This is a genomic window from Streptomyces exfoliatus (genome assembly GCF_000725545.1).
GTDB lineage: Bacteria > Actinomycetota > Actinomycetes > Streptomycetales > Streptomycetaceae > Streptomyces > Streptomyces exfoliatus.
This window is the reverse complement of the sequence record NZ_JNZP01000003.1, coordinates 57545-282705: the sequence shown is the minus strand read 5'-3', so window position 1 is coordinate 282705 and position 225161 is coordinate 57545. Positions and strand designations below refer to the sequence as shown.

Annotated in this window: 207 protein-coding genes, 2 tRNA genes and 1 pseudogene (2 of these 210 running past the window's edge); 122 read left to right on the top strand and 88 right to left on the bottom strand. The window is 71.6% G+C overall.

From position 1 onward, the window contains the following. The 3 genes from IO20_RS0106250 to IO20_RS0106240 all read right to left on the bottom strand — a co-directional run. Nucleotides 1-632, bottom strand: the 5' portion of a protein-coding gene (locus IO20_RS0106250; RefSeq protein WP_030546860.1) for a DUF5667 domain-containing protein. It extends 607 nt beyond the left edge of the window; 632 of the gene's 1239 nt are visible here — the first part of the coding sequence; the start codon lies at nt 630-632; the stop codon falls past the left edge of the window. Nucleotides 633-930: 298 nt separating this feature from the next. Beyond that, complete coding sequence (locus tag IO20_RS0106245; RefSeq protein ID WP_030546858.1) at nt 931-1716, bottom strand: ECF subfamily RNA polymerase sigma factor, BldN family; 786 nt, start codon at nt 1714-1716, stop codon at nt 931-933. 424 nt (nt 1717-2140) lie between these two features. Then, nucleotides 2141-3100 (bottom strand): HAD family hydrolase, encoded by a 960-nt coding sequence (locus IO20_RS0106240; RefSeq protein WP_030546857.1) that lies wholly within the window; start codon nt 3098-3100, stop codon nt 2141-2143. A 131-nt stretch (nt 3101-3231) separates the two neighbouring features. Between IO20_RS0106240 and IO20_RS0106235 the strand changes: the two genes are divergently transcribed. The 7 genes from IO20_RS0106235 to IO20_RS0106205 all read left to right on the top strand — a co-directional run bounded on the left by IO20_RS0106235 (nt 3232) and on the right by IO20_RS0106205 (nt 10132). After that, entirely contained in the window at nt 3232-3516 is a 285-nt protein-coding gene (locus tag IO20_RS0106235; protein ID WP_030546855.1) for a glutaredoxin family protein, read from the top strand. Between the two features lie 272 nt (nt 3517-3788). Further along, on the top strand, nt 3789-4592 hold the full coding sequence (locus IO20_RS0106230; RefSeq protein ID WP_030546852.1) for a redox-sensing transcriptional repressor Rex: 804 nt from the start codon (nt 3789-3791) through the stop codon (nt 4590-4592). After that, nucleotides 4589-5944, top strand: coding sequence for a glutamyl-tRNA reductase (locus tag IO20_RS0106225; protein ID WP_030546850.1), 1356 nt, complete (start codon nt 4589-4591; stop codon nt 5942-5944). The genes IO20_RS0106230 and IO20_RS0106225 overlap by 4 nt, the downstream gene beginning before the upstream one ends. Further along, nucleotides 5941-6927, top strand: a complete 987-nt coding sequence (gene hemC / locus IO20_RS0106220) for a hydroxymethylbilane synthase (RefSeq protein ID WP_030546848.1) — start codon at nt 5941-5943, stop codon at nt 6925-6927. The genes IO20_RS0106225 and hemC overlap by 4 nt, the downstream gene beginning before the upstream one ends. After that, nucleotides 6924-8594 (top strand): bifunctional uroporphyrinogen-III C-methyltransferase/uroporphyrinogen-III synthase, encoded by a 1671-nt coding sequence (locus IO20_RS0106215; RefSeq protein ID WP_030546846.1) that lies wholly within the window; start codon nt 6924-6926, stop codon nt 8592-8594. The genes hemC and IO20_RS0106215 overlap by 4 nt, the downstream gene beginning before the upstream one ends. Nucleotides 8595-8795: 201 nt before the next feature. Next, nucleotides 8796-9800: a porphobilinogen synthase gene (gene hemB / locus IO20_RS0106210; protein WP_030546844.1), complete on the top strand. Its 1005-nt coding sequence runs from the start codon at nt 8796-8798 to the stop codon at nt 9798-9800. 62 nt (nt 9801-9862) lie between these two features. Then, nucleotides 9863-10132, top strand: coding sequence for a DUF1876 domain-containing protein (locus IO20_RS0106205; protein ID WP_030546842.1), 270 nt, complete (start codon nt 9863-9865; stop codon nt 10130-10132). Between the two features lie 59 nt (nt 10133-10191). Here the strand turns inward: IO20_RS0106205 and argS are convergent, their stop codons facing one another. Further along, nucleotides 10192-11967: an arginine--tRNA ligase gene (gene argS, locus IO20_RS0106200; RefSeq protein ID WP_030546840.1), complete on the bottom strand. Its 1776-nt coding sequence runs from the start codon at nt 11965-11967 to the stop codon at nt 10192-10194. A gap of 174 nt (nt 11968-12141) precedes the next feature. On the opposite strand from argS, the gene lysS reads away from it, so the two are divergent. Then, nucleotides 12142-13866, top strand: a complete 1725-nt coding sequence (gene lysS, locus IO20_RS0106195; RefSeq protein ID WP_030546838.1) for a lysine--tRNA ligase — start codon at nt 12142-12144, stop codon at nt 13864-13866. Nucleotides 13867-13952: 86 nt separating this feature from the next. Here lysS and IO20_RS0106190 read toward each other — a convergent pair whose 3' ends face one another. From IO20_RS0106190 to IO20_RS0106180, 3 genes are all read right to left on the bottom strand, one after another. After that, a complete protein-coding gene (locus IO20_RS0106190; RefSeq protein ID WP_030546836.1) occupies nt 13953-15215 on the bottom strand; it encodes a DUF2637 domain-containing protein in 1263 nt (420 codons plus the stop codon). A gap of 149 nt (nt 15216-15364) precedes the next feature. Further along, a complete protein-coding gene (locus IO20_RS0106185) occupies nt 15365-16102 on the bottom strand; it encodes a hypothetical protein (protein ID WP_030546834.1) in 738 nt (245 codons plus the stop codon). Nucleotides 16103-16227: 125 nt separating this feature from the next. Next, entirely contained in the window at nt 16228-17157 is a 930-nt protein-coding gene (locus IO20_RS0106180; protein WP_030546832.1) for a hypothetical protein, read from the bottom strand. 173 nt (nt 17158-17330) lie between these two features. On the opposite strand from IO20_RS0106180, the gene IO20_RS0106175 reads away from it, so the two are divergent. Beyond that, nucleotides 17331-18524 carry an RtcB family protein gene (locus IO20_RS0106175; protein WP_030546830.1) on the top strand — a complete coding sequence of 398 codons (1194 nt, stop codon included), beginning with the start codon at nt 17331-17333 and terminating at the stop codon, nt 18522-18524. A 75-nt stretch (nt 18525-18599) separates the two neighbouring features. Here the strand turns inward: IO20_RS0106175 and IO20_RS0106170 are convergent, their stop codons facing one another. Beyond that, nucleotides 18600-19364 (bottom strand): SDR family NAD(P)-dependent oxidoreductase, encoded by a 765-nt coding sequence (locus IO20_RS0106170; protein ID WP_030217022.1) that lies wholly within the window; start codon nt 19362-19364, stop codon nt 18600-18602. A 66-nt stretch (nt 19365-19430) separates the two neighbouring features. Beyond that, on the bottom strand, nt 19431-19766 hold the full coding sequence (locus IO20_RS0106165) for a YnfA family protein (RefSeq protein ID WP_030546828.1): 336 nt from the start codon (nt 19764-19766) through the stop codon (nt 19431-19433). A gap of 208 nt (nt 19767-19974) precedes the next feature. Between IO20_RS0106165 and IO20_RS0106160 the strand changes: the two genes are divergently transcribed. Then, the gene (locus tag IO20_RS0106160; protein WP_245684876.1) at nt 19975-20391 is read left to right on the top strand and encodes a hypothetical protein; all 417 of its coding nucleotides are present in this window, start codon (nt 19975-19977) and stop codon (nt 20389-20391) included. Between the two features lie 26 nt (nt 20392-20417). Here the strand turns inward: IO20_RS0106160 and IO20_RS0106155 are convergent, their stop codons facing one another. Continuing rightward, the gene (locus IO20_RS0106155; RefSeq protein ID WP_030546824.1) at nt 20418-21842 is read right to left on the bottom strand and encodes an FAD-dependent monooxygenase; all 1425 of its coding nucleotides are present in this window, start codon (nt 21840-21842) and stop codon (nt 20418-20420) included. A 115-nt stretch (nt 21843-21957) separates the two neighbouring features. On the opposite strand from IO20_RS0106155, the gene IO20_RS0106150 reads away from it, so the two are divergent. Continuing rightward, nucleotides 21958-22518 carry a TetR/AcrR family transcriptional regulator gene (locus IO20_RS0106150; RefSeq protein WP_030546822.1) on the top strand — a complete coding sequence of 187 codons (561 nt, stop codon included), beginning with the start codon at nt 21958-21960 and terminating at the stop codon, nt 22516-22518. A 25-nt stretch (nt 22519-22543) separates the two neighbouring features. Here IO20_RS0106150 and IO20_RS0106145 read toward each other — a convergent pair whose 3' ends face one another. Next, nucleotides 22544-23281, bottom strand: a complete 738-nt coding sequence (locus IO20_RS0106145; protein WP_030546820.1) for a Mut7-C RNAse domain-containing protein — start codon at nt 23279-23281, stop codon at nt 22544-22546. A 164-nt stretch (nt 23282-23445) separates the two neighbouring features. Here IO20_RS0106145 and IO20_RS0106140 point away from each other — a divergent pair, with 164 nt between their 5' ends. Then, nucleotides 23446-23895 (top strand): GNAT family N-acetyltransferase, encoded by a 450-nt coding sequence (locus IO20_RS0106140; protein WP_030546818.1) that lies wholly within the window; start codon nt 23446-23448, stop codon nt 23893-23895. A gap of 59 nt (nt 23896-23954) precedes the next feature. Here IO20_RS0106140 and IO20_RS0106135 read toward each other — a convergent pair whose 3' ends face one another. Then, nucleotides 23955-24206 carry a hypothetical protein gene (locus IO20_RS0106135; RefSeq protein ID WP_030546816.1) on the bottom strand — a complete coding sequence of 84 codons (252 nt, stop codon included), beginning with the start codon at nt 24204-24206 and terminating at the stop codon, nt 23955-23957. Nucleotides 24207-24484: 278 nt separating this feature from the next. Here IO20_RS0106135 and IO20_RS0106130 point away from each other — a divergent pair, with 278 nt between their 5' ends. Further along, on the top strand, nt 24485-25450 hold the full coding sequence (locus tag IO20_RS0106130) for an ABC transporter substrate-binding protein (protein ID WP_030546814.1): 966 nt from the start codon (nt 24485-24487) through the stop codon (nt 25448-25450). A 55-nt stretch (nt 25451-25505) separates the two neighbouring features. Here IO20_RS0106130 and IO20_RS0106125 read toward each other — a convergent pair whose 3' ends face one another. Continuing rightward, nucleotides 25506-25928 (bottom strand): MerR family transcriptional regulator, encoded by a 423-nt coding sequence (locus tag IO20_RS0106125; RefSeq protein ID WP_030546811.1) that lies wholly within the window; start codon nt 25926-25928, stop codon nt 25506-25508. Nucleotides 25929-26096: 168 nt separating this feature from the next. Then, nucleotides 26097-26699 (bottom strand): hypothetical protein, encoded by a 603-nt coding sequence (locus IO20_RS0106120; protein WP_078945854.1) that lies wholly within the window; start codon nt 26697-26699, stop codon nt 26097-26099. A 230-nt stretch (nt 26700-26929) separates the two neighbouring features. Here IO20_RS0106120 and hemL point away from each other — a divergent pair, with 230 nt between their 5' ends. The 8 genes from hemL to IO20_RS0106080 all read left to right on the top strand — a co-directional run bounded on the left by hemL (nt 26930) and on the right by IO20_RS0106080 (nt 35501). Beyond that, nucleotides 26930-28276, top strand: coding sequence for a glutamate-1-semialdehyde 2,1-aminomutase (gene hemL, locus IO20_RS0106115; protein WP_078945853.1), 1347 nt, complete (start codon nt 26930-26932; stop codon nt 28274-28276). After that, nucleotides 28273-28968, top strand: coding sequence for a histidine phosphatase family protein (locus IO20_RS0106110; RefSeq protein ID WP_030546806.1), 696 nt, complete (start codon nt 28273-28275; stop codon nt 28966-28968). The genes hemL and IO20_RS0106110 overlap by 4 nt, the downstream gene beginning before the upstream one ends. A gap of 212 nt (nt 28969-29180) precedes the next feature. Further along, nucleotides 29181-30458: a polysaccharide deacetylase family protein gene (locus IO20_RS0106105; protein ID WP_030546804.1), complete on the top strand. Its 1278-nt coding sequence runs from the start codon at nt 29181-29183 to the stop codon at nt 30456-30458. Between the two features lie 242 nt (nt 30459-30700). After that, a complete protein-coding gene (locus IO20_RS0106100; protein WP_030546802.1) occupies nt 30701-31327 on the top strand; it encodes a TlpA family protein disulfide reductase in 627 nt (208 codons plus the stop codon). A gap of 4 nt (nt 31328-31331) precedes the next feature. After that, complete coding sequence (locus IO20_RS0106095) at nt 31332-32069, top strand: cytochrome c biogenesis CcdA family protein (RefSeq protein ID WP_030546800.1); 738 nt, start codon at nt 31332-31334, stop codon at nt 32067-32069. A 5-nt stretch (nt 32070-32074) separates the two neighbouring features. Beyond that, on the top strand, nt 32075-33841 hold the full coding sequence (gene resB / locus IO20_RS0106090) for a cytochrome c biogenesis protein ResB (RefSeq protein WP_030546798.1): 1767 nt from the start codon (nt 32075-32077) through the stop codon (nt 33839-33841). Then, entirely contained in the window at nt 33838-34920 is a 1083-nt protein-coding gene (gene ccsB / locus IO20_RS0106085) for a c-type cytochrome biogenesis protein CcsB (RefSeq protein WP_030546796.1), read from the top strand. Before resB ends, ccsB begins: the two co-directional genes overlap by 4 nt. 44 nt (nt 34921-34964) lie before the next feature. Then, nucleotides 34965-35501, top strand: a complete 537-nt coding sequence (locus tag IO20_RS0106080) for an SRPBCC domain-containing protein (RefSeq protein WP_030546794.1) — start codon at nt 34965-34967, stop codon at nt 35499-35501. A gap of 41 nt (nt 35502-35542) precedes the next feature. On the opposite strand, the gene IO20_RS0106075 is transcribed toward IO20_RS0106080, so the two are convergent. From IO20_RS0106075 to IO20_RS0106045, 7 genes are all read right to left on the bottom strand, one after another. Continuing rightward, the gene (locus tag IO20_RS0106075) at nt 35543-37096 is read right to left on the bottom strand and encodes an ABC transporter substrate-binding protein (RefSeq protein WP_030546785.1); all 1554 of its coding nucleotides are present in this window, start codon (nt 37094-37096) and stop codon (nt 35543-35545) included. Nucleotides 37097-37100: 4 nt separating this feature from the next. Then, the gene (locus IO20_RS0106070; protein WP_030546783.1) at nt 37101-39161 is read right to left on the bottom strand and encodes a hypothetical protein; all 2061 of its coding nucleotides are present in this window, start codon (nt 39159-39161) and stop codon (nt 37101-37103) included. A gap of 100 nt (nt 39162-39261) precedes the next feature. Next, complete coding sequence (locus IO20_RS0106065; protein WP_030546781.1) at nt 39262-40170, bottom strand: isopenicillin N synthase family dioxygenase; 909 nt, start codon at nt 40168-40170, stop codon at nt 39262-39264. Continuing rightward, nucleotides 40163-40615, bottom strand: coding sequence for a nucleoside deaminase (locus tag IO20_RS0106060; protein WP_030546779.1), 453 nt, complete (start codon nt 40613-40615; stop codon nt 40163-40165). Before IO20_RS0106060 ends, IO20_RS0106065 begins: the two co-directional genes overlap by 8 nt. 73 nt (nt 40616-40688) lie before the next feature. Then, the gene (locus IO20_RS0106055) at nt 40689-41456 is read right to left on the bottom strand and encodes a GntR family transcriptional regulator (protein WP_030546777.1); all 768 of its coding nucleotides are present in this window, start codon (nt 41454-41456) and stop codon (nt 40689-40691) included. Beyond that, the gene (locus IO20_RS0106050) at nt 41456-42001 is read right to left on the bottom strand and encodes a GntR family transcriptional regulator (RefSeq protein WP_030546775.1); all 546 of its coding nucleotides are present in this window, start codon (nt 41999-42001) and stop codon (nt 41456-41458) included. Before IO20_RS0106050 ends, IO20_RS0106055 begins: the two co-directional genes overlap by 1 nt. Before the next feature lie 279 nt (nt 42002-42280). Continuing rightward, on the bottom strand, nt 42281-42523 hold the full coding sequence (locus tag IO20_RS0106045; RefSeq protein WP_030546773.1) for a GntR family transcriptional regulator: 243 nt from the start codon (nt 42521-42523) through the stop codon (nt 42281-42283). A gap of 110 nt (nt 42524-42633) precedes the next feature. Between IO20_RS0106045 and IO20_RS36280 the strand changes: the two genes are divergently transcribed. Both IO20_RS36280 and IO20_RS0106035 read left to right on the top strand, forming a co-directional pair. Next, complete coding sequence (locus tag IO20_RS36280; protein ID WP_037634723.1) at nt 42634-42981, top strand: hypothetical protein; 348 nt, start codon at nt 42634-42636, stop codon at nt 42979-42981. A 23-nt stretch (nt 42982-43004) separates the two neighbouring features. Beyond that, complete coding sequence (locus IO20_RS0106035; RefSeq protein ID WP_245684875.1) at nt 43005-43319, top strand: hypothetical protein; 315 nt, start codon at nt 43005-43007, stop codon at nt 43317-43319. A gap of 72 nt (nt 43320-43391) precedes the next feature. On the opposite strand, the gene IO20_RS0106030 is transcribed toward IO20_RS0106035, so the two are convergent. The 3 genes from IO20_RS0106030 to IO20_RS0106020 all read right to left on the bottom strand — a co-directional run bounded on the left by IO20_RS0106030 (nt 43392) and on the right by IO20_RS0106020 (nt 45185). Next, nucleotides 43392-43925, bottom strand: coding sequence for a DUF6023 family protein (locus IO20_RS0106030; protein WP_051874291.1), 534 nt, complete (start codon nt 43923-43925; stop codon nt 43392-43394). Between the two features lie 171 nt (nt 43926-44096). Next, the gene (locus tag IO20_RS0106025) at nt 44097-44540 is read right to left on the bottom strand and encodes a hypothetical protein (protein ID WP_030546767.1); all 444 of its coding nucleotides are present in this window, start codon (nt 44538-44540) and stop codon (nt 44097-44099) included. A 3-nt stretch (nt 44541-44543) separates the two neighbouring features. Further along, on the bottom strand, nt 44544-45185 hold the full coding sequence (locus tag IO20_RS0106020; RefSeq protein ID WP_030546766.1) for a flavodoxin family protein: 642 nt from the start codon (nt 45183-45185) through the stop codon (nt 44544-44546). A 148-nt stretch (nt 45186-45333) separates the two neighbouring features. On the opposite strand from IO20_RS0106020, the gene IO20_RS0106015 reads away from it, so the two are divergent. Continuing rightward, nucleotides 45334-46263: a DMT family transporter gene (locus IO20_RS0106015; protein WP_030546765.1), complete on the top strand. Its 930-nt coding sequence runs from the start codon at nt 45334-45336 to the stop codon at nt 46261-46263. Here the strand turns inward: IO20_RS0106015 and IO20_RS0106010 are convergent. Beyond that, nucleotides 46166-47050 carry a LysR family transcriptional regulator gene (locus tag IO20_RS0106010; protein WP_030546764.1) on the bottom strand — a complete coding sequence of 295 codons (885 nt, stop codon included), beginning with the start codon at nt 47048-47050 and terminating at the stop codon, nt 46166-46168. The genes IO20_RS0106015 and IO20_RS0106010 overlap by 98 nt on opposite strands. Nucleotides 47051-47084: 34 nt before the next feature. Then, nucleotides 47085-47477 (bottom strand): PLD nuclease N-terminal domain-containing protein, encoded by a 393-nt coding sequence (locus IO20_RS0106005; protein WP_030546763.1) that lies wholly within the window; start codon nt 47475-47477, stop codon nt 47085-47087. A gap of 89 nt (nt 47478-47566) precedes the next feature. Here IO20_RS0106005 and IO20_RS0106000 point away from each other — a divergent pair, with 89 nt between their 5' ends. The 3 genes from IO20_RS0106000 to IO20_RS0105990 are packed head-to-tail and all read left to right on the top strand — an operon-like array spanning nt 47567 to nt 50627. Next, nucleotides 47567-49024 (top strand): menaquinone biosynthesis decarboxylase, encoded by a 1458-nt coding sequence (locus tag IO20_RS0106000; protein WP_030217118.1) that lies wholly within the window; start codon nt 47567-47569, stop codon nt 49022-49024. Then, nucleotides 49021-49923, top strand: a complete 903-nt coding sequence (mqnP, locus tag IO20_RS0105995; RefSeq protein ID WP_030546762.1) for a menaquinone biosynthesis prenyltransferase MqnP — start codon at nt 49021-49023, stop codon at nt 49921-49923. Before IO20_RS0106000 ends, mqnP begins: the two co-directional genes overlap by 4 nt. 32 nt (nt 49924-49955) lie before the next feature. Continuing rightward, nucleotides 49956-50627: a UbiX family flavin prenyltransferase gene (locus tag IO20_RS0105990; RefSeq protein WP_030546760.1), complete on the top strand. Its 672-nt coding sequence runs from the start codon at nt 49956-49958 to the stop codon at nt 50625-50627. Between the two features lie 35 nt (nt 50628-50662). Here IO20_RS0105990 and IO20_RS40670 read toward each other — a convergent pair whose 3' ends face one another. Next, complete coding sequence (locus IO20_RS40670) at nt 50663-50800, bottom strand: hypothetical protein (RefSeq protein WP_169749498.1); 138 nt, start codon at nt 50798-50800, stop codon at nt 50663-50665. A gap of 114 nt (nt 50801-50914) precedes the next feature. On the opposite strand from IO20_RS40670, the gene IO20_RS0105980 reads away from it, so the two are divergent. Both IO20_RS0105980 and mqnE read left to right on the top strand, forming a co-directional pair. After that, on the top strand, nt 50915-51370 hold the full coding sequence (locus IO20_RS0105980; protein ID WP_030217123.1) for an Lrp/AsnC family transcriptional regulator: 456 nt from the start codon (nt 50915-50917) through the stop codon (nt 51368-51370). A gap of 71 nt (nt 51371-51441) precedes the next feature. Continuing rightward, nucleotides 51442-52605 (top strand): aminofutalosine synthase MqnE, encoded by a 1164-nt coding sequence (gene mqnE, locus IO20_RS0105975; RefSeq protein WP_030217125.1) that lies wholly within the window; start codon nt 51442-51444, stop codon nt 52603-52605. Between the two features lie 58 nt (nt 52606-52663). On the opposite strand, the gene IO20_RS0105970 is transcribed toward mqnE, so the two are convergent. Together IO20_RS0105970 and IO20_RS0105965 are read right to left on the bottom strand one after the other, a co-directional pair. Continuing rightward, nucleotides 52664-53530 carry an AraC family transcriptional regulator gene (locus IO20_RS0105970; protein WP_030546758.1) on the bottom strand — a complete coding sequence of 289 codons (867 nt, stop codon included), beginning with the start codon at nt 53528-53530 and terminating at the stop codon, nt 52664-52666. A gap of 78 nt (nt 53531-53608) precedes the next feature. After that, on the bottom strand, nt 53609-54142 hold the full coding sequence (locus IO20_RS0105965; protein ID WP_030546756.1) for a GNAT family N-acetyltransferase: 534 nt from the start codon (nt 54140-54142) through the stop codon (nt 53609-53611). 144 nt (nt 54143-54286) lie between these two features. Here IO20_RS0105965 and IO20_RS0105960 point away from each other — a divergent pair, with 144 nt between their 5' ends. The 3 genes from IO20_RS0105960 (at nt 54287) to IO20_RS0105950 (ending at nt 58406) form a co-directional block, all read left to right on the top strand. Beyond that, nucleotides 54287-54553 carry a DUF4229 domain-containing protein gene (locus IO20_RS0105960; RefSeq protein WP_030217133.1) on the top strand — a complete coding sequence of 89 codons (267 nt, stop codon included), beginning with the start codon at nt 54287-54289 and terminating at the stop codon, nt 54551-54553. A gap of 382 nt (nt 54554-54935) precedes the next feature. Continuing rightward, entirely contained in the window at nt 54936-56282 is a 1347-nt protein-coding gene (locus IO20_RS0105955) for a dicarboxylate/amino acid:cation symporter (protein ID WP_051874290.1), read from the top strand. Nucleotides 56283-56522: 240 nt separating this feature from the next. Continuing rightward, nucleotides 56523-58406: an AMP-dependent synthetase/ligase gene (locus tag IO20_RS0105950; protein ID WP_030546751.1), complete on the top strand. Its 1884-nt coding sequence runs from the start codon at nt 56523-56525 to the stop codon at nt 58404-58406. Between the two features lie 52 nt (nt 58407-58458). On the opposite strand, the gene IO20_RS0105945 is transcribed toward IO20_RS0105950, so the two are convergent. From IO20_RS0105945 to IO20_RS0105930, 4 genes are all read right to left on the bottom strand, one after another. Then, nucleotides 58459-58707, bottom strand: a complete 249-nt coding sequence (locus IO20_RS0105945; RefSeq protein WP_030217146.1) for an SCO4226 family nickel-binding protein — start codon at nt 58705-58707, stop codon at nt 58459-58461. Between the two features lie 32 nt (nt 58708-58739). Continuing rightward, nucleotides 58740-59402 (bottom strand): pyridoxine/pyridoxamine 5'-phosphate oxidase, encoded by a 663-nt coding sequence (locus IO20_RS0105940; RefSeq protein WP_030546749.1) that lies wholly within the window; start codon nt 59400-59402, stop codon nt 58740-58742. Next, nucleotides 59399-60748: an FAD-dependent monooxygenase gene (locus IO20_RS0105935; protein ID WP_051874289.1), complete on the bottom strand. Its 1350-nt coding sequence runs from the start codon at nt 60746-60748 to the stop codon at nt 59399-59401. Before IO20_RS0105935 ends, IO20_RS0105940 begins: the two co-directional genes overlap by 4 nt. Nucleotides 60749-60893: 145 nt before the next feature. After that, on the bottom strand, nt 60894-62057 hold the full coding sequence (locus IO20_RS0105930; protein ID WP_030546744.1) for a thiolase C-terminal domain-containing protein: 1164 nt from the start codon (nt 62055-62057) through the stop codon (nt 60894-60896). Between the two features lie 106 nt (nt 62058-62163). Here IO20_RS0105930 and IO20_RS0105925 point away from each other — a divergent pair, with 106 nt between their 5' ends. Together IO20_RS0105925 and IO20_RS0105920 are read left to right on the top strand one after the other, a co-directional pair. Next, the gene (locus IO20_RS0105925) at nt 62164-63348 is read left to right on the top strand and encodes an acyl-CoA dehydrogenase family protein (protein WP_030546742.1); all 1185 of its coding nucleotides are present in this window, start codon (nt 62164-62166) and stop codon (nt 63346-63348) included. Then, nucleotides 63349-63819 (top strand): nitroreductase family deazaflavin-dependent oxidoreductase, encoded by a 471-nt coding sequence (locus IO20_RS0105920; protein WP_030546740.1) that lies wholly within the window; start codon nt 63349-63351, stop codon nt 63817-63819. It abuts the gene before it with no gap. A 139-nt stretch (nt 63820-63958) separates the two neighbouring features. Here the strand turns inward: IO20_RS0105920 and IO20_RS0105915 are convergent, their stop codons facing one another. After that, on the bottom strand, nt 63959-64606 hold the full coding sequence (locus tag IO20_RS0105915) for a TetR family transcriptional regulator (RefSeq protein WP_030217164.1): 648 nt from the start codon (nt 64604-64606) through the stop codon (nt 63959-63961). 331 nt (nt 64607-64937) lie between these two features. On the opposite strand from IO20_RS0105915, the gene IO20_RS0105910 reads away from it, so the two are divergent. Beyond that, on the top strand, nt 64938-65813 hold the full coding sequence (locus tag IO20_RS0105910) for a VOC family protein (RefSeq protein WP_030546738.1): 876 nt from the start codon (nt 64938-64940) through the stop codon (nt 65811-65813). Between the two features lie 163 nt (nt 65814-65976). Then, entirely contained in the window at nt 65977-68415 is a 2439-nt protein-coding gene (gene afsK / locus IO20_RS0105905) for a protein serine/threonine kinase AfsK (RefSeq protein ID WP_030546737.1), read from the top strand. 41 nt (nt 68416-68456) lie between these two features. Here the strand turns inward: afsK and IO20_RS36275 are convergent, their stop codons facing one another. Continuing rightward, the gene (locus tag IO20_RS36275) at nt 68457-69050 is read right to left on the bottom strand and encodes a hypothetical protein (protein WP_037634718.1); all 594 of its coding nucleotides are present in this window, start codon (nt 69048-69050) and stop codon (nt 68457-68459) included. Between the two features lie 128 nt (nt 69051-69178). On the opposite strand from IO20_RS36275, the gene IO20_RS0105895 reads away from it, so the two are divergent. Next, a complete protein-coding gene (locus tag IO20_RS0105895) occupies nt 69179-69793 on the top strand; it encodes a hypothetical protein (protein ID WP_030546733.1) in 615 nt (204 codons plus the stop codon). Nucleotides 69794-69802: 9 nt separating this feature from the next. Here the strand turns inward: IO20_RS0105895 and IO20_RS0105890 are convergent, their stop codons facing one another. Genes IO20_RS0105890 through IO20_RS0105880 form a run of 3 tightly spaced genes read right to left on the bottom strand, consistent with a single transcriptional unit; the run spans nt 69803 to nt 72167 of the window. Further along, complete coding sequence (locus IO20_RS0105890) at nt 69803-70588, bottom strand: enoyl-CoA hydratase/isomerase family protein (RefSeq protein ID WP_030546731.1); 786 nt, start codon at nt 70586-70588, stop codon at nt 69803-69805. Further along, complete coding sequence (locus IO20_RS0105885) at nt 70585-71010, bottom strand: Zn-ribbon domain-containing OB-fold protein (protein WP_030546729.1); 426 nt, start codon at nt 71008-71010, stop codon at nt 70585-70587. Before IO20_RS0105885 ends, IO20_RS0105890 begins: the two co-directional genes overlap by 4 nt. A 14-nt stretch (nt 71011-71024) precedes the next feature. Next, nucleotides 71025-72167, bottom strand: coding sequence for a lipid-transfer protein (locus IO20_RS0105880; RefSeq protein WP_030546727.1), 1143 nt, complete (start codon nt 72165-72167; stop codon nt 71025-71027). Between the two features lie 125 nt (nt 72168-72292). Here IO20_RS0105880 and IO20_RS0105875 point away from each other — a divergent pair, with 125 nt between their 5' ends. From IO20_RS0105875 to IO20_RS0105860, 4 genes are all read left to right on the top strand, one after another. Next, nucleotides 72293-73843 carry a FadD3 family acyl-CoA ligase gene (locus tag IO20_RS0105875; RefSeq protein ID WP_030546725.1) on the top strand — a complete coding sequence of 517 codons (1551 nt, stop codon included), beginning with the start codon at nt 72293-72295 and terminating at the stop codon, nt 73841-73843. A 106-nt stretch (nt 73844-73949) separates the two neighbouring features. Beyond that, nucleotides 73950-74621 carry an LppU/SCO3897 family protein gene (locus tag IO20_RS0105870; protein WP_030546723.1) on the top strand — a complete coding sequence of 224 codons (672 nt, stop codon included), beginning with the start codon at nt 73950-73952 and terminating at the stop codon, nt 74619-74621. A gap of 129 nt (nt 74622-74750) precedes the next feature. Further along, complete coding sequence (locus IO20_RS0105865; RefSeq protein ID WP_030546721.1) at nt 74751-75290, top strand: matrixin family metalloprotease; 540 nt, start codon at nt 74751-74753, stop codon at nt 75288-75290. After that, nucleotides 75287-75841, top strand: a complete 555-nt coding sequence (locus IO20_RS0105860; protein ID WP_157850732.1) for a hypothetical protein — start codon at nt 75287-75289, stop codon at nt 75839-75841. The genes IO20_RS0105865 and IO20_RS0105860 overlap by 4 nt, the downstream gene beginning before the upstream one ends. A 223-nt stretch (nt 75842-76064) precedes the next feature. Here IO20_RS0105860 and IO20_RS0105855 read toward each other — a convergent pair whose 3' ends face one another. Together IO20_RS0105855 and afsR are read right to left on the bottom strand one after the other, a co-directional pair. Further along, nucleotides 76065-76271: a hypothetical protein gene (locus IO20_RS0105855; RefSeq protein WP_030546718.1), complete on the bottom strand. Its 207-nt coding sequence runs from the start codon at nt 76269-76271 to the stop codon at nt 76065-76067. Between the two features lie 222 nt (nt 76272-76493). After that, complete coding sequence (afsR, locus tag IO20_RS0105850) at nt 76494-79616, bottom strand: SARP-family global regulator AfsR (protein ID WP_245684874.1); 3123 nt, start codon at nt 79614-79616, stop codon at nt 76494-76496. 210 nt (nt 79617-79826) lie between these two features. Here afsR and IO20_RS0105845 point away from each other — a divergent pair, with 210 nt between their 5' ends. Beyond that, nucleotides 79827-81092 carry an amidohydrolase family protein gene (locus IO20_RS0105845; RefSeq protein ID WP_245684880.1) on the top strand — a complete coding sequence of 422 codons (1266 nt, stop codon included), beginning with the start codon at nt 79827-79829 and terminating at the stop codon, nt 81090-81092. Between the two features lie 75 nt (nt 81093-81167). On the opposite strand, the gene IO20_RS0105840 is transcribed toward IO20_RS0105845, so the two are convergent. Further along, nucleotides 81168-81551, bottom strand: coding sequence for a VOC family protein (locus tag IO20_RS0105840; protein ID WP_030546711.1), 384 nt, complete (start codon nt 81549-81551; stop codon nt 81168-81170). Between the two features lie 142 nt (nt 81552-81693). Between IO20_RS0105840 and IO20_RS0105835 the strand changes: the two genes are divergently transcribed. The 6 genes from IO20_RS0105835 to IO20_RS0105810 all read left to right on the top strand — a co-directional run bounded on the left by IO20_RS0105835 (nt 81694) and on the right by IO20_RS0105810 (nt 90286). Beyond that, nucleotides 81694-82611, top strand: a complete 918-nt coding sequence (locus IO20_RS0105835; RefSeq protein WP_030546709.1) for an LLM class F420-dependent oxidoreductase — start codon at nt 81694-81696, stop codon at nt 82609-82611. A 24-nt stretch (nt 82612-82635) separates the two neighbouring features. Next, nucleotides 82636-83409: an SDR family NAD(P)-dependent oxidoreductase gene (locus IO20_RS0105830; protein ID WP_030546707.1), complete on the top strand. Its 774-nt coding sequence runs from the start codon at nt 82636-82638 to the stop codon at nt 83407-83409. Nucleotides 83410-83515: 106 nt separating this feature from the next. Continuing rightward, nucleotides 83516-84640, top strand: a complete 1125-nt coding sequence (locus IO20_RS0105825) for an LLM class flavin-dependent oxidoreductase (RefSeq protein WP_030546705.1) — start codon at nt 83516-83518, stop codon at nt 84638-84640. Nucleotides 84641-85290: 650 nt separating this feature from the next. Beyond that, nucleotides 85291-87030 (top strand): N-acyl-D-amino-acid deacylase family protein, encoded by a 1740-nt coding sequence (locus IO20_RS0105820; protein WP_030546703.1) that lies wholly within the window; start codon nt 85291-85293, stop codon nt 87028-87030. Beyond that, the gene (locus IO20_RS0105815) at nt 87027-88481 is read left to right on the top strand and encodes an aldehyde dehydrogenase family protein (RefSeq protein ID WP_030546701.1); all 1455 of its coding nucleotides are present in this window, start codon (nt 87027-87029) and stop codon (nt 88479-88481) included. The genes IO20_RS0105820 and IO20_RS0105815 overlap by 4 nt, the downstream gene beginning before the upstream one ends. A 239-nt stretch (nt 88482-88720) precedes the next feature. Then, nucleotides 88721-90286, top strand: coding sequence for an APC family permease (locus IO20_RS0105810; protein WP_030546699.1), 1566 nt, complete (start codon nt 88721-88723; stop codon nt 90284-90286). A 96-nt stretch (nt 90287-90382) separates the two neighbouring features. Here the strand turns inward: IO20_RS0105810 and IO20_RS0105805 are convergent, their stop codons facing one another. Next, a complete protein-coding gene (locus IO20_RS0105805) occupies nt 90383-90598 on the bottom strand; it encodes a hypothetical protein (RefSeq protein WP_030546697.1) in 216 nt (71 codons plus the stop codon). 68 nt (nt 90599-90666) lie between these two features. Between IO20_RS0105805 and IO20_RS0105800 the strand changes: the two genes are divergently transcribed. Further along, nucleotides 90667-91140, top strand: a complete 474-nt coding sequence (locus IO20_RS0105800) for a GNAT family N-acetyltransferase (RefSeq protein WP_030546695.1) — start codon at nt 90667-90669, stop codon at nt 91138-91140. A 25-nt stretch (nt 91141-91165) separates the two neighbouring features. Here IO20_RS0105800 and IO20_RS0105795 read toward each other — a convergent pair whose 3' ends face one another. Further along, complete coding sequence (locus IO20_RS0105795; RefSeq protein WP_106978522.1) at nt 91166-91906, bottom strand: GNAT family N-acetyltransferase; 741 nt, start codon at nt 91904-91906, stop codon at nt 91166-91168. A 112-nt stretch (nt 91907-92018) separates the two neighbouring features. On the opposite strand from IO20_RS0105795, the gene IO20_RS0105790 reads away from it, so the two are divergent. The 4 genes from IO20_RS0105790 to IO20_RS0105775 all read left to right on the top strand — a co-directional run bounded on the left by IO20_RS0105790 (nt 92019) and on the right by IO20_RS0105775 (nt 97516). Further along, the gene (locus IO20_RS0105790) at nt 92019-92678 is read left to right on the top strand and encodes a hypothetical protein (RefSeq protein WP_030546691.1); all 660 of its coding nucleotides are present in this window, start codon (nt 92019-92021) and stop codon (nt 92676-92678) included. A 74-nt stretch (nt 92679-92752) separates the two neighbouring features. Beyond that, nucleotides 92753-93583 carry a TIGR03619 family F420-dependent LLM class oxidoreductase gene (locus IO20_RS0105785; protein WP_030546689.1) on the top strand — a complete coding sequence of 277 codons (831 nt, stop codon included), beginning with the start codon at nt 92753-92755 and terminating at the stop codon, nt 93581-93583. Nucleotides 93584-93679: 96 nt separating this feature from the next. Beyond that, nucleotides 93680-96265, top strand: coding sequence for a bifunctional FO biosynthesis protein CofGH (locus IO20_RS0105780; protein WP_030546687.1), 2586 nt, complete (start codon nt 93680-93682; stop codon nt 96263-96265). Between the two features lie 132 nt (nt 96266-96397). After that, nucleotides 96398-97516: an ADP-ribosylglycohydrolase family protein gene (locus IO20_RS0105775; protein ID WP_030546685.1), complete on the top strand. Its 1119-nt coding sequence runs from the start codon at nt 96398-96400 to the stop codon at nt 97514-97516. On the opposite strand, the gene IO20_RS0105770 is transcribed toward IO20_RS0105775, so the two are convergent. Next, nucleotides 97501-99063 (bottom strand): sodium:solute symporter family protein, encoded by a 1563-nt coding sequence (locus IO20_RS0105770; protein WP_030546682.1) that lies wholly within the window; start codon nt 99061-99063, stop codon nt 97501-97503. The two genes, IO20_RS0105775 and IO20_RS0105770, sit on opposite strands and share 16 nt — an antisense overlap. Nucleotides 99064-99226: 163 nt before the next feature. Next, complete coding sequence (locus IO20_RS0105765) at nt 99227-100009, bottom strand: SDR family oxidoreductase (RefSeq protein ID WP_030546680.1); 783 nt, start codon at nt 100007-100009, stop codon at nt 99227-99229. A gap of 82 nt (nt 100010-100091) precedes the next feature. Here IO20_RS0105765 and IO20_RS0105760 point away from each other — a divergent pair, with 82 nt between their 5' ends. Further along, nucleotides 100092-100988: a hypothetical protein gene (locus IO20_RS0105760; protein ID WP_030546678.1), complete on the top strand. Its 897-nt coding sequence runs from the start codon at nt 100092-100094 to the stop codon at nt 100986-100988. 129 nt (nt 100989-101117) lie between these two features. Here the strand turns inward: IO20_RS0105760 and IO20_RS0105755 are convergent, their stop codons facing one another. The 3 genes from IO20_RS0105755 to IO20_RS0105745 form a co-directional block, all read right to left on the bottom strand. Further along, nucleotides 101118-101318, bottom strand: a complete 201-nt coding sequence (locus tag IO20_RS0105755) for a DUF397 domain-containing protein (RefSeq protein ID WP_030546677.1) — start codon at nt 101316-101318, stop codon at nt 101118-101120. A gap of 239 nt (nt 101319-101557) precedes the next feature. Next, complete coding sequence (locus IO20_RS0105750; protein ID WP_030546675.1) at nt 101558-102418, bottom strand: helix-turn-helix domain-containing protein; 861 nt, start codon at nt 102416-102418, stop codon at nt 101558-101560. A 299-nt stretch (nt 102419-102717) separates the two neighbouring features. Next, nucleotides 102718-103416 carry a GOLPH3/VPS74 family protein gene (locus IO20_RS0105745; protein ID WP_030212103.1) on the bottom strand — a complete coding sequence of 233 codons (699 nt, stop codon included), beginning with the start codon at nt 103414-103416 and terminating at the stop codon, nt 102718-102720. Nucleotides 103417-103611: 195 nt separating this feature from the next. Here IO20_RS0105745 and IO20_RS0105740 point away from each other — a divergent pair, with 195 nt between their 5' ends. Together IO20_RS0105740 and IO20_RS0105735 are read left to right on the top strand one after the other, a co-directional pair. Then, nucleotides 103612-106038 (top strand): D-alanyl-D-alanine carboxypeptidase family protein, encoded by a 2427-nt coding sequence (locus IO20_RS0105740; protein WP_031126931.1) that lies wholly within the window; start codon nt 103612-103614, stop codon nt 106036-106038. Nucleotides 106039-106519: 481 nt separating this feature from the next. Further along, nucleotides 106520-108205: a DUF2339 domain-containing protein gene (locus IO20_RS0105735; RefSeq protein ID WP_030546671.1), complete on the top strand. Its 1686-nt coding sequence runs from the start codon at nt 106520-106522 to the stop codon at nt 108203-108205. A 76-nt stretch (nt 108206-108281) separates the two neighbouring features. Here the strand turns inward: IO20_RS0105735 and IO20_RS0105730 are convergent. After that, nucleotides 108282-108354, bottom strand: a tRNA-Arg gene (locus IO20_RS0105730). Here IO20_RS0105730 and IO20_RS40215 point away from each other — a divergent pair. Beyond that, a complete protein-coding gene (locus IO20_RS40215) occupies nt 108328-108465 on the top strand; it encodes a hypothetical protein (RefSeq protein ID WP_157850730.1) in 138 nt (45 codons plus the stop codon). The genes IO20_RS0105730 and IO20_RS40215 overlap by 27 nt on opposite strands. Before the next feature lie 280 nt (nt 108466-108745). Here IO20_RS40215 and IO20_RS0105725 read toward each other — a convergent pair whose 3' ends face one another. Beyond that, on the bottom strand, nt 108746-109246 hold the full coding sequence (locus tag IO20_RS0105725) for an AMIN-like domain-containing (lipo)protein (protein WP_157850728.1): 501 nt from the start codon (nt 109244-109246) through the stop codon (nt 108746-108748). A 104-nt stretch (nt 109247-109350) separates the two neighbouring features. After that, nucleotides 109351-109881 carry an AMIN-like domain-containing (lipo)protein gene (locus IO20_RS0105720; RefSeq protein WP_157850727.1) on the bottom strand — a complete coding sequence of 177 codons (531 nt, stop codon included), beginning with the start codon at nt 109879-109881 and terminating at the stop codon, nt 109351-109353. Between the two features lie 610 nt (nt 109882-110491). Between IO20_RS0105720 and IO20_RS0105715 the strand changes: the two genes are divergently transcribed. The 3 genes from IO20_RS0105715 to IO20_RS0105705 all read left to right on the top strand — a co-directional run bounded on the left by IO20_RS0105715 (nt 110492) and on the right by IO20_RS0105705 (nt 114300). Next, entirely contained in the window at nt 110492-111865 is a 1374-nt protein-coding gene (locus IO20_RS0105715) for a TrkH family potassium uptake protein (protein WP_030546665.1), read from the top strand. Beyond that, nucleotides 111858-112577, top strand: a complete 720-nt coding sequence (locus IO20_RS0105710) for a potassium channel family protein (RefSeq protein ID WP_030546663.1) — start codon at nt 111858-111860, stop codon at nt 112575-112577. Before IO20_RS0105715 ends, IO20_RS0105710 begins: the two co-directional genes overlap by 8 nt. Nucleotides 112578-112677: 100 nt before the next feature. Next, nucleotides 112678-114300, top strand: coding sequence for a class I adenylate-forming enzyme family protein (locus IO20_RS0105705; RefSeq protein WP_425423698.1), 1623 nt, complete (start codon nt 112678-112680; stop codon nt 114298-114300). On the opposite strand, the gene IO20_RS0105700 is transcribed toward IO20_RS0105705, so the two are convergent. Next, the gene (locus tag IO20_RS0105700; protein ID WP_030546659.1) at nt 114287-115558 is read right to left on the bottom strand and encodes a M6 family metalloprotease domain-containing protein; all 1272 of its coding nucleotides are present in this window, start codon (nt 115556-115558) and stop codon (nt 114287-114289) included. The genes IO20_RS0105705 and IO20_RS0105700 overlap by 14 nt on opposite strands. Before the next feature lie 268 nt (nt 115559-115826). On the opposite strand from IO20_RS0105700, the gene IO20_RS0105695 reads away from it, so the two are divergent. Both IO20_RS0105695 and IO20_RS0105690 read left to right on the top strand, forming a co-directional pair. Continuing rightward, the gene (locus IO20_RS0105695; RefSeq protein WP_030546657.1) at nt 115827-116492 is read left to right on the top strand and encodes a TetR/AcrR family transcriptional regulator; all 666 of its coding nucleotides are present in this window, start codon (nt 115827-115829) and stop codon (nt 116490-116492) included. A gap of 78 nt (nt 116493-116570) precedes the next feature. After that, entirely contained in the window at nt 116571-118100 is a 1530-nt protein-coding gene (locus tag IO20_RS0105690; protein WP_030546655.1) for an MFS transporter, read from the top strand. 49 nt (nt 118101-118149) lie between these two features. On the opposite strand, the gene IO20_RS0105685 is transcribed toward IO20_RS0105690, so the two are convergent. After that, nucleotides 118150-118659 carry a MarR family winged helix-turn-helix transcriptional regulator gene (locus IO20_RS0105685; RefSeq protein ID WP_030546653.1) on the bottom strand — a complete coding sequence of 170 codons (510 nt, stop codon included), beginning with the start codon at nt 118657-118659 and terminating at the stop codon, nt 118150-118152. A gap of 104 nt (nt 118660-118763) precedes the next feature. Between IO20_RS0105685 and IO20_RS0105680 the strand changes: the two genes are divergently transcribed. Beyond that, entirely contained in the window at nt 118764-119552 is a 789-nt protein-coding gene (locus IO20_RS0105680) for a dioxygenase family protein (RefSeq protein WP_030546651.1), read from the top strand. On the opposite strand, the gene IO20_RS0105675 is transcribed toward IO20_RS0105680, so the two are convergent. After that, nucleotides 119553-120569 carry a questin oxidase family protein gene (locus IO20_RS0105675; RefSeq protein WP_030546648.1) on the bottom strand — a complete coding sequence of 339 codons (1017 nt, stop codon included), beginning with the start codon at nt 120567-120569 and terminating at the stop codon, nt 119553-119555. It abuts the gene before it with no gap. 395 nt (nt 120570-120964) lie between these two features. Here IO20_RS0105675 and IO20_RS0105670 point away from each other — a divergent pair, with 395 nt between their 5' ends. Next, nucleotides 120965-121966 (top strand): sigma-70 family RNA polymerase sigma factor, encoded by a 1002-nt coding sequence (locus IO20_RS0105670; RefSeq protein ID WP_030546646.1) that lies wholly within the window; start codon nt 120965-120967, stop codon nt 121964-121966. An 82-nt stretch (nt 121967-122048) separates the two neighbouring features. Here the strand turns inward: IO20_RS0105670 and IO20_RS0105665 are convergent, their stop codons facing one another. After that, nucleotides 122049-123008, bottom strand: coding sequence for a helix-turn-helix transcriptional regulator (locus IO20_RS0105665; RefSeq protein WP_030546644.1), 960 nt, complete (start codon nt 123006-123008; stop codon nt 122049-122051). 62 nt (nt 123009-123070) lie between these two features. On the opposite strand from IO20_RS0105665, the gene IO20_RS0105660 reads away from it, so the two are divergent. The 4 genes from IO20_RS0105660 (at nt 123071) to IO20_RS0105645 (ending at nt 128483) form a co-directional block, all read left to right on the top strand. Beyond that, nucleotides 123071-124618 carry an MFS transporter gene (locus IO20_RS0105660; protein WP_030546642.1) on the top strand — a complete coding sequence of 516 codons (1548 nt, stop codon included), beginning with the start codon at nt 123071-123073 and terminating at the stop codon, nt 124616-124618. Between the two features lie 180 nt (nt 124619-124798). Beyond that, nucleotides 124799-125560, top strand: coding sequence for a DeoR/GlpR family DNA-binding transcription regulator (locus IO20_RS0105655; protein ID WP_030211917.1), 762 nt, complete (start codon nt 124799-124801; stop codon nt 125558-125560). Further along, entirely contained in the window at nt 125557-126510 is a 954-nt protein-coding gene (gene pfkB / locus IO20_RS0105650) for a 1-phosphofructokinase (protein WP_030546640.1), read from the top strand. Before IO20_RS0105655 ends, pfkB begins: the two co-directional genes overlap by 4 nt. Beyond that, nucleotides 126507-128483, top strand: coding sequence for a PTS fructose transporter subunit IIABC (locus IO20_RS0105645; protein WP_030546637.1), 1977 nt, complete (start codon nt 126507-126509; stop codon nt 128481-128483). The genes pfkB and IO20_RS0105645 overlap by 4 nt, the downstream gene beginning before the upstream one ends. A 94-nt stretch (nt 128484-128577) precedes the next feature. Here the strand turns inward: IO20_RS0105645 and IO20_RS40925 are convergent, their stop codons facing one another. Continuing rightward, nucleotides 128578-129726, bottom strand: coding sequence for a hypothetical protein (locus IO20_RS40925; RefSeq protein ID WP_063834654.1), 1149 nt, complete (start codon nt 129724-129726; stop codon nt 128578-128580). A gap of 278 nt (nt 129727-130004) precedes the next feature. Here IO20_RS40925 and IO20_RS0105635 point away from each other — a divergent pair, with 278 nt between their 5' ends. After that, nucleotides 130005-131093: a glycosyltransferase gene (locus IO20_RS0105635; RefSeq protein ID WP_030546633.1), complete on the top strand. Its 1089-nt coding sequence runs from the start codon at nt 130005-130007 to the stop codon at nt 131091-131093. Between the two features lie 49 nt (nt 131094-131142). On the opposite strand, the gene IO20_RS0105630 is transcribed toward IO20_RS0105635, so the two are convergent. From IO20_RS0105630 to IO20_RS0105620, 3 genes are all read right to left on the bottom strand, one after another. After that, the gene (locus tag IO20_RS0105630) at nt 131143-131991 is read right to left on the bottom strand and encodes a DUF6227 family protein (RefSeq protein ID WP_245684873.1); all 849 of its coding nucleotides are present in this window, start codon (nt 131989-131991) and stop codon (nt 131143-131145) included. A 92-nt stretch (nt 131992-132083) separates the two neighbouring features. Beyond that, nucleotides 132084-133154 (bottom strand): P1 family peptidase, encoded by a 1071-nt coding sequence (locus IO20_RS0105625; protein ID WP_030546630.1) that lies wholly within the window; start codon nt 133152-133154, stop codon nt 132084-132086. A gap of 54 nt (nt 133155-133208) precedes the next feature. Then, nucleotides 133209-134408 (bottom strand): low temperature requirement protein A, encoded by a 1200-nt coding sequence (locus IO20_RS0105620; protein WP_037634715.1) that lies wholly within the window; start codon nt 134406-134408, stop codon nt 133209-133211. Nucleotides 134409-134592: 184 nt separating this feature from the next. Between IO20_RS0105620 and IO20_RS0105615 the strand changes: the two genes are divergently transcribed. From IO20_RS0105615 to IO20_RS0105575, 9 genes are all read left to right on the top strand, one after another. Then, complete coding sequence (locus IO20_RS0105615) at nt 134593-136020, top strand: MFS transporter (protein WP_030546626.1); 1428 nt, start codon at nt 134593-134595, stop codon at nt 136018-136020. 187 nt (nt 136021-136207) lie between these two features. Further along, the gene (pflB, locus tag IO20_RS0105610; RefSeq protein WP_030546624.1) at nt 136208-138478 is read left to right on the top strand and encodes a formate C-acetyltransferase; all 2271 of its coding nucleotides are present in this window, start codon (nt 136208-136210) and stop codon (nt 138476-138478) included. Between the two features lie 96 nt (nt 138479-138574). Beyond that, nucleotides 138575-139360, top strand: coding sequence for a pyruvate formate-lyase-activating protein (gene pflA, locus IO20_RS0105605; protein ID WP_030546622.1), 786 nt, complete (start codon nt 138575-138577; stop codon nt 139358-139360). A gap of 67 nt (nt 139361-139427) precedes the next feature. After that, nucleotides 139428-140555, top strand: coding sequence for a hypothetical protein (locus IO20_RS0105600; RefSeq protein WP_030546620.1), 1128 nt, complete (start codon nt 139428-139430; stop codon nt 140553-140555). After that, nucleotides 140552-142876, top strand: coding sequence for a molybdopterin oxidoreductase family protein (locus IO20_RS0105595; protein ID WP_030546618.1), 2325 nt, complete (start codon nt 140552-140554; stop codon nt 142874-142876). The genes IO20_RS0105600 and IO20_RS0105595 overlap by 4 nt, the downstream gene beginning before the upstream one ends. Nucleotides 142877-142883: 7 nt before the next feature. Then, the gene (locus tag IO20_RS0105590; protein ID WP_030546616.1) at nt 142884-143483 is read left to right on the top strand and encodes a 4Fe-4S dicluster domain-containing protein; all 600 of its coding nucleotides are present in this window, start codon (nt 142884-142886) and stop codon (nt 143481-143483) included. After that, nucleotides 143480-144148, top strand: a complete 669-nt coding sequence (locus IO20_RS0105585; protein WP_030546615.1) for a Rieske (2Fe-2S) protein — start codon at nt 143480-143482, stop codon at nt 144146-144148. Before IO20_RS0105590 ends, IO20_RS0105585 begins: the two co-directional genes overlap by 4 nt. Before the next feature lie 218 nt (nt 144149-144366). After that, the gene (locus IO20_RS0105580) at nt 144367-144687 is read left to right on the top strand and encodes a hypothetical protein (RefSeq protein WP_397792558.1); all 321 of its coding nucleotides are present in this window, start codon (nt 144367-144369) and stop codon (nt 144685-144687) included. A 57-nt stretch (nt 144688-144744) separates the two neighbouring features. Beyond that, nucleotides 144745-144960 (top strand): hypothetical protein, encoded by a 216-nt coding sequence (locus IO20_RS0105575; protein ID WP_030211884.1) that lies wholly within the window; start codon nt 144745-144747, stop codon nt 144958-144960. A gap of 19 nt (nt 144961-144979) precedes the next feature. Here the strand turns inward: IO20_RS0105575 and mscL are convergent, their stop codons facing one another. From mscL to IO20_RS0105545, 6 genes are all read right to left on the bottom strand, one after another. Further along, a complete protein-coding gene (gene mscL, locus IO20_RS0105570; RefSeq protein WP_037634712.1) occupies nt 144980-145507 on the bottom strand; it encodes a large conductance mechanosensitive channel protein MscL in 528 nt (175 codons plus the stop codon). 117 nt (nt 145508-145624) lie between these two features. Then, on the bottom strand, nt 145625-146206 hold the full coding sequence (locus IO20_RS0105565) for a hypothetical protein (RefSeq protein WP_245684872.1): 582 nt from the start codon (nt 146204-146206) through the stop codon (nt 145625-145627). A gap of 123 nt (nt 146207-146329) precedes the next feature. Next, nucleotides 146330-147175: an S-methyl-5'-thioadenosine phosphorylase gene (locus IO20_RS0105560; protein WP_030546607.1), complete on the bottom strand. Its 846-nt coding sequence runs from the start codon at nt 147173-147175 to the stop codon at nt 146330-146332. Between the two features lie 97 nt (nt 147176-147272). Next, nucleotides 147273-147614 (bottom strand): FmdB family zinc ribbon protein, encoded by a 342-nt coding sequence (locus tag IO20_RS38290; protein WP_078945851.1) that lies wholly within the window; start codon nt 147612-147614, stop codon nt 147273-147275. 68 nt (nt 147615-147682) lie between these two features. Beyond that, entirely contained in the window at nt 147683-148954 is a 1272-nt protein-coding gene (locus tag IO20_RS0105550; RefSeq protein WP_030546605.1) for an MFS transporter, read from the bottom strand. A gap of 266 nt (nt 148955-149220) precedes the next feature. Continuing rightward, the gene (locus IO20_RS0105545) at nt 149221-150744 is read right to left on the bottom strand and encodes a potassium/proton antiporter (RefSeq protein WP_030546603.1); all 1524 of its coding nucleotides are present in this window, start codon (nt 150742-150744) and stop codon (nt 149221-149223) included. Between the two features lie 259 nt (nt 150745-151003). Here IO20_RS0105545 and IO20_RS0105540 point away from each other — a divergent pair, with 259 nt between their 5' ends. After that, complete coding sequence (locus tag IO20_RS0105540; RefSeq protein WP_030546602.1) at nt 151004-153751, top strand: penicillin acylase family protein; 2748 nt, start codon at nt 151004-151006, stop codon at nt 153749-153751. Here the strand turns inward: IO20_RS0105540 and IO20_RS0105535 are convergent. After that, nucleotides 153741-154346, bottom strand: a complete 606-nt coding sequence (locus tag IO20_RS0105535) for a 5-formyltetrahydrofolate cyclo-ligase (protein WP_030546600.1) — start codon at nt 154344-154346, stop codon at nt 153741-153743. The two genes, IO20_RS0105540 and IO20_RS0105535, sit on opposite strands and share 11 nt — an antisense overlap. A 104-nt stretch (nt 154347-154450) precedes the next feature. Here IO20_RS0105535 and galU point away from each other — a divergent pair, with 104 nt between their 5' ends. The 7 genes from galU (at nt 154451) to IO20_RS0105500 (ending at nt 159788) form a co-directional block, all read left to right on the top strand. After that, nucleotides 154451-155362, top strand: coding sequence for a UTP--glucose-1-phosphate uridylyltransferase GalU (gene galU / locus IO20_RS0105530; RefSeq protein ID WP_030224051.1), 912 nt, complete (start codon nt 154451-154453; stop codon nt 155360-155362). 4 nt (nt 155363-155366) lie between these two features. After that, on the top strand, nt 155367-156722 hold the full coding sequence (gene glp, locus IO20_RS0105525) for a molybdotransferase-like divisome protein Glp (protein WP_051874288.1): 1356 nt from the start codon (nt 155367-155369) through the stop codon (nt 156720-156722). A 57-nt stretch (nt 156723-156779) separates the two neighbouring features. Further along, nucleotides 156780-157265, top strand: a complete 486-nt coding sequence (moaC, locus tag IO20_RS0105520) for a cyclic pyranopterin monophosphate synthase MoaC (RefSeq protein WP_030546596.1) — start codon at nt 156780-156782, stop codon at nt 157263-157265. 14 nt (nt 157266-157279) lie between these two features. Next, the gene (locus IO20_RS0105515) at nt 157280-157822 is read left to right on the top strand and encodes a MogA/MoaB family molybdenum cofactor biosynthesis protein (RefSeq protein ID WP_078945857.1); all 543 of its coding nucleotides are present in this window, start codon (nt 157280-157282) and stop codon (nt 157820-157822) included. Then, entirely contained in the window at nt 157819-158430 is a 612-nt protein-coding gene (locus tag IO20_RS0105510; RefSeq protein WP_030224059.1) for a GNAT family N-acetyltransferase, read from the top strand. The genes IO20_RS0105515 and IO20_RS0105510 overlap by 4 nt, the downstream gene beginning before the upstream one ends. 137 nt (nt 158431-158567) lie before the next feature. Beyond that, complete coding sequence (gene sepX, locus IO20_RS0105505; protein ID WP_030546592.1) at nt 158568-159620, top strand: divisome protein SepX/GlpR; 1053 nt, start codon at nt 158568-158570, stop codon at nt 159618-159620. Between the two features lie 94 nt (nt 159621-159714). Further along, nucleotides 159715-159788, top strand: a tRNA-Ala gene (locus IO20_RS0105500). Between the two features lie 107 nt (nt 159789-159895). On the opposite strand, the pseudogene IO20_RS0105495 reads toward IO20_RS0105500, so the two are convergent. Together IO20_RS0105495 and IO20_RS0105490 are read right to left on the bottom strand one after the other, a co-directional pair. After that, a pseudogene (locus IO20_RS0105495) lies at nt 159896-160654 on the bottom strand (collagenase); the annotation flags it as partial. Nucleotides 160655-161005: 351 nt separating this feature from the next. After that, on the bottom strand, nt 161006-161485 hold the full coding sequence (locus IO20_RS0105490) for a GNAT family N-acetyltransferase (RefSeq protein ID WP_030546590.1): 480 nt from the start codon (nt 161483-161485) through the stop codon (nt 161006-161008). Nucleotides 161486-161535: 50 nt separating this feature from the next. Here IO20_RS0105490 and IO20_RS0105485 point away from each other — a divergent pair, with 50 nt between their 5' ends. Together IO20_RS0105485 and IO20_RS0105480 are read left to right on the top strand one after the other, a co-directional pair. After that, on the top strand, nt 161536-162339 hold the full coding sequence (locus IO20_RS0105485; RefSeq protein WP_030546589.1) for an exodeoxyribonuclease III: 804 nt from the start codon (nt 161536-161538) through the stop codon (nt 162337-162339). A gap of 271 nt (nt 162340-162610) precedes the next feature. After that, the gene (locus tag IO20_RS0105480) at nt 162611-163060 is read left to right on the top strand and encodes an EF-hand domain-containing protein (RefSeq protein ID WP_030546588.1); all 450 of its coding nucleotides are present in this window, start codon (nt 162611-162613) and stop codon (nt 163058-163060) included. Nucleotides 163061-163334: 274 nt separating this feature from the next. Here IO20_RS0105480 and IO20_RS0105475 read toward each other — a convergent pair whose 3' ends face one another. Continuing rightward, a complete protein-coding gene (locus IO20_RS0105475) occupies nt 163335-163973 on the bottom strand; it encodes a MerR family transcriptional regulator (protein WP_037634709.1) in 639 nt (212 codons plus the stop codon). Between the two features lie 230 nt (nt 163974-164203). Here IO20_RS0105475 and IO20_RS0105470 point away from each other — a divergent pair, with 230 nt between their 5' ends. From IO20_RS0105470 to IO20_RS0105455, 4 genes are all read left to right on the top strand, one after another. Beyond that, the gene (locus IO20_RS0105470; protein ID WP_030546585.1) at nt 164204-165751 is read left to right on the top strand and encodes a flavin-containing monooxygenase; all 1548 of its coding nucleotides are present in this window, start codon (nt 164204-164206) and stop codon (nt 165749-165751) included. Beyond that, nucleotides 165748-166674 (top strand): alpha/beta fold hydrolase, encoded by a 927-nt coding sequence (locus tag IO20_RS0105465; protein WP_030546583.1) that lies wholly within the window; start codon nt 165748-165750, stop codon nt 166672-166674. Before IO20_RS0105470 ends, IO20_RS0105465 begins: the two co-directional genes overlap by 4 nt. After that, nucleotides 166671-167552, top strand: a complete 882-nt coding sequence (locus tag IO20_RS0105460; protein WP_030546581.1) for an SDR family oxidoreductase — start codon at nt 166671-166673, stop codon at nt 167550-167552. The genes IO20_RS0105465 and IO20_RS0105460 overlap by 4 nt, the downstream gene beginning before the upstream one ends. Nucleotides 167553-167693: 141 nt before the next feature. Beyond that, on the top strand, nt 167694-167894 hold the full coding sequence (locus IO20_RS0105455) for a hypothetical protein (RefSeq protein ID WP_030546579.1): 201 nt from the start codon (nt 167694-167696) through the stop codon (nt 167892-167894). A 64-nt stretch (nt 167895-167958) separates the two neighbouring features. On the opposite strand, the gene IO20_RS0105450 is transcribed toward IO20_RS0105455, so the two are convergent. Continuing rightward, complete coding sequence (locus tag IO20_RS0105450; protein WP_037634742.1) at nt 167959-169143, bottom strand: barstar family protein; 1185 nt, start codon at nt 169141-169143, stop codon at nt 167959-167961. Between the two features lie 62 nt (nt 169144-169205). On the opposite strand from IO20_RS0105450, the gene IO20_RS0105445 reads away from it, so the two are divergent. Further along, nucleotides 169206-169748, top strand: coding sequence for a GNAT family N-acetyltransferase (locus IO20_RS0105445; protein WP_051874295.1), 543 nt, complete (start codon nt 169206-169208; stop codon nt 169746-169748). On the opposite strand, the gene IO20_RS0105440 is transcribed toward IO20_RS0105445, so the two are convergent. Then, a complete protein-coding gene (locus IO20_RS0105440; protein ID WP_037634706.1) occupies nt 169667-172987 on the bottom strand; it encodes a S41 family peptidase in 3321 nt (1106 codons plus the stop codon). The two genes, IO20_RS0105445 and IO20_RS0105440, sit on opposite strands and share 82 nt — an antisense overlap. Nucleotides 172988-173206: 219 nt before the next feature. Here IO20_RS0105440 and IO20_RS0105435 point away from each other — a divergent pair, with 219 nt between their 5' ends. Further along, nucleotides 173207-173779, top strand: a complete 573-nt coding sequence (locus tag IO20_RS0105435; RefSeq protein WP_030546571.1) for a TetR/AcrR family transcriptional regulator — start codon at nt 173207-173209, stop codon at nt 173777-173779. A 123-nt stretch (nt 173780-173902) separates the two neighbouring features. Beyond that, nucleotides 173903-176065, top strand: coding sequence for an MMPL family transporter (locus IO20_RS0105430; RefSeq protein ID WP_030546570.1), 2163 nt, complete (start codon nt 173903-173905; stop codon nt 176063-176065). Between the two features lie 54 nt (nt 176066-176119). On the opposite strand, the gene IO20_RS0105425 is transcribed toward IO20_RS0105430, so the two are convergent. Next, nucleotides 176120-176479 carry an SsgA family sporulation/cell division regulator gene (locus IO20_RS0105425; protein ID WP_030546568.1) on the bottom strand — a complete coding sequence of 120 codons (360 nt, stop codon included), beginning with the start codon at nt 176477-176479 and terminating at the stop codon, nt 176120-176122. A 178-nt stretch (nt 176480-176657) separates the two neighbouring features. Here IO20_RS0105425 and IO20_RS0105420 point away from each other — a divergent pair, with 178 nt between their 5' ends. From IO20_RS0105420 to IO20_RS0105405, 4 genes are all read left to right on the top strand, one after another. Next, entirely contained in the window at nt 176658-177713 is a 1056-nt protein-coding gene (locus tag IO20_RS0105420) for an energy-coupling factor ABC transporter permease (RefSeq protein WP_030546566.1), read from the top strand. 1 nt (nt 177714) lies between these two features. Next, nucleotides 177715-178476, top strand: a complete 762-nt coding sequence (cbiQ, locus tag IO20_RS0105415; RefSeq protein ID WP_030546564.1) for a cobalt ECF transporter T component CbiQ — start codon at nt 177715-177717, stop codon at nt 178474-178476. Beyond that, entirely contained in the window at nt 178473-179219 is a 747-nt protein-coding gene (locus IO20_RS0105410; RefSeq protein ID WP_245684871.1) for an energy-coupling factor ABC transporter ATP-binding protein, read from the top strand. The genes cbiQ and IO20_RS0105410 overlap by 4 nt, the downstream gene beginning before the upstream one ends. A gap of 72 nt (nt 179220-179291) precedes the next feature. After that, nucleotides 179292-180512 (top strand): serine hydrolase domain-containing protein, encoded by a 1221-nt coding sequence (locus IO20_RS0105405; RefSeq protein WP_051874285.1) that lies wholly within the window; start codon nt 179292-179294, stop codon nt 180510-180512. A 35-nt stretch (nt 180513-180547) separates the two neighbouring features. On the opposite strand, the gene IO20_RS0105400 is transcribed toward IO20_RS0105405, so the two are convergent. Then, a complete protein-coding gene (locus tag IO20_RS0105400; protein WP_030546558.1) occupies nt 180548-181165 on the bottom strand; it encodes a LysE family translocator in 618 nt (205 codons plus the stop codon). A 191-nt stretch (nt 181166-181356) separates the two neighbouring features. Here IO20_RS0105400 and IO20_RS0105395 point away from each other — a divergent pair, with 191 nt between their 5' ends. From IO20_RS0105395 to IO20_RS0105380, 4 genes are all read left to right on the top strand, one after another. Beyond that, nucleotides 181357-182145, top strand: coding sequence for an SDR family NAD(P)-dependent oxidoreductase (locus tag IO20_RS0105395; protein WP_030546556.1), 789 nt, complete (start codon nt 181357-181359; stop codon nt 182143-182145). Between the two features lie 79 nt (nt 182146-182224). Next, complete coding sequence (locus tag IO20_RS0105390; protein WP_037634703.1) at nt 182225-182935, top strand: VanZ family protein; 711 nt, start codon at nt 182225-182227, stop codon at nt 182933-182935. A gap of 9 nt (nt 182936-182944) precedes the next feature. Continuing rightward, complete coding sequence (locus tag IO20_RS0105385; RefSeq protein ID WP_030546552.1) at nt 182945-183631, top strand: response regulator transcription factor; 687 nt, start codon at nt 182945-182947, stop codon at nt 183629-183631. Then, complete coding sequence (locus IO20_RS0105380; RefSeq protein ID WP_030546550.1) at nt 183624-184703, top strand: sensor histidine kinase; 1080 nt, start codon at nt 183624-183626, stop codon at nt 184701-184703. Before IO20_RS0105385 ends, IO20_RS0105380 begins: the two co-directional genes overlap by 8 nt. Nucleotides 184704-184724: 21 nt before the next feature. On the opposite strand, the gene IO20_RS0105375 is transcribed toward IO20_RS0105380, so the two are convergent. Continuing rightward, nucleotides 184725-185240, bottom strand: a complete 516-nt coding sequence (locus IO20_RS0105375) for a YbaK/EbsC family protein (RefSeq protein WP_030546548.1) — start codon at nt 185238-185240, stop codon at nt 184725-184727. A 54-nt stretch (nt 185241-185294) separates the two neighbouring features. Then, nucleotides 185295-186941, bottom strand: coding sequence for a penicillin-binding transpeptidase domain-containing protein (locus IO20_RS0105370; protein WP_030546546.1), 1647 nt, complete (start codon nt 186939-186941; stop codon nt 185295-185297). A 257-nt stretch (nt 186942-187198) separates the two neighbouring features. Here IO20_RS0105370 and IO20_RS0105365 point away from each other — a divergent pair, with 257 nt between their 5' ends. Continuing rightward, entirely contained in the window at nt 187199-187726 is a 528-nt protein-coding gene (locus IO20_RS0105365) for a hypothetical protein (protein ID WP_030546544.1), read from the top strand. A 76-nt stretch (nt 187727-187802) separates the two neighbouring features. Here the strand turns inward: IO20_RS0105365 and IO20_RS0105360 are convergent, their stop codons facing one another. After that, nucleotides 187803-189557, bottom strand: coding sequence for a dolichyl-phosphate-mannose--protein mannosyltransferase (locus IO20_RS0105360; protein WP_030546542.1), 1755 nt, complete (start codon nt 189555-189557; stop codon nt 187803-187805). A 61-nt stretch (nt 189558-189618) separates the two neighbouring features. Here IO20_RS0105360 and rsmI point away from each other — a divergent pair, with 61 nt between their 5' ends. The 7 genes from rsmI to IO20_RS0105325 all read left to right on the top strand — a co-directional run bounded on the left by rsmI (nt 189619) and on the right by IO20_RS0105325 (nt 197566). Then, complete coding sequence (gene rsmI / locus IO20_RS0105355; RefSeq protein WP_030546540.1) at nt 189619-190488, top strand: 16S rRNA (cytidine(1402)-2'-O)-methyltransferase; 870 nt, start codon at nt 189619-189621, stop codon at nt 190486-190488. Between the two features lie 72 nt (nt 190489-190560). Further along, on the top strand, nt 190561-192807 hold the full coding sequence (locus IO20_RS0105350; RefSeq protein WP_245684870.1) for an FG-GAP repeat domain-containing protein: 2247 nt from the start codon (nt 190561-190563) through the stop codon (nt 192805-192807). A 162-nt stretch (nt 192808-192969) separates the two neighbouring features. Beyond that, nucleotides 192970-193389 (top strand): hypothetical protein, encoded by a 420-nt coding sequence (locus IO20_RS0105345; RefSeq protein ID WP_030546536.1) that lies wholly within the window; start codon nt 192970-192972, stop codon nt 193387-193389. A 74-nt stretch (nt 193390-193463) separates the two neighbouring features. After that, complete coding sequence (locus IO20_RS0105340; RefSeq protein WP_030210901.1) at nt 193464-194333, top strand: TatD family hydrolase; 870 nt, start codon at nt 193464-193466, stop codon at nt 194331-194333. A gap of 89 nt (nt 194334-194422) precedes the next feature. Further along, on the top strand, nt 194423-195712 hold the full coding sequence (locus IO20_RS0105335) for a resuscitation-promoting factor (RefSeq protein WP_030546534.1): 1290 nt from the start codon (nt 194423-194425) through the stop codon (nt 195710-195712). A 70-nt stretch (nt 195713-195782) separates the two neighbouring features. Then, nucleotides 195783-196655, top strand: a complete 873-nt coding sequence (gene rsmA, locus IO20_RS0105330) for a 16S rRNA (adenine(1518)-N(6)/adenine(1519)-N(6))-dimethyltransferase RsmA (RefSeq protein ID WP_030210895.1) — start codon at nt 195783-195785, stop codon at nt 196653-196655. Next, entirely contained in the window at nt 196652-197566 is a 915-nt protein-coding gene (locus IO20_RS0105325) for a 4-(cytidine 5'-diphospho)-2-C-methyl-D-erythritol kinase (protein WP_030546532.1), read from the top strand. Before rsmA ends, IO20_RS0105325 begins: the two co-directional genes overlap by 4 nt. Before the next feature lie 185 nt (nt 197567-197751). Here IO20_RS0105325 and IO20_RS0105320 read toward each other — a convergent pair whose 3' ends face one another. Continuing rightward, nucleotides 197752-198726, bottom strand: coding sequence for an NHL repeat-containing protein (locus IO20_RS0105320; protein ID WP_030546530.1), 975 nt, complete (start codon nt 198724-198726; stop codon nt 197752-197754). Nucleotides 198727-198929: 203 nt separating this feature from the next. On the opposite strand from IO20_RS0105320, the gene IO20_RS0105315 reads away from it, so the two are divergent. Then, nucleotides 198930-200219 carry an acyltransferase family protein gene (locus IO20_RS0105315; protein ID WP_030546528.1) on the top strand — a complete coding sequence of 430 codons (1290 nt, stop codon included), beginning with the start codon at nt 198930-198932 and terminating at the stop codon, nt 200217-200219. On the opposite strand, the gene IO20_RS0105310 is transcribed toward IO20_RS0105315, so the two are convergent. Continuing rightward, entirely contained in the window at nt 200197-200808 is a 612-nt protein-coding gene (locus IO20_RS0105310) for a Uma2 family endonuclease (RefSeq protein WP_030546526.1), read from the bottom strand. The two genes, IO20_RS0105315 and IO20_RS0105310, sit on opposite strands and share 23 nt — an antisense overlap. A 138-nt stretch (nt 200809-200946) precedes the next feature. Between IO20_RS0105310 and IO20_RS0105305 the strand changes: the two genes are divergently transcribed. The 8 genes from IO20_RS0105305 to IO20_RS0105270 all read left to right on the top strand — a co-directional run bounded on the left by IO20_RS0105305 (nt 200947) and on the right by IO20_RS0105270 (nt 211718). Beyond that, complete coding sequence (locus IO20_RS0105305; RefSeq protein WP_030546525.1) at nt 200947-202752, top strand: ABC-F family ATP-binding cassette domain-containing protein; 1806 nt, start codon at nt 200947-200949, stop codon at nt 202750-202752. 112 nt (nt 202753-202864) lie between these two features. Further along, nucleotides 202865-204673 (top strand): outer membrane protein assembly factor BamB family protein, encoded by a 1809-nt coding sequence (locus IO20_RS0105300; protein ID WP_030546523.1) that lies wholly within the window; start codon nt 202865-202867, stop codon nt 204671-204673. 13 nt (nt 204674-204686) lie between these two features. Beyond that, entirely contained in the window at nt 204687-206513 is a 1827-nt protein-coding gene (locus IO20_RS0105295) for an outer membrane protein assembly factor BamB family protein (protein ID WP_030546522.1), read from the top strand. 217 nt (nt 206514-206730) lie between these two features. After that, nucleotides 206731-207414, top strand: a complete 684-nt coding sequence (locus IO20_RS0105290; protein WP_030546520.1) for a response regulator transcription factor — start codon at nt 206731-206733, stop codon at nt 207412-207414. Between the two features lie 111 nt (nt 207415-207525). Continuing rightward, nucleotides 207526-208569: a galactose-1-phosphate uridylyltransferase gene (galT, locus tag IO20_RS0105285; protein WP_030546517.1), complete on the top strand. Its 1044-nt coding sequence runs from the start codon at nt 207526-207528 to the stop codon at nt 208567-208569. Next, a complete protein-coding gene (gene galE / locus IO20_RS0105280; protein WP_030546515.1) occupies nt 208566-209552 on the top strand; it encodes a UDP-glucose 4-epimerase GalE in 987 nt (328 codons plus the stop codon). Before galT ends, galE begins: the two co-directional genes overlap by 4 nt. Beyond that, the gene (gene galK, locus IO20_RS0105275; protein WP_030546512.1) at nt 209549-210688 is read left to right on the top strand and encodes a galactokinase; all 1140 of its coding nucleotides are present in this window, start codon (nt 209549-209551) and stop codon (nt 210686-210688) included. The genes galE and galK overlap by 4 nt, the downstream gene beginning before the upstream one ends. Nucleotides 210689-210941: 253 nt before the next feature. Continuing rightward, nucleotides 210942-211718 carry a response regulator transcription factor gene (locus IO20_RS0105270; protein WP_030546510.1) on the top strand — a complete coding sequence of 259 codons (777 nt, stop codon included), beginning with the start codon at nt 210942-210944 and terminating at the stop codon, nt 211716-211718. On the opposite strand, the gene IO20_RS0105265 is transcribed toward IO20_RS0105270, so the two are convergent. Beyond that, entirely contained in the window at nt 211677-212174 is a 498-nt protein-coding gene (locus tag IO20_RS0105265) for a MarR family winged helix-turn-helix transcriptional regulator (RefSeq protein ID WP_030210863.1), read from the bottom strand. The two genes, IO20_RS0105270 and IO20_RS0105265, sit on opposite strands and share 42 nt — an antisense overlap. A gap of 160 nt (nt 212175-212334) precedes the next feature. Here IO20_RS0105265 and IO20_RS0105260 point away from each other — a divergent pair, with 160 nt between their 5' ends. Then, nucleotides 212335-213168 (top strand): trans-aconitate 2-methyltransferase, encoded by an 834-nt coding sequence (locus tag IO20_RS0105260; protein WP_030546508.1) that lies wholly within the window; start codon nt 212335-212337, stop codon nt 213166-213168. A 62-nt stretch (nt 213169-213230) separates the two neighbouring features. Here the strand turns inward: IO20_RS0105260 and IO20_RS0105255 are convergent, their stop codons facing one another. The 3 genes from IO20_RS0105255 to IO20_RS0105245 form a co-directional block, all read right to left on the bottom strand. Further along, the gene (locus IO20_RS0105255) at nt 213231-214946 is read right to left on the bottom strand and encodes an FG-GAP repeat domain-containing protein (protein WP_030546506.1); all 1716 of its coding nucleotides are present in this window, start codon (nt 214944-214946) and stop codon (nt 213231-213233) included. A gap of 210 nt (nt 214947-215156) precedes the next feature. Beyond that, nucleotides 215157-215843: a TetR/AcrR family transcriptional regulator gene (locus tag IO20_RS0105250; protein ID WP_030210854.1), complete on the bottom strand. Its 687-nt coding sequence runs from the start codon at nt 215841-215843 to the stop codon at nt 215157-215159. Further along, nucleotides 215843-216835, bottom strand: coding sequence for an acyl-CoA desaturase (locus tag IO20_RS0105245; RefSeq protein ID WP_030546504.1), 993 nt, complete (start codon nt 216833-216835; stop codon nt 215843-215845). Before IO20_RS0105245 ends, IO20_RS0105250 begins: the two co-directional genes overlap by 1 nt. 279 nt (nt 216836-217114) lie before the next feature. Here IO20_RS0105245 and ppc point away from each other — a divergent pair, with 279 nt between their 5' ends. Further along, nucleotides 217115-219844 carry a phosphoenolpyruvate carboxylase gene (gene ppc, locus IO20_RS0105240; protein ID WP_030546502.1) on the top strand — a complete coding sequence of 910 codons (2730 nt, stop codon included), beginning with the start codon at nt 217115-217117 and terminating at the stop codon, nt 219842-219844. Nucleotides 219845-219914: 70 nt separating this feature from the next. Here ppc and IO20_RS41965 read toward each other — a convergent pair whose 3' ends face one another. The 6 genes from IO20_RS41965 to glmU form a co-directional block, all read right to left on the bottom strand. After that, the gene (locus IO20_RS41965; protein WP_030546500.1) at nt 219915-220688 is read right to left on the bottom strand and encodes an LPXTG cell wall anchor domain-containing protein; all 774 of its coding nucleotides are present in this window, start codon (nt 220686-220688) and stop codon (nt 219915-219917) included. Between the two features lie 168 nt (nt 220689-220856). Beyond that, nucleotides 220857-221300 (bottom strand): hypothetical protein, encoded by a 444-nt coding sequence (locus IO20_RS0105230; RefSeq protein ID WP_030546498.1) that lies wholly within the window; start codon nt 221298-221300, stop codon nt 220857-220859. A gap of 42 nt (nt 221301-221342) precedes the next feature. After that, nucleotides 221343-221942: an aminoacyl-tRNA hydrolase gene (gene pth, locus IO20_RS0105225; protein WP_030210840.1), complete on the bottom strand. Its 600-nt coding sequence runs from the start codon at nt 221940-221942 to the stop codon at nt 221343-221345. A 94-nt stretch (nt 221943-222036) separates the two neighbouring features. Then, the gene (locus tag IO20_RS0105220; protein ID WP_030546496.1) at nt 222037-222618 is read right to left on the bottom strand and encodes a 50S ribosomal protein L25/general stress protein Ctc; all 582 of its coding nucleotides are present in this window, start codon (nt 222616-222618) and stop codon (nt 222037-222039) included. 263 nt (nt 222619-222881) lie between these two features. Next, on the bottom strand, nt 222882-223856 hold the full coding sequence (locus tag IO20_RS0105215) for a ribose-phosphate diphosphokinase (RefSeq protein ID WP_030210834.1): 975 nt from the start codon (nt 223854-223856) through the stop codon (nt 222882-222884). Between the two features lie 121 nt (nt 223857-223977). After that, on the bottom strand, nt 223978-225161 hold the 3' portion of the coding sequence (gene glmU / locus IO20_RS0105210; RefSeq protein ID WP_030546494.1) for a bifunctional UDP-N-acetylglucosamine diphosphorylase/glucosamine-1-phosphate N-acetyltransferase GlmU. It continues 265 nt past the right edge of the window; 1184 of the gene's 1449 nt are visible here — the last part of the coding sequence; its start codon lies beyond the right edge, outside the window; the stop codon is at nt 223978-223980.

The following is a 225161-nucleotide window of genomic DNA, read 5'->3' as shown; positions in this document are numbered from 1 at the left end:
ATTCCGCCCAGGACGCGGCGGATCTCGCTGAGCGACTCGTGGTCGAGGTCGCCCGAGCGACCCCGCTCCATGAGCCGGCGGGCCTCGCTGAGGCGGGTGGACGCCTGGTCGAGGTAGATGCCGCCGCGGTCCGCGTCGTCGTCGGCCATGCCCAGCTTGATGTCCTCCATGCCTCGCTTGAGCCCGTAGAGCGAGTCACCGGGAAGCGCGTCGGAGCTGGCCGCGGCCACTCCGCCGAAGGCGCCCGCCGCCACGCCGACCGTGAGGCCGCCCGCGGCGAGGCCCTTGGACCAGCGGGAACGGGGGCGCAGTTTCCGCAGTGGGGACGCCCGGTGGGCGCCCTTGCTGCTGGACCGCTGCTCGGGCACCGAAGGCCCGGCGGCCGCGCTCCCCTCCGCGAGCATCGCTTCCATGGCGGCGACGAGCTGGGCTCGCTGCACCACCTTGACCTCGGGATCCAGCTGTGGCTTCGGCAGTTCGCCGAGACCGTTCGCCAAGGCCAACAGTCGTCCATGCTCGGCCGGTTCGGCCGGGGCATCGGACTGGTCTGCCGCCGCGCCCTCGGACGCCCGGTCCTCCAGGGCCTGGGCGAAGGCGTTCGCCCGCCGGTGCGCCGATACGTTCGCGATCACTGGCGGCACCTCCTCTCGTCATGACGGTCGACTCCCCGGGGTGTCCGGAAGGTTGCACACCTTGAGCGCATCCACACGAAAGAGTGAGTGGCTGCGGACATGGCGTGTCCACAGGGAGCCTGCATCCCGCACAACGAGCGGCGCGGCACTTGGGTTACGCGCGAAAGATGATCGGACCAGTGCGTCATCGGGGCGTCACCGACTGTGAGTTGGGCGGGGGTCGTGGTGGCGTGGGGGGAGGGGCGGCGACGGGGCCGCCGACCGGGGCGTGGGGGCGCGTGTGGGGGGCGCGAACCGGTCAGCGGGCGTCGTCCGGGAGAAGGCGGGCCAGGGTGCGGACCGCCCGGTACTGGAGGGTCTTGATGGCGCCCTCGTTCTTCCCCATCACGCGGGCGGTCTCGGCGACCGAGAGGCCCTGGAGGAAGCGCAGGGTCACGCACTCCTGCTGCTGGGGGTTGAGGCGGCGGACCGCGTCGAGGAGGGCGGCGTTGGAGAGGGACTCCAGGACGGAGTCCTCGGGGCTGCGCTCGACCTCGTTGGCGTCGAGCATCTCGCCGGTGGTGACTTCGAGGCGGAAGCGGCTGGACTTGAAGTGGTCGGCGACCAGGTTCCTGGCGATGGTGACGAGCCAGGCACCGAAGTCGCGGCCCTGCCAGGTGAAGGTGGAGATCCGGCGCAGGGCGCGCAGGAACGTCTCGCTGGTGAGGTCCTCCGCCGTCGCCTTCCCGCCGACGCGGTAGTAGATGTAGCGGTAGACGGTGTCGCTGTACTGGTCGTACAGGCGGCCGAAGGCCTCGGCCTCGCCCGCCTGGGCGCGCTCGACCAGGTCCATCATGCGGGCGCTGTCGCTGTCGGCGGTGGGGCGGCGTGCGGGGGTCGAGGTTCCGGAGCGGGCGCTGCGTCTGCCCACGGCGGCGCTGCCGTCGGCCAGGGCATAGCAAGGGCCGGCGGGTGCCGGTGCGGCGAAGGCGAAGGCGGGGACAGGGCCGGCGTACGCGGTGGGGACGAAGCCGCGCAAGTGGTCGAGGACCGTTGCGCGCAGCGTAGCCAGGCCCGAGGTGTCAACCCCGACGTGTGGGTACACGGGACTCCCAGAGGCAGAGCTTCCATCACGTGCAGTGCGGGACCGTTCACCCGTCGTGGCGACGTGAGGGGTCCTTTGTGCGTCTGAGGAGAATAACGCTTCGTACAGGCGGCGCTACACCCAGTTGCTCAAATCACCGCTTACGACGGTTCTGTTACTGGTTGTAGTCGGAATTGCGCGCTGTTCGTGAGCGGTTGTTGATCGGTTTGGTTTCGGGTGTGACTGCGTACACGCTGCGTTGTGCTCGAGTGCGGGGCGCGTGAGTGATCGGGGCCGCTGCGGGGTAAGGAGGCCCGAATGCCCGGCAGTCGACCTGTGCGGTGCTGTTCGACCACGGACGGGTGAGGGCGCCTGGTCCCGGGTTGTCGCAGATGATCGCAGCCGAAACGTATCGGCAGATCTGCGGGGAGAGGTGGCCCCGACGTCAGTGGCGGCGGCGGTGCAGGGCGACCGCTGCGGCCGTGCCGCCGGCCAGCGCGCCCAGGCCCGCGGCGGCGGGGATGCCGACCTTGGCGGCCTTGCGGCCGGTCCGGTAGTCGCGCAGCCGCCAGTCCAGGTCCTTCGCGTGCCGGCGGAGCTTGGTGTCCGGGTTGATCGCGTACGGGTGTCCGACGAGCGAGAGCATCGGGATGTCGTTGTGCGAGTCGCTGTACGCGGCGCAGCGGGCCAGGTCGAGGCCCTCGGCGGCGGCGAGCGCCCGTACCGCCTCGGCCTTGGCGGGGCCGTGCAGGGGCTCGCCGACCAGCTTGCCCGTGTAGACGCCGTCCACAGACTCGGCGACGGTGCCGAGCGCGCCGGTCAGGCCGAGCCGCCGGGCGATGATCGTGGCGGTCTCGACGGGAGCGGCCGTGACCAGCCAGACCTTCTGGCCGGCGTCCAGGTGCGCCTGGGCGAGGCCGCGGGTGCCGGGCCAGATGCGGTCGGCCATGTACTCGTCGTAGATCTCCTCGCCGATCGTCATCAGCTCGGAGACGCGGTGGCCCTTGACGATGGACAGGGCGCTGTCGCGGGCGTCCTGCATGTGCTCGGGGTCCTCGACGCCGGCCAGCCGGAACCAGGCCTGCTGCCAGGCGAAGCGGGCCAGCTCGCGGCGCTGGAAGAACTTCCTCTTGTAGAGGCCGCGGCCGAAGTGGAAGATCGCGGCGCCCTGCATGACGGTGTTGTCGAGGTCGAAGAAGGCGGCTGCCCGTACGTCGCCGACGACCGGGAACTCGGGCTCGGGCGGCGCCTCGGCCACCGTGGCCGCGATGGCCGCCGCCTCCTCCCGCTCCTGTTCCAGCTGGAGCGAGGTCTTGCGCGCTGCCTCGGCAGCGGCCTCGCCTGCGAGGACGCTGCGCGCGGTGGCGGAGCGCCTGCGGGGGGTGAGCCATCCCAGAGCGGCCATGTCGTGAGCATAGCCAGTCTGTTCGGTACTTCCCGACTTGTGACGATGCCGCGGCGTGAACAGTTCGGGGCTCCCCTGTTAATCGGGTCCCGTCCGGTGGTGGCGGTCCTCCACCCGCTCGGCGGGACAGAATGGACGCCATGTTCGGACGGACGAAGAAGAAGACGACGGACGCCGGGTCGCGCACGGTGACGCTGATCGGCAAGCCGGGCTGTCACCTCTGTGACGACGCCCGCGCGGTGATCGAGGCCGTGTGCGCGGAGACGGGGGCATCCTGGGAGGAGAAGGACATCACGCGCGACGAGGAGCTCTACCGGGCGTACTGGGAGCAGATCCCCGTCGTTCTGATCGACGGCGAGCAGCACACCTTCTGGCGTGTGGACGCCGGGCGGCTCCGGCGTGAACTGGGTGCGTGACCGAAAGACGGTTACCATCGTGGACGTTTTGTTGGGTTTCGGGGGCGCTGTCATGAGGAGTGTGTGCGGTTTTGCCCCCTTCGGGTTCTCAACGCGCTGACGTGCTCCTTGGTTCCGCGGCAACGGGAACCAGCCGCGTGACCCCGGTCACTTTGGCCGGACAAAACGGACACCATCTTTGTGCACGCGTTCACAAAGACATAGCCTGCATTCGACGGGGCGGTCTTGGGACATATGGCCGCCTGCAGCCCCGCTCATCCCGCAGGAGCACCGTGGCAACTGGCCGAACTCACCGACCGGCGACCCGTAGCCGAGGAATTCCCGAGGCCACCGTCGCCCGGCTTCCGCTGTATCTGCGCGCACTGACCGCGCTCTCGGAGCGCTCCGTACCCACGGTCTCCTCCGAGGAGCTCGCGGCCGCGGCGGGCGTCAACTCCGCGAAGCTGCGCAAGGACTTCAGCTACCTCGGCTCCTACGGCACCCGCGGGGTCGGCTACGACGTCGAGTACCTCGTCTACCAGATCTCCCGCGAGCTCGGGCTCACCCAGGACTGGCCGGTCGTCATCGTCGGCATCGGTAACCTCGGTGCCGCGCTCGCCGGCTACGGCGGCTTCGCCTCCCGTGGCTTCCGCGTCGCCGCGCTGATCGACGCCGACCCCGCCATGACCGGCAAGCCGGTCGCCGGGATCCCCGTCCAGCACAGCGACGACCTCGAGAAGATCATCGAGGAGGACGGCGTCTCCATCGGCGTCATCGCGACCCCGGCCGGCGTCGCCCAGCAGGTCTGCGACCGGCTCGTGGCCGCCGGAGTCACCTCCATCCTCAACTTCGCCCCCACCGTGCTCTCCGTGCCCGACGGCGTGGACGTACGCAAGGTCGACCTCTCCATCGAGCTGCAGATCCTCGCCTTCCACGAGCAGCGCAAGGCGGGCGAGGAGTCGAACGCCGAGGCCGAGGCCGAGGCCGAGGCGGAGACCGCCGCTGCCGCCGTCGCGCCGCCGGCCCCCCGTGGCACCACGGGAGGCGCCGGCCGCAAGGGACCCGACGGGGACGTCCCCGCGGTGATGCCGGCATGAGTCTCCTCGTCGTCGGACTGAGCCACCGCAGCGCCCCGGTCTCCATCCTGGAGCGGGCCGCGCTCGCGGCGGACACCCAGGCCAAGCTGCTGCAGGACACCCTCGCCGCCGAACCGGCCGCCGAGGCCACCGTCCTCGCCACCTGCAACCGCATCGAGCTCTACGCCGACGTGGACAAGTTCCACGCCGGTGTCGCCGAGCTGTCCACGCTGCTCGCGCAGCACAGCGGCGTCGGCCTGGACGAGCTCACTCCGTATCTCTACGTGCACTACGAGGACCGGGCCGTCCACCACCTCTTCTCGGTGGCCTGCGGGCTCGACTCCATGGTCGTCGGCGAGGGCCAGATCCTCGGCCAGATCAAGGACGCCCTCGCCCTCGGCCAGGAGCAGCACACCGCGGGACGCCTCCTCAACGACCTGTTCCAGCAGGCCCTGAGGGTCGGCAAGCGCGCCCACAGCGAGACCGGGATCGACCGGGCCGGGCAGTCGCTCGTCACCTTCGGCCTGGAACAGCTGGCCGACGTCACCGACATCGACACCTGGGCCAAGGGCAAGCGGGCGCTCGTCATCGGCGCGGGATCGATGTCCTCGCTCGCCGCCGCCACGCTCGCGCGCTCCGGCGTCTCCGAGATCGTCATCGCCAACCGCACCCTGGCCCGCGCCGAGCGGCTCGCCCAGATCCTGAGCGAGCCCGGTGGCACGGGGGTGGCCGCCCACGCGGTCGAGATGGTTGCCGTCGGCGACGAACTGACACGTGCCGACGTCGTCGTCTCCTGCACCGGAGCCACCGGCCTCGTCCTCACCGGCGACGCCGTCGAGACCGCCGTACGGGGCCGCCGCACCCCGCTCGCCCTGCTCGACCTCGCCATGCCCCGCGACATCGACGCCGCCGCGCACCGCGTCCCCGGAGTCCGGCTCGTCGACATCGAGTCGCTCGCCGAGGCCTCCGCCGACGCCCCCATGGCCGCCGACGTCGACCAGGTGCGCGGCATCGTCTCCGACGAGGTGGCCGCCTTCGGCGCCGCCCAGCGCGCCGCCCACATCACGCCCACCGTCGTCGCCCTGCGCACCATGGCCGCCGACGTGGTGGCCAACGAGGTCGCCCGGCTGGAGGGCCGGCTGCCCGGCCTCGACGAGAAGCAGCGCGCCGAGATCACCCAGACCGTGCGCCGGGTGGTCGACAAGCTCCTGCACGCGCCGACCGTGCGGGTCAAGCAGCTCGCCAGCGAGCCCGGCGGCGCCGGGTACGCGGACGCGCTGCGGACACTCTTCGACCTCGACCCGGAGACGGTGGCTGCTGTCAGCCGGGCCGACCTGAATGACGCCGACGTCAAGAACCGAGGGCGAGTATGACCGAGAGGGCACTGAGGCTCGGGACCAGGCGCAGCAAGCTCGCCATGGCCCAGTCCGGGCACGTGGCCGACGCCGTCCGGCGGCTGACCGGCCGGCCCGTCGAGCTCGTGGAGATCACGACGTACGGGGACACCTCCCGGGAGCACCTCGCGCAGATCGGCGGCACCGGCGTCTTCGTCGCCGCCCTTCGTGACGCGCTGCTCGCCGACGAGGTGGACTTCGCCGTCCACTCGCTGAAGGACCTGCCGACCACCCAGCACCCCGACCTGGTGCTCGCGGCGATCCCGGAGCGCGAGGACCCGCGCGACGTGCTGATCGCCCGGGACGGGCTGACGCTCGACCGGCTGCCCCAGGGCGCCCGGGTCGGCACCGGCTCGCCGCGGCGCATGGCCCAGCTCCACGCGTACGCGCGCAGCCACGGCCTGGAGATCACCTGCGTACCGATCCGGGGGAACATCGACACCCGCATCGGCTTCGTACGCAAGGGTGAGCTGGACGCGGTGGTTCTCGCCGCGGCCGGTCTCAACCGCATCGGCGGTACGGAGGAGCTCATCGGCTCCCTGTCGCTCGACCACCTGTCGGTCGACACCGTGCTGCCCGCCCCCGGCCAGGGGGCCCTGGCGATCGAGTGTCCGGCGTCGAACGCCGCACTCGTCACCGCGCTCGGCGCGCTCGACGACCCGCTCACCCGGGCCGCCGTGACCGCCGAGCGATCCCTGCTCGCCGCCCTGGAGGCCGGCTGCTCCGCACCTGTGGGTGCGCTGGCCGACCTGCTGGCCGACGACCCCGGTCACGGGCAGGTTGTCACCGAAATGCGCCTGCGCGGCGTCGTCGGCACCACCGACGGCTCGACGCTGGTGCAGCTGTCCACCACCGGTCCCGTACCCACCTCGCACGACGAGGCGATGGCGCTCGGACGCGAACTCGCGGACGAGATGCTCGCCAAGGGTGCGGCTGGTCTTATGGGGGAGCGAGCACTTTGAACCCCACCCGCCCGACCACCAGCCCGCTGTCCCCGGCCTTCGCGGGCCATGGGCACGTCACATTCCTCGGCGCAGGCCCGGGTGACCCCGGACTCCTGACCCTCAGGGCCGTAGAGGCCCTCGCCGGAGCGGATGTCCTGATCGCCGAGCCGGAGGTGCTCGAGGTCGTTCGCGGCCACGCGCGCGCGGGGGTGAGCACGCCGGAGCTGACGATTGTTGACGAGGCGTCAACAACCGCCGGTGTCCCCGTGTTGAGGGACGCGGCCAATCTTGTCATGGAGGCCGCGAGGGGCGGCAGGCGGGTCGTCCGTGCGGTGACCGGCGACCCCGGCCTCGACGGCAACGCGGGGGCCGAGATGCTCGCCTGCGCCGCCGAGGGCATCCCCTTCGAGGTCGTGCCCGGCGTCGCCACGGTCGTCGGCGTCCCCGCGTACGCCGGTGTCCCGCTGCGTGACGCGCAGGGCACCGACGTCCGCTTCGTCGACGCCAGGACCGCCGACGAGCGGTGCTGGACCGAGGTCGGTGCCTCCGACGGCACCGTCGTCGTGTCCACCTCGCTCGACTCGGTGGCCGTCGCGGCCGGTGAACTGGTGGCGGCGGGCCGCAAGCCCGACACCCCGCTCACCGTCACCATCGCCGGCACCACCACCCGCCAGCGGACCTGGAACGCCACGCTCGGCACCATCGCCCAGGTCTTCAAGCAGGGCAAGGTGCTCCCCTCGCCCGAGGGCCACCGGCCGGTCATAGCCGTGGTCGGCGAGCGCAGCGCCCCGGCGCAGCGGGACCAGCTGTCGTGGTTCGAGTCGAAGCCGCTCTTCGGGTGGCGGGTGCTCGTGCCGCGTACCAAGGAGCAGGCCGCGTCGCTCTCCGACCAGCTGCGTTCGTACGGCGCGGTGCCGCACGAGGTGCCGACCATCGCCGTCGAGCCGCCGCGCACCCCGCAGCAGATGGAGCGGGCGGTCAAGGGGCTCGTCACCGGACGGTACGAGTGGATCGCCTTCACGTCGGTCAACGCGGTCAAGGCCGTACGGGAGAAGTTCGAGGAGTACGGGCTCGACGCCCGTGCCTTCGCCGGGATCAAGGTCGCCGCGGTGGGCGAGCAGACGGCCGCCGCGCTCGTCGACTTCGGCGTGAAGCCGGATCTCGTGCCGAGCGGTGAGCAGTCGGCCGCCGGGCTCCTCGAGGACTGGCCGCCGTACGACCCGGTCTTCGATCCGATCGACCGGGTGTTCCTGCCGCGGGCCGACATCGCGACCGAGACGCTGGTCGCGGGGCTCATCGAGCTCGGGTGGGAGGTCGACGACGTCACCGCCTACCGGACCGTACGGGCGTCGCCGCCGCCGGCGGACACGCGCGAGGCGATCAAGGGGGGCGGGTTCGACGCCGTTCTGTTCACCTCGTCCTCGACCGTGCGGAACCTCGTCGGCATCGCCGGCAAGCCGCACAACGTGACGGTGATCGCGTGCATCGGGCCCGCCACGGCCAAGACGGCCGAGGAGCACGGGCTGCGGGTGGACGTGCTGTCGCCCGAGCCGTCCGTGCACAAGCTCGCGGAGGCGCTGGCGGACTTCGGGCTGCGGCGGCGGGAGGCGGCGCTGGAGGCGGGGGATCCGGTGACGCGGCCCTCTGAGCGGCGGCCGGGGGCGCGGCGGCGGCGTACGACGTAGTGCTTGCTTGGGTGCGGGGCCTTTTCGAGGTCCCGCACCCTTCGCGTTTTCAGGGCCCGGGGGTGCGGGTCCGGGCAGAGGAGCCGCGCCGGGGGCGTTGTGCCCACCCGTTCCGCCCCGGCGGAACGCATGCCCACAACGTGGACGGCGGCAACAATGTGTCGGTAAGAGCACTGTTTGGGCGGGCGTAGCCTCGGGGGCATGAACTCGTACGGATCCTTTCCCGGGGCGCGGCCGCGGCGGCTGCGGACGACGCCCGCCATGCGGCGGATGGTGGCCGAGACCCGGCTGCACCCCTCCGATCTGATCCTCCCCGCGTTCGTGCGCGAGGGGATCACCGAGCCCGTGCCGATCCAGGCCATGCCCGGAGTCGTCCAGCACACGCGGGACACCCTGCGGAAGGCCGCGGCCGAGGCGCTCGCCGCCGGAGTCTCCGGGATCATGCTCTTCGGCGTGCCCGAGGACGGCAAGAAGGACGCCCTCGGTACGGCCGGGACCGACCCGGACGGCATCCTGCAGGTCGCCATCCGTGACGTGAAGGCCGAGGTGGGCGACGACCTCGTGATCATGTCGGACCTGTGTCTCGACGAGTTCACCGACCACGGCCACTGCGGCGTCCTCGACGCCGACGGCCGGGTCGACAACGACGCCACGCTGGAACGTTACGCCGAGATGGCCCAGGTCCAGGCCGACGCCGGTGTTCATGTGGTCGGCCCCTCCGGGATGATGGACGGGCAGGTCGGAGTCGTGCGCGACGCCCTGGACACCATCGGCAAGGAGGACGTGTCGATCCTCGCGTACACCGCGAAGTACTCCTCCGCCTTCTACGGCCCCTTCCGCGAGGCCGTCGGCTCCTCGCTCAAGGGCGACCGCAAGACGTACCAGCAGGACCCCGCCAACCTCCGCGAGTCGATGCGCGAGCTCGCGCTCGACCTGGAGGAGGGCGCGGACATGGTGATGGTGAAGCCCGCCGGGCCCTACCTGGACGTGCTCGCGAAGGTCGCCGAGTCCGTGGACGTGCCCGTCGCCGCCTACCAGATCAGCGGCGAGTACGCGATGGTCGAGGCCGCCGCCGAGAAGGGGTGGATCGACCGGGAGAAGGCGATCCTGGAGACACTGACCGGCATCCGGCGGGCCGGGGCGCACATGATCCTGACCTACTGGGCCACCGAAGTCGCTCAGACCCTGGGGTCGGCTCGCCGGTGAGGGCCGTCCGGCGCACCCTGGAGAGGTAGCCGACAGGTACCTCGCTGGAGGTGGTCCTCATGATGCACACGCTTGTCGGATGGCATGTGGAGATGGAGTTCCAGGAGGAGGGCGACCGGACGCGGGCCGCGGCCATGGTCCGGCTCACGGACGGCACCGAGTTCCGGGCCCACGGAACCGCCAACCGTCACCCCTCCGATCCGGAGCAGCTGCGGGTGGGTGAGGAGATCGCCGGGGCGCGCGCCCTGATGGACCTCGCTTCCCAGCTGCTCCAGAAGGCGCATACGGAAATCGACGAGGTGTCCGGTCGGACCTCGCACTCCATTCGCTGACGACGAAGCCCCCGGCACGGGATTCCGTGCCGGGGGCTTCGTTTCGAGGCGCCTCGGTGTCAGAGGCGCTCGGGGGTCCGGATACCCAGCAGGGACATGCCCTGGTGGAGCGTGCGGGCGGTCAGGTCGCAGAGGAAGAGGCGGTTCTCCGCGATCTCCTGCGCCGGCTCCGGCTTGATGACCGGGCACTCCGCGTAGAACGTCGTGTACAGCGACGCCAGCTGGTACAGGTACGCGGTGAGCTTGTGCGGCGCGTACTCGGTGGCCGCCTCGGACACCGTCTCGGCGAACTGGTCCAGGTGCAGGCCGAGCGCCCGCTCCGCCGGGGCCAGCTCCAGCTCCGGGTGGGCGAGCGGCACACGGTCGCCCGCCTTCCCGAAGATCGACCTGATCCGCGCGTACGCGTACTGCAGGTACACGGAGGTGTCGCCGTTCAGCGAGACCATCTGGTCCAGGTCGAACTTGTAGTCCCGCGCGGCGGACGTCGACAGGTCGGCGTACTTCACCGCGCCGATGCCCACGTACTGGCCGTTCTCGACGATCTCCGACTCGGTCAGGCCCACCTTCTCGGCCTTCTCGCGCACGACCGACGTGGCGCGGTCCACGGCCTCGTCCAGCAGGTCCACAAGCCGGACCGTCTCGCCCTCGCGGGTCTTGAACGGCTTGCCGTCCTTGCCGAGGACCGTGCCGAAGGCCAGCTGGACGGCCTTCACGTCGTCGTTCAGCCAGCCGGCCCTGCGGGCCGTCTCGAAGACCATCTTGAAGTGCAGCGACTGGCGGGCGTCGACCACGTACAGCAGGGTCGTCGCCTTCAGGTTCCGCACCCGGTCGCGGATCGCGGACAGGTCCGTCGCCGCGTACCCGAAACCGCCGTCGGACTTCTGGACGATCAGGGGGGTCGGGTTGCCGTCCGGGCCCTTCACGTCGTCGAAGAAGACGCACAGCGCACCCTCGGAGCGGACGGCGACGCCCGACTCCTCCAGGATCCGGCAGGTCTCCACGAGCATGTCGTTGTAGCCGGACTCGCCGACCACGTCGGCGTCCCGGATGTCCATGTCGAGCTTGTCGAAGACCGAGTAGAAGTAGATCTTCGACTCGTCGACGAACCGCTGCCAGAGCGCGAGCGTCTCCTCGTCGCCGGCCTGGAGGTCCACCACGCGCGCGCGGGCCCGCGTCTTGAACTCCTCGTCGGAGTCGAAGAGGGCGCGCGAGGCCTTGTAGAGCCGGTTCAGGTTCGACATGGCCTCCTCACCGGAGATCTCCGCGCCGTCCTCGGCCTTGTGGTCCAGCTCGTGCGGGTGCTCGATCAGGTACTGGATGAGCATGCCGAACTGGGTGCCCCAGTCGCCGATGTGGTGACGGCGGACCACGCTCTCGCCCGTGAACTCCAGGATCTCGACCATCGCGGCGCCGATGACGGCGGAGCGCAGGTGCCCGACGTGCATCTCCTTCGCCACGTTCGGCTGGGCGTAGTCGATGACCGTCGTGCCCGCCGACTCGTTGAACGGCACGCCGAGCCGGGCGTCGGCGGCGCGGGCCGCGAGGGTCCGCACGATCGCCGCGTCCGTCACCGTGATGTTCAGGAAGCCGGGGCCCGAGACCTCGATGTCCTTCAGGACGTCGTTCTCCGGGATCGCGGCGACGACCCGGGTCGCCAGCTCGCGGGGATTGCCCTTGAGCTGCTTGGCCAGCGCCAGGATGCCGTTGGCCTGGAAGTCGGCCCGGTCGCTTCGTCGCAGCAGCGGGTCGGCGGACGCGGCCTCCGGCAGTGCTGCCGTGAGTCCGTCCGCGAGGCGCTGCTGCACGGTCGAAGCGAGGGAAGGGACCGAGGCCATGAGCTTCCGTTCCTGTTGAGTTCGTCAGGTCTAATTCGCTTGTCAAGTGTCCCATGGGAGCGCAACGTGATTTCCCCGCCTGTGGACAACCCCGGACAGTGTCGTTCCGTCTGGGAGAATGGCTCTCGTAGGGCTTGTCAGGCAGAACCCCTCAGGAAGAAGGACGTACCGACCGTGGCTCAGAGCAGCACCGAGACCGACTGGGTCTCCCGTTTCGCGGACGAGGTCATCGCCGAGTCGGAGCGACGTGCGCCTGGCAAACCGGTCGTCGTCGCCTCCGGCCTCTCCCCCTCCGGCCCGATCCACCTGGGCAACCTCCGCGAGGTCATGACCCCGCACCTGGTCGCCGACGAGATCCGCCGCCGCGGGTACCAGGTCAGGCACCTGATCTCCTGGGACGACTACGACCGCTACCGCAAGGTGCCGAACGGCATCGAGGGCATCGACGCGTCCTGGGCCGAGCACATCGGCAAGCCGCTGACCTCCGTCCCGGCCCCCGCCGGCTCGCCCCACCCCAACTGGGCCGAGCACTTCAAGGCCGCCATGGTCGAGTCGCTGGCCGAGCTGGGCGTCGAGTACGACCCCATCAGCCAGACCGAGCAGTACACCGCCGGTGCCTACCGCGAGCAGATCCTGCACGCCATGAAGCACCGCGGGGACATCGACGCCATCCTCGACCAGTACCGGACGAAGAAGGCGCCGAAGAAGCAGTCGCAGAAGCCCGTCGACGAGGCCGAGCTGGAGGCCGAGGAGGGCTCCGGCGCGGCGAGCGAGGACGACGGCTCCGGCGGCGCCTCCGGCTACTTCCCGTACAAGCCGTACTGCGGACAGTGCGAGAAGGACCTCACCACGGTCACCTCCTACGACGACGAGACCACCGAGCTGGCCTACACCTGCGTGAACTGCGGCTTCGCCGAGACCGTGAAGCTCAGCGAGTTCAACCGCGGCAAGCTGGTCTGGAAGGTCGACTGGCCGATGCGCTGGGCGTACGAGGGCGTCATCTTCGAGCCCTCCGGCGTCGACCACTCCTCGCCCGGCTCGTCCTTCGTCGTCGGCGGCCAGATCGTCCGCGAGATCTTCGACGGCGTCCAGCCCATCGGCCCGATGTACGCCTTCGTCGGCATCAGCGGCATGGCCAAGATGTCCTCCTCGCGCGGTGGCGTACCGACCGCCGCCGACGCGCTGAAGATCATGGAAGCGCCGCTGCTGCGCTGGCTGTACGCCCGCCGCAAGCCCAACCAGTCCTTCAAGATCGCCTTCGACCAGGAGATCCAGCGGCTCTACGACGAGTGGGACAAGCTGGAGGCCAAGGTCGCGGACGGCACCGTGCTCCCCGCCGACGCCGCGGCCCACACCCGCGCGGCCCGCACCGCTGCCGGCGAGCTGCCGCGCACCCCGCGCCCGCTGCCGTACCGCACGCTCGCCTCGGTCATGGACATCACCGCGGGCCACGACGAGCAGACCCTCCGGATCCTCACCGAGCTCGACCCGGAGAACCCCGTCACCTCCCTCGACGAGGTCAGGCCGCGCCTCGACCGCGCCGAGAACTGGATCACCAGCCAGGTCCCGGCCGACCAGCGCACCATCGTCCGCGACGAGCCCGACACCGAGCTCCTCGGCTCCCTCGACGACGAGGGCCGCGAGTCGCTCCGGCTGCTCCTGGAGGGCCTCGACACCCACTGGTCGCTCGACGGGCTCACCACCCTCGTCTACGGCGTCCCGAAGGTCATGGCCGGTCTCGACCCGGAGGCCAAGCCGACGCCCGAGCTGAAGCTCGCGCAGCGCGCCTTCTTCGCCCTGCTCTACAAGCTCCTCGTCAGCAGGGAGACCGGGCCGCGCCTTCCCACGCTGCTGCTCGCCGTGGGCGCGGACCGGGTGAGGAAGCTGCTCGGCGCGTGAGCGCTTGAGCAGGTGAGTACCTGAAACAGGCGAAAGGGCCGCCTCCCGGAGTGCGGGGGCGGCCCTTTCGGCTGTCTTCCGGTGGGTCAGGGGGTGTCGAAGTCGGCCATCTCCTGCTGGATCCGCTGCTGGATCGCGGGGGTCAGCCGGTGCAGCACGTCGGTGTCCGGGAACTCCGGCATGCCGTAGTGCGCGGCGACCAGCTGCTCCAGCTCGGCCGCGCTGGGGAACTGCTTGTTCTCGTGGCTGTAGGACCACGTGAGCTTGTAGACGGTCTCCTCGAAGTCGTCGGCCGGCGGCTCCGGATCGACGTACTCCGGGTACGGCTCGAAGCCCTCGGGACCCTGCTCCTGGCGGGGGTCCCCGAGCGACATGTCCTCCGGGCCGAGCGGGATGGCCACCGGCGTCGGCTCCAGGCCCTCGGCGATCTGCGGGGCGTACGCCGTCTCGTGGGCCTCGGGCGGGAGCTGCTGGGCGTGGAACCAGGGGCTGCCGTTGACCAGGGCTTCACCCGTCGGTACGTCCGGCTGTCCCTGGGGGAGCTGCTGCGGCGGACCCGCCTGCGCCACCGTCGCCGGCTGCAGCTGGGGCTGCTGGGGCTGCTGGGGCTGCTGAGGGAGCTGCTGCGCGGGTGTCTGCTGCTGCGGGGGCAGGAGAGCCGGTTCGATGCCCGCCGCCGCGAGGCCCGCCGCCGCCGTCTCGGCCAGGGGGACGCCGTACCGGGCGAGACGCAGCGGCATCAGCGCCTCCACGGGGGCCTTCCTGCGCCAGCTCCGGCCGTAACGGGCCTGCAGCCGCGCCTGGTAGATCAGCCGCTCCTGCTCCAGCTTGATGACCTGTTCGTACGAGCGCAGCTCCCAGAGCTTCATTCGGCGCCACAGGCGGAACGTCGGCACCGGGGACAGCAGCCAACGGGTCAGCCGCACGCCCTCCATGTGCTTGTCCGCCGTGATGTCCGCGATCCGGCCCACGGCGTGCCGCGCGGCCTCGACGGCCACGACGAACAGGATCGGGATCACCGCGTGCATCCCGACACCCAGCGGATCGGGCCAGGCGGCGGCGCCGTTGAAGGCGATCGTCGCCGCCGTCAGCACCCAGGCCGTCTGCCTCAGCAGCGGGAACGGGATCCGCAGCCACGTCAGCAGCAGATCCAGGGCGAGCAGCACACAGATGCCCGCGTCGATGCCGATCGGGAAGAAGTACGAGAAGGTGCCGAAGCCCTTCTGCACGGCGAGCTCGCGCACCGCGGAGTACGACCCCGCGAAACCGATCCCCGCGATGATCAGCGCACCGGCGATGACGAGGCCGATGAGTATCCGGTGTGTGCGTGTCAGCTGCATCGCGGCCACCCGCGATCCCCTCCCCGTCATTCGACATCCCGCGCGCACAGAGTGGCACATGTGTGCGGAGCCCGGCCCCCGGGGGAGGGACGGGCTCCGTACGGACGTGCCGGACTGCGTGGGTTTGTGACGACTTGTTCGTGCCTACTTCTTCGTGACTACTTGTTGGCGGCGGCGACCGCGGCCACGGCCTCCTTGGCCGCCTTCACGGCGCCGTCCACGATGGTCTTCTCCGACGGGGTGGGCGCGCCCGCGTAGCCCGCGCCGTTGTACGACAGCAGCACCAGGACGTTGCCCGTACGCGCCACGACGGCGCCGTAGACGAAGTCCTCGTCGGTCTTGCGCAGCTGGTACGTGACGGTCTTGGCCTCGTCGCCGATGCCCGTCGCCGTGGTGGTGCGGAGCTTCTTGGCACCCTGGGTGCCCTGGACCTTGGCGAGCTCCTTCGCCAGGTTCTCCTGGGCGCGCTCCTGGCCGCTGCCGAGCGCCGCGTCCGACTCGTACCGGTAGAAGGACACGTCGAGCCAGCGGTACTGCGAGCCCTTCACGCCCTTGTCCGCGAGACCGTTCCACGAGCAGCCGCCGCGGCTGGCGAGGTCGCTGGAGACGGCGGGCGTGCCGTTCTTGGTCTTCGCCTTCGGCACCAGCGATTCCGTGGTCTTGGCCGCGATCGACTTGCAGGCCTGGGGCAGCTCCGCGAACTTCGCCGGCTCGACCTTCTTCGTCGTCTGTGACGGCGAGGGGGTCGCGGACGCGGACGCGCCGGCCTTGTCCTTCGATCCCGTCTTGCCGGAGCCGCTGTCGCCGGAGTCGGAGGAGCAGCCGGCGACGACGAGCATCACCGGGACGGCGGCGCAGGCGAGTATGCGGGTGAGTCGCGGGGCTGATCGCTGCATGGTTCCTTCAGTCGCTTGTCGTACGGTCCTGCCGGGGTCCGGCGGCCACGGGCACGGTGCGGATGGGCCACGGTACGCCGACACGTTACGTGGTCGCCGTCCGCTCGCGGAGCGGAGCCGGACGGCTACTCCTCCAGGCGCTCGGCGAGCAGCCGGGCCAGATTCCGGGCCTTTTCCTGCAGTTCCGCGCTGTCCGGGGCCTCGCCGGAACCGGTGGTCTGTTCACGGTAGGAGACCGTCACGATGACGTTGGATGTGCGGAACACCACGCTGACGACCCGCTGGTGGCTGTTGGCCCCGCCGGCGCTGACGACGTCGTCCAGGTACGCGATGTCCCCGAGGCCTTCGAGGACGCGGGGCTCCAGACCTGTGGAGGCCGGGTCGGGGGTGGTCGGGTCGCCCGTGGCGGCGCCGCCGGTGGCGCCGGCCGTCGTGGACCTGGCCGTCGGGGTGCCGTCCGGCGCGGCCGAGCTGCCGGGCGGGGTCTTGCCCGGGGGGGTGCCCGGCGCGGTCGTCGAGGTCGGGGTCGGGGCCGTCGCCGAGGCCGGTCCCGTGGGGGTCGGCGGGGCGGTCGGGGGCAGCGGGATGCCCGCCGCGAGCTGCTTGCGGACGTACACCTCCTGCGCCCTGTCGTCGTCGCTGACGGCGGTGTCGTAGGACACGACCCGCTCGACGTCGAGCACGAGCCGGTGCGAGGTGTCCGGGGTGTCGGCCCGCCAGGTGCAGCCGACCCGCCGGTCGGTGTCGTACGTGACGGCGGCGGTGCCGCGGTACGCCTTGTCGCGCTCGCGGTCGGCCAGCGTGGCGGCGCCGGGGAGCAGGTCCCTGAGCGTGGCCTGCGGGACGGAGCCGCAGGGCTCGAAGAGCGTGCGGTAGCGGCCGGGGGGCGCCACCGGGGCGGCGGGGCCGGCCTTGGCGTCCACGGCGATGTCGTCCACCGGGGTGCCGGCGGAGCATCCGGTGAGGCCGATCCCGAGGCCGAGGCCGAGGGTGAGGACGACGGCGGTGCGAGCCGCGGACCCGGTGCGGCCGGGGGTGTACCTCTTTCGCTGCACGGTCCCAGGCTCCCTCTCCCGAAGTCTTTCCCGAAAACTGTTTGCCGCGCGAACCCGGCCGATGGACACAATGTCTATCGCACACGCAGCTGTTGATGCCGGTCCGCTGTCACCTGTACGGGCTTTGGCTCCGGTTTTTGCGTTATCAGACTTTTCGGGGGAATCGAGGGAGTATGTCGTACGTAGAGGTACCTGGGGCGAAAGTACCGATCCGCATGTGGGCCGACCCTGCCACGGTGGAGGGCGGTGCGATGCAGCAGCTGCAGAACGTGGCGACGCTGCCGTGGATCAAGGGCCTGGCCGTGATGCCGGACGTGCACTACGGCAAGGGCGCGACGGTCGGTTCGGTCATCGCGATGCAGGGGGCGGTCTGTCCGGCGGCGGTCGGTGTGGACATCGGTTGCGGGATGTCGGCGGTCAAGTCCTCCCTGACGGCGAACGACCTGCCGGGCGATCTGTCGCGGCTCCGGTCGAAGATCGAGCAGGCGATTCCGGTGGGCCGGGGCCTGCACCGTACGGAGGTGGACCCGGGGCGGCTGTACCAGTTCCCGACGTCGGGGTGGGACGACTTCTGGTCGCGGTTCGACGGGGTCGCGGACGCGGTCAAGTTCCGTCGCGAGCGGGCGGCCCAGCAGATGGGAACGCTCGGGGGCGGAAACCACTTCATCGAGTTCTGCCTCGACGAGTCGGGTGCGGTCTGGCTGATGCTGCACTCCGGGTCCCGGAACATCGGCAAGGAGCTCGCCGAGCACCACATCGGCGAAGCGCAGAAGCTGCCCCACAACCAGGGTCTCGTCGACCGTGACCTGGCGGTCTTCGTCGCGGACACCCCGCAGATGGGGGCCTACCGGAACGACCTCTTCTGGGCGCAGGAGTACGCGAAGTACAACCGCGCGATCATGATGGCCCTTTTCCAGGAGGTCGTCCGGCGGGAGTTCCGCAAGGCGCGGGTGACCTTCGACCAGGTGATCTCCTGCCACCACAACTACGTGGCGGAGGAGCGGTACGAGGGCATGGACATGCTGGTCACGCGGAAGGGCGCGATCCGGGCCGGGTCCGGGGAGTTCGGGATCATCCCGGGTTCGATGGGCACGGGCTCGTACATCGTGAAGGGCCTGGGGAACGAGGCGTCCTTCAACTCGGCGTCGCACGGAGCCGGCCGGAAGATGAGCCGGAGCGCGGCGAAGCGGCGCTTCTCGACGAAGGACCTCGAGGAGCAGACGCGGGGCGTCGAGTGCCGCAAGGACTCCGGTGTCGTGGACGAGATCCCGGGCGCCTACAAGCCGATCGAGAAGGTCATCGACCAGCAGCGGGACCTGGTGGAGGTCGTCGCCAAGCTGAAGCAGGTCATCTGTGTGAAGGGCTGAGTCATGGCCCGGGGGACGGGAAGGGGCCGGCGCGACGCGCGCCGGCCCCTTCCCGTGGTCCCAGAGCTCGTGGCCTCAGAGCTCGCGGTGGACCTTGGTGTTGGACGCCTGGGCCCGGGGGCGGACGACGAGGAGGTCGATGTTGACGTGCGGGGGGCGGGTGCAGGCCCACGTGATGGTGTCCGCGACGTCGTCCGCGGTCAGCGGCTCGGCCACGCCGGCGTAGACCTTGGCGGCCTTGTCGGTGTCGCCCCGGAAGCGGGTGGTGGCGAACTCGTCCGTCTTCACCATGCCGGGGGCGATCTCGATGACGCGGACCGGGGTGCCGACGATCTCCAGGCGGAGGGTCTCGGCGAGCACGCGGGCGCCGTTCTTGGCGGCGACGTAGCCGGCGCCGCCCTCGTAGGTGGAGTGGCCGGCGGTCGAGGAGAGGACGACGACCGTGCCGTCGCCGCTCGCGGTGAGGGCGGGCAGCAGGGCCTGGGTCATGTGAAGGGTGCCGATGACGTTGACCTCGTACATCTGACGCCAGTCGGCCGGGTCACCGGTGGCGACCGGGTCGGCGCCGAGGGCGCCGCCCGCGTTGTTGACGAGGACGGCGAGGGTGCGGAACGCGGTGGCGAACTCGTCGACGGCGGCGCGGTCGGTGACGTCGAGGGCGTAGGCGGTGGCCTGGTGGCCGGCCTCGTTGATCTCGGCGGCCAGGGCCTCGACGCGGTCCTTGCGTCGGGCGGTGAGGACCACGCGGTAGCCGGCGGCGGCAAGCTGCCGCGCGGTGGCGGCGCCGATTCCGCTGCTCGCTCCGGTGATGACGGCGATGGGGGTGCCGGGGGCAGTCATGACGGGTGCTCCTCGCGCGGGTGGTCGATGACGTCGTCGCCCGGTCAGGATAGGCGGGGGCGGCGGTCAGCGATCTCGGGGGGCGTACATGATCACGGCCATGCCGGCGAGGCAGACGAGGGCGCCGATGACGTCCCAGCGGTCGGGCCGGTAGCCGTCGGCCGCCATGCCCCAGGCGATGGAGCCGGCGACGAAGACTCCGCCGTAGGCGGCGAGGACGCGGCCGAACTCGGCGTCGGGCTGGAGGGTGGCCACGAAGCCGTAGATCCCGAGGGCGAGCACTCCGGTGCCGATCCAGATCCAGCCGCGGTGCTCGCGGACGCCTTGCCAGACGAGCCAGGCGCCGCCGATCTCGAAGAGCGCGGCGAGGGCGAAGAGGGCGATGGATCGGGCGGTCAGCATGGAGGCAGCGTGCCACGTGCCGGGGACACGCAGGCTGATGGATTGTCAGAATATCGGATGATGTGTGGGTATTTTGGGCTCCATGCGTGCAATGCGGAAGGGTGTGCTCGGGGTCGCTCTCGCGGCCGCGGTGGTGATGGGCTCGGGTGCGAGTGCGGGTGCGAGCGCCGCTCCCGGTCCGGGGCCTGGTCCGGGTCCCGGTCCCGGTGTGGGTGTCGATGTCGTGGGGCCGGAGGCCCGGGTCGAGGCGGATCTGGCTCATCACGGTCATGTCTCCCTCTGGGACGGGAGGGTCGGTGTCTGGCTCGTCAGCGAGAACCACGGCCCCTCCCACCTCTCCCAGGCGACGGTCCGGCTCGCCTTCTCCGAGCCGATGGCGGGCGGCCAGGAGCTGCCCCAGGCGTGTCTGTGGAGCAGTGACCGGGTGGTGTCGTGCCGGACGGGCGAGCTGCGCGCCGTGGGGGGTGTCGGTGAGCTGGCGCTCGACCTGCGGACCGCGGGCTTCCCGGACGAGCTGACGGTGGAGATCACCACGGCCTGGCGGGACGGGGTGACCGACCGGAACCCGGCGAACGACCGGCATCGGGTTCTCGTGCTCTCGACCGGGGACCCGTACGTCTTCTGAGCACGCCTTCTGATCGCCGCTCCGGTTCAGCGGCTCGTCCAGTGGACGTAGCCGTCGGGGCGGACCAGTACCGCCGTCCTGCGCGCCGGGTCGGTCCAGGTGGCCCGTACGAGGCGCGCGGGGGAGGCGGGCGTGGTCCCGGGCAGGGCCGGGGGCTCGCCCGCCGGGGCTACGAGGACGAACTCGCCCGCGCGCAGCAGCTCGTACAGCCGTCCCTCGCGCAGCCGCACGTCCGGCGCGCGGCGGCCCGCGGGTCGGCCGGAACCCGCCGGCGGCGCGTACGCGATGCCGATTCCGCTGATCATTCCCATGGTGCGGGCCGAGGCGGGCCGCACCACGTTCAGGAAGCGGGCGGCGAGGGCGCGGGCGGCCCGGGTGAGCGGGGTGTGCGCCATCGCGAGGCGCACGATCGCGCCGCTGCTGCGCAGCACCATGGCGCCGACCGGGTGCCGCTCGGACTGGTAGCTGTCGAGGAGCGCCTCGGGGTCGGGGGCCTCGCCGCGCAGGACCGCGGTGAGCTTCCAGGAGAGGTTGGCGGCGTCCTGCAGGCCGGTGTTCATGCCCTGGCCGCCGGCGGGGGAGTGGACGTGGGCGGCGTCTCCGGCGAGGAAGACCCGGCCCACCCGGTAGGCGGGGGCCTGGCGCTCGTCGCTGTGGAAGCGGGAGATCCAGCGGGGGTCGTGCATGCCGTAGTCGGTTCCGAGGGCGCGGCGGGCGATCTCGCGGACCTCGTCGAGGTCGACGGGCTCGCTGTCGGCGACCTGCCTGGTGCGGCTCCAGCCCATCACCCGGTACCAGCCGTCGCCGAAGGGCGCGAGGAAGGCGAAGGTGTCGCCGGAGCCGCTGACGGTGAACAGGCTGCCGGGTTCCTCGGTGAGGCGGACGTCGGCGAGGACCATGGAGCGGATCACGGAGCTGCCGGGGAACGGCAGGTTCAGGGCCGTGCGGACCGCGCTGCGGACGCCGTCCGTGCCGACCAGGTGGCGGGCGCCGAGGGTGAGCGGCGCCCCGTCCGGGCCGGTGAGCTCCGCGGTGACCGTGTCGGCGTCCTGGTGCAGTCCGCGCAGCTCCGTGCCGTACCGGAAGGTGACTCCGGCGTCCCTCGCGCGGCGCTCCAGGAGGCGCTCCACCTCGTACTGCGGGGTGACGAGCAGGTGGTTGAAGCGGCTGGGCAGGCGGGTGAGGTCGAGGTCGAGCCGGCCGAAGAGCCGGGCGCGGGGGAGGGGCGTGCCCTTGGTGAGGAGTTCGTCCGCGAGGCCGCGGGCGTCGAGCTGCTCCAGGGTCCGGGCGTGCACGCCGAACGCGCGGGTCATGTTGCTCAGGCCGTGCGGGCGGCGCTCGACGAGGGTGACGTCGATGCCCGCGGTGGCGAGGTCTCCGGCGAGGAGCAGGCCGGTGGGGCCCGCGCCGATGACGAGAACGTCCGTGTCGGTGGTGCGCATGGTGCTCATGGCTGCCTCCAGGGTGCCCACGTCCGTTGGCCAACGCCTGTTGGTCAACGCTTGTTGGCAACTGTAGAGGCGGCCCGAATGGAGTGTCAACGCTTGTTGGCCTACAGTCGTTGATATGACGACCGCCCGCCGCTCCGACGCCACCAGGGCCGCCATCCTGGAGGCCGCCCGTGAGCGCTTCGCCTCCGACGGATACGAGCGCGCCACCATCCGGGCCATCGCCCGCGACGCCGACATCGACCCGTCGATGGTGATGCGCTACTACGGGAACAAGGAGGGCCTCTTCGCCGCCGCGTCCGAGATCGAACTCGGACTGCCCGAACTGGGCTCCCTGCCCGCACAGCACATCGGGGCCGTCCTGGTCGGCCACTTCCTGGAGCGCTGGGAGCGCGACGAGGTCCTCACCGGAATGTTGCGGGTGGGCGTCACCAACGAGGCCGGGGCCGCACGCATGCAGGCGATCTTCGCCCAGCAGCTGGGCCCCGTCACCCGGGGCGTCTGCCCCGACCCGGCCGAGGCCCCGCGGCGGGCGGCGCTCGTCGCCTCCCAGATCCTCGGCATGGCGCTCACCCGCTATGTGCTGCGCCTGCCGCCGGCCGTGGAGATGTCGACCGACGAGATCGTGGCGTGGCTGGGCCCGACCGTGCAGCGCTATCTGACCGCCGAGGCGCCCTGAGGGAGCCAGGCCGCACCCGGGTCGGTCACCGCGCCGCCGCGCCGCCGAACTCCCGTACCGCGTCGGAGACGATCGCCTCCAGGCGGGCGTGGTGGGCGCCGCGCCAGTAGACCCGGCCGCACTCCACGCACTCGGCGAACACGTCGTACGTCTTCTCCGTACCCTGCTCCAGGCGCGCGCGGACCGCGTCCTTGTCGGCGCCGCTCAGCTCCCCGTTGCACGCCGTGCACCGCGTCCACGGCGCGAGCGGCGGGGCGAACCGTTCGAGCACGTCGCGCAGCTGGTCGTCCGGCCGGTCGCTGTAGACGTACGCCCCCGCCCACAGCTCGCGGCGGCGCAGCAGGCCACGGTCCCGCGAGAGCATGACGCGCCGCTCCCGGGCGGAGAGCGCGGCGAGCGCGGGGTCGCCGATGTCCTCGCTCTCGTACGCCGCGTCCACCCCGAGCAGCCGCAGCCGCCGGGCCAGGGTGCCGAGGTGCACGTCGAGCAGGAACCGGAGCGGGGCGCCGGGCACCGGCTGCGGCCGGGCGACGCCCTCCACCTCGACCGTCTCGCCCGCGGCCGGGACGTGCGAGGCGTCGACGGGCCGCCCGTCGACCAGGAGCCTGCCGGCCTCGGTGAGCGGTACGCCGAGCGACTCCACGACATGGCCGAGCGAGGAGGCCCCGTCCGTGACCACGGACGTGCGGCCCGCACGCCGCTCCACCGCGACGAAGAGCCCGAGGTGGGGGGCGAAACTGATCTGGATCTCCGGTCCGTTCACGGGGACAGGATGGCATCGGGGCGGGACGCGCGGCCAGGGAATTCGCCGTCGGCGGGGCGCTGGCGGGGCGTCGGTGGGGCGTCGGTGGGGCGCTGGCGGGGCGCTGGCGGGCCTGCGGAAACCTGACCGTCCGCCCGTACGAAGCCCTGAGGTACCGTCCCGCCATGAAGATCATCGACCTCGAACCCGGCGATCCGCGTCTTGAGAGCGACCTCCTGCCGGTCCTCTCCGAACTCCGCCCCCACCTCACCCCGGAGCTCTTCCACGAGGTGTACGACGCCGGTCACCCGCAGGGCCTGCGCTTCAGCGCCGCCTACGCGGACGACGGCCGCTGCGTCGGTGCGGCGGGCTGGCGGATCATCAACAACACCAGCTCCCTGCGCAAGCTCTACGTGGACGACCTCGTGACCGCCGCCGACACCCGCTCCACCGGCGTCGGCCACGCCCTCGTCGACCACCTGGACGCCCACGCCCGCGCCGCCGGCTGCCATGAGCTCAACCTGGACTCCGGGACCCACCGGACCGGAGCCCACCGCTTCTACCTGCGCGAGCGCTTCGACATCGTGGCCTTCCACTTCACCCGGCCGCTCACCGCGCCCGAAGACGCCTCCTGAAGCACGGGTCCTGAAGCACGGGTCCTGACGCACGGGCCGGTCGCCGTTTCGGTCGCCGTTCAGCGGAGGCGGCCCGCCTGGCCGAAGGACAGCCGGGAGACGACCTGGCCGAAGGCGTGCTCCTCCGCGGGCGTCAGCGCGACCGACTCCTGCGGGTGCCAGACGCGCTCCAGCGGGGTCCTGGCGGCCCGGTCGCGACGGGCGCGGGCGCGGGACCGCAGGCTCAGCGAGAGCCACGCCGCCGAGGAGACGGCGAGCAGGCCGAAGAGCGTGATCACACGGGGGTCGGAGAACTGGCCGGGCACGGGCATGGCTCACTCCATGTCGTGAGGGCCGCCCGGGCACCGCGCGCCCCGGCAGGTGGCGCGCGTGCGCGACGGCACTGGTGATTCCTGCTGCTTCCTCCCGATCCGTTCAGTTAACACCACCTGGGGGGACTTTCGGCAGGGGGGTGCGGGGCCAAGGTCCCGTTCCGGTCACCCCGCCCGCTCCGGCTGCCGGGCGAGGGCGGGAGGCCCTCTTGTGCGGGCCGGGGAAGCGCTCCAAGGTGGCGGGAGAGGCACATTCCGGCCGGGGAGGGAGCAGCCGCATGTCCGGTGCGCAGGCATGGGGATTCACGGACGGCAGGGGTACGGAACTGGGGGCGGCCCGGGTGCCGCGGCGGGTGGTCGCGTATGTGCGGGCCGGGGCGGCCCTGTGCGACCTGGGCGTGACGCCGGTCGCCGTGTACGGCTCCGGGCACGACGGCGAGGTCCTCGACCCCGCGAAGGAGGGCGGGCTGCGGTCGGCCGGGGTGACGTACCTGGGGCCGGGGCGGGCCCTGGACGAGGGGCTGCTGCGGGAGCTGCGGCCGGATGTGATCGTCGACGTGACCTACGACGGGAAGAGCCCGTACGCGCTCGACGAGGCCGTCGCCGAACGGGCCGGGGTGCCGCTCGTCGCGCTCTCCGTCGGCAACGAGCTCACGCTGTCGGCGATACTCGACCGCTTCGGCGCGCTGGCCGTCAGCCTCGGGGCCGCGCCGGACGCACAAGCGGCCCCTGGGACACAAGCGGCCCCGGGGACACAAGCGGCCCCGGAGACACAAGCGGGCCCGGGGACACAAGCGGCCCCGGAGACACAAGCGGCGCCGGAGACACAAGGGGGCCCGGACGCGGACGCGGCGGTTTCGGCCGGGCTCCGTGCCGCCGAGGACGCGCTGCGGGAGGCCGCCGCGGCAAGCGGGCTCGCCGTGCTCGCCCTCTCCGGGGCCGGTCCCGACCAGGTCCATCTCGCCCGGCCGCAGGCCTGGCCCGAGCTGGCGCGGCTCGCCGGACTCGGCGTCCGGCTCGTCGACCCGGGACCCGGCCCGGGGGCGAACTGGCTCACCGCGGACTGGGGCCGCGTCGCCGAACTCCGTCCCGACCTGGTCCTCTTCGACAGCAGGGCCCACGCCACGGTGCCCGGCGAGGCCCTGTCCGGCGTCCGGTTCACGCCGTGGAACCCCGAGACCCCGCCCAGCCCGGCGGCCTACGCGCGCTTCTTCCGCGACGTCGCCGAGGCGCTCAGGTCCTGAACACGTCCGGAACCGTCCGCCGCCCTTCCTCGGTGAGAGCGGCCCGCCCCGCCCCTCAGGCCGGTGTCGCCGCCGTGAGGCGGGTGCGGCGGAGGGAGTCGGCGAACTCCTCCGCGCGGGAGAGCTGGGCGCGCAGTTCGGCGACCCGCTCCGCCGCGGCCTGCTCGTAGCGGCGGACGCGGCTCACGAGCGCGGCCCGCTCGTCGGGGTCGAGCTCGGTGTCCGTGCCGGCGCGCTCGGCGGCCAGCCGGTCCACGGCCGTGAGGAGTTCGCGGGTCTCGTCGAGCGTGAAGCCGAGCGGCTTCATCCGGCGGACCACCATCAGGCGGGACACGTCCGCGTCCGTGTAGAGCGGGAAGCCGCCCGGCGAGGCCGCGGACGGGACGACCAGGCCGCTGTCCTCGTACTGCCGGATCGTGCGCAGGGGCAGCTCGGTCCGTGCGGCGACCTCGCCGATCTGCATGGGCCGACCGGCCATTCGTACTCCGCTCACGCGTCTGGTCCTTCCTCGTACAGGGCTCCCGTAGGACGTATCGGAGATCAGGAGAAGCGCGACTTCCGCGCATGAAATCCGATTCGTCCTAACTTCAGCACTTATGAGTGCCGGAAGTGCGGAGCGACGCCTGCCTGTAGGGCCTTTAGGCGCTCACGGCCACACCAGGCAGTACGGCTGGTGGCCCGCCTCGTGGAGGCGTACGGAGAAGTCCTGCCACTCGTGGAGCAGCTGGTAGACGTCGAAGGCGTCGCGCGGCCCGCCGCGGTCCGGGACCGTGGACCAGATGAAGGCGGCGGCGCCGACCGACTCCTCGCCGATCCCGCGCAGCGGGTCGACCACCGTCATCGGCAGCTTCACCACCGCGTAGTCCGGGTGCAGGACCACCAGCTCCAGCGGCGGGACCTTGTTCAGGGGCATGCCCTGGATGCCGGTCAGGACCATCGCCGCTATGGTCTCCGGCTTGATCTTGGTGAACATGCCGCCCATGCCGAGCTCGTCGCCGCCGAGCTCCTCCGGGCGCATCGAGATCGGGACCTGTGCCGCCGTCGCGCTGTTGGGCGCGCCGAAGTACTTGTACGTCACCCCCAAGCTCCGGCCTCCGGTCGCGGGGGGCGGTTCCGCAGTCGGTTCCGGGATCGCCCGGCGCTCCGACGCGGTCGGCTCCTCGGCGCGCCGGCGCCGGTGCCTCCCCCGCCGGGCAGACTCCGGACCCAGGTCGTCCGTCCCCTCGCCCGGTCCGCCACCGCGATGCATATCTCCACCCGACTGCTTTTTCTCGGCAACACGACCCCGCCGCGCAACCCGATCATCGTGTCAGTGACCTCCCCCGCGTTCGTACGGTGAAACACCTGTCCGCAAGAACGCCGTGGCCTCTGACACCATGGATTCCGTGAGTCATCCCTATGACGTCTCAGTTTCGCAGACGCGGACCGCGGGCGCCCCGGCGTAATACCCAGGATGTCCACGCCGTCCCTCCGTTCCCGATGTCGTGCCCGAAGTCGTTCTCGCAGGTCAGGATCACAGTGCCGTATTCATACGAAGCCCCAGTCTCACAGACGCTTTTCGACCGCGCTTCCCTCGTGACGCCCGGCGGCGTGAACTCACCGGTGCGTGCCTTCCGGGCCGTGGGCGGAACGCCCCGGTTCATGGTGTCCGGTTCCGGTCCGTACCTCACCGACGCGGACGGTCGTGAGTACGTCGACCTGGTCTGCTCGTGGGGACCGATGATTCTCGGCCACGCGCACCCCGAGGTCACCGCCGCGGTGCAGGCCGCCGTGGCCCGTGGCACCTCCTTCGGTACGCCCGGTGAGGGGGAGGTCGCGCTCGCGGAGGAGATCGTCTCCCGGATCGAGCCGGTCGAGCAGGTACGGCTCGTCTCCTCGGGCACCGAGGCCACCATGTCCGCGATCCGGCTGGCCCGCGGGTTCACCGGGCGTGCCAAGGTCGTCAAGTTCGCGGGCTGCTACCACGGCCACGTGGACGCGCTGCTCGCCGCGGCCGGCTCCGGTGTCGCCACCCTCGGACTGCCGGACACGCCCGGCGTGACGGGTGCCCAGGCGGGGGACACGATCGTGCTGCCCTACAACGACCTGGCCGCGGTGCGGGCGGCCTTCGCCGCGCACCCGGGCGAGATCGCCTGCGTCATCACCGAGGCCTCCCCCGGCAACATGGGCGTCGTGCCGCCGGTGGCCGGTTTCAACCAGGGGCTCGCGGACCTGTGCCGGGAGAACGGCGCGCTGTACATCTCCGACGAGGTGATGACCGGTTTCCGTACCTCGAAGGCCGGCTGGTACGGCGTCGACGGGGTCAAGGCCGACCTGCTGACCTTCGGCAAGGTCATGGGCGGCGGCTTCCCGGCCGCGGCGTTCGGCGGCCGTGCCGACGTCATGGGTCACCTGGCCCCGGCCGGTCCGGTCTACCAGGCGGGCACCCTCTCCGGTAACCCGATCGCGACCGCCGCCGGGCTCGCGCAGCTGCGGCTGCTCGACGACGCGGCGTACGAGAAGGTCGACGCGGTGTCGAAGGAGATCCAGGGGCTCGTCACGGGCGCCCTCGCGAAGGAGGGCGTCGCACACCGGGTGCAGACCGCCTCCAACATGTTCTCCGTCTTCTTCACCGCCGACGAGGTGCGGAACTACGACGAGGCGAAGCAGCAGGAGGCCTTCCGCTTCAACGCCTTCTTCCACTCGATGCTGGCCGACGGCGTGTACCTGCCGCCGTCCGCCTTCGAGTCCTGGTTCGTGTCGGCCGCCCACGACGAGCGGGCGGTCGAGCGGATCGCCGCCGCCCTGCCGGCCGCCGCCCGCGCCGCCGCGGAGGCGACGGCATGAGCCTGAACGACGACAAGGCGAGCGACATCACCGTCGTCCACCTCGTGCGGCACGGCGAGGTCCACAACCCCGACGGTGTCCTGTACGGGCGCCGCTCGGGCTACCACCTCTCCGAGCTGGGCCGCCAGATGGCGGACCGGGTCGCCGAGCACCTGGCCGAGCGGGACATCACGTACGTCGTCGCCTCCCCGCTGGAGCGGGCGCAGGAGACGGCGGTGCCGGTCGCCAAGACGCACGGTCTGGACGTGGCGAGCGACCCGCGTCTGATCGAGGCGGAGAACGTCTTCGAGGGCAAGACCTTCGGTGTCGGCGACGGGGCCCTGCGCAAGCCGGGCAACTGGAAGCACCTGACCAACCCGTTCCAGCCGTCCTGGGGCGAGCCGTACGTCGAGCAGGTCGTCCGGATGATGGGCGCGCTCGACGCGGCGAAGGACGCGGCCCGGGGGCACGAGGCGGTCTGCGTCAGCCATCAGCTGCCGATCTGGATCGTGCGCAGCTTCGTGGAGAAGCGGCGGCTCTGGCACGATCCGCGGCGGCGGCAGTGCACGCTGGCGTCGCTGACCTCGTTCACGTACCAGGGCGACAGGATCGTCTCGGTCGGGTACAGCGAGCCGGCGATCGACCTCGTCCCCGTGCACCTGCGGGCGGGCGCGAAGCCGGTCAAGGGGAAGTCGAAGGCCTTCGGCGCGTAGGGATCCGTAGAGATCCGGTAGACGCGGTACGGACCCTCTGGACAGCGCCGGAGCGGCGGTCCACAGTTCAGGGCGATCGGGTGGTGCTCATGCCAACCGGTCGCCCTGAAATTTTTGTGCTAGTTCCCGGAACCTACGTGTTCCTCCCGGCATCTCACTCATTGTCGGTTTGGATGACGTTCAGGTCATACGTCAGCGCGAATGGGGATGTCATGCGCGGGATCAGTGGAATCAGTCGAAGGGGGCTGCTCGGGGCGGGTGTTGGTGCTGCGGCGGCCATGAGTCTCGCCGCCTGTAGCTCCAACGAAAAGGATAAAGCGGGACGTTCCGGACCGGGTAAGGGAGGCGACGCCTCGGCGGACCCGAGCACCGGCACCCCGACCAAGGACGACGTCCGGCTCATCGGCGACGGTTCCACCGCCGACACCGGGAAGCAGCCGCACCAGCCCGACGCCCCCGTCCCGCTCGAACCCGGCCAGACCCCGCCCCAGTTCGTGATCTTCTCCTGGGACGGCGCCGGCGAGGTCGGCAACGGCCTCTTCCCGCGCTTCCTCGAACTCGCCAAGAACCACGACGCGGCGATGACCTTCTTCCTCTCCGGGATCTACGTCCTCCCCGAGTCGAAGAAGAACCTCTACCGCCCGCCGAACAACCGCGTCGGCGCCTCGGACATCGGCTACCTCACCGACGACCACATCAAGGACACGCTGAAGTACGTCCGGCAGGCCTGGCTCGAAGGCCACGAGATCGGCACCCACTTCAACGGCCACTTCTGCGGCGGCTCGGGCTCCGTCGGCAACTGGACGCCGGCCCAGTGGCAGAGCGAGATCGACCAGGCCATGAAGTTCGTCACCGAGTGGAAGACGAACAGCGGCTGGACCGACCTCGAACCGCTGCCCTTCGACTACTCCAAGGAACTCGTCGGCGGCCGCACCCCCTGCCTCCTCGGCCAGGACAACCTGCTCCCCACCGCCAAGCGGCTGGGCTGGCGCTACGACGCCAGCTCGCCCGGCGGCCGGCAGACCTGGCCCGTCAAGCGCCAGGGCATCTGGGACCTGCCGCTCCAGGCCGTGCCCTTCCCCGGGCACTCCTTCGAGGTCCTGTCCATGGACTACAACATCCTCGCCAACCAGTCGAAGAACACGACGAAGGGCATGCCCTCGCGCTACCCGGGCTGGCGCAAGCAGGCCACCGAGGCCCTGCTCGGCGGCTTCACGCGCGCGTACGAGTCGAACCGCGCGCCCTTCTACGTCGGCAACCACTTCGAGCAGTGGAACGGCGGCATCTACATGGACGCCGTCGAGGACGCGCTCAAGGGAATGGCCGGCAAGAAGGACGTCCGGCTCGTCTCCTTCCGGCAGTTCGTCGACTGGCTCGACGTCCAGGACCCGGCCATCCTCCAGAAGCTGCGCTCGCTCGACGTCGGACAGAAGCCCGCCGGCGGCTGGAACACCTTCCTCCGGCCCGTCTCGTCCACCCCGACCGCTTAGACGCGACCGGCACATGAGGGGCGGCGTCGCGGGGCTGGGTACGCACATCTGCCGCGTTGTCGTCAATCACCATGGCTCCGCCACGCCTCAATCCTCCGCCTTGCAGCTGCGCGCACCCAGCCCCGCTCCTTCTTCCACCCCCCCCATGTGCCGGTCGCGTCTTAGGCGATCTTGACAAGGGTCTTTACGGGCACGTAGGGGGGTGCCCAAGATCCCCCAAACGCCCATGCGAAACTTTTCACATGAGCCTTAGCAGTCGTGTCAGTCGCGCCGGTCGTGCCCCTCGACGCACCCTGCTCGCCGTCGGAGTGCTGTCCGCCGCCCTCACGCTCTCGGCCTGCGGCGGCGACAGCAACGGCAAGTCCGGCGGCGGTGGCAACACCAACTTCGTCACCAACACCGGCGGCATCTCCACCGCCGCCAAGGGCGAACGCGCCGCCACCGGCAAGCTCGCGGGCGAGACCCTCGACGGCAAGCAGCTCGACGTCGCCGACCTCAAGGGCAAGGTCGTCGTCCTCAACGCCTGGGGCTCCTGGTGCAGCCCCTGCCGCGCCGAGGCCCCGCACTTCGCGAAGGTCGCCGAGGACCTGAAGGACGAAGGCGTCGCGTTCGTCGGCATCAACACCCGCGACCCCAACAAGCAGCCCGCGATCGCCTTCGAAGAGGACTACGGGGTGACCTACCCCAGCCTCTACGACCCGCAGGGCAAGCTGATCCTCTTCGGCTTCCCCAAGGGCACCCTCAGCCTCCAGGGCATCCCCTCCACCGTCGTCCTCGACAAGGAGGGGAAGATCGCCGCCCGCTCGCTCATGGCACTCAACGAGGAGAAGCTCCGGTCGATGATCGAGCCCCTCCTCAAGGAGAAGTGAGCCGGTGAACGAGACGGTCACCAGCGGAGCCCTGCTGCTCGCCCTGCCCCTCGCGGTCCTCGGCGGCCTGGTCTCCTTCTTCTCGCCGTGCGTCCTCCCGCTCGTCCCCGGCTACCTCTCGTACGTCACCGGGGTCACCGGCACCGACCTCGCCGAGAGCCGACGCGGCCGGATGACCGCGGGGGCCGTCCTCTTCGTCCTCGGCTTCACCGCCGTGTTCGTGTCCGGCGGGGCGCTCTTCGGCTACTTCGGGTCGACCCTGCAGGAGTACCGCGAGACGCTCACCACGGTCCTCGGCGTGCTCATGATCCTCATGGGCGTCTTCTTCCTCGGCCTGATGCCCTGGTTCACCCAGCGCGAGTTCCGCTTCCACAAGAAGCCCGTCGCCGGCCTGGTCGGCGCCCCGCTGCTCGGCGCGCTCTTCGGCATCGGCTGGACCCCGTGCATCGGCCCGACGCTCGCCTCGGTCAACGCCCTCGCCCTGGAGCAGGCCAGCGCGGGGCGCGGCGCGATACTCGCCTTCGCGTACTGCCTCGGCCTGGGCGTACCGTTCGTGCTCGCCGCCATCGCCTTCCGCAAGGCGCTCGGCGCGTTCGGATGGGTCAAGAAGCACTATGTGTGGGTGATGCGGATCGGCGGCGGCATGATGCTCGTCACCGGTGTCCTGCTCCTCACGGGCGCGTGGGACAGCATGGTCGCCACGATGCAGGGCTGGTCCAGCGGCTTCACGGTGGGGATCTGAGCCCCATGAGCAAGGCGGATTCCTTGAGCAAGACCGACACGTCCGGAACGACGGAGCAGCAGGAGAACCTCGGCGCCGCCGGTGCCCAGCTGTCGACCGCTCCCATCGAGGACCGGAGCGAGACCGTCATCGGCGGCCCCCGGCTCGGGATCGTCGGCTGGGTCCGCTGGTTCTGGCGGCAGCTGACCTCCATGCGGGTCGCGCTGATCCTCCTCTTCCTGCTCTCCCTCGGCGCCGTCCCCGGCTCCCTCATCCCGCAGACCAGCGCGGACGAGCTGAAGGTCGCGGACTTCAAGAAGGCGCACGAGACCCTCACCCCGCTGTACGAGAAGCTCCAGCTCTTCGACGTCTACAGCTCGGCGTGGTTCTCCGCGATCTACATCCTGCTGTTCGTCTCCCTCATCGGCTGCATCGTGCCCCGCAGCTGGCAGTTCGTCGGCCAGCTCCGCAGCCGTCCGCCGGGCGCCCCCCGGCGTCTCGACCGCCTTCCCGCGTACACGACCTGGCGTACGGAGGCCGGGCCCGAGCAGGTCCGCGAGGCCGCGCTCACCCTGCTCAAGGGCCGCCGCTTCCGCGCCCACACGGCCGACGACGCCGTGGCCGCCGAGAAGGGCTACCTCCGCGAGGCCGGGAACCTGGCCTTCCACGTCGCCCTGATCGTGATGCTCGTCGCCTTCGCCTGGGGCCAGCTCTTCAAGTCCGAGGGCGGCAAGCTGATCGTCGAGGGCGACGGCTTCTCCAACACGCTCACCCAGTACGACGACTTCAAGTCGGGCTCGCAGTTCGGCACCGACGAGCTGGAGCCGTTCAGCTTCACGCTGGACTCCTTCAACGGCACGTACGAGAAGAGCGGCCCCCAGCGCGGCACCCCCCGCACCTTCGAGGCGGCCGTCAGCTACTCCCAGGGCGGCGCCGACAAGAAGGCGGTCATCCGGGTCAACGAGCCGCTGAAGGTCGGCGACTCCAAGGTCTATCTGATCGCCCACGGCTACGCGCCGGTCGTCACCGTCAAGGACGGCCGCGGCAAGGTCGTCTTCCACGGCGCCGTGCCGCTGCTGCCCATCGACAACAACATCACGTCCACCGGCGCCATCAAGGTGATGGACGGCTACCGCGACAAGAACGGCAAGAAGGAGCAGCTGGGTTTCCAGGCCTTCTTCGTGCCGACGTTCGCGGGCGCCGGCAAGGGCACGATGTTCTCGCAGTTCCCCGCGCTCGACTTCCCCGTCATGGCGCTCACCGGCTTCCACGGCGACCTGCGCGTGAACTCCGGCCTGCCGCAGAACGTGTACCAGCTCGACAAGTCCAAGATGACCCAGTTCACGGACCCGCACGGCAACAAGCTGGCCCAGCGGATGCTGCCCGGCGAGACCATGACGCTGCCCGGTGGCGCCGGCTCGATCACCTTCGAGAAGGACGTCAAGGAGTGGGCGAGCTTCCAGATCTCGCAGCAGCCCGGCAACGGCCTCGCCCTCGCGGGCGCGGTCGCCGCCATCGCCGGTCTGACCGGTTCGCTCTTCATCCAGCGGCGCCGGGTCTGGGTCCGTGCCGTCCGGGGTGAGGACGGCGTGACCGTCGTCGAGATGGCCGGCCTCGGCCGGAGCGAGTCCGCCAGGCTGCCGGAGGAGCTGGGCGACCTCGCGGTCGCGCTCACCGCGCAGGCCCCGCCCACGACTGCCGCCGCCGACGGCGAAGCCGTACCGGAACCCGCGGAAGATCCCGTGGACGTTCCCGCAGAAGACCCCGCCCCTTCTGGAGAGGCCGACAAGTGATCCTCGCCGCCACGACCAACGAGAGCCTGGCGCGGATGAGCGACATGCTCATCTACTCCTCGATGGCCGTCTACACCCTGGCCTTCTTCGCCCACATCGCCGAGTGGGTCCTCGGCAGCCGCAGCAAGGTCGGCCGTACCGCCGCCGCCCTCACCGCGCGCGCCGGCGCCGCGACCTCCGCCGTGACCGTCCAGGTCAAGAAGGCCGGCGGCACCGCCGTCCTGGAGAAGCCGCAGGTCGTCACCCGTGCCGCGGCCGGCAGCCGGGACGTCCCCGATGGCCCCGGTGCCGCGGGCGGCACGGTCAAGGGCGATCTGTACGGCCGTATCGCCGTCTCGCTGACCGTCCTCGCCTTCGCGGTCGAGGCGTCGGGCGTGGTCACCCGGGCGCTCGCCGTGCAGCGCGCCCCCTGGGGCAACATGTACGAGTTCTCCACCACCTTCTCGACGGTGGCGGTCGGCGCGTACCTCGGCTTCCTCGTCGCGAAGAAGAACGTCCGCTGGATCGGTCTGCCGCTGGTCACGACCGTCCTGCTCGACCTGGGCATGGCCACCACCTGGCTGAAGACCCCGAGCGACCAGCTGGTCCCGGCGCTCGACTCGTACTGGCTGTGGATCCACGTCTCCACCGCGATCTTCTGCGGTGCGGTGTTCTACCTCGGCGCGGTCGCCACCCTGCTGTACCTCTTCCGCGACTCGTACGAGAACAAGCTCGCGACCGGCGGCAACCCCGGGGCCTTCGCCCGCTCCGTCATGGAGCGGCTGCCCTCCGCGGCCTCGCTCGACAAGTTCTCGTACCGGGTCAACGCGGCCGTCTTCCCGCTCTGGACCTTCACGATCATCGCGGGCGCGATCTGGGCCGGCGACGCGTGGGGCCGCTACTGGGGCTGGGACGCCAAGGAGGTCTGGTCCTTCATCACCTGGGTCGGTTACGCCGCGTACCTGCACGCGCGCGCGACGGCCGGCTGGAAGGGGCGGAAGGCCGCGTACATCGCGCTCATCGCCTTCGGTTGCTTCCTGTTCAACTACTACGGCGTGAACATCTTCGTGAGCAGCAAGCACTCGTACGCGGGCGTCTGACGTCCGCGTTGGCACCGGGCCCGCCCCTGGGTGACGCTTGAGGTATGAGCGAGATACCCCGGGGCAGCAGCGAGACCCATGACGGGGACACGCATCTGCTGCGGTTCGTGGTCGGCCTTCCGTACCCGTTGCCGGCGGTCTGGAGGGCCGTCGCCTCCCCGGAGGGCCTGCCGGCCTGGCTCTGCGAGGCGGACCCGCTGGAGCCCCGGCTCGGCGGCCGGGTCACGCTCCGCTGGCTCAACAGTGCCACCGAGGTCTCGGGGCGGGTGACCGCCTGGGACCCGGACTACGTCGCCGAGTACACGGTCGATCCCACCACCCACGGACGGATCCGGTTCCACCTGGAACCGGGGTCCTCCGGGGACGAGGGGTCGACCGTGCTGCGTTTCACCAACGAGGTGCGGGGGAGCCGGGAGTACCGGCTCGACTGCCTGGCCGGCTGGCACGAGCACTTCGAGCGGCTCGCCGCGGCACTGGACGGCCGTCCGACGGACTGGCGCGACTGGACACCGGAGCGGTGGCGGCATCTCCGGGACCTGTACGAGCGGGACGAGGCGCCCTGGCCGAAGTGGGAGCCCTGAGACGCCGTCGTCGCCGTGCCGGGAGCGGCGGCGGGCAGGGCTCATCCGCGCTTCGGCGGCAGGCAGGAGGCCGCCGGCGGGCGGCCCTCCGGCCAGGCGATCTGGACGAAGCGCTGTGAGCCGTCCTGGGCGAGCTCCACGATGGGGACCGCCTTGTTGTACGGGTTGCCGTAGTTGTCCAGGCAGATCCAGCCGCTCGCGCCCTGCACCCGCAGCGAGCCCTTGACCTGCGGCCACTGGGTGGCGACGTCGGCGAGTTCCGGGTAGCGGGAGCCCTGCGGGGTGGCCTGGCGGATCGCGTGGACGGCCGTCGCCATCGCGTCGTACGCGACGATCGCCTGGCCGTCCGCCAGCGCCACCGGTTTCCCCTTCGGGGCCGCTCTGGCGATGTCCTTCAGGAAGTCCCCGTACGCCTGCTCGGTACCGCCCGTGCGGGGAACGGTCCGCCCCGGCGCCGCCCTCCAGGCGTCGGGGTGGGCGAGCGCCGCGTACCGCACGGTCAGCTTCGCCTTCAGGGCGTTCCGGTCGAGCTTCTCGTCCGCCCCGAGGTACGAGCCCTCGTCGCCGGTCAGGACCGTGAAGGCGCGGTCGGCGCAGCCACGGGAGCCGAGCGCGTTGATGAACTGGCGCAGCTGGGTGTGGCGGCCGGCGAAGAACACCGTCTCGGCGCGGGTGTCGCAGATCAGATGGGTGATCTGGCGGAAGGTGTTGGCGGTGGTGCCCTCCTCGGTCGGGTCGGCGGGGGAGGTGAAGAGCGCCGGTTCGTGCGGCGCCCCTTTGAGGTTGGCGGCGAAGGCCGCCTTGAGGGTGTCGGTGTAGTGGTCGCCGGTCCTGGTGTCCTGGACGAGGAAGGCCTTGGCGGCGTCCACCTTGCCGAAGTGGGCGAGGGCCTTCGCCTCGTCGCTGTTGGTGGGGGAGACGCGGGCGAGGCCGGGGTAGCGGTTGTTCCCGGCGCCGGGGCCGTTGGCGATGTCGTCGGCGGTGATGGTGGTGCCGACGACGGCGATCCCCGCGCCGGTGAGGGCGGCCACCGACTCGCGTATCGCGGTGGAGGAGGTGGCGACGCCGGAGACGGCCCGCAGCCGGTCGGGTGCGCCCGTCAGGGCGGTGAGCCGGTCGACGGTCGTACGCCAGTGGGCGTTGCCCTTCCCGGTGTTGGCGAGGACGAGCCTGATCTTCGGGGTCTCGCTGTTGGACTGGTGGTTGGCGCGGTACTGGTAGGCGTAGGCGCCCTGGAGTTCGTGCAGCACCTTGGTGCGCATGCCGGCGTCGGTGGAGGTCAGCGGCAGGAGCACGGCGACGGTCACGTACTCGCCCTCCGCGAGGGGGGCGTTCTCCCTGCCGATGGCTCCGGCGATCTCCCTGAGGTCGGCGATGCCGAAGTCATGGCCGTCGCCGTTGACGCCGACGCACTCGTCGCTGCCCTCGGGACGTTCGACGCCCTTCGCGCAGGAACGGTCCTCCGGGGTGGTGAGCCGGGCGATCCCGTAGCCGCCGAGGCCCACGACGACGGCGGCGGCGAGGACGGAGGCGACGAGCTTCTGGCGGGGGGTGCGGACGTGGCGCCGCAGCCGGTCGGTCAGACGGTCGGGCATGGCGTCAGACTCCGTCCTCGCGGCCCGGCGGCAGCGAGAGCTGCCGCCAGGCGCGGATGTCGCGCGGCCAGTGGGTGGCCGCGTCCCAGAGCGAACCGCTGCCCGTCAGATGACGGCCGGAGAGCCGGCGCAGTTCGTGCGCGAGGCGGTCGGCCACCTCGTCGTCGGGCAGTGCGAGCGGATCGGTCAGCAGCCATACGGCGTGCAGCAACCGCCGTACGGACAGGTGGAGTTCCGTGGTGTCGGCGTCGAGCCCCGAGGGGAGGTCGCCCGACGGGGCCTGCCCCAGGGCGACGGCCCGGCGCGGGTCGGGGCCCGGCCGGTCCCGCTCGCGCGGGTACGGCGCGGAGCCGATGAACCGCAGCCGCCCCAGCCAGCCGAGGACGTCCTGCTCGGGGAAGGTCTCCCGCAGATGGGTGACGGCGTCCTCGGTGCGGCCGAGCGCCAGGTCGTGATGGAGCCGGTACGGGCCCGGCTCGGGCCCGTAGTGCCGGTGCAGGGTCGCGTGGACGGCCTGCCAGGCCGCGTAGTGCGGGTGGTCGCCGTCCTCGAAGCGGAGCCGGTGCAGGAGCAGGGCGCGGAGCAGCGGGTCGGCGACGAAGTGCCCGGGACCCTCCTGCCAGTCCTCCGAACGCAGCTGGTCACGGACGCGCAGCGCCACGTCCCCGTCCAGGGACTCGCCCTGGAGCCGGGCGTGGGCGAGCATCCGGGCGGACTCCTCGTCGTGGGCGGCGGCGAGCACGGCGTACGGGCCGGGCCGCCGCACCGGGAGGAGTTCGGCCAGCAGGGTCGGGGCGACGGGCACCGGCGGGGTGTCCTCGCGCAGCTCCACCGTCAGGTCGAGCAGCCGGCCGGGGGTGAGCCCGGCCCGCAGGTGCTCGGGAGCCTCGCCCGCGGCCCGGCCGAGGAGCGCCACGCCGAGCGGCCTTCCGCCGGTCAACCGGTGGACCGCGCGCGCGAGTTCGGTGGGCGTCCGGCCCGCCGGGTCGTGGTGGTCGAAGGCGGAGCGGGTCTGCGCGGGGGAGAGCGGGGTCAGTTCGACGGCGAGGATCCCGGAGCCGACGCTCGTGCCGCGCGGGCACGGCGCCCGGTGCGCGGTCTCCGGCAGCCGGATCCTCGTCGCCTGCCGCAGCCCCTCGTGGTCGCGGATCCGGGAGGCGGCGAGGATGACGACCCGGTCGCGGCGGCCCTCGGCGCGGGCCCGCAGAATCGGTTCGACGAGCTGTCGGCCGAGCGGCTCGTGGGCGTTGTCGAGGAGGACGAGCGGGCGGCCGATGCGGCCGCCGCGCCGCAGCCCGGTGTAGGGGTACAGCAGGTCCTCGGTCAGGGCGACGACGAGGAAGTCCTCCGCCTCGCGGCGGCGCCGGCCGCCCTGTTCGAAGTCGATCGCGAGCTGCTGCAGGCCGGCCTTGCCGTTGCCGCCCGCGTTGCGGTAGGTCCCGTACCAGTTCTCCGAGCTGCGCTGGAGGCGGCTGAACACCTCCTCCAGGACGGTCTCCACTGTCGCCTCCGCGAGCAGCCCGGCGAGCGGGACGGCGGCCTCCGCGAACCGCGCGGCGAGCTTGGCGAGGACCTTGCCGACCCAGTTGGCGGCGGCGCCCCTGGTCGCGTCGACGGTGGAGAGCAGCGGCCCGAGCCGCAGCAGGTCGCGCCGGGCCCGCTCGTCGTCCTCCCGGGACCAGCTGAGCGAGGCCACGGCCACCAGGCCGAGCGAAAGCCGGGGGAACCGCACGGGCCGCGCGCCGAGCACTTTCGGCGACAGCTGGATGGCGAGCTCGGCGAGCGCCCCGGTGACCGGGGTCCAGCCGGGGCCGTGGTCGGCGGGCGGCTCGATGTGGGCGCAGTCGAGCAGCGCGAGCGGCGTGTACCCCTTGTAGCGGTTACGGACCTCCTTGAGCAGGGCGGTCTTCCCCGTACCGCGCCCGCCGGTGAACACCGTGACCGGCGGGTCGTCGCCGTGCTCGAACGGCACCCGGGCGGCGCCGTGCCGGGTGAGGCCGCTGAGGCGCGCGACCAGCCCGGAGTCGTGCAGGACCGCCTCGCGGCCGTACAGCTCCCTGTCCACGCCCCGTCACCCCCGTCACAGTCAACACAAGGATATCGACGGTGTGTTGGGAAAGCGGTCGGCTTTTCGACACTGTCGTCGAGTCGTTGCGGATGTGTTGTCAGTCGGCGGCGATGGCGTCGAGCTGGGCCCGCAGGTAGCTGTGCGACTCGATGCCGTGGATCGTCGTCCCGGGCGTGCACTCGTAGAAGTACACCAGGGACATCAGCTCCTCGGCGGGGGCGTCGGCCGGCGGCGGCAGGACCCGGTGCCGCCCCGAGCGCCAGCGCCCGCCGGTCCAACCGGCCATGAGATCACCGATGTTGACGGTGAATGCGTCGGGATCGTAGGGAGCGTCCTGCCAGCCGCCGCTGTCGCTGAAGACCTGGAGCCCGCCCTTGCCCGCCTCCCGGTCCAGGAGGGTGACCGTGCCGAAGTCGGTGTGCGGCCCGATCCGGAACTGGCCCGGCTCCGGCTCGCCCGTCCGGTCCCGCCCCGGGTACCAGTTCACGTTGAAGCCGAAGGTGGGGTGCCCGGTGTGCCGGGTGAAGAAGTCCCGCTCCTCGCCGAGCGCCTCGCCGAGCAGGTCGAGGACGCGGTCGGCGAGCGCCTTCATCTGCGCGAGGTAGGTCTCGACGAGGGGCCTCAGCGCGGGGACCTCGGCGGGCCAGGTGTTCGGCAGGAACCACTCGGCGTCCACGGCCGGGTCCCCGGTCGGTTCGTCCGCCGCGAAGGACAGCGACTCCTTCAGGTCGGGCGGGGTCACGGTCCCCTCCGCGTACCCGTTGGCCTCGGCGCCCGGCCCGAGCCAGCCCCGGCCGCCGACCCGCACGGCGTACGGCTCCTTGACGGCGGCCGGCAGGTGGAAGAAGCGGCGGGCTACGGTCCGGATGTCCTTCCGGAGACCGGTGTCGACGCCGTGCCCGGTGACGAGCAGGAACCCGGCGTCGCGCAGCGCGCGGTCGACGGCGGGGAGCTGGGGGCCGGGGTCGAGACGGAGGTCGATGGTGGGGAGACGGGCTTCACTCATCGCCGATGTCCTCGTTCCAGAGGGCGGGGTCGCGCTGGATGAACTCCCGCATGAGGGCCACGCACTCGGGGTCGTCGAGCACCACGACCTCGACCCCGTGCTCGGCCAGCCAGTCGTGCCCGCCGTGGAAGGTCTCCGCCTCCCCGACGACGACCCGCGAGATCCCGAACTGCCGGACGAGCCCGGAGCAGTACCAGCACGGCGACAGGGTCGTGACCATCGTCGTCCCCCGGTACGAGCGCTGCCGCCCGGCCGCCCGGAACGCGGCGGTCTCCCCGTGCGCGGACGGGTCCCCGTCCTGCACGCGCCGATTGTGCCCCCGCCCGAGCAGCGAGCCGTCGGCCCCGTAGAGCGCGGCCCCGATGGGAATCCCACCCTCGGCGAGCCCGGCCCGCGCCTCGTGAAGGGCGGTGGCGAGCCAGCGCCGTGCTTGTTCCTGATCCATGCGGGGAGCCTTCCCCGCCGGACCCACACCGTCACACCTGCCGGCAGCCCTCGCCCGGGGGCCCGGGGGAGTGCTACTCCACGGCCGACCGGTACCTCATCCTGTAGCGGTGCGCCGCCTTCGTCATCAGTGTGACCTCGATCGGACGTCGATCGTCTGAATAGACCACCCGGAAGGCGAACAGAACCGGCATGTCCTTCGGAAGCTCAAGGACGACGACTTCTTCCTCCGTCGGGATCTCCGACGACAGCTCGTCCACGAACTCTCGCGGGGGGAATCCCAGGGAGTCGAGCAGAGCCGGCGTGCCGCCCCGAATCCGCTTCTTCTCCAGCATCGCCGTGCCCTCGACCAGGCTCAGCGGGTAGTACGACCTCGTGAGCTCCGTGGGCTCGTCGTCCAGGGACAGGATCTGCTTGCGGAGTACGGCGCGCTCGCCCGCCTCCAACTGCAGTGCCTCGGCCACTTCCTGCGGCGGGACGACGACTGCGACGTCGAGGAGCCGCGACCTGCCGACCTGCTGCCGCTTCGCTGCCTCGGACACCCACGAGTAGGGCTCGCCCGGCCCGGCCGACTTCACGTAGGTGAGCGGCTCGATGGACTGCTGTGCGTGCTGCCGCACGTATACGCCCCTGCCGGGGAGCCCTTCGAGCAGTCCCTCGGCCTTCAGCATCTGGAGGGCCTTCTGGACGGTGGTGTTGGCAACGCCGCCGTGCTGTTCCATCAGTTCTGCCGTCGAGCCCAGCTTGCTGCCCGGAGGGAGGTCTCCACGGGTGATCTGGCGTCGAAGCTCCGCCGCGATCTTCTGGTGCGGCGATCTCGGATCCTTGAACTCCTTCGCCATCACACGCCCTGCTTCCCGAGCCGATACGTGAGGTGCCTGTCGGTCGGCATGGTCATCACGGAGGCCTCCATCGGCGTCCCGTCGGCGGTCCGTGTCAGGCGGAGCAGGCGCAGGACGGCGCTCCCCTCGGGCAGGCCCAGGTGCTCGCACTCGTCCGAGGTGGCGAGGGCGGCACTCACGTCCTCCACGACCTCGGCGCCGGTGTACCCCAAGTCCCTGAGCAGGGTGATGGCACCGCCAGGCACCTTGCGCCGTTCCGCGAGCGGTGTGCCGGAGGCGATGGCGAGCGGGTAGTAGGAGTCGGCCAGCTCCACGGGCTGGTCGTCGAGCAGGATCAACCGGCGCCTGACGATCACCTGCTCACCGGGAGGCGACTGCAGGGCAGCGCGGACAGCGTCGGGAGCCACCACTTCGCCCGCCTGGAGAAGCACTTGGCCGCCCCGGCGTCCGCGTCGGCCGGCCTCATCGGTCCAGGCGTCGTGCCGGCCCGGTGAGCGCGGGGCCAGGTACGGCGCAGTCTCGCTGATCCACGCATCGCCCGACATGCTCGTACCTCCGACTCAGTGTTGTCAGCGACCCTACTTCCTTCAGCCGAACCGGTGGATTTACCTTAAGCGCTTGCCGCTTATAGCGGCGTTCGCCTAAGGTCGCCGTCATGGAAACGACGGACGCCGACGGGCGGTCGCAGGGCGCACCTGTGCCGCCCTCGGGTTTGAGCCCGGCTCTCCGTGCTCGCGCCGAAGCCGGATGGCGGAAGTTTCTCGATCGATGGTCCGACGTCCGCGAGGAGCCGGAAGTGAACCCGATGGGCCCCGTGGAGGCCCTTACCCGCCGTCGGCGGGAGTGACGAAGGAGCCCTTGCCGGGCACCGTGATGATCAGTCCCTGCTCACGCAGCTCACGCATGGCTCGGCGGGCGGTCAGTACGGCGATGCCGTACTCCTCGGCGAGACGGACCGGCGTGGGAATCATCCGGTCGGGGGCGTACTCCCCGGTCTCGATCTTCGCTGCGATCACTTCGGCCAGCTGCATGTACAGCGGGCGGGCCGACTGCGGGTCCAGGCTCATGCGGCCACGCTAGGTAGTCGTACAACGGCGTGGGCGCGAAACAGAAGACCCCGGCGACCGCTGCAACCGGCCCCGGGGCATGGCCACCAACTACCAACGGAGTTGATGACGTGCGGAACCCTATCGCGCGCCTGCTGGGCAGGGTCCTGATCCCCGTACTGCTCGGGCTGCTCATGCTCACCCTGCCGCCCACCGGGCGGCACCGGCCCCGCCCGGTCGCCCACCCCTGTCCGGCGCCCCGGCGCCAGGCGTCGCGCCACCGCGCCCCCGCACGGCGGTCGCCCTACGCCCAGGAGCAGACGGCGCCGCTCGACGGGTCCCGGTCGCCTCTGGAGCGGCCCTACCTGACGGCCGCCTCGGCGCGGGCCGCGCAGCGCAGGCGGCGGCGGGCGTTGTGGTTGGCCACCGTCGGGGTGGACGTCGACCAGCGCGACATCCACGCCGGGGCCACCCGATGAGCCGGTGCGGGGCGCGGCGGTCCGTGTTCGACGTCGCCGAGGCGGTGCGGCCGGTGTGGGGCGGCTCCGTGTGCGTGCTCGCCGTGGCGCACGACGGTCCGCACCGGGACCGCGCGGGTGACGGCTGGTGGGTGACGCCGGAGATCGCGGACGCCGTGACCGTATCCCTGCTGGCGGGTGCCCTTGTCGCGCCCGAGCCGGAGTTCACGTCACCGCGCTGCGTCATGGGCCGCCACGACCGCTGCCGTGACCACGTCCACCGCGACAGCGGCGTGCAAGGCGTCCGCTATCTCGTGTGCGGGTGCCTCTGCCATGTGGCGGCCTCGGTAGGCGGGTGATCTGGACGCAGCGGACGGTTTCCCGCCCCCCACCGTTTCTCGTGGTGGGCGGGAACCGTCGGAGTGTCGCTGTCACCGCTGAACGGAGGACACCTGCCAAGCGACCATGCCCGTGGCTCCCGCCGTCGCGGTGATATCGAGGGCGAATTCCGCAGGAGCGTTTTCGATGCGCCGGCTTACGGACACTCCGTTGCACGGCACGGATGGTGCGGTCTTGTCCGTGATGACGACCTTCACGGCACCTTTTCCTACGCAGGCCACGGCGACCTCGTAAGCCTTGCCCTTCTCGAGCATGGAGAGGTTGTGCACGCCTTCCGTGACCCGCTCGAGTCCGGATTCGACGTAGTTGGGCTCGTACTCCGGCTCGTCGAGCGAGTGCTTCTCCAGGGCGGCCTTGGCGCGCTTGCCCTGCTCTTCCTCGCCCTCCTCCTGGGGTGACTGCGTTCCGGTCGGCTGCTCGGTCGCCGAGGACGACGGAGTGTCCGAGGTGGCGACCGTGCCGTCGGTGCAGCCGGCGGTCAGGAGAGCCGCGAGAGCAAGGGCCGCGGCTGCCGCCAGCGGCCTGGGCGTCGCCGCCGAGAGCTGCCCGTCTTCCAGTACCGCCATCGGACCCCCTTGGTAGGCAATTGCGCGGTTCCGCTCTTGACCCGTTTCAGGGCGGTGAGTTGGCCGCGTGGAAGACCGTATCCAGGGTCGCGAGGTAAGCGTGAGAAACCCTCAATTACTGAGGAAGAATTGAGGAATACGCATTCGGCCATCGATCTCTTCCGTGAAGGATCAGGCTCCGGACCAGCCCCAGAAGTAGATCTCCTCCGGCGTCCCGGTCTCGTCGTGCAGTACCGCGCAACGGCCGTACCAGCGCTTGCGAGCGAGGTCCTGGATCGCCGGGACGTGTTCGCGGGTCAGACGGTCGGTGCCGGTGGTCCTCCTGGCCTCTTCGGCGGTCACCGGGTGTACCGCGAAGGCCTCGGGTGTCTCGTCCTCCCGCTGGACGGTGAAGACGTCGAGAACCGAGTGGGTTCCGGAGTGCTGTGTCCACTCGTCGTCCCACAGTTCGTCCAGGGTCGACGGCCGGGGGCGGCGCTCCTCCTCGGTAAGGCCTTCGGCGCCGCGCACCCAGTAGTAGTCATCCGCGAGGAACACCCGGTGCCGCAACTCCTCCAGTGCGGCGCCGAGATCCTCCTGGTACGGCACGTAGTGGTCCCAGTGTGAAGCGCCCATCCCTCACCCCTCCGCGTCGGCCTTCTCGTACGGGAACCGTGCCAGCGGTGTCTCGTTCTCGAAGAACGTCTTCGCGTGGAGCATCGCGCGTTCGTCGGCGCGTACGCGGCCCGGGCGGGAGCCCGTTCCCGTCAGGACGCCGCCGAAGCGCATGCGGAGGTAGGCAGCCGAGAGGCTCAGCGTGGTGGTCATGCCGGCCGCGACGGTGTGGTCGTCGTTGGCCATGACCGTCACGCCCCACAGCGTCCGGCCCGCCATCCGTCGCGCGAAGTCCGAGTCCGGCGCGACCAGCCAGCCCGACCAGTAGTCGAGGTAGCGCTTGGTCTGGGCGGACAGGTTGTACCAGTACAGCGGCGACGCTATGACGATGTCCGTGGCCTCAAGCGTGGCCTGCCGCAGCATCTCCTCGTTCTCGTTCGCCGGCCAGCCGGCCGTCTCGTGCCGGCCGTCCTGGAAGTCCGGCAGGGCGAGCTGGTTCAGGTCCACCCAGCGCTGGGGGACGTGCGAAGGCAGTTGCGCCGCGGCCGCGCGCGCGAGGATCTCCGTGTTGCCGTCCGCGCGCGAGCTGCCGAGGACGAAGAGGAACGAGCGGTCCGGGCCGATCTCCGGCCGCTTCGCGTCGACTGTCGGGTCGAGGGTGGTCATGTCTGCTCCGGCGGTAGGGGTGTTCTGGTGCCAACTTCCATGCGTGCGCGGGTATTCCGCGACCCATCGGCTCCGCCGATCGGCCCCATCGGGAGGACGCCCCACTGGCTCGTGGACCGGATCAGGGCCCGCTCGTAGCGTCGTTCCCATGAGAAACGAAACGCGCGGCACCGTCGAACTCACCCTCGCCATGGTGCTCTCCGGCACCCTCGGCGTCTTCGTCGTCGAGTCCGGGGCCTCGCCGTTCGAGGTGGTGTTCTTCCGGTGCCTCTTCGGGGCCCTCGCGCTCGGGGCGTACAGCCTCGTCAGGGGGTTCTTCACCGGGCACGGGTTCACGCCGAGGAAGCTCGGACTCGCCGCGCTCGGCGGCGTGTTCATCGTCTTCAACTGGGTGTTCCTCTTCGAGGCCTACGAGGCCAGTTCCATCTCCCTCGCCACCGTCGTCTACCACACCCAGCCGTTCTTCCTCGTGCTCCTCGGGGCGGTGTTCATGAGGGAGCGGATCTCCGCGGGGAAGCTCGGATGGCTCGCGCTCGCCTTCCTCGGGCTCGTGCTCGTCTCCGGCGTACGGCCTGGAGAGACCGCCTCCCTCAAGGGCCTCGGGTTCGCGCTCGCCGCCGCCGTGCTCTACGCCCTCGCGACCTTCGTCACCAAGCGGATCACCGGTGTACGGCCCCACCTCGTCGCCCTCGTGCAGGTGGTCGTCGGGCTTCCGCTGCTGCTGCCCTTCGCCGACTTCGGCGCCGCCGCCGGGCTCGGGAGCGGCTGGCTGTGGCTCGTGGGCCTCGGGTTCATCCACACCGGGCTCATGTACGTGCTCATGTACGCGGCCTACGCCAAGCTGCCCACCGCGAAGATCGCCGTCCTCGCCTTCACCTACCCGGCCGTCGCCATGGGCGTCGACTGGGCCGTGTACGGGCACCACATCGGGCTCGTCCAGGCGCTCGGCGTCCCGCTGATCGTCCTCGCCGGCCTCAAGGTCACCCTCGCTGCTCGGACACCAGCCGCCGCGCCTGCTCCACGAACAGCCGGACATGCGCCGGAAGCCGCTTCCCCCGCCGCCACGCGAGCTGCGTGAAGAGCGTGAACGGGGCCTCCCAGGGCAGCGCGACCAGGGTCCCCGACGCCAGTTCCTCCGCGACCGCCACCCGGGGCAGCAGCGCCACCCCGAGGCCCGCCGCCACCCCGCGCTTGGTCGCCTCGATCGTGCCGAACTCCATGAACGGCGGCGCCCACTCCCGCAGCTCCGCCTCGAACAGGTCCCGGTACGGACAGCCGGGCTCGGTGCCCACCAGCTGCGCCCCGGCCACGTCCGCGGCCGTCAGGGCCGTACGCCCGACGAGGGGATGCCCGGGACCGGCCACCAGGACCAGCGGCTCCGGCGCGAGGACCTCCGACTCCAGGCCCTCGTGCTCCGTGTCCGGCTCCATCAGGAAGCCGACGTCGTATGTGCCCTGCCGCAGCGCCTGCCGGGTCTCGTCGCCGAGCGTCGGCCGCAGCGTGAGCCGGACCCCCGGGTAGCGGTGGTGGAAGTACTCCAGGAGCGGCGGCAGCCGGTAGGAGGTGAGGGACTCCATCGTGCCCACCGCGATCGTTCCCGACGGGTCGCCCGCGCTGGCCACCGCCGTACGGGCCTCCTCCGCGAGCTCCGCCATCCGGCGGGCGTACGGCAGGAGGCGCTCACCCGCCTCCGTGAGCCGGATGCGGCTGCCCAGGCGCTCGAACAGCTCCACCCCGAGCGAGGACTCCAGGGAGCGGATCTGGCCGGTGACGCTGGACTGGGCGTAGCCGAGGTCGGCCGCCGCCCGGGTGAAGGAGAGGACGTCGGCGACCTTCTCGAAGGTCGCCAGGAGCCGTAGCTCCATCAGGACCCGAACCTCTCGCCGCGGTGCGGTCCCATCAGCCCTCGGTGTCCTTGTCGCCGTCCTTCTCGCGCTTCTTCAGCTCCTCCTCGCGGCGGCGCAGGTCCGCCTCCCAGTCCTTGAGGACGGCCTCGTCCTTCTCGTTCTCGTCCTTGAGGGACTTCAGGAACTCGGGGTTGTCGTCGGGGGCGACCCATTCGGTGCGGTGGTTGCGGTGCCACTCGGACGGCGTACGGCCGCCGGCCGGTGCGCGGCGCATCTTGCCCGCGGCGAACCAGACGATCGGGCCGACGATCCAGAACAGCAGGATGATGATGACCCAGACGACCTTCGGTAGGTGCTTGGCCTCGTCCTCGGGGGTGTTCAGACAGTCGATGAACGCGTAGATCGTCAGCGCCAGCGGCAGGATGTACATCAGCGCCCTGAGCATGTGGGACAGCCCCCTGGAAGCAATGGCGGGGTTCGTTTCGAAGGCCCCGGTGACAGGTCAAGCCTAGCCCGTGACCGATACTTGCCCCTATGGCTTACGACGATCTCCGCTCGCTGCTCAGGGCCCTCGAGCGCGAAGGCGACCTCAAGCGCATCAAGGCCGAAGTCGACCCGTACCTGGAGGTCGGGGAGATCGTCGACCGGGTGAACAAGGCGGGAGGCCCGGCGCTCCTCTTCGAGAACGTCAAGGGCTCCTCGATGCCTCTCGCCATGAACGTCTTCGGGACGGACCGGCGGCTGCTCAAGGCCCTCGGCCTGAAGTCGTACGGCGAGATCAGCGACAAGATCGGCGGGCTGCTGAAGCCCGAGCTGCCGCAGGGCTTCGTCGGCGTCCGCGAGGCCTTCGGCAAGCTGGGCTCGATGGTCCACGTGCCGCCGAAGAAGGTGAAGGCCGAGAACGCGCCCGTGCAGGAGGTCGTGCTCACCGGCGACGACGTCGACCTCGACATGCTGCCCGCGCTGTTCACCTGGCCCAAGGACGGCGGCTCCTTCTTCAACCTCGGGCTCACGCACACCAAGCACCCCGAGACCGGCGTCCGGAACCTCGGCCTCTACCGGCTCCAGCGGCACGACAAGCGCACCATCGGCATGCACTGGCAGATCCACAAGGACAGCCGGAACCACTACGCCGTCGCCGCCGCGAAGGGCGAGCGGCTGCCCGTCGCCATCGCCTTCGGCTGCCCGCCCGCCGTCACGTACGCCTCCACCGCCCCGCTGCCCGGCGACATCGACGAGTACCTCTTCGCCGGCTTCGTGCAGGGCAAGCGGATCGAGATGGTCGACTGCAAGACCGTCCCGCTCCAGGTCCCGGCGAACGCCGAGGTCGTCATCGAGGGCTGGCTGGAGCCCGGCGAGATGCTGCCGGAGGGTCCCTTCGGCGACCACACCGGCTTCTACACGCCGCAGGAGCCCTTCCCCGCGTTGAAGATCGACTGTGTGACCATGCGGAAGCGTCCGCTGCTCCAGTCGATCGTCGTCGGCCGGCCGCCGACCGAGGACGGGCCGCTCGGGCGGGCCACGGAGCGGTTCTTCCTGCCGCTGCTCAAGATCATCGTGCCGGACATCGTCGACTACCACCTGCCGGAGTCGGGCGGCTTCCACAACTGCGCGATCGTCTCGATCGACAAGAAGTACCCGAAGCACGCGCAGAAGGTCATGCACGCCATCTGGGGCGCGCACATGATGTCGCTGACCAAGCTGATCATCGTGGTCGACAAGGACTGCGACGTCCACGACCTGCACGAGGTGTCCTGGCGGGCCCTCGGCAACACCGACTACTCCCGCGACCTCACCGTCGTCGAGGGTCCCGTCGACCACCTCGACCACGCCTCCTACCAGCAGTTCTGGGGCGGCAAGGCCGGCATCGACGCCACGAAGAAGCTGCCCGAGGAGGGCTACACCCGGGACGGCGGCTGGCCGGACATGGTCGAGTCGGACCCAGCGACGGCCGCCCTCGTGGACCGGCGCTGGAAGGAGTACGGACTGTGACCACCGCGGCCGTCCCCGGCGCCCAGCCGGGACGCACCAAGGCCTTCCTGCGGCTCGTGATGATCGAGCACTCGGTCTTCGCGCTGCCCTTCGCGTACATCGCGGCCCTGACCGCCATGTACCAGGTGGACCGGGACATCCACTGGTGGACGCTCTTCCTCGTCACCGTCTGCATGGTGGGGCTCCGCACCTTCGCCATGGCGTGCAACCGGATCATCGACCGCGAGATCGACGCGCGTAACCCGCGCACCGCCGGTCGCGAGCTGGTGACCGGGGCCGTGTCCGTGCGTTCCGCGTGGACCGGGGCCGGGATCGCCGTCGTCGTCTTCCTCGGCGCCGCGGCCCTGCTGAACCCGCTCTGTCTGGCGCTCGCGCCGCTCGCCGTCGTCCCGATGGTCGTCTACCCGTACGGCAAGCGGTTCACGAACTTCCCCCACGCGATCCTCGGACTCGCCCAGGCCATGGGGCCCATCGGCGCCTGGCTCGCGGTGACCGGCGAGTGGTCCTGGGACGCGGTCATCCTGGGTCTCGCCGTCGGCATCTGGATCGGCGGCTTCGACCTGATCTTCGCCTGCCAGGACGTGCAGGCGGACCGGGCCGAGGGCGTCATGTCGGTGCCGGCCCGCTTCGGCGTTCCGGCCGCGCTCTGGGGCGCCCGCGGTTCCGCCGTCGTCACCACGGGGCTGCTCGTCTGGTACGCCCTGGTGACCGACGCCGGTCTGTTCTTCTGGGCCGGCCTCGTGATCGTGGTGGCCGCGTTCTGCTACGAGCACTCGATCGTGAAGCCGCACGACCTGTCCCGTCTGAACCGGGCGTTCTTCACGACGAACGGTTTCATCGGGATCAGCCTCTTCGTGTGCGCCCTCCTCGACCTGCTGGTCCGCGGGCTCACCCCGTAGGCCCCGGCCCGATGACGGATAGGCTCGACGGCATGAACGACGGCAAGCGCACCCCCTGGATCGTGGGGGTCTCCGGGGCGTCGGGCACGCCGTACGCCGCCGCCGTGCTGAGGGGGCTGCTCGCCGCGGGGGAGAGCGTCGACCTCGTCGTGTCGCGGGCCTCGCGGCTCACGCTGCTCGACGAGACGGGGATCTCCTTCCGGGACGCCCACTGGCGCGAGGACCTGGCGTCCTGGCTGGCGCGGGGCGCCGACGGGAAGCCCGACACGTTCGCGGTCGACGTGAGCGGGGTGCGGTACTGGGCGGCCGGTGACCTGGCCGCGGGGCCGTCCTCGGGCTCGTACCCGGCGAAGGGGATGCTGGTGGTGCCGGCCTCGACCGCGGCGGTGGCGGGAGTGGCACTGGGGCTTTCGAAGGACCTGCTGCAGCGGGTCGCGAGCGTGACGCTGAAGGAGCGGCGGCCGCTGGTCGTCGCGGTGCGGGAGACCCCGCTGAACGGTCAGACGCTCAAGCACATGGTGGCGCTGGACGAGGCGGGCGCGGTGGTGCTGCCCGCCTCTCCGGCGTTCTACGCGGGGGCGACGCACATCCAGGATCTGGTGGACTTCGTCGCCGGGCGGGTGCTCGACGCGGCGGGAGTGCCGCACCGGCTGTACCGCCGTTGGGAGGGAGAGCTCGGTGGAGCGACCCCCCGGTCGGGTTAGGGCCTGTCCCTCGGATCAGGACCCTCGCGGTCTGATCAGCGCTTCTTGGCGTGCTTCTTGGCGGCGCGCTTCGAGGCGGCGGTCGGCTGGTGGGCACGCGAGCGGTTGGCCAGCTCCTGCAGCTCGCGCATACGGGCGTAGGCCATCTCGATCGTGTACACGGTGAACACCACTCCTGAAAGATCGTCTTTGATCTGTTGAAAGATTCACAGGGCGTTGACCCCTGTGTACCTTAGATTCTATACCCAAAATCGCGGTATCGCTGGACAATGGAAGGCTTCATACCTATGGACGCCGTGGACAGGCAGCTCATCCAGGCTCTGCGCGAGAACGGTCGGGCCTCGTACGCCGAGCTCGGCCGGCTCGTCGGGCTCTCCGGCCCCTCCGTCACCGACCGCATCAACCGCCTTGAGGCCGCCGGAGTCATCACCGGCTACCGCGCCACCGTCGACGCCGCCTCGCTCGGCCTCGGCGTCACCGCCCTCATCGGCATCTCCCTCTCGGACGCCGCCGACCACGAGGACGTGGCCCGCCGCCTCAAGGACCTCGCCGAGATCGAGGACTGCTGGTTCATCGCGGGCGACGACTCCTTCATGCTCAAGGTGCGCGCGAACGACGTCGACGGCCTGGAGAAGACGATCCGCCGGCTCTCCGGCACCAAGGGCGTCTCCCGCACCCGCACCACGATCGTGCTCTCCACGAAGTGGGAGAACCGGGTCGGAGAGCTGCCCGAAGAGGCCTGAGAGTACGGTTGGCAAGGCCTGTTTCGTCAGGGACAAGGCGTATTTCGCAGAGGAGAGGGAGGCGGCCGGAGATGGACGCTGGGCTCAAGCGCGAGCTTGAACAGAAGGTCCGGGACGGTGAGCGGCTGAGCCGTGAGGACGGCATCGCCCTGTACGAGTCCGACGACCTCGCCTGGCTCGGCGGTCTGGCCCACGAGGTCAGGACCCGCAAGAACGGCGACGTGGTCCACTTCAATGTCAACCGGCATCTGAACATGACCAACGTCTGCACCGCCTCCTGCGCCTACTGCTCCTTCCAGCGCAAGCCGGGCGAGAAGGACGCGTACACCATGCGCATCGAGGAGGCCGTGCGCCTCGCGAAGGCCATGGAGAACGAGAACCTCACCGAGCTGCACATCGTCAACGGGCTGCACCCCAACCTGCCCTGGCGTTACTACCCGCGCTCCCTCTCCGAGCTCAAGAAGGCCCTGCCGAACGTCTCCCTGAAGGCCTTCACCGCCACCGAGATCCACCACTTCGAGACGATCTCCGGGATGTCCGCGTCCGACATCCTCGACGAGCTCATCGAGGCCGGTCTCGAATCGCTGACCGGCGGCGGCGCCGAGATCTTCGACTGGGAGGTCCGGCAGCACATCGTGGACCACCGCACCCACTGGGAGGACTGGTCCCGGATCCACCGGCTCGCCCACGAGAAGGGGCTCAAGACCCCCTCGACCATGCTGTACGGGCACATCGAGGAGCCCCGGCACCGCGTCGACCACGTGCTGCGGCTGCGTGAGCTCCAGGACGAGACCGGCGGCTTCCAGGTCTTCATCCCGCTGCGCTACCAGCACGACTTCGTCGACATGCAGGACGGCAAGATCCGCAACAAGCTCCAGGCGCGCACCACGATGGCGACCGGTGCCGAGGCCCTGAAGACCTTCGCGGTCTCCCGGCTGCTCTTCGACAACGTGCCGCACGTCAAGGTCTTCTGGGTCATGCACGGCGTCCAGACCGCGCAGCTCGCGCTCCAGCACGGCGCCGACGACATGGACGGCTCGGTCGTCGAGTACAAGATCACGCACGACGCCGACAACTACGGCACGCCGAACAAGCTGGGCCGCGAGGACCTGCTCGAACTGATCCGGGACGCGGGCTTCCGCCCGGTCGAGCGGAACACCCGGTACGAGATCATCCGCGAGTACCCGGGCCCGGACGCTGACCGGCGCGAGTCGCCGCAGGCGATGCGGGTCTGAGTTCCTCGCGTGACGAAGGGCCGGCGGGACGCCCCGCCGGCCCTTCTTCACGTGTGCGTCACGCCTCCGTGCGCTCCACCGGGATCCACAGTTCCGCCCGCGCCGTCGTCCAGTCCGCCGAGGGCCGGACGCTCAGCAGCTCGGGGCCGGGCCGGCTCGCGTACGGGTTGGACGGGAACCACTGCGTGAAGACGTCCCGCCACAGGTACTGGATCGCCTGCGGCAGCGGCCCCTCGTTCTCGAAGACCGCCCAGGTGCCGGCGGGCACGTCGAGTGCGTCGAACCCGTCCGGCACCTCCGCGCCGCTGACGACCCCGTGCCAGTAGTCGAGTTCGACGCCCTCCTCCCGGCTCTCCGAGAGGTGCGTGACCGCCGAGACGACTCCCTTCGGCTCCCCGTCCGAGAGGAGGGCGAGCCGGTCGAGGGCCTCCTGGCCGATGGACCGGATGTGCGCGGCGATCGCCGGGTTCTCGCCCTCGTGGACGAGGGGCACCCTGGCCCCGCGCCCGATGACCCGGAAGGCTTCCTTCTCCACGACCCTGTACCGCATGGTGCTGTTCCCTTCGACGACGAGGCGGAAGGACATCCGTGGCTGGGAGCGCAGCGCGGCGCCCGTGCGGCGGGCCTCGCCGGGGCCGACGCCGTGCACCGCGCGGAACGCGCGGGCGAAGGCCTCGCCGGAGCCGTAGCCGTACCGGACCGCGATCTCCAGGAGCGACCGCTCGCCGGCGAGGACCTCGGCGCCGGCGACGGTGAGCCGCCTGCGCCGTACGTACTCCGACAGGGGCATCCCCGCCAGCGCCGAGAACAGGCGCCGGAAGTGGTACTCCGAGGTCATGGTGATCCGGGCGAGTTCGGCCGCTTCGAGGTCGCCGCGGAGACGATCCTCGATGTGGTCCAGGGCCTGGTTGAGCCGCTCCAGCATGGGTGCGTCCTTCCTCTTGCGTGCTTCACCGTAGGAAGGGCGGGGCCCGCGGGACCCGACATCCTGTGCCCGGTCCGGTCAGTTCAGGGGCAGCAGCATGATGATGTCGTCGCGGTCGTCGCCGGGGGCGACCCGGATGGCGTCGGGGACGCGGCCCACCTCCTTGTACCCGGAGCGGGCGTAGAAGCGGTCGACGCCGGTGCCGCCCCGGCAGGTCAGCCGGATCGCCTCGATCGCCTCGAAGCCCTCGGCGGTACGGGCGGTGTGCTCGACGGCCGCCATCAGGTCGCCGCCGTACCCCTTGCCCTGGTGCCGGGGGTGGACCATCACCGTGTAGAGCCACACCCAGTGGGTCATCAGCGGGTGGGTGTTGAAGGTGAAGAACGCGGTGGCGGCGATCTCGCCGTCCTCGTCGCGGCCGACGAGCAGGCGGGTGTCGCCCCGGTCCATCGCCACCAGGTGCTTGAGCAGGGCGGGTCGGATCTCGTCGGGGGTGACGGGCGGGACGAAGCCGACCGCCCCGCCGGCGTTGGAGACGTCGGCCCAGAGGGAGAGCACGCCGTCGCGCAGGGCGGGGCCGACCGTCGGGTCCACCTCAAACGTAAGGGTCATAGAGGCATCTTAGATATTACTCGCGCGGCGCTCAAGGGCCCGGTCCCGGGAGGTTCGCGCCGCCGTGCTTCACTGGGTGGGCGCTTGTCCCGTAAGGGGCCTTGGGTACTTTTCGGAACGTCGGAACGAAAGAGTGGGCCTGACATGCTCCGCTACACGCTGATGCGTCTCGGTGTCTTCGCCGGATGCTTCCTCGCCCTGTGGGGTCTCGTCTACGTCGGTGCGCTGCCGCGCGGCCTCGGCGACTCGAACCTGCTCTGGGTCCTCGTGCTGTCCATCGTCGTCTCCGCCCCGCTGAGCTTCGTCCTCCTGCGCAAGGTGCGGGACGAGGCGAGCGCCGCCGTCGTCGCGAAGGTCGACCGCGCGAAGGGACGGCTGGCCGAGAACCGGTCCCAGGAGGACGCGCTCTAAGCCTGCCGAAGGCCTGCCGACGCCGTGTAAGGGCTGCGTAAGGTTCGTCACAGATCATCACCCCGAGTGGGAGCTTCTTAGGCTCCCGCCTGGGGTTTTCTGCGTTTCGGAGGCGACGGGGCGTACTGGCACCTCAAAGAAGGGCTTTGAGGTTCTCAAAGTTCAAGTGTTAACGTATCCGCCATGACGACAGCAGTGCGCCCCTTCGACGCCGCGAGCACCCCGCTCGTGGCGCGCCTGCACGTCGATCTCTGCCGCTGTATGTCCGCGGTCTGTTGCCGCGTGCTCTGATCCCGGCATCATGCAGCGGCCCGCGCTCGCAGCGCGTGTGTGCCGCACCCCCGTCCCCGTATTGCCCGATACGCACCTGTGGAGTGTGTCTGTGTCCGCGTCCGCGCCCGCTTCCGCGCCCGAGAACGAGACCAAGCCCTCGTCCCGGATACCCAAGGTCCCGTTCTGGGCCCAGATCATCGCCGGTCTCGTCCTCGGCGCGCTGCTCGGCTGGATAGCCCGCAGCCAGGACGTCTCCTGGCTCAAGGAGACCCTCGGCCAGGTCGGCGACATCTTCGTCCAGCTGCTCAAGCTGGCCGTCGCCCCGCTCGTCTTCTTCGCGATCCTGGTCTCGATCACCAACCTGCGGAAGGTGAACAACGCCGCCAGGCTCGCCACCCGCACGCTGCTCTGGTTCATGATCACCTCGCTGATCGCGGTCGCCATCGGCCTCGTCATCGGACTGGTCACCAACCCGGGCGCCGGCACCGGCCTCACCCCGCAGGACGGCAAGCTGCCGAAGCGCGAGGGCTCCTGGATCGACTTCCTGACCGGCATCATCCCGTCGGACGTCATCACGCCCTTCACCGAGCTGAACGTCCTCCAGATCGTCTTCATGGCCGCCGTCGCCGGCATCGCCGCCCTCAAGCTCGGCGACCGGGCCAAGCCGATCCTCACCCTCTCCGAGTCGATCCTGGAGCTCCTCCAGAAGGCCCTGTGGTGGGTCATCCGCCTCGCCCCGCTCGGCACCGTCGGCCTCATCGGCTTCGCCATCGCCGACTACGGCTGGGACCTCATCGGCAAGTACGCGACCTTCACCGCCGACGTCTACATCGGCTCCGCCCTGGTCATGTTCGGCGTCTACCCGCTGCTGCTCGCCACGGTCGCCAAGGTCAACCCGATCCAGTTCTACAAGGGCGCCTGGCCGGCCATCCAGCTGGCCTTCGTCTCCCGCTCCTCGGTCGGCACCATGCCGGTCACCCAGAAGGTCACCGAGCGCCTCGGCGTCCCGAAGGAGTACGCCTCCTTCGCCGTCCCGTTCGGCGCCACCACCAAGATGGACGGCTGCGCCGCGATCTACCCGGCGCTCGCCGCGATCTTCATCGCGCAGATCTTCGACGTGCAGCTCGGCATCGGCGACTACCTCCTGATCGCCTTCGTCTCCGTCATCGGCTCGGCGGCCACCGCCGGCCTGACCGGCGCGACGGTCATGCTGACCCTGACCCTCTCCACCCTGGGCCTGCCCCTGGAGGGCGTCGGCCTGCTCATGGCGATCGACCCGATCCTCGACATGGTGCGGACGGCCACGAACGTGGCTGGTCAGGCGCTGGTCCCGGTGATCGTCTCCGCCCGCGAGAAGATCCTCGACCTCACCGCGTACGAGAACGCCTCGGCGTCCCCGATCGACGACCCGGCCGGCAGCCGTGAGGCCGAGCCGAAGGTCGCCGTCGCGGCCTGACACGTCAGCCCGACCGGTCCGCGCGTGCCCCCTGCCCCCCGGCAGGGGGCACGCGCGTTTCCGTGGGGCGGCCGGCGAAGGCGACGGGCCGGACGGGCCGGGCGGGCCTCAGGAAATGCGGGCACCGGTCTCCCCGTCGAGCCTTACCGCGCAGTAAGGTTACCGGCTAGTTACGTCACGTGAAGCAGGCAACGCACCGACGCACGACCTCAGTTCATCGCGCAGACCGAGGAGCCGCACGTGTCCGTCGTCACCGCCCCGCCCCCCGGCCAACCGGTCGAGCCGTACAAGACCCTGGTCGACGGCGTCGTGCGGGAGGCCTCCGTGCCCGCCCTCGTCACGCCGATCCGCCGCGGCTCCCTCGCCGACCTGCCGTACGACAACGCCCGCCAGGAACCCGAAGCCGTCCTCTTCTCCCGCAAAGGGCAGGAAGGGGAGTGGTACGACGTCACGGCCGCCCGCTTCGCCGCCGACGTGCACGCCGTCGCCAAGGGCCTCATCGCCCACGGCCTGCGCCCCGGCGACCGGCTCGCCCTGATGGCCCGCACCACCTACGAGTGGACCCTGATCGACTTCGCCGCCTGGGCCGCGGGTCTCGTCACCGTCCCCGTCTACCCCACGTCCTCCGCCTTCCAGACCCGCTGGATCCTCCAGGACTCCGGCGCCGCCGCCTGTGTCGTCGAGGACTCCGCGCAGGCCCGGCTCGTCTCCGACGAGCGGCGGCAGCTCCCCGGCCTCGCCCACCTCTGGGTCCTCGACTCCGGCGCCGTCGACCAGCTCCGCCGGGCCGGCGCCCGCGTCGCCGACGAGGCCGTCACCGCCCGCCGCGGGCTGCTCACCCCCGAGACCCTCGCCACCCTCGTCTACACCTCCGGCACCACCGGCCGGCCCAAGGGCTGCGCCCTCACCCACGCCAACTTCTTCGCCGAGGTCGACAACGCCGTCCGGCTCCTCCATCCCGTCTTCGTCGCCGAGAGCAGCGAACCCCCCGCCACCCTGCTCTTCCTGCCGCTCTCCCACGTCTTCGGACGGATGGTCGCCGTCGGCTGCGTCCGCGCACGGGTCCGCGTCGGGCACGCGCCCTCCGTCGAGGGCGACGAACTCCTCACCGACATGGCCGCCTTCCGGCCCACCTTCCTGCTCGCCATCCCGTACGTCCTGGAGAAGGTCTACAACACGGCCCGCGCCACCGCCGAACGCGGCGGCAGGGCCGCCTCCTTCGACCGCGCCGCCCGGGTCGCCCGCCGCTACGGCCAGGAGGAGACGCCCTCGCTCGCGCTGCGGGCCACCCGGGCGCTGTACGACACGCTCGTCTACCGGCGCATCCGGGCCGTGCTCGGCGGCCGGGTGAGGTACGTGATCTGCGGCGGCTCCCCGCTCGGCGCGCGGCTCGCCGAGTTCTACGCGGGCGCGGGCGTGGAGGTCTTCGAGGGGTACGGCCTGACGGAGACCACGGCCGCGTCCACGGTCACCCCGCCGCAGCGGCCCCGCACCGGCACCGTCGGCTGGCCGCTGCCCGGCACGTCCGTCCGGATCGCCGACGACGGCGAGGTCTGGCTCAAGGGCGGTCACGTCTTCGCCGGGTACTGGGACGCCCAGCGCGGGACGGCCGTCCCGTACACCGACGACGGCTGGTTCCCCACCGGCGACCTCGGCTCCCTCGACGCCGACGGCTATCTGCGGATCACCGGCCGCAAGAAGGACATCCTCATCACCTCGGCCGGCAAGAACGTGGCCCCCGCCCCCCTGGAGGACTGGCTGCGCACCCACCCCCTGGTCGCCCAGTGCGTGGTCCTCGGCGACGACCGCCCGTACGTCACGGCCCTGATCACCCTCGACCACGAGGGCCTCACCCACTGGCGGCGGATGCGGCACAAGGACCACCTCGCGCTGTGGGAGCTGGCCCGGGACGAGGAGCTGCTCGGCGTGCTCCAGCGCGCCGTGGACGAGGCCAACCGGCTGGTCTCACGGCCGGAGTCGATCCGCGCCTTCCGGGTCCTGACCGCCGAGTTCTCCGAGACCTCCGGGCACCTGACCCCGTCCCTGAAGCTCAAACGGCGCGCGGTGCTGCGGGACTTCGCGCGGGAGATCGAGGAGATGTACGAGGCGGAGGGCACCCCGTAGGGGGTGCCCTGTGCCGTGATGCTCTGTGCCGTGCTGACCTTCCCAGGCGTCCTCACACCGTGAGGGGCACCTCGTGGATCTCGTCGGCCGCGTGGCCCGTGCGGGCGTGGACCCGCTCGACGGCTTCCTTCGACGGGCCGTGCGACAGGCAGTAGACCGTGCCGGACTCCGGGTCGGCCCAGGCCTTCTCGAAGTGGACGCCCTCGTCCTTCTCGACGGCGAGGTCCGCCTCGTGCGCTTCCCTGAGCTGCTCGGCCGTGATGCCGACCATGCCCCGGTGCACGTCCATGTACGTAGCCATGGTCACCCACCTCCACTTTCCATGGTGCGCCCTCAGGGCCAGAGCAGCTCGCGCAGCCAGCCGTCGCCGGCCGCCGGGTCGCGGCGGTAGCGGAGGCGCTGGTGGCGGCGCCGTCCGTCGCCCTGGAAGAACTCGACCTCGGCCGGTTCGACGACGTACAGCGTCCAGCTGGGGGCCGGGGCGTCCGGCTCCGCCTCCGCCCTGCGCCAGGCCGCCGCGCTCGCCTCCGCGAGGGTGTCGGACGAGTCCAGGACCTCGCTCTGCCGGCCGACGAGCGCCGAGGCGAGGGCGCCGGTGGTGCGGGCGTGGAGGTCCGCGTACGCCTCCTCGGGGGTGCCGGTGGTGACGTGGCCGCGGATCCGGACCTGGCGGCCCTGGACCGGCCAGTAGAAGCCGAGGGCGGCCTCGGGGCGGGCGGCGAGCTGGCGGCCCTTGGCACTGGTGGAGTGCGAGGCGAAGTGCCAGCCGCGCGCGTCCGCGTCGTGCAGCATCACCGTACGGACGTCGGGCCTGCCGTCCTCGTCGGTGGTGGCGAGGGAGAGGGTGTGCGGCTCGGTCTGGCCGGCCGCGACCGCCGCCGTGAACCAGTCGTGGAAGAGGGGCAGCGGCTCGGGCGGGGCGCTCGCCGGGTCGAAGGACGGCAGCTCGGTGTCCCAGACCTTCAGGGAGCGCAGGGCGTGGTGGAAGTCGGTCATGCGGCCACGGTAGAGCGCGGAGTGCCGTGGGCTCGGGTGGGCGCCGCGAAGTCCGTCAGGGGCGCCGGGTGGTCCGCGAGCGGGACCGCGTTCGCCGCCGCCTGGATGTCGTCGCGGATCTTCTTCGCGATGAGGTTCTTCCACGGCGTCCTCGGCAGGGTCCGCACCATGAACATGCGCAGCGCGATCTTCCACTTCGAGTCCACGGTCATCTCCTTGACGAAGCCCTCGGCCATCTTCTGGTTCTGCTCCACGCCGGGTCGCATGTGCGCCTCGTAGCGTTCGAAGGCGACGGTGTGGTCGCCGCCCGCCCGGGCCAGCTCGCCCGCCAGGACGTACGCGCCGGTCAGGGCGAGTCCGGTGCCCTGGCCGGAGGCGGGGGAGGAGCAGTGGGCGGCGTCGCCGAGGAGGACGACCCGGCCCTTCGACCAGCGGTCCATCTCGACGAGGGAGATCGAGTCGAAGTAGAAGTCGTCGGCGTCGGCCGCGTGGCCCAGGAGCCGGGGAATCTCCCAGCCGTCGCCGTCGAAGGTGCCGGCGAGCAGCCGCTTCTGAGCGTCGATGTCCCGGTGGTGATAAGGGAGTTCCTCGGGCGAGGAGAAGACGAAGAGGTTCTTGGCGTCGGTCTCGCCGGCCGAGCTGTAGACGCAGACCAGCTTGCCGGGGAGCGCGTGGTACGTCTCCCAGCGGTCCAGGCCCAGGTGGTTGGGGGCGGTGAAGATGGAGACGTACGCGCCGAGATGGCGCTTGAACCGCTCCTCGGGGCCGAAGGCGAGGCGCCGGGTGTTCGAGTGCAGTCCGTCGGCGCCGACGACCAGGTCGAAGCGGCGGACGGTGCCGCTCTCGAAGGTGACGGTGACGCCGCCACCGTCCTCGGTGTCCTCCGTGTCCTCGGTGTCCTGGGCGTCTTCGGCGAGTGCGGCGATCGAGTCGTCGAAGAGGTACTCGACGTCGTCGCGGGTGCGGTCGTAGAGGATGCGGGCGAGTGCGCCGCGCATGATCTCGTCGTCCTCCTCGACGCGTCCGCCGAAGATGTCGGCGGGCAGTTCGCCGATGGTTCGGCCGCTGTCGTCGACGTACGAACCACCACGCATGTCAGTCGAGTCGGCGCGGATCTCGTCGAGGATTCCCATCCGGCGGCAGACCTCGATCGCGGTGCCCCTGATGTCCACCTTGTAGCCGCCGGTGCGCAGTTCGGGGGCGCGCTCGACGACGGTGACGGAGAAGCCGTAGCGGTGCAGCCAGAGGGCGAGGGCGGGTCCTGCGATGGAGGCGCCGGAGATCAGGACGGTCTGGGCGGGCTTCGCGGTCTCGGTGGGGTTCGCGGGGTTCACGGTGCCGTTCATGGCGGGACTCCTTGTCGGGTGTCTGCGGGCCGTTCCCCTGCCCGCGGACATGACTATACGGATGTCCTACACGACTGTCTATGACGCTTGTATAGATTCTCTCGTCCGGACTCTCCGGCGCTGGGCAGCGCTCGTGGGGTGATGCTCAGCCCCGGCCCAGTACCACCGTCCCCGAGGAGCAGAACCAGCCTCCCGTCCCCGAGGCCACCGCGACCTCCGGCAGGCTTCCGTCCCGGCGGCGCACCTGGAGGCCCGGCGCCTCCCCGCGCAACTGCCGCACCGCCTCCACGAGGAGGAAGAGTCCCCGCATGCCCGGGTGGCAGGCCGACAGGCCGCCGCCGTCGGTGTTCACCGGCAGCCGGTCCTTCTCCTGGACGAACGGGCCGCCCTCCCCCTTCGCGCAGAAGCGCAGGTCCTCCAGGGTCACCAGGGTCATGTAGGTGAAGGCGTCGTAGATCTCGGCGACGTCGACGTCCCCGGGCCCGATGCCCGCCCGCTCGAAGGCGAGCCGGCCGCTGACCGCCGCCGGGGAGACCGTGAAGTCCTCCCACTCGGACATCGTGGTGTGCGAGACGTGCTCGCCGGTGCCCAGCACCCAGACGGGGTCGGTCCGGCAGTCCTGGACGTACTCCTCGGCGACGAGCAGCACCGCGCACCCGCCGTCGCTGCGCAGGCAGCAGTGCAGCTTGGTGAAGGGGTCCGCGATCATCGGCCCGTCCAGGACCTCGTCGACGGTGATCGGCTCGCGGAACATCGCCTCCGGGTTGAGCGCCGCGTTCGCCCGAGTCCGGACGGCCACCTCGGCGAGCTGCTCCAGGGTCGTCCCGTACTGGTGCATGTGGCGGCGCGCGGCCATCGCGTACTTGGCGATCAGGGTGTGGCCGTACGGGACCTCGAACTGCAGCGGGCCGCGCGCCCCGAAGGAGAGGTTGGCGGTGCGCCGCCGGGCGCGGATGTCGGCGCGCGCGGTGGAGCCGTACACGAGGAGGACCGCGTTCGCGTGGCCGGCGGCTATCGCGTCGGCGGCGTGCGCGGCCATGACCTCCCAGGTGGCGCCGCCGACGGCGGTCGAGTCCACCCAGCGGGGGCGAAGCCCCAGGTACTCGGCGACCTCGACCGGGGCGAGGGTGCCGAGCCCTGCCGAGGCCAGGCCGTCGATCAGCGAGCGGTCGAGGCCGCTGTCCGCCAGCGCCCGCCGGGCGGCCTGGGCGTGCAGCGCGTACGGCGTGGCCTCGTCGACCCGGCCGCAGTCGGCGAGGGCGACGCCTGCGACGGCGACGCGGCGGGCGGGGCGCGGAGTGGCATCCATGTTTCTGACGGTACATCAGATCTGTGGAATCGGAACGGGTGTCTCTCTGGGCAAGTGGCGTCGGACGGACCTAGCATGACGGACCGTCAGATACGGAGGGAGCCCCATGGACGCCGCCGAAAGCGCCGCGCTCGCCGCCCCGCTCACCGAGGAGCAGCGGGAGTTCCGCCGCACCCTGCGGGACCTGCTCGCCGAACGGGCCGGGCCGCACCAGAACCCCGTGGCCACCGCCACCTCCCAGGGGTACGACCCCGAGCTGTGGACCCGGCTGTCCGCCACCCTCGGCCACGTCACCCTGTGCACCGCCGACCACGGCCCCGCGGAACTCGTCCTCGCCTGCGAGGAGACCGGCCGCGCCCTCGCCCCCTCCCCGCTCCTCGCCACCCGCGTCCTCGCCGCCCCGCTCCTCACCGCCCTCGGCAGTCCCGCCCAGCGCGCCGCGCACCTCCCGCGCCTCGCCGCCGGAAGCCTCACCTGCGCCCTCGCCGTCCCCGGCGGCGCCCTCGCGCTCGCCCTGGGCCTCACCGGCGACAACGCCGCAGAGGACTGGTCCGGCGGCGGCCGGGCGGGCGGCGTCCAGGCCCGCCCCGACGGCGAGGGCTGGCGGCTGTACGGCGAGGCCGCCCAGGTCCTCGACGGACACAGCGCGGGACTGCTGCTCGTCGCCGCCCACGCGGGGGGCTTCGCCCGCAGCCGTACCCTCCTCTTCCTCGTACGGGCGGAGGGCGCCGACGTACCCGGGCTCGTCCGCACCCGGCAGCCCGCCCTGGACCCCACCCGGCCCCGGGCCACCGTCCAGTTCCGCGACACCAGGGCCGAACTCCTCGGCGCGGAACCGGCGGACGTCCTCGGCACGCTCGCCGCCACCGGCCGCCACACCGCCGTCATGCTGGCCGCCGAAGCCGTCGGGGCGGCCCGGGCCGCCCTCGACCGGGGCGCCGCCCACGCCTGCTCCCGGGCCGGTCACGCCGGCTCCCGTGGGGCGGCCGTCCACCGGCTCGCCGACCTCTCCGTCCAGGTCGAGGCCGCCCGCACCCTCACGTACAGCGCGGCGGGCGAGTCAGGACCCGGTGGCCCCGGCACGGGCTCCGGGCCCGAGGGCGGGCCGCTCGCGCTCGCCCACGCGCTGGAAGCCCTGCGTGCCACCGCCGAGGAGGCGGTCCGGCCGGCCGACGCCACCGCGCCCTTCGCCGCCCGCGCCGCCTCCGACGAGCTCCTCTTCGGTCCCGTACGGGGACTGCGCGCACGGGCGGCCGAACGGACCGGACTCTTCCGAGAGGTGGCGGCGTAGATGCCCGTCGGACGCAGGCTCGTGCAGAAGATGTCGTCGACCCGGACCTTCGCCCGGATCGGCCCTCATGTCATCCCCGCCATGGACAAGGCCGTGCACCGGCTCACCCGGGGGAAAGTGCTGCTCAGCGCCCAGATGCTGCCCGGGGTGGTGCTCACCGCGAGGGGCGCGAGGAGCGGGGCGACCCGGGTCACCCCGCTCGCCTGCATGCCGGAGCCGGACGGCGGCTGGCTGCTCGTCGGCTCCAACTTCGGCCGCCCCGGGCACCCGGCGTGGACGGCGAACCTGCTCGCCCACCCGGACGTCGAGGTGAACTGGCGGGGCGCCGACATCCCCGTACGGGCGGAGCTGCTCACCGGGGAGGAGCGGGCGGAGGCCTGGCGGGCGGCGCTCGAGTTCTGGCCGCCGTACGCCACGTACCAGGCCCGGGTGGACCGCGAGATCCGGCTCTTCCGGCTGACGCGACGGTGAGGGGGGTCGCCCCGGTGCTCCGGGGGCGGCGGACACACGGCGACGCCGACGGCGGTCCGTGGGGGCGGGCCGCCGTCGGCGTCGACGACAGGACGGATGAAGGAGTTGTTGCCGGAGATCCGGGCGGCTGTCCGGGCGGCTATCTGGTCGGCTTCTTGCCGGTGATGCCCAGGTGTACCAACAGGGCGAGGTTCGGCTTGAGTTCGGCCTGCTTCACGCCCCAGGTCGTGAAGCCCTTCTGGTGGCCCGCGACCGAGGCGAGCATCGCCACGAGCGAGCCCGCCATGGCGGCGGGGCTGACCTCCTTGTCGACCTTGCCCTTGGCCTGGAGCTCCTTCACCGCGTCCGTGAGGGAGTTGGTGACCGAGTTCAGGATCTTCATGCGGATCTTGTAGAACCGCTTGTCGCCCTCCGCGGCGCCGAGGTCCACGACCCGGAGGATCGCGTCGTGCTTCCGCCAGAAGTCCAGGAAGCCTTCGACGAGTTCCTCGGAGGTCTGCCAGCCGGCCTTGCCGACCCAGGAGCGGCCGGAGACCAGCGCGGTCAACGCGGCGCCCTCCTTGGCCATTTCCTCCGCGATCTCGAGCACCGCTCCCTCGACGTCCGGGAAGTACTGATAGAACGTCGCGGGTGAAGTACCCGCCTTCCGGGCCACATCGATGACCTTGACGTCCCGGTAGGGCGAGGAGCTGAGCATCTCACCGAGGCAGTCGAGCAGCTTCTGCCGCGTCGCCTGACCGCGTCGTCCGGCCACGCGGCCGTCGACGGTGCGTACTTGTCCTGTCATGCCGTCAGCTTACCGAGGGGGTGTCGGCGCGCGATTCGGCCGACTGCAAATGGGGTGCGACCCTGTTCCGCGGGTGTTCTGCGAGGTAGACGCGGGTCTCCGGCCCCGAGGCCGAGGGGCGGGTTCAAGCCAGGTGGGGTGGCGCCGGCGTCAGGGGAGGGGGAGGCCGGGGGGAGGCCGGGGGAGTCCCGTACCCGAATAGTCTTATGAACAGCCTGTGGACAACTTCGGTGGACAACGCAGGCGCCCCAAGGGTTCTGGGCCGATAAATCGCCTATATGTTCGTATGTCGGGGCGTGCGGGCGCCCCTCCTCCGTCCTAGCGTGGTGACATGGCCGTACGTACTGAGGGCACCCCCTGCTGGGTGGACGCACAGCTTCCCGACCTCGAAGCGGGCAAGCGCTTCTACGGCGAGCTGTTCGGCTGGACCTTCGACCCCGACCGCGACGAGGCGCTCCTCGACGGGCGACGCGTCGCCGGGCTCCTCCCCAAGCGCGACGGCCGCATGCCCACCACCTGGACCCTCTACCTCGCCACCCGCGACGCGGGCAGCCTCGCCGCCCGGATCAAGGCCGCAGGGGGGCAGATGATCATGGAGCCGTACCCCGTCGGCCCCTTCGGCGTCCTGGCGCTGGCCGCGGACCCCGGCGGCGCCGTGATCGGGCTCCGGCAGGCGGGCGACGACGACGGCTTCGAGGTCACGAACGAACCGGGCTCGTTCTGCTGGATGGAGGTGTACACGCGCCGGCCGGAGGCCACCGACACCTTCTACGCCCGCGTCTTCCACTACCTCGGCCGCCAGGTGGACGCCGGGGAGGAGGGCAGGGAAGCCGGCTTCGACTACCGCGTCTGGTCACCGCCCGGCTCCCGCACCGGCGACGACAGCGCTTTCGGCGGGCGCGCCGTCATCACCGACGACTTCCCCGCGGAGATGCCGGGGCACGTCCTCGTCTACTTCGCCGTCCGCGACTGCGACCAGGCCTGCGCGACCACCGTCCGCCTCGGCGGCCGGGTCGCCACCCCTGCCTTCAGCACCCCGCACGGCCGTATCGCCGTCCTCCACGACAACCAGGGCGCCCGTTTCGCGGTCCTCGCGGAACCGACGGCGGAACAGGCGACGGAACCGACGGCGGAACCGGCGCGGGAACTGGCGAAGGAACCGGCCGCACAACCGGCCGCGGAACCGAAACCGGCCGGTACGGCCTGAGACGTCCCCACCTGTACGGGCCCGGCGCACCCCGCACCGGGCCACCCCGTTATCGCCCGTGACACCCCGATCCGCCCCCGGGTTCGCAACCGGGCCCTCGGACAGGAAGAATCAGGGCCACGGGGCCGTACCCTCATGGCCCGTACGGGGAGGTGGCAGGCAAGTGGAACAGCTGACGCAGCACGACCCGAGACGTATCGGGCCCTTCGAGGTGCTGGGCCGGCTCGGCGCGGGCGGAATGGGCCTGGTCTATCTCGCGCGCTCGGCCTCGGGCCGGCGCGTGGCGATCAAGACCGTGCGCACGGAGCTCGCGGAGGACCAGCTGTTCCGGGTCAGGTTCACCCGGGAGGTGGAGGCCGCGCGGGCGGTCTCCGGCTTCTACACGGCCGCCGTCGTGGACGCCGACCCCCGGGCCGCCGTGCCGTGGCTGGCGACCGCCTACGTCCCCGCGCCCTCGCTCGAAGAGATAGTGAACGAGTGCGGACCGCTCCCGGCCCAGGCCGTGCGCTGGCTGGCCGCCGGTGTCGCCGAGGCCCTGCAGTCCATCCACGGCGCGGGCCTGGTCCACCGTGACCTGAAGCCCTCCAACGTCCTCGTCGTCGAGGACGGCCCCCGGGTGATCGACTTCGGCATCGCGTCGGGCGTGTCCAACACGCGCCTGACCATGACCAACGTCGCCGTCGGCACCCCGGCCTACATGTCGCCCGAGCAGGCCCGCGACTCGCGCAGCGTCACCGGCGCGAGCGACGTCTTCTCGCTGGGCTCGATGCTGGTCTTCGCCGCCACCGGCCACGCGCCCTACCACGGTGCCAACCCGGTCGAGACGGTCTTCATGCTTCTCCGTGAGGGTCCCGACCTGGAGGGGCTGCCCGAGGAGCTGCGCCCGCTCATCGAGTCCTGCATGCAGACGGACGTCAGCCGCCGGCCCTCCCCGGCCGATCTCCAGGCGCAGCTCGCCCCCCATCTCTTCGGCCCCGGCAGCGACGACAGCGGTACGGCCTCGGCCTGGCTGCCGGAGAGCGCCACCGCCATGATCGAGACCCGCCGCGGCGGCCGTCCTGCCCCGGCGCCGCCCGCGCCGCCGATGCCGCCGCGACCGCCCCGGCAGCCCGCCGAGCACGGCGGCGACCCGCGCTTCCCGGAGCCCGCGCCCGTCGGTGGCGGGGGCGGCCGGCATGCCGATCCCGCTCCCGTCGGCGGTGGCCGGCATGCCGGGCCGGCCGAGAGCGCGGGAGGGCCCGTGCGCCTCGGCGGCGCGACCGTGCCGATCGGCCCCGGCCCCCGGGTCGCCGACACCCGGGCGGCGCTCGCCGTCGGCCGGAGCCCCGACGCCGGCCCTGCGACCGGCTGGATCCGTCCGCCCGGAGGCGGTCCGCACGGCGCGGAGCCCGGCCCGTTGCCCGGTTCGCGTCCGGTGCACGTTCCCTCGCAGGGTTCCGAACCGGCCCCGCCGCCGGAGGCCGGTCCCTGGCGGCCGTGGCGGTTCCGCATGTCGAACGACGTGTGGGGCACCCCGGTCGTGGACGGCGACCTGCTGTACGTGACCTCGTTCGAGGTGCACGCCCTGGACACCGGCAGTGGCCGGCGCCAGTTCAAGACCCGGGACGTGGCCTGGTCCATGGCCGTCGCCTCCGGCCGCATCCACGCCTCCGACGGGCCGACCCTCTACGCCCTCGACGCGACCGACGGCAGCGAGCGCTGGCGGCTGCGGACGGACGCCTGGGTGTACTCCCTCCAGGTGGACCGGGGCACGGTCGTCACCGGCACGCGCGGTGGCGGGGTGCAGGGCTGGGAGGCCTCCAACGGCGCCAAGCTGTGGGAGATCACCGGCGCCCAGACGGACTTCGAGACCCCGGAGGCGGGGCCCGCCGTGCACGGGGACACCGTGTACGTGTGGCGGGATGCCCGCCTCCAGGCCCTCGACGCCCGTACGGGCACCGAGCGCTGGTCGTACCCGGTCGGCGACGCCGCCTCCTGCGCCGGCGTGCCCGTCCGGGTCGCCCCGGCCGAGGACGGCTGTGTGTACGTCTCCGCCGGGACCCGGGTGCTGTCGATCGACATCGCCGCCGGGCACGTCCGCTGGCACTTCGAGGCGCCGGCCGTCTTCCTCTCCCCGCCCGCGTTCGCGCCGGGCCCGGCGGTGACGGGCGGCGGGGTGTACCTCTCGGACCACCTCGGCACGGTGTACGCGATCGACGCGACCACCGGGCAGGACCGCTGGCGGATCGCGACCGAGCCGCGCCAGTCGACCGAGCCGGTGCTCGTCGCCGACGGCAACGTGCACGTCGGCAGCGGCAGCGCGCTCTACACGCTCGACGCGGTCACCGGCACCCCCAGGTGGCGGTTCGCGGCGGGCGGCGAACTGGTCGGCTCGCCGGTCGTCGCCGACGGCCGGGTGCACTTCGGTTCGGCCGACCACGTCCTGTACACCCTCGACGCGACCGGCGGTCAGCTGCGCTGGAAGCTCGCGACCGGCGGCGAGATCACCGGCTCGCCGGTGGCGAAGGGCGGGGTCGTGTACGCGTGCAGCAAGGACCGCTGCGTGTACGCGCTCGACGCGGTCAAGGGCACGGCCACCGGCCGGGGTTCGGGCGGACGGTAGCCGCGCCGGGAGCCTGCCCACTGCTTCGGCGGGAGCCCCGCCTACTGCTTCGGCGGCGGCGGGTTCTCCCGGTCCGGGTCCCAGGTCGGCACGTCGAACGTCTGCGTCGCCGCGTACGGCGCCGAGGCCTGCGGATGCCGGTCAGGGCCGTGGGTGCTGTCGTCCGGCGGCGGGCCGTCGAGCGTGGGACGGGTGGGCCGGGGCTCCCCGTCCACCCGGTGCGTGCGGGTCCTGCCGGACATGACGAGCGCGCCGAGCAGCAGCAGGACCCCGCCGCCGAGGGCGTTCGCGACCCCGTCGCCGAGCCCGCCGCCGTCGCCGACCGTGAGGCTGCCCTCGGCCTGGCCGACCCGCACCATCCACAGGATCGTGAAGCCGAGGACGACGAGCCCGGCGAGGGCGACCAGGATCCGGGAGCGGAGCACCACCCCGAGGACGGTCAGCAGGGCGGCGAAGAGAAAGGGCGCGAGGATCGAGCCGAGCACGTCGGCCTTGGCGTCGGTGATACCGGTGAACAGCTCGTCGATCGCGTAGTCGCGCCCGTGACGGCCGTCGTACCAGGCACGGAAGGGGCTCCAGACGGCGGCCGTCGCTCCGACGAGAGCCAGGACCGAGCCGACGATGTTGCGAATCATCGATGCGGCCTCCTTGCCGGTTCCGGCTCTCTCGCTCCCGACGCTACGCCCGGTGAGGGGGGCCCGCCACGCGGCACCGGACGCCCCCTAGAGTGGCGCGGACACGACAGGAAGAACGGGGAGCGGCGATGGCACGCACACGCCTGAAGCTCGCGGCGACGCTCACGGTGGTGGTGCTCGCGCTGACCGGTTTCCACACCGGCCACGGCAGCGGCGGCAGCGGCGGCGGCAGCGGGAAGAGCAAGAGCGGCAAGAGCCGCTCGGACGACGACTCGGGCGGCGGCTGCTCCAGCGACGAGAAGAGCAACGACGACTACAGCGGCTCGGGCAGCTCAGGCGGCTCGGGCGGCTCGGGGGGCGAGACGACATACGCCCCCACGCCCACCGCCGCTTCGACGGCGGAGGTCGTCACCACCGTCGTCGACTGCGTGGATCCCGCGCGGAAGAAGCGCAAGGGCAAGCCTGCCCGCAAGGCGGACCTCACGGCCACGGTGAAGGTCACCTCGAACGCCGACGCGGAGAAGACGTTCCGGATCGTCGTGGTGTTCAAGGGGGCGAACGGCGGCGCGGTGGACCAGGTCAGCACCGACGTCACGGTCGAGCGCCGGGGCACGAGGACCGTCGAGGTGGAGATGGCGCGCCCGGAGAACGTCGGCCAGGTGAAGGAGTGCTGGTCCTACGACATGGGTGAGGAGCCGGGAGCCACCGCCTCCGCCGCGACGCCCTCGCCCACCTCGTCCTGAGCCCCGGTCCTACCTCGTCCTGAATCCCGTCCTCCGTCGGGTGAACAGCTCCGCCTGCCGGTCGCCCGGCAGGTTGCCCAGGGCGACCAGGTGCGGCGCGTGGGCCAGTGCCTGGGCGCGGGCCGTCTCCTTCACCGACCAGAGCGCCCGGACCGTCCCCTGCACCGCCTCCGTCGGGTACGAGGCGATGACGGCGGCGGCCTCCCTGGCGGCGGCCAGCGCCCCGCCGGGCTCCGTCACCTCGCTGACCAGCCCCGTCTCGTACGCCCGCCGGGCCGAGATCCGTTCCGCGCCGCCCATCAGTGCCATCCGGGCGACCTCCCCGTGGGGCATCCGCTGGGCCATGTGGACGGTCTCGAAGGCGCTGACCATCCCGTAGGTGGTGTGCGGGTCGAAGAAGCCGGCGTCCTCGCCGGCGATCAGGAACTCGGACTCGCCGAGCAGGTAGAAGGCCCCGCCGCAGGCCATGCCCTCGACGGCGGCGATCACCGGCTTCCACAGGTCGTTCGCCTTGGGGCCGATCGCGAGGAGGGGGTCGTCGATGGTGTACGGGGAGGAGGGCTGGGGGACGTTCCCGGCGGCCTCCCGGTCGATCCCGGTGCAGAAGGCCCGCCCCCCGGCCCCGGTGACGACGATCGCGCGGACGTCGTCCTCGTACCGGAAGCCCCGCCAGGCGGCGCCGAGTTCGCGGGCCATGTCCAGGGTGATCGCGTTGTGCTTCTCCGCCCGGTCGAGGGTGACGACCGCGACCCCGGTCTCCTTGTCGCGGTCGACCGTGACGCCGGAGGTGCTCACCCGCGCTCCAGGAGCCAGCGGGGGACGGTGACACCGTCGACCTGGGTGAAGGCCACCTTCACGGCGGCGCCGATGCGCAGCCGGGCCGGGTCGACCGAGTTCAGGGGGGCGTCGGGGGCGGTGACGACGTTGCCGGCGAGGCGGATGCGGGGGGCGTCGGCGAGTTCGACGAGGACCGCGTTGTAGCCGGGCTGGGCGGCGTAGTCGGGCAGGAGGGGCGGGTGGGGCAGGACGTACGACCAGATCCGGCCGCGTCCGCTCATGAGCCGCCAGGCGCTCGCGAAGGACTGGCAGTGCGGGCAGCAGGGGCGGGGCGGGAAGCGGAGCTCGCCGCAGTCGGCGCAGCTCTGGACGCGCAGTTCGCCCTGGGCGGCGTACTCCCAGAAGGGGGCGCCGTCCTCGTCGGGAACGGGGGTCAGCATGGCGGATCAGCTCCTCAGGCGCGCAGCAGGACGGCCGACGTGGGGACGCCCTCGCCGGCCGTGACGAGGCAGGTGGCGGCGTCGGGGACTTGGGCGGTGGAGGTGCCGCGGAGTTGCTTCACGCCCTCGGTGATGAGGTTGAAGCCGTGCACGTACGCCTCCGAGAGGCCGCCGCCGCCGGTGTTGAGGGGCAGCCGGCCGCCGATCTCCAGGGCCCCGCCCTCGGTGAAGGCGGCGCCCTCGCCGCGCCCGCAGAAGCCGTAGCCCTCCAGGGAGAGCGGGACGAGCGGGGTGAAGGCGTCGTAGATCTGGGCGACGTCGACGTCCTGGGGGCCGAAGTCGGCGTGCTTCCAGAGGTGGCGGGCGGCGGTCCAGGCGGGCCCGGACAGCGGGTCGTCGTTCCAGTAGTTGACCATGCCGTGGTGTTGGGCGGGCAGGCCCTGGGCGGCGGCGTGCACGTACACGGGCTTGCGGCGGCAGTCGCGGGCCCGTTCGGCGGAGACGATCACGCAGGCGAGGGCGCCGTCGGTCTCCAGGCAGTTGTCGAAGAGGCAGAGGGGTTCGCTGATCCAGCGGGAGGTCATGTACATCTCGCGGGTCAGCGGGCGCTCGTACATGATCGCGGCGGGGTTCTGGTTGGCGCGGTTGCGGCAGGCGAGGGCGACGTTGAAGAGGTGGTCGCGGGTGGCGCCGTACTCGTGCATGTAGCGGCGGGCGAGCATGCCGATCTCGTCGGCGGGGCGGAGCAGCCCGAAGGGTCGGGTCCACTGGCCGGGGGTGGGCAGCTGGACGGCGGTGTTCTTCCAGGGGCGGGGTCCGCTGCCCCGTTTCCTGGACCGCCAGGCGACGCCGACGCTCGCCTGGCCGGTGGCGACGGCGGCGGCGAGGTGGCCGACGGTGGCGCAGGAGCCGCCGCCGCCGTAGCCGACCTTGGAGAAGAAGGTGACGTCCCCGGCGCCGATGGCCTTGGCCACCTCGACCTCGTCGGTCTCCTCCATGGTGTACGAGGCGAAGGCGTCGACCTCGGAGGGGGCGATCCCGGCGTCGTCGAGGGCGGCGAGGATCGCCCGGCAGGCGAGGGCCTTCTCGGTCTCGGGGAGCTGTCTGGCGAAGGCGGTCTGTCCGATTCCGACGATGGCCGTGGCGTCCTTGAGCACCGAACCTCCTCATGGGGCAGCACTGCGCACATTGCTGACAGCGCGTCAGGCTACAACTAATCTGACGGATAGTCAGCTCAGCTGTTCGGCTCAGCTCATGTGAGGGGTGGAGGTCGGGTATGGACATGCGCGGCGACCTGGAATGGGGCACGATCCCCGGTCTCGTACGGGCGGCGGCCGAGCGGTACGGCGCACGGGAGGCCGTCGCCGACGGCCGTACCCGCGTCAGCTACGCCGAACTCGGCGAGCGCGTCGAACGGGCCGCCGCCGCCTGCCTCGCCACCGGGATCCGGGCCGGCGACCGGGTGGCGATCTGGGCCCCCAACACCCTCGACTGGATCGTCTCCGCCCTCGGCGCCGTCACCGCGGGCGCCGTCCTCGTCCCCCTGAACACCCGCTTCAAGGGCACCGAGGCCGCCGACGTCCTCCAGCGCTCCCGGGCCAGGCTCCTCTTCGTCACCGGCACCTTCCTCGGCACCTCGTACGTGGCCTCCCTGCGCCGCACCGGAGTCGAACTCCCGCACCTGGAGAGGGTCGTGGTCCTCGGCGACACGGCCCCCGACGACCCGGCCTGGAGCACCTGGAAGGCGTTCCTCGCCGAGGGCGACGCCGTCCCGGCCGCCCGCGTCCGCGCCCGCGCCGACGGGATCGACCCCGCCGCCCCGTCGGACATCATCTACACCTCCGGCACCACCGGCCGTCCCAAGGGCGCCGTCATCAGCCACGCCCAGAGCCTGCGCTGCTACGCGATCTGGTCCGAGCTCGCCGGTCTCCGCGAGGGCGACCGCTACCTCGTGGTCAACCCCTTCTTCCACACCTTCGGCTACAAGGCCGGCATCCTGGCCTGCCTGATGCGGGGGGCGGTGATCGTCCCCCAGTCCGTCTTCACCGTCGACACGGTCCTCGCGAACATCGCCGCCGAACGCGTCACCGTCCTCCCCGGCCCGCCCACCCTCCACCAGTCCCTCCTCGACCACCCCGCCCGCCCGGCCCACGACCTCACCTCCCTCCGCCTCGTCGTGACCGGCGCGGCCGTGGTCCCCCTCCGGCTCGTCGAGCGCCTGCGCACCGAACTCGGCGTCGGCACGGTCCTCACCGCGTACGGCCTCTCCGAGGCGAGCGGCATCGTCACCATGTGCCGGCGCGACGACCCGGCCGAGACCGTCGCCACGACGTCGGGCCGCCCGATCCCCGGCACGGAGGTCCGGCTCTCCCCGACCGGCGAGGTCCTGGTGCGGGGCCCGCACGTGATGAGCGGCTACTTCGAGGACGAGCGGGCGACGGCGGAGGCGATCGACGGGGACGGCTGGCTCCGCACCGGCGACGTCGGCGTCCTGGACGAGGCGGGCAACCTGCGGATCACCGACCGCCTCAAGGACATGTTCATCGTGGGCGGCTTCAACGCCTACCCGGCCGAGATCGAGCAGCTCATCGGCCTCCACCCGGACATCGCGGACGTCGCCGTCATCGGCGTCCCCGACCCGCGCCTCGGCGAGGTCGGCAAGGCGTTCGCGGTACGGAGGGCGGGGGCGCGGGTGACGGCGGACGACCTGATCGCCTGGTCGCGGCGGGAGATGGCGAACTACAAGGTGCCGAGGCAGGTCGAGTTCGTGGAGGAGCTGCCGAGGAACGCGAGCGGGAAGGTAGTGAAGGGGCAGCTGCGGGAGCGGGGTTGAGCGGCGCGGTGTGACGCCACCGAAGGCCGGTCGCGTCGCAACCAACTCCCCGCGTGTACACGTCATATGGGCAGTCCTTCACCTCCCCCCTCTCCAGGAGCAGCCGGTGTCGACGCAAGAGATCCCCCTCACCCTCACCCCGCAGCAGGCAGCTCAGGGCGTGATCATCACCGTCCAGCTGCCGACCGGCCCCGCCCACCTCACCGTCCGCCCCTGCCGCCACGGCGAACTCGTCGCGGCCCGGCTCGGCGACGGAACGGTCCACCTGCGGATCACGGTTGCCGGAGCGCAGCAGGGCAAGAAGTCGGGCATCCTCGGCTGCCTGATCCCCCTCTTCGTGATCGGCGCGATCATCGGCGGCGTGTCCCTCCTGGCGGACGACGGCGACGACTCGGCCGGCTCCAGGGGCCCGGGCCCGATCCCGACCTTCTCGTACGAGCCCCCGCCGAGCTTCGACCTCGACCCGGCCCCCACGGCGACGGCCACGGCCACCCCCACGGAGGAGGAGCCCGACCCGTACGAGAAGGGCACCTGCCTCAACGGCGACCTCCCGAACTCGGAGACCCCGCAGAGCGTCAGCGGCGTCGACGAGGTCCCCTGCTCGGCGTCCGACGCCCACTACAAGGTGATCCAGACGTTCCCCTTCACCTCGGACATGAACCGGTGCAACGCCAACCCGAAGACCGAATACGCCTTCTCCCACCGCTACACGATGAACGGCACGACGATCAACGAGTACGTGTACTGCCTGGTGGGCCTGGGCTCCTACGCCCGCTGACCCGGACGTACGAGGACGACGGCCGGGCGCTCGCCCGGTCGGGTGACGTCGGGCGTATCCCCGCCGCCTCGCCCCGGGCCCGGGGATACGCTCCGGAACCCGGCCCCCGGATCGCGCGAGGAGCACCCCATGAGGGCAACGGGCCCCGTCACGGCCGCCGCCGCCCTGGCCGCCGCCCTCCTGCTCAGCCCGCACGGCGCGGCCGCCGCCGTCGATCCCGCGCCCTGCGTACGCGGCGAGTCCGAGGCCCGTGGCGACTCCAGCGTGGACGGCAAGGAGCTGCGCTGGGAGGACGACAGCAAGTACAACGACCCCCTGAAGTGGGCCCACAAGGTCTGGTCCCTCGGCCTGGTGAAGATCGCCCCGGACGGCGCGGGCAGCGTCAACGACCTGGAGTGGCGGGACTACTCCAAGGCCGACGGCCACGCGGGCTACTGGCAGGGCAAACCGGGCGTCGACTACATCTACCTGAACTCCTACTATCTCGACGGCCGTTACAAGGACCGCGCCTCCCGGCGGCACGTCGCCGTGCACGAGCTCGGGCACGCCCTCGGGCTGTGCCACAAGCCGGACACCTGGGCCTCCGTCATGTGGACGAAGGTCGTCGACAACCCGCCGACCGAGCCGACGCACCGCGACGAGGCGAACTACCGGAAGCTGTGGAAATGACCAGGAAGCCCATGAAGGTCATGAAGCCGATGCGGATCGCCGGTCTCGCCGTCGCCGGAACGCTCGTCCTCGGAGCCGTCGGCTGGGCCGCGACGGAGGCCCTCACCACCCGCTCGGCGCCCGTGCACGCCCTCTGCCTCCCGGACCTCTCCCGCGACGAGTACGTCCCGGCCGCCATGAGTCGCCTCGCCTACGCCACCGTCGAGGAGACCGTCGGCTACGAACCCGACACCGACGGCGGCACCGGCGGCATCCAGCGGGTCCGCCTCCGTGTCCTGCGGCCGCTGAAGGGCGAGGGCCCCGCCGACGTGATCCTCGGCCAGGGCGTCGGCCGCGACGCCCAGGGCCGCTACACGAGCCACGACCCGCTGTACCCGGTCCTCCGCCCCGGCCACACGTACGTCGTCGGCTACACCCCGGACCCCGCGTACGGCGACGGCTACACCCGCTACGCCAAGGAGGAACCCGACTCCGCCCTCGTCCGCTGGACGAACCACGTGGCCCGCGGCCTGGTGGGCCCGGCGGACCCGGCCTGCGCCGAGGGCGCGTGACCGCCGGGCGCGGGACGCGCACGAGAGAGGGGCCGGGCAGATGCCCGGCCCCTCCTGTTCGGTGGTCCGATCGCGTTGCGCACGGGCCCTGCCCGGACGGATCCCCCCTGGTTCCGCCGGGCGTCCCCCGAGCCCGTGTGCTCCCCCGTCGACCGGACCTCCCTGGTGGGCCCCGGCGGCTCCCCCGAAGTCGCCGCCGCGGCCGCTCCCCGTCGGGAGTGGTCTACTTGGCCGGCTCGGACGTCGCGTGCAGGTTGTCCGTCGAAGCCGTGGTGCCGGCCGGGTTCTGCGTGAGGATCTTGTCCGCGATCGCATCGGCCGGCTCGGACGTGGCGTGCAGGTTCTTCGTGCCGATCTGCTCGCTCTCGGTGCCCGTTGCGTGCAGGTTGTTCGGCTTGACGATCGGGTCGTTCGCGTCGATGTCGCCCATGGTGATCCCCTCCTGGTGGATGGCTTCGCGTGGTGCTGGGTGGAGCCCGTCCGGCTGTTCCCCCGTGGACGGTCGGACGGGCTCCTCAGGGCCGCTCACCCTAGTGCGTTGCGGTGACGACCTCACGGGCGACCCGTCTGCCCCCCGACGCGACGGATCGTTGAGGACAACTCTGCCGGGGCGCGATAAACGAATGATGAACGGCCGGACGGAGGGGTGCTGTCAGGCTGCGGCCAGGGGGGCCAGCAGGGCCCTGACCTCCGACGCCTCGGGCGCCGACAACTCCTCGTAGATGTCGAGCGCCTCCCGCCAGCAGACCTGAGCGCGGCCCGACTGGCCAATGCCGTGAAGGGCACGGCCGAGAACCGTGAGGACGTTGCCGCGGCGCCAGTCGCCTCCGATGCCCCGCAGCACGGTCAGCGCCTTCTCCGCGCCCGCGGCCGCGGCCCCGTACCGGCCGGCCGCGATGTCGACCTCCGCGATGCGGAAGAGGGTCATGCCCTCCCACAGCCTCTGGCGGCTGTCCACGAAGACTTCGAGCGCCTCGCGGAGCCGCTCGCCGGCGGCCGCGAGCTGGCCGCTCTCGGTGAGGGCCAGGCCCAATGCGTACCGCCCGTTGGCGCCCTTGAGGGCGTGCCCCATCTCGTCGTACATGGCGGTGCCCTGCTGGGCCATGCGGACGGCGTCCTCCTGCCGGCCCGTCGCGAGGTGGATGCGGGAGAGGTTGCAGAGTGCGGCGGCCTCGCCGGCCCGGTCCCCGGCCACACGGAACTCGGCGATGGCCAGGGTGAGGTGCTTGTCCCCGTCGTCGTAACGTGCCTGGTAGAGGGCGATGGCGCCCCGCGCGTTGGACGCCCAGCAGATCGGCAGCGGGTCCTCGACCGAGCGAGCCATGCGGACGACCTCATCGGCCTCCCGGTCGGCCTGGTCGAAGCGGCCCTGGTAGTGGTGGACGTACGCCAGCGTGTTGGCCGCCCGGCCCTCCGCCCGAACGTCGCCGGCCGCGCCCGCCGCCCCCCGCAGCACCGTCGCCACCGCCTCGTACTCCTTCGAGTTCGCGCCCGACTCCGCCAGGTCCAGGGACGCCCACAGGAGGTCCACCGCTCTACGGAGGGTGGTGGGGGACGCGGCGGACTGGCGGACCGTGGCCAGGAGGCAGTTGGCCTCGGCGTACAGCCAGTCCTGGGCCTCGTGGCGGTCCGTGAAGGTCAGGCCCTCGTAGCGCGTCGGTTCCAGGTGGTCGACCAGGCGGTCGCCGGGGCGTTCGATCGCGTACACCCGCGCCGCCGTCGACAGGTAGAAGTCCAGGAGGCGGGACATCGCCGACTCCTTCTCCGACGGCGGCTGTTCGTCACGGTCCGCGCACGCACGCGCGTAGAGCCTGACCAGGTCGTGGTACCGGTAGCGGCCGGGCGCCGCCGACTCCAGGAGGGAGGTGTCGACCAGGGCCTCCAGGAGGTCCTCCGTGTCCCAGAGGGGGAGGTCGAGGACCGCCGACGCCGCCGCGAGGGAGATGTCCGGACCGTCCGCCAGGCCCAGGAGGCGGAAGGCGCGGGCCTGGGCCGGTTCCAGCTGGCCGTAGCCGAGTTCGAAGGTGGCCTTGACCGCGAGGTCACCCGCCTGGAGCTCGTCGAGGCGCCGGCGCTCGTCCGCCAGCTTGGCCGCCAGGACGGAGACCGTCCACGTGCGGCGGGCCGCCAGGCGGGACGCCGCGATGCGGATCGCCAGGGGGAGGAAGCCGCAGGCCGCGACCACGTCCAGGGCCGATTCCCGTTCCGCCTGGACCCGCTCCGCTCCCACGATCCTCGTGAAGAGCTGCAGCGCCTCCTCCGGGGACATCACGTCCAGGTCCACCAGGTGCGCGCCCGCCAGGTCCACCATGCGGATGCGGCTCGTCACCAGGGCCGCGCAGCCCGCCGTGCCGGGCAGGAGGGGACGGATCTGGGCGGCGTCCCGCGCGTTGTCGAGGAGGATCAGGACCCGGCGGCCGTCCAGTGTCGAGCGGTACAGCGCGGCCCGGTCGTCGAGCGAGTCCGGGATCGCCGAGTCGGGGGTGCCGAGGGCGCGCAGGAACGAGCCGAGGACCGTCTCCGGTGCGGCGGCGCGGTTGCCCGCGCCCTGGAGGTCCACGTACAGCTGCCCGTCCGGGAAGTGCGGCCGTGCCTCGTGCGCCACGTGCACGGCGAGTGTCGTCTTTCCGACGCCTCCGATGCCCGCGAGTGCCGATACGGCCATGACGTGGCCCTCGGCCGTCGACAGGCGGGCGCCGAGTTCCCGTACGAACGCGGCCCGGCCGGTGAAGTCCGGGACAGTGGCGGGAAGTTGCGCCGGGCGGGCGATCGGCGCGGCGGCCGGAAGCGCTTCCTCCACCGGGGCGGCGAGTTCGGTGTCGCCCTGGAGGATGCGCTGCTGGAGCCGGGACAGTTCGGGCGTCGGGTCGACGCCCAGCTCGTCGGCGAGGAGCCGGCGCGTGTCCGCGTACACCGCGAGCGCCTCGGCCTGCCGCCCGCTGCGGTACAGCGCGAGCATGAGCAGCTCGCGGAGCCGCTCGCGCAGCGGGTGCGCGGCGGTGAGCGCGGTCAGCTCGGAGACGGCCTCCGCGTGCGCGCCGACCTCCAGGTCGATGTCGAGGCGGGTTTCGAGGAGGGTGAGCCGCCATTCCTCCAGGCGGGCCCGCTGCGTCTCGGCGTACGGGCCGGGTACGGACGCCAGGACCTCGCCGTCCCACAGGTCGAGCGCCTCCGCGAGCCGCGCCCGGGCGGCCGTCCGGTCGCCGCCCGCCCGCAGCTTCTCCGCCTCCGCGGCCAGCTCCCGCGCGGCGGTCACGTCGAGCGCGTCGGGGGTCGTCCGGAGCGCGTAGCCGCCGGATTCGCTGACCAGGACCTTCGGGTCGAGGGCTTTGCGGAGCCGGGAGGCGTACGTGCGGACCGCGGCGAGCGCCTGCGAGGGCGACTCCTCGCCCCAGAGCGCGTCGATCAGCTCGTGCGCGGTGGCGGTACGCCCGCCGCGCAGGAGCAGGGCGGCGAGCAGGGCCCGCTGCTGGGGTGATCCGGTGGGCACGGGTTCGCCGTCGCGCCAGGCCCGTACGGGTCCGAGCACGGCGAAGCGCAGCGAGGCGGTGGTGGCGCCGGGGGTCGTGGGGGTGCCGGTGTCGGCGTCCGTCGTGGTGCCGGTGTCCACGGTGGTGCCCGCACCGTCGGAGTCCGTGCCTGCTTTCAGCCCGGAGCCGGAGCCGGAACCCCTGCCCGCGCCGGACGCGGCGCCCTTGCCCACGCCGGAGCCGGCACCCACGCCCGTCCTCGGAGCCCGCTGTACCGGAACTCGCGCTCCGTCCTCACGGTTCATAGCTCCCCCTGCCCGTACCGCTGGTTTCGCCCAGGACAGTCTGCCTTGTCCGGAGGGAGTCCGTCAGCATCGGGTCGGCCGCAGTGCGGCCTGTGGCAGGGCCGTCACGTCGCCTTCACACCGTCGTCCGCATCCTCACCCATTCGGCGTTCTGGCGCACGCTAGCTGACGGGCCGTCAGATCGACGCTACCGTGAAGGCCATGGAGAGCATGGAGAACATGGAGAGCGCGGGCGGCGCGAAGAGCGCGGAGGAGGCCCCCGTGGCCTTCCCGAAGATCATCTCGGTCGACGACCACACCGTGGAACCCCCGCACGTCTGGCAGGACCGGCTCCCGGCCCGGTACCACGGCACCGGCCCCCGGATCGTCCGTGCCCCGCTCAAGGAGATGACCTTCCTCGGCGGGAAGTTCGCCCCGGTCATGGGAGCCGAGGGGGACGACGGGCCCGTCGGCGACTGGTGGGTGTACGAGGACCTGCACCGGCCCCTCACCCGGCTCGACACCGCCGTCGGCTACGACCGGGACGAGATACGGCTCGAAGTCATCACCTTCGAGCAGATGCGCCCGGGATCCCACTCGGTCCCCGACCGTCTCGCCGACATGGACGTCAACCACGTCCAGTCCGCGCTCTGCTTCCCCACCTTCCCCCGCTTCTGCGGGCAGACCTTCACCGAGGCGAGCGACCGCGAGCTGGGGCTGCTCTGCGTCCGCGCGTACAACGACTGGATGGTCGAGGAGTGGTGCGGGCCCGAGGCGCACGGCCGGCTGATCCCGCTCACGCTCATCCCGCTCTGGGACCCGGAGCTGGCCGCCGCCGAGGTCCGGCGGAACGCCGCGCGCGGGGTCCGGGCCGTCGCCTTCTCCGAGATCCCGCCGCACCTCGGGCTCCCCTCGGTCCACACGGACCACTGGGACCCCTTCTTCCGTGCCTGCGACGAGACCGGCACGGTCATCGCCATGCACATCGGCTCGTCCAGCCGGATGCCGTCCACCTCCGCCGACGCCCCGCCGGCCGTCGGCTCCACCATCACCTTCGCCAACTGCTGCTTCTCGATGGTCGACTGGCTGATGAGCGGCAAGTTCGAGCGCTTCCCGAACCTGCGGATCATGTACGCGGAGGGGCAGATCGGCTGGATCCCGTACATCCTGGAGCGCGCCGACGTCGTGTGGGAGGAGAACCGCGGCTGGGGCGGGGTCGCCGAGAAGGTCCTGCGGCCCCCGTCGGAGCTGTTCGCCGGGCACGTCTTCGGCTGCTTCTTCGACGACGCCTTCGGGCTGCGCAACCTCGACGCCATCGGGGCCGGGAACGTCCTGTACGAGACCGACTACCCGCACTCGGACTCCACCTGGCCCAAGTCGCGGGAGGTCGGCGAGGCCCAGATGGGACACCTGGCCCCGGACGTCGTCGAGCGGATCGTGCGCGGCAACGCCATCGACCTCCTCGGCCTGACCCCGGACGGCCTCTGGCGCCCGTAGCCGGGGGCGCCCGCCCTCGGCGTGTGCGTCAGGCGTGCGTGTCGGTCTGTCAGGTGTGCGTGTCCGGCGTGTGCGTCAGGCCGGCTGGACGCGGGCGCGCAGGAGGCAGAACTCGTTGCCCCCCGGGTCCGCCAGGACGTGCCAGCTCTCCGTGCCGGTCTGGCCGACGTCGGCCGGTACGGCGCCGAGGGCGAGCAGGCGTTCCAGCTCGGCGTCCTGGTCGCGGTCGGTGGCGCTGACGTCGAGGTGGAGCGGGAGCTTCCCGGTCCGGGGTGCGGTGCTGGGGCTGAGGACGAGGGTGGGCTGCGGGCCCCCGAAGCCGGCGTCGGGCGGCCCGATCGCGATGCTTCCGTCCTCCTCGCGTTCGATCTCGACGTATCCGAGCACCTCGCTCCAGAACGCGGCGAGCCGTTCGGGGTCGGCGCAGTCGAGGACGAGCTCACTGATGCGGCATGCCATGCACGCGAGTCTACGGAGCCGGCTCCACGGAGATGGGGTCGTGACGCCGCACATGCCCGCCTCTTGCCTGATGGACCGTCAGAGGCCAGCATGGGGCCGCTCGCCACGCAGATGACGGAGCGTCAGATCCAGGAGGTTCCCCATGGTCGTCTACGGGATGCAACTGCCCGTCCAGTCCCAGAGCGCGATCTACGCCGAGCCCTGGGAGGCGGACGCCGGGCCCGTGGACCTGCTCGCCGTCGCGCGGGCCGCCGACGCCCACGGCTTCGACTACATCGCCGGCTGCGACCACGTCGCCATCCCGCGCCGCCTCGCCGGGCCGATGAGCACCGTCTGGTACGACCCGGTCGCCACGCTCTCCTTCCTCGCCGCCGCCACCGAGCGCGTCCGGCTCCTCTCGCACGTCGCCGTCGTCGGGCTGCGGCACCCGCTCGTCACGGCGAAGGCGTACGCCACGCTCGACCACCTCTCCGGCGGCCGGCTGGTCCTCGGCGTCGGCGCCGGGCACGTGCGGGAGGAGTTCGAGGCGGTCGGCGCCGACTTCGAGCGGCGCGGGGCCGTGCTCGACGAGACCCTCGACGCGCTGCGGGCCGCCCTCGGGGCCGAGGAGTACCCGGAGCACGTGGGTGAACGGTTCGCCTTCAAGGACCTCGGGCAGCGGCCCCGGCCCGCACAGGAGCGGGTCCCGCTCTGGGTGGGCGGCTCCTCGCCCGCGGCCGTCCGGCGGGCCGCGCTGAAGGGGGACGGCTGGCTGCCGCAGGGCGACCCGCGGGAGAAGCTGCCCGAGCAGATCCGCAGGCTGCTCCGGCTCCGCTCCGAGGCCGGGATCGAGGAGCCACTGACCGTCGGCGCGATCGTCGAGCCGCTGTACGTCGGATCGCCCGGCTGGGACGTGGGCCGCCGCACCCTGAGCGGCCCGCCCGAGGAGCTCGCCGCCTCCCTGCGCGCGTACGGGGAGATGGGCGTCCACCAGATCCAGGTGCGTTTCCGGTCCCGGAGCCGTACCGAACTCGTCGACCAGATGGCGGCCTTCGGGTCGGAGGTCGCCCCCCATCTGTAGGGATGCCGACCGAGGAGTGCGGACATGGGCAAGCTGGACGGGCGGGTCGTCCTGATCACCGGGGCGGCGCGCGGGCAGGGCGAGCAGGAGGCCCGGCTGTTCGCCGGGGAAGGAGCCCGGGTCGTCCTCGCGGACGTGCTCGACGGCCCCGGCGAGGCGCTCGCGAAGGAGCTGCGGGAGGAGCTGGGGGAGGGGCGGGCCGCGTACGTCCACCTGGACGTGACCAGGGAGGAGGACTGGGCGGCCGCCGTGGCCGCGGCCACGGAACGGTTCGGGAAGATCGACGGCCTCGTCAACAACGCCGGCATCCTCCGCTTCAACGAGCTGCTCGCCACGCCCCTGGAGGAGTTCCAGGCGATCGTCTCCGTCAACCAGACCGGCTGCTTCCTCGGCATCAAGGCGGTCGCGCCCGAGATCGCCGCGGCCGGCGGCGGCACGATCGTCAACACCGCCTCGTACACGGGTCTGACGGGCATGGCCGGGGTCGGCGCCTACGCGGCCTCCAAGCACGCCGTCCTCGGGCTCACCCGGGTCGCCGCGCTGGAGCTGGCCGCGAAGGGGATCCGGGTGAACGCGGTCTGCCCGGGGGCGATCGACACGCCCATGAGCAACCCGGAGGGAGTGGACCCGGCGGCCACCGGCGCGCTGTACCGCACGCTCGTCCCGCTCGGCCGGATCGGGCGGCCCGAGGAGGTGGCGGCCCTCGCGCTCTTCCTGACCTCGGACGACTCCTCGTACGTCACCGGGCAGCCGTTCGTGGTCGACGGCGGGTGGCTCGCGGGAGTGAGCCTGTTCTGACGGTACGTCAGGTAGCGGTATTGACGCTCTTGCCGCGCGGTGCGAGAGTCGGGCACATCAAGAGATCTGACGGTTCGTCAGAAACAGTGGAGGACGGTGAACTCCCTTGGAATTCGGGATCTTCGTACAGGGATACGTCGGCAAGCGCGCCGAGACCGATCCCGAAGCCGAGCACAAGGCCCTCATGGAGGAGACCGAGTACGTCATCCAGGCGGACAGATCCGGCTTCAAGTACGCCTGGGCCTCCGAGCACCACTTCCTGGAGGAGTACTCGCACCTCTCCGCGAACGACGTCTACCTCGGCTACCTCGCCCACGCCACCGACCGGATCCACCTCGGCTCCGGCATCTTCAACCCCCTCGCCCCGGTGAACCACCCGGTGAAGGTCGCCGAGAAGGTCGCCATGCTCGACCACCTCTCCGCCGGGCGCTTCGAGTTCGGCTCCGGGCGCGGGGCCGGCACCCACGAGATCCTCGGGTTCATGCCGGGCATCACCGACATGAACCACACGCGGGAGATCTGGGAGGAGACGATCGCCGAGTTCCCCAAGATGTGGCTCCAGGACGAGTACGTCGGCTTCCAGGGCAAGCACTGGTCGCTTCCGCCCCGCAAGGTCCTCCCCAAGCCGTACGGGAAGTCCCACCCCGCCATGTGGTACGCGGCCGGGTCCCCCTCCTCGTACGCCATGGCCGGGAAGATGGGCCTCGGCGTCCTCGGCTTCAGCGTCCAGAAGGTCTCCGACATGGAGTGGGTCGTCGAGTCCTACAAGAACGCGGTGAAGGAGGCCAAGGCGGTCGGCGACTTCGTCAACGACAACGTCATGGTGACGTCGACGGCGATCTGCGCGGAGACGCACGAGAAGGCGGTGGAGATCGCGGTCGGCGGGGGCCTGAACTACCTGCAGTCGCTGCTCTTCCGCTACCACGACACGTTCCCGCGGCCCGAGGGCATCCCGGAGTGGCCGGAACTGCTCCCCGAGTACTCCGCCGAGATCATCGAACTCCTCATCCAGGAGGAGCTGATGATCTGCGGCGATCCCTCGGAGGTCCTCGCCCAGTGCAAGCGGTGGGAGCAGGCGGGGGCGGACCAGCTGTCCTTCGGGTTGCCGATCGGGATCTCGTACGAGGACACGATGAACTCGATCAAGCTGATCGGCGAGCACGTGATCCCGGAGATCGACACGGACCCGGTCCACCGGACGACCCGCTTCCGCCAGGGCGCCGGTTCCTGACGAGGGTGCCGCCCCCGCCATCCCACCACCGTGCGGGCCGCCGCTACCCCACCCGCGCCCGGGGCCGGGTGCACTCGCCCTCCGGGGCTGGACGCACCCCACCCCCGCCCGGCACCCATCCCACCGCCGTGTGGGCAGTCGTCCCGCTGGGCGGGACGGGTGGGCACACGGGACCGCGCCCTTGGCGGCGCCTCCGCCCCTTGTGCCTTGACCCGCACCCAGCAGCAGGCCGCACCCGGGTACGGGTCAGGGCGCGGAAGCCTAGGCCCGGCAAGGGCCGCCGTCCTGTTGTGCCCACCCGTTCCGCCCCGGCGGAACGACTGCCCACAACGGGGGTGGCGACGGCCAGGGCGGGGTGGGTGCCGACCCGGCGGGACGGCTGCCCACAACCGGGCGGGATCGGGCGCCGCCCCGGCGGGACGGCTGCCCACCACCCGGGGGCGACGGTTGGGTGGGCGTCGGCGCCGTGCAGCGACCGCACACAACGGGGTGGTGGTGAGGGGTAGGCGCCGGCCCGCCCCGACCGCCACGAGATAAGCGCGGGGTGGCGTCTTCCCGGACCGCCGCCCCGTATCCGCCCCGGCCGGAGGCCCCCCGCGGCGGCCCCCGGTCCGGGGCACACCCGCGTCCACGTCCAGAAAGGGACCGTCATGCTCGACCACCTGATCACGGGCGCCACCGTCGTGGACGGCACCGGCGCCCCCGCCTTCACCGCCGACGTCGGGATACGCGACGGCCGGATCGCGGTCGTCGCCGAGCCCGGCACGACGACCGAGCCCGCCCGTACCACCCAGGACGCCACCGGCCTCGTCCTCGCCCCCGGCTTCGTGGACCCGCACACCCACTACGACGCCCAGCTGTTCTGGGACCCGTACGCCACCCCCTCCATGAACCACGGCGTCACCACCGTCGCCGGCGGAAACTGCGGCTTCACCCTCGCCCCGCTCCACCCGGACCGGCCCGAGGACGCCGACTACACCCGCCGCATGATGTCCAAGGTGGAGGGCATGGCCCTGAAGGCCCTGGAGGAGGGCGTCGACTGGAGCTGGTCGTCCTTCGCCGAGTACCTCGACGCCCTCGACGGGCGGATCGCCGTCAACGCCGGGTTCATGGTCGGGCACTGCGCCCTGCGCCGGTACGTGATGGGCGCCGACGCCGTCGGCGGACAGCCGACACCCGAGCAGCTCGCCCAGATGGTCGCCCTGCTCAAGGAGGCCATGGAGGCCGGGGCCTGGGGGCTCTCCACCACCCAGTCGTCCACCCACTCCGACGGCGACGGCGCGCCCGTCGCCTCCCGGCACGCGGGCCCCGACGAGCTGATCGCCCTCTCCCGGGCCGTCGGCGAGCACGAGGGCACCCAGATCGAGGCGATCCTCGCCGGCTGTCTCGACCAGTTCTCCGACGACGAGATCGAGCTGTTCGTCGAGATGACCGCCGCCGCCGGGCGGCCCCTGAACTGGAACGTCCTCACCATCGACGCCTCCGTCCCCGAGCGCGTCCCCCGCCAGCTCACCGCCTCCGAGCGGGCCCGCAAGTCCGGCGGCCGGATCGTCGCCCTCACCATGCCGATCCTCACCCCGATGAACATGTCGCTCGGCACGTTCTGCGCCCTCAACCTCATCCCCGGCTGGGGCGAGATCCTCGCCCTCCCCGTCCCCGAGCGGATCGCGAAGCTCCGCGACCCGGAGGTCAGGTCCGGGATGCTGCGGCGCGCCGACTCCCGGGAGGCCGGGGTCTTCCGGCGCCTCGCCCACTTCGGGCGGTACGTCATCGGCGACACGTACAGCCGTGAGAACGAGGGACTCACCGGGCGCGTCGTCGGCGACATCGCCGCCGAACGCGGCCAGGACCCCTTCCAGTGCCTCGTCGAGATCTGCGCCAACGACGACCTCAGGACGGTCCTGTGGCCGATGCCCAGCGACAACGACCCGGCCTCCTGGGCGCTGCGCCGCGAGACCTGGGACCACGAGGACGTCCTGCTCGGCGGCTCCGACGCGGGCGCCCACCTGGACCGGATGTGCGGAGCCCCGTACACGACCCGCTTCCTCGGCGACTGTCTGCGCGGCCGGAAGCTGGTGCCCCTGGAGCGGGCCGTGAAGATGCTGACCGACGACCCGGCCCGGCTCTTCGGGCTCCGCGAACGCGGCCGGATCACCGAGGGCTTCCACGCCGACCTGGTCCTCTTCGACCCGGAGCGGATCGACGCGGGCCCGGCGACCCTCGTGCACGACCTGCCGGGGGACAGCCCGCGCCTGGACTCGCGGGCGGTCGGGATCGTGTCGGTGCGGGTCAACGGGGTCGAGACCGTGCGGGACGACCGGGTGACCGGCGCGATCCCCGGGCGCGTGCTGCGCTCGGGCCGTGACACGAGGACGGTGAGCACGCGATGAGGACCGAGCGGCTTTTCATCGGCGGTGAGTGGGTCGAGCCCGACGGCGGCCACTACCCCGTCGTCGACCCGGCCACCGAGGAAGTGGTCGGTCTGGCGCCGGAGGCCTCGCGCGCCCAGGTCCACGAGGCCGCCGCCGCGGCCCGCGAGGCCTTCGGCTCCTGGTCCCGTACGAAGCCGGAGGAGCGGGCGGCGATCCTGGACCGGGCCGCGGACCTGATGGCCAGGGACGCCGACGCGAACACGCTGCTCGCCCGCGCCGAGACCGGCGCCACCACCGGCACCGCGCGCGGGATGCAGGTAGCGGTGGGCGCCGCCCGTTTCCGGCGGTACGCGCGCGGGGCGATGGAACCGGTCGAGCAGGCGCTGCCCCCGCAGATCAACGAGGCGGGCCCGATGGGCAAGGCCGGGGTGTTCGGCGCGGTGGCGGTACGGCGCCCGGTCGGCGTCGTCACCTGCATCACCTCGTACAACAACCCCTGGGCCAACCCGGCGGGCAAGGTCGCCCCGGCGCTCGCCATGGGCAACACGGTCCTCGTGAAGCCGGCCCCGCAGGACCCGCTCTCCGTGTACGCCATGACCCGGGCCCTTGAGGAGGCCGGTGTCCCGGCGGGGGTGGTCAACGTGGTGACCGGCTCCGCGCGGGCGGTCGGAGAGGCGGCGGTGGACTCCCCGGACGTCGACATGGTGTCGTTCACCGGTTCCACGGCGGTCGGGCAGGCGATCGGCGAGGTCTGCGGCCGCTCGCTCAAGCGGCAGCTGATGGAGCTGGGCGGCAAGGGCGCGGCGCTCGTCTTCGACGACGCGGACCTGGACTCCGCGGTCATGGGGATCGGGACGACGTTCGCCTTCTACAGCGGACAGATCTGCACCGCCCCGACCCGGGTGCTCGCGCAGCGCGGGATCTACGAGCGGCTGATCGAGAAGCTGACCGGCCATCTGGCCTTCATGAAGGTGGGGGACCCGGCGGAGCGGGGCACGGTCGTCGGCCCGGTGATCTCGGCGGCGCACCGCGACCGGGTGGAGTCGTACGTCGAGCTGGGACGCAAGGAGGGGGCGCGGGTCGTGGCGGGCGGCGAGCGCCCGGACCTGGCGAGGGGCTTCTACGTGGCGCCGACGCTGCTCGCCGACTGCACGAACGGGATGCGGGTGGTGCGGGAGGAGATCTTCGGTCCGGTCGTCGTGGTCGTCCCCTTCGACGACGAGGAGGAGGGGATCGCCCTCGCGAACGACAGCGACTACGGGCTGATCGACTACGTGTGGTCCGGCGACGTGGCCCGTGCCTTCCGGATCGCGGCCCGGCTGCGGGCCGGCGGGGTGGGGGTGAACACGATCGGCCGGAACATGGAGGCGCCGTTCGGCGGATTCAAGAAGAGCGGGGTCGGACGGGACGTCGGCTCGTACGCGCTGCAGGCGTACAGCGAGCTGCAGGCCGTTGTCTGGCCGGGGTGAGGACGTGGCCGAAAATTTCCTTCGGAAAATTTGAAAACGGACATATGGGGCATGGCTGCGGTTCCCGCATAGCGGACACGGCTCGACCGACCTACCAGTTGGTCGGGCTGTCCGGGTCGTCGATCTTTCAATCATTGGCGGGTGTCCGCTTCGACCCGCGCAAAGTAAGGCGGTGATCGATCAGGCTGGCGGAGTTCGATCTTCCGGATGTGGAAACCGCAGCATTTAACGTCCTGTTCATGACTCAGGTGGAAGCGCGGCCCCAGGCCGGAGACACGGTAAGGGGCGTCAACGCCCCCGGCGACGCGAACGGCGTGCGCAAGAAGGGCCTCGGCGGGAACTCCGTCGGGCTGATGGGCAGTGCCGTCATCGGCATCTCGACCGTCGCCCCCGTCTACTGTCTGACCTCCACGCTCGGCTCCACGGCCGGCGAGGTCGGCCTGCAGATGCCCGCGATCTTCCTCGCGGGCTTCCTCCCGATGCTCCTCGTCGCCTTCGCGTACCGGGAACTCAACAAGGTCATGCCGGACTGCGGCACCTCCTTCACCTGGACCGTGAAGGCCTTCGGCCCCAAGATCGGCTGGATGTGCGGCTGGGGCCTCGTCATCGCGACGATCATCGTGCTCTCCAACCTCGCCGGCGTCGCCACCTCCTACTTCTGGCTCCTCGCGGGTGAGCTCAGCGGCAGCGAGTCCATCGCCGCCCTGGACGACAACAAGGCCGTCCACATCCTCACCTGCCTCACGCTCATCGCCGTCGCCACCGCGATCAGCTACCGCGGCATGACCGCCACCAAGGGCCTCCAGTACGCCCTCGTCGGCCTCCAGCTCGTCGTCCTCGTCGCCTTCGTGGCGATGGCGCTGTCGAAGGCCGGCGACTTCGAGACCTCGGTCTCCTTCTCCTGGTCCTGGATGAACCCCTTCGCGGTCCAGTCCTTCGCCGCCTTCACCGCCGGCCTCTCGCTCTCGATCTTCATGTACTGGGGCTGGGACGCCTGCATGGCGACCAACGAGGAGACCACCGGCAGCGCGAAGACCCCCGGCCGCGCCGCGCTCATCGCGATGGTCGTGCTCGTCGCCTCGTACCTCGCCACCGGCATCGCCGCGCAGATGGCCGTCGGCTCCGGCGAGGAGGGCCTCGGCCTCGCCAACCCGGAGACCTCCGACAACGTCTTCGCCGCACTCGCCGGACCCGTCATGGGCCCGACCCTGGGCATCCTGCTCTTCGTCGCCGTCCTCGCCTCCGCCGCCGCCAGCCTCCAGACGACCTTCATCCCGGTGGCCCGCACGGTCCTCGCGATGTCCACGTACGAGGCGCTGCCGAAGTCCTTCACCAAGGTCCACCCGGTCTTCAAGACCCCGGGCAAGGCCACCGTCGTGGCCGGCGTCGCCACCGGCGTCTTCTACACCGTGATGACCCTGGTCAGCGAGAACGTGCTGATCGACACGATCTACGCGCTCGGCCTGATGATCTGCTTCTACTACGCGCTCACGGCCTTCGCCTGCGTCCGGTACTTCCGCGCCGAGCTGTTCCGCTCCGGCCGCGACTTCGCCTACAAGGGCCTGATGCCGCTCCTCGGCGGCCTCATGCTCACCGCCGTCTTCGGCAAGACGCTGTACGACATGTGGGACCCGGCGTACGGCTCCGGCTCCGCCGTCCTCGGCGTCGGCTCGGTCTTCGTGATCGGCGTCGGCCTGCTGCTCCTCGGCGTGGTGATCATGCTGGTCATGCAGCGCAGGAGCCCGGCGTTCTTCCGGGGCGAGGTCCTCACCAAGGAGACCCCCTCGCTGGTGGTCGCCGACTGACCGGCAGCCGCAGCTGAACCCTGAGTCATCCGAAGAACGCGAAAGTGGCGGGCCCGTGGGGGGTCCCGCCACTTTCGTCTTTCTCGCCGTAGGCGCTCAGCGACCGGGCAGCAGGCGCTCCACCGCAGCGTTGGCGGGCGGCAGGTCGGGCGTGCCGGCCGGCTTGGCCTTGGGGGTCAGGACGCCGCTGAGCGGCACGACCGAGGGCAGGTTCACGCCGCCGGTGTCGGCGGCGGCGGTCCCGGCGGTGGCACCCGCGAGACCCGCGGCGGCGAAGGCGGTCAGGGCGGCTGCGGTGAGGATCTTCTTCATGCCCGCTCCAACGCGGACCGGGACGATCCGGTTACGAGGCGCTCCGGAGGCGTCCCTAGGATGCGGCCATGGATGGGGAGACGAAGCACGGGAACTGGACACTGCGCCCCGGCGCCGCCGACGACGTGGAGCCCGTCGCCGAGCTGAGGGCGGCCGTCATGCGCGACGACCTGGAGCGCCTCGGCCGGTACGACGAGCACCGGGTGCGACAGCGGCTGCGGGAGGGCTTCTCGCCCGCGCACACCTCGGTGATCGAGGTCGACGGCGCCTTCGCCGGCTGCGTCACCCTGCGCCCGGCCGGGAACGGCGAAGGGCTCTACCTGGAGCACTTCTACCTGGACCCGGCGACCCAGGGGCGGGGCCTCGGGACGGCGGTACTGCGCGGGCTCCTCGCCCGGGCGGACGAGGCGTCGCTCCCCGTCCGCCTCCAGGTGCTCCAGGGCAGCGCGGCCCGCCGCCTCTACGAGCGTGCGGGGTTCACGGTCGAGTACGAGGACCCGGTCGACGTGATGATGGTGAGAGAGGCCCCCGTCGCGGGCTGACACCCCGCCCACGGCGGCGGTGCGCCTACGCCTCCGCGATCAGCGCCGTGGCGACGGTCCGGAAGCCGAGCCTGCCGTACAGCCGGGCCACGTCCGCGTCCGACGCCGACAGGAACACGAGCTCCGTCCCGTGGGCCCGGGCGTCCGCGACCAGGGCGGCGGTCACCGCGAGCCCGAGGCCGCGGCGCCTCGCCGCCGGGACGGTGCCGACGCCGACGACCTCGGAGACGGGCCCGACGGGCTGGTGCTGGCCGGCCGAGAGAGCGCCTCCCGTCCCGTCGAAGGCCGCGGCGAGCCGGGTCAGCCCGGCCTCGATCCGGCCGCCGATCCGCTCCGCGGTCCCCGGCTGCGGTGCCATGCCGAACGCGGCGTACGGGGCGGCGACGGCGCTGTCCAGGCCGGGGTCGTCCGCGCCGACCATCCGTACGGTGACGCCCTCGGGCTCCGGTACGGCGAGCCCGTCGCCCTCCAGGACCATCAGCGGATGCTCGTGCACGGTGAGGCCGCTCGCCTCCACGGCCGCCCGCAGCCCCGGGGTGGTCTCCGCGACCCACTCGAAGGCCTCGGGCACACCGAGCTCCCGCTGCCGGGCCCGTACCTTCTCCACGTCCTCGACGGGGATCTCACCGGTGGCCCCGAGGGCCGGGCGGGCGTAGAAGGGCCAGCCCTGCCCCTCCTGCACGAACAGGGTCAGCGGCCCGAACTCCTCCGCGCGGGCGGAGGAACGGGGGACGGCGTCGTAGTACGTCTCGATTCGATTCAGCACCGGGCCACGGTAAGCGCGGGGAGCGAGCGGCGCAGGCGGATTTCCGCCCCGCCGGGAACCGTGCGTGGCATGATCCCGTCACCCTGTGCAGGACGGGGAACCAGGGGGAACCATGAGCCGGACGACGCACAGCTGCCCGGGCTGCGACCGGGAGGACCGGGTGCAGGCCGTGCCCGCCGTGTACCTCGCGGGGCGGGACACGGTCAGCAGCCGGGAGCGGGACCGGGACGGCGACCTGCGGACCGTGACCCGGGCGGTGACCACGGGGCTCTCCGGCGCGCTCGCGCCGGTGCCCTTGCCGCCCACGTACACGATCGGCTGCCTCGGTGTCCTCGCCGCCGTCGTCTCCGTCGGCACCTTCCTGGGCGGGGCCCTCGCGGGGAAGTGGTTCGCGGACGCGCCCGCGCACGAGCCGCCGGAGCTCGGCGGCTGGCACATGCCGCCGCAGGGCGTGCCCGCCGGCGAGCCGCCGGCCTACGAGTTCCTGGGCTGGATCTCCGCGCTCGCGCTGATCGCCGCCGTCGCGGTGCTCGCCGTGGTGCTCAGACGCCGGACCACCTTCGCCCGCCTGACCCGGCGCCGCCACCGCGCCGAGGAACTGTGGTCCCACGGCTGGTACTGCCACCGCTGCGGCACCGTCCACTTCGAGGGCGTCCCCGGCGAGGACCGGACCCCGCTGACCCTCCAGCGCTTCCGCGAGAAGGTCTGGGAGCACGGCGGGTACGGGGACCTGGCGGGGGAGCAGCGGGCGGTGGACGCGGCCCGCTCCTGACGCGGCCCGTTCCCGACGCGGGCGCCCGTGTCGCACCCCTCGGAAATCCGGGCCACACCCCCTACCGTGCCGCTATGCGGATCTCGACCACGATCTTCCTGACCGACGAGACCATCACCCCGGTACGGCTCGCGCGCGAGCTCGAACAGCGCGGGTTCGCCGGGCTCTACCTCCCCGAGCACACCCACATCCCCGTCGAACGGGCCACGCCCTACCCGGCGGGCGGTGAGCTGCCCCGGGAGTACGGACGGACCCTGGACCCCTTCGTGGCGCTCGGCCAGGCCGCCGCCGTCACCGAACGGCTCGGGCTCGGCACCGGCATCACGCTGGTCGCCCAGCACGACCCGATCGCCCTCGCCAAGCAGATCGCCACCCTCGACCACCTCTCCGGGGGCCGCTTCACCCTCGGTGTCGGCTACGGCTGGAACCGCGAGGAGGCCGCCGACCACGGCGTCGACTGGCCGGCCCGCCGTGGGCTCACGTCCGACCGGCTCGACCTGATGCGGGCCCTGTGGGCGCCGGAGCCCACGGCGTACGCGGGGAGGTCCGGCGCCTCGGTCCGCGCCTCGGAAGCCTGGCCGAAGCCCGCCGGCGGGGCGCCCCGCACCCTCCTGGGCGGCGCGGCGGGACCGAAGCTCTTCGCGGAGATCGCGGCGCGGACGGACGGCTGGATGCCGATCGGCGGCCGGGGTCTGGCGGAGTCCCTCCCGGTCCTGCGGGAGGTCTGGGAGCAGGCGGGCCGCGACCCGAAGACCCTCCAGGTCGTCCCGTACGCGGTCCTCCCGAACCCCGGCAAGCTCGCCCGCTACGAGGAACTGGGCTGCGAGGAGGTGGTCCTCCAGCTGCCGCCGGGGGGTGAGCGGGAGGTACTGGGGGTCCTGGACGCGTACGCCCAGTACCTCTGAGCGACCGACTCGGTCGACTTCGGAGTACACGGACAGACCGGGCCAACCCGCGAAGGTCCCGGTCCGCCTGTCCGTAGCCGCTCGTATGCTCGGTCCATGACGGATCACCAGGAAGCCCGGCCCACCGCGAACGCCATGCGCCGCGCCCTCAAGCGGGCCAGGGACGGGGTCGCGCTCGATGTCGCCGAGGCCGCCGTGCTGTTGCGGGCGCGCGGGGAGGACCTCGCGGACCTGGTCGCCTCCGCCGGGCGGGTCCGGGACGCCGGGCTCGACGCCGCCGGGCGGCCCGGGGTCATCACGTACTCCAAGAGCGTGTTCATACCGCTCACCCGGCTCTGCCGCGACAAGTGCCACTACTGCACCTTCGTCACCGTCCCCGGCAAGCTGCGCAAGGCAGGCCACGGGATGTTCATGTCCCCGGACGAGGTGCTCGACATCGCCCGGCGCGGAGCCGAGATGGGCTGCAAGGAGGCCCTGATCACCCTGGGCGACAAGCCCGAGGACCGGTGGCCGGAGGCCCGCGAGTGGCTCGACGCGCACGGGTACGACGACACCATCGCCTACGTACGGGCCATGGCGATCCGCATCCTGGAGGAGACCGGGCTCCTCCCGCACCTCAACCCCGGCGTGCTGTCGTGGACCGACTTCCAGCGCCTCAAGCCGGTCGCCCCCTCCATGGGCATGATGCTGGAGACGACCGCGACCCGGCTCTGGTCCGAGCCCGGCGGCCCCCACTACGGGTCCCCCGACAAGGAACCGGCCGTCCGGCTCAGGGTCCTGGAGGACGCGGGACGCTCCTCCGTCCCCTTCACCTCGGGGTTGTTGCTCGGCATCGGGGAGACCCTGGAGGAGCGCGCCGAGTCGCTCTTCGCGCTGCGGCGCGTGGCGCGCGCGTACCACTCCGTCCAGGAACTGATCATCCAGAACTTCCGCGCCAAGCCGGACACGGCCATGCGCGGCATGCCCGACGCCGAGCTCGACGACCTGGTCGCCACCGTCGCCGTCGCCCGCCTCATCATGGGCCCCTCCGCCTGCCTCCAGGCCCCGCCCAACCTCGTCGACTCCGAGTACGAGCGGCTCATCGCCGCCGGCATCGACGACTGGGGCGGCGTCTCCCCGCTCACCATCGACCACGTCAACCCCGAGCGTCCCTGGCCCCGGATCGAGGAGCTCGCCGAGCGGTCCGCCGCCGCCGGCTTCCAGCTGCGCGAACGGCTCTGCGTCTACCCCGAGTTCGTCCAGCGCGGCGAACCCTGGCTCGACCCCCGGCTCCTCCCGCACGTCCGCGCCCTCGCCGACCCCGAGACCGGCCTCGCGAACCCCGACGCGCAGGTCCGCGGCCTGCCCTGGCAGGAGCCCGACGAGGCGTTCACCGCCGCCGGCCGCACCGACCTGCACCGCACCATCGACACCACGGGCCGTACGCACGACCGGCGCGACGACTTCGACGAGGTGTACGGCGACTGGGAGGCGCTGCGCGAGGCCGCCGCGCCCGGCATGGTTCCGGAGCGGGTCGACGCCGACGTCCGCGAGGCCCTCGCCGTCGCCGCCGACGACCCGACGCGGCTCACCGACGCCCAGGCCCTCGCGCTGCTGCACGCCGACGGTCCGGCGCTCGACGCGCTCACCAGGATCGCCGACGACGTCCGCAAGTCGGTGTCCGGTGACGACGTCACGTACGTCGTCACCCGGAACATCAACTTCACCAACGTCTGCTACACCGGCTGCCGCTTCTGCGCCTTCGCCCAGCGCCGTACCGACGCCGACGCGTACACCCTCTCCCTCGACCAGGTCGCGGACCGCGCCGAGCAGGCCTGGGACGTCGGCGCCGTCGAGGTCTGCATGCAGGGCGGCATCCACCCCGACCTGCCCGGCACCGCCTACTTCGACATCGCGCGCGCGGTGAAGGAGCGCGTCCCCGGCATGCACGTGCACGCCTTCTCGCCGATGGAGGTCGTCAACGGCGCGACCAGGACCGGGCTCTCGATCCGCGAGTGGCTGACGGCCGCGAAGGAGGCCGGGCTCGACTCGATCCCCGGCACGGCCGCCGAGATCCTCGACGACGAGGTCCGCTGGGTCCTCACCAAGGGCAAGCTGCCGACGGCGACGTGGATCGAGGTGATCACCACGGCGCACGAGCTGGGCATCCGCTCGTCGTCCACGATGATGTACGGGCACGTGGACCAGCCCCGGCACTGGCTCGGCCACTTCCGCACCCTCTCCCGCATCCAGCAGGAGACGGGCGGCTTCACCGAGTTCGTGACCCTCCCCTTCATCCACACCAACGCACCGGTCTACCTCGCCGGCATCGCCCGCCCCGGCCCGACCGTCCGCGACAACCGCGCGGTCATCGCCATGGCCCGTCTCCTCCTCCACCCCCACATCCCGAACATCCAGACCAGCTGGGTGAAGCTGGGCACCGAGGGCGCCGCCGAGATGCTCCGCTCGGGCGCGAACGACCTGGGCGGCACGCTGATGGAGGAGACCATCTCCAGGATGGCCGGTTCGAGTTACGGCTCGTACCGCTCGATCCGCGACCTGGAGGCCATCGCGGAGGCGGCGGGTCGTCCGGCGAAGCCCCGGACGACCCTGTACGGCGAGGTCCCGGAGGAGCGGCAGCGCACGGCGAGGGCGTCGGACGGACACCTCCCGGAGCTGCTGCCGGTCCTGCCGGCGGAGTGAGGTGGAGGTCCGGCGCTCTTCGGTCAAAAGCGGCCTGAAGGGCGTCGGATCACATAACGTTCCGGCCCCCGAACGGACGTACCCGGTCCATTACAGTGCTGCGCAGACCGGTCTACGGGGGGAGGGCACGACGTGGCCACGACAGCCGCGGCCGTGTGGGGCCGTGCCGAACAACAGGACTTCCGCGCCCGCGTACGAGGCTGTCTGCTCGGCGGCGCCCTCGGCGACGCGCTGGGAGCCGGCGCCGACGGACTCACCCTCGACGCGATCCGGGACGCCCACGGACCTGACGGACTCACCGATCCCGCCCCGGCGTTCGGCCGCCGCGGCGCCGTCACCGCCGCCACCCAGATGAGCCTCTTCACCGTCGACGGACTCATCCGCGCCCAGATCCGCCGCGACACCGGCGTCTGGCACCCGCCCACCGACGTCCACCGGGCCCACCTGCGCTGGGCCGCCACCCAGCACGACTGGGGCCCCGACGAACGGCGGAAGGACAACGGCTGGCTCGCCCGCGAGGAGTGGCTCTACGCCCGCCGCAACCCGCCCCGCGCCTGCCTCACCGGCCTCGGCGACGACCGCCTCGGCACCCTCGACAAGCCCAAGAACCCCACCGCCGCCGACTCCGGCGCCCTCGTCCGCTCCGCCCCCTTCGGGCTGCTCGTCGGCTGGGAGCGGCAGCTCGTCTGCCAGCTCGCCGTCGAGTGCGCGGTACAGACCCACGGTGCCCCCGCCGCCGGCCTCGCGGCGGGCGCCTTCGCCGTCACCGTCCACGGCCTCGCCCGCGGCGCCTCACCCGAGGCGGCCGTCGACCGGGCCCTGGAGCAGCTGGCGGCGCGCCCCGGCCACGAGCCGGTCACCGAGGCACTCGGCCGGGCACTCGGAGCCGTACGGGAAGGGGCGCCGGACCCCGCGCGGGTCGCCGCCCTCGGCGCGGACGAGGACCGGGCCGAGGGGCAGCTGGCGGCGGCCGTCTACTGCGCCCTGGTCGGCGAGGACGTACGGCACGGGCTGCGGCTCGCGGTGAACCACGACGGGCCCTCGTCGGTCACCGGGGCGCTCACCGGGGCCCTGCTCGGTGCCCTGCACGGCGAGACGGCCCTCCCGCCGGCCTGGCTGGCCGAGCTGGAGGGCCGTGCGACGGTCCTGGAACTCGCGGACGACTTCTCGATGGAGATGACCCAGGGGGCCGCCCTGCACGGCCCCGCCGAGTCCTCGCCGGGCTGGCTGGCCCGTTATCCGAGGGGCTGATCCGAGCGGTCGCCGCCGGAGCGCGGGGTCTGCGCGGGGATCGCGGCCGCCGCTCCGGCCGGGCTGCCGTCGTCCGAGTGCAGCTTGTCGAGGAGCGCGTCCCGGTCCGGGGTGTCCTCGGGCCGGATGAAGCCGATGAGGACGTACAGGACCAGGGAGGTGGCGAGCGGCGAGACGATCTGGATCTGCAGCTCGATGCCGTCGAGGCCGTAGTTGGTCAGCCAGAAGACGAACAGGCCGGACGCCCACGAGACCAGTGCCGCCGTCGGCCCGGACTTCCGGAAGGTCCGCAGCAGGCCGAGCATGAACGGGATCGCGATCGGGCCCATCAGACCGGCCACCCACTTGATGACGATGGTGATGATGTCCTTGAAGGCGGGGGAGTTGACCTGGGTGGCCACCGCCATCGACAGGGCCAGGAAGGCGACCGTCGACCAGCGCGCCGCGATCAGCCCGGCCTGCTGCGTCCAGGTCCGCGCCGCCTTGCTCATGACGGGGGCGATGTCCCGGGTGAAGACGGCCGCGATGGCGTTGGCGTCCGAGGAGCACATGGCCATGGTGTGCGAGAAGAAGCCGACGATGACGAGGCCGAGCAGTCCGTGCGGCAGCAGCTGCTCGGTCATCAGGGCGTAGGAGTCGGAGGCGTCGGGCTTCTTGGGGTCGACGAGCAGCGGCGCGACCCACATGGGGAAGAAGAGGACCAGCGGCCAGACGAACCACAGGACGGCGGAGAGGCGGCCGGAGCGGGTGGCCTCACGGGCGGTGGGGGTGGCCATGTAGCGCTGGGCCTGGTTCCACATGCCACCGCTGTACTCGAAGGTCTTGATGAAGAGATACGCGAGCAGGAACGTCATCGTGTACGGGCCCGCGGTCGGCGCGGTGTGACCCTGCAGCTCGGGCCGGTCCCAGACGTCCCACAGGGCGCTGATCCCGCCGAGCTCGGCGAGGACGGCGACGAGCATCGCGATGCCGGCGAAGAACTGGATGACGAACTGTCCCAGTTCGGTGAGCGCATCGGCCCACAGGCCGCCGACCGTGCAGTAGATGCCCGTGATCACGCCGGTGATGAGGATGCCCTGGTTGAGGGAGATGCCGGTGAAGACGGACAGCAGGGTGGCGATGGCGGCCCACTTGGCGCCCACGTCGACGATCTTCAGCAGGACGCCGGACCAGGCCAGGGCCTGCTGCGTGGGCAGGTTGTAGCGGTCCTTGAGGTATTCGAGCGGGGACGCCACCCGGAGGCGGGAGCGCAGCCGGTTGAGGCGGGGCGCGAAGAGGTGGGCGCCGATCGCGATGCCGATGGCGATCGGGAACGACCAGGTGACGTAGGACGTGACGCCGTAGGTGTAGGCGATGCCGGCGTACCCGGTGAACATCACGGCGCTGTAGCCCGACATGTGGTGGGAGATGCCGGAGAGCCACCAGGGCATCCGGCCGCCGGCGGTGAAGAAGTCGGAGACGTCGTCCACACGCTTGTGGGACCAGACGCCGATCGCGACCATCACGCCGAAATAGCCGATGAGTACGGCCCAGTCGAGACTGTTCATTGCGCCCCTCCATGAGATCCGGTCCGTCTTGTGAACGCGGTTCATGGTGTGGGGAGTTACAAGGGAGGGACAATGCAAAGGAGGGTCAAGGGACGGTAAAATCGTTCGGTTTACTGACCCTGGTTCATGTCTGTGAACTGGTGGAGGGAGTGCGGGGGTGAGGTCAGCGCATCAGCTCACCCGCGTTGACGAGCAGGGACTGCCCCGTGATCGCCCGCGCCCGGTCCGAGGCGAGGAAGGCCGCCGCCTCCGCCACGTCCCCGTCCGTCGCCAGCTCCGGCAGCGCCATCCGCTCGGTGAGCCGGGCCAGCACCTCCGCCTCCGGCGCCCCCTCGGCGTCCGCGGCGAACCGGACGTACGCCTGCACCGGCGGCCCCCACATCCAGCCCGGCAGCACGGTGTTGACCCGTATCCGGTACGGCCCCAGCTCGTGCGCGAGCGAGTACATCGCCGAGGTCAGCGCCCCCTTCGAGGCCGCGTACGCGGCCTGCCGCACCTGCGAGGGCGCGGCGACCGCCGACTGCGTACCGATGAACACCACCGAGCCCCCGCGCTCCTTGAGCGACGGCAGGCAGGCCCGGGTCATCCGCAGCGTGCCGAGCAGATTGACGTCGAGGACGGCCTGCCAGGTCGCGAAGTCGGCGTCCTGGAGGCCACCGAAGGAGGAGTCCCAGGCGGCCACGTGGACCACCGCGTCGATCCCGCCGAAGCGTTCGACGGCGAGCGCGGCGAGGGCCTCGCACTGCTCCTCGTCGGTGATGTCCGTGGCCCGGTACGCGGTACGGCGCCCCTCCGGGTCGATCCCGGCGGCGGACTTGGCGAGGTTCGCCTCCGTGCGCGCACCGAGCACCGCGTTCCCCCCGTCCCGCACAACCGTCTCGGCGACGCGGTACCCGAGGCCCGCGCCGACTCCCGACACGACGACCGTCTTCCCCTGGAGCGGCATCCGGACCCCTCTCGACCCTGGCCAAGTATCTGACGGAGCGTCAGAGTAGGTGTCGGTCACCGACTTGGGAAGGGGTACGGAGATGAGCGAGGAGACCCGCGACACCACCGCCGCGACGGGCTCGACGGGCTCGACGGGCTCGACGGGCTCGACGGGCGGCACGTCCAGCGAGACGTACGCGGAACTGGCGTCCGTCGGCCCGTACGGCGTCCGGCCCGGCCACGCCCTGATCACCATGGTGGAGCCGCACCCGGGCCACGAGTACGCGTACAACCGCTGGTACGAGGACGACCACTACTACGCGGGCGCCATGGCGATGCCCTGGATGTACGCGGGCCGGCGCTGGGTCGCCACCCGGGAGCTCCAGGAGCTGCGCCGCCCGGAGAAGTCCGCCGTCGCCCAGCCCGTCACCGCCGGCTGCTACCTCTCCACGTACTGGGTCACCGAAGGCCGCTACGACGAGCACATGAAGTGGACCGTCGGCATCAACAAGCGGCTCAACCGCGACGGCCGCGTCCACCAGGAGCGGACGCACGTCTTCACCTCGTTCCAGGACCACGAGGCGACCGTCTACCGCGACGGGGCGGCCGGCCCGCGCGACTTCCACGCCCTCGACCACCCCTACGCCGGACTGATCCTCCAGGTCGTCGACGCCGAAGGACCCGAGGAGCGGGCGGCCCTGCTCGAACGGCTGCGGACCCGGGAGCTGCCCCGGCGGCTCGCCGGCTCACCGGCGGCGATGGTCACCGTCTTCCGGCCGACCCCGCTGCCCGGCGACCGCATGACGTACGTGAAGCAGGTCGAGGGCGTCGACACCCGGCTGACCCTGCTCTGGTTCCTGGAGCGGGACCCCCGCGAGTGCTGGACGGAGCACTTCTCGGACCTGGAGTCGCTCGGGGCCGGAGGTCGGGTGGAGCTGGTGGCGCCGTTCATCCCGACGGTGCCGGGGACGGACCGGTACGTGGACGAACTGCGCTGAAGAGGAGCGGGAGAACGGAGCGGGAAAAGGCCGAGCCCCCTCGGCCAGGACGGCGGACCGGACGAGAGGGCTCTTCGGGTACTGCGGGTACTGCGGGTACAGCTGGTGACGACGGGTGCGCACCGGGGCTCAGAGGGCCCCGTTGCTCACCTCGCCGACGAACGCGTTCCACGAACCCGGTCCGAAGGAGAGGGAGGGGCCTTCGGCGGCCTTGGAGTCCCGCACCGCGATCGACGCGACGACAGGGGACTTCACTTCGACGCAGGCGCCGTTCCCGCCGGAGTACGAAGACTTGGTCCACGCGTCCGTTGCACCCTGAATGATCGCCATTACACTCAACTCCGGTTCTGCCAGTGGGGTGTGTCGCACCGACCTTCTTGGCGGCGTGATCGACGCTACTGGTCGGCACCCTCCGACGGGACCGGCGTTCACACGTCCGAGTGGCATATTCCAACTCGGCTTCCGTGGGAGCGATCATCCGGTGTACCGTGCCTGCCCCGGCCCGGCGGGACCCCTGGCGTGGCCGAAAAACGGAGCGCCGGCGGAGCCCGGCCGGCGGCGGGCCGGAGTCAGCCCTTGGCGTGCTTCTTCGCCATCTCCGCGATGAACTCGCGGGTCTGCTCGACGTTCAGCGCCTGCGCCCTGAGGTGCTCGTACATGACGCTGTACTTGCCGACGTCCTGGGCCTTCTCCAGGTACAGGTCGCTCGTCACGCCCTCGATGTAGACGACGCTGGAGTCCGACGTGTCCGGGAACTCCAGGATCGAGTACTGGCCGCTGATCCCCGGATGCGCGCCCATCTCGAAGGGGATCACCTGCACGGTGACGTGCGGCAGATGGGACTGCTCGAGCAGGTGCTCCAGCTGCTCCACCATCAGCTGCCTGCTGCCGACGATCCGGTGCAGCGCGCCCTCGTCGATCACCGCCCACAGTCGCAGTGGACGCTCCTCGTCCCGGATCCGCTCCTGGCGGCGGGTGCGGACCGTGACCCGCTTGTCGATGTCAGCCGGCGTCGACTCCGGCATCGCGCCGGAGATCACGGCCTCCGCGTACGCGGGCGTCTGGAGCAGTCCGGGGATGATCTGCGACTCGTACATCCGTAGGCTCTCGGCGTCCGTCTCCAGGCCGATGTAGACGCTGTACGGGATGTCGCCGAAGGCGTGCCACCAGCCCTGCTGGCGCGAGTCCTTGGCCATCTGCATGAGCGAGTCGACCATCCGCTCGTCCTCGACCTCGTACACGCCGCACAGGTCGCGGACATCGCGCTGACTGATGGAGCGACGGCCGTTCTCCAGCCGGCTGATCTTGGACTGGGAGACGAGAAGACGCTCGGCGACCTGCTCGGCCGTCATGTTCTTCGCCTCCCGGAGCTTGCGCAGCTCCTGGCCCAATCGGCGTCGCCTGACGGTGGGGTTGACGTTGGACGCCACGGAAACTGCACCTCCGGCTGTCTGCTGCGTAGCTGTGAGTATCTACCGCTTGGCAGACTGCCACCAAAGGTCAGGTGTGCGCTGGAAAATGACCACAACGTATGCGCGGGCCGACTGCTGCGCTATGTGCGTGGGTGCGGGCCGGTCGTGTGGCGACGCGTCCGCGCGGGCCGGCCGTGTGGCGACGCGCGTGTGCGGCCGACCGCGTGGCGGCCGTGTCGCGACGCGCGTGTGCGGGGCGGCCGTCCTGACCGCCCCGCACACCTGTGCGGCTCCCGGGCTGGCTCCTCGGGGTCGTCCTAGTGCGCCGCCGCGCGGGCCATGCTGCCGCGAGGCTGCGCCGGGACACCCGCGGCGCTCCGGCGCGGCTGTGCAGCCGCGCCGTTCTGGACGTCCATCACGGCGTGTGCCACGAGTCCGCCCATGGGGTCGTGTCGGATCAGATCGCGCAGCCGGGACCGCGACGACCGTCCTTCGTTGCCGGGGTAGAGGTGCTTCCCGAGACCGACCGCGTGGGCCAGCGCGGCAAGCGCCGCGGTCCGCGGGTCCGGCGGTACGCCGGTGCGGATCGCACTGTCCAGCCGGGAACGGATCTCCCGACTGATCGCCGTCTCCGTCGCCTGGTAGCGAGTCGTCGGCAACACCCCGCACATCTGGGTCTCCACGGCATGCACCATGCCGCATCGCTCCAGATGCGAGAGATACGTCTGGCGAAGCCCCAGTCGGGGCCCGCCGATCCAATGGACGGCCCGAACCGGACTGCCACGCCTGCGCAGCAGTTCCAGCGCGGAGTCCAAGGTCGGATCTCCGGTCGGCCGTGGCATCACCACGGCGATACGATCCCCGTCAGGGGCTATCCGGCCTGCCAATGCCAGCTCCACTAGCTGTGCACCGGCCAGACCGAGGTCGAGCGACTGCGGCTGCGCTGTGGTACCCGTGGTCGGGTCCAGAGCGAGCAGCAAAAGCTCCTCCGGAATGGTTCTGCGGCTCCTGCCCATCCATGCCTCCCCGCGTGGATGAATGACAGGGTGACCCCTCTCACATTCATCTGTCGAGAGCGCCTGGGTGGTTCATCCGGGAACCAGTAGGTATGTCGTTCTCGTCTAGCACGGGAGCCAAGGGGTTCACACAGGACACTGGTACACGGACCGGTACACAGGTCCGTACGTACGCATGACCATGGAGGAGGCACGGTGGCGGGCGAGTCCCCCGACAGGGCGGAGCAGCAGGGGTCGTCTCAGGAGACGAAGCCCTCGGGCGGCGGAAGCCGGGATCCCCGGATTTCCGTGCTCCGTGAGTCAGACGCTCCGTCGTCCTCGTCGGTTCAGGTCGACCAGCCGACGGCCGTCTTCAAGACCCTGGCGCCGCGGACCCCGGAGGACGACGCGCCGACGGCCAAGCCGGCGGCCACGCCGGAGCCGGAGGAGTCGGAGGACTCGGAGGAGACCGAAGCCGCGACCGAGGCCGGGGCTGGGGCTGCGGCGGGCCCTGAGGTCGCGTCAGAGCCCGCGACGGAGCCGGCGTCCGAGTCGGCGGCCCAGGAGCCGGAGAGCGCGCGCCTGAAGGCGGCTGTGGCGGCGTGGGTGGCGACCGCGGACGAGCCCGAGGGGGCCGACGAGCCCGAGGAGCCCGAGGAGGCCGTCAGGGCCGAGTCGGACGAACCCGGGGACGAGCCGGAGGACGCCGAGTCCGCGGCCGCCGAGTCCGAGCCCGAGCCCGAGTCCGAGTCCGAGTCCGAGTCCGAGTCCGAGTCGGAGGCGGAGGCGGACGACGAGGCGGACGACGAGGCGGACGACGAGGCGGACGACGAGGCGGGCGACGAGGCGGGCGACGAGGCGGGCGAGGCGAAGGCTCCTGTCGACTCCTGGTTCGCCGCGCGAAAGGCGGCGGAGCCCGCCGACTCCGCGCCCACCGACTCCCCGGACGAGGGCGACGACGCCGAGGACCCGGAGCCGGAACCCGAACCTGAGCCGGTCGACCAGCCGACGACCATGTTCAAGGCGGTCCGCCTGCCCGTGGCGCCCCCCGTGGACCAGCCCACGACCGCGCTGAAGCTCCCGCCGGGCCTCGTCGCGGACTCCGACAGCGAGCGCACCAGCACCTTCGTACCGCTGCGTGCGGACATCCCGGCCGAGCAGAAGGCCGAGAGGGCACGGGAGGCCGCCCAGACCCCCAAGGCGCCCGCGCCCACGCCCGCGTCCACGTCCGCGTCCAGGCCCGCGCCGGAGGCCGCCAGGCCCGCCGCGTCGGGACCGGCCGCCGCCGCTCCCGTACCGCCCGCGCCGGCGCCCGCTTACGTGGAGGCGGAGCGGACGCGGCAGCAGCCGTTGCCGCCGCTGCCCCCGCTCGACCTGCTCGCCGAGCTGACGAACACTCCGCCGCCGCCCCCGACCCCGCTGCGGACGACGATGCGCCGGGTGCGGATCTGGACCCCGCTGGTGCTGCTCGTACTGATCGTCTTTGCGATCGTGCAGATGGTGCGACCGCTGCCCGCGCCCGTCCTCACGCTCTCCGCCGCGCCGACCTTCACCTTCGAGGGCGGCGAGCTGAAGCTGCCGTTCCCGACCGAGGGGCAGGGCGCCGTCGAGGTCGAGGGCGTCGGTTCCATGGGTACGTACGGGGCGCAGAAGCCGGCCCCGATCGCGAGCGTCACGAAGACGATGACGGCGTACGTGATCCTGCGCGACCACCCGATCAAGGGGAGCCAGAAGGGCCCCGAGATCGAGATCGACCAGAAGGCCGAGGATCAGGGCAAGGCCGAGCACGAGTCGACGGCGCCGGTCCAGGCGGGTCAGACGTACACGCAGAAGGAGCTGCTCCAGCTCCTCATGATCCCCTCCGCCAACAACGTGGCGCGGCTGCTCGCGCGCTGGGACGCCGGTTCGGAGGCCGCGTTCGTCGACAAGATGAACGCCGCCGCGAAGGACCTGGGCATGACCCAGTCCACGTACACCGACCCGTCGGGGCTGCTCGACAGCACCGTGTCGACGCCGCAGGACCAGCTGAAGCTGGCGAAGGCGGTCATGCAGTACGACGTGTTCCGGGAGATCGTGAACTCGCCGAACGCGACGATCGAGGGTCTGCCCCGCCGGATCGAGAACAACAACAACATCCTGCTCCAGCCGGGTGTGAGCGGCATCAAGACCGGCTCCTCCACGCCGGCGGGCGGCAACCTGCTCTGGTCGGCGAACACGATCGTCGACGGCCAGAACCGCCGCATCCTCGGCATCGTCATGGGGGCGAAGGACGCGGCGGACCTGGGCAAGAAGCTCCAGCTCGCCATCGACAACAGCCTCAAGGTGATCCAGCAGGCCCAGAAGGACGTCACCTCGGCCGTCGTGGTCCGCAAGGGCCAGGTCCTCGGCCACATCGACGACGGTCTCGGCGGCCGGACCCCGGTCGTGGCCACCAAGGAGCTCAAGGCGATCGGCTGGCCGGGCCTCGAGGTGAAGCTGGAGCTCACCGACGGCGGCAAGCTCCTGCCGCACGTCGGCACGGCGGGCGACGTCATCGGCCAGGTGTCGATCGGCACCGGCGCCGGCAAGGTCAGCTCCCCGGTCGCCCTCCAGAGGGACCTCGTGGAGCCCGGCTTCGACAAGAAGCTGACGCGCGTGGGCTGAGAAGCCACCCGCTTGGCCGGGCGCCCCGGTTCTCCGGGGCGCCCGGCTGTTAGCGTCTTCGGGGGACGAGGAAACGCGCGTGACCACGTGAGAAGAGAGACGGGCAGCACGGGAAAGGGCCGCAGTGACCACCGTCGAGCCGACGAGCGCCGCCGACCGCGCGGAGCCGAAGAGACAGGCCCGCGCCGGGTCCGGTCAGGGACCGGGTTCGGTGCCGAATCCGGGATCCGACCATGACGCGGCCCGTGACTGCGATTCCGACACAGGTTCAGGATCTGCCTCAAGATCAAATTCCGAGTCCGAATCCGGGTCCGATGCCGACGCGGATCCCGATGCGGATGCCGACGCCGATGCCGGCCCGTCTTCCCGTCTGCGAATAGTGCTCCCGGCACAGCGTCCCGCCCCCGCGCCCGACCCCGACCCGGCTCCGGCGCCGTCGGCGGTCCCGGCCGCCCCCCGGCGGAAGCGTCGCTACACGGTCATGGCGGCCACCGGTCTCGCGGCCGTCACCCACGTCCTCTGGTTCTTCTTCTTCGCGAACAGCGGCGGGGACCTGGCCGCGCAGGACGCGTGGGCGGAGTTCGTCGGCCGGCACCCCGACTCCGCGTACAACCTGGCCTGGTACGGCGGGATGCACCCGGTCTCGTACAGCGTCGTGTCGCCGTACCTGATGTCGCTGCTCGGCGTGCGCAGCACGATGATGGTCGCGGGGACGCTGTCGGCCGCGCTGACCGCGCTGATCCTGGTGCGGGTGCCGGCCGTCCGCAATCCGCTGGCCTGCTCGATCGCCGGCGTCTTCGCCTTCCTGTGCAACGCGCTGTCGGGGCGGGTGACGTTCGGCCTCGGCATGATGTTCGCGCTCGGCGCGGTGGCCGCCGTGTTCTGCTGGCCCCACCGCTGGCGCCGCAAACGCTGGGCGAAGGCCGTGGTGGCGGCGCCGCTCGCCGGCCTGGCGACGGCGTGCAGCCCGGTCGCGGGCCTGTTCCTCGGGGTGGGGGCGGCGGCGCTCTTCCTCAACAAGCGGCGCCCCGGCGCGTACGCCCTGGGTCTCGCCCCGGTGGCCGTGGTCGCCCTGTCGTCCTGGCTCTTCCCGTTCTCCGGCACGCAGCCGATGGCCTTCGGCTCGACCGCGCTGCCGCTGGCCTTCGGGGCGCTGGTCTTCCTGCTCGTGCCGAAGGACTGGCGCACGGTCCGCACGGCGGCGGCGGTGTACACGATCGGGACGCTCCTGACGTGGCTGATCGACTCGCAGATCGGCTCGAACATCTCGCGGCTCCCGATGCTGTTCGCGGGCGTCGTGCTGCTCGCCGCGCTGCCGTACACGGCACCGCGGTCACGCCGCTGGTACGCGCTGCTGCTCGCCTTCGCCGGGCTGAACTTCTGGATCGGCTTCAAGGGCGTCGACGACGTGATCCGCACCGCCCCGGACGCCTCCTGGGCGCGGGAGCTCGCGCCGCTCATCAACCAGCTCCAGGTACGGGACGCGGGCAAGGCGCGGGTCGAGGTCGTACCGGCGTCGAGCCACCGCGAGTCATCGGCGCTCAGCCCGTACATCAACCTGGCGCGGGGCTGGAACCGGCAGGCGGACATGGAGCGGAACCCGCTCTTCTACGACGACACGCTGAACGCCGTGAACTACGAGGAGTGGTTGGACCGCTGGGCCGTCCACTACGTGGTCCTGCCCACCGGCGCCCCCGACTCGGGCGCCGAGCAGGAGGCGGAACTGATCGCCGAGGGCCTGCCGTACCTGAAGCAGGTCTGGTCGGACGAGAACTGGCGCCTGTACGCGGTCGAGAACCCGACCCCCCTCGCGGACCCGCCGGCGAAGGTGCGGAGCGCGGAGGAGAACGAGGTCGTGATCGAGGTCGACCAGCCGGGCCGGGTCCTGATCCGCGTCCCGTACTCGCCGTGGCTGGCCCTCGTCGACGAGAACGGCGGCAAGATCGAACCGCCGGAGGAGACGGAGGCGTCGAAGCTGGCGCGCGAGGAGTCGGAGACGGAACTCCCGAAGGTCTTCGCCAACGAGGAGGGCTGCCTGTTCAAGGCGGAGGCGGACGCGGAGGGCGACGAGTGGACGGAACTCCTCGCCCCGAAACCCGGCGTCTATCGCCTGGCGGCCCCGTACAAACTCTCCCGAGGCACAGCCTGCCCGGAAGAACTCCGCTGACCGCCGTCGGTTGCCGCTGAGGAGCCGTGGACGTCGAAGGACCCCTACCGAGATCGGTAGGGGTCCTCTTCCCTTGTGCCCCCGGCAGGATTCGAACCTGCGACACCCGCTTTAGGAGAGCGGTGCTCTATCCCCTGAGCTACGAAGGCGTGGGCTTGGAGAAAACCCTGGAGAAAACCCAGCAACTGGATCTTCGGCAAGGAAGCCAAGCCCGCTGGTCAGACGCGGTGTGGATCCTGCTGAGCAGCATTGCTGCCTGACAAGAGCCGCGCCAACGGCCGACCAGGGAACAGGGTAGCGGATGGGCGTCCCCGAGGGGTCTTGGATAGCGGCTGCTGAGCGGCGTGGCCGACCAGATGGGTCGATGACCTGCAGTTTCTCCAGGGCGCTCCCAAAAGAGTGTGTGCAGGACGCCGCTCCAGCAGTGGTCGTCTTGACCGTTCCGTTCCGTTCCGGGAGCGGGGCTGCCCGGCGCAGGATCACTGCTCGTCCCCGGCCGCACCTCTCGGTAGCGGCCACGTTGGCGAACTGGCGCAGCGTCTACCGGTAGACGTCGACGACGACGCGGTCGGGTGCGGTCAGCGTGAAGACGTTGTAGCGGGTGGACGGGCCGAGCGAGATGCCGAACCCCGTTCGCGCCGCGTGGTAGTACGTGGGCTGTACGCCCTTGATCGTGGGGAGAGCCAGGGACTTGGTCAGGATTGCGCCGGAGGCCGGATAGGAGGGCTCCAGCATGATGAACAGGTAGGACGTGCCCTTGACTGTCAGGTACTCCGTGAGGCCACTCGGCCCGGAGTACGCGCCCGTCGTGTTCGTCTCCGTGTGGAACACCTGGGTGCTGGACGTGAGGTCGAACACGAGGCGGTCGTAACCGGTGTGCGTCGCAGCACGGATCCCCGTCACACAACCACTCATGTCGTAGCAGTTGACGGTCTCGACAGAGGTCGCGGCGGAAGCGGCCGGCGACGCAAGCGTCGAGACCAGAGCGGCAGCGGCGAGGGGGCCGGCGATTCGGGCGAACCTGCGGCGTATGGAACTCATGAGTGACTGGCTCCTTCTCGTTGGGATATCTGCCATTCAGGTGCGATTCGACCTATTGCGTACGAATTCAGAGCCTGCTCGTGCGCGGGGTGAAAGGGCCGGCGCTACCGGTAGATGTCGACGACGACCCGGTTCGGCTGGGTCAGCGTGAAGACGTTGTAGCGGGAGACGGAACCGTCGAGGGTGATGCCGAAGTCGATCGCGGGCGAGAACCCGAGGATGGCGTCGGTGTCGAACAGGAACTGGCTCGCCTTGACCGTGGGCAGGTTGAAGGACTCCACCCTGGGGTTCGTCGTCGTGAAGTCCCCGTCGCCGGCGCCCTTGAGGCTCAGGAACAGGTACGAGGAACCGGGGGTGACCAGATTCTTCGGCTCGCCGCCCGGGGTGTCGTAGCCACTGGACGTGGAGTGGGTGGCCTCGACGGTGGGCAGGGGGCCCTCTCCCAGGTCGAACACCACACGGTCGTAGCCGGTGTGTGTGGCGGCGCGGACCCCGTCGACGCAGATGTAGTCACAGACCTCGGACGCCGCCTGAGACGGCGTCGCCGACGCCGTGGGGGCGGCGCCGAGCGTCGCGAGGAGAGCTGCCGCGGCCGGAGCCGCCAAGTGCGCGAGAACACGTCGCGTAGCGTGCATGGTGCCTCATTCCCTTTGGACAGAAGGGCCGCACACTACGGCAGGCACCTGACATCCGAGCCCGGCTTTTTCGCTAGTACGTCACGTTCCGAACGGTCGACGGTTCTAGGGCTCACAGGCCGCCGCCCACCACGTGCTGAACCTGCGTCCCAGGCGCCGTCCGCCGGCAAACGCCGGCGCCGTGCATGGACGGTATTCCAGCCGCCGCTGTGCTGCCGAGGCTCCCGCTTCAACTGGTAGCGGTCGACGGCGCGCACGCCGGCAGGCCCGCCCACGTCGTGGGCGGTACGGACCACACCTCGCCGCACTCGGCGAACTCAGCGGCCTGTGTGCCACCTTGGTCGTCGGCGGTGTTGGTAACCGTGGAAGCGGTCACGGACCGCGCCCACGGTGCTCGCTGATCCGGCCTGGCGAGGTGCCCTCCAGCCGGTGACCCCGATGGCCCCGTCGCCGGCCGGCACGGGCGGCCGCGCCGGGTCGGGGGCGTCGGGTCGGGGGCGTCGGCGGACCCGGCGACGGCACGGCCCCCGCATCGCACGCGGCCTCCCGTGTCGGCGCCACGGGCGCGGGTAGGGTGACGGCCGTTCTCCGGAAAGGAGCCGCCGGAACCGTGGTCACCGTCGCGCCGCTCCGAGCGCGCTCGTTCTTCACCGCGCATCCCGCCCGTACCGTCGTCCTCGCCTTCGCGGCCGCCGTGACGGTCGGCACGGTCCTGCTTATGCTGCCCGCCGCGGCCGAGGACGGCGGCGGCACCGGCGTCCTGACCGCGCTGTTCACCTCGACCTCCGCCGTCTGCGTGACGGGCCTCGCGGTCGTGGACACGGGGACGTACTGGAGCGGCTTCGGCGAGGGCGTCATCCTGGCGCTGATCCAGGTCGGCGGCTTCGGCATCATGGCGATGGCCTCCCTCCTCGCCCTGCTGGTCTCCGGCCGGCTGCGGCTGCGGATGCAGCTGACGGCGCAGGCCGAGACGAAGAGCCTGGGCATCGGGGACGTACGCCGTGTCCTGATCGGCGTCGCCGGCACCACCCTGATGATCGAACTGGCCGTGGGCGCCTTCCTGGCGCTGAGGTTCCGCTTCGGCTACGGAAACGGGATCGGTGAAGCCGCCTACCTCGGTTTCTTCCACTCCGTGTCCGCGTTCAACAACGCCGGCTTCGGCCTCCACGCGGACAACCTCACCCGCTACGCCCGGGACCCGTGGGTCACCCTGCCGATCGCCTTCGCCGTCATCCTCGGCGGCATCGGCTTCCCCGTCCTCCTGGAGATGCTGCGCCACCGCAACCGGGCGCGGACCACCGGCCGGAAGAACTGGACCCTGCACACCAAGCTCACGGTCATCACCAGCGTGGTGCTGCTGCTGGTCGGCACGGTGCTCACGGGCCTCATGGAGTGGACCAACCCGCACACGCTCGGCTCCTTCGACGTGGGGGCCAAGCTCCTCAACAGCTTCTTCCACTCCTCCATGAGCCGCACGGCCGGCTTCAACTCCCTCGACGTCGGCGCCCTGCAGGCCTCGACCCTCCTGATGACGTGCATGCTGATGTTCATCGGCGGCGGCAGCGCGGGCACCGCGGGCGGCATCAAGGTCACCACCTTCGCCGTCCTGGCAGCGGCGATCCTCGCCGAGGTGCGCGGCGAGCCGAACTCCGTCGTCCTCGGTCGTCGCCTCGCCCCGCACGTCCTGCGCCAGGCCCTGACGGTGGCGCTCCTCGGCGTGGGTCTCGTCATGGCCGCCACGCTCGCGCTGCTCTCGGTGAGCAAGGCGCCCTTCGAGGAGGTCCTGTTCGAGGCCGTGTCCGCGTTCGCGACCGTCGGCCTGTCCACCGGCCTCACCGCGGACCTGCCCGCGGTCGGGCAGCTCATCCTCGTCGGCCTGATGTTCATCGGACGCATCGGCCCCATCACCCTGGTCTCCGCGCTCGCCCTGCGCGAACGCACACGACGGTACGAACTGCCCGAGGAGCGACCCGTCATTGGCTGACTACCTCCACAACCTGCGCAAGCGGCACGCCAAGCGGCTCGGCGAACACCGCCGGCCCGCCGCGGACCAGCGCGTCGCCGTCATCGGTCTCGGGCGCTTCGGCAGCTCGCTGGCGAACGAGCTGATGCGCCGGGGCTGGGACGTCCTGGGAATCGACACCGACGCCCGCCTGGTCCAGAAGTACAGCGACGGCCTCACCCACGCGGTCGTCGCGGACTCCACCGACCCCGACGTCCTGAACCAGCTCGGCGTCCACGAGTTCTCCAGCGCCGTCGTCGGCATCGGCAGCGACATCGAGTCGAGCATCCTCGTCAGCTCCAACCTGCTCGAAGCGGGCGTGCCCAACATCTGGGCCAAGGCCATCAGCCGCCAGCACGGCAAGATCCTCGAACGCCTCGGGGTGCCGCACGTCGTGCTTCCCGAGCACGAGATGGGCGAACGCGTCGCCCACCTCGTCACCGGCCGCATGCTCGACTTCATCCAGTTCGACGACGACTACGCCCTCGTCAAGACGGTCGCCCCCAGGGTCGCCACCGGCCGGCCCCTGGGCCTGTCCAGGGTGCGCAGCGAGTACGGCGTCACCGTCGTCGGCATCAAGCGCCCCGGTGAGGACTTCACGTACGCCACCGCCGACACGGTCGTCGAACCCGGCGACATCATCGTCGTCACGGGCAAGACCGGCGCCGTGGAGACCTTCACCGAACTCCCCTGACCTCCGAGTGGCTGCCGGGAGTGATCCGGTGGGAGTTGACCTGGCAGAGGGAGGCGCATAGCGTCGCGGCGCTGTGCGGCCGAGTGTTCAGGGGGTCCTCGTGGTGGTGTCCGGTGGAGACGAGCGGCTGACGGCCGGCGGGGCGCCCTTCGCCGTCGAGGGCGGGGTGTACGTCGGCGGGCCGCGGACCCTTCGGGAGTTCGTCGAGGTGACCTGGGCCTATGGCGACCGGGTGTTCCTGGTGTCCGAGGACGGGGCGATGACCTACCGGGAGTTCTTCGACGCCGCCTGCGGGCTCGCCCGGCGGTTCACCGGGGAGTACGGGCTGCGGCCCGGCGACCGGGCCGTCGTCGCCATGCGGAACCTGCCCGAGTGGCAGGTCGCCTTCTGGGCCGCCCAGCTGGCCGGGCTCGTCGCCGTGCCCCTCAACGCCTGGTGGGCCGAGGACGAGTTCACGTACGCGCTCGACGACTGTGCGCCGGGCGTGCTGCTCGTGGACGGGGAGCGGGTCGGGCGGGTGCGGGAGTGGGCCTCCCGGAACGGCGTGCCCGGGATCGTCTTCCAGGGAGAGGCCGAAGCAGGGTTCAGCGCCTACGTACCCGACACCGATCCGCTTCTCGGGCCGCCCCTCGTCGACGTCCTCCCCGAGCACGACGCCACCATCATCTACACCTCCGGCACCACCGGCCGCCCCAAGGGCGCCGTCGCCACGCACCTCGCGCAGGTCGGGGCCGCCATGAACCCCCGGTACTTCGCCGCCGCCGCGGCCCTCGCCCGGGGGGACGTGCCCGGGGCCGGGCCCGCGCCCGTCTCGCTGACCACGTTCCCCTTCTTCCACGTCGCCGCCTTCACCTCCTTCTACGGGGTGATGGCCGCCGGCGGGACGCTGGTGATGATGCGGAAGTGGGACGCCCCGCTGGCCCTGGAGCTGATCCGGAAGCACGGCGTCACGCACTACGCCGGTGTGCCCACCACCGCCCTCCAGCTCCTGGAAGCCGCCCGCGGCGCCGGTGACCCGCTGGAGAGCCTCACTCTCCTCAGCACCGGTGGCGCCGCCGCGCCGCCCGGGATCGTCGCCGGGATCACCGAGGGGTACGGGAAGCGGATCGAGCCCCGCAACGGCTACGGGCTCACCGAGACCTGCGGCGGGGTCCTCTCGAACGCCGGCGCCGAGTACCGCGCCCACCCGGGGAGCGTCGGGCGTCCCTCGCCCACCACCGAGGTGCGCATCGACCGGCCCGACGCCGAGGGCGTCGGGGAGCTGTGGCTGCGAGGGCAGGCGCTGATCCGCGGGTACTGGGGGAACGAGGCCGCCACCCGCGCCGCCTTCACCGACGACGGCTGGTTCAGGACCGGGGACCTCGCCCGCGTCGACGCCGAAGGCCGGGTCAGCGTCGTCGACCGGCTCACCGACATGGTGATCCGCGGCGGCGAGAACGTGTACTGCGTCGAGGTCGAGGCCGTTCTGCACGAGCACCCGGACGTCGTCGACGCCGCCGTCCTCGGCGTGCCGCACCCCCTCCTGGGGGAGGAGGTCGTGGCCGTCGTACGGCTGCGCCCGGGAGCCGGCTCCGACACCGAGGCGCTCCGCACCCACGTGGGTAGCCGCCTGGCCGCCTTCAAGGTGCCCGCCCAGGTCGTCGTACGGGAGGAGGAGCTGCCCCGGAACCCCACCGGGAAGATCCTCAAGAGGGAGCTCAGGGAAGGCTTCACGGGCGCGTGATCCGGACCCGGTAGGTGCCGTTCGCGTCCTCGTCGAGCACATGGATCTTGATGCCGTTGGCGCGGTCCGTGAACGTCTCGCCGGGGCGGTAGGGAGCGTCCGACAGTTCCGCGTGGACGTTGGCCCGGCGCGTGCAGCCGCCGCTCGCGCGCTCGCTGTCCGAGACGGTGACCGGGCCGTGTCCGGTGTCCACGTCGGACTCCACCCGGTAGACCAGGACGCCCTGCTCGCAGACAGCCTCGTCGTTGCCGCCCTTGCTGCGGACCTCGACGGCGTACCCGGAGGTGTCGGACAGCGGGACGAAGGCGAGCTTCGGGCCGCCGGGTATCGGCAGCGGGGTGAGCGTCCAGTCGCCGGTGCCGGGGTCGGACGCGCAGCCGACCTGGTCGTTGTCGAGCCAGCCGAGCTTCCACTTGTGCCAGGCGAGCAGGTCGTTGTTGGCGCCCCAGTCCTCGGACATGATGTCCCAGTGCCCGACGGTGCCGCCGCCGTCCGAGGTGTACAGGTCGGGCAGGCCGAAGACGTGCCCGTTCTCGTGCGGCAGCACCCGGTAGCCGGTCTCCGCGAAGCTGCCGGAGCCGTCGTCCTGGCGGCTGTAGACGAAGGACGTGTTGGCGAGCGGCACGCCGTCGGCGTAGGGGGCGTCGTCGTTGCCGGAGAAGGTCACGGACAGGACGGTGTCGAGGGCGGAGGGCCCGGCGTTCGGCGTGACCAGGACGTTGACCAGGTCGTAGGCGCTGAAGTCCACCTTCGGGTCGGCCGCCTTCACCATGTCCTCGACGAGGGAGCGGTAGCCCGGTTCGTACGGTGAGCCGCGTTCTATCCCGTACGCGGAGAACGCCTTCGGCATCCGCAGCCAGTCGGGCACCGGGGCCTCGGCCTCGTAGCGCAGCCGCCCGTACGAGCTGGTGCGGAACCAGTCGGCGGTCTGCGGGAAGAACTCTCGGAAGCGGCCCATGGCCGTGCCGTCCCCGGCGGCGTCCGGGAAGTCGATCATCAGGTTGAGGGCCTTGATCCGGCCGGTGGACCGCACGTAGCCGGGGGCGGTGGGCAGCCCCTCCGACATCTGCACGCCCATCGTGGTGGCGATGCGGCAGGGGCCGAGCTGGGCGCCGCCGGGCGCGGTGGCCACGGGGCCGGCCGAGGCGGGGGCGGGTCCGGGGAGGGTGCTGCTCGCGGAGGCGAGCAGCGTGAGGGAGAGTGCCGTGGTCGCGGCCAGGGCGACGGATCTGCGTATCCGTCGGCGGGGGTGCTGCATACGGGCGCCTCTCCGGTGGGGGCAGGTCGGCGGCACGGCCCCGTTCCGGTCCGGGGGCCGTGCTGTGCGATCAGCCTGTGACGAGCGGTTCGGACGCGCGCGCCGGGTGGCCCGATCGTGGGATCCCGAGCACGGGCCGGCGGTTGTGTCCCAGGTCACAAGGAGGCGGGAAATAACCGGGGACTGGGTCCCCGTTTAGGACTGTGTCGAACGAAGTGGGGAGTCGCTCCCCGGATCCCGAACCCGAGACGACCGAGGAGGTCGTGGCGTGACCACCAGTGCCGACACCGCACCCGCCCGTCGCGTGCCCCGCCCGCGGGCCGACGCCCTGCGCAACCGCGAGCGGATCGTGACGGCGGCCCGCGAGATGTTCGTCGAGTTCGGCCCCCAGGTGCCGTACGACGAGGTCGCGCGCCGGGCCGGCGTCGGGAACGCCACCCTCTACCGGAACTTCCCCGAGCGCCCCGACCTCGTCCGCGAGGTCGTCCTCTCGATCATGGCCCGCGTCACCGAGGTCGCGGAACGGGCCGCGGAGGAGGAGGACGACACCTTCGCCGCCCTCCGCCGCTTCACCCACGCCGCCGTCGAGGAGCGCATCGGCGCCCTGTGCCCGATGCTCGACGGCGCCTTCGACAAGGACCACCCCGACCTGATCGCCGAGCGCGACCGCCTGGAGGAGGTCGTCCGGGCGCTCGTCGGCCGCGCCCAGCGGGCCGGCCGGCTCCGCCTCGACGTCGGGGTCGGGGACCTGATGGTCGCCGTGTCCCAGCTGACCCGCCCGCTGCCGGGGACGGTCTCCGGCGCCCACTTCGACCAGTTCGTCCACCGCCATCTGCAGCTGTTCCTCGACGGCCTCGAAGCGCCCGCGCGCTCCGAACTGCCCGGGACGGCCGTGACCCTGGAGGACCTGAGGCGCGACTCCTGCCCGTCGTGAACACCAGGGCCCCGCACCCCTTTACGTAAGCCTTTCCATCCCTTTTTCACCAGTACGCGCCAAGAGGTGGCTACCCCCATGCCGAAAGTCCCCGACCACACCGTGACCCACGCCGACCCGGGGCGCTGGAAAGCGCTCGTCTTCATCGCCCTCGCCCAGCTGATGGTCGTGCTCGACGCGACGATCGTGAACATCGCGCTGCCCTCCGCCCAGCAGGACCTCGGGATATCGGACGGCAACCGGCAGTGGGTCATCACCGCCTACGCCCTCGCCTTCGGCGGTCTGCTCCTCTTCGGCGGACGCATCGCCGACCTGTGGGGCCGTAAGCGCACCTTCGTCGTCGGCCTGATCGGCTTCGCCGCCGCCTCCGCCCTCGGCGGGGCCGCGACCGGCGAGGCCATGATGCTCGGTGCCCGCGCGCTCCAGGGCGCCTTCGGCGCGCTCCTCGCGCCCGCCGCGCTCTCGCTGCTCGCCGTCACCTTCACCGACGCCAAGGAGCGCGCCAAGGCCTTCGGCATCTACGGTGCCATCGCCGGTGGTGGCGGCGCCGTGGGCCTGATCCTCGGCGGTTTCCTCACCGAGTACCTGAACTGGCGCTGGACCTTCTTCGTCAACATCCCGTTCGCCGTGGTCGCCGCCGTCGGCGCGTACCTCGTCATCCGTGAGCCGGCGGGCGGCCGCAACCGCTCGACGCTCGACATCCCCGGCGTGATCCTGTCCACCCTGGGTCTGGTCTCGCTCGTCTACGGCTTCACCCGCGCCGAGTCCGAGGGCTGGAGCGACGCCGGCACGATCAGCCTGTTCGCCGGCTCCGCGCTGCTGCTCATCGGGTTCGTGGCCACCGAGGCGCGGGTCAAGTCCCCGCTGCTGCCGCTGCGCGTCCTGACCGACCGCAACCGCGGCGGCGTGTACCTCTCGCTGGGTCTCGCGGTCATCTCGATGTTCGGCCTCTTCCTCTTCCTGACCTACTACCTCCAGGTCGTGAAGGGCTACTCGCCGGTCATGACGGGCTTCGCGTTCCTGCCCATGATCGTGGGCATGATCGTCGGCTCGACCCAGATCGGTACGCGGCTCATGACCCGGGTCCCGCCGCGGCTGCTCATGGCCCCCGGCTTCCTGACCGCCGGCCTCGGCATGCTGCTCCTCACCCAGCTGGAGATCGACACCTCGTACGCCGGTCTGATCCTGCCCGCGCAGCTGCTGCTCGGCCTGGGCATGGGTACGGCGTTCATGCCGGCCATGTCGCTCGCGACGCTCGGCGTGGACCCGCGGGACGCCGGTGTGGCCTCCGCGATGGTCAACACCTCGCAGCAGGTCGGCGGCGCCATCGGTACGGCCCTGCTGAACACGATCGCCGCCTCGGCGACCACCGCCTACCTGGTCGACAACGCGGCCGGCGCGACCACCCCGGACGCGCAGAAGCTGCTCCAGCTCCAGGGCATGGTCGAGGGCTACACCGCGGCCATCTGGTGGGCCGTCGGCATCCTGGTCGTCTCGGCCGCGATCGCCTTCGCGCTCATCAACACCGGCAAGCCGGACATGGGGGCCGTCGCCGGGTCCGGCGAGGGTGCCGACGACGAGCTGAAGGTGCCCGTCGTCGTCCACTGATCCCGTACCACCTCCGGCGCTTCCTGCCCTGGTCCCGCGAGCCGTGTGCTCAGCGGAGCCAGGGCAGGTCCGCGTCCGGGCCGGCCGGTTCGAGGCCTTCGGCCATCACGCGCATGATCTCGCCGAGCTGGGTCAGCTGTCCGGGGGAGAGGCGGTCGAACATCGCCTGGCGTACGGCCGCCACATGGCCGGGCGCGGTCCTGCGCAGCACGTCGAGGCCCTCGTCCGTGAGCAGGGCGAACTGGCCGCGCTTGTCGGAGGGGCAGTTCTCGCGGCGCACCCAGCCGTTCTTCTCCAGGCGGGCGATCGCGTGGGAGAGCCGGGAGCGGGTGATCTTGGCGCCCTTGGCCAGCTCGGTCATCCGGAGTCGGCGGCGGGGTGCCTGGGAGAGCTGGACGAGCAGTCCGTAGTAGATGTGCGGCATCCCGGCGTCGCGCTGCAACTGGCGGTCGAGGTGATCCTCCAGGAGCGTGGTGGCGTGCAGGTAGGCGCGCCAGGTGCGCTGTTCCTCGTCGGTGAGCCAGCGCGGTTCGGTGGCCGGGTCGGTCATGTCTCCCATGGGACCCATCGTACGACTCGTTCTTGAAAGTTGAACTATGTACGTTTACTCTGCATGTAGAGCTTGAAGTTTCAAGGACTACGAGGTTGCCGGAGGTCGCCACCATGGACGCCACGCTCGAACGGATGCCCGCCCTCTACCTCTCCCACGGTGCCCCGCCGCTCGCCGACGACCCCGTCTGGCCCGGCGAACTCGCCGCCTGGTCCGCCGACCTCCCGCGCCCCAAGGCGATCCTCATGGTCTCCGCCCACTGGGAAGAGGCCCCGCTCGCCCTCGGCGCCACCGAGACCGTCCCCCTCGTATACGACTTCTGGGGCTTCCCCGAGCACTACTACCGCGTGCGGTACGCGGCCCCCGGCGCCCCCGCGCTCGCCGAGTCCGTCCGCAAGCTGCTCCGCGCGCCCGGCACGCCCGTGCAGGACATCCCCGACCGGGGCCTCGACCACGGCGCCTACGTGCCGCTCGTCGAGATGTTCCCCGGCGCCGACATCCCCGTACTCCAGATCTCCATGCCCACCCTGGACCCGCGCCGGCTCATGGACATCGGGCGCAAGCTGGCCCCCCTGCGCGACGAGGGCGTCCTCATCGTGGGCAGCGGCTTCTTCACCCACAACCTCGCCGCCCTCCGCCACACCGGCGGCGGTGTGCCGGGCTGGTCCGCCGAGTTCGACGCCTGGGGGCACGAGGCCCTCGCCGCGCACGACGTCGACGCCCTCCTCGACTTCGCGCACAAGTCGCCCGCCGGGCGCCTCGCCCACCCGCGCACGGAGCACTTCGCGCCCCTCTTCGTCACCATGGGCGCGGCGGACGCGGCCGGTGACCTCGACGCGGAGCGGTCGGTGATCGACGGGTTCTGGATGGGGCTCGCGAAGCGGTCCGTGCAGTTCGGGTAATCACGGGAGCAGGGGCGGGTTCAGCTCGATCGAGCGGACGGCGGCCGTGAGCGCGACCGGATCGGCCACGTCGAGCGCCGTGTCGGTGAACTTGATCGTGTGGTCGTCGCCGTGCGCCGCCGCCCGCTCGAAGACCTCCTGGGGGGTGAGCGCCGTGGACGGAACCGGTGCCGCCTCCCTCGGGGTGTACGCGGCGGTCACCGCGGCCGCCGCCGCCCAGGCCGCCGCCAGGCTCGGCGCCCACAGCTCGCGCGGGAGCGCGGGCAGGGTGCGCAGGACGGCGTTCGGCGCGGTCGCCGCGTGCACCAGCATGATCGGCTCGCCGTGGCCGTGCGTCGCGTAGCGGTGTGTCGCCGCCGTGACCAGCTCGACGAGCCGCGCCTTCGCCGTGTCCGGGTCCGGAGCCTCGCCCCACCGCGGGAACGCCGTCAGCTGGTCGAGCCGGGCCCGGATCCCGCCGGACTGCTCCGGAACCGGCGGTACGGCGTCGAGCGCGGCCGCCGCCGTCGGCGCCCCGGCGAGGGGGGTGAGCGCGGGCAGCGCCTGGTGGCGGGCCGCCCAGTAGCCGAGCGCGTGCGCCAGCTCGGCCCGGCGCGGGGCCGACTCCTGACCGTCGGACGCCAGGAGGGTCCGTACGGCGTGACCCGTACGGATCACCGGATGCGTCGCCCCGCCCGCGATGCCGGGCAGCAGCCGGGGCCACCAGGCGGCCAGCACCTCCCGCCAGGGGCGCGCGTCGAGCTCGCGCCCGAAGTAGCGGGTCCAGTCGGTGATCCGTGCGGGGTCCCCGAGGGCCTCGCGCCAGTCGTCCGCCGTGATCGGGCGGGACGGCGGCGGCGGCTCCTCCAGCCTGTCGGCGTAGTGGTCGAGCCAGCGGTGCACGACCGGGGCCTGGCCGTGGCGGACCAGGGCCTCCACGGCCATCGGGGCGTGGTTGGAGAGCCAGCCGTCGCGCTCGGGGCCGGTGGTGTGGAGACGTTCGAGGGCTTCGTCGAGGGTGCCGGTCACGTCGTTCATGCCGAGGACGCTAGGGCGGGGAGGGGGTCCGGCGTAACGGTCCGGCGACCTAGGACCTGTCCTAGGCCCAGAGGTCGATGAGGATCCGCCTTCCCGGGGGCAACCCCATACGGCATCCGGGCGTCTGAAAGGGCGGCGCCGCATGTGATCGCGGTCTCACCGACGGTGTGGTCGGGCGCCCCGCGGGCGGCGCCGAATCACCCCCCGTGCCCGGTCTGACCTGCACCTCCGTGGGTTCCGGAGTCATGCCCGCGGGGGCGGCGGCCGCGCAGGATACTGCATGATCGCGAAAATCCATGTGCCGCGTGGGAATTCTGTCCTGATTCCAGTCGTTGTTTCCGTCGGATGCAGGGCACCCGGAAGGGTGTCGCGACCTACTCAGCAAGGGAGCACGCATGGCAACCCGTGCCGTCGCCCGTCGTCAGACCTCCGCCAAGAGCGGGGCCGCACGGGCGAGCAGCGTTCGCGCCGTGGGCGGGGAGATCGCCGACCGCGACCTGGTCGGCATGTACCTCGACGAGATCGCGCGCACGCCTCTGCTCGACGCCGCCAAGGAGGTCGAGCTCTCCCAGACGATCGAGGCGGGCGTCTACGCCCAGCAGATACTCGACTCCGTCGTGGAGAGCGAGGCGGGCGGCGCGTCCCGTGAGGAGCTCGAAGCGCTGGTCGCCGAGGGCGAGCGTGCCAAGGACCTCTTCATCAAGTCCAACCTGCGGCTCGTGGTGGCCGTGGCCCGGCGCTATCCGCGCAGCGGGCTGCCGCTGCTCGACCTGATCCAGGAAGGGAACGCGGGCCTGGTGCGCGCGGTCGAGAAGTTCGACTACGCGAAGGGCTTCAAGTTCTCCACGTACGCCACGTGGTGGATCCGCCAGGCCATCACCCGGTCCATCGCGGACCAGTCCCGCACGATCAGGCTGCCCGTCCACCTGGTGGAGGAGCTGGGCCGGATCCGGCGGGTGCAGCGGGAGTTCAACCGGGAGAACGGGCGCGAGCCCGAGCCCGCGGAGATCGCCGCCGAGCTGGACACGACGCCCGAGCGGGTCGTCGACGTCCTGGACTGGGCGCGCGACCCCGTCTCGCTGAACATGTCGGTGGACGACCAGGGCGAGACCCAGTTCGGCGACCTCCTCGAGGACACGTCGGCGATCTCGCCGGAGCAGTCGGTGCTCACGCTGCTGCGCAGCGAGGAGCTCGACGACCTCATCGCCAAGCTCGACCACCGCACCGCGTCGATCATCCGCATGCGGTACGGGATCGAGGACGGGCGCGAGCGGACGCTCACCGAGGTGGGCAAGGAGCACGGCCTCACCCGGGAGCGGATTCGCCAGATCGAGAAGCACGCGCTCCTCGAACTCAAGAAGATGGCCCGCGACACGGGCTTCGACGCGGCGGCCTAGGGCGGCCGGCAGCCGACAGCCGGGCGAAGGGGCCCGGGGACACCGTCCCCGAGGCCCCTTCGGCGCAGGGCCGCGCCCCTGCTCAGCCCGCCGTCGCCGTCGCCAGCCTTCCCGACAGGTCGCGTACGTACAGGATCAGCGGCTCGGGGCCGTGGATCGTGAAGGGGGCGTCCACCAGGGCCAGGCGGAGGGCCAGCCACTCGACGGAGTCCGTCGCGCGGGCGCGCAGGCGGCAGCTGGTCGGGCCCGTCTCCGTGGGGACCAGGTGGGACGGGAGGCGGGCGGTGACGAAGTCGGCCGGGGCCTCGAAGGAGACGTCCAGGTCGAGTTCGGACTGGGCGCGGGACATGGAGCGCACCAGGAGCTGGGCCGCGTCGCCCGCCGGAAGCTCACGCGGGGTGAAGCGGGCGCCGGTCGCGAGCGGATCGCTCACCCGGTCCACCCGGAACGTACGCCAGTCCTCGCGGCCGAGGTCGTACGCCACGAGGTACCACCGGTGCCCGGTGGAGACCAGCCGGTAGGGCTCGACCAGGCGTTTCGTCTCGGCGCCGTCGCCCGCGCGGTAGCCGAAGCGCAGTTTCTCCCGGCCCGTGACCGCGCCCGCGAGGGCGGTCAGCGTGGCGGGGGCGACCGTCGCCCCGTCGCCCCGGGTGAGCGGGATCGTGGCGTTCTGGAGGGTGGAGACCCGGTGCCGCAGCCGCGCGGGCAGCACCTGTTCCAGCTTGGCCAGGGCCCGTACGGACGCCTCGTCGACGCCCTCGATGGCGTGCCCCGCTCCGGCCCGCAGGCCGACCGCGATGGCGACGGCCTCCTCGTCGTCGAGGAGGAGCGGCGGCATGGCCGTGCCGGCGACGAGCCGGTAGCCGCCGACCGCGCCGAGGCTCGCCTCGACGGGGTAGCCGAGATCGCGGAGCCGGTCGATGTCCCGCCTGATGGTGCGCGGGGAGACCGAGAGCCGTTCGGCGAGCTCGCTTCCGGGCCACTCGCGCGGGGTCTGGAGGAGCGAGAGCAGATTCAGGAGTCGTGCCGGGGTGTCCGTCATGTCTTCCAGGATGCGGCTCATCTAGGACATGTACTGGCCTAGATGACTTCTATCTTCTTCGTATGAGTTCACACGAAGCCGTCACGGACGCGGCCCCCCAGGACACGAGCGGCAAGAGGCGTTGGATCGCCCTCGCCATCGTCATGACCGCGGCCTTCATGGACCTGGTCGACGCGACGATCGTCAACATCGCGATCCCCAGCATCGAGCGGGACCTCGGCGCCTCCTTGGGGACCATCCAGTGGATCACCGCCGGGTACGCGCTCGCCTTCGCGGCGGGCCTGATCACCGGCGGCCGGCTCGGTGACATCTACGGCCGCAAGCGGCTCTTCCTCCTCGGCACGGCGGGCTTCACCCTCGCCTCCGCGCTCTGCGGCTTCGCGGTGAGCTCGGAGATGCTGGTCGCCTCCCGCCTCCTGCAGGGCGCGGCGGCCGCGATGATGGTGCCGCAGGTCCTCTCGATCATCCACGTCACCTTCCCGGCGCACGAGCGCGGCAAGGTCTTCGGGATGTTCGGCGCGATCATCGGTCTGGGCGCGGTCTCGGGCCCGCTGCTCGGCGCGCTGCTCACGCAGTGGAACATCGCGGGCCTGGAGTGGCGGCCGATCTTCCTGATCAACCTGCCGGTCGGCATCGCGGGCCTGCTCCTCGGCCGGAAGTTCATCACCGAGTCCAAGGCGCCGAAGGCGCTGCGCCTCGACATGGTCGGCGTGCTCCTGGTGACGGGCGCGCTGCTGATGCTGATCTACCCGCTGACGCGCGGCCGCGAGCTGGACTGGCCGCTGTGGGGCCACCTGATGATGGCCGGCAGCGTGCTCGTCTTCGGCGCCCTCGTCGCGTACGAGAAGTACAAGACGAAGAAGGACGGCTCGCCGCTCGTCGAGCTGTCGCTGTTCCGGGTGAAGAGCTTCGCCGCGGGCATCGCGGTGCAGCTGACGTTCGGTGTGGTGCTCGGCATCTTCTTCCTGGTGTGGACCATGTACATGCAGATCGGGATCGGCTGGACCGCGCTGCGGGCGGGTCTGACCGGCGTGCCGTTCTCGATCGCGGTGTCGGTGGCCGCCGGACTCTCGGTGCAGAAGCTGGTGCCGCGCTTCGGCCGGAAGGTGCTCCAGGCGGGCGCCCTGACGATGATCGCGGGCGTCCTGCTCTACCTCTTCGAGGCGGGCCGGTACGGGACGGGGATCGAGTCCTGGCAGATGATTCCGCCGCTGGTGGTCATGGGCCTGGGCATGGGCCTGATCGTGGCGCCGCTGACGGACGCGGTGCTCTCGGAGGTGCCGCAGGAGCACGCGGGTTCGGCCTCGGGCCTGATCAACACGACGGGCCAGATGGGCAACGCGCTCGGCCTCGGCCTGGTGTCGGTCGTCTTCTTCGGGTCGATCGACGACGAGCGGCTCGCCAAGGCTCCGGCCGAGGTGGGCCCGGCGTTCACGAACGCCTTCCAGAACTCCCTGGGCTGGGCGGCGGGCGTGCTCGCGGTGATCTTCCTGGTGATGTTCGCCCTGCCTGCGAAGCCGAAGCAGCACCTGGAGGGCGGCGGCGAGGCCGACCCCGACGCCGACGCCGACGCGATGGTGGTCGAGAAGGAGCCGGCGCTGACGCGCTGAGTTCCCCCTCGGAGGGCCTCGGTCCCGGGAATCGTCCCGGGGTCGAGGCCCTTCGGCGTACCCACCCAAGACCGATGTCCGTTCGTGTCCGCATGGATGCCCGGATCCGTTTACTTTGCGGAAACCCGGGCGTAGTCTGACGCTGAAACCACAGGTTCGGGCATCGAACGGACGTAAACCATGTACGCACCCGAGCGTCAGCAACAGATTCTGCGGCTCGCCCGCGAGGGCGGACGCGTCGACGTCCTCTCCCTCGCCGAGGAGTTCCAGGTCACCGCCGAGACCGTACGGCGCGACCTCAAGGCCCTCGACCGGGCCGGGCTCGTCCGCCGGGTGCACGGCGGCGCCATCCCCGCCGGCTCGCTCGACTTCGAGCCCGACCTCGCCGAACGCGAGTCCACCGCCGCCGACGAGAAGGACCGCATCGCCCGCGCCGCCCTCGCCGAACTGCCCGAGGAGGGCAGCGTCGTCCTCGACGCCGGCTCGACCGTCGCCCGTCTCGCCGCCGAGTTCCCCCTCGACCGCGCGCTGACCGTCGTCACCCACGCCCTCCCCGCCGCCGCCCGGCTCGCCGACCACCCCGGCATCGACCTCCACCTCGTCGGCGGACGCGTACGGCACCGCACCCGCGCCGCCGTCGACGCCTGGGCCCTGCGGGCGTACGGGGAGATCCGCGCCGACGTCGCCTTCCTCGGCGCCAACGGCTTCTCGCCCGAGCACGGACTCACCACCCCCGACCTCGCAGAGGCGGCCGTCAAGCGGGCCGTGATCGCCGCCGCCCGCCGGGTCGTCCTCCTCGCCGACTCCGCCAAGCACGGCCAGGAGCACTTCGCCCGCTTCGGCGACCTGACCCACGTCGACCTGCTCATCACCGACAGCGGCCTCAGCCCCGAGGACGCCGCCGCCATCGAGGCGGCGGGAACGGAAGTCGTCCGCGCATGATCCTCACGGTCACCCCCAACCCCTCCCTGGACCGGACGTACGAGGTCCCGGCCCTGGACCGCGGCGAGGTGCTGCGCGCGGGCGCCGAACGCGTCGACCCCGGCGGCAAGGGCGTCAACGTCTCCCGGGCCGTCGCCGCCGCCGGACACCGCACCGTCGCCGTCGTGCCCCTCGGCGGAGCCCCGGGCGCGCTCGTCGCCCAGCTGCTCGCCGGCCAGGGCATCGAGGTCGCCCCGGTCCCGGTCGCCGGACACACCCGCTCCAACATCGCGCTCGCCGAACCGGACGGGACCCTGACGAAGGTCAACGCGCCCGGCCCGGAGCTGACGGAGGAGGAGTCGGAGACGATCCTCGCCGCCGTCGGCGCGTACTCCACCACCGCCGACTGGATCGCCTGCTGCGGCAGCCTCCCGCGCGGCCTCGCACCCGAGTGGTACGCCCGGCTCGTCACCCGCGCCCACGGCGCCGGGGCCAGGATCGCCCTCGACACCTCCGGGCCGTCCCTGCTCGCGGCCCTCGCCGCCCGCCCGGACGTCGTCAAGCCCAACGCCGACGAACTGGCGGAGGCCGTCGGCCGCCCGCTCCTCACCGTCGGCGACGCGGTCAAGGCCGCGGAGGAACTGCGCGGACTCGGCGCGGGCGCCGTCCTCGCCAGCCTCGGCGCCGACGGCCAGCTCCTCGTCTCGGCGACCGGCACCTGGTACGGCCACGCGCCCGTCGCCGTGATCCGCTCCAACGTCGGCGCGGGCGACGCCTCCCTCGCCGGTTTCCTCGCGGCGGGCGGCGAGGGCCCCGAGGCCCTGGCCGCGGCCGTCGCCCACGGCGCCGCCGCCGTCCAGCTGCCCGGCAGCGAGATGCCCACGCCGGGCGACCTGAACCCGTCGGCCGTCACGGTGACCTCCGACGTCCCCCTGGACCTCACCCTCAGCGAGCAAGGGAGCCCGCGATGAGCAGGATGATCACCGCGGACCTGGTCGACCTCGACCTGTCCGCCGACACCAAGGAAGCGGCGGCCCGTTCGCTCGCCGAGCGGATGGTCACCCTCGGCCGGGTGACCGACCTGGACGGCTTCCTCGCGGACGTCGCGGCCCGCGAGGCGCAGATGCCGACAGGCCTCGACGGCGGCATCGGCATCCCGCACTGCCGCAGCGCCCATGTCACCGAGCCGACCCTCGCCTTCGGCCGCTCGGCCGCCGGCGTCGACTTCGGCGCCCCGGACGGCCCCGCGGACCTGATCTTCCTGATCGCCGCCCCGGCGGGCGCGGACGACGTCCACCTGACGATCCTCTCCTCCCTGGCCCGCCACCTGATGGACGAGGAGTTCACCGGCGCCCTGCGCTCGGCGACCTCGCCGGCGGGCGCGGCGGCGCTGATCGCGGGGGAGGAGGAGCCCGTTTCGGCTCCGGAGGAGCCGGAGCCCGTGGAGCTCGTGGAGCCCGTGGAGCCGTTCCGGATCGTCGCCGTCACCTCCTGCCCCACCGGCATCGCCCACACCTACATGGCCGCCGAGTCCCTGGAGAAGGCCGCGCAGGCGGTCGGCGTCGAACTCGTCGTGGAGACGCAGGGATCCGCCGGCTTCACCCGGCTCGACCCGGCCGTCGTCGTCGCCGCCGACGGCGTGATCTTCGCCCACGACGTGCCCGTACGCGAGAAGGAACGGTTCGCCGGAAAGCCGACCGTCGACGTCGGCGTCAAGGCGGGCATCAGCCGCCCCGCCGAGCTGATCGCCGAGGTCCGCGGCAAGGCAGAGCGTGGCGAGGCCTCCGCCCCCGCCACGGCCGGGACCCCCGTCGAGAACGCGGGCACGCCGGACGAGGGCTACGGCACCAGGCTCCGCAAGTGGCTCATGTCCGGCGTCAGTTACATGGTCCCGTTCGTCGCCGCCGGCGGTCTCCTCATCGCCCTCGGCTTCGCCGTCGGCGGCTACGACATCGACAAGGCGCCGTCCGTCGCCGAGCACTTCGCCTGGGGCCAGGCCGACTCCTGGGCCGCTCTGATGTTCCAGATCGGCGGGCTGGCCTTCGCCTTCCTCGTCCCGGTCCTCGCCGGCTACATCTCGTACGGGATGGCCGACCGGCCGGGTCTCGTCCCCGGCTTCGTGGGCGGCTCGATCGCCCTCACCGTCAACGCCGGCTTCCTGGGCGGCCTCGCCGCCGGTCTGATCGCGGGCGGCACCGTCCTCGCCGTCCAGAAGGCGAGAGTGCCCGCGGCACTGCGGGGCATCATGCCCGTGGTCGTGATCCCGCTGCTGTCGTCGGTCGTCGTCGGCTTCATGATGTTCCTCGTGATCGGCAAGCCGATCGCGAGCCTCCAGAAGGCGCTGACCGACTGGCTGTCCGGCCTCTCCGGCGCCAACGCGATCATCCTGGGCGTGATCCTCGGCCTGATGATGTGCTTCGACCTCGGAGGCCCGCTCAACAAGGTCGCGTACGCCTTCGCCGTCGGCGGCCTCGCCACCCCCAACGAGGGCTCCCTCAAGGTCATGGCCGCCGTGATGGCCGCCGGCATGGTCCCGCCGCTCGCGATGGCCCTCGCGACGACCGTCCGGGGCAGGCTCTTCACCAGGACGGAACGCGAGAACGGCAAGGCGGCCTGGGTCCTCGGCGCCTCGTTCATCACCGAGGGCGCGATCCCCTTCGCCGCGGCCGACCCGCTGCGGGTCATCCCGGCGGCGATGGCGGGCGGCGCGGTCACCGGCGCCCTCTCGATGGCCTTCGAGTGCACCCTGCGCGCCCCGCACGGCGGCGTGTTCGTGCTCCCGCTGATCGGGAACCCGTTCCTCTACCTGCTCGCGATCGCGGCGGGCACGGCGGTGAGCGCCGGTCTCGTGATCCTCCTCAAGGGGGCGCGGAAGTCCACCCCGGAGGGCGAGCCCGCGAACCGCGAGACCCAGGCCGGTACGAAGGTGACCGTGGCGGCCTGACCCCCGGCCCCTGGACAGGAGGGGCCCGGCAAGAGGGGCGGTGCGCACCGCGAGCGCACCGCCCCTCAGGCGTGTTCCGGACCGATACGGTCCGTCAGCTGTTCTTCACGGCCGCCGGGATGCGGGGCATGTCGCCGCTCTTCCCGGTCTTGTCCTTCAACCGCCTCAGGTCGCCCGGCGAGGGGCTGGCGAGCAGCGTCCACACTTCATTGCACACGAGCGCGTCCGGGGCGTTCTGCACGGTGCACACGGTCTCGTACACCTCGCCGCCGGTGGTCAGCACCTGGATCGAGACGCCGTTGGCCTGCGAGGAGACCGATACGGAGCAGGCGTCCGCCGGATAGCTGTTGTTCGGGTCCCCGTCGGTGAGGTCGTACCAGACGAAGGGGGTTGCGGTGGGCCTGTTCTGCCTGATCCCGGCATACGTGATCCCGTTGGAGACCACGCCCTTGACCTCGTTGCTCGCATTGGGCTCATAGGCGTCGACGTCATTGCAGGGGCCGACCGGGCCGGTGGCGCCCGTCGCGCCGGTCGCACCCGTGGCACCCGTCGCGCCGGTCGCACCCGTGGGACCCGTGGGACCGGTGGGGCCCGTGGGACCGGTCGCACCCGTCGCACCCGTGCCACCGCCGCCGGGACCCGTCGGGCCCGTGGGACCGGTGGGACCCGTGGGGCCGGTCGCACCCGTGGCACCCGTCGGGCCCGTGCCACCGCCGCCGGGACCCGTCGGACCCGTGGGGCCGGTGGGGCCAGTGGCGCCGGTCGCACCCGTGGCCCCCGTGCCGCCGGTAGGTCCGGTCGGGCCGGTGGGTCCGGTCGGACCCGTCGGGCCTGTCGGTCCCGGCTTGCACTCGTCGCCTCCGGCCGGTGCCGCCGCGTGCGCGGCGCGGGCCCCGTGGCCCTCCACCAGGGGCTGGACGTGCTGGTCCAGGAACTCCCCGAGGCCGCCGCCCCGCGGGGGCGGGCCGTCCGGGTGGTGCGGGGGCGGGCCGTCCTGGTGGTGCTGCGGCGGGCCGTCCGGGTGGTGCGGAGGCCGCGCCTCGCAGGGGTCGCCGGTCGACGGTCCTGCGACCGCCACACCGGGGGCTCCCATCGCGGGAGACGCCGCCCGCGTGGCCGCCATCGCGGGCGAGGCGAAGCCGGTGAGCACGAGCGCGACCGAGGCGATGGCACCGCCTCCGACCCAAGCGCGACGGCGGGGCAGCGGGCCGAGCGGGGACCTGGTCCTGGCATCAGGACGCATGCAATGCTCCTTCCTCCACCGGCTCTGCGACCGGTGCGAGTGCGATCGAGAGGGAGCGGATCTCCACTCCCGTAATCGGAACATCGGATCGCATGTGCGAAGGCTTGACGGCCGGGCGGCATGGATAACGCCATGGCGTATCGCGACTGTCCCAATGGACGCGTACGCGAAGGCGAACTCCGGACCGCCTGTCGGCGCGCCGACTCCGCGCCCCGGCCCGGCATACGTAGCGTCGCGCACCCGCCAGCTCCTCCCGCCCCACCGGAAGTGGTGTTGCCGTGCAGCCGTCCATCTGCCTGTGCATGATCGTCAAGAACGAGGCCGCCGTCATCGAGCGCTGCCTGGCCTCCGTCCGCGGTCTCGTGGACACCTGGGTCATCTCGGACACCGGGTCCACCGACGGGACCCAGGACCTGATCAGGACCGCCCTCGCCGGCATCCCCGGCGAGCTGCGCGAGGAGCCGTGGGTGAACTTCGGCCACAACCGGAGCCTGAACATCGCGCACGCCCGTGGCCGCGCCCGTCACCTGCTGCTGCTCGACGCCGACCTCGTCCTCCGGCAGGAGGGCCCACTGCCCCCGCTCACCGCCGACGCGTACATGATCCGCCACGAGGGCGCCTTGGAGTACCGGATCAAACGCCTGGTCAGGGGGGATCTGCCGTGGCGGTACGAAGGGGTCACCCATGAGTACCTGACGGCCGATCGGGACCACGTCCAGGAGAACCTGGACGCCCTCGTCATCGAGGACTACGCCGACGGAGGCTCACGCCACGACAAGTTCGAGCGCGACGCCCGGCTCCTGGGCGCCGAGCTGGACCGGGACCCCGGCAACCCCCGTACGGTCTTCTATCTCGCCCAGACCCTGCGCGACATGGGCCGGACCGACGAGGCCGTCGCCCTGTACGAACGGCGCGCGACCATGGGCGGCTGGGGCGAGGAGGTCTACTACTCGCTGCTCCAGTCCGGCGTCCTGCGCGCCGAGTCCGGCGACTGGCCCGCCGCGATGGACGCCCTCTCGCGCGCCTGGGAGTCACGCCCGGGACGGCTTGAGGCCTGTTACGAGCTCGCGGCCCGGCTGCGGAAGATGAACCGCCACCAGGCCGCGCACGCCGTCGTCTGCGCGGCCCTGGACCGGGAGCCGCCCGACGACCTGCTCTTCACCCAGCCGTGGGTGTACCGGTGGGGGCTGCTCTTCGAGTACTCGATCACCGCGTACTGGGTCGGTGACCACGCGGCCTCCCTCGCCGCCTGCGACCGGCTGCTCGCCCTGCCCGATCTGCCCGCGGCCCACCGCGAACAGACCCGCGCCAACCGGGCCTTCGCGGCCGACCGGCTCGCCGAGGCCGCCGTCCCCGCGCCGGTCTGACCTGGGACCGGCGCGGCAAACGGACGAGCACCCGGGCGCGTGCGGGGCGTCAGCGGACCCGGGAGCGGGACTCCATCGCCTCGCGGGCAGCGCTCTCGGACTCGTACACCTCGCACATGTGACGGCCGTCCGGCGTCGAGGTGTGCTCGACCTCCCAGAGGCTGACCTCGCTTCCGTCGAGCAGCAGGAACTGGTGCTCGTAGAGCGTGAAGCCGGCGTCCCGGCCCCCCTCCACCGGGCAGTGACGTCCGAAGGCCTGCGTGATGTGGTGCGCGAAGGCCAGTCTGAGCCGGCGGGCCGTCCGCTCGCCCGGCCGGTCCGCGTTCTCCGCGCGCCGCAGGACGCGGCGCGCGTGGTCGGCGGAGTTGTCCGGTACGTACATCCGGGGCTGGGCGGGTATCGGGCGGGCGAGGAGGGCGCCCAGCAGGGCCATGTCGTCGTCCTCGTCCTCGTCGAGGGCGCGGCCGTCGGAGCGCTCCGCGCTCCAGCCCGGCAGCGGTCCGATCGGAAGACGGGAGGCGGCGAGCCGGGCCTCCGACTCCTCGGCGTACACCTCGTGCTGCTCGGCGCCGCCCCGGCCGGCGTTGTGCGTGAGCTCCCAGAGGGAGAGCGCGCTGCCGTCGCCGAGCAGATACGTGTGGCGGTAGGTGGAGCGGTGCAGCGACGCGCTGTGGTGCGAGGAGTACAGCGCGCTGGAGTGGGCGAGCGCCGTGCCGAGGCGCTCGACGGTGGAGTCGGGCAGGTCGAAGGAGTTGAGCGCCCGTCCGAGGAGCCGCTCAACGTGCGTCTCGGTCGTCTCGTACGGATCGTGAGGATCCTGCGGATCGTTCAAGAGGGTCTCCAGGCCGTCGCCGCATGTCACTTGGTGCTTGCTTAACGTAGTCCCTGGGTCTGACATCGTGTCCGGGGTTCCGGAAAACGAAGGGCGCCCGGGCGAAGTTCCCGCCGCGCCGGGCCGTCCTCCGCCCAACTCCCTTGGACCCAAGGGCACTACGTGGCCGGCTCCGATCCGTACAGCTCGCGGTACGAGGGAAAGTCGCCGCCCGGCCCGCGAAGGCCGCCGGGCGCCGCGAGCACCGCCCGCACGATCGCCCGGGTCACCAGGTCGGCGCCCGCCGCCAGGATCTCGTTCAGGGCGAGCGGACCTGGCCCCTCCGGCAGCTCCCGCACCCCGGTGGCGAGGGCGAAGACGGTGTCCCCGTCGTTCATCAGGTGCACCGGGCGCAGGGCCCGCGCGATGCCGTCGTGCGCCGTGCCCGCGACCTTCTGCGCCTGGGCGCGGGTCAAGGCCGCGTCCGTCGCGACGACGGCGAGCGTGGTGTTCAGCGGGGGAGGGGCGGCCGAGGCGCGTGCCTCCGCGAGCCGCCGAGCCGCCGCCTCGCGCACCGCGGGCGCGGGGAAGGAGGGCGGGCCGCCGTCGGCGAAGTAACTCCCGTACAGCGCCCCCGTGGCGGGGTCGACGGCCGAGCCCACCGCGTTCACCACCACCAGCGCACCGACCGTGACGCCCGAGTCGAGCACCGTGCTCGCCGTGCCCACCCCGCCCCGCAGTCCGCCGACCACGGCCCCCGTGCCGGCGCCGACCGCACCGGTCTCCACGCGCGCGTGGTCGCCGCTCGCGTCGGCCGCCTCCACCGCGGCCCGGCCCGTCGCCGCGTCCGGCCGGGCCGAGAAGTCGCCGCCCCTGCCCAGGTCGAAGACGCACGCGGCGGGCACCACCGGCACCACATGGGACGGGTCGGGCCCCACGCGCACGCCCCGGTGCCGCTCCTCCAGCCAGGCCATCACCCCGGCGGCGGCGTCCAGGCCGTACGCGCTGCCGCCGGTGAGCACGACCGCGTCGATCCGCTGGACCACGTTCCTCGGGTCGAGCGCGTCCGTCTCCCGCGTGCCGGGCCCCCCGCCCCGTACGTCCACGGCGGCGACGACCCCGCCCTCGGGCCCCAGCACCACCGTGGTCCCGCTGAGCGCCCCGCCCCCGGCCACGCGCGCGTGCCCCACGCGCAGCCCCCCGACATCGGTGATCGAGTCCCGTCCGTCCGTCCCCTCGGGCTGTGTCATGCCCCCTTGCCTACCACGGCGACAGGGCCGGGGGCTCCTGCGCGGGCCGGGATTTCAGCCGGTCCCGGCGGTCCCGGCCGCCCCCGCTCCCGCCCGCGTCGACGGGTTCCGGGACGTGAGGGTCACCCCGACCGCGACCGTGGCCGCCGCGACCAGGCCGGCGCACAGGACCGCCCAGTGGCCCGCGAACGAGCACAGCAGGATCAGGAGCGCCGAGACCGGCAGGACGAGTTGCTGCGCCAGGCCCACCTTGAAGTAGCGCGCGTGGAGCAGCCATACGGAGATCAGGAAGATCGCCGCCGGGATCGTCACCGACGCCGAGGCGGCGAGCGTGGAGAGGTGCGCCTTGCCCACGGCCTGTTCCACGGCGATCTCCAGGCCCGCGCCCACGGCCGCGGCCGACGCGAAGATCACGTAGTGGCCGTAGCCCCACAGGAAGCCCTGGCGGCTGGAGGTCAGCCGGTCGTGCGCGGGGACGACGAAGTAGATCCACCAGGCGGCGAAGACGAGCAGCAGACCGCCCGCGGCGATCGGCAGCAGCTCGCCGAGGGCGTCGTGCTCGGAGACGCCGGACTTCACGGCGACGGTCGCGGCGGCGACTGCCTCGCCGAGCACGATGATGGTGAACAGGCCGTACCGCTCGGCGATGTGGTGCGGGTGCCAGGTGCTGGGCTTCTTCTTCTCCGCGTACAGGGGTACGGCCATCTCGGCCAGCGCCATGACGAGGAAGACCCAGGGGCGGGCCCCCTCCGGGGCGAGGACCAGCGCGAGCCAGCCGATCTGCACGGCCACGACCCCGCCCGCGTACCGCCGGCACATCGTCCGCTCGGCGGGGTCGGTGGCGTGGTGGGCGGCGCGCAGCCACTGGGTGGCCAGCGCGAGCCGCATGACGACGTAGCCGACGTAGACGACGAGGAAGTCGTGCTCCTCGAAGGCCCGGGAGACGCCCGCGGCGAGGATCAGTACACCGGCGATCTGGACGAACGTGACGACCCGGTAGAGAACGTCGTCATTGTCGTAGGCGGAGGCGAACCATGAGAAGTTCATCCAGGCCCACCAGATGGCGAAAAAGATCATCGCGTAGTTGATGATCCCCTCGCCGGTGTGGTTCTCGGCGACGGCGTGCACGAGTTGCGCGCCCGCCTGGGCGACCGCGACCACGAAACACAGGTCGAAGAAGAGCTCGAGTGGTGTGGCGGCCCGGTGGGACTCCTCGCGGGAGCGTGCGGTGAGCGGCTGGAACGGTTGTGTCATGCACCAAGCAGACCAGAGTGGCCGACCCTCCCGCCCACGTGCCACGCGGCCCGCTGCTGACAGGACCTAGGGCCGTCCCCCTGACGACCATCGGCACTCACGTACCCCTGATGCCGAAGCGCAGCCTGAAAGTGCGAGAAACACCAGGAAAGTCACGAGAGTTCCGAGAAGTCAGGGAAGCGCCATGAGTTCCGTAGTCCAGTCCCAGGACAGCAGAAGGACGGGCGGGCCGACCGCCTCGTACGACACGGAGCAGTATCGGCCCGGGAAGCCGATCACCGACTGGGAGCCGGAGAACGAGCTGTTCTGGCAGTCCATCGGCAGGAAGGTCGCCACCCGCAATCTGTGGATCGCGGTCCCGGCGCTGCTCGTGGCCTTCGTCGTCTGGCAGGTGTGGTCGGTCACGGCGACCAACCTGCGGGACGTCGGCTTCGGCTTCTCGACCTCCCAGCTGTTCTGGCTGACGGCCATCCCCGGTCTGACCGGCGGCACGGCCCGGATCCTCTACACCTTCCTCGGCCCGATGATCGGCCAGCGCCGCTTCACCGCCCTGTCGACGGTCGTCCTGATCGTGCCGCTGATCTGGCTCGGCATCGCCATCCAGGACCCGACGACCCCGTACGGCGTGATGGTCGCCATCGCCGCGCTCTGCGGCATCGGCGGCGCGAACTTCGCCTCCTCCCTCGCCAACATCGGCTTCTTCTTCCCCAAGGCGAAGAAGGGCAGCGCGACGGGCGTCAACGGCGGTCTCGGGAACCTCGGCGTCTCCGTCGTCCAGCTCCTGACCCCGATCGTCATCACCTGGTCGACCCTCGCGATCGGCTCCGCCCAGCACAAGGCCGACGGCACGCCCGTGTACCTCCAGAACGCCGCCTTCCTCTGGGTCCCGATCCTGCTGATCCTCGCCGCCGTGGCCTGGTTCGGGCAGAACGACCTCAAGGTGGCCGCGACGCCCTTCAGCCGGCAGAAGATCATCTTCAAGCGGAAGCACAACTGGCTGATGACCTGGCTGTACGTCGGCACCTTCGGCTCCTTCATCGGCTTCGCCGCCGCCCTGCCGATGCTGATCAAGACCACGTTCCCGGACCACTCGGTGGCCACCTACGCCTGGATGGGCCCCGCCGTCGGCGCCCTGGCCCGCTGGGGCGGCGGCTGGATCGCCGACAAGTGGGGCGGCGCCCGGGTCACCCTCCTGTCCTTCGCGGGCATGGCCGTCTCGATCGTCGGCGTCATCGCCTTCCTGCCCTCGGGCGGTGACGGCGGCTCCTTCCACGGCTTCTTCCTCTGCTTCCTCGCCGCGTTCTTCTTCTCCGGCATCGGCAACGGATCCACCTTCCGTCAGATCCCGGTCATCTTCCGCGGCACCCACCTCAAGGGCCTCACGGAAGGCACCCCCGCGCACACGAAGGCCCTCCGGCAGGCCGAGATGGAATCGGGCGCCGTCACCGGCTTCACCTCGGCCATCGCCGCCTACGGCTTCTTCTTCATCCCCGCCCTGTTCGGCTCGGTGGCCGTGACCAGCGCGATGTGGGGCTTCGTCGCCTTCTACGTCAGCTGCATGGTCGTGACCTGGTGGTTCTACGCCCGCAGGAACGCCGAGGCGCCCAGCTGACCGGCTCCCGGAGACCGGCTCCCAGCTGACCGGCTCCCGGCGAAGGCCCCGCCCCGGCGGGGCCTTTTCGCGTACGCGGGAAGGGACGTACGGCCCCCGAAAGGTGACCATTGCCGCCCGAAACGATCGATCAGAAGCAGTGCAATGGAGGTAAGCGACAAACCGATCGAAAGAGGCGGTGCGGTCAGTGACGGCGAACCCTGCTGAGGCAACGGCGACCGAGCGGGCCTGGAAGGGCTTCAAGGGCGGACTCTGGCGCGACGCCATCGACGTCCGCGACTTCATCCAGCGGAACTACACCCCGTACGAGGGCGACGACTCCTTCCTCGCGGGCCCCACCGAGCGGACCACCGCCGTGTGGAAGGCCATCACGGACAGGTTCCCGGAGGAGCGCGCCAAGGGCGTCCACGACGTCGCGTACGACATCCCCTCCACCATCACCGCGCACGCCCCCGGTTACATCGACCGCGACAAGGACCTGATCGTCGGCCTCCAGACCGACGCCCCGCTCAAGCGCGCGATCATGCCCTACGGCGGCTGGCGCATGGTCGCCGGCGCCCTGGAGACCTACGGTTACCCCGTCTCCGAGGAGCTGGAGAAGGTCTTCACCGAGTACCGCAAGACCCACAACGCCGGCGTCTTCGACGCGTACACCCCCGAGATCCGCGCCGCCCGCAAGGCCGGCATCGTCACCGGACTCCCCGACGCCTACGGCCGCGGCCGCATCATCGGCGACTACCGCCGCGTCGCCCTCTACGGCGTCGACCGCCTCGTCGCGGTCAAGAGGGAGGAGAAGGCGGAGCTCGACACCCTCCCCGCCGGAGGCCTCGGCCTCGAAGAGACCATCCGGCTGCGCGAGGAACTCTCCGAGCAGATCCGCGCCCTCGGCGAACTCAAGGCGATGGCCGCCTCCTACGGCCACGACGTCTCCGGCCCCGCCACCACAGGCCGCGAGGCGATCCAGTGGCTGTACTTCGCCTACCTCGCCGCCGTGAAGGAGCAGAACGGCGCCGCGATGTCCCTCGGCCGCACCTCCACCTTCGTCGACGTCTACCTCCAGCGCGACATCGAGGCCGGTCTCCTCACCGAGGAGCAGGCCCAGGAACTCGTCGACGACTTCATCGTCAAACTCCGCATCGTCCGCTTCCTGCGCACCCCCGAGTACGACGAGCTGTTCTCCGGCGACCCCACCTGGGTCACCGAGTCCATCGCCGGCATGGGCGAGGACGGCCGCCCGCTCGTCACGAAGACCTCCTTCCGCTACCTCCAGACCCTCTACAACCTCGGCCCGGCCCCCGAGCCGAACATGACCGTCTTCTGGTCCCCTCGCCTGCCCCAGGGCTTCAAGGAGTTCTGTGCGAAGGTCTCCATCGACACCTCCTCCGTGCAGTACGAGTCGGACGAGCTGATGCGTCCCCGCTTCGGCGACGACACCGCCATCGCCTGCTGCGTCTCCGCGATGCCCGTCGGCAAGCAGATGCAGTTCTTCGGCGCCCGCGTGAACCTCGCCAAGACCCTCCTCTACGCGATCAACGGCGGCCGGGACGAGAAGTCCGGCGCCCAGGTCGGCCCGTCCACCGGGGCCCTGACCTCCGAGGTCCTCGACTACGACGAGGTCATGGCGAGGTTCGACGAGCAGATGGAGTGGCTCGCGAGCGTCTACGTCCACGCCCTGAACGTCATCCACTACATGCACGACCGGTACGCCTACGAGCGCGTCGAGATGGCCCTCCACGACCGCGACGTGCGCCGCACCATGGCCTGCGGCATCGCGGGTCTCTCGGTCGCCGCCGACTCCCTCGCCGCCGTGAAGTACGCCAGGGTCACCCCGGTCCGCGACGAGACCGGTCTCGCCACCGACTACGTGATCGAGGGCGACTACCCGGCGTTCGGCAACAACGACGAGCGCGTCGACGAGATCGCGGTCCGGCTGGTCGAGGAGTTCATGAGGAAGGTGCGCAGGCACCCGACCTACCGGAACGCCGAGCACACCCAGTCCGTCCTGACCATCACCTCCAACGTCGTCTACGGCAGGAAGACCGGCAACACCCCCGACGGCCGCCGCGCCGGCGAACCCTTCTCGCCGGGCGCCAACCCGATGAACGGCCGCGACACCCACGGCTACGTGGCCTCGGCCCTCTCGGTCGCCAAGCTCCCGTACGAGGACGCCGAGGACGGCATCTCACTGACCAACACCGTCACCCCCGACGGCCTGGGCCGCACCCCCGACGAGCGGATCAGGAACCTCGCGGGCGTCCTCGACGGCTACACGGCGAGCGACGGCTTCCACATGAACGTCAACGTCCTCGACCGCGACGTCCTCATGGACGCCATGGAGCACCCCGAGAACCACCCGCAGCTGACCATCCGGGTCTCCGGATACGCGGTCAACTTCGTCCGGCTCACCCGCGACCAGCAGCTCGACGTCCTGAACCGCACCTTCCACGGCACGCTGTAGCCCTCCCCGGCACCCTGGGGCCGGCGGCCCTCACTCCCGGCCCCGGGGCGCGCCCGACACCCCGACACCCCCACACCCTTCGAAGAAGGTCCTGCCATGACCGGCCTCACCGTCGGACCCGTCACCCCGGCCGCCGCCGCGACCCACCGGCCCTCCGAGGGCTCGGTCCACTCCTGGGACCTGTCCACCGGCGTCGACGGCCCCGGCACCCGCTTCGTCGCCTTCCTCTCCGGCTGCCCCCTCACCTGTCTCTACTGCCACAACCCCGACACCTGGAAGATGCGCGACGGCGAGCGGACCTCGGCCGACGCCATGATCGCCGAGGCGTCCAAGTACGTCCGCTTCATCTCCGCCGCCGGCGGCGGAGCCACGATCTCCGGCGGCGAACCCCTCCTCCAGCCCGTCTTCACCGGCGAACTCCTCCACCGCCTGAAGCACGAACTCGGCCTGCACACCGCCCTCGACACCTCGGGCTTCCTCGGGGTCCGCGCCACCGACGCCCTGCTGCGGGACACCGACCTGGTCCTGCTCGACATCAAGTCCTGGCACCCCGACACGTACAGGAAGGTCACCGGCCGGCCGCTGGGGCCGACCCTGGACTTCGCCCGGCGCCTCGCCGACCTCGGCCAGGAGGTCCACGTCCGTTTCGTGCTCGTCCCGGGGCTCACCGACGACCCCGCCGACGTCGAGGGAGTCGCCGCCTTCGCCGGAGGTCTCGGCAACGTCACCCGCGTGGACATCCTGCCCTTCCACAAGCTCGGCGAAGCGAAGTGGCAGGCGCTCGCCAAGCCGTTCACCCTCCATGACACGCCCTCCCCGAGCCCCGAGCAGATCGCCGGGGTCCGCGAGGTCTTCCGCGCCCACGGGCTGAACGCCGTCTGAGCGACGCCCTCACCCCGTCACCTCGCAAAACAGGGCGAAACATGACGTAGGCCCTTACCGTGGCCGCGTGACCGAGCCACCGAAGACAGCCGAGCCGACCCCCGCCCCCGGCCCCGTCCAGGGCCCCGCCCCCGGAAACCCGGCTGCCGAGAGCTCCCCGCGGTCACCGGCCGCCGTGCGCCGCCGCGCCACCCTCGCCGGCACCGCCGTCTCCGTCCTGCTGATCATCGCGATCGTCTTCGGCAGCCGCCTGCTCCGCGACTTCGACTCGGCCCTCCTCCCGTACGCCGTCGCCACCGTCTTCCTCGCCTTCGGCGTCGCCTACCGCTACACCGTCTGGATCTCCGCGCCCGGCGCCCGCCGCCTCTTCAAGCAGGGCTGGCGCTCCTTCTTCTCCGTCGCGAACTTCCGCAAGGCACCCACCGCCCTGCCGAAGATGATCGCCACCTACCTCGGCTTCCAGAAGTTCCTCGGTGCCCGCTCCCACGCCCGCTGGGCCGCCCACCAGCTCGTCTTCTGGGGCTGTCTGCTCGCCGCCGCGATCACCTTCCCGCTCACCTGGGGCTGGTTCACCTTCACCTCCTCCACCGGCTCGGGCCCCGGCTACGAGATGCGGATCTGGGGCTTCAAGATCATCGGCTTCGACGCCCTCAGCGTCCTCGGCTGGCTCATGTTCCACGGCCTCGACATCGCGGCCGTCCTCGTCATCGCCGGCGCCGCCTACTTCCTCTGGCGCCGCATGAAGGACCGCGGGGCCGTCACCGGCCAGCGCTTCGCCTACGACCTGGTGCCGCTGATCGCCCTCGTCGTCGTCTCCGTGACCGGGCTCCTGCTCACCTTCTCGTCGATCTTCCTGCACGGCGGCGGCTACGAGTTCCTCGCGATCCTCCACATGGTGTCCGTCGTCTTCACCCTCATCTACATCCCCTTCGGGAAGTTCTTCCACATCGTGCAGCGGCCCGCCGCCGTCGGCATGCAGCTCTTCAAGTACACCTCCCGCCGCAAGGACGAGGAGGTGCTCACCTGCCGCCGCTGCCACGAGCCCATCGACACCGCCCCGTACGTCGAGAACCTCCGGGGCACCATGCGCGACCTCGACCTCGGCTTCGACGAGTGGGCCGAGTACTGCCCCCGCTGCAAGCGCGTCCTCCGCGGCAACGCCTACCTCGACCATGTGAAGAAGGGCTTCAAATGACGGCGACCGACCCCGCGACCACCCCCGGGCAGCCGGTGCCGCTCGACCCCTCCCTCGCCCCGCCCGGCACCCGCGCGTTCCGGGACGCCGGCGGCATCCCCGCCGACCGCTGGCACGCCGACCAGAACGGCGAGACCCTCGTCCCCACCCACTGCTGCTTCTGCGGTGTCCAGTGCGGCATGTACCTGCGGGTCGACCGCGGCGGCAAGGTCTTCGGCGTCGAACCCCGCAACCACGACATCAACCGGATGCGGCTCTGCCCCAAGGGCATCAACGCCTACCAGCAGGTCAACCACCCCGACCGGCTCACCGCACCCCTCATGCGCCGCAATCGCGACGAGGAGTTCCGCGAGGTCAGCTGGGACGAGGCCCTCGACCACACCGCCGCCGAGATCCGCCGCATCCAGGGCGAGTACGGCAACGACGCCTTCGGCCTCCTCGGCGGCGCGAGCCTCTACTCCGAGAAGACCTACCTCGTCGGCAAGTTCGCCCGGGTCGCCCTCAGGACCCGGCACGTCGACTACAACGGACGCCTCTGCATGGTCTCCGCCGCCGGCGCCAACAAACTCGCCTTCGGCATCGACCGCGCGGGAAACCCCTTCTCCGACATCCTCCTCACCGACTGCCTCCTCATCGCCGGCTCCAACGTCGGCGAATGCTTCCCCGTCATGACCCAGTACCTGTGGGGAGCCCGCGACCGGGGCGCCACCCTGATCGTCGTCGACCCCCGCGAGACAGCCATCGCGCGCACCGCCGACATCCACGTCGCCCTCAAACCCGGCACCGACTCCGCCTTCTTCAACGCCGTCCTCCACGTCGTCGTCGCCGAAGGCCTCACCGACGAGGCGTACCTCGCCGCCCACGCCACCGGCTGGGAGGAGGTCAGGAAGACCGTCGCCGACTACCCGCCCGCCCGGTCGGCCCGGATCTGCGGCGTCCCCGAGGAGCAGATCGTCCAGGTCGCCCGCATGTTCGCGGGCGCGGGCAAGGCCATGGCCTGGCACGCCCGCGGCGTCGAGCACCACTCCCAGGGCGTCGAGAACTGCCTCAGCATCATCAACCTGTGCACCGCCACCGGGAACATCGGCAAGCCCGGCGCCGGCTACGGCACCATCACCGGCCAGGGCAACGGTCAGGGCGGCCGCGAACACGGCCAGAAGTCCGACCTCCTCCCCGGCGGCCGCTCCATCACCAACCCCGAGCACCGCCGCCAGATCTGCGAGATCTGGGGCATCGACGAGTCCGAACTCCCTCCCGCAGGCACCTCCATGATGGAGATGGTCTGGCAGATGCAGCGCAAGGAGATCCGCGGCCTCGTCGGCATCTGCAACAACCCCTTCGTCTCGCTGCCCCACTACGCCACCGTCAAGGACGGCTACGACACCCTCCAGTTCCACGCCCAGTTCGACTTCTTCCTCTCCGAGACCGCCGCCAACGCGCACGTGGTCTTCCCCGTCACCGTGTGGGCCGAGGACGAAGGCGTCATGGCCAATGCCGAGGCCCGGGTCGTCAAGCACAACAAGGCCCAGGAACCACCGGCCGGCGTACGCACCGACACCTGGGTCATCTGCGAACTCGCCCGCCGGCTCGGCGCCGGCGACAAGTTCGACTTCCCCGACTCCCGCTCCGTCTTCGAGGAGCTCCGCGTCGCCTCCGCCGGAACCGTCAACGACTACTACGGCATCACCTACGAACGCCTGGAGGAGACCGGTGGCATCGCCTGGCCCTGCCCCAGCACCGATCACCCCGGCACCCCCCGCCTCTTCGAGGACGGCCGCACCTACCACCCCGACGGCACCATCCACATGCAGGTCGTCGAATGGCACCCGCCGATGGACCCGTACAGCGAGGAGTACCCCCTCTCGCTGACCACCGGCCGCACCGTCGCCCACTTCCTCTCCGGCAACCAGACCCGCCGCCTCGGCGCCCTCGTCGAACAGACCCCGCGCCCCTGGGTCGAGGTCCACCCCTCCCACGGCTTCCGCAACGGCGACCCCGTCCGCGTCGTCACCCGCCGCGGCAGCGAGGTCTTCCCGGCCCTGGTCACCGAGGCGATCCGCCCCGACACCGTCTTCATCCCCTACCACTGGCCGGTCCCCACCGCGGCCAACGCCCTCACCATCGACGCCCTCGACCCCCGCTCCAAGATCCCCGAGTACAAGGTCTGCGCCGCCCGCATCGAGGCCGCCCCGCACATCGACGAGGTCCCCGCCCCGCCCACCGCCCCCGGACACCAGGCCTACCCGGAGACCCAGGTCTCCCGCACCGACCCGCTGCCCCCCACCTCCCCCCAGGGCCGCGGCACCTCGGAGAGGAGCTGACCCGCACATGATGGGCCGCACGATCTTCATCGACCCGGGCCGCTGCATCGGCTGCCAGGCCTGCGTCTCCGCCTGCCGCGAATGCGACTCCCACCGCGGCAAGTCGATGATCCACCTCGACTACCCCGACGAAGGCCACTCCGTCGCCTCCCTCCCCACCGTCTGCATGCACTGCGAGGACCCCGTCGCCCCCTGCGCCGAGGTCTGCCCCGCCGACGCGATCCTCGTGACCGCCGACGGCGTCGTGCAGCAGGCCGACACCACCCGCTGCATCGGCTGCGCCAACTGCGTCAACGCCTGCCCCTTCGGCGTCCCCAAGATCGACCTCCAGGCGAAGCTCCAGATGAAGTGCAACCTCTGCTACGACCGCACCGCCTACGGCCTCGCCCCGATGTGCGCCACGGTCTGCCCCACCGGCGCCCTCTTCTACGGAACCCTCGAAGAGCTCCAGGCCGAACGCCCCGGCGTCCAGGTCGCCGACTCCTTCACCTTCGGCGGCTCCACCGTCACCACCGGTGTCGCGATGGTCGTCCCCGCGGACAAGGTCCAGTGGCCGGTACCCGGCGGCCTCCCGGTCGTCGAGATCAATGGAAAGGACGTCCGTTGAGCGTGACCGACCCCCAGCCACCCACCTCGGGCCCCCACTCCGACGCGGCCCGGGAAGCGCTGCACGACCGGATCGCCGCCGACTCCCTCACCACCCGCCGCGACTACCTGCGGATCGTCGCCACCGTCTCCGGCGGTCTCGCCGTCGGCGGCGTCGCCGTCGCCTCCGGCATCCTCCACCGGCACGGCGACAGCGACGGGGCACCCGAGCCGAAGAAGATCGCCGACCAGATCCTGCCCGGCGAGTCCCTCGCCTTCCGCTATCCCGGAGGCGAGGACCGCGCGGTCGCCGTCCGCCTGGAGGACGGCACCCTCGCCGGCTACTCCGCCGTCTGCACCCACCTCGCCTGCGCCGTCCTCTGGCGCAAGGAGCGGGGCAGCGAGGGCGAGCTGTACTGCCCCTGCCACGAAGGCGTCTTCGACGCCCGCACGGGAGAGGTCACCGCGGGCCCGCCGCCGCGCGGCCTGCCCAAGGTGCTCCTGGTGGAGGAGGCCGACGGCAGCGTCTGGGCGGTCGGCACCGCCCGCTCGGGCGAGAGCGCCCGCGAGGGCCTCTGCCGCCAGCTGGGCGACGACCGTCCCGACCTCGCCGACCGTCTCGGCTGCCCCGGCATCGGCGCGGGCGCCCCGGCAGGCAGGACGGCGGAGAGGAGCGCGCGGACATGACCGAGCCCCCCTTCCCCCGCGACCCCGAAGCCCCGGAACCGCGCAGGACACCGGAACCGCCCGAATCCCCGGAACACTCCAGGACCCCCGACCCGGCCCTGACCCCGGATCCGGTGACGACCCCGGAACCCCCCAGGAGGGGCACGGAGCACACCGGGTCCCCGGAACACGCCAGGCCCCCGGAGGCCCCCCGGCCTCCCGCGTACACCCCGGGCAGCATCCAGCCGCGACTGAACCGGCCGGTGCGCGAGCGGTACCCGCAGATCCGTGCCACCAGCGGATACGGCGATCCCCGCGTCCGGCACACCGGGCCGGGCCCTGGAGCGGGTACGGAGCAGGAACCGGAGCGCTCCTCGAAGCTGTCCGCGCGGCTCGCGCTGGCGCTCACGGTCGTCATCGGCCAGCTCTGGGGGCTGACGATCGTGGTGGACGAGTGGATGGCCGGCGACACCGGCACCGCCTGGTGGGGCGCGGGCTTCCTCGTCCTGTCGTTCCTGATGGTGCTCGGCCTCTGGGCCGTCGACCCCAAGGACCGTTGAGCAGAGATACGCAGATCAGCGGGGTGCGGGGCGGGGCAGCGGGCGTACCCTGAAGGTATGAGCACCGCCCCCGCCCACGGACCGCGAGACGCGAAGCGACCCGGTCCGCATCCCACGACCGAGACGAAGCCGGTACTCGTCTTCGACGATCCGCTGGACCAGCAGTCCGCGGACGACACGGACCGTGGCTGGGGAGAGCGGCCTCCGGCCGGCGGTGACAGTGCCGCCGACCTCGCGCGCTTCCTCGACGAGAAGCCGCCGCACCACCTCTGATCCCGGCATGTACTGCCGGTCAGGAGGTGGAGTGCGTTCCCGAGGCCGTACCGGAGCGTGACCCGTTGGAGTTCGGTCCGGCGCCCCCACCCGTGAGCGGGCCGCGCTGGGCGACGAGGTGGTCGCGGATCTCCTTGAGCACCTCCAGCTCGGTGATCTCCATGGTCTCCGCGACGCTCTCCTTCGCCTTGTCCTGCGCGGCGCGCTTCGCGAGGATCTTCGCCATCGGCAGGACCATCAGGAAGTAGACGACGGCTGCGGTGATCAGGAAGCTCAGCACCGCGCTGAGGACCAGGCCCCACTGGATCTGGATGCCCTGCATCTCGCCGTCGACCACCCGGCACGGGTCCTTCAGACAGGACGCGTAGCTCTCCAGGTTCTTCGTGCCGAAGGCGCCGACGAACGGGTTGATGATGCCCTTGACCACCGAGTTGACGATGTTGGTGAACGCGGCACCGATCACGACCGCCACGGCGAGGTCGATCACGTTGCCACGCATCAGGAAGGCCTTGAAGCCTGCCAGCAAACTTTCCTTGTTCTCGGCCACCAAGGTGCCTTTCGTCGCTTGTGCTGCTGCTGTGTGCGGAGCCATTACGCCGTGATCGACGCAGAAAGGTCCAATCCGTACACACGGAACGGTGACTTGACAGGCAGTCAGTGCGAATCAGCACACCGTCACCGCCAGTTGGGACGTGACACCGGCACCCGCGAGGGTCGCCGCCGTCGACCGCGGCACGGACAGGACGACGAGCGCCCCTCCGTCCGAACGAGTCTCACCCGGGTCCGGAACTTCGGCCACTCGGGCGCCCGTCGCGACCACCCGGGCCTCACCCGCCGTGCCGAGCGGCGAGTTGGGCGCGGCGATCACGTCGACCCGGTCGCCCGGGCGCAGCAGCCGTACGGTCGCGGCGTCGGCGATCCGGACCGGAGCGGACACGAGACGGACGGCGACGGGCGGCCGCGCGCGGGCGGCGACGGCGGCGGTAGCCGGATCCCCGGCCGGAGCGCCCGGTGGCGGGGCGCCGGAGGCGACGGCGAAGGCAGCCGCGACGAGGGCGAGGAGCACCGCCGGCGCCCACCGCCCCCGGCGGAGCGCCCTGCGGAGCCGCTGCCGGCTCCCTCGTACCCGAAGGGGCTCGAACTCCGGCACCACGCACGCGGCGGGAAGGGAGGCGGGGGCGAAGGAGGAGAAGAGGGAGGTGGGGGAGGAGGAGTGGGAGGAAAGAGGGGAGAGGGGGGCCGTCATCGTGAGGTGCCGCCGTCCTGGTCGGGAGTGGAACGACCCCCACTCTCCCGGCCGCGCCCGCTCCCCGCTCCGCCCTGGGGATCGCCCGACGGCTGTGGACAACCCCCTCACCCTCCAGGGGGTTCACGGCAGCTCGATCCCCAGGTCCCAGCCGTCGTGCGCGTGCGTGCACAGGCAGTCCCGGTCCGCGGACGCCGGCAGCGCGCCCACCGCGTCGAACAGCACCTCCCGCAGCCGTCCCACGTTCTCGCCGAACACCCGCAGCACCTCCGTGTGCGAGACGCCCTCGCCGGTCTCGGCGCCCGCGTCCAGGTCGGTGACGAGCGCGAGCGAGGTGTAGCAGAGGCCCAGCTCGCGGGCGAGGACGGCCTCCGGGTGCCCTGTCATGCCGACGACCGACCAGCCGGCCGCCGCGTGCCACCGGGACTCGGCCCGGGTGGAGAAGCGGGGCCCCTCGACCACGACCATCGTGCCGCCGTCGACCGGCTCCCAGCCCCGCCCCCGGGCGGCCTTCACCGCGACCCGCCGCCCGTCGGGGCAGTAGGGGTCGGCGAAGGTCACGTGGACGACGCGGGGCACGACCCCGTCCGCCCGCCGCTCCCCGTCGAAGTAGGTCTGCGCCCGGGCCTTCGTACGGTCGACGAGCTGGTCGGGGACGACGAGCGTGCCCGGCCCGTACTCCTCGCGGAGCCCGCCGACGGCGCAGGGCCCGAGGATCTGCCGTACGCCCACGGAGCGCAGGGCCCAGAGGTTGGCGCGGTAGTTGATGCGGTGCGGCGGGACGCTGTGGCTCCGGCCGTGCCGGGGGAGGAAGGCGACCCGCCGGCCGGCGATCTCGCCGAGGAAGAGGGAGTCGCTGGGGCTGCCGTACGGGGTGTCGACGGACACCTCCGTGACGTCCTCCAGGAACGAGTAGAAGCCGGAGCCGCCGATCACACCGATGTCCGCGTACGCGCCGTGGGTCGTCATGCCGGTCAGCCTAGGCGGCGTGTCCGGAGAACCCCGAGGGCCCCGTCGCACACTGCGACGGGGCCCTCGGCGGAAAGCCGGAAAACTGGAAATGCGGTCAGGCGGCCGAGCTTCCGGTGCTCGACGAGGACGTCGAGGAGGCGGAAGAGGACGCCGAAGCGGTCGACGCGGCCGGCTTGGCGTCCGACGTCGAGGACGACGAAGGGGCCGAGGACGACGGGGTCGAGGACTTCGACGCGGCCGGCGAGCTGCTGGACGACGAGCCGCGGCTGTCGTTCCGGTAGAAGCCGGATCCCTTGAAGACGATGCCGACGGCCGAGAACACCTTCTTCAGGCGTCCGTTGCAGCTGGGGCACTCGGTCAGCGCGTCATCGGTGAACTTCTGCACCGCCTCGAGGCCTTCGCCGCACTCGGTGCACTGGTACTGGTAGGTCGGCACTTGTCTTCCTCCTGGCACTCACACTCATCGAGTGCTAACGACGATCCATACTGACGTATTCCGCGGGATCAGTCCACCGCCACCGGCACGCGGTGACCGATACCACGTGCCGCGACCCGGCTGGTCTCGCGCGGCCGCAGCCGCGACCGCAGGGCCAGGAGCGTGGCGAGGGCGAGCACGGTGCCCGCCATCGGGACCAGGAATCCGGCGCTCGATCCCTGGGCGTCGGCGAGGCGCCCGGCGACCGTGACGGCCGCGGCCTGGCCGAGCGCGACGGCGCCGGTGAGCCAGGTGAAGGCCTCGGTACGGGCCGAGGCCGGGATCAGGGTCTCGACGATGGTGTAGCCGGTGATCAGGGCGGGGGCGATGCACAGCCCCACGACCAGGCCCAGGGCGCCGAGGAGCAGCACCGAGTGCGCGGTCCACAGCAGGGACGCGGCGACGGTGAGGCCGGCGTATCCGAGGATCAGGCGGTGGCGGGGGCCGATCTTCCAGGCGACGGTGCCCATGGCGATGCCCGCGAGCATGTTGCCGGCGGCGAAGACCCCGTACAGCAGGCCGTTCGCGCCGGGGTTGCCGATCTCCTCGGTGAAGGCGGTGAGGGAGACCTGCATGCCGCCGAAGACCGAGCCGATGCCGAGGAAGGCGACGATCAGGACGCGGACACCGGGGATGGAGAGCGCCGAGCGGCGGGGTTCGGCGGAGGTGGCCGAGGCGGCGCCGAACGCGGGCTGGGTGGCGCGCTGGGCGGCGAAGAAGAGTCCGCCGACGAGGGTGAGGGCGGCCTCGGTGATCAGGCCGGCGGCCGGGTGGACGCCGGTGCACAGGGCGGTGGCGAGGACGGGTCCGACGACGAAGGTGAACTCGTCCGTGACGGACTCGAAGGCCGCGGCCGTCGGCATCAGCGGGGTGCCGTCCAGCTTGGCGGCCCAGCGGGCCCGGACCATCGGTCCGACCTGGGGCACGGAGGCACCGGCGGGCACGGCGGCCAGGAACAGGGCCCAGAGCGGGGCGCCGGTCAGGGCGAGCACCACGAGCAGGGAGACGGACGCGGTGTGGATCAGGACGCCGGGGACGAGGACGGCGCGCTGGCCGAAGCGGTCGGCGAGCTTGCCGCTCTGCGGCGCGAACAGCGCCATGGAGACGCCGGTGACGGCGGCGACCGCGCCGGCGCTGCCGAAGGAGCCGGTGGTGTGCTGGACGAGCAGGACGATGCCGATGGTCAGCATCGCGAAGGGCTGCCGGGCGGCGAAGCCGGGGAGCAGGAAGGACAGCGCACCGGGGGTGCGCAGAAGCTGCCCGTAGCCGGGTCGCTTGTCGTAGTTGACCGTGGACGCCACGGTCCTGGCCTTTCTGCCGCCTGGTAGCGCGCCCCGGCACGGTGGTGCGGGTGTCGCCGAGAGCTGTCCTCATGCGCGTTACTGCGGTAGATACCGGGCCGGCCCCACTGCGGAGGGGCGCCACGGCCGCCATACGGTCGCGCCAGCTCTGCGTCAGGCAGAGTTGGTTCGATCAGGTGTGCCTTCATGGTACAGGGAGGAGCGTCTTCCTGCCTGGGAAAACGCTCCTCCCTTCAATTTATGCCTCGGATCAACCGTCTGTTCGCTCACGCGGACGGCTTTTTCTCCTGGTGGCCGTGCCGGTGGAACCGCAGCGCCGTCCCCGAGGGGCGCGAGGCCGCCGTGGCGCCTCCGGTGCCGAGCCAGCCCGCGAGCTTGCCGCCCTGTCCGACCGCGCGCAGTCGCCGTTCGGTGCTGTCCCGTACCGGGTCGGTGGCGACGACGAGGAGTTCGTCGCCGCGCCGAAGGACGGTCGTGGGGCCGGGGACGAAGCTCGCCTCCTCCCGTACGACGAGGGTGACGGCCGCCCCGGCGGGGAGGCGCAGCTCGGCGACCTCGACACCGTGCATGCGGGAGTTCTCCGGGATGGCGACGGAGAGCAGGTGGCCGCGGAGCCGTTCCAGGGGGGCGGACTCGACGCCGAGGTCGGAGGCCTCCGAGCCGTCGCCGAGCTTCAGGGCCTTCGCGAGCCAGGGCAGGGTCGGGCCCTGGACGAGGGTGTAGACGACGACGAGGACGAAGACGATGTTGAAGATCCGTTCGCTGCCCTCGATCTGCGACACCATCGGGATGGTGGCGAGGATGATGGGCACGGCGCCGCGCAGTCCAGCCCAGGACATGAGGGCCTGTTCCTGCCAGGGGATCCGGAAGGGCAGCAGGCTGACCAGGATCTCCAGGGGCCGCGCGACCACCGTCAGGACCAGGCCGATGACGACGGCGGGCCAGAAGTCGTGGACGAGCTCGTGCGGGGTGACGAGCAGGCCGAGCAGGACGAACATGCCGATCTGGGCGATCCAGCCGAGTCCCTCGGCGAAGCCGCGGTTCGCGGGCGCGTGCGGCAGCTTGGCGTTGCCGAGGATCATCGAGGCCAGGTAGACGGCGAGGAAGCCGGAGCCGTGGGCCATGGCGCCGGCGGCGTACGCGACGACGGCGATGGCCATGACGGCGATCGGGTAGAGGCCGGAGGCGGGCAGCGCGACGTGCCGGAGCCCGTAGGCGCCGAGGAAGCCGACGGTGAGGCCGACGGCGACGCCGATGGCGAGTTCGAGGGCGATCGTGCCGACGAGGACGTACCAGTGGTCGACGGGTCCCGCGGTGGAGAAGGCGACGACGAGGATGACGACGGGGGCGTCGTTGAAGCCGGACTCGGCCTCCAGGACGCCGGTGACCCGTGAGGGCAGCGGCACCTTGCGCAGGACGGAGAAGACCGCCGCGGCGTCGGTCGAGGAGACGACGGCGCCGATGATCAGGGCCTGTCGCCAGTCGAGGCCGACGAGGTAGTGGGCGGCGGTGGCGGTGATGCCGACGCTGACCGCGACGCCGAGGGTGGAGAGGACGACCGCGGCCGGGAGCGCCGGCTTGATCTCCTTCCACTTCGTGCCGAGGCCACCCTCGGCGAGGATGACGACAAGGGCGGCGTAGCCGATGACCTGCGTCAGTTCGGCGTTGTCGAAGGCGACGTTGCCGATGCCGTCCTGGCCTATCGCGACGCCGATGCCGAGGTAGAGGAGCAGGCTGGGGAGGCCGCTCCGGGACGAGATCCGTACGGCCGCGACTGCGATCAGCAGCACGAGGGAGCTGATGAGCAGGAGTTCGTTGAGCTGGTGGACAGTCAGTGGCCGTTCCTTCCCCTCACAAGCAGCTGGATCGTTCCTCCAGCGGCCGACACTTCGTTACCTTACCTAATCTTTAACGTTTTCTTGACGCCTTCCGCAGGGTTCTTCGCTCGCCAGTACGGTTCTCTTCCCGACACCGCGTCCGGGCCGTCCGGACGCTGCGCCTAAGGTTGCTCCCGTACTCCAGGACCACCCTGCCCCTCGAAGGACAGCGATGCCCTCCAACACGACCGCGCCTCCCGCCAAGAAGAAAGGGCGGCGCGCCCGCCTGATCCTCCTCGTCCTGGTCCTCGCCCTGGTCGCGGGCGTCGGATTCGGCGGGTTCTGGGGTGTGAGCACCGTCCGGGCCTCGTTCCCGCAGACCACGGGCGAGATCCGGCTCGACAGGCTGTCCGGCGAGGTCGAGGTCAAGCGCGACGCGAACGGCGTCCCGCAGATCTACGCGGACAACGAGACGGACCTCTTCCGCGCCCAGGGCTACGTCCAGGCGCAGGACCGCTTCTACGAGATGGACGTCCGGCGGCACGTGACCGCGGGCCGGCTCTCCGAGATGTTCGGCGAGGGCCAGGTCGAGACCGACTCCTTCCTGCGCACCCTCGGCTGGCGCCGGGTCGCGCAGCAGGAGTACGACAAGGTCCTGTCGGCCGAGACGAAGAAGTACCTCCAGGCGTACGCGGAGGGCGTCAACGCCTATCTGAAGGACCGGGCCCCGGCCGACATCTCCGTCGAGTACGCGGCCCTGGCCCTCACCAACGACTACGCGATCGAGCCGTGGACGCCGGTCGACTCGGTGGCCTGGCTCAAGGCGATGGCCTGGGACCTGCGCGGCAACATGCAGGACGAGATCGACCGCTCGCTGATGACGAGCCGGCTGAGCGCGAGCCAGATCAAGCAGCTGTACCCGGAGTACCCGTACGCGCTCCACCAGCCGATCGTCCCGAAGGGCGCGGTCGACGAGGACAGCGGAAAGTTCGACCCGAAGGCCGAGGCCGGCGAGGCCGACGGCGCGACCACCGGCGAGACCCCGGGCAACGGCCCCGGCGGCTCGGACGGTTCGGGTCAGGGGATCGAGTCCCAGCTCGGCGCGCTCTCCGAGGTCCTGGACGGCATCCCCGCCCTCCTCGGACCCAACGGCAACGGCATCGGCTCGAACTCCTGGGTCGTCTCGGGTCAGTACACGACCTCGGGCAAGCCGCTGCTCGCCAACGACCCGCACCTCGCGCCCCAGCTGCCGTCCCTCTGGTACCAGATGGGTCTGCACTGTCGCTCGGTCTCGGCCACCTGCCGCTACGACGTCTCCGGCTACACCTTCTCCGGCATGCCCGGTGTGATCATCGGCCACAACGACAAGATCGCCTGGGGCCTCACCAACCTCGGCGCCGACGTCACCGACCTCTACCTGGAGAGGATCGGCCCGGACGGCTACCTCGTCGACGGCAAGGTCAAGCCCTTCACGGTCCGCGAGGAGACCATCAAGGTCGCCGGCGGCAGCGACCGGACGATCACCGTCCGCTCCACCGAGCGCGGCCCGCTCGTCTCCGACCGCTCCTCCGAACTGGAGAAGGTCGGCCAGCAGGCCCCCGTCGGCAACTCCGCCCCCGACCGCGGCACCGGCTACGGCGTCTCCCTCCAGTGGACCGCGCTCCAGCCGGGCAAGTCGATGGACGCGATCTTCGCGATCGACCGCGCCAAGGACTTCACCACCTTCCGGGCCGCGGCCAAGAACTTCGAGGTCCCGTCCCAGAACCTGATCTACGCCGACACCGAGGGCCACATCGGCTACCAGTCGCCCGGCAAGATCCCGCAGCGCACCAAGGGCGACGGCGCCCTCCCGGCGCCCGGCTGGGACTCCACGTACAAGTGGAAGGGCTACATCCCCTTCGAGCAGCTGCCCTACGAGTACGACCCGGAGCGCGGCTACATCGTCACCGCCAACCAGGCCGTCATCGACCAGAAGACCTACCCCGACCTGCTCACCAAGGACTGGGGCTACGGCTCGCGCAGCCAGCGGATCAACGACCTCATCGAGTCGAAGACCAAGGACGGCGGCAAGATCTCGCCGGACGACATGCGCACCATGCAGACCGACAACCGCAGCGAGATCGCGACCCTGCTCAACCCGCTCCTGCTGAAGATCGACATCTCCGACCCGTACGTCCGCGAGGCGCAGAAGCTCCTCGAAGGCTGGGACTACACGCAGGAGCCCGACTCGGCCGCAGCCGCCTACTTCAACGCGGTCTGGCGCAACGTCCTCAAGCTCGCCTTCGGCGACAAGCTGCCCAAGGAACTGCGGGCCGAGGGCGACTGCATCAACGTCCGTCCCGCCGACGCCACCGGCCCGGTCGACGAGCAGAACAAGCTCGTACGGGAATGCGGCCAGCGCGACCCCGACTCGGCGCAGCCGGACGGCGGCGACCGCTGGTACGAGGTGGTCCGCCCGCTCCTCAAGCAGGAGAAGAACGAGTGGTGGGTCACCCCGGGCAACCGCACCGACCAGGCCACCGAGACCCGTGACCAGCTGCTCGCCCGCGCCATGAAGGACGCACGCTGGGAGCTGACCGCCAAGCTCGGCAAGGACGTCTCCACCTGGAGCTGGGGCCGGCTGCACCAGCTGACCCTCGAGAACCAGACCCTCGGCACCGCGGGACCCGGCGCAGTGCGGCAGCTCCTCAACCGCGGCCCGTGGAACCTGGGCGGCGGCGAGGCGGCCGTCGACGCCACCGGCTGGAACGCGGCCGGCGGCTACGAGGTGATCTGGGTGCCGTCGATGCGGATGGTGGTCAACGTCGGCGACTGGGACAAGTCCCGGTGGATCAACCTGACCGGGGCCTCCGGTCACGCCTTCCACTCGAACTACACCGACCAGACGGACGCCTGGGCCAAGGGCGACCTGTTCGACTGGGCCTACGGCAAGGCGGCGGTCGACGCGGCGACGAAGGACACGCTGGTCCTCAAGCCGTAGGGCCCGCCGCGAAGCGGACCACCCCCTCGGGGGTCACCACCGCGTGTACGGGGTGGTCGTGCGGTTCCTCCGGGACCCGCGCGACCACCTCGTCCGCGTAGAGGAGCACCACGAGGGCCGGGTCGGCGCCCGCGCGCGTGAGCCGGGCGAGCACCCGGTCGTACGAGCCGCCGCCACGCCCGAGCCGCATCCCGCGCCCGTCGACCGCGAGGCCCGGAAGCAGGACGGCGTCCGCGGAGCACACGGCCTCGGGACCGAGCCTGGGCCCGACGGGTTCGAGGAGCCCGCGGCCCGCCTTCGCGAGTCGCTCGGGGCCCTCGTACGCGGCCCAGTCCAGGTCGTTGTCGGGGAGCAGGACGGGCAGCAGGACCCGTACCCCGCGCGCGTGGAGGGCGTCGAGCAACGCGCGCGTGCCCGGCTCGCGGCCCACCGACACGTAGGCGGCGACGGTGGACGCCCCGGCGAGTTCGGCGAGTTCCAGTCCGTGGCGGGCGAGTGACGCGGCCGTGTGTGCCAGGGAAGGGGCGTCCAGCGTCGCGCGCGCGGCCAGAAGTCGGCCCCGCAGCAGGGTCTTTTCGGACATCTCAGGTGTCATGACGGCCTCGTCTGCATTCACAAAACTCTTGTAACTGGCTTTATGTGGAGGAAGTTAACCGAACCCACATCTTCCTCTCATTCCGAACGGCTAAGGTGCACCGCATGAATCAGTCGCTCCCCAGGCTCGGCCGGATCAGCAAGGCTGTCATCCCGGCCGCCGGCCTCGGCACCCGCTTCCTCCCGGCGACCAAGGCGACGCCGAAGGAGATGCTGCCGGTCGTCGACAAGCCGGCCATCCAGTACGTCGTCGAGGAGGCCGTCGCGGCCGGCCTCTCCGACGTCCTGATGATCACCGGACGGAACAAGCGTCCCCTGGAGGACCACTTCGACCGGAACTACGAGCTGGAGGAGGCCCTGAGCCGCAAGGGCGACGCCGAGCGCCTCTCCAAGGTCCAGGAGTCCAGCGACCTCGCCACCATGCACTACGTGCGCCAGGGCGCCCCGCGCGGCCTCGGCCACGCCGTGCTCTGCGCCGCCCCGCACGTCGGCGACCAGCCCTTCGCGGTCCTCCTCGGCGACGACCTGATCGACCCCCGCGACCCGCTGCTCTCCCGGATGGTGGAGGTCCAGGAGCGGGAGGGCGGCAGCGTGATCGCCCTCATGGAGGTCGAGCCCTCGCAGATCCACCTGTACGGCTGCGCCGCGGTCGAGGCGACCGTCGACTCGGACGTCGTGAAGGTGACGGACCTGGTCGAGAAGCCGGACGCGGACGAGGCGCCCAGCAACTACGCGATCATCGGCCGCTACGTCCTGGATCCGGCCGTCTTCGGGATGCTGCGGGAGACCGAGCCGGGCCGCGGCGGCGAGATCCAGCTGACCGACGCCCTGCAGAAGCTCGCCTCCGACGAGAAGATCGGCGGCCCGGTGCACGGCGTCGTGTTCAAGGGGCGCCGCTATGACACCGGTGACCGCGGTGACTATCTGCGTGCCATTGTCAGACTCGCGTGCGAACGTGAAGATCTGGGACCGGACTTCCGGGCCTGGCTCCGGAGATACGTCAGCGAGGAGATGTAGGACCTTGAGCAGCAGCGCGGCACCGTCGCCGTCCCACGACGACCACGACCACCAGCAGGGTGCGGACCCCTGCGCGGGCCCGGCCCGCGGTCTGTGGTCGGTGGACGAGCACCTGGCCGACATCCTCGCGACCGTCGGCCCGCTCGAACCCATCGAACTGCAACTCCTCGACGCGCAGGGCTGTGTCCTCGTCGAGGACGTGACGGTGCCGGTCGCGCTGCCCCCCTTCGACAACAGCTCCATGGACGGGTACGCGGTCCGGGTCGCCGATGTCTCCGGTGCCACCGAGGAGTTCCCCGCCGTCCTCACCGTGGTCGGCGACGTCGCGGCGGGCGCGGACGGCCTGCCCGAGGTCGGCCCCGGCCAGGCCGCCCGCATCATGACCGGCGCCCCGCTGCCGCCCGGCGCCGAGGCCGTCGTCCCCGTCGAGTGGACCGACGGCGGTACGGGCGGGGGCGCGGCCACCGGCATGACCGCTGCCAGCGCCGCACCCGAGGGCGCGGCCGGCGAGGTCCGGGTGCACCGGTCCGCCGAGGCCGGCGCCCATGTCCGCAGGGCGGGCAGCGACGTACGGGCAGGGGAGCTCGCCCTCGCGGCGGGCACGGTCCTGGGCCCGCCGCAGATCGGCCTGCTCGCGGCCATCGGCCGGGGCACCGTGAAGGTCCGGCCCCGCCCCCGGGTCGTCGTCATGTCCACCGGCAGCGAGCTGGTCCAGCCCGGCGAGCCGCTGGGCGAGGGCCAGATCCACGACTCCAACAGCTTCGCGCTCGCCGCGGCGGCGCGGGACGCGGGCGCCCTCGCCTACCGGGTGGGGGCCGTCGCCGACGACGCGGAGTCGCTGCGCGCGACGATCGAGGACCAGCTCATCCGGGCCGATCTGATCGTGACCACGGGCGGGGTGAGCGTCGGCGCGTACGACGTGGTGAAGGAGGCGCTGACCGCCGACGGGCAGGTCGACTTCCGCAAGCTGGCCATGCAGCCGGGCAAGCCGCAGGGCTTCGGCGCGATCGGCGCCGAGCAGATCCCGCTCCTGGCGCTGCCGGGCAACCCGGTCTCGTCGTACGTCTCCTTCGAGCTGTTCGTCCGTCCCGCGATCCGCGCCCTCATGGGCGTCGAGGACCTGCACCGGCCGCGGGTGCGGGCGGAGCTCGTCGCGGACAAGGCGCTGTCGTCACCCGCCGGGCGCCGCCAGTTCCTCCGGGGGACGTACGACCCGGAGGCGGGCACCGTCACCCCGGTGGGCGGCGCGGGCTCCCACCTGATCGCGGCCCTGGCGCACGCGGACTGCCTGCTCGTGGTCCCGGAGGACACGGAGACGGTGGACCCGGGCACCGAGCTGGAAGTGGTCCTCCTCGGCTGAGGGGGCGAGGGTGGGGGTACGGTGTCGTCCCACACAGCGACCGGGAGTGTCACGGCCATGAGCACGCAGCAAGGTCTCACCCACATCGACGAGGCGGGCGCGGCCCGCATGGTCGACGTATCGGCGAAGGACGTCACGTCCCGCACCGCCCGTGCCAGCGGGCGGGTGCTCGTCTCGCCGCGCGTGATCGAGCTGCTGCGCGGGGAGGGCGTCCCGAAGGGCGACGCGCTCGCGACCGCCCGGATCGCCGGGATCATGGGTGCCAAGAAGACCCCGGACCTCATCCCGCTGTGCCACCCGCTGGCCGTCTCGGGCGTGACCCTGGACCTGGCGGTCACGGACGACGCGGTCGAGATCCTGGCCACGGTGAAGACCACGGACCGCACGGGCGTCGAGATGGAGGCCCTGACGGCGGTCTCGGTGGCCGCCCTGACGGTCGTCGACATGATCAAGGCGGTCGACAAGGGCGCGGTCATCTCCGACGTACGGGTGGAGGAGAAGACGGGCGGCAAGTCGGGCCACTGGACGAGGGCCGAGGCGTGACGCGCGCGGGCCGGGTGGCGGGGACCCACGAGCACGAGGAGCCCGCCGGGGCACCGGAGGAGGTCCCGGCCGCGGCCTACCGCGCGCTGGTCGTCACCGCCTCCAACCGGGCCTCCGCCGGGGTCTACGAGGACAAGGGCGGCCCGCTGATCGCCGAGGGCCTCACCCGGATGCGGTTCGCCGTGGACGGTCCGCAGGTCGTCCCGGACGGGGCGCCCGTCGAGGCGGCCCTGCGCGCCGGGGTCGCCGCCGGGTACGACGTCATCGTCACCACCGGCGGTACGGGCATCTCGCCCACCGACGAGACGCCCGAGGTGACCCGGCGGGTCCTGGAGCGGGAGATCCCGGGCATCCCGGAGGCGATCCGCGCGTTCGGCCGGGAGAAGGTGCCGACGTCGGCGCTCTCGCGCGGCCTCGCGGGGGTCGCGGGCGGCACTTTGATCGTGAACCTGCCCGGGTCGTCCGGCGGGGTGCGTGACGGCCTGACCGTCCTGGAACCGATCCTCCGGCACGCCGTCGACCAGATTCGTGGCGGCGACCATCCGAGACCGTCGTGATCCCGTCCTGGCCTGTGGTCCTCGTGGACGACGAGGTGGTGCTCCGCCCGATAAGGATGCGCGACCACGCGGCCTGGCGTGAGGTGAACCGGCGCAACCGCGAGTGGCTGCGGCCCTGGGAGGCGACGGTCCCGCCGCCGGCTCCCGGCGGCCCGGTCGCGCAGCGGCCGACGTACCGTCAGATGGTCCGCCATCTGCGGTCGGAGGCGAACGCGGGCCGGATGCTGCCGTTCGTGATCGAGTACCGGGGGCGGCTGGTCGGCCAGTTGACGGTGGCCGGCATCACCTGGGGTTCGATGTGCTCCGGGCACGTGGGGTACTGGGTGGACAGCGAGGTGGCCGGGCGCGGGGTGATGCCGACGGCGGTCGCGCTCGCCGTCGACCACTGCTTCCGCTCGGTGGGCCTGCACCGCATGGAGGTCTGCATCCGCCCGGAGAACGGCCCTTCGCGCCGGGTCGTGGAGAAACTCGGCTTCCGCGAGGAGGGCATGCGCCCCCGCTATCTCCACATCGACGGCGCGTGGCGGGACCATCTGGTCTTCGCGCTGACGGCGGAGGAAGTGCCGGAGGGACTGTTGCGCCGCTGGCGCCAGAACAGAATAAAATAGATGTTCGAATTCAATCGGTAGTTGTCAGGCAAACGATCTGAACAATCACAAAAAAGTTCAGTGATATCAGCCAGATCGTGCGACACACCGGGCCAATTGGCCGATGCCGTCACGCGAACCCCTCTACCGTGTGAACCGTGAGCAGCAGCGGCCTCATCTACGCAGTCATCGTCGGGGCCTGGGCCGCCTACTTGGTGCCGATGTGGCTCCGCAGGCAGGACGAGCTGAACGAAGCCCGTCCGACGGAACGCTTCAGCACCGCCATCCGGCTGCTTTCCGGACGGGCGGGCATGGAGCGCCGGTACGCCAAGGAGCTCAAGGAGCGGGACCGTACGGCGGAGGGTCCGACGCCCGACGTGGACCCGGACGCGGAGACCGAGCATCTGAGCTCGGTCGACGTCCGGGCCTTTTCCGCGCCCGCGGCCAGGACGGAAGCGCGCCTGGAACTCCCGGAACCCGAACCGGAACCCGCGCCTCACCAGGCCCAGGCGCAGGCTTCGGCGCCCGCACCGGCCCGCCCGGCCACCGGCGCCGCCGCCGAGCGCGCCCGCCGCGGCAAGGTCCTCGCCCGGCGCCGGCGCACCACGACGCTCCTCTTCGCGGGATTCACCCTCGGCGCGGTCGTCGCGGCCGTCGGCGGCGTCGCGTTCCTGTGGGCGCCGGCCGTCCCCGCCCTGCTGCTCAGCGCGTACATCGTCCATCTGCGGGTCCAGGAACGACGCCGCTTCGTGTACGTGATGGACCGCCGGCGCGCCGAGGCCGCCGCGGCCCGGCTCCGCGAGAGCAGGCGCCCGGCCCCCACGCCCGAGCCGTCCCCCGAACGCACGGCGGCCCCCTCCCCGCAGGAGGCGGACCGGCGCGCCCTGGTCGAGCAGACCGACCACGCGGAGTGGGTCGACCAGCAGCGCGACCGCGGCCCGGCCCGCGGCGACAGCTGGGACCCGGTGCCGGTCCCGCTCCCCACGTACGTCACCGCCCCGGTCGCCCCGCGCGCCACGAGCGGCATCGACATCACGGACCCGGAGACCTGGAGCGCGGCCCGCTCCTCGACGGCGGCCGACCCGGCCCCCGCGCCGTCCCCGGCGCCCCGCCAGCGCACCACCCAGCCCCGCCGCGGCCGCGACCACGGCCGCACCCCCCTCTTCGACCAGTACGCCGACGACGACCGCCCCCGGGCGGCCAACGAATGACCCCGGCCGGGGGCCGGCGACGGCCCCGGCTGACCTGCGGCGGAAGCGATTTTTGTTCTCGTCGATCGGGATGCTAATGTTTCACACGTCGCAAGGGCCTGTGGCGCAGTCTGGTAGCGCACCTCGTTCGCATCGAGGGGGTCTGGGGTTCAAATCCCCACAGGTCCACAGACACCGGGAATCCCGTCCGATCGAAAGATCGGGCGGGATTTTCGTCGTTCGGTCATGCGGTTCAGGCGTGCGGGGCGTCCCGTTCCACGACGACCCGGTCAGGCGCCCGCGGCCACCGCTGTGAGCCAGGCGTTCCAGTCGCTCTCGTAGTCGAGCGAGGTGAGGAAGGAACGCGCGGCGGCCCAGTCGCCGGTGCGGTAGTGGCCCAGCACGGTGGCGACGTCGGCCGGGTGCCTCTCGATCATGTAGCGGGCGGCGAGGTAGCCCCAGTTGTACGTGCGGTTGACGTCGCTGTTGGCGTAGGTGGTGTCGAAGAGCGTGCGCAGGGCGTACGTGTGCTTGCCGGCCTCGGCTATCGCGTTGGTGTAGGGGACGCCGCGGTAGGAGTAGGAGACGTACTCCGCGATGCCCTCGCCCCACCACACGGTGGGGGTGGTCTGGCTGTCACCGAAGTCGCCGTACAGGTCGTAGCGGCCGTCGAGGTAGTGGGTGTACTCGTGGTTCAGGTTCCAGATCTGCCACCCGGGGCTCACGTCGGTGCGCTCGTAACAGATGAACCGCGGCTGGTTGCCCGGCGCTGAGGGATCTCCCTCCAGGTACATGCCGCCGTTGTTCGTGTCGATGCCGTAGATCTTCCTCGCGTAGGCCTTGTAGTCGGCGCTCGAGTTGAAGACGTCGACCTCCAGGGTGGTGTTGAGGTCGTTCGCGACGGGCCCGGAGTCCTTGACCACGCTGTGGAAGTAGGCGTCCTGGTTCGCCAGGCTCGCGCACGTCGCCGCCAGTTGGGCGGCGGTCATCTCCTGGGCCCGGATCCGGAGCGACGGGCTGCAGTTGTGGACGATCGGCAGGATTCGCGATTCCAGCCCGCCGCCGGTCGCGCCAGGGGCGGCTTTGGCGGTGCCGTGGGCCGGGCGCTGGCCCGGGTCCGCGAAGACGTGGGGCGGCGGGGGCTCGGCCGAGGCCGCCTGGGCGGGAGCGGCCGCGACGGCTGCGATGAGCAGGGCGGTGACGAGGGCCATGGCGCGCAAGATTCACTCCTGGGAGGGGGGAGGGGATCCCGTCCGTGACGGGCTGCGCTGTAAAATGGCACATGTCACATGGCTTTTCAATGCTGTTCACAAAGTTGACGGACCGTGCGCAACGCAGAGCCGCACCGCCTCGTCGACGAGGCGGTGCGGCTCCGTGTTCTATGGGCGCCCTGCGGTGAGGTCCCGTCAGGTCAGCGGCTTGGCGAAGCAGCGGCTGTTGGGGTAGTCGCGGTAGTGGCCGAACTTCGCGCAGGGTTCGTAGCCGCTGGAGGCGTAGAGGGCTATCGCCTCGGGCTGGGCCGTGCCCGTTTCGAGGACCATGCGGGTGCGGCCGGCCTCGCGGGCGTCGGATTCCAGGGCTGCCAGGATGCGGCGGGCCAGGCCCAGGCCGCGGGCCTCGGGGATCACGTACATGCGCTTGAGTTCGGCGTCGCCGTTCTCGTAGCCCTGGTCGTTCTTGTCCTGGGTGCGCCAGCCGCCGGTGGCGACCGGGCTGCCCTCGGAGTCGTACGCCAGAAGGTAGAGGCCGTGGGGCGGGACGAACATTCCGGCGTCCAGCGGTGTGACATCGCCCTCGTCGTCGTAGCGGACGGCGTACTCCGCCTGGACCGCGTCGTTGAGTTTGACGGCGTCGGGGTGGTCATAGGGCGTGGGCTGGATGTTCATGCGGAGTATCGTACATGTATGCGGTGTGGTGGTGTCGGTATTCTCCCGGGATGCTCACTGTCACCAGCGTGAATGTCAACGGGATTCGGGCCGCCGCCAAGAAGGGCTTCGTCGAGTGGCTGGCCGGCACCTCCGCCGACGCCGTCTGTCTCCAGGAGGTGCGCGCCGAGGAGGCGCAGCTGCCCGTCGAGGTCCGCGCGCCCGAGGGCTGGTTCACCGTCCACGCCCCCGCCGCCGCCAAGGGGCGTGCCGGGGTCTCCCTCTACACGCGGCGCGAGCCCGACCGGGTGCGCGTCGGCTTCGGGTCGAGCGAGTTCGACGGCAGCGGCCGGTACGTCGAGGCCGACCTGCCCGGCGTGACCGTCGCCAGCCTCTACCTGCCCTCCGGCGAGGTCGGCACCGAGCGTCAGGACGAGAAGTACCGGTTCATGGGGGAGTTCCTGCCCTATCTGAAGGAGCTCAGGACCCGGGCCGCCGCCGACGGCCGTGAGGTCGTCGTCTGCGGCGACTGGAACATCGCCCACCGCGAGGCCGACCTCAAGAACTGGCGGGCCAACAAGAAGAACGCCGGCTTCCTGCCCGAGGAGCGGGAGTGGCTCGGACGGGTCCTCGACGAGGCCGACGGGGGGTACGTCGACGTCGTGCGGGCGCTCCACCCCGAGCAGGAAGGGCCCTACTCCTGGTGGTCCTACCGCGGACGGGCCTTCGACAACGACTCCGGCTGGCGGATCGACTACCAGATCGCCAGCCCGGGTCTCGCCGCCAAGGCCGTGAAGGCCTACGTCGAGCGGGCGGCCACCCATGAGCAGCGGTGGAGCGACCACGCGCCCGTGACCGCCGTCTACGAGCTGTAGATCGATTCGTCGGCTGATTTCGCCGGTCGATTCTTCGTTCGGATTTCGCGTGGTGGCGTGCGGGTGGAATCGCCTGATGCGGGCGGAGTGTCCCGTGTCGTCGAGGTGGGGGTGCCGGTCGACCGGTCTGGGTGCCGCGCGTGCGTGCTTCCGGCCCGACCGCTCGGCGCCCGGCTCTCCGCGCTTCGTGCTCAGGGCGACCGGTGCTCTGACACGCTGGGTCGCGACACGGTTACCTCCGTGCCACGACGACAGGGGCGGACGGACGCGCATGACACAGGAACAGAGCGAGACGCTGTGGGACCGGTTCAACGAACTCAACGCCGACGGCACCGGCGTCAGCCAGAAGGACGTGCGAGCTCTTCTCGTGGACGAGGGCGGATTGGAGCGGGCGGCCGTCGATGCGCTGCTGCGCGACGTTACCGGGGGCGCCGACGCCCGGATCGACGCCAGGAGCTTCATCGCCATGGTTCCGAAGCCCGTGGGGACGCCGACGGAGCAGGTGCAGCGGATGCACGACGCGTTCAAGGCCCTCGACACCGACGGCGCCGGCATCACGCAGGCCCAGCTCCGTCAACTCCTCCTGAACCTGGGCTACGCGCTGACCTCGCCGGAGGTCGACGAGCTCATGAAGGAGGTCGTCGTGGACAGCGAGGGGCGGATCGCCCAAGACGCGTTCACCGACATGCTCGTCACCGGCTACCCCCTCGCGTCGGCATAGCGGCCGGAGCCGCGTCCCGGGCCGAACCCGCCCCCGCCGAGGCACGACGGGGGCGCTGTCCCGGACCTCGACGGACGTGGTGACCTCGCCCTCGCCCTTGCCGGGAGCCGGGAGCCGGGAGCCGGACCGCAGCCGGTCAGTGCGAAGGCCACGACCGTGGCCGCCGCGGTGAGCGGTATCCGCTCGGTCCTCGTGCGTTCTCCCGTTCCTTCGGTGCGTGGAACCGGCCGTAGGAGCGGGGTGATGAAGAACTTTCGAAGAACCTGTCAGGCGGTCATGAGGCCGCTTCCCCGGGGGGCGTGGGGCGCAGCCGCCGGTCGAGCGCCATCGACAGTTCGGCCTCCACCACGCTCTTGGCGAGGGGGCGCAGCCGCCACAGGTCGTCCTCGGCGGCGTGGGTGCGCAGCAGGTCGGTGAACAGCTCCGCGAGGGCTTCGGCGTGCTCGCGGACCCGGGCGCCGGCCTTGAGGACCTCGGCGAGGGGGACGCCCTCGCGGACGAGGGCGGCGGAGACGTCGAGCAGGCGGCGGCTGATGTGGACGATCTCCTCGCCGTCGGTGGCGAGGTAGCCGAGGTCGAGGGCGGCGGCGAGGTTCTCCGGGGTGACCTCGCCGGCGAAGTGGTCGGCGAGTTCCTCGGGGGTGAGGCGGACGGGCTCCTCCTCGCTGGGGGAGTCGAGCGCGAGGACCTCGCGGACGTTCCGGCCGCTCTCGAAGGCGCTGGTGAGGTCGGCGATGCCGGTGAGGGTGTGGCCGCGTTCCAGGAGGGCGGCGATGGTGCGCAGCCGGGCCAGGTGCTGTTCGTCGTACCAGGCGATCCGGCCTTCGCGGCGGGGTGGCGGGATCAGGCCGCGTTCGCGGTAGAAGCGCAGGGTGCGCACGGTGATGCCGGCGGCGGTGGCCAGCTCCTCCATGCGGTACTCGCGTACGCCGGCCTGTGCTCCTGGGGGCGTGCCTGCGGGAGCGCCCTTGGCCGCGCCCGTGCGTGCATCCCTGTCCGATCCTTCTGCCACGCACGCCAGCCTATGTTGTACCGCCGGTAACTTTCCCTTGCCGTACCCCTACCGCTCGGTATGGAGCTGCTCTACAGTCCCGACTGTGCCAGTGATTGCTGGCGTGATTGGCCGGGCGCACGGGAGGCGGCATGGCGAAGCACGAGCACGTACGGGTGGCGGTGATCGGATCGGGATTCGGTGGCCTGGGGGCCGCCGTCCGGCTGCGCCGCGAGGGGATCACCGACTTCGTGGTCCTGGAACGGGCCGACTCCGTGGGCGGCACATGGCGGGACAACAGCTACCCCGGCTGCGCCTGCGACGTCCCCTCCCACCTCTACTCCTTCTCCTTCGCGCCCAACCCCGACTGGCCGCGGACCTTCTCCGGACAGCGCCACATCCGCGCGTACCTGGAGCATGTCACGGACACCTTCGGGATCCGGCCCCACCTCCGCCTCGGCCGCGAGGTGCTGCGGATGGAGTGGGACGCCGAGGCGCTCCGTTGGGAGATCGAGACGAGTCAGGGCTCCTTCAGCGCCGAGGTCGTCGTCTCCGCCACCGGGCCGCTCTCCGACCCCAAGATCCCCGACATCCCCGGGCTCGCCGACTTCCCCGGCAAGGTCTTCCACTCCGCCCGCTGGGACCACGACTACGACCTCACCGGCAAGCGCGTCGCCATGATCGGCACCGGCGCCTCCGCCATCCAGATCGTGCCCGCGATCCAGCCCCAGGTCGCGAAGCTGACCCTGTTCCAGCGCACACCCCCCTGGGTCATGCGCCGCATGGACCGGGCCATCAGCGGCCCCGAACGCTGGCTCCACCGCGCCGTGCCCGTCACCGGCACCCTGCGGCGCGGTCTGCTCTGGGGCATCCGCGAACTCCAGGTCGGCGCCTTCACCAAGCACCCGAACGAACTCGGGCTCGTCGAGAAGCTCGCCAAGGCCAACATCGCCAAGGCGATCAAGGACCCGGTGCTCCGGGCCAAGCTGACGCCCTCGTACCGCATCGGCTGCAAGCGGATCCTGCTCTCCAGCACGTACTACCCGGCGGTCGCGCAGCCCAACGTCGACGTCGTCGCCTCCGGTCTGCGCGAGGTCCGCGGCTCGACCGTGGTCGCCGCCGACGGCACCGAGACCGAGGTCGACGCGATCGTCTTCGGCACCGGCTTCCACGTCACCGACATGCCGATCGCCGAGCGGGTCGTCGGCGCGGAGGGGAAGACCCTCGCCGAGAGCTGGAAGGGCGGCATGGAGGCGCTGCGCGGCGCCACCGCCGCCGGATTCCCCAACTTCATGACGGTCATCGGCCCCAACACGGGCCTCGGGAACTCCTCGATGATCCTGATGATCGAGTCCCAGCTGAACTACATGGCCGACTACCTGCGCCAGCTGACCCTGCTGACTCCTTCCGGCCTCGGCGGGCGCGCCGCCCTCGCCGTCCGGCCCTCCGCCGTCGGTGCCTGGAACCGCAAGGTGCAGGCCCGGATGGAGCGGACCGTGTGGAAGGCGGGCGGCTGCGAGAGCTGGTACCTCGACGCCAACGGACGCAACACCACGCTGTGGCCCGGCACCACGGGCGAGTTCCGGCGCGAGACCCGGCAGGTCGACCTCTCCGAGTACGAGGTGCTGCGCGCGCCCAAGCCGGTCGCGGCGCCGAAGAAGACCCGTACCGCCGCCCGCGAGCAGGAGGCCGCCCAGTGAGCCGGCACCTGACCTCGCTGCCCGCCTCCCGCGAACTCACCGCCGTCTCCGCCGACGGCGCCCGGATCCACGTCGAGGTGTACGGCCCCGAGGGCGCGCCCGCCGTCGTCCTCGCCCACGGCTGGACCTGCTCGACCGCCTTCTGGGCCGAGCAGATACGGGCGCTCGCCGCCGACCACCGGGTCATCGCCTACGACCAGCGCGGCCACGGAAAATCCCCCGCCGCAGGCCCCGGCGGATACTCCACGACGGCGCTCGCCGACGACCTGGAGGCCGTGCTCGCGGCCACCCTCGGCCCCGGCGAGCGGGCCGTCCTGGTCGGCCACTCCATGGGCGGCATGACGATCATGGCGGCCGCCGGACGCCCCGGCTTCCGGCAGCACGCCGCCGCCGTCCTGCTCTGCTCCACCGGGCACTCCCGGCTGACGGCCGAGGCCACCGTCGTACCGCTCCCGCCGGGCGGTCTGCGCAGCCGCCTCACCAAGGCGGTCCTGGGCGCGAAGGCGCCGCTCGGACCGGTCAACGCCGTCTCGAAGAGGATCCTCAAATACGCGACGATGGGACCGGGGTCGGCGCCCGAACGCGTCGACGCCTGCGCCCGGATCGTGCACGCCTGTCCGCGCGGGGCGCGGTACGGCTGGTCGCAGGTGCTGGCCGGCCTTGACCTCGGAGCGGGTTTGCGGGAGCTGCGGCTGCCGGTGGCCGTGCTCGTCGGCACCGCCGACCGGCTCACCCCGCCCGTCCACTCCCGCGCGATGGCGGAGGCGCTGCCGCACTGCACGGGGCTCGTCGAACTGGCCGGCATGGGCCACATGACACCGGTGGAGGCCCCGGAGGCCGTCACCGCGCAGATCCGCGAACTGACCCTCACGTACCTGGGAGTGAAGTCCGAGGAGCGGGAGATCGAGGAGGCAGAGGCATGAGCAGGGTGAGCCTGGAAGGGCAGGTCGCGGTCGTCACCGGAGGGGCCCGGGGCGTCGGCGAACTCCTCGCCCGCAAGCTGTCCGCGCGCGGCGCGAAGATCGCGCTCGTCGGCCTGGAGCCGGAGCAGCTCAAGGAGGTCGCCGGCCGGCTGCACACCGAGGCCGACTGGTGGCACGCCGACGTCACGGACCACGAGGCGATGGCCCGGGTCGCGGCCGAGGTGAAGGAACGGTTCGGGAAGGTCGACATCGTCGTCGCCAACGCCGGTGTGGCGGCGGGCGGTCCGTTCGTCGACTCCGACCCCGTCGCCTGGCGGCGGGTCATCGAGGTCAACCTCATCGGCGGCGCGGTGACGGGCCGGGCGTTCCTGCCGGTCCTCATGGAGTCCCGCGGGTACTTCCTCCAGATCGCCTCGCTCGCCGCGCTCACCCCGGCGCCGATGATGACGGCGTACTGCGCCTCGAAGTCGGGCGTCGAGGCCTTCGCGCACAGCCTGCGCGCCGAGGTCGCGTACAAGGGGGTGAAGGTCGGCGTCGGCTACCTCTCCTGGACCGACACGGACATGGTGCGGGGCGCCGACCAGGACGACGTGATGAAGGAGTTGCGGCAGCGGCTGCCGTGGCCCTCGAACCGCACGTACCCCCTCGGCCCGGCCGTCGACCGGATCGTGGCGGGCATCGAGCGGCGTTCCGCCCATGTGTACGCGCAGTGGTGGCTGCGCGGGATGCAGTCGGTACGCGGCTACCTCCCCGGCCTCATCGCCACGGTCGGCCAGCGCGAGATGAAGCGCTTCGAGCCCCGTCTGGGCTCGGTCTCCAAGGGCTTGGTGGGCGCGGGCGGAGCGGCGGACGAACAGGAGCGGACGGAGCGCGCCTGACGGCGGCCCCTACGGCTTCTCCTGCGGCCTTCACGTTCCGTAACTGATCGAAATGCGTGGAATGTTTGCCCGTGCAAGGCTGGTCGAGGCCAGGGGGCGCGAAGCCCCCTTCCTCTCACAGCCTTCTAGGAGTGAACTTCCATGGGCATGCAGGACCAGTTCAAGAACAAGTCGGAGCAGCTCAAGCAGCAGGCCAAGGAGGCCATGGGCAAGGCGAAGGACGAAGCGTCCGAACGCGCCTCCCAGGGCCGTGAGCGCCCCGAGGAGCAGGCCCGCCGGGCCCGCCAGGAGGCCCAGGACCGCATGGACCGGGAACGCATGGCCCAGGACCGCGACGCCTGACGCACCGTTCCGAACAGCAAAGGCGCACCCGGAACCCGGGTGCGCCTTTCGCGCGTTGGACGCCTCAGGCCTCCACGACCCGCATCCCGTCCTCGGCCAGGGCGCTGAGGATCGATGCGAAGAAGTCGTACGGCTCGCCCTCCGGCGACAGCCGCCGGGAGAGGTGCGTGCGGGCGACGGCGGAGTCCCGCCAGACCAGGGTGCCCGGCGCGGTGAAGCCGAAGAACCCGCCCAGACAGTCGTGGAGAGCGCCGAAGTTTCCGCCGAAGTAGCCGCCGGGGCCGTTCACCGCCTCGCCGAGGGCGAGCCAGAGGCCGGGTTCGTCGGTGACGTACCGGCCGTCGAGTTCGTACGTGCTTCCCGCCGGCCGGTCCTGGAACGTGCGGTGACCGGCCCGTTCCCGGACGAGGTCGTGCCAGGCACCGCGCAGCCGGGTGTCGAGCCCCGCCCAGGCGGCGGGCTCCTCCGGCGGTCCCGTCAGCCAGCGCTCCCACACGGGCCGGGCCCACGCGGGGACGGGATGGTGGAAGGTGCCGTCCAGCTCCAGGTCGATCTGGTCGATCAGGTCGGTCTGGTCGGTCTGGTCGGTCTGGTCGAGCTGGTGGGTCTGGTGGGTCTGGTGGGTCTGGTCGGTCGGCTCGGAGCCGAGCGCCGAGGGTCTCCACCCGGCGACCCGGCCCCACATCAGCCGCCCGGTCAGCGGCTCGCCCCGCCGGTCCCGCAGCTCCAGCTCGACCTGTTCCAGTTCCAGCGCCCGCCGGGTCCCCTTCTCCAACGCCGCCCGCAGCCGCTCGCCCGGGACCAGGCCGCGCAGGACGAGCGGGGGACGGGGACGGGGGGCCGGCTGGACGCGGGTGAACTCCTCGCAGGAACCGAGCCATCGGCGCCCGTCGTGCAGCCGGACGGGACCCCGGTGGCTCTCGGGCGGGCCCATGTGGTCGTCCTCACCGGTGAGGACGAGGTCACCCGTCACGCGGACGGCCTCGGCGTCCGTCAGGAGCCAGGCGTCGTGCTCCCGGTACTCCGCGGGCTCCGGGTGCTCCGGGTGCTCCCAGGGCGAGCGGCCGCGCTCGTCGTCCGCAGGAACCAGCCACACGGACTCCCCGAGCCATCCCTCCCGCGCGCCCGCACCGTCCGGCACCCAGCCCCTGAGTTCGTACGTCCCGCGCTCGGGATCCCCGTACAGCCCCTCCACCGTGGGGCAGACGCCCCAGACGTGGTCGTCCTCGGTCCTGGTCAGCGCGTGCATGGCGAGCATGATGGCGCATAACCCGCGCGCGTCGCGCGGTGGATCTTCGTACGGTGATCGGCATGGCCGTACTTGAGCGACTGCGATCCGATCACGCGTCCGCCCTGCTCGCCTTCGAGCGGGAGAACCGGGGGTACTTCGCCGCGTCCGTGCCCGATCGGGGGGACGCGTACTTCGAGGAGTTCGACGACAGGCATCGGGAGCTGATCGAGGCGCAGGAGGCAGGGGAGATCCACTTCCATGTGCTCGTCGGCGAGGGCGGGGAGATCGTCGGGCGGATCAATCTCGTCGACGTCGTCGACGGGGCGGCCGAGCTGGGGTACCGGGTGGCCGAGCGGGCGGCCGGGCGCGGGGTGGCGACGGCCGGGGTGCGGGAGGTGTGCCGGCTCGCGCGGGACGCGTACCGGCTGAGCCGGCTGACCGCCGTCACGACCCTCGACAACGACGGGTCGAGGGCCGTGCTGGGGCGGGTCGGTTTCGGTGCGGTCGGGAGCGTGACGATCGACGGGCGGCCCGGTACCGCTTACGAGTTGGACCTCGCCGGCGCCTGGCCGTTCTCCCTCGGCGGCAGTTTCGGGCGGGAGCGGTCCGGGAGGTCCTCGTAGCCCGGGGGGCTTGCCGCCGGGGTCTCCGTGAGGAGGGCGAGGGCGATGTGGACCGCGTCGTCGAGCTGGGCGTGGCGGCCCTCGGCCCAGTCGAGGGGGGTGCGCAGGACCGCGAGGTCGGGTTCGACGCCGTGGTTCTCCAGGGACCAGCCGTACTCGGGGAACCAGGCCGCGTTCATCGGGACGGTGATCTGGGTGCCGTCGCCGAGCCGGTGGCGGCCGGTCATGCCGACGACACCGCCCCAGGTGCGCTGTCCGACGACCGGGCCGAGGCCCAGGAGTTTGAAGGCGGCGGTGATCATGTCGCCGTCGGATGAGGTGGCCTCGTCGGCCAGGGCGACCACGGGGCCGCGCGGGGCGTTCGAGGCGTACGCGACGGGCTGGGCGTTGCGGGTGAGGTCCCAGCCGAGGATCCGGCGGGTGAGCTTCTCGATGACGAGTTCGCTGATGTTGCCGCCCGCGTTGCCGCGTACGTCGACGATGAGGGCGGGCCGGGAGACCTCCATGCGCAGGTCGCGGTTGAACTGGGCCCAGCCCGAGCCGCCCATGTCGGGGATGTGGAGGTAGCCGCAGCGGCCGCCGCTGACCTCCCGGACGACCGCCCGGCGTTTGGCGACCCAGTCCTGGTAGCGCAGCGGGCGTTCGTCGACGAGGGGGACGACGGCGACGCGGCGGGCGCGGCCCTCGCCCTCGGCGGGGGTGAAGGTGAGCTCGACGGTGGTGCCGCCGGTGCCGGAGAGCAGCGGGTACGGCCCGGTGACCGGGTCGACGGGCCGGCCGTCGACATGGGTGAGGACGGCGCCCTCGCGGATGCCGGTGCCGGCGAGCGGCGAGCGGGCCTTGGAGTCCGAGGACTCGCCGGGAAGGATCCTCTTCACCGTCCAGCCGGCCTCCCGGGGCACGAGGTTGGCGCCGAGGAGCCCCATGGGCCGCTGGTAGTGCGGCGGGCCCTCGTTGCGGCGGGCGGGCGTGACGTACGCGTGCGACGTGCCCAGTTCGCCCATCACCTCGCGCAGCAGGTCGGCGAACTCGTCGGGGGACGCGACCCGTTCGACGAGCGGCCGGTACTGGTCGAGTACGGCCGTCCAGTCGACGCCGCCCATGCCGGGCTCCCAGAAGTAGGCGCGGACGATCCGGCCGGCCTCGTCGAAGGCCTGCCGCCATTCGGCGCCCGGGTCGACCTCGTGCAGGATGCGCCGCAGGTCCAGGTAGACGGTGGAGTCGCCGTCCCCGGACTCGGTGGCGGGCACGGCCCGCAGCTCGCCCTCGTCGGCGACGACGAGCCGGGTGCCGTCGCCGCTGACCGAGAACCAGTCGAGGTCCTTGGCGAGTTCGCTCTTGCGGGCCTTGACGATGGAGAAGTGCTCCAGGGTGGGGCGGCCCGAGGTGTCGGCCGGGTTGGCGAAGGTCTCACCCAGCGCGCCCGAGATGGGCCAGCGCAGCCAGACCAGGCCGCCGCCGCTTACCGGGTGCAGGCCGGAGTACTTGGAGGCGGCGACGGGGAAGGGGGTGACCCGTTCGGGGAGCCCCTCGATCTCGACGGTGACGGTGCCGTCGCCGGTGTCCGTGTCGTCGTCGGCGGGGTCGAGGCCGCCGGCCGCCGGGCGCCCGTCGGGCAGCAGCGCGAACGGTGAGGGCGTCGCGGAGGAGAGCGGGACGAGGTAGGGGCGGCAGCCGAGCGGGAACGACAGGTCGCCGGTGTGCACGTCGTACACCGGGTCGAAGCCCCGCCAGGAGAGGAACGCGAGGTAGCGGCCGTCGCGGGTGAAGACGGGGTTCTCGTCCTCGAAGCGCCCGTTGGTGACGTCGACGACGGTCCGGGCGCCGGGGCCCGCGATCCGGGCCATCTTGATGGAGCGCAGGGAGCGGCCGATGCCGGGATGGGACCAGGTGAGCCAGTCGCCGTCGGGGGAGAACGCGAGGTCGCGGACGGGGCCGTTGACGGAGCGGATCAGCTCCGTCACCTCGCCGTTGGAGTCCTCCGTCGCGTCCAGGAGGAGGAGCCGTCCGTCGTGGGAGGCGATGGCGAGCCGCTCGCCGTCGGGGTCGGCGACGAGTTCCTCGACCCGCCCGAGGTCGCCGGAGGCGAGGCGACGCGGCGGCCGGTCGCCGCTGGCGCGCGGCAGGTAGCCGACCTCGACGGCGTCCTCGCCCTCGGCGTCGGTGACGTACGCGACCTGGCCGCCGCTGCCGAGCATCTCGGGGAGCCTGACCCGGACGCCCGGGGTGTCGACGATGGTGCGGGCCGGGCCGTCGCGGTGGGTCAGCCAGTACAGGCTGCCGCGCACGGAGACGGCGCTGGCGCGGCCGGTCTCGTCGACGGAGAGCGCGTCGATGTGGTGGGCGGCGGGCACCTGGTAGGCGCGCCTGCCGACGCGCGGGCCGCCGAGCCGTACGTCCAGTTTCCGGGGTCGGGAGTCGGCGGTGAGGGCGTCGACGATCCACAGCTCGCCGGCGCACTGGTAGACGACCCGGCGTCCGTCGCTGGAGGCGTGCCGGGCGTAGAACTCGGCGTGGTCGGTGTGGCGGCGCAGGTCGGTGCCGTCGGGCAGGCAGGAGTACAGGTTGCCGACGCCCTCGTGGTCGGAGAGGAAGGCGATCCGGCCGTCGACGGCCATGGGCGAGTCGAGGTGTCCGCCGATGTCGGGCAGCAGCCGTTCGCCGTGCAGCCACAGCCGTCCGGTGGCGCCGCCGAGGTACCGCTTCCAGGCGGCCGGTTCGTGCGGCGGCTTGCCCGTGAGGAGGAGGGTGCGGCGCTCGCCCTCGTGACCGCCGTGGCCGTCGATGACGGTGATGTCGGAGACCGGGCCCCAGGGCAGGCGTTTGCCGGGGGAGCCGTCGGTGGGGACGTCATAGGCCCAGGAGAAGTACGAGAAGGGCTGCCCGTGCGAGGAGACGGCGAGGATGTCGGAGCGGCCGTCCTTGTCGGGGGGCGTCCAGCCGCAGACCCGGGTGTCCGTCGAGCCCCAGTAGGTGAGCCGCCGGGCGGACCCGCCGTCCACGGGGACGAGATGGACCTCGGGGTCGAGGCTGCGCCAGTTCGTGTACGCGATCCGGCGCCCGTCCGGTGAGAAGCGGGGGTGGCCGACCCGCGTTCTGTCGACGGTGAGGCGCCAGGCCCGGCCGGGGCGCTCGCCCTCGGGAACGAGCGGGGCGATCCACAGGTCGTCCTCGGCCGCGAAGCACAGCAGGTCGTCGTGGAGGTGCGGGAAACGGAGATACGCGACGTCGTCACTCACCTCCCCATGCTTTCCGCGTGGAGGGGGTCAGGCAACTCGTACGTGTATGCGGGCGTCTTGTGGAGTGTGAACCAGCGTGGGAACCGGCGTGTGAACCGGCGTGTGAACCGTTGTGTGGTCCAGAACACGTACGAAACGGTTTCGTTTCGTTAGGGGCGGGGGTATCTTCGTACCGTACGAAACCGTTTCGTTCGCTGATATCGATCGGAGGCGCCGGCCATGGCGCGCAGCAGACTCACTCCCGAGCGGGAGTCCGAGCTGTACGCGGCCGTGCTCGACCTCCTCCGCGAAGTCGGCTACGACGCCCTCACCATGGACGCCGTCGCCGCCCGCACCCACTCCAGCAAGGCCACCCTCTACCGCCAGTGGGGGAGCAAGCCCGAGCTGGTCGCACGGGCGCTGCGGCACAACAAGCCGGCCGATCTCTCCGAGATCGACACCGGCTCGCTGCGCGGCGACTTCCAGGAGCTGATGGCGCGGACCGACGACTGCCAGATGGAGAAGGACTCCGCGCTGATGCGGGGTCTCGCCCATGCCGTCCACACCAACCCCGAACTGCACCGGGCGCTGCGCGAGCTGCTCATCGAACCCGAGATGAACGGACTCGACGAAGTGCTGCGCCGAGCGGTCCGCAGGGGAGAGGTCGACGCCGCCAACCCGGCGCTGAAGCTCATTCCCCACATGCTGATCGGTGCGTTCGTCGCCCGGCCGCTGATCGACGATCAGCCGGTCGACCGCGCGTTCCTCAGCGCCTATGTCGACGCCGTCGTGCTCCCCTCACTCGGCGTCTGAGCCCCGAAGCACCTGCTCCACCCGATCGACCCGCTCCACCTCTCTCCACCTGACGTCGAACCGCTCACGCCGTCGGGCCGGCTCCCCATGTCCTGTCCCACCCCACACTGGGAGTACGCCCCCGTGGCCACGTTCCTGTACAAGCTGGGCCGTTCCGCCTTCCGGCGCCGACGGCTCGTCGCCCTCCTCTGGGTGGCCCTCCTGGCGATAGCCGGGATCGGCGCCGCCACCGCGCCCGCCCCCACCTCCGGCTCCTTCTCGATTCCCGGCACCGAGGCCCAGCGCGCCTTCGACCTGCTCGAAGAGCGTTTCCCGGGCGCCGGCGCCGACGGGGCCACGGCCCGCGTCGTCTTCAAGGCCCCCGAGGGCCAGAAGGTGACCGACCCGGCCCACAAGGCCGTCGTCGAGGAGACCGTCGCCGCGCTGAAGTCCGGCTCGGACCAGATCGTCTCGGTCGCCGACCCGTACGCCACGCAGGCCGTGTCGCAGAACGGCTCGACCGCCTACGTCTCCGTCGCCTACAAGGTCAACGCGATGGAGCTGACCGACGAGACGCGCGAGGCCCTGACCCAGGCCGGGCAGAACGCCCAGGGCAAGGGGCTGACCGTCGAGGTCGGCGGTGACGCCCTCCAGACCATGCCGGCGACCGGCGCGGGCGAGATCGTCGGCGTGATCATCGCCGGCATCGTCCTGGTCATGACCTTCGGCTCGCTCGTCGCCGCGGGACTTCCGCTGCTCACGGCGATCATCGGCGTCGGCATCGGCGTCTCGTCGATCGCCGCGCTCGCGAACGTCCTCGACCTCGGCAGCACCACCTCGACCCTCGCGATGATGATCGGCCTCGCGGTCGGCATCGACTACGCCCTCTTCATCGTCTCCCGCTACCGCGCGGAGCTCGCCGAGGGCCGCGAGAAGGAGGACGCCGCGGGCCGCGCGGTCGGCACGGCCGGCTCCGCCGTCGTCTTCGCCGGACTCACCGTCGTCATCGCCCTGGTCGGCCTGGCCGTCGTCAACATCCCGATGCTGACGAAGATGGGCTTCGCCGCCGCCGCCACGGTCGTCATCGCCGTACTGATCGCGCTCACCCTCATCCCGGCCCTGCTGGGCTTCGCCGGCGACAAGGTCATCGGCCGCAAGCAGCGCAAGGGCCTGAAGAAGGAGGCCGACGACAAGCCGAACGGCGGCACCCGCTGGGCCCGCCTCGTCATCCGCCGCCCCGTGACGGTGCTGCTCATCGGTGTCCTCGGACTCGGTGCGATCGCGCTGCCCGCCGCCTCCCTGGAGATGGGCCTCCCGGACGACGGCGTCAAGCCGACCTCCACCACCGAGCGCCGGGCGTACGACGCGCTCTCGGACGGCTTCGGCCCCGGCTTCAACGGCCCGCTGCTCGTCGTCGTCGACGGCGACAAGGCGGCCGCCGACAAGACGGTCTCCGCGATCAAGGGCCTCGAAGGCTGGGCGGCGGTCACCCCGGCGACCCCGAACAAGGCCGGCGACGCCGCCATGATCACCGTGGTCCCGAAGGACCGGCCGTCCTCGGTCGCCACCGAGACCCTCGTCCACGACATCCGGGACGCGACCGGCGACGACGTCCTCGTCACCGGCGCCACCGCGATGAACATCGACTTCTCGCAGAAGATGAACGACGCCCTGGTGCCGTACCTGGCCCTCGTCGTCGGCCTGGCCTTCCTGCTCCTGACCGTGGTCTTCCGCTCGATCCTCGTCCCCCTGAAGGCGGCCCTCGGCTTCCTGCTCTCGGTGGTCGCGGCCCTCGGCGCGGTCGTGGCGGTCTTCCAGTGGGGCTGGCTCGGCAGCCTCTTCGGGGTCGAGCAGACCGGCCCGATCATGTCGATGATGCCGATCTTCATGGTGGGTGTCGTCTTCGGTCTCGCGATGGACTACGAGGTCTTCCTCGTCACCCGGATGCGTGAGGCGTACGTCCACGGGGAGCGGCCCGGCGAGGCGATCGTGACCGGCTTCCGGCACAGCGCCCGGGTGGTCACCGCCGCCGCGGTGATCATGATCGCGGTCTTCTCCGGCTTCATCGGCATGACGGACCAGATGATCAAGATGATCGGCTTCGGCCTGGCCGTCGCGGTCCTCTTCGACGCCTTCGTGGTCCGGATGGCGATCGTCCCGGCCGTGCTCGCGCTCCTCGGGCACAAGGCCTGGTGGCTGCCGAAGTGGCTGGACCGGATCCTGCCGAACGTGGACGTGGAGGGCGAGGGTCTCGCGAAGCGCGACGAGGAGGGTGCCGGCTCGAAGCCGGACCTCGTCAAGGCCTGATCCCGTACTCGGTAACCCGTACTCGGTAACCCGTACTCGGTATCCCGTACGCCGTCAGTGTGTCGTCATCGACGCACCGGCGGCGTACGTGTGCTTGAGGAAGCGGAGCAGTGCCGTCGTGTCGAACTGGACGACCGTGACCCCGTCGTTCGTGTGGAGCTCGACGATCGTCTGGACCCGGCCGCAGGGCCAGACCTCGACGTCGCCGCGACGGGTCGGGGCGCGCAGGCCGGTCTCCAGGAGGGCCCGGGGGAAGGACCACTCGACGGCGCCGGGGAATCCGAGGCGGATCGTGGCGGGGGAGAACGCGGGGTCGTAACGGAGGGACACCGGGACCGGGCGGGAGAGCGGCGCGTCGCTGATGATCCGTCCCTTGGCGTGGTCGTCGACTTCGCGGTCCTGCGCGGCGGCCATCGGAGGGCTCCTCACGTTTTGTCCTCTTATCGACTATTGTCCTCCTCATTCCCGAAGCGGGCGCGATGCATGCCTCGACGGCGACGGGTGTGCGCGGGGTCACGTGCGACCGTGCGCGGCCGTTCTGTGACACGTGCGCTCTTGCAACCTCTTTGCAGGAGCGTTCATCATTCGGGACGTGCATGTACCTGACGGATTCATCAACGCCCCCGTATCGGCCGTCGCCGGTGTCGTCGCCGCCGGCGCCGTCGCCGTGAGCCTGCGCGGAGCGCGGCGCGAACTCGGAGGCGCCCCCGGTGCCGAAGGCCACGGCGGAGACCGTACGGCTCCGCTCGCCGGGCTCGTCGCCGCCTTCGTCTTCGCCGTCCAGATGCTGAACTTCCCGGTCGCCGCCGGAACCAGCGGACACCTGCTCGGCGGCGCGCTCGCCGCGATCCTCGTCGGCCCCTGGACCGGCGTCCTGTGCATCGCCGTCGTCCTGCTCATGCAGGGCGTCCTCTTCGCCGACGGAGGCCTCACCGCCCTCGGCGTGAACATCACCGTCATGGGCGTCGTCACCGTCGTCGTCGCCTACGCGCTCTTCCGCGGCCTCGTCCTCCTGCTGCCCCGCACCCGCGCCTCGGTGACCGCGGCCTCCTTCGTCGCCGCGCTCGTCTCCGTACCGGCCGCGGCCGCCGCCTTCACCCTCGTCTACGCCGTCGGTGGCACCACCGACGTACCGCTGCCCAAGGTCCTCACCGCCATGGTCGGCGTGCACGTCCTCATCGGCATCGGCGAGGCCGTCATCACCATGCTGACCGTCGGCGCGGTCATCGCCGTCCGCCCCGACCTCGTGTACGGCGCCCGCGGCCTGACCGCGCCACTCAAGCTCCGCGTCGACGGCGAACTGGTCGACGCCGTCCCGGCGGCCGCTCCCGCGACCGGCGGCTCCCCGAGGAAGCTGTGGATCGGCGGAGTCGTCACCGCCCTCGTCCTCGCCGGCTTCGTCTCCTTCTACGCCTCCGCCAGCCCCGACGGCCTGGAGAAGGTCGCCGCCGACCAGGGCATCGACGCCAAGGCCCAGGAGCACGCCGCCGCCGGCTCCCCGCTCGCCGACTACGGCGTCGAGGGCGTCGAGACCGCCCGTCTCTCCGGCGGCCTCGCCGGTGTCATCGGCGTGGGCGCGACCCTCGCCGTCGGCACGGGCGCGTTCTGGGTCGTACGTCGCCGCAGGGCCGCCGCCCTGGAGGCCTGACATGGGGGCAGGCCACGCCCACAGGCTCTACCGGCACGCGCACTCGCCGGTCCACGAGCTGCCCCCGCACACCAAGCTCGCCGCGGTCCTCGGCTTCGTCGTGGTCGTCGTCTCGACGCCCCGCGAGGCCGTCTGGGCCTTCGCCGGCTACGCCCTGCTCCTCGCGGCCGTGGCGGCGAAGGCCCGGATCCCGGCCGGCTTCCTGCTGAAGCGGCTGCTCATCGAGGTGCCGTTCGTCGCCTTCGCGCTGCTCATGCCGTTCGTCGTCCCGGGCGAGCGGACGACCGTCCTCGGAGTGTCCCTGAGCGTCCCCGGCCTCTGGGGCGCCTGGAACGTCCTCGCCAAGGGCACCCTCGGCGTCGCCGCCTCCGTGCTCCTCGCCTCCACCACCGAACTGCGCGCCCTGCTCCTCGGCCTCCAGCGCCTGAAGCTGCCCCCGCTGCTCGTCCAGATCGCGTCCTTCATGATCCGGTACGGCGACGTCATCACCGACGAGATGCGCCGGATGTCCGTCGCCCGCCGCTCGCGCGGCTTCGAGGCACGGGGCGTCCGTCACTGGGGCGTCCTCGCCAAGTCGGCGGGCGCGCTCTTCATCCGCTCGTACGAACGCGGGGAACGGGTCCACCTCGCCATGCTCAGCCGTGGCTACACGGGCACCATGCCGGTCCTCGACGAGGCGACCGCCACCCGCGCGCAGTGGGCGTACGCCGCCGCGCTGCCGCTCACCGCACTCCTGATCTGCCTCCTGGGATGGACCCTATGACCGCCGCCCCTTCGCTCGAGGTGCACGGCCTCGCCTACGCGTACCCCGACGGCCACCAGGCCCTGTTCGGCGTCGACCTGACCGTCGGACGCGGCGAACGGGTCGCCCTCCTCGGCCCCAACGGCGCCGGCAAGACCACCCTGGTCCTGCACCTCAACGGCATCCTCACCGGCGGCGCGGGCACGGTCACCGTCGCCGGGCTCCCCGTCGGCAGGAAGCACCTCGCCGAGATCAGGCGCAAGGTCGGCATCGTCTTCCAGGACCCCGACGACCAGCTGTTCATGCCGACCGTCCGCGAGGACGTGGCCTTCGGCCCGGCGGCGGCGGGCCTGCGGGGCGCCGAACTCGACGCCGCCGTCCGCAGGGCCCTCGACCGGGTGGGGATGGCGGAGTACGCCGACCGGCCGCCGCACCACCTGTCCTTCGGGCAGCGGCGCCGGGTCGCCGTCGCGACCGTCCTCGTCATGGAGCCCGAGATCCTCGTCCTCGACGAGCCGTCCTCCAACCTCGACCCGGCCTCGCGCCGGGAACTCGCCGACATCCTCAGGGGGCTCGACGTCACCGTCCTGATGGTCACCCACGACCTGCCGTACGCCCTGGAGCTCTGCCCGCGCGCGGTGATCCTCAGCGAGGGAGTCATCGCCGCCGACGGGCCCACCCGAGAGATCCTCACCGACGAGGAGCTGATGGCACGGCACCGTCTCGAGCTGCCGTTCGGCTTCGTGCCGAGCTCCGTGGCCTGAGCGTCGCCCGACCGCGTCGCCCGGCCCCGGAATCCGGCCCCGGAATCCGGCCCTCACCTCTCGCGTTGCACCATGGGAGCCGGTCGTGACCGTCGTGACGGTCGTACGAAAGGGAGAGTGGGTCGGGTGGACGTCCAGGGCACGGTGGCGGCGGGCTGGGAGCCGGTCAGGGACGCGTTCCTGCGCAACTTCGCACAGCGCGGTGAGCGGGGCGCGGCCGTCGCCGTCCACCGGGACGGCGTCAAGGTCGTCGACCTGTGGGCGGGCACCAAGGACGTCGACGGGCAGGACATGTGGTCCCATGACACCGCTCAGGTCGTGCGCTCCGCCACCAAGGGCGTCGCCGCCGCCGTACCCCTGCTCCTGCACCAGCGCGGCCTGCTCGACCTGGACGCCCCGGTCGCCGCGTACTGGCCCGACTTCAAGGCGGCGGGCAAGGACCGGGTGACCGTACGGCAGCTCCTCGCGCACCGCGCCGGCGTCCCCGTCCTCGACCGCCCTCTCACGCTCGCCGAGGCGACCGACCTGCCGACGGCCACCGCCGCCATCGCCGCCCAGGCCCCCTTCTGGGAGCCCGGCACCGGGCACGGCTACCACGCCCACACCTTCAGCTGGCTGCTCTCCGGCCTCGTCCACCAGGTCACCGGCCGCACCATCGGCAGCTGGGTCGCCGAGGAGATCACCGGCCCCCTCGGCCTCGACCTGTGGATCGGCCTGCCCGACGCACAGGCCCACCGGCTCGGGAGGCTCGGCCCCGTCGAGGAGATCGACCCGCCCGGCGGCGGCGCCCTCAGGCTCCGCCCCAAGCGCTCCGTCTCCGAGGCCTACGAGAACCCCGACTCCCTCACCCGGCGCGCCTTCGCGGCCATCGACCCCAAGCCCGACGAGAACGACCCGGCCTACCGGGCCGCCGAACTGCCCGGCTCGGCCGGAGTGGCCACCGCCCGCGCCCTCGCCGGCTTCTACGCGGCCACCCTCGGCCCGGTGAACGGCGCCGCACGCCTCTTCACCCCCGACACCCTCGCCCTCGCCGGGACCGAGGAGTCGGCGGGCCCGGACCAGGTGCTGCTCGTCGGCACCCGCTTCGGCCCCGGCCACATGCTGCACGGCCCGGCCTCCCCGCTCCTCGGCCCGTCCTCCTTCGGCCACCCCGGCCGCGGCGGCTCGCTCGGCTTCGCGGACCCCGACTCCGGCATCGCCTTCGGGTACGTCACCAACGGCATGCGCAAGACGGTGACGGCCGACCCCCGCGCCCAGGCCCTGGTGCGGGCGGTGCGGGCCGCGGCGCTGTAGACGCCGCGACGCTGTGGACGCCGCGGTACGGGACGTCAGGCGGCGGACGGCGTCAGCGCGAGCACCATCCCGAGCCCGACGAGCACGGTCCCGATGACCTTGTTGAGCACGGTCTGCCGCCGCAGCAGCCGGGCGCGCAGGCTCTCCTGGGAGAACAGCACCGCGGCGAGCCCGAACCACACCAGGTGCGCGAACGACATGAACAGGCCGTAGCCGACCTGCTGGAGGACGGGCGTCTCGGCGCTGACGACCTGGGTGTACGTGCTCAGCACGAAGAGCATCGTCTTGGGGTTGAGCGCGTTCGTCAGGAACCCGGTGCGCAGCGCCCCCGCCTTCGACAGGCCGGCGTCGCCCGACAGGTCGACGTCCACCTGCGACTTGGTGACGAAGGTCTTGTAGCCGATGTAGACCAGGTACGCGGCGCCGATCAGCTTCATCGCGGTGAACAGCATCGGCGAACGCGACACCAGAAGGCCCACGCCGAGCATGGTGTACGTGACGTGCACGAGCACGCCGAGCGCGATCCCGACGGCCGCGAGGACTCCCGCCGTCCGCCCGTACAGATAGCTGTTGCGGACCGTCATGGCGAAGTCCGCGCCGGGGCTGATGACAGCCAGAACCGTGATGATCGCGACGGCGATCAGCTGAGCCATTTTCCCGTTCCCCCCGCCTGCGCGCGTCCCGCGCCTCAGGACGGCCCCGTGACGCTAGTCGATCAACGGTCCCCGCGCGAGGGGCAGGTGACAGAGTCGCGGGACCGGGCACGGCGCCGTTTCGCGGCTCCGGACCGAGGATCGCATTCCCGCCCGGCCTGAAGACCGGTGCTCCTTGCGAAGATTCGGGGATGGAACTCACCAGGCGGTTCGACGGATACACGGCACTGGTCACCGGCGCGGCACGCGGCATCGGCGCGGCGACGGCGCGACGGCTCTCGGCGGAAGGGGCGCGGGTCCTTCTCACCGACATCGACGAGGAGGAGGCGGGGAGGACGGCGGCCGGCATCCCGGGGGCGGTGGCCCTGCGCTGCGACGTCGGCGACCGGGCCTCGGTCGACGCGGCGGTCGCGTACGCGGTGGAGCACCTCGGTGGCCTCGACGTCCTCGTCAACAACGCCTTCGGCCCCGTCGCCCCCGACCGGGACCGCTTCGAGGACGAGCCGGACGAGGTCTGGACCGGCCAGCACGACGTCACCTTCATGGGCGCCGTCCGCTGCTCCCGGGCGGCGCTGCCGCACCTGGCGGCGGCCGGCGGGCGCGGGGCGATCGTCAGCATCGGCTCCGTCAACGCGGAGGTGGACTTCGGCGGCCACGCGTACAGCGCGGCGAAGGCGGGCCTGGCGTCCCTCACCCGCACCCTGGCGGGCGACGCGGCGCCGCGCGGGGTCCGCGTGAACCAGGTCAACCCGGGCACGATCGCGACGACCGGGTGGGCGGGCCGGGAACCGGACCTGTCGGCCCTCGCCGACCGGGTCTACCCCCTGGGCCGCGTCGGCACCCCCGAGGACGTGGCCGCGGCCGTCGCCTTCCTCGCCTCCCGGGACGCCTCCTGGATCACCGGTACGGTCCTCCGCGTGGACGGCGGCCTGCTCGCGGTGAACACCCACTTCGCGGAGGTCCTGGGGGGGCCGCGCTGAGTCACCCATGGCCGACGTATCGCGGGCGTATCGAAAACCGGATACGCCACGGCAACGGCCCTTCGTCTCCCATGGAGTCATGAACCACGACACGTCCCCGGCGAGGCCGGCCCCGGCACCGCCCCGCCGCATGCTCAGGATCGTGCTGGTGGGCTTCGCGGTCCTCGGCCTGGCGGGCGCCTTGTTCGTCATACGGCGGCCGCTCCTGATGTCCGCGCCGCGCTGCATGGCCGGGCGGTGGCACGGCTGCTACGACACGTTCAACGGCGTGGTCCTCATGACGCTGGTCACGCTGCCCCTGGCCGTACTCCTGGCCTGGGTCCTGGCATCCCGTCGGCGGGCCGCCGGCGTCCCGTCGGCGTGGCGGATCTCGCTGGCCGAGGTGGGCATGGTGCACGGGACGGTGCCGTTCGTGTGGCTGACGATGATGCCGGGCGGCGGGGCCGGCGTCGTCCCCGCCCGGGTGAGTCTCGTACCGCTGCGGGACCTCGTCACGATGGGGACGCTCGGGATCACCGGCAACCTGCTGGTCCTCGCGGCGCTGGGGTTCTTCGCCCCCATGCGGTTCGCGGCGCTCGCGTCCGTGCCGCGGGTCCTGGCGCTCGGGGCGGGCTGCTCGGTCCTGGTCGAGACCGCCCAGTACGCCCTGTCGCTCGACCGGGTGTCCTCCGTGGACGACGTCCTGGTCAACGCCACCGGCGCCCTCCTGGCCGGCCTCGCGTCCCGCCGCTGGTGGCGCACCACGACCGAAGCGCCGTCGCATACGTCCGCGATACGCGCCGCTGCCTAGGCTTCGGGCATGCGCGTACTGATCGTGGAGGACGAGCCCTACCTGGCGGAGGCCGTACGGGACGGGCTGCGCCTGGAGGCCATCGCCGCGGACATCGCCGGCGACGGCGACACCGCACTGGAACTGCTCAGCGTCCACTCCTACGACCTCGCCGTCCTCGACCGCGACATCCCCGGCCCGTCCGGCGACGAGGTCGCCCGGCGCATCGTCGCCTCCGGCAGCGGCATCCCGATCCTCATGCTCACCGCCGCCGACCGCATCGACGACAAGGCCTCCGGGTTCGAGCTGGGCGCCGACGACTACCTCACCAAGCCGTTCGAGCTGCGGGAACTCGTCCTGCGGCTGCGGGCGCTCGACCGCAGACGCGCGTACGCCCGGCCCCCGGTCCGCGAGATCGCGGGCCTGCGCCTCGACCCCTTCCGCCGGGAGGTCTTCCGCGACGGTCGTTACGTCGCGCTCACCCGCAAGCAGTTCGCCGTGCTCGACGTCCTCGCCGCCGCCGAGGGCGGGGTCGTCAGCGCGGAGGAGCTGCTCGAACGGGCCTGGGACGAGAACGCCGACCCCCTCACCAACGCCGTACGCATCACCGTCTCCGCCCTGCGCAAACGGCTCGGCGAACCCTGGATCATCGCGACGGTGCCGGGCGTCGGCTACCGCATCGACGCGGGCCCCGGCCTGAGCGGTCCCCATGGGTAGACACCCCGGGCTCAGCGCCCGCCTGAAACTCACCCTCAGCTACGCCGGGTTCCTCGCCCTCGCGGGCGCCCTCCTGCTGGCCGTGGTCTGGTGGTACCTGCTGCGCTACGTCCCCGACAACTCCCAGGGCCTGCTCGGCGTCTCGCCCAACCGCTATCTCCTGGTGCGCACCTTCGCCCCCGCCGCGGCCGTGGCGATGGGCTTCCTGCTCGTGTTCGGCCTCGTCGGGGGCTGGATCCTCGCCGGCCGGATGCTCGCGCCGCTCACCCGGATCACGGACGCGGCACGGATGGCGGGACGCGGCTCGCTGACCCACCGGATCCGCATGGAGGGCCGGCAGGACGAGTTCCGTGAACTCGCCGACACGTTCGACACCATGCTCGAACAGCTCGAGTCGCACGTGGCCGAACAGCGGAGGTTCGCCGCGAACGCCTCGCACGAACTGCGCACCCCGCTTGCCATCTCGCAGGCACTGCTGGACGTCGCCCGCAGGGACCCGGCCTGCGACCGGGACGAGGTCCTGGAACGCCTGCACGCCGTCAACACGCGGGCGATCGGCCTCACCGAGGCCCTCCTGCTGCTCAGCCGCGGCGACCGCGGGCACTTCACCCGCGAGAGCGTCGACCTCTCCCTCCTCGCCGAGGAGGTCGCCGAGACGCTGCTCCCGCTCGCCGAGAAGCGCCGGATCACGCTCGACGTGACCGGCGGGGCGGCGCGGACCAGCGGCTCGGCGGAACTCCTGCTGCGGATGGTGACGAACCTCGTCCAGAACGCCCTCGTCCACAACCTCCCCGCCGGCGGCACCGTGACGGTCCACACGGAGGCCCGGGGCGGTACGAGCGTGCTGCGGGTGGAGAACACCGGCCCCCGGCTCGCACCGGACCTGGTGCCGACCCTCACCGAGCCCTTCCAGCGCGGAACGGAACGCGTCCGCACCGACGAGCACGCGGGCGTCGGCCTCGGCCTGGCCATCGTGCACAGCATCGTCCGCGCCCACGACGGAACCCTCGACCTGACCCCCCGCCCGGCAGGCGGCCTCCTCGTCACGGTCCGTCTTCCCGCCCCGTCGTAGCCGCGGGGCGGCGTGGCGGGATCAGACCGAGGGCTCGCGGGCGTCCGCGTCGGCGGTCTGCTCGCGGACGTCCACCAGGACGCCTCCGGCGTGCGCCACGAGGGACTTCGGGTCCATCGCGAAGACCGTGCGCGGGGTGCCCGCCGCCGCCCACACCACGTCGTGGTCGAGGATGCCCCGGTCGGCGAGGACCCGGGTCCGCGTCCGGTGCCCGAACGGCGGGACGCCCCCGATCGCGTACCCGGTGGTCTCCCGGACCACCCTCGGGTCGGCGCGGGTGACCTTCGCCGCGCACAGTTCCCGCCGTACCCGCTCGACGTCGACCCGTGAGGCGCCGTCCATCAGGACGAGGACGGGCACCCCGTCGGCGGCGAAGATCAGCGACTTCACGATCTCGGCGACCTCGCAGCCGATGGCCTCGGCGGCCTGCTGCGCGGTGCGGGTGTCCTCCGGGAAGCGGCGGACCTCGACGTCGAGGCCCAACTCCTGGAGGGCTGCGGCGAACTGGGGGTGGGCGAGCGAGTTCTCAGCGGTCATGGCCCGACGCTAGCGGTAGCCGTACGGGCAGGGCGACGGCGTTTCGACGCGTGGTCAGCCCGCCTTCAGCACCGCCGCCACCACCGGGCCCGCCGCGTCGCTGCCGTGGCCGCCCTCCTGGACGACCGCCGCCGCCGCGAGGTCGCCGGAGTAGCCGGTGAACCAGCTGTTGGACTTGCCCTGGCTGTCGACCTCGGCGGAGCCGGTCTTGGCGCCCTTGGGGAAGGGGACGCCGGCCATCGCCTCCGTCGCCGTCCCGTCCGACGCCGTCGCCGCCGCGTTCATCATCTTCTGGAGCCCCAGGGCGACCTCGGAGGAGAGCGGTGCGGCCTCGGCGAACTCCCGGTCGTCGAGCGACCGCGCCACCAGGTACGGCTGGAGGAATCCGCCGTTCTTCACGGTCGCGGACAGCGAGGCGACGTTCAGGGCGCTCATCGTGATCTTGCCCTGGCCGATGTACGAGGCGGGCGTGTCACTCCCGGCCGACTCGGGGACGCTGCCGTCCGCCGCCGGGACGCCCACCTTCCAGACCTGGCCGATGCCGAAGGAGTCGCGGGCGGTGGTGCCCAGGGCGGTGTCCGCGATGTTCTTGCCGGCGAGGGGCTTGATCGCCTTGATGAAGGCGGTGTTGCAGGAGCGGCGGAACGACTCGGTGAGGGTTCCGTCGGCGATGCTGAACTTGTCGAGGTTCTGGAAGGTGCTGCTCCTCGACACGACGGTGGAAGGACACTCGACCTTGGTGTCGGGCGTCGCGATGCCGTTCTGCATCATCATCGCCGCCGTGACGATCTTCATCGTCGAGCCGGGGGCCTGAGCGCCCCGGAACGCGATGTTGTACTCGGTGGCCGGGCTGTTGGCGACCGCGCGTATGGCACCCGTGGACGGCTCGATCGCCGCCACCGAGGCGTTCCCGTACGTCTTGACCGCCTTCTCGGCCGCCGCCTGCACGTCCGCGTCGATGGTCGTCTTCAGCGTGCCGGGCTTCCCCTTCGACAGGACGAGGAGGGTGGAGTCGGCGACGGTCTCGTTGCCCGAGTCGATCCACGTCTCGATGCCGGTCGTGCCGCCCGCCTTGGCCCCGTACCGCTCACGAAGGGTGTCGAGGATCGGTCTCAGCGAGGGGTACTTCTCCGCCGTCAGTTCCTCGCCCTTCCGGTCGACGGCCTTCACCGAGGCCGTCTCCGCCTCGCCCGTGCGCAGCGTCGCCTCGGTGGTGGTCAGCTTCGGGTGGAGCACGGACGGTGCCCACTTCACCAGTGGCCTGCCGGTCGTCGCCCCCCGGACGACGGTCAGTTCGGAGGCGTACGACCAGGGCTTCGACACGCCCTTGTAGGTGACGGTCGCCTTCACCGTGAAGGGGACCTTCTCGCCGACGGGCGCCCCCGGCGTGATGGTGGCCTCCGTGACGCCCGCGCCCTCCCGGTAGGCCGCCACGGCGGGCTCGGCCGTGACCGGGTCGTTCGTCAGCTGGCCCGCCCTCTCCGGTTCCCCGGCGGCCCAGGCGGCCAGGAAGTCCCGCGCGGTGGTCGTGACCTCCTCGGCGGTGACGGGTCCTGTCTTCGGTGCGTCGTTCGATGCGGTTCCCACCGACGAGTCGCCGCCCGTGATCCCGTTCCACAGGTTGTAGCCCCCGTACCCGACGCCGCCCGCCACGACGGCGAACACGCCCCCGACGATCGCGACCTTTGCTCCACTGCGCATGACTGCGTTCCCCTCCCCAGGTGACCGTCCAGTCAAGCAGTGTCGCTTTGGTGTGTCGAGCAACTATCGCGCTATCTGTCACACCCGCCCCAGGGGTGGCGGTCCGCGTGAGCGAAGAGCAAATCTTTCAGCCACACACTTAGTACGAAAATAAGCTGAGTTCTCTCGACGGGAAGACCCCCGTTCGACGAAGCTGTCCCCAACAGGCCTTCACTCAGGCCACATTGGCCACTTCTGGACAGTCACGGGGGGACAACATGTCAGGAATCACCCGGCGTTGGACGGCACGCATAGCGGGCGTCGCGGCCACGGCGACGCTGGTCGTCGGCGGTACGACCGGCACCTCGTTCGCCATCGAGAACCCGCCCAACGTCAACCTCACCGCGAACTTCGCGGTGGTCGCGTCCACGCATCCGGACACCACGGGCTGCAACGGCTACAAGGTGACCGGGACGGGTACCGCGACGGGCAACCCGAGCGCCGGCGTCTGGTCGCAGACCGAGGACGCGTGTACCGCGACCATCCCCGGCAAGTACGAGATCAAGGGCACGGCGATGATCACCGAGCCCGACGGTGACAAGTTCAAGATCAGCTACCACCTCACCGCGCCGCTGACGGGGGACACGATGGTCTACCCGACCGGCACGTTCTCGATCCTGCGCGGCGAGGGCACCTACGAGGACGCGACCGGCAGCGGCACGATGAAGGCCACGGTCAACCTGCTCGACCACGACCACGTCACCGCCAACCTCTCGGGATACCTGCGCTTCTACTGGCAGATCTGATCCCTCGCCACCCGACGACGAAGCCGGCTCCCCCGTGACAGGGGAGCCGGCTTCGGTCGTCACCACACGCCGGGCGCTACACCCAGGTGTCGAGCCACATCCGGCCGCGCCACTGCTCTATCGGGATCGGCGTGCCCGTGTAGATAGGCCAGAAGTAGATGAAGTTCCAGACGATCAACAGGACCAGGCAGCCCGCCGCCACCGCCCCGAACGTGCGCCGTCTCTCCGACGAACCTGCCGAGCCCGCCGGGCCGATGATCGCGCCCAGCATCATCGCCACCGCCAGACACAGGAACGGCACGAAGACGACCGCGTAGAAGAGGAAGATCGTGCGTTCCTGGTACAGGAACCAGGGGACCCAGCCGGCCGCGATGCCGCAGGCGATGGCGCCCGCGCGCCAGTCGCGGCGGAACGCCCAGCGCCAGAGCACGTACAGGATCGCGAAGCAGGCCGCCCACCACAGGAGCGGGGTGCCGAGGGCCAGGACCTCCTGGGCGCACTTCTCCTTCGTGGTGGCCGGGCAGCCGGCGGTGCCGGGGGCCGGGGACTCGTAGAAGTACGAGACCGGGCGGCCGAGGACGATCCACGACCAGGGGTTCGACTCGTAGGTGTGCGGCGACGTCAGGCCGACGTGGAAGGTGTACACCTCGGACTCGTAGTGCCACAGGCTGCGCCACCAGTCCGGCATCCAGCTCCACATACCGCCGCCGCCGGGGAGCTTGTCCTGCTTGGCGGCCCAGTCGCGGAAGTAGCCCTTGTCACTGACGATCCAGCCCGTCCAGGTCGCCAGGTACGTGCCGATCGCCACCGGCACCACCGACACGAACGCCGGGAGCAGGTCCTTCTTCAGCACCGCGAGGTGCGGACGGACGGCTCCCGCCGTGCGCCGGCCCGCCACGTCCCACAGGACCGTCATCAGGCCGAAGGCGGCCATGACGTACAGGCCGTTCCACTTCGTCGCCGCCGCGAGGCCCAGCATCACACCGGCCGCGATCCGCCACGGCCGCCAGCCGAGCCGCAGGGTCTCCGCGATCTCCGCGTCGGGCCGCAGCACCCCCTCCTCGTCCTCCGGCAGCGCCCCCGCGAGCCGCTTCCGGACTCGGTCACGGTCCACGACGAGGCAGCCGAACGCGGCGAGCACGAAGAACATCAGCACCTGGTCGAGGAGCGCCGTGCGGCTCATCACGAAGTGCAGTCCGTCGACCGCGAGCAGCAGACCCGCCAGACAGCCCAGGAACGTCGACCGGAACAGCCGCCTGCCGATCCGGCACAGCATCAGGACGGACAACGTGCCGAGCAGCGCCACCATGAAGCGCCAGCCGAACGGCTCGAAACCGAAGATCTTCTCGCCGACGCCGATGACCCACTTGCCCATCGGCGGGTGGACGACGTACCCCGGATCGGTCGGCACGAGGATCGACCCCGGGTCCTTCAGGATCGTCTTGTCGATGTCCTTCGGCCACGCCCCCTCGTACCCCTGGTTGATCAGGGCCCAGGAGTCCTTGGCGTAGTACGTCTCGTCGAATATCACCGCGTGCGGCTTGCCCAGGTTCCAGAACCTCAGCAGGCCCGCGACCGCCGTGACCAGGAGCGGACCGCCCCAGGCCATCAGCCGCCACAGCCGCTCGGAAGGACCCGGGCCGAGGCCGAGGAGCGACCACAAGCGGGCGGACGGGCGCGTGTACGCGGGGACGAGCCGCTCCCGCAGCCCGATGGGTGCGGAGCTTCCGGCGGGCGGCGAATAGCCGAAACGCCGCAGCCGCTGTTGCCACGAAGAGGGCTCTGCCACGGCGTGCCGGCCCTCCAGGGTCTCGGGTGCGGTACTGGTCACCGCGCCATCGTAGGGAACGCGCCTGTGCGCGTCGCCTCTCCGGGCTGGGAGGATGGTCCGTGTGACAGGAACGCTGGTACTCGCAGGGACCCCCATCGGTGACATCGCGGACGCACCGCCACGACTCGCCACCGAGCTGGTGAACGCGGACATCGTGGCCGCCGAGGACACCCGGAGGCTGCGCGGCCTTACCCGGGCGCTCGGCATCCACACGACCGGGCGGGTCGTCTCCTACTTCGAGGGCAACGAGTCCGCCCGTACGCCGGAGCTGGTCGAGGCCCTGGTCGGCGGCGCCCGGGTGCTGCTCGTGACCGACGCGGGCATGCCGTCCGTCTCGGACCCCGGCTACCGGCTCGTCGCCGCGGCCGTCGAGCAGGACATCAAGGTCACGGCCGTCCCCGGCCCGTCCGCCGTGCTCACCGCGCTCGCCCTGTCCGGGCTGCCCGTGGACCGCTTCTGCTTCGAGGGCTTCCTGCCGAGGAAGGCGGGCGAGCGCCTCGGGCGGCTGCGCGAGGTCGCCGACGAGCGGCGGACCCTCGTCTACTTCGAGGCGCCGCACCGGCTCGACGACACGCTCGCCGCGATGGCCGAGGTCTTCGGCGCCGAGCGCCGCGCCGCCGTCTGCCGCGAGCTGACCAAGACGTACGAGGAGGTCAAGCGCGGCCCGCTGGCCGAGCTCGCCGCCTGGGCGGCCGAGGGCGTACGGGGCGAGATCACCGTCGTCGTCGAGGGCGCCCCGGAGACCGGCCCGGCCGAGCTCGACGCCGAGGAACTGGTGCGCAGGGTGCGGGTGCGCGAGGAGGCGGGCGAGCGGCGCAAGGAGGCCATCGCGGCGGTCGCCGCCGACGCGGGGCTGCCCAAGCGCGAGGTGTTCGACGCGGTGGTCGCGGCGAAGACCGCGGCGGGGGCGGGGTCGGCGGCGAAGGGCTGACGTTCGCCGCGGAACCGGTCGGCGATTCCGTACGAAGAATCGAAAGATCTCGTACAACCACTCGACCCGATCATGAGTCTGAACTGGCACGGCACTCCCCGTCGTGTCCGTTCCTTCTCGTGGGGGTTCACCTTGCAGTTCCGCTCCACCCGTCTCGCCCTGGCCGTCACCGCCGTCCTCGCCGTCACCACCCTCGGCGCCGGCACGCTGGCCACGGCCCCTACCGCTTTCGCCGCGGGCACGGCCGCGGCCGAGCAGGCCGACGCGACGCTGCCCGTCTACCCCGAGGGCTCCACCCCCGGTGGCGTCGGCACCTCCGGCTTCCTCAGCTTCTCCTTCGACGCCGACAGCAACCGGAAGCTGCTCTGGTCGTCGTACGACGGCACCCGGACCTCACTCGGCTCCCCGACGGGCTGGGCCACGGGGGCCGGTGACGTGGTCGTCCTCGGGGACGAAAACTGGATCTACGAGATGCAGTCGCTCACGCTGCGGAACATGGCCGCCCCGTCCGCCCCGGGCGTCGCCATCGACCTCCGCCCGCTGAACGGCAAGTACGTCGCCGTGCTGAGCCCGACGAGCGTGCTCGCGCAGCTGACGACGGCGGCAGGCGTCGAACTGCACGTCGTCAGCAAGGACGGCGGCACGACGACCACCCGCAAGATCGCGGGGCTGCCCGCGGACGCCACCGAGTTCTTCGGCTCGCGTGCCCAGGACGGTCACGTCTTCGTCGGGTACGAGAAGGGCCCGGCGGACCTGCGGACCGGCGGCCGTGCCATGGTCGACGTGGCGGCCGGGACGGTGACCGAGACGTACGCCTCCGCCGAGTCCGGGCGCGGCTTCGGCGGCCTGCAGTTCTCCGCTTCGCACGTCGCCTGGTACGAGGTCGAGACCGGCGTCGGCGGCGTCGTCCGCTCCGTCGACCGCAAGACGGGCGAGGCCAAGCGGACCGTCCTGGGCGGCCACACCTCCCTGACCGCACTCGTAGGCGACTGGGTGGTGTACGGCCACCCCACGACGCCCGTCCGGGCCGTCTCCCTGACCACGGGCGAGAGCCGCGACCTCCTGCAGTACGGCTCCGAGGCGATGAGCGTGAGCGACGGCACCGTGGTGGTGCACGGCACGCGGTCCGCCGACGACAAGGGTCTGTTCCGGATCGCCGCCGCGGCGGACGGCGCCCCGACGGTCACCAAGGTGGCCGAAGAGGGCCAGCTGCCCCCGCTGACGATCGAGCAGACCCACGTCCCCGACGCGGTGAACCTCGACCAGACCGGCGGCAAGGCGACGCTGGCGTGGACCCTCTCGGACCGCGAGGCCTACCTGGACGTCACGCTCACGCACACCGTCACGGGCAAGGAGTTCCGTACGCGCGTGGACGCCCCCGCCGAGGGCACACGCTTCTCCTTCACCTGGGACGGCACCATCGGCGGCGTGGACGCCCCGAACGGCACGTACGGGGTGGAGGCCGAGGCGATGTCGCTCGACGGCACCGGGGAGCCCGCCTACCAGGGCTGGCTCATGAACGTGACCCGCACCGCAAACCCGCACGACTACAGCAACAACGGCTCCACGGACGTCCTCGCCCGTGACGCGGGCGGCGTGCTGTGGCGCGACGACCTGCGGGACCGGCCGGCCGACGGCACGCCGCGCTCCGCCCAGCGCACCCGGGCCGGCTACGGCTGGCAGACGTACAAGCAGGTCGAGGCCGTCGGCAGCATCGCGGGCAACGAGGTCGGCGACCTGGTCGCCGTCGACGGCGCCGGCGCGCTGTACCACTACCTCGGCAAGGGCGACGGCACGTTCACGGCCCGCCAGAAGGTCGGCACGGGCTGGCAGATCTACAACAAGCTCGCCGGCGGCTCGGACCTCAACGGCGACGGCCGCGCGGACCTCGTCGCGACCGACACCGCGGGCGTCCTGTGGTTCTACAAGGGCACGGGCTCCACGACCGCGCCCTTCGCACCCCGCGTGCGCGTCGGCGGCGGCTGGCAGATCTACAACCACATCACCGCCCTCGGCAACATCGCGGGTACGGCCTCCGGGGACCTCGTCGCCCGCGACACCGCCGGTGTCCTCTGGCTGTACCAGGGCAACGGCGCCGGCGGCTTCGCCCCGCGCGTGAAGATCGGCGGCGGCTGGAACGCCTTCACCCAGCTGGTCGGCGCCGGTGACATCGACAACGACGGCCGCCCGGACATGATCGCGTACGGCTCGGGCGGCACTTCCGTCTACCGCTCGACCGGCTCCGTCACCGCCCCCTTCAGCCGTCAGACGACGACGCTGTACGCGGGCGAGGGCACGAAGTTCGACAGCGTCGTGTAGTGACTTACGCTGAAAGGTAAAGCCGAACCCGGCGCCGGGACATTTTTCCTTGGGCGCTTGGCAAGGGGGAGCCATGGAGGGCCAAAAACCCTCCATGGTTCGGCCCCCGCTGATGCGCTCCGGCCCGAAAAGGCGTCCACTGATCAGTGGAGAGGAGCTGGCATGAGCGAGATCACCGGCACCGGCATATCCGTCGCCCATGAGGCGTACGCCTTCGCCTGCATGCGCTGTGGATACGGCTGGGAGCAGGCGTACGACATCGAGCACCACGTCGACGCCGCCGGCCGCGAATTCGTCGTCTACAAGGCCGAAGGGGAGCGGGTCCCGTCCCCGCTGTCCAGCCCCACCTGCATGAACTGCGGCGGTCACGTCGTACGGATCATGCGGGCCGGGCAGGTGTCGTCGGTGCTCGACCTGATCGCCGCGACGGAGAAGCACCAGCAGGGCGCGCGGGCGACCAAGCCCGTCTCGATGGCCGGTCCCATCGGGCAGGAACTCACCGAGGACGACCCCGAGAGTCCCCCGGTACCGCACCACTGGCACCTCTCGGACCTCCTGCATCCTTTCCGCCACCGCAAGTAGGGCTTCGGCGCCGTAGGGCTTCGGCGCCGTAAGGCTTTGGCGACGGCACTCATCGCCCTCGTACGATCGGGGGCATGAGTGCCAAGGACGCCCCGCCGCCGCTGCCCGAACCCCTCCTCGTGGAGGTCGCGGACTCGCACACCCACCTGGACATGCAGTCGGGGACCGTCGAGGAGGCCCTCGTCAAGGCCGCCGCCGTCGGGGTGACCACGGTCGTGCAGGTCGGCTGCGACGTGAAGGGCTCCCAGTGGGCCGCCGAGACCGCCGCAGCCCACGAGCACGTGCACGCGGCCGTCGCCCTGCACCCCAACGAAGCCCCCCGGATCGTCCTCGGCGACCCCGACGGCTGGTCACGGCAGGGCGCCCGCGAGGGCGGCGGCGACGCGGCCCTCGACGACGCGCTGGCCGAGATCGACCGGCTCGCCGCCCTCCCGTACGTCCGCGGCGTCGGCGAGACCGGCCTCGACTTCTTCCGCACCGGCCCCGAGGGCATCGCCGCGCAGGAGCGTTCCTTCCGCGCCCACATCGAGATCGCCAAGCGGCACGGCAAGGCGCTCGTCATCCACGACCGCGAGGCCCACGCCGACGTGCTGCGCGTCCTCGACGAGGAGGGCGCCCCCGAGCGGACCGTCTTCCACTGCTACTCCGGCGACGCCGCCATGGCCGAGATCTGCGCCGCCAAGGGCTACTACATGTCCTTCGCCGGCAACGTCACCTTCAAGAACGCCCAGCACCTGCGGGACGCCCTCGCCGTCGCCCCCCTCGAACTCGTCCTCGTCGAGACGGACGCCCCCTTCCTCACCCCGGCGCCCTACCGGGGCCGCCCCAACGCCCCGTACCTGATCCCGGTCACCGTGCGGGCGATGGCCGAGGTCCGCGGGATCGGGGAGAACGACCTCGCCGAGGCCATCGCCGTGAACACGGCCCGCGCCTTCGACTACTGAGCCCCCCTACCGACCGGTCCATAACGATTACGTTTCGTGGTCGAGTCGTCCGGCTGCGTGACCGGGGCCGGGGCTAGTGTCCCGGCCTCGTGAGTACTTCCCAGGGCAGTCACCGAGCCGGACGGCGCGGCGTGGCGGTCATCCCCGTCCACGAGCAGCAGACCCAGGCGGTCACCCTCCCCGTCCACGAGCAGCAGACCGTGGCGGCGCCGCTCGTCGTCCCCGGGCAGGGCTCCCGCGCCGGGTCCCGGCGCGCCGCACGCCGCCGCAAGGCCGCCGGATCCGCGGGAGAGGGGCTGCGGCGACTCGTCCCGCAGGCCCTCGTCGTCGCCTTCCTCGCCGGCGGCACCAGCGCGTTCGTCGCCGACGACAAGGCCGTCCGGCTCTCCGTCGACGGCGTCCCGCGCACCCTCCACACCTTCGCCGACGACGTCCACGAACTCCTCGCCGAAGAGGGCGTCGCCGTCGGCGCCCACGACATCGTCGCGCCCGCCCCCGCCGAGGCGCTGGCCAGCGGCGACGAGATCGTCGTCCGCTACGGACGCCCGGTCGCCCTCACCCTCGACGGGCAGCGCCGCCAGGTGTGGACCACCGCCCGCACCGTCGAGGGCGCGCTGCGCCAGCTCGGGGTCCGCGCCGAGGGCGCCTACCTCTCGGTCTCCCGAGGCGCCGCCATCTCCCGCCAGGGCCTCGCCCTCGACGTACGCACCGAGCGGACGATCACCTTCCTCGCCGACGGGCGCGAGCGGACCGTCCGGACGAACGCCGCCACGATCCGGGAGGCCCTCGCCGAGGCCGGGATCACCCTCTCCGGGCAGGACGCCACCTCCGTCGCCCCCGGCTCCTTCCCCCGCGACGGCCAGACGGTGAACGTGCTGCGGATCACCGGCTCCAAGCAGGTACGGGAGGAGGCGATCCCGTACGCCGTCGAGCGCACCCGCGACCCCGAGCTGTTCGCCGGTACGGAGGTCGTCGAACGGCAGGGCGTGCACGGCGTCCGCCGGGTCACGTACAGCCTGCGCTCCGTCAACGGCGTCAAGCAGAAGCCCCGCAGGACCGGCGAGGAGATCGTCCGCGAACCGGTCTCCCGGAAGGTGCGCGTCGGGACCCGGCCGCTGCCCACCTCCGTCGCCGGCGCCGACGGCCTCGACTGGGGCGCGCTCGCCGCCTGCGAGTCCGGCGGCCGGCCGAACGCCGTCGACCCCTCGGGGACGTACGGCGGGCTCTACCAGTTCGACCCCGGCACCTGGCGCTCCCTCGGCGGCAGCGGAGTCGCCCAGAACGCGCCCGCCGCCGAGCAGACCTTCCGGGCCAAGAAGCTGTACGTGCAGCGGGGGGCGAGCCCGTGGCCCCACTGCGGCCGGAGGCTGCACGGGTGAGACGGGGTCAGTCGGGGTCAGTCGGGGTCAGTCGTAGGGTTGCCCCACCCGTGCCCCGTAGGCTGTACCGGTGAGCACCACCACCGGCCCCGAAAGCCCCGACGCCCTCCTCGGCCCCGCCGACATCCGTGAGCTGGCCGCCGCCCTCGGCGTGCGCCCCACGAAGCAGAAGGGCCAGAACTTCGTCATCGACGCCAACACCGTCCGGCGGATCGTCCGCACGGCCGAAGTGCGCCCCGACGACGTGGTCGTGGAGGTGGGACCCGGACTCGGCTCCCTCACCCTGGCCCTCCTGGAGGCCGCGGACCGGGTGACGGCCGTCGAGATCGACGACGTCCTCGCCGCCGCGCTGCCCGCCACGATCCAGGCCCGGATGCCCGCGCGCGCCGACCGCTTCGCGCTCGTCCACTCCGACGCCATGCAGGTCCAGGAGCTGCCGGGCCCGGCGCCGACCGCGCTCGTCGCCAACCTGCCGTACAACGTCGCCGTGCCGGTCCTGCTCCACATGCTGGAGCGGTTCCCGACCATCGAGCGGACCCTCGTCATGGTCCAGGCCGAGGTCGCCGACCGGCTCGCCGCCAAGCCCGGCAACAAGGTCTACGGCGTGCCGTCGGTCAAGGCCAACTGGTACGCGGAGGTCAAGCGCGCCGGATCCATCGGCCGCAACGTCTTCTGGCCCGCGCCGAACGTCGACTCCGGCCTCGTCGCCCTGTTCCGCCGCACCGAGCCGCTCGCGACCACCGCCACCCGGCAGGAGGTCTTCGCGGTCGTCGACGCGGCCTTCGCACAGCGCCGCAAGACGCTGCGCGCGGCCCTCGCCACATGGGCGGGCTCGCCGGCGGCGGCGGAGGAGGCCCTCGTGAAGGCCGGGATCTCTCCGCAGGCGCGCGGCGAGGCGCTGACGGTGGAGGAGTTCGCGCGGATCGCGGAGGCGAAGGCGTGACCCCCTCCGGCGGCGTCACCGTCCGCGTCCCGGCCAAGGTCAACGTCCAGCTGGCCGTCGGCGCGGCCCGCCCCGACGGCTTCCACGACCTGGCCAACGTCTTCCTCGCGGTCTCCCTGTACGACGAGGTGACCGCGACCCCCGCCGACGAGCTGACGATCACCTGCGAGGGCCCGGACGCCGACAAGGTGCCGCTGGACCGCACCAACCTCGCCGCGCGGGCCGCCGAACTGCTCGCCGCCCGGCACGGCATCTCCCCGGACGTGCACCTGCACATCGCCAAGGACATCCCGGTCGCCGGCGGCATGGCCGGCGGCAGCGCGGACGGCGCGGGCGCGCTGCTCGCGTGCGACGCGCTCTGGGGCCTGAACTCCTCGCGCGCCGACCTCCTGGAGATCTGCGCCGAACTCGGCTCCGACGTGCCGTTCAGTCTGGTCGGCGGGGCGGCGCTCGGCACGGGGCGCGGCGAGAAGCTGACGGAGCTGCCGGTCGGGGGCGCCTTCCACTGGGTGTTCGCCGTCGCCGACGGCGGACTGTCGACGCCGACGGTGTTCGCCGAGTTCGACCGCCTGGCCGAGGGCGCCGAGATCCCCGATCCGACCGCGTCCCCGGCCCTCCTGGACGCCCTGCGCACCGGCGACACCACCGCCCTGGCGGCCGCCCTCACCAACGACCTCCAGCCGGCGGCCCTCTCTCTGCGCCCGTCCCTCGCGGCGACCCTGACGGCAGGCACGGACGCGGGCGCCCTCGCGACCCTGGTCTCCGGCTCGGGCCCGACGACGGCGTTCCTGGCGAAGGACGCGGAGTCGGCGGAGGCCGTCGCGGCGGCCCTGATCGCCTCGGGCACGTGCAGGACGGCGCGGGTGGCGACCTCTCCGGCGCCGGGCGCGATCGTCCTCCCGTCCGCCTGACACCTTCCCGTCACCTTCGTCCGTCACCCTGTCCCCGCTCCCCGGCGCGGCCTGGTGGAGGTGGGCGGGGTTCGCGTTCGCCGTCCTGTTCCTTCCCGCCGCCTGCCGGGGCGCCGTACACGCCTGGCGGGCGTGGCGCGGCGCCCCCGACCCGGTCGGCTGACCCTCCTCAGTGGTTGTTCCTGTCAGTGCTTGTTCTTGGAGATCCGGGCCAGGAGCAGGTTCGGGTCCGGGTTCTGCGTGTTGAAGAAGGCGGCGCTGTTCACGTAGACGGTCTTGGCGCGCACGGCCACGGAGGTCGGGTTGTCGAGCCCGTCGGCCCGGGTGAGCACGGTCTTGTGGGTGCCGTCGGGCCGTACGAGCTCCAGCTTGTTGTCCATGATCAGCGCGGCGAGGACCGTGTCGCCGTGTCCGGTGAAGGCGAAGTCGTCGATGAACGTGAGCCCGGTCGCCCGGGTCTCGATCGGGCCGGCCGCGCGGTCGGGTCCGGGGCCGATCGGGATGCGCAGCAGGGTCGCCCGGGCGGTGTTGGACACCCAGACGGCACCGTGGTGGACCTTGAGGCCGTTGGCGCCGAACGGGATCTGCGCGGTGGGTTCGAGCGCGGCCCCGGTCGCCCAGACGGTGGGCGTGCCGCCGGTCACCGGGAGGCTCCACACCCGGCCGAGGCGTGTGTCGGCGGTGTAGAGGGTGCCGCACTCCTCGTCGAGGGCGAGCCCGTTGGGGAAGGCGTCCACCGGGAAGAACCCGATCTGCTCCGGCTCGCCGCCGCCGGGTGCGATGCGCCAGATGCCCGTCTCCTTCCTGCCGGTGGCGTAGGTGACGTACAGGGTGCCGTCGTGGGCGCGGGCGATGCCCAGGGCGACGGCCCCGCCGACGGGCGTCTGCGCGTCCGGCACCTCGGGCAGGGTGGCGAGGATCGTCGTGTCGCCCTTCTTGGTGACGCGGGCGACCTGATGGGCGAAGGCGAAGGTGATGTCGGCGGAGCCGTCGGGTTCGAGGGCGATGTTCTCCGCGTTCTGCCCGGCGGCGAAGTCGAAGTGGGCGACGACGCGGGGATCGGACACGGTCGGGTCGCCGCCCGCCGCGGGGCCCGCCGCGATCAGCGCGAGGGCGGCGGTGGCGGTGGCGACGGCGATCAGTCGTGGGTGTCTCGGCACGTGCTTCTCCTCGGGTGGGGGGTGTGGGAAGAACATGACGGTCCGTCGGTCCGAGGCGCGGGCGGCCAGGCCGGGGGGTCGCCCGCGTGGTCGACGGCAAGGGGGCCGGTTGGCACTGCGCCCGGCGCCGGTGCGCGTACTCAGCGGACGGTTGAGTATCCGCGCCCTGTCGGCCGCACGGCCCCCCGCGGGACCGTACGAGCATGGGAATCAGCGCGCGTGAGCTCGCCGCCGCAACGCCGGCGAGCCGGGACCGGTACATCGACCTGCTTCGGGTCGCCTCGCTCGCGGTCGTCGTCCTCGGGCACTGGCTGATGGCGGCGGTCGGCCCCGACGGGCAGATCGGGAACCTCCTCGCCGTCGTCCCCGAGCTCCAGCTCGTGACCTGGGTCTTCCAGGTGATGCCGGTGTTCTTCTTCGTCGGCGGCTTCTCGCACGCCCTCGCCCACCGCTCACGCCCCGCCTACGCGGCCTTCCTGCGGGCCCGGCTCCAGCGGTTGCTGCGGCCGACGATGGTCTTCGTCGGCGTGTGGGGCGCCGCCGCGCTCGTCCTCCAGCTGTCCGGTGCGGACGGCGGGCTCACGGGGGTCGCGCTGCGCCTGGTGACCCAGCCGCTCTGGTTCATCGGGATCTACCTGGCGATGGTCGCCCTCACCCCGCCGCTGCTGCGGCTGCACGAGCGGTACGGGTGGGGCGCGTTCGCCGGGCTCGTCGGGGCGGCCGTCCTCGTCGACGTGCTGCGCTTCGCGGCGGACGTGCCGTTCGTCGAGTTCCTGAACTTCGCGTTCGTGTGGCTGGCCGTCCACCAGCTCGGCTTCCTGCGCGCCGACGGCATGATCCGCCGCCCGGCCCTCCTCGCCGGAGCCGGCCTCGTCGGCGCGACCGCGCTCGTGGCCCTCGGCCCGTATCCGCTCTCCATGGTGGGCATGCCCGGCGAGAAGGTCTCCAACATGGCCCCGCCGACCCTCGCCCTGCTCTGCCACGGCCTGTGGCTGGTCGGCGCGGTCGAACTGCTCAGGAGTCCCGGGACGCGGCTGGTGGCCCGCGCCGGGGTGTGGCGGGCGGTGGTCGCGGCCAACGGGATCGCGATGACGGCGTTCCTGTGGCACCTGACGGCGATGCTCGGGGTGTACGGGGCGATGCTCGGCCTCGGCACGGGGCTGCCCGCCCCCGCCTCGGGCGCCTGGTGGGCGCAGGTGCCGCTCCGGTTCGCGGCGGCGGCCGCCCTGACCGCCGTACTCGTCGCCGCGTTCCGCCGCTTCGAGGCCCCGGCACCCACCCGCCGGGACGGCGGTTCCGCACCGCTCGCGGCCCTCGGCATCACCCTGGCGCTCCTCGGGATCCTCGGCCTCTCGGCGACCGGCCTCGGCGGCCTCCTGGAGGGCCACACCGCGACCCTGATCGCGTTCGAGGTCACCGCCCCTGCGGCGGTCGCGATGGCACTCGTGGGGTGGCTGCTCGTCGAGCGCCCTACATCTCGTCGATCGCGGTGAGGTCGATGTCGATGTCGAAGGGAACGGCGAGCTTGAGCCGGTCGCGGTGGACCCCGGTGCACGTGTAGGTCTTGGTGACCGGGTCGCGCTCGTAGACCCGTACGACCGCGTGGTCGTCCTCGCCCTCCATCTCCACGAGCCAGAAGTGCTCGATGCCGGCGGCGGCGTACTTGTGCGGCTTGGTGTCGTGGTCCCGGGACTCCGAGTCGGGCGAGACGACCTCGACGGCCAGCAGGACGTCGGCGACCGGGTACGAGGTCTGGGTCCGGCTGTGCACGGCACCCTTGCGGACGACCAGGACGTCCGGTTCCGGGCAGTTGCGGCGATCGATCACCACGGCCATCTCGCTGTCGACCCTCAGGTCAGGCGGCGCACTCGCCCGGAGCCCCATGCGGAGCAGAAAGATCATCGCGCTGTGGAAGCGGCGCTGCGGACTCACGAAAACCAGGCTCCCGTCGATCATCTCTGTGTGCGGCGGGAGGTCAGGCAGGGTGTGCAGGTCGTCCACCGTCCAGCCGTCCTGCGGGGGCTGCGGCCATTGCTTTGCTCCGCCCTCGGCCTTGGGCCTGGTCGTCGGCTCGGCGGTCATGGTTCCTCCCATGGGCGGGATTCTTCGGCCTGCCAGTCCACGGTAACGGCAGAAAGTCGATCACGTCATCACAAAGAGTGACCAGGTCGCGCAGCGTCTACTCTTGGACGTCGATCGTCCCCCCGTACAGGAGTCAACGTGGCCGTCAACCTCGTCAACGTCGAGGCCGTCAGCAAGGTGTACGGCACCCGTGCCCTTCTCGACGGGGTTTCGCTCGGTGTCTCCGAAGGGGAGCGGATCGGGGTCGTCGGCCGCAACGGTGACGGGAAGACCACCCTCATCCGGATGCTGGCGAAGCTGGAGGAGGCCGACACCGGCCGTGTCACCCACAGTGGCGGGCTGCGCCTCGGGGTGCTCACCCAGCACGACTCGCTCGACCCGAAGGCCACCATCCGGCACGAGGTCATCGGCGTCATGGCCGACCACGAGTGGGCCGGCAGCGCCAAGATCCGCGACGTGCTCACCGGGCTGTTCGGCGGGCTCGACCTGCCCGGCTTCGAGAACGGTCTCGACACCGTCATCGGCCCGCTCTCCGGCGGTGAGCGCCGCCGCATCGCGCTCGCCAAGCTCCTCATCGACGACCAGGACCTGCTCGTCCTCGACGAGCCCACCAACCACCTCGACGTCGAGGGCATCGCCTGGCTCGCCAAGCACCTCCAGGAGCGCCGTTCCGCGCTCGTCTGCGTCACCCACGACCGCTGGTTCCTCGACCAGGTCTGCACCCGCATGTGGGACGTGCAGCGCGGTGCCGTGCACGAGTACGAGGGCGGCTACTCCGACTACGTCTTCGCGCGCGCCGAGCGGGAGCGCATCGCCGCCACGGAGGAGTCCAAGCGGCAGAACCTGATGCGCAAGGAGCTGGCCTGGCTGCGGCGCGGCGCCCCCGCCCGGACGTCCAAGCCGCGCTACCGCATCGAGGCCGCCAACGAGCTGATCGCCGACGTGCCGCCGCCGCGCGACACCTCCGAGCTGATGAAGTTCGCGAACGCCCGGCTCGGCAAGACCGTCTTCGACCTGGAGGACGTGACCGTCACCGCCGGTCCGAAGACGCTCCTCGAGCACCTCACGTGGCAGCTCGGCCCCGGCGACCGCATCGGCCTGGTCGGCGTCAACGGCGCGGGCAAGACCTCACTCCTGCGCGCACTCGCGGATGCCGCCGTCAGCCAGGGCGAGATCCAGCCCGCCGCCGGCGGCATCACCGTCGGGAAGACCGTCCGGCTCGCCTACCTCTCCCAGGACGTCACCGAACTCCCCGCCACCCTGCGGGTACTGGAGGCCGTCCAGCAGGTCCGCGACCGGGTCGACCTCGGCAAGGGCCGTGAGATGACGGCGGGGCAGCTCTGCGAGCAGTTCGGCTTCACCAAGGAGAAGCAGTGGACGCCGGTCGGCGACCTCTCCGGCGGTGAGCGCCGCCGCCTGCAGCTGCTGCGCCTGCTGATGGACGAGCCGAACGTCCTCTTCCTCGACGAGCCCACCAACGACCTCGACATCGAGACCCTGACCCAGCTGGAGGACCTCCTCGACGGCTGGCCGGGCTCCATGGTCGTGATCTCCCACGACCGGTTCTTCATCGAGCGGACCACGGACAAGACGCTCGCGCTGCTCGGCGACAGGGCCCTGCGGATGCTGCCGCGCGGCATCGACGAGTACCTGGAGCGGCGCCGGAAGATGATCGAGGCGGCCGTCCCGACGCCCGCCGCCGCGCCCGCGCAGACGAAGCCCGGCGTCTCCGCCGCCGACGCGCGCGCCGCGAAGAAGGAGCTGCAGAAGGTCGAGCGGCAGCTCGACAAGGTCTCCGACAAGGAGGCCAAGCTGCACGCCCGGATCGCCGACAACGCCACCGATTTCGAGCTGGTCGCCAAGCTCGACGCGGAGCTCAGGGAACTCGCCGGGGAGCGCGAGGAATTGGAGATGCGCTGGCTCGAACTGGCCGAGGACGCATAACGAGGGCATCACAGGCCGGTCCTCCCTTGGGTACAAGGGGCGGACCGGTCGCTTTTGCGCCATGGCGTGAGTGGTAGAAAGAAAACCCGTTCACGTCAAGGGGGAACCGCTGATGACCCAGCCGCCCAGCAACCAGCCGCCGGGGGGTTTCGGAGCCCCCCAGGACCCGAACCAGAACCCGCACCAGGGCATGCCGCCCGTCCCGCCCGTACCGCCGCAGGCACCGCAGACCCCGCCGCCGGCCGCGCCCGGTCCGTACGGGCAGCAGCCGCAGCCCGGTTACGGGTACCCGCAGCAGGCCCCCGGGCCGTACGGTCAGCAGCCTCCGCAGCAGCCGTACGGCTACCCGCAGCAGGGCCAGGGCCAGCCCGGCTACCCGCAGCAGCAGCCGGGGCCGTACGGCCAGCAGCCGGGCCCCTACGGCGGCTACCCGGCCCAGCCGGGCTACCCGGGCGCCCCGACCCCGCCGCCCTCCGGCGGCGGCGGTCTCAAGGGCAGGACCGGGATCGTCGCGGCCGTGGCCGCCGGCGCCGTCCTGGTGGCCGCCGTCACCACCTGGGCCGTCGTCGGCGGTGACGACGAGAAGGACCCGGTCGCCAAGCCGACCGCCACCGCCACCTCCGCCGCCCCCAAGCCCACCGAGTCGGTGGACCAGGGCGACGGCTCGGGCGACGGGGGCAACGGCGAGGACGACCTCAACGCGGGCCGCCAGGCCGGCGAGGCCAAGGTCAACTGGCTGCTCAAGAACGATGTCGACCTGCCGCGCAACGGCTCCGACGTCTACGGCCCGTGGATCGTCGGCGACACCGTCGTCAAGGCCATGTACAAGGGCATCAGCGGCTACAGCCTCAGCGACGGCTCCTCGAAGTGGCACATCGACGTGCCGTTCGAGCTGTGCGCGGCGCCCGCGAACCCGTCGGCGAACGGCGTCATGGTCTTCGGCTACGCCGAGAGCGCCAAGGACGGCGCCAAGTGCAGCCAGCTGCAGATGGTCGACCTGAAGACCGGCAAGGCGGGCTGGAAGAAGGCCGTGCCCAAGCCCAAGGGCCTGTTCGCCTTCTCGGACAACACCCTGTCCATCAGCGGCAACACGGTGACCGTCGCGGGCACCAGCAGCGCCTACGGCTTCTCGCTCGCCGACGGCCGCCAGCTGTTCACCGGCCCCACCACCGGTTGCAAGCCCTTCGCCTACGCGGGCGGCAGCAAGCTGGTCGCCGCCATGGACTGCCCCTCGGGCAGCACCTCCAAGAAGTCCCACGCCGTCGGCGTGGTCAACCCGGCCACCGGCAAGCCCGCGTTCACCTTCAAGCTGGAGACCGACTGGGAGGTCGACAAGGTCTACTCGGTCGACCCGCTCGTCGTCTCCGCCACCCAGCGCGAGCAGAAGAAGTGGACGATCTTCGCGCTCGACGCCAAGGGCAAGCTCCGCTCGCAGATCCAGGGCGGCAAGGACAAGTTCGCCCCGTCGTGCGGCGGCGGCTTCGTCATCTTCGGCAAGAACCTCGAAGGATGCACCGGTGTCGCGGCCGACGCGAACACCTTCTACATGGCCACCGAGACCTCGTACGGCAAGCCCAACGAGGTCGTCGCCTTCGACCTGAGGAACGGCAAGCCCAAGTGGCGTTCCAAGGCGCCCGGTGAGCAGTCCATGACGCCGCTGCGCATGGAGGGCGGCCAGGTCCTGCTGTACGTCGACGCCGCGTACGACAAGGGCGGCGCCGTCGCGACGCTCGCCCCGACCGGTGGCGCGCCGAAGATCCTGCTCCAGCACCCGGCGGCGACGGCCACGATCGAGAACAGCTTCTACAGCCCGGGCTACGCCTACGGCAGTGGCACGTTCGTGGTGGCCAGCGGGCGCGTGTCCGCCACCAACGACGAGGCCGAGAAGCAGGTCAAGACGATGATGGCCTTCAGCAAGTGAGGTACACGGACCGATGACGCAGCCCCCACCGCCCCCGCCGAACCAGCCCCCCGACCCGCAGGGCGGCTACGGCGCGCCGCCGCCGCAGCAGCCCGACCCGGGGTACGGCTACCCGCAACAGCAGCCGGGGTACGGCCACCCGCAGCAGCAGCCCGACGCCGGTTACGGCTACCCGCAGCAGCCGCCCGCGGCTCCGCAGCAGCAGCCGTACGGCTACCCCACCGCGCCGCAGCAGCCGCAGCAGCCCTACGGCGGCTACCAGCAGCCCGTGCAGCCCCCGTACGGCTACCCGACGCAGCCCCAGCAGCCCCAGCAGTCCTACGACACGTACCAGCAGCCCGTACAGGCTCCCGGTGGCGGCAAGAAGCTGTCGGCGCAGATGCAGATCATCATCGCGGCCGTCGTCGCCGTCGTCCTGATCGTCGGCGCCGGCATCTGGTACGCCGGCTCCAAGGGCGGCGACGAGCCGACCGAGGAGGCCAAGGGCTCGGCGGGCACCTCGCAGGGCGCGAACGGCACCGGCGGCTCCGGCGGCTCGAACGGCCTGGGCGGCGGGGGCAAGGAGAAGGCCCCGGCGAACACGGCGGCCAAGGAGGTCTTCAAGATCGGCCTGCCGACCGTGCCCGACACCACCGACGTGTCGGGTTCCTGGATCACCGACAAGGCGTTCGTGAAGACCGGCGTGAACTCCGTCGTCGGCTACGACCTCGACACGGGCGCCGTCCTGTGGACGCTTCCGCTGACCGGCCAGGTCTGCGGCGCGTCCCGGCACATGACCGCCGACCACAAGGTGCCGATCCTCTTCGAGGCCGCCAAGCGGGTGGCGCCGCGCTACTACCAGCAGTGCACCGAGGTCGGCATGGTCGACCTCGCCACCGGCAAGCTGCTGTGGTCCACCTCCGTCACCGGCGGGGCCGCCGGTGACGGGAAGGCCCGGTTCAGCGAGGTGACGCTCAGCGGCAAGACGGTCGCGGCCGGCGGCACCGACGGCGGCGCCGCCTTCGACGCCGCCAGCGGCAACCCGCGCTGGAAGCCGCAGGTCAACGACCAGAACTGCTTCGACCTCGGATACGGCGGCGGCGCCGGTCTCGTCGCGGTCCGCAAGTGCGGCCCGTACAGCAGCCAGTACGTGATGATCCAGAACCTCGACCCGATGACGGGCGCGCCGCTCTCGCAGTACAAGATGCCGACCGGTGTGAAGTACGCGTCGGTGATCTCCACCAAGCCGCTGGTCGTCGCGGCCGACGTCGGCGACAGCGCCGGTGACGGCAGCGGCATCTCGGACTTCTTCTCGATCGACGAGAAGACCGGGAAGCTGAAGGCGAAGATCACGGCGGACGCCGACCAGTACGCGGCCCGCTGCCGCTCCACCAAGGTCGAGGCCTGCACGCAGGCGCTCGTCGGCAACGGCCGGCTCTACGTGCCGACCGAGGAGCACGAGGGCTCCACCGGCGAGTACGGCGACGAGACGAACGAGATCATCGCCTTCGACCTGGCCACCGGGAAGATGGTGCCGGAGAAGGCGGACGCGGGCGACAAGTACACGCTCGTCCCGCTCCGCATGGACGGGGGCGACCTGATCGCGTACAAGGTGCCCCCGTACGACAAGGGCGGCCGGATCGTGTCCGTCAACGGCGGCACGATGAAGGAGACCCTCCTCCTGGAGAACCCGTCGGAGAAGCCGCTGCGGGAGACCGAGCGGAGCTTCGGCGTGACCGGCAGCGAGTACCTCTTCGGCGACGGCCGGTTCATCGTCTCGAAGACGTACGTGAGCAAGACGAGTGACAGCGGCTTCTCGACCAAGGAGTACCTCGCCGTCTCGTACAGCGCCAAGGGCTGAGCCCTCGGGCAGGATCAGGTAGCGGGCCCCTCCGGAAATCCGGAGGGGCCCGCTCCCGTCTGCCGCGAGGCCACCCGTGAGGGTGATGTGACGGCGGGTGAGGTGACGATTCGTCGACATGGCGATGCGAATGGGGCGATGCGGGGCGGGGGAGCGTGTACCTTGCCGGGTCAGGCGTGCCGGGGGACGGCGGGCGCGGAGAAGGGGGAAGAGCGGGATGGGCGTACGCCTCGTGGTGGTGGACGACCACCGCCTGCTCGCGGAGGCGCTCGCCTCGGCGCTGAAGCTGCGCGGGCACCGGGTGCTCGCGGCGGCCGCGCCGGTGGCGGGGGCGGCGGAGCTGGTGGTGAGCCGGGCGCCGGAGGTCTGTCTGCTCGGGACGGCGGCTCCGGCCGATCCAGGGGCCTTCGACGTGGTCGTGCGGATCAAGCGGGAGCGGCCGCAGGTGGCGGTGGTGGTGCTGGGTCCCGTGCCCTCGCCGCGCGGGATCGCGGCGGCGTTCGCGGCCGGCGCCTCGGGATACGTCCGGCAGGACGAGCGCATCGAGGGGGTGGAGCGCGCCCTGGTGAAGGCGAGGGCGGGTGAGTCGGCGGTGGCGCCGCAGCTGCTCCAGGCGGCCTTCGCGGAGCTGCTGCACCCCACGGCGCAGCCGGACGACGAGGGGCAGCGGCTGCTGCGGCTGCTCACGCAGCGGGAGGTGGAGGTCCTCGTCCGGGTCGCGGAGGGGGAGGACACCCGGCTGATCGCGGCGGGGATGGGGATCGCGTCGAGCACGGCGCGGACGCATGTGCAGCGGGTCCTGATGAAGCTGGGGGTCGGTTCGCGCCTGGAGGCGGCGGCCCTCGCGGCCCGTACGGGGCTGCTCGACCGGGCGGTGCCGCAGCAGCGGGGACCCCGCTGAGGTGAGTTTCCGGGGCCCCGCGGTGCGGGGCCCCGGCTTCGGCGTTGACGCTCATGTTGGAATGTGATTCCTTGTGCGTGGTTCTGTTTGATCCCGCCGGAGGGCACACCCGTGAAGAAGACCGTCGCCACGCTCGCCGACGGGCGCGAGCTGATCTACTACGACAGCGGCGACGACACCGTCCGTACCGCCGTCGACCCGCGCCCCCTCACCCCCGTCGTCTCCCGCTCCGAGATCCGGCGCGACGCCCTCACCGGCGACGACGTCGCCGTCGCCTCGCACCGGCAGGCCCGCACCTACCTCCCGCCGGCCGACGCCTGCCCGCTCTGTCCCTCCCGGGACGGACGCGAGAGCGAGGTCCCCGAGGAGAGCTACGAGGTGGTGGTCTTCGAGAACCGCTTCCCGTCCCTCTCCGGCGGCGTCGGCCGCTGCGAGGTCGTCTGCTTCACCGACGACCACACCGCCTCCTTCGCCGACCTCACCGAGGAGCGGGTCGCCCTCGTCCTCGACGCCTGGACCGACCGCACCGCCACCCTCTCCGCCCTCCCCGGCGTCGAGCAGGTCTACTGCTTCGAGAACCGGGGCCAGGAGATCGGCGTGACCCTGCCCCACGCGCACGGCCAGATCTACGCCTTCCCGTACGTCGCCCCCCGCACGGCCGCGATGCGCCGCCGCGTCGACGAGCACCGCGCCGAGACCGGCCGGAACCTCTTCGACGACGTCGTCGCCCGCGAACGCGCCGACGGCGAGCGGGTGGTCCTGGAGACCGAGCACTGGATCGCCTTCGTCCCGTACGCCGCCCACTGGCCGTACGAGGTGCACCTCCACCCCAAGCGGCGGGTGCCCGACCTCCTCGCCCTCGACGGCGCGGCGCGCACAGAGTTCGCACAGGTCTACCTGGAACTCTTGAGGCGCTTCGACCGGATCTTCGGCCCGGACGAGCCGCCGACGCCCTACATCGCCGCCTGGCACCAGGCGCCGTTCACGGACGGGCGGCGGGAGGACTTCGGACTGCACCTGGAGCTCTTCACCGTCCGACGGGCCTCCGGCAAGCTGAAGTACCTCGCGGGCACCGAGTCCGGCATGGGCGCGTTCATGAACGACGTACGGCCGGAGGACGCGGCCCGACGACTCCGAGAGGTGGCAAGCGCATGACACAGAGGTACCTGGTGACCGGCGGAGCCGGATACGTGGGCAGCGTCGTCGCCGCCCACCTCCTGGAACGGGGCGACCGCGTCACCGTCCTCGACGACCTCTCCACCGGTTTCGCCGAAGCCGTCCCCGACGGCGCCGAGTTCATCGAGGGCCGCGTCCAGGACGCCGCGAAGTGGCTGGACGGCTCCTACGACGGCGTCCTGCACTTCGCCGCCTTCTCCCAGGTCGGAGAATCCGTGGCCAAGCCCGAGAAGTACTGGGACAACAACGTCGGCGGCAGCATGGCCCTGCTCGCCGCCCTGCGCGCCGCCGGCGTGCGCAAGCTGGTGTTCTCCTCCACCGCCGCCACCTACGGTGAGCCGGAGACCGTGCCGATCACCGAGTCCGCGCCGACCGCCCCCACCAGCCCCTACGGGGCGAGCAAACTGGCCGTCGACCACATGATCGGCGGGGAGTGCGCCGCCCACGGCCTGGCCGCCGTGTCGCTGCGCTACTTCAACGTGGCGGGGGCGTACGGCTCGCTCGGCGAGCGCCACGAGCCCGAGTCGCACCTGATCCCGCTCGTCCTCCAGGTCGCCCAGGGCCGCCGCGAGGCGATCTCCGTGTACGGCGAGGACTACCCGACGCCGGACGGCACCTGCGTCCGCGACTACATCCACGTCGCCGACCTCGCCGAGGCCCACCTGCTCGCGCTCGACGCCATGAGCCGGGACGCGGTGCCGGCCGGCGAGCACCTCGTCTGCAACCTGGGCAACGGCAGCGGCTTCTCCGTCCGCGAGGTCGTCGAGACCGTACGGCGGGTCACCGGCCACCCCGTCCCGGAGATCACCGCCGCCCGCCGCCCCGGCGACCCGGCCGTCCTGGTCGCCTCCGCCGACGCCGCCCGCGAGCGGCTCGGCTGGACGCCGTCCCGTCCCGACCTGGCGGCCGTCGTCGCCGACGCCTGGGCCTTCGCCCGTCGCCGTCAGGAGGAGAACGCATGAGCGTCGCCGCCGACTTCGAGGCGCTGTACGGCGCCGCCCCCGACGGTGTCTGGGCCGCCCCCGGGCGGGTCAACCTGATCGGCGAGTACACCGACTTCAACGACGGCTTCGTCCTGCCGCTCGCCCTGCCGCACACCACCGTCGCCGCCGTCTCCCGCCGTGACGACAACGTGCTGCGCCTGCACTCCGCCGACATCGACGGCGGCATCGTCCAGCTGGCGGCCGACACCCTCGAACCGCTCTCCGGCGGAGGCTGGGCGGCCTACCCCGCCGGGGTCGTCTGGGCCCTGCGGGAGGCCGGCCACCCGGTGACCGGCGCGGACGTGCACCTCACCTCGACCGTGCCGACCGGCGCGGGCCTCTCCTCCTCGGCGGCGCTCGAAGTCGTCACGGCGCTCGCCCTGAACGAGCTGTTCGGCCTCGGACTCACCCGGCCCGAACTCGCCAGGATCGCCCAGCGCGCAGAGAACGCCTTCGTCGGCGTCCCCTGCGGGGTCATGGACCAGATGGCCTCCGCCTGCGCCGAGGAGGGCCATGCCCTCCATCTGGACACCCGGGACCTCTCGTACCGGCAGGTCCCCTTCGACCTGGCGGCCGAGGGGCTGCGGCTCCTCGTCGTCGACACCCGCGTGAAGCACGCGCTCGGGGACGGCGCGTACGCCGAGCGGCGCGCTGGCTGTGAAGCCGGTGCGCGGGCGCTCGGGGTGAAGACCCTGCGCGAGGTGAGCGCTGCGCATCTTCCCGAAACGCTCGCACGCCTGGGCGACGAGACGATTCTGCGCTACGTCCGGCACGTCGTCACCGACAACGCGCGCGTGGAGCGGACCATCGCCCTGCTCGACGCCGGGGACACCCGGGCCGTCGGCCAGGTCCTCACCGAGGGCCACGCCTCCCTCCGTGACGACCTGCGCGTCTCCTGCCCCGAACTGGACCTCGTGGTGGAGACGGCGAACGCCGCCGGGGCGCTCGGAGCCCGGATGACCGGCGGCGGCTTCGGCGGCTCGGCCGTCGTCCTCGTCGACACCGACCGGGCGGACGCGGTCGCCGCCGCCGTCGGGAAGGCCTTCGCCGAGGCCGGGTACACGGCTCCGGGGGTCTTCCCCGCCGTGCCCTCGGCGGGTGCGCGCCGGGTCTGAGCGCCGGCTTCACGCCCCCACAGTCCCGGACGACTTCGGACAGTTCCGCGAATCGGCCCCCACCGCGCTGCCCCGCCCCTACTGTGTGGGGCAGCGCCGGTGGGGGCCGGTGCTGTTCAGGGTGCGAGACCCGGTCGGGTACGGCGCTGGAAGGCGGGGTACCAGTCAACGCACGGCGGCGGTCGTGCGCGTGACGGACCCGCCCCCGGCGCCGTGCCCGCGTCGGTCCGTTCCTCGACACTTGGGGGTGTCCGTGGCACGTATCCGTGTCCTGGTGGTGGACGACCACCGCGTCTTCGCCGAATCGCTGGCCGCCGCACTCGCGGCCGAGCCCGACGTCGACGTCGCCGCGGCGGGAAGCGGCCCGGCCGCCCTGCGCTGCCTGGAACGCGGTGCGGCGGAGGGTCGCAGGTTCGACGTGATGCTCGTCGACGCCGAACTGGGCGCGGGGCCCCCCGGAGCGGCCGTGGCCCGCGCGGTGCCGGACGACGCGGAGGCGGCCGTCGACGGGATCTCCCTGGTGGCGGGGGTGCGCAGGGCGCAGCCCGCGGTCCGTACCGTCGTCCTCGCGGAGAAGGACGACCCGCGGCGGGCCGCGCTCGCCCTCCAGGCCGGGGCGGCCGGCTGGGTGGCGAAGGACTGCTCGCTCCAGCGGCTCCTCGCGGTGGTCCGCGGGGTGCTGCGGGACGAGACGCATCTGCCGCCCGCGCTGCTCACCGGCGTCCTGCGGGAGCTGACGGCGGCCCGCAAGCACCGGACGGACAGCGAGCGGCTCGTGGAGTCGCTGACCCCGCGCGAGCGGGAGGTGCTGCGCTGCATGGTCGCGGGCCTGGGCCGCAAGGCGGTGGCCGAGCGTCTCTTCCTGTCCCCGCACACCGTCCGTACGCACATGCAGAACGTGCTGGGCAAGCTGGGCGTGCACTCGACCCTGGCGGCGGTGGCCCTTGCCCGGCGGGCGGGCGTGGGACCGGCGGAGCCGGTGTCCGGGCTAGCCCGGGAGGTTGTCGAACGGGGCGGTCAGCCGGCGTAGCAGGGCGGCCAGTTCGCCGCGCTGACCGCGGGAGAGCTGGGCCAGGATGGCACGCTCCTGGGCGAGGAGTCCGGCCAGTGCCTCGTCGGCGCGGTCGCGGCCCTCGGGGGTGAGCCGGACGAGGACGCCGCGCCGGTCACTGGGGTCGGGGAGCCGCTCGACGAGGCCCTTCTTGGTGAGCCGGTCGATGCGGTTGGTCATGGTGCCGGAGGTGACCAGGGTCTGCGTCAGGAGCTGGCCGGGGGAGAGCTGGTAGGGCGCTCCGGCCCGGCGCAGGGAGGTGAGGACGTCGAACTCCCAGGGCTCCAGCTGGTGCTCGGAGAAGGCGAGCCGACGGGCGCGGTCGAGGTGACGGGCGAGCCGTGAGACGCGGCTGAGCACCTCGAGCGGTTCCACGTCGAGGTCGGGGCGCTCGCGGCGCCATGCTGCGACCAGTCGGTCGACCTCGTCCTCCATGACGATCAGTGTAGAGGGTCTGTTGACATAAAGTCTCTTGTGTTCAAGTTTCTCGACATCAAGCTTCTTGATCTCAAGATATATTCCGCTGGACTATGGGGAAGGGACCCGCCGGAACCCGTTCCGTTTCGGCCATTCAGTCCAGCAAGGGGGCTCGAACATGCATTCCGTTGAATCCGCCGCACCCACGTGGGACCCGCAGCAGTACCTCCGGCACTCCGGCCACCGCACCCGCCCGTTCCTCGATCTGCTCGCCCGAATACCGCGCCTGCCCGCCCAGGGCCGGCCCGCCCGCATCGCCGACCTCGGCTGCGGTCCCGGCAATGTGACGGCCCTCCTCGCCGACCGCTGGCCCGACGCCCACATCACCGGCTTCGATCTCTCGCCCGACATGCTGGAGCGCGCCGAGAAGGACTGGTCGGGCACCACCAGGGGCGGCGGATGGCTGGACTTCAGGGCCGCGGACGCCGCCCACTGGACGCCCACAGAGCCCTACGACCTGATCGTCTCCAACGCGGCCCTCCAGTGGGTGCCCAACCACCCCGAGTCCTTCGCCCGCTGGATCGACGGACTCCATCCGGGCGGCACCCTGGCCTTCCAGGTCCCCGGCAACTTCACCTCGCCCAGCCACGCCCTGCTCGGCCAACTCTGCGAGACCCCCGAATGGCGCTCCCGCGTCGGCGACCAGGGCCGCCGCTTCGTCCACATCCTCGACGCCGCCGACTACCTCACCCGTCTCACCGACCTGGGCTGCGAGACGGATGTCTGGGAGACCACGTACTGCCAGCTGCTCCAGGGCGAGGACCCCGTCCTCGACTGGGTCAAGGGCACCGCCCTGCGGCCCGTCCTCACCACCCTCGGCGACGACCAGGAGGCCGTCGACGCCTTCCTCGGCCAGTACCGCGCCCTCCTCCGCGAGGCCTATCCACCGGGCCCGCACGGCACGGTGTTCCCCTTCCGCCGCGTCTTCGCCCTCGCCCGCAAAAGCGCCTGAAACACGCGGACGCCCCGCACCGGAGATCCGGTGCGGGGCGCCCTGTGCGCTGCGCGGTACGACTAGTAGAGACCGTTGTAGGTCTGGTAGCCGGTGCCGATGGAGGCGCGGGACTTGAAGACCCAGCCCGCCTCGCCGCGGCCCGTGTAGCGGAACAGCTCGCCGCCCGAGTTCACCGCGAGGAGGTCGGCCTTGCCGTCACCCGTGATGTCACCGGGGGCGACGATCTTCGGGTACGCGTTCCAGCCGCCGCCGATCTTCACGCGGGACTTGAACGGGTAACCCGCCTGGCCGGTGCCCTGGTACAGGTACAGGTTGCCGTCCTTGGCGCGCGCCACCAGGTCGTTCAGACCGTCGCCGCTGAGGTCGCCGGAACCGACGATCCGGTCGTACGCGCCCCAGCCGCCGCCGATCTTCACACGGGAGTGGAGCGCCGTGTTGTTGTAGTTCGTCCGGTACAGCCACAGCACGCCCGAGACGTCACGGGCGACGAAGTCACCGGTGCCGTCGTTGTTCAGGTCGCCCGGCCCCGCGATCAGGTTGATGGCGTTCCAGCCACCGCCGTAGTCGACGTCGCCGTAGAGGCGCCCGTCGTACTTGACCAGAGTGTCGGAGATCCCGTCCGGGCCCAGGGAGTTGACCTCGGTGAGGTTGAGGCCGGCGGCCATGCCGGTCTCGCCGAGCTGCTGGCGGGGGGCCAGCTTGCCCGTGCCCGTCGGGTAGTACCAGAACATCGTTCCGGCCTTGTCCCGGGCGAGCATGCCCTCCTTGCCGTGCGCCGGCACGTTGCCCGCGCCGCCCAGCTGGGGCGTGTCGGCCCAGCCGCCGCCGGAGCTGGCCTGCTGGCGGGCCGTGAAGTGGCCGTTGCCCTTGCCGTAGTAGATCCACAGCGTGCCGTCGTTGCCACGCGCGACGACATCACCGATGCCGTTGCCGTTGTCGTCGTCGATGCCGACGATCTGGTTGTAGAGGTCCCAGCCGTGGCCGACCTCCTTGCGGGGCTTCACCGAGTACGGGCTGCCGGTGCTGCCGTAGTAGAAGAGGACGCCGCCGTTCGTACGGGCGAGGAAGTCGCCCTTGCCGTCGCCGTCGCTGTCACCCAGACCGATGAGCTGGTCGTAGGCCTGCCAGCCGTTGCCGACCTTCTGACGGGCGTGGAACGGAGCGTTGTACGTGCCGGTGGAGACGTAGACCCACAGCTCGCCGGCGGGCGTGCGGGCGAGCACGTCCGGACGGCCGTCACCGCTGATGTCGCCGGGCGAGAAGACCTTGTTGTAGATCTGCCAGCCGGAGGCGCCCCAGCGGAATTCGCCGTAGGACTCGGTGGTGTCCCCGTACAGGGTGATGTCACCGTCGGAGGACAGCGTCAGGACCTCGGGACGGGTGCCGTTCTTGTCCTGGTCGCCGATCGGGACGATGTCCTTGACGAAGTCGGCCGAGCCGTCGCTCCGGTACACCTGGGAGCCTTCGATACCGCTCGTCAGGGCGGAGTAGACCTCGCCGTCGTAGCCGCGCCACAGGATGTCGCTGTGGCCGTCACCGTCGACGTCGGAGCGCGGCGCGCTGCCGGCCTCCGCGGCGCCGGTGATCCCGGCGGAGCGGGAGCCGTCCACCTTCGGCAGGGCCAGCTTGGGAAGTGCGGTACCGGCCGGAGCCGGCTTCTCCACGGACGGGCGCGGCGCCGGGGTGTCGGCGGACGCCGTACCGGCGAGGAGCATGCCCGCGGAGAGGGCGAGAGCGGTGCACGCGGCGACGCGACGGGCACGCTTGGACTGCATGAAGAACAAAAAGATCCCCCCCAGGGAATCAGAGGTTCGACGGAACCAAACAGGGGGGTTCGTACAGGCATCGAACGGCGTCAGCGCGCGACGGAAAGCGCGCGGAGACGACCTCGTTCGACGGTCGGACACCCCCCCGGATGTTGAACATGATTCTACTCAGCGGAAAGGTTTACGCCAGAGCTTTACCCAGCGAATCCGACCGTCCGGTCAGTTCTTGCGGTGCCCTATCAGCCGCGGCTTCTGCTCGAGACCGTCGAGCCCGTGCCACGCCAGGTTCACCAGATGCGCCGCGACCTCGGCCTTCTTCGGTTTCCGTACGTCCAGCCACCACTGACCCGTCAGCGCCACACTGCCCACGAGGGCCTGCGCGTACAGCGGAGCCAGCTTCGGATCAAACCCCCGGGTCTTGAACTCCAGGCCCAGGATGTCCTCCACCTGCGTGGCGATGTCACTGATCAGCGACGCGAAGGTACCCGTCGACTGCGCCACCGGGGAGTCCCGTACGAGGATCCGGAAACCGTCCGTGTAGTTCTCGATGTAGTCGAGCAGCGCGAACGCCGCCTGCTCCAGGAGCTCCCGCGGATGCCCCGCCGTCAGCGCGCCCGTCACCCCGTCGAGGAGCTGGCGCATCTCCCGGTCGACCACGACCGCGTACAGGCCCTCCTTGCCCCCGAAGTGCTCGTACACCACCGGCTTGGACACCCCGGCCTTCGCCGCGATCTCCTCCACCGACGTGCCCTCGAAACCCTTCTCGGCGAAGAGCGTGCGACCGATGTCGAGAAGCTGCTCCCGGCGCTCCGCGCCCGTCATCCGCACCCGGCGCCCCCGCCGGGGCTTCTGCTCGCCGCTGCTGCCGGTCCCGCTGGTCCTGCCGTCGATCGCCACGTCTTCCATCATGCCGCGTCTGCGGAGGCACTCTGGCGGCGGGCTTCGATGCGCTCCTTCGCCGGCCAGCGCACGTCGGACGCCCAGCCCAGCTGCTCGAACCAGCGGATCAGCCGCGCGCTGGAGTCGACCTGGCCGCGCAGCACCCCGTGCCGCGCCGACGTCGGGTCCGCGTGGTGCAGGTTGTGCCAGGACTCGCCGCACGACAGCACCGCCAGCCACCACACGTTGCCCGAACGGTCCCGCGACTTGAAGGGACGCTTGCCCACCGCGTGACAGATCGAGTTGATCGACCACGTCACGTGGTGCAGCAGCGCCACGCGCACCAGCGAGCCCCAGAAGAACGCGGTGAACGCGCCCCACCACGACCACGTCACCAGACCGCCGATCAGCGGCGGGATCGCGAGCGAGAGGATCGTGAAGGAGAGGAAGTGGCGGGAGATCCCGCGCAGCACCGGGTCCTTGATCAGGTCGGGCGCGTACTTGTGCTGAGGAGTCCGCTCCTCGTCGAACATCCAGCCGATGTGCGCCCACCACAGGCCCTTCATCAGCGCGGGGACCGTCTCCCCGAAGCGCCACGGCGAGTGCGGATCGCCCTCCGCGTCCGAGAACTTGTGGTGCTTGCGGTGGTCCGCCACCCAGCGCACGAGGGGCCCCTCCACCGCGAGCGAGCCCATGATCGCCAGCGCGATCCGCAGCGGCCGCTTCGCCTTGAAGGAACCGTGCGTGAAGTAGCGGTGGAAGCCGATCGTGATCCCGTGGCAGCCGATGTAGTACATCGCCACCATCAGCCCGACGTCGAGCCAGCTCACCCCCCAGCCCCACGCCAGCGGCACCGCCGCGAGCAGGGCCACGAAGGGCACCGTGATGAACAGCCCCAGGGTGATCTGCTCGATCGAACCCTTGCTGTCGCCGCCCAGCGTGGCGGAGGGAAGTGCCGTGGCGCCGGCGGGCGCTTCCGGCGCCTCCGGCGCCGAGGTCACCTGTGGGCTAGTGGTCATGGGTGTCCCCTGGGGGTGAAGGTGAGGGTGTGTGGGGGGTACATCGGAGAGAAATCCGAGGAATGTACGAGAAAATACGGCAAAACGCAGCCTAGGCTACGCCTCCGTAACCTACGGCATCGTAAGTATGGCAGCGCCGGGGCGCGCGGCAAGAGGGCACGAGAGGGGCAGGGCCATCGCCGAGCGGACGGACACCTATCCTGGGTGCGTCGGACAGCGCGGTCCGCAAGCCTCCAGTACCCCTCCAGACGTGCTCAAACACTGCAAGGAGCCGCACCTGTGAGCAGTGCCGACCAGACCCCCACCGCCAGCGCCGAGCTGCGCGCCGACATCCGCCGCCTGGGTGATCTCCTCGGCGAGACCCTCGTCCGCCAGGAAGGCCACGAACTCCTCGACCTCGTCGAGCGGGTCCGCAGCCTCACCCGCGAGAACGGCGACGACGCCGCCGAACTGCTCCGCGGCGTCGAACTGGAGACGGCCGCCAAGCTCGTGCGCGCCTTCTCCACCTACTTCCACCTCGCGAACGTCACCGAGCAGGTTCACCGCGGTCGCGAGATGCGCGAGAAGCGCGCCGCCGAGGGCGGCCTTCTCGCCCGCACCGCCGACATGCTCAAGGACGGCGATCCCGAGCACGTCCGCCAGACGGTCAAGAACCTCAACGTCCGGCCCGTCTTCACCGCGCACCCCACCGAGGCGGCCCGCCGCTCGGTCCTCAACAAGCTGCGCCGGATCGCCGCCCTCCTGGAGACCCCGGTCATCGAGGCCGACCGGCGCCGCCACGACCTGAGGCTCGCCGAGAACATCGACCTCATCTGGCAGACCGACGAACTCCGCGTCGTCCGGCCCGAGCCCGCCGACGAGGCCCGCAACGCCATCTACTACCTCGACGAGCTGCACGCCGGCGCCGTCGGCGACGTCCTGGAGGACCTCGCCGCCGAACTGGAGCGCGTCGGCGTCGAGCTGCCCGCCGGCACCCGCCCGCTCACCTTCGGCACCTGGATCGGCGGCGACCGCGACGGCAACCCCAACGTCACCCCCCAGGTGACCAGGGACGTCCTGATCCTCCAGCACGAGCACGGCATCACCGACGCCCTCGAACTCGTCGACTACCTCCGCGGCCTGCTCTCCAACTCCATCCGCTACACCGGAGCCACCCAGGAACTCCTGGACTCCCTCCAGCGCGACCTGGAACTCCTCCCGGAGATCAGCCCCCGCTACAAGCGGCTCAACGCCGAGGAGCCGTACCGCCTCAAGGCCACCTGCATCAGGCAGAAGCTCCTCAACACCCGCGAGCGCCTCGCCCAGGGCACCCCCCACCAGGACGGCCGCGACTACCTCGGCACCGCCGAGCTCGTCCAGGACCTCACCCTCATCCAGACCTCCCTGCGCGAGCACCGCGGCGGCCTCTTCGCCGACGGCCGGATGGACCGCACCATCCGCACCCTCTCCGCCTTCGGCCTCCAGCTCGCCACCATGGACGTCCGCGAGCACGCCGACGCCCACCACCACGCCCTCGGCCAGCTCTTCGACCGCCTCGGCGAGGAGTCCTGGCGGTACGCCGACATGCCGCGCGACTACCGGCAGAAGCTCCTCGCCAAGGAGCTGCGCTCGCGCCGCCCGCTCGCCCCCACGCCCGCCCCGCTCGACGCGGCCGGACAGAAGACCCTCGGCGTCTTCCACACCGTCAAGGAGGCCTTCGAGCGCTTCGGCCCCGAGGTCATCGAGTCGTACATCATCTCGATGTGCCAGGGCGCCGACGACGTCTTCGCCGCCGCCGTCCTCGCCCGCGAGGCCGGCCTCATCGACCTGCACGGCGGCTGGGCCAAGATCGGCATCGTGCCGCTCCTGGAGACCACCGACGAGCTCAAGGCCGCCGACGTCATCCTCGACGGCATGCTCGCCGACCCCTCCTACCGGCGCCTCGTCTCGCTCCGCGGCGACGTCCAGGAGGTCATGCTCGGCTACTCGGACTCCTCCAAGTTCGGCGGCATCACCACCAGCCAGTGGGAGATCCACCGCGCCCAGCGCCGCCTGCGCGACGTCGCCCACCGCTACGGCGTACGGCTCCGCCTCTTCCACGGCCGCGGCGGCACCGTCGGCCGCGGCGGCGGCCCCTCGCACGACGCGATCCTCGCCCAGCCCTGGGGCACCCTGGAGGGCGAGATCAAGGTGACCGAGCAGGGCGAGGTCATCTCCGACAAGTACCTGATCCCGTCGCTCGCCCGCGAGAACCTCGAACTGACCGTCGCGGCCACCCTGCAGGCCTCCGCCCTGCACACCGCGCCCCGCCAGTCCGACGAGGCCCTCGCGCGCTGGGACGCGGCCATGGACACCGTCTCCGACGCCGCCCACACCGCGTACCGCAAGCTCGTCGAGGACCCGGACCTGCCCGCGTACTTCTTCAAGGCGACCCCCGTCGACCAGCTCGCCGACCTCCACCTCGGCTCCCGGCCCTCGCGCCGCCCCGACTCGGGCGCGGGACTCGACGGACTCCGCGCCATCCCGTGGGTGTTCGGCTGGACCCAGTCCCGCCAGATCGTCCCCGGCTGGTTCGGCGTCGGCTCCGGCCTGAAGGCCCTGCGCGAGGCCGGACTCGACCCGGTCCTCGGCGAGATGTACGAGCAGTGGCACTTCTTCCGCAACTTCCTCGCCAACGTCGAGATGACGCTCGCGAAGACCGACCTGCGGATCGCCCGCCACTACGTCGACACCCTGGTCCCCGACGACCTCAAGCACGTCTTCGACACCATCGAGGCCGAGCACGCGCTGACCGTCGCCGAGGTCCTCAAGGTCACCGGTGGCGAGAAGCTCCTCGACTCCAACCCGGTCCTCCAGCAGACCTTCGCCATCCGCGACGCCTACCTGGACCCGATCTCCTACCTCCAGGTCGCCCTGCTCGACCGTCAGCGCAGCGCCGCCGAGCGCGGCGAGGAGCCGGACCCGCTGCTCGCACGGGCCCTGCTCCTCACCGTGAACGGCGTGGCGGCCGGCCTCCGCAACACCGGCTGACACCCTGCCCGTACGTACGACAGAGCCCCCGCCGGGGAATCCGGCGGGGGCTCCGTCATGACGGGGTGCGTCAGCCCTGCTGGCCGGCCTTGCGGCGACGGGTCACCAGGAACGCGCCGGCGCCCGCGAGGGCCACGGCCACGGCGGCGAGGATGCCGACGGGGGCGCTGGAGCCGGTCTCGGCCAGGTCGCCGTCGGTGCCACCGGTGCCGCCCGTGCCACCGGTCTCACCCGCGGGGGTGGACGCGGACGGCGAGGCGGTGCCGCCGGGGGTCTCGGAGACGCTCGGGCTCGCGGTCGGCGACACGGACTCGCTCGGCGTCACCGAGGGGGTGCCGGACGGGGTGCCGGTCGGCGTACCGGTCGACGGGGTGTCCGTCGGCGTCGGCGCGGTGGTGCTCGGCGTGCCGGTCGGGGTGGGGGTGGTGCTCGCCGGGCAGGCGTGGGACAGGTTGAACCAGCCCTGCTCGACCACACCGTTGACCTCGGCGACGGCCGAGGTCAGCTTGGCACCCGGCTCGGACGCCACGTACGCGTGGTCGTCCTTCGGCGGACCGAAGTCGGTGACGACGATCGGGTCACCGTTGTCGAAGGTCACCGTCAGCTTGGTGAACTCCACACCCTTGCCGGGGATGATGAAGTGCCAGCCGTCCTTGTCGGAGGGGATGCCGGGGCAGTCCTCCCCCTCCTTCGCGAACTCGGAGGCGCTGATCGGGGGGTTGGTCGGCTGGTGCAGCGGGAGTTCGTACGTCTTGCCCTCCGAAGCCGAAGCCGCCGGGGCCAGAACGAGAGAGCCCGCAACGGCCGCGACCAGCGCGCCGGCGGAAATCAGGGAGCGTCGCATGTGCAGTCGTCCATCTGTGGGATGAGGGATGCCGTGGGAGGTGGCGGGGGCAGCCTATCCGTCGCTTTAAGCAGGTCTTAAGCCAGAGGTCCATAACGATTGCGCCGGTTTACGGCGCAAACAAGACAGACCGTCAGGAACAACTCCCCACCCACCGACGCCATCCGGTCAAAGCGCCAGGAACGCCGCCACCAGCAGCGCCCCGCCCGCGCCCGCCGCCGACCACGCCGTCCGCGGCAACCGCAGACCGCCTCCGACCAGCGGCGCCGCCAGCAACAGCGCCCCGCCGAGCGGCAGCCACGCGTGCAGACCGCCGCCCCAGCCCGTCCGCACACCCTCGTCCGTCCCCGGCTTCACCACCACGGGGATCGTCAGGCCCTTCTCCGCGGCCACCGACTTCTCGATCGTCAGCGTCCGCCGCGTCGACGAGGCGTCCTCCGGGGCGTAGCGCCCGGTGCACGTCTTCTCCGTGCAGCCGGTCACCGTCAGCGTGCCGTGTTCCCGCCCCTTCGCGAGCAGGACGTGCTGGGCCGAGTCCCAGGAGGCCCAGGCTCCCGCGACGAGCAGCAGAAGGGCGACCAGGGCCATGGCGGCGTTACGGACGTGCGTCATGACCCGCGATCGTACAGTCGTACGTTCTGCCTGCCGCGCGCCCTACGCGTTGTACGCGGACTGCGCCCGCTCCAGACCCTCCGCGACCAGGCACTCCACCGAGTCCGCCGCCCGGTCCACGAACCAGTCCAGATCCTTGCGCTCGGCCGACGAGAAGTCCTTCAGGACGAAGTCCGCGACCTGCATCCGCCCCGGCGGACGCCCGATCCCGCACCGCACCCGGTGGTACTCCGGGCCCATCGACTTCGTCATCGACTTCAGACCGTTGTGCCCGTTGTCGCCGCCGCCGATCTTCAGCCGCAGCACCCCGTAGTCGATGTCCAGCTCGTCGTGGATCGCCACGATCCGCGCCGTCGGCACCTTGTAGAAGTCCCGCAGCGCCGTCACCGGCCCTCCGGACAGGTTCATGTACGACATCGGCTTCGCGAGGACGACCCGGCGGCTCGAAGGTCCCGGAGGCCCCATCCGGCCCTCCACGACCTGCGCCTGCGCCTTCTGCGCCCGCTTGAACGAACCTCGCATCCGGTCCGCGAGCAGATCCACCACCATGAAGCCGATGTTGTGGCGGTTGGCCGCGTACTCCGGTCCCGGGTTGCCGAGACCGACGATCAGCCAGGGGGCGTTCGGGTCGTCGTCCGTCATGTGCGTCAGGTCTCCTCGTGTCCGTCCGTACAAGAGAAACGGGGTGACGGGCCGATCGGCCCGTCACCCCGTCACGTCAGGCAGAGCCTACGGCTCAGGCCTCGGCGCCCTCGGCGGCGTCGGCGGCCGGCTCCTCGGCCTGGGCGGCCAGGATCTGGATGACGACGGCGTCGGGGTCGGTCACCAGGGTGGTGCCGGCCGGCAGCTCGATGTCCTTGGCGAGGATGGAGTTACCGGCCTCCAGGCCCTCGATGGAGACGGTGACGGAGGTCGGGATGTGCGTGGCCTCGGTCTCGACGGAGAGCGTGTTCAGCACGTTCTCGACGAGGAAGCTGCCGGGGGCCAGGTCGCCCTCGGTCTCGACGACGACCTCGACGGTGACCTTCTCGCCACGGCGCACGAGGAGCAGGTCGACGTGGATGAGGAAGCCCTTGATGGCGTCACGCTGGACGGCCTTCGGGATCGCCAGCTCGTTCTTGCCGTCGACGTCCAGGGAGAGCAGGACGTTCGGCGTACGCAGCGCGAGCGCCAGGTCGTGGGCCGGGAGGGTCACGTGCGCCGGCTCGGCACCGTGGCCGTAGACGACGGCGGGAACCTGGCCGTCACGGCGGATCGCGCGGGCGGCGCCCTTGCCGAACTCGGTACGGACGGAAGCGGCGAGCTTGATCTCGGCCATGGTGCACTCCTCGTAGAAAGGTGACGAAAAAACCGGGTCACCCGGCCACGACTGGCGATGGCCTGCTACGAAGAGCGCGTCGATAACGGACCGCCGTGACCCTGTACGGACGTACGGGTACGGCCTCCCTCGCCGAGCAACTACGGCAGTCTACCGGCCACCCGCCCTACCGCCCAATTCGATCACCGGGGACCTCCCCGGGCACACGACGGAGGGCCGCTCCCCCGGACGGGGAACGGCCCTCACGGTCACTGCTCGGAGACTCAGTGCTCCTCGAAGAGGCTCGTCACCGAACCGTCCTCGAACACCTCACGCACCGCGCGCGCGATCGTCGGCGCGATCGACAGCACCGTGATCTTGTCCAGTTCGAGCGCACCCGGCACCGGCAGCGTGTCCGTGAACACGAACTCGCTGACCTTCGAGTTCTTCAGACGATCGGCGGCCGGCCCCGAAAGGATGCCGTGCGTCGCCGTCACGATGACGTCCTCCGCACCGTGCGCGAACAGGGCGTCCGCGGCGGCGCAGATCGTGCCGCCGGTGTCGACCATGTCGTCCACCAGGACACAGACGCGGCCCTTCACGTCACCGACGACCTCGTGCACGGTGACCTGGTTGGCGACGTCCTTGTCACGACGCTTGTGCACGATCGCCAGCGGCGCGTCCAGACGGTCGCACCAGCGGTCGGCGACCCGCACGCGGCCCGCGTCCGGGGAGACGATCGTCAGCTTGGAGCGGTCGACCTTCGCACCCACGTAGTCCGCGAGCACCGGCAGCGCCGACAGGTGGTCCACCGGGCCGTCGAAGAAGCCCTGGATCTGGTCCGTGTGCAGGTCGACGGTGAGGATGCGGTCCGCACCCGCCGTCTTCAGCAGGTCCGCCACCAGACGCGCCGAGATCGGCTCACGGCCGCGGTGCTTCTTGTCCTGACGGGCGTAGCCGTACGACGGGACGATCACGGTGATGCTCCGCGCGGAGGCCCGCTTCAGAGCGTCGACCATGATGAGCTGCTCCATGATCCACTTGTTGATCGGAGCCGTGTGGCTCTGGATCAGGAAGCAGTCCGCGCCACGGGCCGACTCCTGGAAGCGGACGTAGATCTCACCGTTGGCGAAGTCGAACGCCTTGGTCGGAACGAGGCCGACACCCAGCTGGTGCGCGACCTCCTCGGCCAGCTCGGGGTGGGCGCGGCCGGAGAAGAGCATCAGCTTCTTCTCGCCGGTCGTCTTGATCCCGGTCACAGCACTGTCTCCTCAGACGTGTTGTCTGGTCGCCAACCACGAGCTGTCGTGCGCGTGTGCGAGCCAGCCGAATTTGTGTGCACGTATCACGGTACGCCGAGTTCGACGCACCTGTTTCCGGTCAGCTTTCGCCGGCGGAGTCCTCGGATGCTGCCTGAGCGGCCTGCGCGGCAGCGCTGCCGGGCCGCTTCCTGGCCACCCAACCCTCGATATTCCGCTGCTGGCCCCGGGCGACGGCGAGCGAACCCGCCGGCACGTCCTTCGTGATCACGGACCCGGCGGCGGTGTACGCGCCGTCCCCGATCGTGATGGGAGCCACAAACATGTTGTCCGAGCCGGTGCGGCAGTGTGAGCCGATCGTGGTGTGGTGCTTCGTCTCGCCGTCGTAGTTCACGAAGACGCTCGCCGCGCCGATGTTCGTGTACTCGCCGATCGTCGCGTCGCCCACGTACGACAGGTGGGGGACCTTGGTGCCCTCGCCGATCGTCGCGTTCTTCATCTCGACGTACGTACCGGCCTTGGCCTTCTTGCCGAGGCTCGTCCCCGGACGCAGGTAGGCGAACGGGCCCACGGAGGCGCTCTCGCCGATCACGGCGGAGTCGGCGACCGTGTTGTCCACCCGGGCGCCCTTGCCGACGGTGCAGTCCTTGAGCCGCGTGTTCGGGCCGACCTCGGCGTCCTCGCCGATGTGCGTGGCGCCGAGTAGCTGCGTACCCGGGTGGATCACGGCGTCCGGCTCGAACGTCACCGTCACGTCCACGAACGTGGAGGACGGGTCGACGACGGTCACGCCGGCCAGCATGGCCCGCTCGACCAGCCGCTGGTTCAGCAGGGCGCGGGCCTCGGCGAGCTGCACCCGGTTGTTGATGCCGAGGATCTCGCGGTGGTCGCCGGCGATGGAGGCGCCCACCCGGTGACCGGCCTCGCGCAGGATCGAAAGGACGTCGGTGAGGTACTCCTCGCCCTGGCTGTTGTCCGTCCGCACCTTGCCGAGCGCGTCGGCGAGCAGCTGCCCGTCGAACGCGAACACGCCGGAGTTGATCTCACGGATGGCGAGCTGCGCGGGGGAGGCGTCCTTGTGCTCGACGATCTCGGTCACGGCGCCGGTGTCGGCGTCCCGCACGATCCGCCCGTAGCCGGTGGAGTCCGGCACCTCGGCGCTGAGCACGGTGACGGCGTTGCCGTCGGCGGCGTGGGTGTCGGCGAGGGCCCGCAGGGTCTCGCCGGACAGCAGCGGGGTGTCGCCGCAGACGACGACGACGGTGCCGTCGGGCGCCTTGCCCAGCTCTTCGAGGGCCATCCGCA

What these genes read in the sequence shown, in the direction of transcription:
- IO20_RS0106240 (WP_030546857.1), bottom strand. Translation starts at nt 3,100, where the DNA reads ATGGCCGCTCTGGGATGGCTCACCCCCCGCAGGCGCTCCGCCACCGCG.
- IO20_RS0106235 (WP_030546855.1), top strand. Translation starts at nt 3,232, where the DNA reads ATGGACGCCATGTTCGGACGGACGAAGAAGAAGACGACGGACGCCGGG.
- IO20_RS0106225 (WP_030546850.1), top strand. Translation starts at nt 4,589, where the DNA reads ATGAGTCTCCTCGTCGTCGGACTGAGCCACCGCAGCGCCCCGGTCTCC.
- hemC (WP_030546848.1), top strand. Translation starts at nt 5,941, where the DNA reads ATGACCGAGAGGGCACTGAGGCTCGGGACCAGGCGCAGCAAGCTCGCC.
- hemB (WP_030546844.1), top strand. Translation starts at nt 8,796, where the DNA reads ATGAACTCGTACGGATCCTTTCCCGGGGCGCGGCCGCGGCGGCTGCGG.
- IO20_RS0106205 (WP_030546842.1), top strand. Translation starts at nt 9,863, where the DNA reads ATGCACACGCTTGTCGGATGGCATGTGGAGATGGAGTTCCAGGAGGAG.
- argS (WP_030546840.1), bottom strand. Translation starts at nt 11,967, where the DNA reads ATGGCCTCGGTCCCTTCCCTCGCTTCGACCGTGCAGCAGCGCCTCGCG.
- IO20_RS0106185 (WP_030546834.1), bottom strand. Translation starts at nt 16,102, where the DNA reads ATGCAGCGATCAGCCCCGCGACTCACCCGCATACTCGCCTGCGCCGCC.
- IO20_RS0106175 (WP_030546830.1), top strand. Translation starts at nt 17,331, where the DNA reads ATGTCGTACGTAGAGGTACCTGGGGCGAAAGTACCGATCCGCATGTGG.
- IO20_RS0106170 (WP_030217022.1), bottom strand. Translation starts at nt 19,364, where the DNA reads ATGACTGCCCCCGGCACCCCCATCGCCGTCATCACCGGAGCGAGCAGC.
- IO20_RS0106165 (WP_030546828.1), bottom strand. Translation starts at nt 19,766, where the DNA reads ATGCTGACCGCCCGATCCATCGCCCTCTTCGCCCTCGCCGCGCTCTTC.
- IO20_RS0106155 (WP_030546824.1), bottom strand. Translation starts at nt 21,842, where the DNA reads ATGAGCACCATGCGCACCACCGACACGGACGTTCTCGTCATCGGCGCG.
- IO20_RS0106150 (WP_030546822.1), top strand. Translation starts at nt 21,958, where the DNA reads ATGACGACCGCCCGCCGCTCCGACGCCACCAGGGCCGCCATCCTGGAG.
- IO20_RS0106140 (WP_030546818.1), top strand. Translation starts at nt 23,446, where the DNA reads ATGAAGATCATCGACCTCGAACCCGGCGATCCGCGTCTTGAGAGCGAC.
- IO20_RS0106135 (WP_030546816.1), bottom strand. Translation starts at nt 24,206, where the DNA reads ATGCCCGTGCCCGGCCAGTTCTCCGACCCCCGTGTGATCACGCTCTTC.
- IO20_RS0106130 (WP_030546814.1), top strand. Translation starts at nt 24,485, where the DNA reads ATGTCCGGTGCGCAGGCATGGGGATTCACGGACGGCAGGGGTACGGAA.
- IO20_RS0106125 (WP_030546811.1), bottom strand. Translation starts at nt 25,928, where the DNA reads ATGGCCGGTCGGCCCATGCAGATCGGCGAGGTCGCCGCACGGACCGAG.
- IO20_RS0106120 (WP_078945854.1), bottom strand. Translation starts at nt 26,699, where the DNA reads ATGCATCGCGGTGGCGGACCGGGCGAGGGGACGGACGACCTGGGTCCG.
- hemL (WP_078945853.1), top strand. Translation starts at nt 26,930, where the DNA reads ATGTCGTGCCCGAAGTCGTTCTCGCAGGTCAGGATCACAGTGCCGTAT.
- IO20_RS0106110 (WP_030546806.1), top strand. Translation starts at nt 28,273, where the DNA reads ATGAGCCTGAACGACGACAAGGCGAGCGACATCACCGTCGTCCACCTC.
- IO20_RS0106105 (WP_030546804.1), top strand. Translation starts at nt 29,181, where the DNA reads ATGCGCGGGATCAGTGGAATCAGTCGAAGGGGGCTGCTCGGGGCGGGT.
- IO20_RS0106100 (WP_030546802.1), top strand. Translation starts at nt 30,701, where the DNA reads ATGAGCCTTAGCAGTCGTGTCAGTCGCGCCGGTCGTGCCCCTCGACGC.
- resB (WP_030546798.1), top strand. Translation starts at nt 32,075, where the DNA reads ATGAGCAAGGCGGATTCCTTGAGCAAGACCGACACGTCCGGAACGACG.
- IO20_RS0106080 (WP_030546794.1), top strand. Translation starts at nt 34,965, where the DNA reads ATGAGCGAGATACCCCGGGGCAGCAGCGAGACCCATGACGGGGACACG.
- IO20_RS0106075 (WP_030546785.1), bottom strand. Translation starts at nt 37,096, where the DNA reads ATGCCCGACCGTCTGACCGACCGGCTGCGGCGCCACGTCCGCACCCCC.
- IO20_RS0106065 (WP_030546781.1), bottom strand. Translation starts at nt 40,170, where the DNA reads ATGAGTGAAGCCCGTCTCCCCACCATCGACCTCCGTCTCGACCCCGGC.
- IO20_RS0106060 (WP_030546779.1), bottom strand. Translation starts at nt 40,615, where the DNA reads ATGGATCAGGAACAAGCACGGCGCTGGCTCGCCACCGCCCTTCACGAG.
- IO20_RS0106055 (WP_030546777.1), bottom strand. Translation starts at nt 41,456, where the DNA reads ATGGCGAAGGAGTTCAAGGATCCGAGATCGCCGCACCAGAAGATCGCG.
- IO20_RS0106050 (WP_030546775.1), bottom strand. Translation starts at nt 42,001, where the DNA reads ATGTCGGGCGATGCGTGGATCAGCGAGACTGCGCCGTACCTGGCCCCG.
- IO20_RS0106045 (WP_030546773.1), bottom strand. Translation starts at nt 42,523, where the DNA reads ATGAGCCTGGACCCGCAGTCGGCCCGCCCGCTGTACATGCAGCTGGCC.
- IO20_RS0106030 (WP_051874291.1), bottom strand. Translation starts at nt 43,925, where the DNA reads ATGGCGGTACTGGAAGACGGGCAGCTCTCGGCGGCGACGCCCAGGCCG.
- IO20_RS0106025 (WP_030546767.1), bottom strand. Translation starts at nt 44,540, where the DNA reads ATGGGCGCTTCACACTGGGACCACTACGTGCCGTACCAGGAGGATCTC.
- IO20_RS0106020 (WP_030546766.1), bottom strand. Translation starts at nt 45,185, where the DNA reads ATGACCACCCTCGACCCGACAGTCGACGCGAAGCGGCCGGAGATCGGC.
- IO20_RS0106015 (WP_030546765.1), top strand. Translation starts at nt 45,334, where the DNA reads ATGAGAAACGAAACGCGCGGCACCGTCGAACTCACCCTCGCCATGGTG.
- IO20_RS0106010 (WP_030546764.1), bottom strand. Translation starts at nt 47,050, where the DNA reads ATGGAGCTACGGCTCCTGGCGACCTTCGAGAAGGTCGCCGACGTCCTC.
- IO20_RS0106005 (WP_030546763.1), bottom strand. Translation starts at nt 47,477, where the DNA reads ATGCTCAGGGCGCTGATGTACATCCTGCCGCTGGCGCTGACGATCTAC.
- IO20_RS0106000 (WP_030217118.1), top strand. Translation starts at nt 47,567, where the DNA reads ATGGCTTACGACGATCTCCGCTCGCTGCTCAGGGCCCTCGAGCGCGAA.
- IO20_RS0105990 (WP_030546760.1), top strand. Translation starts at nt 49,956, where the DNA reads ATGAACGACGGCAAGCGCACCCCCTGGATCGTGGGGGTCTCCGGGGCG.
- IO20_RS0105980 (WP_030217123.1), top strand. Translation starts at nt 50,915, where the DNA reads ATGGACGCCGTGGACAGGCAGCTCATCCAGGCTCTGCGCGAGAACGGT.
- mqnE (WP_030217125.1), top strand. Translation starts at nt 51,442, where the DNA reads ATGGACGCTGGGCTCAAGCGCGAGCTTGAACAGAAGGTCCGGGACGGT.
- IO20_RS0105970 (WP_030546758.1), bottom strand. Translation starts at nt 53,530, where the DNA reads ATGCTGGAGCGGCTCAACCAGGCCCTGGACCACATCGAGGATCGTCTC.
- IO20_RS0105965 (WP_030546756.1), bottom strand. Translation starts at nt 54,142, where the DNA reads ATGACCCTTACGTTTGAGGTGGACCCGACGGTCGGCCCCGCCCTGCGC.
- IO20_RS0105960 (WP_030217133.1), top strand. Translation starts at nt 54,287, where the DNA reads ATGCTCCGCTACACGCTGATGCGTCTCGGTGTCTTCGCCGGATGCTTC.
- IO20_RS0105945 (WP_030217146.1), bottom strand. Translation starts at nt 58,707, where the DNA reads ATGGCTACGTACATGGACGTGCACCGGGGCATGGTCGGCATCACGGCC.
- IO20_RS0105940 (WP_030546749.1), bottom strand. Translation starts at nt 59,402, where the DNA reads ATGACCGACTTCCACCACGCCCTGCGCTCCCTGAAGGTCTGGGACACC.
- IO20_RS0105935 (WP_051874289.1), bottom strand. Translation starts at nt 60,748, where the DNA reads ATGAACGGCACCGTGAACCCCGCGAACCCCACCGAGACCGCGAAGCCC.
- IO20_RS0105930 (WP_030546744.1), bottom strand. Translation starts at nt 62,057, where the DNA reads ATGGATGCCACTCCGCGCCCCGCCCGCCGCGTCGCCGTCGCAGGCGTC.
- IO20_RS0105925 (WP_030546742.1), top strand. Translation starts at nt 62,164, where the DNA reads ATGGACGCCGCCGAAAGCGCCGCGCTCGCCGCCCCGCTCACCGAGGAG.
- IO20_RS0105920 (WP_030546740.1), top strand. Translation starts at nt 63,349, where the DNA reads ATGCCCGTCGGACGCAGGCTCGTGCAGAAGATGTCGTCGACCCGGACC.
- IO20_RS0105915 (WP_030217164.1), bottom strand. Translation starts at nt 64,606, where the DNA reads ATGACAGGACAAGTACGCACCGTCGACGGCCGCGTGGCCGGACGACGC.
- IO20_RS0105910 (WP_030546738.1), top strand. Translation starts at nt 64,938, where the DNA reads ATGGCCGTACGTACTGAGGGCACCCCCTGCTGGGTGGACGCACAGCTT.
- IO20_RS36275 (WP_037634718.1), bottom strand. Translation starts at nt 69,050, where the DNA reads ATGATTCGCAACATCGTCGGCTCGGTCCTGGCTCTCGTCGGAGCGACG.
- IO20_RS0105895 (WP_030546733.1), top strand. Translation starts at nt 69,179, where the DNA reads ATGGCACGCACACGCCTGAAGCTCGCGGCGACGCTCACGGTGGTGGTG.
- IO20_RS0105885 (WP_030546729.1), bottom strand. Translation starts at nt 71,010, where the DNA reads ATGCTGACCCCCGTTCCCGACGAGGACGGCGCCCCCTTCTGGGAGTAC.
- IO20_RS0105875 (WP_030546725.1), top strand. Translation starts at nt 72,293, where the DNA reads ATGCGCGGCGACCTGGAATGGGGCACGATCCCCGGTCTCGTACGGGCG.
- IO20_RS0105865 (WP_030546721.1), top strand. Translation starts at nt 74,751, where the DNA reads ATGAGGGCAACGGGCCCCGTCACGGCCGCCGCCGCCCTGGCCGCCGCC.
- IO20_RS0105860 (WP_157850732.1), top strand. Translation starts at nt 75,287, where the DNA reads ATGACCAGGAAGCCCATGAAGGTCATGAAGCCGATGCGGATCGCCGGT.
- IO20_RS0105855 (WP_030546718.1), bottom strand. Translation starts at nt 76,271, where the DNA reads ATGGGCGACATCGACGCGAACGACCCGATCGTCAAGCCGAACAACCTG.
- afsR (WP_245684874.1), bottom strand. Translation starts at nt 79,616, where the DNA reads ATGAACCGTGAGGACGGAGCGCGAGTTCCGGTACAGCGGGCTCCGAGG.
- IO20_RS0105845 (WP_245684880.1), top strand. Translation starts at nt 79,827, where the DNA reads ATGGAGAACATGGAGAGCGCGGGCGGCGCGAAGAGCGCGGAGGAGGCC.
- IO20_RS0105840 (WP_030546711.1), bottom strand. Translation starts at nt 81,551, where the DNA reads ATGGCATGCCGCATCAGTGAGCTCGTCCTCGACTGCGCCGACCCCGAA.
- IO20_RS0105835 (WP_030546709.1), top strand. Translation starts at nt 81,694, where the DNA reads ATGGTCGTCTACGGGATGCAACTGCCCGTCCAGTCCCAGAGCGCGATC.
- IO20_RS0105830 (WP_030546707.1), top strand. Translation starts at nt 82,636, where the DNA reads ATGGGCAAGCTGGACGGGCGGGTCGTCCTGATCACCGGGGCGGCGCGC.
- IO20_RS0105820 (WP_030546703.1), top strand. Translation starts at nt 85,291, where the DNA reads ATGCTCGACCACCTGATCACGGGCGCCACCGTCGTGGACGGCACCGGC.
- IO20_RS0105815 (WP_030546701.1), top strand. Translation starts at nt 87,027, where the DNA reads ATGAGGACCGAGCGGCTTTTCATCGGCGGTGAGTGGGTCGAGCCCGAC.
- IO20_RS0105810 (WP_030546699.1), top strand. Translation starts at nt 88,721, where the DNA reads ATGACTCAGGTGGAAGCGCGGCCCCAGGCCGGAGACACGGTAAGGGGC.
- IO20_RS0105805 (WP_030546697.1), bottom strand. Translation starts at nt 90,598, where the DNA reads ATGAAGAAGATCCTCACCGCAGCCGCCCTGACCGCCTTCGCCGCCGCG.
- IO20_RS0105800 (WP_030546695.1), top strand. Translation starts at nt 90,667, where the DNA reads ATGGATGGGGAGACGAAGCACGGGAACTGGACACTGCGCCCCGGCGCC.
- IO20_RS0105790 (WP_030546691.1), top strand. Translation starts at nt 92,019, where the DNA reads ATGAGCCGGACGACGCACAGCTGCCCGGGCTGCGACCGGGAGGACCGG.
- IO20_RS0105785 (WP_030546689.1), top strand. Translation starts at nt 92,753, where the DNA reads ATGCGGATCTCGACCACGATCTTCCTGACCGACGAGACCATCACCCCG.
- IO20_RS0105780 (WP_030546687.1), top strand. Translation starts at nt 93,680, where the DNA reads ATGACGGATCACCAGGAAGCCCGGCCCACCGCGAACGCCATGCGCCGC.
- IO20_RS0105770 (WP_030546682.1), bottom strand. Translation starts at nt 99,063, where the DNA reads ATGAACAGTCTCGACTGGGCCGTACTCATCGGCTATTTCGGCGTGATG.
- IO20_RS0105765 (WP_030546680.1), bottom strand. Translation starts at nt 100,009, where the DNA reads ATGCCGCTCCAGGGGAAGACGGTCGTCGTGTCGGGAGTCGGCGCGGGC.
- IO20_RS0105760 (WP_030546678.1), top strand. Translation starts at nt 100,092, where the DNA reads ATGAGCGAGGAGACCCGCGACACCACCGCCGCGACGGGCTCGACGGGC.
- IO20_RS0105755 (WP_030546677.1), bottom strand. Translation starts at nt 101,318, where the DNA reads ATGGCGATCATTCAGGGTGCAACGGACGCGTGGACCAAGTCTTCGTAC.
- IO20_RS0105745 (WP_030212103.1), bottom strand. Translation starts at nt 103,416, where the DNA reads ATGGGCAGGAGCCGCAGAACCATTCCGGAGGAGCTTTTGCTGCTCGCT.
- IO20_RS0105735 (WP_030546671.1), top strand. Translation starts at nt 106,520, where the DNA reads ATGGCGGCCACCGGTCTCGCGGCCGTCACCCACGTCCTCTGGTTCTTC.
- IO20_RS0105725 (WP_157850728.1), bottom strand. Translation starts at nt 109,246, where the DNA reads ATGAGTTCCATACGCCGCAGGTTCGCCCGAATCGCCGGCCCCCTCGCC.
- IO20_RS0105720 (WP_157850727.1), bottom strand. Translation starts at nt 109,881, where the DNA reads ATGCACGCTACGCGACGTGTTCTCGCGCACTTGGCGGCTCCGGCCGCG.
- IO20_RS0105700 (WP_030546659.1), bottom strand. Translation starts at nt 115,558, where the DNA reads ATGCAGCACCCCCGCCGACGGATACGCAGATCCGTCGCCCTGGCCGCG.
- IO20_RS0105690 (WP_030546655.1), top strand. Translation starts at nt 116,571, where the DNA reads ATGCCGAAAGTCCCCGACCACACCGTGACCCACGCCGACCCGGGGCGC.
- IO20_RS0105685 (WP_030546653.1), bottom strand. Translation starts at nt 118,659, where the DNA reads ATGGGAGACATGACCGACCCGGCCACCGAACCGCGCTGGCTCACCGAC.
- IO20_RS0105680 (WP_030546651.1), top strand. Translation starts at nt 118,764, where the DNA reads ATGGACGCCACGCTCGAACGGATGCCCGCCCTCTACCTCTCCCACGGT.
- IO20_RS0105675 (WP_030546648.1), bottom strand. Translation starts at nt 120,569, where the DNA reads ATGAACGACGTGACCGGCACCCTCGACGAAGCCCTCGAACGTCTCCAC.
- IO20_RS0105670 (WP_030546646.1), top strand. Translation starts at nt 120,965, where the DNA reads ATGGCAACCCGTGCCGTCGCCCGTCGTCAGACCTCCGCCAAGAGCGGG.
- IO20_RS0105665 (WP_030546644.1), bottom strand. Translation starts at nt 123,008, where the DNA reads ATGACGGACACCCCGGCACGACTCCTGAATCTGCTCTCGCTCCTCCAG.
- IO20_RS0105660 (WP_030546642.1), top strand. Translation starts at nt 123,071, where the DNA reads ATGAGTTCACACGAAGCCGTCACGGACGCGGCCCCCCAGGACACGAGC.
- IO20_RS0105655 (WP_030211917.1), top strand. Translation starts at nt 124,799, where the DNA reads ATGTACGCACCCGAGCGTCAGCAACAGATTCTGCGGCTCGCCCGCGAG.
- pfkB (WP_030546640.1), top strand. Translation starts at nt 125,557, where the DNA reads ATGATCCTCACGGTCACCCCCAACCCCTCCCTGGACCGGACGTACGAG.
- IO20_RS0105645 (WP_030546637.1), top strand. Translation starts at nt 126,507, where the DNA reads ATGAGCAGGATGATCACCGCGGACCTGGTCGACCTCGACCTGTCCGCC.
- IO20_RS40925 (WP_063834654.1), bottom strand. Translation starts at nt 129,726, where the DNA reads ATGCGTCCTGATGCCAGGACCAGGTCCCCGCTCGGCCCGCTGCCCCGC.
- IO20_RS0105630 (WP_245684873.1), bottom strand. Translation starts at nt 131,991, where the DNA reads ATGTCAGACCCAGGGACTACGTTAAGCAAGCACCAAGTGACATGCGGC.
- IO20_RS0105625 (WP_030546630.1), bottom strand. Translation starts at nt 133,154, where the DNA reads ATGACACAGCCCGAGGGGACGGACGGACGGGACTCGATCACCGATGTC.
- IO20_RS0105620 (WP_037634715.1), bottom strand. Translation starts at nt 134,408, where the DNA reads ATGACACAACCGTTCCAGCCGCTCACCGCACGCTCCCGCGAGGAGTCC.
- IO20_RS0105615 (WP_030546626.1), top strand. Translation starts at nt 134,593, where the DNA reads ATGAGTTCCGTAGTCCAGTCCCAGGACAGCAGAAGGACGGGCGGGCCG.
- pflA (WP_030546622.1), top strand. Translation starts at nt 138,575, where the DNA reads ATGACCGGCCTCACCGTCGGACCCGTCACCCCGGCCGCCGCCGCGACC.
- IO20_RS0105595 (WP_030546618.1), top strand. Translation starts at nt 140,552, where the DNA reads ATGACGGCGACCGACCCCGCGACCACCCCCGGGCAGCCGGTGCCGCTC.
- IO20_RS0105590 (WP_030546616.1), top strand. Translation starts at nt 142,884, where the DNA reads ATGATGGGCCGCACGATCTTCATCGACCCGGGCCGCTGCATCGGCTGC.
- IO20_RS0105575 (WP_030211884.1), top strand. Translation starts at nt 144,745, where the DNA reads ATGAGCACCGCCCCCGCCCACGGACCGCGAGACGCGAAGCGACCCGGT.
- IO20_RS0105565 (WP_245684872.1), bottom strand. Translation starts at nt 146,206, where the DNA reads ATGACGGCCCCCCTCTCCCCTCTTTCCTCCCACTCCTCCTCCCCCACC.
- IO20_RS0105560 (WP_030546607.1), bottom strand. Translation starts at nt 147,175, where the DNA reads ATGACGACCCACGGCGCGTACGCGGACATCGGTGTGATCGGCGGCTCC.
- IO20_RS0105540 (WP_030546602.1), top strand. Translation starts at nt 151,004, where the DNA reads ATGCCCTCCAACACGACCGCGCCTCCCGCCAAGAAGAAAGGGCGGCGC.
- IO20_RS0105535 (WP_030546600.1), bottom strand. Translation starts at nt 154,346, where the DNA reads ATGACACCTGAGATGTCCGAAAAGACCCTGCTGCGGGGCCGACTTCTG.
- galU (WP_030224051.1), top strand. Translation starts at nt 154,451, where the DNA reads ATGAATCAGTCGCTCCCCAGGCTCGGCCGGATCAGCAAGGCTGTCATC.
- moaC (WP_030546596.1), top strand. Translation starts at nt 156,780, where the DNA reads ATGAGCACGCAGCAAGGTCTCACCCACATCGACGAGGCGGGCGCGGCC.
- IO20_RS0105490 (WP_030546590.1), bottom strand. Translation starts at nt 161,485, where the DNA reads ATGAACATCCAGCCCACGCCCTATGACCACCCCGACGCCGTCAAACTC.
- IO20_RS0105485 (WP_030546589.1), top strand. Translation starts at nt 161,536, where the DNA reads ATGCTCACTGTCACCAGCGTGAATGTCAACGGGATTCGGGCCGCCGCC.
- IO20_RS0105480 (WP_030546588.1), top strand. Translation starts at nt 162,611, where the DNA reads ATGACACAGGAACAGAGCGAGACGCTGTGGGACCGGTTCAACGAACTC.
- IO20_RS0105475 (WP_037634709.1), bottom strand. Translation starts at nt 163,973, where the DNA reads ATGGAGGAGCTGGCCACCGCCGCCGGCATCACCGTGCGCACCCTGCGC.
- IO20_RS0105470 (WP_030546585.1), top strand. Translation starts at nt 164,204, where the DNA reads ATGGCGAAGCACGAGCACGTACGGGTGGCGGTGATCGGATCGGGATTC.
- IO20_RS0105460 (WP_030546581.1), top strand. Translation starts at nt 166,671, where the DNA reads ATGAGCAGGGTGAGCCTGGAAGGGCAGGTCGCGGTCGTCACCGGAGGG.
- IO20_RS0105455 (WP_030546579.1), top strand. Translation starts at nt 167,694, where the DNA reads ATGGGCATGCAGGACCAGTTCAAGAACAAGTCGGAGCAGCTCAAGCAG.
- IO20_RS0105450 (WP_037634742.1), bottom strand. Translation starts at nt 169,143, where the DNA reads ATGCACGCGCTGACCAGGACCGAGGACGACCACGTCTGGGGCGTCTGC.
- IO20_RS0105445 (WP_051874295.1), top strand. Translation starts at nt 169,206, where the DNA reads ATGGCCGTACTTGAGCGACTGCGATCCGATCACGCGTCCGCCCTGCTC.
- IO20_RS0105435 (WP_030546571.1), top strand. Translation starts at nt 173,207, where the DNA reads ATGGCGCGCAGCAGACTCACTCCCGAGCGGGAGTCCGAGCTGTACGCG.
- IO20_RS0105425 (WP_030546568.1), bottom strand. Translation starts at nt 176,479, where the DNA reads ATGGCCGCCGCGCAGGACCGCGAAGTCGACGACCACGCCAAGGGACGG.
- cbiQ (WP_030546564.1), top strand. Translation starts at nt 177,715, where the DNA reads ATGGGGGCAGGCCACGCCCACAGGCTCTACCGGCACGCGCACTCGCCG.
- IO20_RS0105410 (WP_245684871.1), top strand. Translation starts at nt 178,473, where the DNA reads ATGACCGCCGCCCCTTCGCTCGAGGTGCACGGCCTCGCCTACGCGTAC.
- IO20_RS0105405 (WP_051874285.1), top strand. Translation starts at nt 179,292, where the DNA reads ATGGGAGCCGGTCGTGACCGTCGTGACGGTCGTACGAAAGGGAGAGTG.
- IO20_RS0105400 (WP_030546558.1), bottom strand. Translation starts at nt 181,165, where the DNA reads ATGGCTCAGCTGATCGCCGTCGCGATCATCACGGTTCTGGCTGTCATC.
- IO20_RS0105395 (WP_030546556.1), top strand. Translation starts at nt 181,357, where the DNA reads ATGGAACTCACCAGGCGGTTCGACGGATACACGGCACTGGTCACCGGC.
- IO20_RS0105390 (WP_037634703.1), top strand. Translation starts at nt 182,225, where the DNA reads ATGAACCACGACACGTCCCCGGCGAGGCCGGCCCCGGCACCGCCCCGC.
- IO20_RS0105385 (WP_030546552.1), top strand. Translation starts at nt 182,945, where the DNA reads ATGCGCGTACTGATCGTGGAGGACGAGCCCTACCTGGCGGAGGCCGTA.
- IO20_RS0105380 (WP_030546550.1), top strand. Translation starts at nt 183,624, where the DNA reads ATGGGTAGACACCCCGGGCTCAGCGCCCGCCTGAAACTCACCCTCAGC.
- IO20_RS0105375 (WP_030546548.1), bottom strand. Translation starts at nt 185,240, where the DNA reads ATGACCGCTGAGAACTCGCTCGCCCACCCCCAGTTCGCCGCAGCCCTC.
- IO20_RS0105370 (WP_030546546.1), bottom strand. Translation starts at nt 186,941, where the DNA reads ATGCGCAGTGGAGCAAAGGTCGCGATCGTCGGGGGCGTGTTCGCCGTC.
- IO20_RS0105365 (WP_030546544.1), top strand. Translation starts at nt 187,199, where the DNA reads ATGTCAGGAATCACCCGGCGTTGGACGGCACGCATAGCGGGCGTCGCG.
- IO20_RS0105350 (WP_245684870.1), top strand. Translation starts at nt 190,561, where the DNA reads ATGAGTCTGAACTGGCACGGCACTCCCCGTCGTGTCCGTTCCTTCTCG.
- IO20_RS0105345 (WP_030546536.1), top strand. Translation starts at nt 192,970, where the DNA reads ATGAGCGAGATCACCGGCACCGGCATATCCGTCGCCCATGAGGCGTAC.
- IO20_RS0105340 (WP_030210901.1), top strand. Translation starts at nt 193,464, where the DNA reads ATGAGTGCCAAGGACGCCCCGCCGCCGCTGCCCGAACCCCTCCTCGTG.
- IO20_RS0105315 (WP_030546528.1), top strand. Translation starts at nt 198,930, where the DNA reads ATGGGAATCAGCGCGCGTGAGCTCGCCGCCGCAACGCCGGCGAGCCGG.
- IO20_RS0105310 (WP_030546526.1), bottom strand. Translation starts at nt 200,808, where the DNA reads ATGACCGCCGAGCCGACGACCAGGCCCAAGGCCGAGGGCGGAGCAAAG.
- IO20_RS0105300 (WP_030546523.1), top strand. Translation starts at nt 202,865, where the DNA reads ATGACCCAGCCGCCCAGCAACCAGCCGCCGGGGGGTTTCGGAGCCCCC.
- IO20_RS0105295 (WP_030546522.1), top strand. Translation starts at nt 204,687, where the DNA reads ATGACGCAGCCCCCACCGCCCCCGCCGAACCAGCCCCCCGACCCGCAG.
- IO20_RS0105290 (WP_030546520.1), top strand. Translation starts at nt 206,731, where the DNA reads ATGGGCGTACGCCTCGTGGTGGTGGACGACCACCGCCTGCTCGCGGAG.
- galE (WP_030546515.1), top strand. Translation starts at nt 208,566, where the DNA reads ATGACACAGAGGTACCTGGTGACCGGCGGAGCCGGATACGTGGGCAGC.
- galK (WP_030546512.1), top strand. Translation starts at nt 209,549, where the DNA reads ATGAGCGTCGCCGCCGACTTCGAGGCGCTGTACGGCGCCGCCCCCGAC.
- IO20_RS0105265 (WP_030210863.1), bottom strand. Translation starts at nt 212,174, where the DNA reads ATGGAGGACGAGGTCGACCGACTGGTCGCAGCATGGCGCCGCGAGCGC.
- IO20_RS0105260 (WP_030546508.1), top strand. Translation starts at nt 212,335, where the DNA reads ATGCATTCCGTTGAATCCGCCGCACCCACGTGGGACCCGCAGCAGTAC.
- IO20_RS0105255 (WP_030546506.1), bottom strand. Translation starts at nt 214,946, where the DNA reads ATGCAGTCCAAGCGTGCCCGTCGCGTCGCCGCGTGCACCGCTCTCGCC.
- IO20_RS0105250 (WP_030210854.1), bottom strand. Translation starts at nt 215,843, where the DNA reads ATGGAAGACGTGGCGATCGACGGCAGGACCAGCGGGACCGGCAGCAGC.
- IO20_RS0105245 (WP_030546504.1), bottom strand. Translation starts at nt 216,835, where the DNA reads ATGACCACTAGCCCACAGGTGACCTCGGCGCCGGAGGCGCCGGAAGCG.
- IO20_RS41965 (WP_030546500.1), bottom strand. Translation starts at nt 220,688, where the DNA reads ATGCGACGCTCCCTGATTTCCGCCGGCGCGCTGGTCGCGGCCGTTGCG.
- IO20_RS0105230 (WP_030546498.1), bottom strand. Translation starts at nt 221,300, where the DNA reads ATGACGCACGTCCGTAACGCCGCCATGGCCCTGGTCGCCCTTCTGCTG.
- pth (WP_030210840.1), bottom strand. Translation starts at nt 221,942, where the DNA reads ATGACGGACGACGACCCGAACGCCCCCTGGCTGATCGTCGGTCTCGGC.
- IO20_RS0105220 (WP_030546496.1), bottom strand. Translation starts at nt 222,618, where the DNA reads ATGGCCGAGATCAAGCTCGCCGCTTCCGTCCGTACCGAGTTCGGCAAG.